Below are 226,721 nucleotides of genomic sequence, written 5' to 3'. Positions count from 1 at the left end.
CGCCAGATCCAGCGCCACGCTCTGGCGGCCCGGCTCCATGCGGACCACCACCGGGCCCGACAGGCTGGCGCTGGTCAGCGAGCCATGCAGCGCCGCCGGGTCCAGCCTGCGCACGTCCAGGTCGAAGCCGCCGCGGCCGCCGCGCAGCGAACCGCTGCCGGCGATCTCGGCCTTGCCCGCCAGCGCCACGCGCAGGTCCGACACCGTCTGCGCGGCCTCGCTCAGCTCGACCCGGGCGCGCACCGAATGCACCGGCAGCCGCTGCCGGTCGAGCGGGCCGGCTTCCAGGTTGCGGATCTCGATCTCGCCGGCGACCGCCAGCGGCGCCGGCACGGGCACCGCGGCCGGCGCGGAGGCGGGCGCCGATGCCGCGGACGGCGCGGAGGCCGCCGGGGGCGCCGCCGCCCCCGCGCCGTCCACCGGCCGCAGCTCGGCATGCACGGTCAGGTTGGCCTGCGGCGCCGACGGGCTGAACAGGCGCGGGTTGATGCGGTCGCCGTCGACCAGCAGGTGCGTGAACGGGACCTTGCCGAACGGCGTCAGGTCCGCGCCGGCACGCAGGTGGATGCGCTCGCCGCTGGCCTGCACCTCGGCGCGCAAGGCGTCGAGATTGCCGTTGGCGGTGGCATTGACAGCGAAAGCCTCGTCCTGCCAGCTGCTTTCCAGCAAGGCTTCGGCGCTGAGCGCGAACGGCGCGGCGGCGCCCAGCTGCGCGTTGGCGGCCAGCTTGCCGTAGGGCGTTTCCAGCTTGTCGATGCTGACGCGGTGGCGCTGGCCGTCGCTGTGCAGCGCGCCGGCCAGGTTGCCGAACACCATCGGCTCGGCCGTGGGCGCCGGGCCCTGCACCAGCGCCAGGCGCTCGAGCGTCAGCGCATCGACATCGATGGCCAGCGGCAATTCGAGCGAAGCGGGTTTGCGCATCGGTTCCGTGCTGGGCTCGGACGGCCCGAGCCGCACTTCGGCCTTGCCAATGCGCAGCCACTGCACATGCAGCCGCCGTGGCTGCCAGTTCAGGTTCCAGCTGCCGTCGACGCGGTCGACCGTGACGCGCGTCTGGCCGCTGGCGAACACCACGTCGCGCAAACGCAGGCCGTGCGCCACGGTGCCGCCTTCGAGCTGGCCGCTGAGCATGCCGGCCGACAGCCGCGTGGCCAGCGTCCACAGGTGGCGCGTGCCGGTTTCGGTGCGCAGCGCCGCCACGCCGGCGGCCGCCAGCACCACCACCAGCAACAGCAGGATGCCGGCCAGCCAGCCCAGCGCGCGCCACAGCCGCCGGCGCTGCCGCGGTGCCGGACCGGCTGGCGGCGGCGCGGCGTCGCCGCCGCCGGGCACGGAAGGCAGGTCGTGCACGTTCATCAGAACGCCACCCCCAGCGAGATATGCGGCCGGAACTGCTGCTCCTGGATGCCATAGCCCACATCCAGCTGCAGCGGGCCCACCGGTGTGCGCCAGCGCACGCCGATGCCCACGCCGTTGTAGATGGTCACGCCACGCAGGTCGTTGGCAGCGGTGCCGGCATCCCAGAACACGGCCACGCCCCAGTCCGGCTTGAACCAGTACTGGTACTCCAGGCTGCCGGTGGCCAGGTACTTGGCCGGCAGCACGCTGGCGCCGCTGGGGGTGCCGATCGACTGGTAGGTGTAGCCGCGGATCGAATCGGTGCCGCCGGCGCGGAAGCGCAGCGTCGCCGGGATCTGGCTGGCGCTGTCGCCAGTGACGTTGGCACCCAGCTCCAGCCGCGCCACCACCAGGTCGCGCTTGCCGACCGGCACGTACTGGCGGATCCGGCCGTACAGCCGCAGGAAGGTGGCGTCGCTGAGCACGGTCTTGGCGGCCACCCCGATCTGGGTGTTGATCACGTTGCCGCGGCGCGGGAACACCGGGTTGTCGACATCGCGCCGGGTCCAGGCGAAGGCCGGCACCAGCGCCTTGCTGATCTGGGCGGCCTGGCCCTCGGGCAGCAGCTTGTCATAGTAGAAGTCGAGCGACGTGGTGACGTCGTACTTCTCGCGCGAGCGCGAGCGCTTCAGGCCCGCCCGCAGGCTGGTGGTATCGGTGTTCTCGAGATCGATGGTGCGCTCGTAGCTGCTGTACACGCTGTTGCGGTAGGCGCCGCGCGACGGCGGCATCGCCGCCTCGGCGAACAGGTAGGAACGCTTCTGTTCGATCCGCGCCTGCGAGTCGAAGGTCCAGGCGCGGTTGAACAGGTTGTAGTAGGAATAGCGCCCTTCCACCTGCGCCCCGGTATCGGTGGTAAAGCCGACGCCGCTGTTGAGCCGGTGCACAGGATATTCGCGCACGCGCACCGACACCGGCGCGGTAACCACCCCGTCCGGCGCCTGCTCGGCATCCGGCGGCGGCTCCAGGTCGACCTGGACGTTGGAGAAATACGGCTGGTTCTGGATCGCGCGCTGCAGCTCCAGCAGCCGCTCGACGCGGTACGGCTCGCCCTCGTTGAGCGGGTTGACGTTGACGATGATCTGTTCCGGGTAGCGGCGCGTGCCGGTGACCTTGAGCGGGCCCAGGCGGTAGGCCGGGCCGCTGACGTAGTGCGCCGCCAGGTCCGCGCGCAGTTCGTCCGGCTCGACCCGCGCCTGCGACGCGGCCAGCCGCGCGCCGTAGTAGGTGTGGCTCTGCAGCGTCACCAGCGCGTCTTCCTTGGCCTTGTCCCAGTCGTCCTGGCGGAACGGCTCGCCCGCGGGCAGGCCCCATTTGGCCTTCATTTCCGCCACCTGCTCGGGCGACTGGATCGCGGCCGGGCCGGTCACCTGCAGGTCGACATTGCGGATCAGCGTGCGCGCGCCGGGGTCGACCATCACATGGACCACGCGCTTGTCGCCCTCGCCCTCGACGCGGGTGGTGGTGGTGGGATCGAAATAGCCTTCGGTGGAGGTGAAGGCCCGCACCTGCTCGCCGACGGTCTCGACCATGTAGTCGAACTGGTCCTGCGACAGATCGGTGCGGTCCTTGTAGCGGGCCAGGTCGAGGTGCTCCTCGAGCATCTCGCGGATCGGCTTGGGCGCCTCGACCTCGACCTTGTAGGCGGCCTGGGCCCCGCCCGCCGCCAGCGCCAGCACCACGCCCAGCGTCCTGAGCGCGCCCATGGCGCGCGCGGCGAGGCGCCTGGCGGCACGGCCAGCCGAGTCAGCGGTGATAGCGGTGTCTTGCGGCATCGCCCCATTGTCCACACATACAAAGTCGGTATTTGACCACACCCGGCCACGCGGCCGGAACTTTCCCATGCGTCGCGGCGCCTTTGCGGTCCCCCGCCTGCGCTCTGGCGTGCATCGCGGGGGGCCGATACTGTAAAATCATGGCCCACTGTACCTATCTGGCGCCCGCACGGGTGCATCCCGGTTGAACATGGCCCTCTACGAATCCGATATCACCCAGTTCCTGAAGCAGCTCAAGCAAGAGCGCCCGACGCTGGAGGCCGAGCAGCGCGACGGCCGCGCCCTGCTGTGGGACAAGGCACCGATCGACCTCGAAGAGCGCGCCCGCGCCCAGGCTTCGCGCGTGGCGCAGAAGCCCTACGTCTACTCGCAGGACAACTGATTCCCGCCGCCCCCGAGCCCGAGCCGACCGCACCATGAGCGCAGGCGACCAGGACAAGCTGCCGCTGCCCGTGGAGCTGCCCGCGGTGGCGCCCGCCGCCGCCGGGCCGGCCGGCCCCGCCGACATGGTCGACGGGATGGCGTTCGCGCGCCTGTACGGCGAGCCGCTGTTCAAGCTGCCGCAGGACCTCTACATCCCGCCGGACGCGCTCGAGATCTTCCTCGAAGCCTTCGAGGGCCCGCTGGATCTGCTGCTGTACCTGATCCGCAAGCAGAACTTCAACGTCCTCGACATCCCGATGTCGCAGGTGACGCGGCAGTACCTGTCGTATATCGAGCAGATCCGCAAGACCAACCTGGAGCTGGCGGCGGAATACCTGCTGATGGCGGCGATGCTGATCGAGATCAAGTCGCGCATGCTGCTGCCGGTCAAGAAGGCCGACAGCGACGAGGAAGCCGAAGACCCGCGCGCCGAGCTGGTGCGCCGCCTGCTGGAGTACGAGCAGATGAAGCTGGCCGCGCAGCGCCTGGATATGGTGCCGCAGCTGGGCCGCGACTTCCTGCGCTCGCAGGTCTATATCGAGCAGAGCCTGGCGCCGCGCTTTCCCGAGGTGGAAACCGTCGACCTGCAGGCGGCCTGGGCCGACGTGCTCAAGCGTGCCAAGCTCAACCAGCACCACAAGATCTCGCGCGAGGAACTGTCGGTGCGCGAGCATATGAGCCAGATCCTGCGCCGGCTGCAGCATGCGCGCTTCATGGAGTTCTCGGAGCTGTTCGAGGACGCGGTGCGCTCCGGCAAGGGCGTGCCGGTGGTGGTGGTGAACTTCATCGCCATGCTCGAGCTGTCGCGCGAATCGCTGGTGGAGATCACCCAGGCCGAGCCGTTCGCGCCAATTTATGTGCGATTGGCGTACAGCCCCAGCTGACCCGTCCGAACCGCCGAGGCCAGCCCCGCCCAGTTGATCTACAATCCGCCGACAGCCGGCCCAGACCGGCACGGCAGGCGCCGCCCGCCGCGGACCGGCGTCCGGGTCACTCTTACACGACCAGCACACCAAGGCAGATGAAAGTCATTTCCTCCATCCAAGAGCTGCGGGACCAGCTGCGCGGCCAGAACCGCGCGGCCTTCGTCCCCACCATGGGCAACCTGCACGAAGGCCACCTGTCGCTGATGCGCCTGGCGCGCCAGCATGGCGACCCGGTGGTGGCATCCATCTTCGTCAACCGCCTGCAGTTCGGCCCGAACGAGGATTTCGACAAATACCCGCGCACGCTGCAGGACGACATCGAAAAACTGCAGAGCGAAGGCGTCTACGTGCTGTTCGCGCCTTCCGAGCGCGACATGTACCCGGTGCCCCAGGAATACCGCGTCGAGCCGCCGCACGACCTGGGCGACATCCTCGAAGGCGAGTTCCGCCCCGGCTTCTTCAAGGGCGTGTGCACCGTGGTGATGAAGCTGTTCTCGTGCGCGCAGCCGCGCGTGGCGGTGTTCGGCAAGAAGGACTACCAGCAGCTGATGATCGTGCGCCAGATGGTGCAGCAGTTCGCGCTGCCGATCGACATCATTCCCGCCGAGACCGTGCGCGCCGAAGACGGCCTGGCGCTGTCGTCGCGCAACCGCTACCTGAGCCCGGACGAGCGCGCCGAGGCGCCGGTGCTGTACCGCACCCTGCACGACGTGCGCGACACCGTGCTGGGTGGCGACCGTGCCTCGGCCGACCTGCTGGCGGTGGAGGCCAGCGCCCGCGCCTCGCTGGAACAGCGTGGCTGGAAGCCGGACTATGTGTCGATCCGCAAGCGCGTCAACCTGCAGGCACCCACGCGCGAGGAATTCCTTGCCGGCGAGCCGCTGGTGATCCTGACCGCGGCCCGGCTGGGCGCGACCCGGCTGATCGACAACCTGGAAATCTGAGCGGCGCGTTCCGCGACCGCCGAAATAACAAGGCAGGCCCGGCGGCCTGCCTTTTTTCATGCCCGGTGCATGCCGGCGCGCTGCGCGCTCTTCACCACATGGCGCTGGTGGCCGCGCCGCCGCTTCCACCAGATCAGCGTGCCGGTCACGGCGAACGCCAGCGGTGCCAGCCCGAACAGCGTGATGAAGATCCGCCCTGGCAGGCCGAAGGCTTCGCCGGTATGCAGCGGGAATTGCCAGTTCAGCAGCGTGTCGCCGGCGGGCGACTGCTGAGGATCGCGCACGCCCAGGGGCGCGCCGGTCCACGCATCGAGCCAAAGCCGCGTGGCGCCGGTGTGCTGGCGCACCTCGCCCGGCTGGCACAGCCGGATCTCGAAGGCATCGCCCGGCTTGCGCGGGAAGCCGATGCGGGTGACCTGCGCCTGCGGGAACTGCGCCTGCGCCGCCGCCATGATCTCGCCCGCTCCCAGCGGCCGCGCCCCGGCCGGCGCCGGTGCCGAGACGTGCTTGGCGGGCGGCGTCACCGTCATCACGCCCGCCACGATCGGCGTCACCCACTTGGGCAGGTTCAGGTACCAGCCGGAAAACGCGATGACGGCGAGCACCGGCGCGGCCAGGATGCCGCCGGCGCGGTGCAGCGAATAGTTGAAGCGCGACCAGGAACCGCCATGCGTGATGCGGAAGGCCTGCACCACCGAGCGCAGCTTCATCTTGGGCCACCACGCCGCCACGCCGACCAGCGTGGTCAGCAACAGCAGCATGCCGGCCACGCCGGTGATGGTCTTGCCGGTATCGCCCGACAGCAGGTAGCGGTGCAGGTGGAACAGCGTGGGCAGCAGCAGCCGGCGCGACAGCCCGGCCTCGCCCCAGACGCGCTCGCCCTTCACCGCCAGCGTGACCGGGTCGACCATCACCTGGCGCGAGCGCCCCGGCACCGCGCCGCCTGGCCCCTTGACCGGATACCAGGCGATAAAGACGCCATCGGCATGGGTCGGCAGCATCAGCAGGTTGGGCTTGCCGTAGGGCGGTGCCGCCAGCCGCTCGGTTACCGCCTGGACCGTGTCCGGGGTCACCGGCGCCGTCATCGGCGCGGAGGCCACCAGCAGGTCGGGATTGAGCCAGGCATCGAGTTCATCGCGCCAGGCGATGGTCATGCCGGTCAGCCCCATCAGGACGAACAGCAGGCCGAGACCGAGGCCGATATAACGATGCAGCTTGACGAGGACGACGCGCAGGCGGCCGGTGACCATGACGGGGTGAAGTACGTTGAGCGGACGCTGCAAGGCGCGGAATATGGCGCCAAAGCCATCTCCGCGCAACGATGCGAATGCGAAGGATTCGCGATTCTAGCAGGGCCGCTGCTTGCCGCCGCGTGGCGCGGTGGACCCCGCCGCAACTTCAGCGCCGCAACGGCGCCAGCAGTGCCGCCAGGTCCAGGTGCGCGGCCATGGTGTCGGCCAGGCGCTCGATCGACGCCTCGCGCAGCGCGTCGAGATCGAGCGCGTGCGCCTGGTCCAGCCCGGCCCAGCGCAGCAGCGCCTGGCAGCCGGCGGGATCGTCGAACAGGCCGTGGACATAGGTGGCCAGCACCTGGCCGTCGGCCGAACGCGCCCCGTCCGGCCGCAGGGTGCCGTCGCCGCGGTCCAGCCACAGCGCCGGCTCCTCCAGGCCCTTGCCGGTGGTAACGCCGAGGTGGATCTCGTAGCCGCGCACCGGTGCGCCGCCGGGATCCGGGGCCAGGCGTCCGTGCACCTGGCGCAACTGCTTGTCGGCGGCCAGCGTGGTTTCGTAATCGAGCCAGCCCAGGCCGGCGCTGCTGCCGGCGGGGCCTTCGCGGCCATCGGGGTCATGCACCTGCCGCCCCAGCATCTGCATGCCCCCGCAGATGCCGATCAGCTTGCCGCCATAGCGCAGGTGCCGCGCCAGCGCCGTGTCCCAGCCGTTGGCGCGCAGGAAGTCGAGATCGCCGCGCACGTTCTTGCTGCCCGGCAGCACTACCAGGTCGGCGTGCGGGATCGGCCGGCCGGGGCCGACAAACTGCAGGTCGACCTGCGGGTGCGCGCGCAGCGCGTCGAAGTCGGTATGGTTGGCGATGCGCGGCAGCACCGGCACGATCACGCGCAGCCGCTGCGCGGCATGGCCGGCCTCGGCCTGCGCGCCGATGATGGCGTCCTCGGCGTCCAGGTGCAGGCCGTGCAGGTACGGCAGCACGCCGAATACCGGCTTGCCGGTGCGCGCCACCAGCCAGTCCAGTCCCGGCTCCAGCAGCCCGATATCACCGCGGAAGCGGTTGATGATGAAGCCGGTCACGCGCGCTCGCTCGCTCTCGGACAGGCAGTCGAGCGTGCCGAGCAGGTGCGCGAACACGCCGCCGCGGTCGATGTCCGCGACCAGCACCACCGGGCAGTCGACCTGCTCGGCAAAGCCCATGTTGGCGATGTCGCGCTCGCGCAGGTTGACTTCGGCCGGGCTGCCGGCGCCCTCGACCAGCACGACCTCATGGGCCTGCGCCAGGCGCGCGTGCGAGGCCAGCACCGCCTGCATCGCCTGCGGCTTGTAGGCGTGGTAGGCGCGCGCGTCCAGCTCCAGCCGCGCGCGGCCGTGGATGATGACCTGGGCGCCGGTGTCGCTGCTGGGCTTGAGCAGCACCGGGTTCATGTCGGTGTGCGGCGCCAGCCGAGCGGCCAGCGCCTGCAGCGCCTGGGCCCGGCCGATCTCGCCGCCGTCGGCGGTGACGGCGCTGTTCAGCGCCATGTTCTGCGGCTTGAACGGCACCACGCGCGTGCCGGCGCGGGCCAGCACCCGGCACAGGCCGGCGACGATGGTGCTCTTGCCGGCATCGGAGGTGGTGCCCTGGACCATCAGGGTGCCGCGCAGGGCACCCGCGGGCCGGAATTGCGGAGAGTCGGGTTGCATCGGCGGATTATCGCACCGCCCTGCACGCGGGCCGTGCCATGCCCGGATGCGGCGGCTACAATACGCGGATGGAAACCCCGGCCATCGCCCCCGCCAACGCGTCCGGCACCGCTCCTGCCGCGCAGCCGCGCGCGGCCGCCAGCGGGACTGGCGGCCGCCAGCTCACCCTGGTGCTGGGCGGCGCACGTTCCGGCAAGAGCCACTTTGCCGAGCAGCTCGCCACCGACCACGCCACCGTCACCGGCGGGCCGGTCACCTACATCGCCACCGCGCACCAGGACCCGGCCCACGCCGACCAGGAGCTTGAGGTCCGCATTGCGCTGCACCGCGCGCGCCGCCCCGCCGACTGGCGCCTGGTCGAAGAGCCGGTGCATTTGGCCGATGCGCTCTATGCCAATGCGCGCCACGACGGCTGCATCCTGGTCGATTGCATGACGCTGTGGATCAACAACCTGCTTTTCCCCAACGGCCGCAGCTATCCCGAGCATGGCGTGATCACGCCGCCGGCGGCATTCACCGAAGAAATCGAGGCGCTGCTCAACGCGCTGCCGACGCTGCCCGGCCACGTGATCCTGGTCTCGAACGAGATCGGCTTCGGCGTGATCCCGATGGGCGCCATCACCCGCTTCTATGTCGATGAACTGGGCCGCCTGAACCAGAAGCTGGCCGCCGCCGCCGACTGCGTACGGCTGCTGGTGGCGGGCATCCCGGTGGCGGTAAAGGGGCCCGATCCCGCATGCTGATGCTGGCCTGGCCGGCATGCGTGGCAGCGGCATGGATCGGGACACTGCTGGACCGCTGGCTCGGCGAGCCGCGCCGCTGGCATCCGCTGGTGGGCTTCGGCCGCATCGCGGCCGCGCTGGAACGCCGCCTCAACCCTCTCTCGCAACCTCGTGCGCCCTGGCGCCAGCGCCTTGCCGGGCTTGCCGGCTGGTGCGTGCTGGTGCTGGTCCCGGCCGCGCTGGCATGGTGGCTGGTGGCCGCGGCGGCCCGCTGGCAGCCGCTCGCCGCGCTGGCACTGCATGCGCTGGCGCTGTACGCGGCGCTGGGCGCGCGCAGCCTGCACCAGCATATCGCCCCGATTGCCGGCGCGCTGGGCGCGGCCGACCTGACCGCCGCGCGCGCGCTGACCGCGCGCATCGTCTCGCGCGACACCGCTGATGCCGACGCCGAGGCGCTGGCCCGCGCCGCGTGCGAATCGGCGCTGGAAAACGGCAACGACGCGGTGTTCGGCGCGCTGTTCTGGTTCCTGGTCGGCGGCGCGCCGGCCGTGATCGTGTTCCGGCTGGCCAATACGCTCGATGCGATGTGGGGCTACCGCACGCCGCGGCTGCTGCATTTCGGCTGGGCCGCGGCGCGCCTCGACGATGCGCTCAACCTGGTGCCGGCACGGCTGACCGCGCTGTCGTATGCGCTGCTCGGCGCCACCGCGCAGGCGTTGCGCTGCTGGCGCACGCAGGCGCCGGCGTGGTCCAGTCCCAATGCCGGCCCGGTAATGGCCGCCGGTGCCGGCGCCGTCGGCGTGCGGCTCGGCGGCCCGGCGCGCTATCACGGTCAAATCGAGCCGCGCCCGCCACTGGGCGCCGGCACCGCGCCGCAGGCGGCGCATGTGATGGCCTGCCTGCGGCTGGTCGAACGCACGCTGTGGTTGTGGCTGGCACTGGCGACAGCCAGCGCGCTCGCCGCCTTGATGGTTTCCGCACCGGCATGAGCACCGCCCAGCCCCCGATCCGCCATGGCGGCGACCTGCTCGCCGCGGTGCGCCGCTACGGCCGCCCGGCCGACGACTGGCTCGACCTGTCCACCGGCATCAACCCCGACGGCTATGCGGTGCCGGCGCTGCCGCCGCAGGTGTGGCAGCGGTTGCCGCAGGACGACGACGGCCTGGCCGAGCTGGCCGCGGCGGCATGCGGCGCGCCCCATGCGCTGCCGGTGGCCGGCTCGCAGGCCGCGATCCGCACGCTGCCGGCGCTGCTGCGCCCGGGACGGGTCGGCATCGCCGCGCTGGGATACAGCGAATACGCGCCGGCGTTCGCCGCAGCCGGGCACACCGTGGTGCTGCTGGACGAAGCCGACTTCAAGCGGCCTGATTTGGCCGATGCGCTCGATCATCTGGTCGTCGTCAACCCCAACAACCCGACCGCGCGCGTGCTGCCCGCCGCCATGCTGCTGCGCTGGCATGCCGCGCTGGCCGCGCGCGGCGGCACGCTGCTGGTCGACGAAGCCTTTATCGATTGCCTGCCCGGCGGTTCCGTCGCCGCGCACAGCGAAAACCCCGGGCTGGTGGTGCTGCGCTCGATCGGCAAGTTCTATGGGCTGGCTGGCATCCGCTGCGGCTTCGTGCTGGCGCAGCCGGCGCTGCTGGACGCGCTGCGCGCGCGCCTGGGCCACTGGACCGTCGCCGGCCCCGCGCGCGAGGTGGCGCGCCGCGCGCTGGCCGACCTGCCGTGGCAGCACGCCACCCGGGCCCGGCTGCAAGCGTGCGGGGCCCGGCTGGCCGCGCTGCTGGACCGCCACGGCCTGAAGCCGGCGATGCACCCGCTGTTCTGCTGGGTGCCGCATCGCGACGCCGCGCGGCTGCACCACGAGCTGGCACAGCACGGCGTCTGGACCCGTTATTTCGATGCCGCCGGCGGCTGCGCGCCGAGCCTGCGCCTTGGCCTGCCGCCGGACCAGCCGCTGGCCTGGCGGCGGCTGGACGCGGCGCTGGCGGCCGCCGCCTGAACTTATGACGCTTGCCATGCCGAACCGCCTCTGCCCTGTCATCGCCGCCGCGCTGCTGCTCGCGGCGCTGCCCGCCACCGCCACAGTCTCCGTCATCGACGACGCCGGCCAGACCGTGACCCTGGCGCAGCCGGCGCGCCGCGTGGTCTCGCTGGCGCCGCACGTCACCGAGATGCTGTTCGCCGCGGGCGCAGGCGACCGCATCGTCGGCACCGTCAACTACAGCGACTACCCGCCACAAGCGCGCGCGATCGCGCGCGTCGGTGACAACAAGGCGCTGGACCTGGAGCGCATTGCCGCGCTCAGGCCCGACCTGATCGTGGTGTGGCGCCACGGCAATGCGCAGAAGCAGGCCGACCGGCTGCGCGCGCTCGGCATCCCGCTGTTCTACAGCGAGCCGCGCCGCCTGGCGGCGATCCCGGACAACATCGAGAAGCTCGGCACGCTGCTCGGCACCGACGCCACCGCGCGGCGCGCCGCCGACGGTTTCCGCCAGCAGGTGGAAACGCTGCGCCAGACCTATGCGGCGCGCCCGCCGGTGACGGTGTTCTACCAGGTCTGGCAGCAGCCGCTGATGACGCTCAACGGCCAGCACCTGGTCAGCGACATGCTGGCGCTGTGCGGCGGCCGCAACCTGTTCGCGGCCGAGGCGCCGCTGGTGCCGACCGTGTCGGTCGAAGCGGTGATCGCGGGCAATCCGGAAGCGATGGTGACGGCGGGCATGGGCGCCACGCGCTCGGACCAGCCGTTGCCGGATTTCGAGATGTGGCGGCGCTGGAAACAGGTCACGGCGGTGGCGCGCAACAACCTGTTCGTGATCGATGGCGACCTGCTCAACCGGGCCGGCCCGCGCGTGGTGCAAGGCGCGGCGCAGCTGTGCAAGGACCTCGACACCGCGCGCGGCCGCCGGCCGGCACGCTGATCAGCCGGCGCGGTTCCACCAGCCCAGCCGCGCCCCGCCCTGAGCCAGCCGGAACCCGCAGCTGGCACCGAAGCCCAGCTCCCAGCTGACCGTGGTCGACAGCGGCACGCCCAGCCAGTGCGCCGCGAGCATGCGCATCGGCCCGGCATGGCCGACCACCCAGAGACATTGCGCGCGCTCCCCGGCCAGTGTCGCGGCCCAGCCGGCGACCCGCGCCATCGCCTGCGCCGGCGCTTCGCCGCCATGCGGCCGCGCGTGCAGCAGATCGGCCGCCCACTGGTCGAGCGCGCCGCGGTCGATCGCATCCCAGGCCACGCCCTCCCAGCTGCCGAAGTCGATTTCTCGCAGGGCAGGTTCGGTGTCGATGGCCGGCACCCCGCCGGGCCATGCCTGGGCCAGCGCCTGCGCCGTGCCCAGCGCGCGCGCCAGCGGGCTGGCCACGATGCGATCCGGAGCCGGCAGGCCGGCAACGATGCGCGCGGCGGGCGGCGTCAGCGGCGCCAGCAGCGGCAGGTCGAGGCAGCCATAGCAGGTGCCTGCCGCCACCTGTGGCCGCGCATGGCGGATCAGGACCACGTCCATGCCGCGGCCACCAGGTAGAGCAGGATTTCGGCGCATTGCTGGGCCATGCCCAGGCAGTCGCCGGTATAGCCGCCGATGCGGCGCACGAAGTAGCGGCCGAGCAGCAGGCGCAGCACCAGCAACGCCGCCACCGCGGCGGCGCCGAACCCTGGCGACACCAGCCACAGCGGCACCAGCCCGCACAGCAGCGCGAACACCAGGCCAGCGCCGGCCAGCTTCTGCGCCACCGGCTTGGCCTTGCCCTCGGCGCGCACGTAGGCCAGCGTGGCGAGATAGCTGACCGCCAGCGCGCGGCTGGCGGCATGCGCGGCGACCAGCACGGCGAGGAGCACCGCGCTGCCGCCGCGCCCGGCGATCGCCACCAGCAGCTGCCACTTCAGCAGCAGCGCCACCACCAGCGCGATCGCGCCGAACGCGCCGATGCGCGAATCGTGCATGATGCGCAGCACGTCGTCGCGCTGCCACGCGCCGCCGAAGGCATCGACGCAATCGGCCAGCCCGTCTTCATGGAAGGCGCCGGTCAGCAGCAGCGTCGCGGCCATGCCCAGCAGCACGGCCACGCCGGGCGGCCACCACAGCGCCGCGCCCCAGGTGGCGAGCGCGCCCGCGCCGCCCACCAGCAGCCCGACCAGCGGGAAGTAGCGTGCGGCGGCATGCAGGTAATGGGGTTCGAAGCCGACCCAGCGCGCCAGCCAGCCCGGCAGCGGCACGCGCGTGAAATAGCCCAGCGCCGTCAGGAAATAGCGCAGTTCGCCGGCCACGCCCGCCGGGGCGCGGGGTCCGGTACCGGGTTCGCGGGCGGGTCCGGGAATGGGCACCGGGTCGGTCGGCACGCTCATGGCGAGGCGGTGCTGACGCCGGCGCCGCTGAAGGTGGCCATCTCGTTCAGGAACGCCGCGGCCGAGGCCAGCAGCGGCCACGCCAGAGCACAGCCGGTGCCTTCGCCCAGGCGCAGGTCCAGCGCCAGCAGCGGCGCGGCGTCGAACTGCGCCAGCAGCGCGCGGTGGCCGCGCTCGTGCGAGCAGTGCGTGAACACGCAGTACGGCAGCACGTTAGGGTCCAGCCGCTGCGCCACCAGCAGCGCGGCCGTGGCGATAAAGCCGTCGACCAGGATCACCATGCGACTGGCCGCGGCAGCCAGGAAGGCGCCGGCCATCATCGCGATCTCGAAACCGCCGAAGGCGGCCAGCACGTCCAGCGGCGCCAGCGCGTCGGCATGCCGCGCCAGCGCGCCGGCCAGCACCGCGCGCTTGCGCGCCAGGCCGGCGTCGTCCAGGCCGGTGCCGCGCCCGATGCAGTCCTCCAGCGGCAGGCCGGTCAGCCGCTGCATCAGGCACGCCGCGGCCGAGGTATTGGCGATGCCCATCTCGCCGAAGCCGATCACGTTGCAGCCCTGCTGCGCATGGCGCAGCACGCGCGCCATGCCGGCGGTCATCGCCGCGGCGGCCTGCGCCGGCGTCATCGCCGGCTCGTCCGCGAAGTTGCGGGTGCCGTCGGCAATGCGGCAATTGACCAGCCCGGGGGCGGCCGGCAGCGGCACGCGCACGCCCGCGTCGACGATCTCCAGCGCAATGCCGTGCTGGCGCGAGAACACGTTGATAGCCGCGCCGCCGGCCAGGAAGTTCTGCACCATCTGCGCCGTGACCTCGGCCGGATAGGCGCTGACACCGGCGTCGGCGACGCCATGGTCGGCGGCGAACACGATTACCGTGGGCCGCCGCAGCACCGGCCGCGCGCTGCCCTGGATCAGGCCCAGCTGCAGGGCCAGCGCTTCGAGCCGGCCGAGCGCGCCGAGCGGCTTGGTCTTGTCGTCGATGGCAGCCTGCAGCACGGGGCGCAGCGCATCGTCGAGCGGAGGGATTTCGGGAAACTGCATGATGCCTGGTTCGGGTACTGAGAAAAAAAGGGCTACATTTCCACGCCGCGCTGGGCCTTGATGCCTTGCTGGAACGCGTGCTTGACCGGGGTCATGTCGGTGACGGTGTCGGCCGCCTCCACCAGCGCCGGCGGCGCGCCGCGGCCGGTGATGACCACATGCTGCATCGGCGGGCGCGCGCGCAGGTCGGCAATGACCTGCTCCACCTCAAGATAGTGCAGCTTGAGCGCGATGTTGAGCTCGTCGAGCAGCACCAGGCCGATGCCGGGGTCGCGCAGCATGGCGCGCGCCACCTCCCACGCGGCCTGCGCCTTGGCCACGTCGCGGGACCGGTCCTGGGTTTCCCAGGTATAGCCCTCGCCCATCACGTGGAAGGCGCATTCGTCGGGAAAGCGGCGCAGGAACATCTCTTCGCCGGTGGGCTGCGCGCCCTTGATGAACTGGACTACGCCGGTGCGCATGCCATGGCCGAGCGCGCGCACCACCATGCCGAAGCCGGAGCTGGACTTGCCCTTGCCGTTGCCGGTGGTGATGACGATCACGCCGCGCTCGTCCTGCGCGGCGGCGATCTTCGCGTCGACGACTTCCTTCTTGCGCACCATGCGCGCCTTGTGGCGGGCATCGCGGTCGGGGTCCTGCGCGGCGGGGTTGTGGTCTTCAGTCATGGTGTGAGTTGGGTAAGGTCGGGCGCGCGCCGTCGGGAATCAGCGCGGTATGCGCGCCGTCGCTGACGCTGACGATGGCGGTGCGCAGCGCGCGCGAGCAGTGTTCGGGGGTCAGGACCTGCGCGGCGGGGCCGTGCAGCGCGGTGCCGTCTTCGGCCATCAGCAGGGCATGGGTGGCGTAGCGCAGCGCCAGCGTTAGGTCGTGCAGGATCGCCACGATGGCATGGCGCCCCGCGCGGGCCAGCGCGGCCAGCTGATCCAGCACCAGGATCTGGTGGCGCAGGTCCAGGTGCGAAACCGGCTCGTCCAGCAACAGCAGCGGCGCCTGCTGCGCCAGCGCCGCGGCCAGCGACACGCGCTGGCGCTCGCCGCCGGACAGCGTCAGCACATCGCGCGCGGCCAGCGCCTCGATATCCATGGCCCGGATCACGTCGTGCACGATGCGGTCGTCGTCGCGACCGGTCCAGCCCCAGCCGGACAGGTGCGGATGGCGGCCCACGCGCACGGCGTCGAGCACCGGCATCGGGAAGGTGTCATGCACGGCTTGCGGCAGGTAGGCGCGCTGGCGCGCCAGCAGCGCAGGCTCGACCAGCGCCGGCGCGGTCCCGTCGATCTCGACGCTGCCGCCGTCGGCGTGGCGCAATCCGGCCAGCACCGTCATCAGCGTGGACTTGCCGGCACCGTTCGGGCCGGCGATGCACCACAGCTCGCCAGGGCCGATGGCCAGGCTCAGCCGGTCCACCAGCACGCGCTGGCTGGTGCGCAGCCGCAGCTCGCGCAGCGTCAGCCGCGGGCAGGCCGCGAGCGGCAGGGACCAGTGCGCGGCGGCGCTCATCGCGGCCTCCGCAACAGCAGGTAGAGGAAGGTCGGCACGCCCAGCAGCCCGGTGATCACTCCCACCGGCAGCTGCGCAGGCGCCACCACGGTGCGCGCGATCAGGTCGGCCGCCATCAGCAGCGCGCCGCCCAACAGCGTCGCGGCCGGCAGCAGCATGCGCTGGTCATTGCCCCACGCGAGCCGCACCAGGTGCGGCACCACCAGCCCGACAAAGCCGATCGAGCCGGCAGTGGTAATGGCAGCGGCAATGCACAGCGATGCCAGCATGAAGGTTGCCAGCCGCACGCGCCCGACGCGCACGCCGAGCGCCTGTGCCACGGTCTCGCCCAGCAGCATCACGTTGAGCGCGCGCGCCATCGGCATGGCCAGCAGCAGCGCCACCACCAGCATGGCCAGCGCGCCGCCGTAGCCGGCGGTGCCGCCCAGGTCGCCGGTGAGCCAGAACAGCATGCCGCGCAGGCGCGACTCCGGCGCGACCGACAGGATCAGCGTAATCACCGCGCCCCAGCCGGCGGCCAGGATCACGCCGGTCAGCAGCAGCCGCGCGCCGGCTTCGCGATGGCCGCCCTGCACCTGCGGATGCAGCAGGTCGCGTCGCGCCAGCGAGGCCACCAGCACCATCGCCAGCAAGGCACCGAGCGCCGCCGCCGCCTGCACGCCCCACCACGGCGCCAGCGCCAGCATCGCCAGCAGCGCGGCGGTGGAAGCGCCGCCCGATACCCCCAGCACATAGGGCTCGGCCAGCGGATTACGCAGCAGCACCTGCATCAGCGCACCGGACAGGGCCAGCAGCCCGCCGCAGGCAAAGGCCGCGGCCGCGCGCGGCAGGCGCAGCTCATGCACGATGGCGCCGGCGGTGCCGGTGTCGGCCCCGCTCAGCGCCCGCCACAGCGCGCCCGCATCGAGCGCTACGCTGCCCAGCGCCAGCGACAAGGCAAACGCCAGCAGCGCCGCGAACGCCAGCACCAGCCAGATCGCCACGGCGCGCCGGAACTCAGACATGGCGCGCCCGCGCGCTCATCGCTGGCGCCAGCCCAGCGTGATGAAGCCGGCGCGCCCCTGCGTGTTGTAGGGGTAGGCGAGCTGGTAGTCCTTGTCGAACAGGTTTTCGACGCGGGCGGCGATGAACCATTGCTTGTCGATGTTGTAGCGGGCGTTGAGGTTGACGATACCGTATCCGCCCAGCCGGCGCGAGCCGGCGTCCATGCGCGACGACGACAGCAGCCATTCGCCGCCGAAGCGCCAGTTGCCGATATCGCGGCCAACGTCCAGCGCGGCATGGCGGCGTGCACGGCGCAGCAGCTGGGTGTTGGTCTGCTCGTCGACCGGGTTCTGGAAGGTCACGCTGGCGCCGAGGTCGGTGCCGTAGATACGGGCGCGCCACGACGCCTCGATGCCCTGCACCTTGGCCTGGTTGACGTTCTGCGCCAGGAACATGCCGTTGGGCTGCAGCGCCGACACGATCAGGTCGCGGTAGCGCGTCTCGAACGCGGTCACGCGCAGCAGGCCGGCGCTGGCGGTGGTGTACTGCACGCCGGCCTCGACCGATTTGGCGCGCTCGGGCTGCAGGTTGGGCTGGCCGAAGTTGGGGTAGTACAGCTCGTTGAAGGTCGGCGCGCGGAAGGCATTGCTGACGCTGGCGATCAGCTTGAACGCGTCAGTCAGGTTGTAGCCGTAGCCGGCGAAGAAGCTGCCCTGGTTGCCGAAGTCGGAATAGTGGTCGTTGCGCGCGTTGAGCTGCAGCTGGTGCTTGCCGAAGCGCCCGTCATAGCCGCCGAACACCGAGAATACATTGCGCGTGGGCGCGCCGTAGGCGCTGGAATCCAGTTCCTGCTGCAGGTAGTCGGTGCCGAACAGCAGCGTGTGGCCGGCGGCCAGCGCGTACTCGTTCTGCCAGTTGAACTGGCGGTTGCGGGTGTTGAAGGTGCCGTTGGGCCTGCCGTTGAGGAAGGTATCGCTGCGGTCCTCGCTCTGTGCCAGCTTGAAATGCGTGGTCCAGTCCGCGCCCAGCTTGCCGTTGGCAAAGGCCGACAGCGTGTACAGCTCGCTGTTGGTGCGGTTCTCGTCGGTGGGGCGGCCGAAGGCGCTGTCGAACGACAGCTTGCTCTTCGAGTAGTAGCCGGTGATGCCCGCGTCCCAGTTGGGCGTGAAGCGGTGCTTCACCTGCCCCGACACGCTCTGGTTCTCGTACGGGTTGTCGTTGGGATTGGCGCGCGGCGCCTGCTTCGTATTGATCGACGAGAAGCCGTCGGTCTTGAACGCCGAGCCGGTCAGGTTGAATGAGGTGTCGCCGACCTGGCCGCCGTAGCCGACCGTGCCCTGGCGCGTATTGTTGCTGCCGTACTCCACCGCCGCGTTGGCCGCCGGCGCCTGGCCCGCGCCGCTCCTGGTGAAGATCTGCACCACGCCGCCGATCGCGTCCGAGCCGTACAGCGCCGAGACGTTGCCGCGCACCACCTCGATGCGGTCGATCTGGTCGGGCAGGATATTGGCCAGCTGCGCGGTGCCGCTGCTGGCCGACGACACCCGCACGCCGTCGATCAGGATCAGGGTCTGGTTGGAGTTGGCGCCGCGCATGAACAGCGAGGTATTGCTGCCCATGCCGCCGTTGGTCGAGAACTCGACGCCGGCCTGGCTGCGCAGCAGCGTGCGCAGGTCCGGCGCCTGCGCATTGGCGATGTCCTGCTGCGTCACCACCGTGGTGTGCGGCAGCGCCTCCGTAATGGCTTGCGCGGTGCGCGTGGACGTGACCACCACCGGCGCGAGCTGCGCGGCACTGCTGTCCGCGGCCTGCGCGGATGCGGTACCGGGAACGAGGGAGAACGAGGCCATGGCCGCCAGGATGGCGGGCACGGACGGACGCACCGCCGGGCTTGCCGGGCGGGTCGACCTGTGAAGCGATGAACGCATGATGCAGGACTGGATAGGAACGGCCAGGCCCGTTCCCCCGCGGGCCATATGGCGATGAGGCGTGCCGCGCACGGGCGGCAGCCCGCGTTCAGGCCGGTATCCGGGCTGGCGACTCGGAACCGGCGCCTTCCCGAACCTGCGGTTCAGTGGCGTGTGGCCGGTCCTGCGGGCATGTGGCCTGTGATCCGATGACGGATCGGGCCTTGCCAGCGATGTGGCTGGCGCATGCGCACCGCGGTCGCTTACCGTTGCGGGGGCAGCACAGGTTGGCCTGTCCGGCGCGCAGCCGGCCCGGCTCCCTGTTTCCCGTTGAACTGCCCCTTCGCCAGGGACGAAAAGGGCGAGCACCTGGAACGTGCGCGAGTCTATGGCGTTTCGCCCTTCGCGTCAACGCGACGCCCCCACTGCGCCCATAGCCCGCCTGGTAGCGTTTTGTCACACTCTCGCGGCGTCTTGGGTGCAGAAGCCTGCAACTTCCATGCGGGCGGCCGGTCACAAACCTTTCCTCCGCATTGTGCATGCCGGCGCATCGGCTAGAATCGCCATACCTGACACTACTCCCATCATGACAGGCCCTATGCTCACCGAACTCGAACAACTGGCCGCCAAGATCGGGCGCGTGCTGCATCATGCGGACACCCTGGCGGCGGAGAACCAGCGGCTGCGCGACGAGATCGCGCGGCTGGAGGGCGAAGCCGCGCAGTTGCGCGGCGAGCGCGAGGCCATGGCCGCCGACCGCGAACTGCTCAATATCAAGATCGAGGAAGCGCAGCTGCGCATCCAGTCCATCCTTGACAAGCTGCCGACCGCCAGCGACACGCGCCAGCTCGACCTGCTCGGCGAAGAGGCCGAGGCGCACAAGGCCCCCGGAGAACACGCATGAGCAACAAGCAAGTCGAAGTCAATATCGCCGGCCAGGCCTACCGCTTTGCCATCGCGCCCGAGAACGAGGCCGCGCTGCTCGAGGCCGTGGCCCTGGTCGACACGCAGATGAACAAGCTGCGCAACGGCAGCGCGGCCAAGGGTGTGGAGCGCGTGGCGGTGATGGCCGCGATCAGCATCGCCTCGGACCTGCTGTCGCTGCAGCGCAAGCAGCAGGCCGAGGGCGCGATCCCGGTCGACGCCATCCGCGCACGCATCCGCGAACTGAACGACCGCGCCGACGAAGCGCTGCGCCAATATGCCCACGTGGGCACCGGTACGCGCGGCTGAGCGGCACGGTGGGATGTGCTGCGGATGCCGCGCTGTCGCGCAAAATGTAACGACACGCGCAAGCGCACTTGGTATGGCCTGCAACGCGGTGTATAGTGTAGCCAGACTGCACGAGGCACCACAGAAGTGCAGCTGACAGGTCAGGTTATCGCGCCTGGCCGCCGTTTTCATCCCATCCTAGTTAGAAACGGCAAACGTCTGACATCCCGCACGTGGAGAGTCAGACGTTTGACAGTTTCCCTGCCTGGTTCGTGAGGGTCATAAACTCCTTGAACCGATATGCATTGCATGGTGCGGGATTATGTCGCGTGGGCGAGCGCGTCGTCGCATTCATAGTCCGGGCCTGGCCTGGACTCCCTGAGTGGATGATGTACCCGAAATGCGACTTCCGCAGCCACTCTGAACCTCACTTGGGTTCAGGATGCCGACCCAGCGGCCGAGGCGGGGACCCCCTAAAAAAGGCGGTGGTTTTCTGAACCATCGCCTTTTTCTTTGCCCTTTTTCTTTGCCTGATGCTTGCCCGTGTCTTTCGGCGCGGGCCTTCCTTTCCTGAGCAGCGCCGTGAGCCCTAACCAGAACCAACGCGCCCGCCAGTACTGGCTGATGAAATCGGAACCCGACGAAGCCAGCATCGACGACCTGGCCCGCCAACGGACGCTGCCGTGGACCGGCGTGCGCAACTACCAGGCGCGCAACTTCATGCGCGACGCCATGCAGATCGGAGACGGCGTGCTGTTCTATCACTCGTCTTGCCCCGAGCCCGGCATCGCCGGCCTTGCCGAAGTCTGCTCCGCGCCCTACCCCGACCCCACGCAGTTCGACCGCAAGAGCCCGTATTTCGACGCTGCCTCCAGGGCCGACGCGCCGCGCTGGCTGCTGGTCGACGTGCGCTTCGAACGCAAGAGCCGCCTGATTTCGCTGGCCGAGCTGCGCGAGCATGAAGCGCTGGCCGACATGGTGGTGCTCCGGCGCGGCAACCGGCTCTCGATCACGCCGGTGACGCCGGCGCAATGGCGCTATATCACCGGCAAGCTGATGGACTGACTGGCCGGGCGCTGCCGCAACGGACCAGGCCTTGCGCAACGAGGCTGACGACAATAACAACGACTTGCTGACACGATGCCGTTCGACAACCTGCCGGTGCTGATCCCCGCCCTGCTCGCACTGGGCGCTTTCACCGGCTTCTGCGCCGGCCTGCTCGGCGTGGGCGGCGGCATGATGATGGTGCCGTTCCTGACGCTGCTGTTCACCAGCCTGGGCTTTGCCGGCGAAGCCATCGTCCATATGGCGATCGCCACCTCGATGGGCACCATCCTGTTCACCTCGCTGTCGTCCGTGCGCGCGCACCACAAGCGCGGCGCGGTGCGCTGGCCGATCGTGCTGGCGCTGGCGCCCGGCATCGTGATCGGCGGCATGGTCGGCGGCGGCAAGGTCTTCGCGGCGCTGAAGACCAGCTGGCTGTCGCTGGCGTTCGCGGGCTTCGTCGGCTTCTCGGCGCTGCAGATGCTGCGCAACCGCCGGCCCAAGCCCGGGCGCCAGCTGCCGGGCTTTGCCGGCATGGCCGGCGCGGGCGGCGTGATCGGCTTCCTGTCGAGCCTGGTGGGCGCGGGCGGCGCCTTTGTCTCGGTGCCGTTCATGACCTGGTGCAATGTGCCGATCCACAACGCGGTGGCGACCTCGGCCGCGCTCGGCTTCCCGATCGCCGCTGCCAGCGTGGCGGGCTATATCTGGAGCGGCTGGCACGCGCCCGGACTGCCGGCGGCCTCGCTCGGCTATCTCTACCTGCCCGCGCTGCTGGTGATCGCCGCGGCCAGCGTGCTGACCGCGCCGCTGGGGGCGCGCACCGCGCACCGCATGGACGTGGGCCAGCTGCGCAAGGTCTTCGCCGTGCTGCTGCTGTGCCTGGCCACGTATATGTTGTGGAAGGCCTGGCAGGCGTTCTGACCGCCCGTGTCACCCGCACGGGGGAAGCGCGATCACCCGCGCGGCGCCATCGCAACAATCGTTTGCAATGTCGCGGAACGATCGCCCCTGCGGCCACGTCTGATACCCATCACGTTTTGATTGGGAGAACCACATGAAACAATGGCTCGCCGCCACCCTGCTCGGCACCACCGCCGTCGTTGCCTCGGCCCACGGCGGTCCCACGGAAACGCCGTCGGGCGTGCTGTCGCTGACCGCGCAGGCCGTCACCGAAGTGCCGACCGATATCGTGCACCTGACGCTGGCCGCGGAGCAGGAAGGCGCGGAACCGGCCGCGATCTCCTCGGGCCTGTCGACACGGACCCAGGCCGTGATTACGCAGGCGCGCCGCGTGCAGGGCGTCAGCGCCGAATCCGGCGGCTTCACCATCCACCCCAGCACCGACCGCAACGGCCGCATCAGCACCTGGCGCGGGCGCTCCGAGGTCATCCTGAAATCGCGCGATTTCGCGGCAGTGTCCAGGCTCGCGGGCGAGCTGGCCAGCCAGATGCAGGTGCAGAACATCGCCTTCTCGCTGTCGCGCGAAGCGCGCGAGGCGGCCGAGGCCAAGCTGGCCGAGCAGGCCATCGCCTCGTTCCGCAACAAGGCGCAGGCCACCACCAGACTGTTCGGCTACAACAGCTACACCATCCGTGAAGTCAGTGTGAACGAGACCGGCATGATGCCGCCGGTGCCGCGCATGTACGGCGCCGCCAAGGCCATGATGGCCGACGCCGCGGTGCCGGTGCCGGTCGAAGGCGGCAAGACCCAGGTAACGGTGTCGGTGAACGGGTCGGTGCAGATGCTGAAGTAAGCTGGCGCATTCGATCGAGCGCTTGTGTGCGCCCCTCTCCCGCAGGCGGGAGAGGGAGCAAACCCGCCGCGGTTACAACCCCGCGGCGTATCGCAATTTTTCTCACAGCCCCGCGAACTGCTCCCGCAGCACGTTCTTCTGCACCTTGCCCATGGTATTGCGCGGCAGCTCGTCCACCACGTGCACGCGCTTGGGCACCTTGAAGTTGGCGATGCGGCCCTTGAGGGTGCCGATCAGCGCGCCTTCGTCGATGTCCGCGCCGGGCTTGCGCACCACCACCGCCACCACCGCCTCGCCGAAATCCGCATGCGGAACGCCGATCACGGCGCTCTCCGCCACGCCCGGCATCTCGTCGATAAAGCTCTCGATTTCCTTGGGGTAGACGTTGTAGCCACCCGAGATGATCAGGTCCTTGCTGCGCCCGACGATGGTCAGGTAGTGGTCTGGCACCGCGCGCTCGCCGGCCTGGCTGACGATGGCGCCGCCGAAGCGGCCGACGTCGCCGGTCTTGAACCAGCCATCGTCGGTGAACTCTTCGCGGGTCTTTTCCGGCATGCGCCAGTAGCCCTTGAACACGTTCGGGCCCCGCACCTCGACGTTGCCGATCTCGCCCGGCGCGCAGGGCTTGCCGTCGCCGTCGACCACGCGCACCGACACGCCCGGCAGCGGCATGCCCACGGTGCCGCCGATACGCTCGCCCAGCGCCGGGTCATACGGGTTGGACACCAGCATCACGGTCTCGCTCATGCCGTAGCGTTCCAGGATGGTATGGCCGGTGCGCTCGCGGAAGGCCTCGAAGGTTTCCAGCAGCAGCGGCGCCGAACCCGACACGAACAGGCGCATGCGGCGGCAGGTGTCGTCGTCGAAGCGCGGCTCCTGCAGCATGCGTACGTAGTAGGTCGGCACGCCCATCATCACGGTGCAGCGCGGCAGGAATTTCAGCACTTGCGCCATGTCCAGCCGGGGTGCCCAGATCATCTTGGCCCCGGCCAGCAGCGCGCCGTGCGAGGCGACGAACAGGCCGTGCACATGGAAGATCGGCAGCATGTGCAGCAGCACGTCGTCGCTGCGCCAGCCCCAGAATTCGTGCAGCGTCTGCGCATTGGAGGCCAGGTTGCGGTGGCTCAGCATCGCGCCCTTGCTGCGCCCGGTGGTGCCGGAGGTATAGAGGATGGCGGCAAGGTCATCGTCGGCGCGCGCCACCGTCTCGAAGGTGTCGGCCTTGCCAGCGGCGCGCGACAGCAGCGAGCCGCTGCGGTCGTCGTCCAGCGTAAACACATGGTTCACGCCGTGGCGGAACGCCACCTTGGAGACCCAGCCGAAGTTCTTGCTGCTGCAGACCACCACCGACGGCTCGGCATTGCCGACGAAGTAGTCGATCTCGGCCTCCTGGTAGGCCGTGTTCAGCGGCAGGTAGACATAGCCGGCGCGCAGCGTGGCGAGGTACAGGAACAGCGCTTCGGGCGACTTTTCCACCTGCACCGCCACGCGCGCGCCTTCGGGCAGGTGCAGCGACGCCAGCAGGTTGGCCAGCTTGGCGGTGGCGCGGTCAAGGTCGTCCCAGCTGTAGTACAGGCCATCGTGGGTCTCGATGCAGCAGGCGCTACGGTCAGCGGGGAAGCGGGATTCGAACAGGGCGAACAGGTTGGCGTTCATGACAAGGAGCGAACCAAAGACTGAGAAAGCGAAGACATCGATGATGGGAAGCAGTGCCGTCGGCGCGCCCTACTCCCCGCGGAACTGTGGTGGCCGGCGCGCCAGGAAGGCGGCCACGCCTTCGGCATGGTCCGCGCCTTCGGCATAGGCGAAATGCGCGTCCAGGTCGGCCGGCGACAGCGGCGCCGGCGATGGCGCCAGCCGGTGGATGGTGGCCTTGTTGATGCGCGCCGCGGCGGGTGCGCCCGCGGCGATGCGGCGCACCGTGGCGTCGACCTCGGCGGCCAGCGCGGCGGGTGCGACCACGCGCGTCAGCAGGCCTTTGTCGCGCGCCTCGGCGGCATCGAAGACACGGCCCTCGAGCAGGATCTCGAGCGTCGCGGCGCGGCCCGCCAGCGCCAGCAGGCCTTGCAGCTCGCCGGGCGCCATCGGGAAGCCCAGCCGGTTGATCGGCACGCCGAAGCGGCTGTCGGACGCGGCGATGCGCAGGTCGCAATGGCAGGCGATTTCCAGCCCGCCACCCACGCATACGCCTTCGATCATCGCCACGGTGGGATGCCTGCATTGCGCTACCGCCGCCAGCGCGGGCGCGATGGTCGCCATGTGGTAGTGGCGCACCGCGGCCTCGTTGCCGCGTTCGGCGGGAAACTCGGCAATGTCGGCGCCGGCGGCAAAGTTGCCGTCGGCGCCGCGCACCACCACGCAGCGCAGCGAGGTATCGGCGGACAGCCGCGCAAAGCCCGCCGCCAGCTCGCGCCACATCTGCGCGGAAATGGCGTTGAGCTTGCCCGCGTGCGCCAGCGTCACGGTGGCGGTGGTGCCCTGCGTGGCAAACCGCACGGTGCCGCTCATGGGCGCGTCTCCCGGCTTCGGATCGGCATGGGCATGGCGTTGCGTCAGTCGATCTTGGCGCCGGACTGCTGCACCACCTGGGCCCAGCGGCGGATCTCGGCGTGCTGGAACTGGCCGAACTGTTCCGGCGTGAACGCCGGCGTTTCCGAGCCGTTGTTCAGCCAGATCTGCTTCAGCTCGGGCGTGTTCAGCGCCTTCTCGGTTTCGGCGTAGAGGCGGTCGACGATGTCCTTGGGCGTGCCCTTGGGCACCCACATCGCGTACCAGGTGGACACGTCATAGTTGGGCACGCCGGCCTCGGCCGCCGTCGGCACATTGGGGAAGGCGGCCGAGCGCTTGTTCGACGCCACCGCCAGCGCCTTGATACGGCCCGCGCGGATATGCTGCGCCGACGAGCCGAGCCCGTCGAACATCAGGTCGACCTGGCCCGCGATCAGGTCGGACAGTGCAGGCCCGGCGCCCTTGTACGGGATATGGGTGATGAAGGTCTTGGTCTGGATCTTGAACAGCTCGCCCGCCAGGTGGTGCGACGAGCCGTTGCCGGCCGAGCCGTAGTTGAGCTTGCCGGGGTTGGCGCGGGCGTAGGCGATCAGCTCCTGCAGCGTGTTGGCCTTGACGCGGTTGGGATTGACCACCACCACCTGCGGCGGCTGCGCGATCACCGTGACCGGAATGAAGTCCTTCTCGATGTCGTAGTCCAGCTTCTTGTAGAACGACGGCGCGATGGCGTGGTGGGCGCCGCCGATAAACACGGTGTAGCCGTCCGGCGCGGCCTTGGACGCCAGGCTGGCACCGACCGTGCCGCCGGCGCCGCCGCGGTTGTCGATCACGAACTGCTTGCCCAGCTGCTTGGACAGCTGCGCGGTCAGCGGGCGCGCGAAGGCGTCGGTGCCGCCGCCGGCGGGGAACGGCACGATCACGGTCACCGGCTTGGACGGCCAGGTGTCGGCGTGAGCTGGGGCGGCGAACATGGCGCCGGCACCGATGCCGGCCACGCCAAGGGCCAGGCCCGCTGCGCGCGCGCAGGCGGCCAGTGTGAACTGACGACGATTCATCTTTGTCTCCTCTCTCTTCTGGAAAGTCAATCTGATCGCCGCGCGCGCCCGCAGGGACGCCGCGCGGCCGGCTTTGCTTCTACGACGGGACTCCCGACAAAACGACGCGGCGCGCCAGGCGCCACGGGTATGAGGGCAAGGGCGATTTCCGTGACCGGACCAGGATCACAGCAGCTTCCCGACGCTGCGGCTGATGCGCGGGTTGCCTGCGCCCAGGCGTGCCAGATTGTCATCCAGCGCCTCAGGCACGTAAAGGTAATTGACCATCATGCCGCAGCTCTGGCTGCGGCCCTTGCGCGACAGGTCGGCGCCCCAGTTGAGCCGCTCCACGCAGGCGCCGTTGCCGAGGTGGAAACGCGCCACCGGGTCGGCCGGCATCGAGTGGTTGCGTTCGCGCACCAGGAAATGCGCGGCCAGGGTCAGCGCGGTGTCGCGCACCACGGCATCGGCGGCATCCGGCGCCAGCGCCTCCAGCCACGCCGCGCCGTCGGCGGGCGCGTTGCCGTGGCGCTCGCTCCAGCGCGCCAGCCGCTTGTCGCCCAGCACGCGGGCCACGGCCTCGCCGTCCTGCTTGCGCAACCAGTCGGCAAACCCGGGAATCGGCGACAGCGTGGCGAACTGCTTCACTTTCGGGAATTCGCGCTGCACTTCCTCGATCACGCGCTTGAGCAGGAAGTTGCCGAAGCTGACGCCGCGCAGCCCCGCCTGCGTATTGCTGATCGAATAGAAGATCGCCCACTTGACACGGCGCAGGTCTTCCAGCGGCGCGGCTTCGTCCAGCAGGGTATGGACGTCGGCGGCCATCTCGGGGGCAAAGGCCACCTCGACGAAGATCAGCGGCTCGCGCGGGATGCGCGGGTGGAAGAAGGCGTAGCAGCGGCGGTCGGAATCGAGCCGGTTGCGCAGGTCGGTCCACGAGGCGATCTCGTGCACGGCCTCGTAGCGGATCAGCTTTTCCAGCAGCGACGCGGGCGAGTCCCAGGTGATCGGCTGCAGCTCGAGCAGGCCGACGTCGAACCAGTTGGAGAACAAGGCCTCGAGGTCGTCGTCGAGCGGGCGCAGCCCGGGCATGCGGCGCTGCCAGCGCAGCATGTCGGCGCGCAGCTGGATCAGGAAGTGCAGGCCGCAGGCGCTGTTGCCGCGCTGGCCATGCAGCGCGGCCAGCCGCTTGAAGAAGCGGATGCGGGCGTTGGACTGCGCCTGGCCCGCGCGCGTGCCCTTGTCGCCATCGGCCGCGACATCTTCGCCGCCACTGCTGGCCACCTCGGCCAGCACCGCCAGCATGCCTCGCCGCGTGGCCTCGCCCGCGGCTTCGTATTCGGCCTGCCAGGCCTGCGCGGCGGCATTGGCGGCGCCGTCGGTCAGGCGCGCATCGAAGCACAGGCGCAGTTGCTCGCGCTGGCGCCGCACCACGCGCGCCGGCAGCGGCGCCTCGCCATCGGCCGGCGGGGCGGCCCTGGTGTCGCCATTGGCCCTGGCGTCGCCCTCGCCCTTGCGTCCCCACCAGCGGCCCAGCCGCGACAGGATGTTGGAGCTCGACGGCTCGCTTTCGCCCAGCGGCGCGCTGATCTTCTGGTCACCCGTATCGAAGGAGTTCATGCGGTACCTGCCTTTGATGCATCGATCTGAACGTGGGGTAAAACGCTGACTGGCGTGGCGGTGTGCGGGAACTAGTCTTCGGCGCCCGCCACGCGCAAGGCCGGCGGGGCGCGCACGGCCTTGACGTCTTGCGCCATCGCGGCGCCGCCGGCATCGAGTACCTGCAGCGCGGCGCGCTGGCGCAGCAAGTGGGTCTTCATCATGGCTTCGGCGCCTTCGGCGTCGCGCGCCTTGAGCGCGGCAAACACGCTCAGGTGCTCGGCGCAGGATTCCTGGATCCGCCCCGGCAGCTTCAGGCTCTTGTGGCGCGACAGCCGCAGCACCTTGCGCAGGTCGCTGATCAGCCCGCTCAGCCAGCGGTTGCCCGCCAGCCGCTGGATCGCTTCATGGATCTGGGCGTTGGTCTCGTAGTAGGCGTCGATATCGCCGGCCTGCGCATAACGCGCCAGGTCGGCGTGCAGGCCGTCGAGGGCATCGAGGTCGGCGCGGGTGGCGTTGCGGGCCGCCTCATAGGCACAGCGCCCTTCCAGCAGCGCCATCAGCGGGAAGATCTCGTCCAGGTCCTGCTCGGACAGTTCATTGACGAAACAGCCGCGGCGCGGCTCCAGCCGCACCAGGCCTTCGGCGGCGAGCACCTTGAGCGCCTCGCGCAGCGGCGTGCGCGAGATGCCGAGCGTTTCGGCCATCGCGCTTTCATCGATCCATGCGCCCGGCACCAGCGTATGCGCGTCGATCATGGCGCGCAGCCGGTCTGCCACTTCCAGGTACAGCGCCTGCTGGACGATGCGCATGCCATCTCCTGTGTCGCACGGGCACCCGATAGCGTGTGCGTCGGATCCCATAATTCATAATTATGGATTAGGGCGCGAACGATACAAGGACTTTCGATGTTGCGCCGCACTGCGCGCGATGAGTAAGCAGGGAATGATGAAACGAGGTGCGGCGGGCGTTCCCTGCCTCCCCGCAAGGAACGCCCGCGCCTGAAAAGAACTACCGATGCTGCTTGTTATCGCAGGCGGCCACGATGGTGTCCGCCGCGTGGGTCCATTGGATTGTGTCGACCCTGGCGCTGGCCCCTGCGCCACCCCTGTTGCAAACGCGCAAAGCGCGTCGATTTTCCCGTGCCCTTTCGTCCGTGCAGCGCGGCTAGCGTAACTCTAGACCCGTAGAGCCGTTTCCCCCCTGGCGCTGCCGTGGCGGCTGTGGCTTGCCGCTCATCTTGTAACAAAAACACTAGCGATTTGCGTGCCAGTCGGGCTAAGCCCTTGATTTTATGGATGGCACCCAAGTGCAATTTGTTACAGGATGAGATCAGTGTAACAGGATGTTTCCAAAGTGTTACGAGGGTTTTCCATGGTGTCGACGTTGCGGCATAAGCCGGCGGCAAGCGCCATTGCAAATTGTGCCGTCGACGTTATTTATCGATGTCAGAATGTGAGGCCGTCGCCGCAATTGCCTTGCCTGGCATCGTTGCGTTTTTGAAACAGGCGCCGGCCGCCGCGGATTTCCCCGCCGGTTTCCTGTATCCATCGCACATCACTCTGGAGGTCACGCCATGCAAGCTGGCAGCAGCGATTTCACCCTGGCCGCCACCCCGGCCGAACCGGCAGCCCCCGCCGGCCCCCGCGCCGCCGCGCTGCGGCCGCTGGGCCTGAGCTTCACCGGGTCGGGCTCGGAATATTTCCGCATCTGGATCGTCAATGCGCTGCTGACCATCGTCACCCTGGGCATCTATTCCGCCTGGGCCAAGGTGCGCACGCTGCAGTACTTCTATCGCAACACGCGGCTGGACGGCGCGAGCTTCGACTACCACGGCAAACCGTCGGCGATCCTGAAAGGCCGGGCCATCGTGTTCGCGCTGGTGTTCGCCTTCCAGTTCGCGTCGACCTTCTCGCCTTTTCTCGCGCTGGCGATGCTGCTGGTGCTGCTGGCGGTATTTCCGTTGCTGCTGGTGCGTTCGCTGCGCTTCCGCATGGCCAACTCCAGCTACCGCGGGCTGCGCTTCGGCTTCACCGGCGGCGATGCCGAGGCCTACCGGGTGTTCGTGCTATGGCCGCTGGCCGCGGTAGCCACGCTGGGCTTGCTGGGGCCGCTGGCGCACCAGCGCTTCAAGCGCTACCAGCACAACCACACCCGCTTCGGCACGGCGCCGTTCGGTTTCCACGCCGGCGCGGGCGATTTCTACCGGGCCTACCTGCGCGCCTTCGGCGTGGTGCTGGCGGGCACGCTGGTGATGGCCGCGGCCGGCTTCCTGGTGGCGCCGGGGATCGGCAATTTCGGCGCGGCGGCGCTGCTTGGCTTCTGCATCGCCGGCTTCTACCTGGGCATGCTGTCGGTCAGCCCCTACCTGATGGCGCGGCTGCAGAACGTGGTGTGGAGCCACACCACGCTGGCACCGCACGCGTTCCGCAGCGAAGTCAGCGCCGCGCGCATGGTCTTTATCTTTGTCACCAACCTGATTGCGATCGCGCTGACGCTCGGCCTGTTCCTGCCGTTCGCGCGCGTGCGCGCCACGCGCTACCGGCTGCAGTGCGTGACCATGCTCGCGGCCGGTCCGCTCGACAGCTTCGTCGCCGGCGAAGCGCAGCAGGTGGGCGCGCTGGGCGACGCGGCGGTAGACTGGTACGACATCGACATCGCGCTCTGACGCGCCATGGTCCCGGTCACCTTCTTCGACGGGCGCTCGTCGCGCGCGCATCCGGCCACGCTGGCCGTGGAGGCGCAGCAGGCCGTGCTGCGCGACGCCGACGGCGCCGAATTGCGGCGCACGCCGCTGTCGCAGCTGCGCGTGTCGGAACGCGTGCGCCGCGCGCCGCGGCTGGTCACCTTCGTCGACGGCGCCTTCTGCGAGGTCTCCGACCATGCCGCCTTCGACCGGCTGCTGGCCGCCACCGGCCACCGCGACGGCCTGGTAGCGCGGGCGCAGAACAGCTGGCGCCTGGCGGGCCTGGCGGTGGCGGCGCTGGTGGCGGTACTGGTGCTGGGCTACTACGTCTTGCTGCCATGGGGGGCGGGCATGATGGCACGCGCGGTGCCGGCCGAACTGGAGGCCCGGCTCGGCCAGCTGACGCTGGAGAGCCTGGACCACGGCATGCTCGGGCCGACGCAGCTGCCGGCCGCCGAGCAGGCGAAGATCCGCGCCGGCTTCGCGGCGCTGCGACGCCCGCGCGATGCCGCGCACGACTACCAGGTCGTATTCCGCCAGGGCGGCGAGATCGGCGCCAATGCGCTGGCCTTGCCGGGCGGCACCATCATCGTCACCGACGAGCTGGTCGGCCTGGCGGGCACCGGCGCCGGCCTGATGGGCGTGCTCGCGCACGAGGCGGGCCACGTGGCGCGCCGCCACGGATTGCAGCAGGTGATCCAGGGCTCGGCACTGGCCGCGTTGTCGGCGTACCTGTTCGGCGATATCTCGTCGGTGCTGGCGGGCGTGCCCGCCGCCATGCTGACGCTGCGCTATTCGCGCGAGCACGAGCGCGAGGCCGACGCCTATGCCATCGACGTCATGCAGCGCAACGGCCTGCCGCCGGCGGCGCTGGCCGACGTGCTGGTCGCGCTGGAGCGGCGCGAAGGCAAGCCCGACGAAGCCCAGGCCGGGCGTGGCGAAGACTTCCTGTCGACGCACCCGCATACGCAGGCGCGCATCGAAGCGCTGCGCCGCGCCGGCCGCTAGCGCCCGCGGGAGGCGGCACTCAGGCCGCCGGCTGCGGCGCGCCGGCGCCGGGCTGGCGGCGGTAGGCCCAGATCACCATGGCGATGCCCGCCAGGATCATCGGCAGACTCAGCCACTGGCCCATCGACAGCTTCAGCGCCAGCAGGCCCAGGAAGTTGTCGGGCTCGCGCGCGAATTCCGCGGCGAAGCGGAACGCGCCGTAGCCGATCAGGAAGACCCCCGACACCGCGCCCATCGGCCGCGGCTTGCGCGCGAACAGCCACAGGATGATGAACAGCGCCACGCCCTCGCCGGCAAACTGGTAGAGCTGCGACGGATGGCGCGGGATGTTGTCGCCGGCCTGCGGGAAGATCATGCCCCACGGCAGGTCGGTGGCACGCCCCCACAGCTCGCCGTTGATGAAGTTGCCGATGCGCCCGGCGGCCAGCCCGCAGGGAATCATCGGCGCGATGAAGTCGGTCACTTCCATCCAGTGGCGCCGGCGCAGCCGGCCGAACAGCCACATCGCCACCACCACCCCAAGGAAGCCGCCGTGGAAAGCCATGCCGCCCTCCCACACCTTGAAGATCTCCATCGGATGCGACAGGTAGTACGACGGCTTGTAGAACAGCACGTAGCCGAGCCGCCCGCCCAGGATCACGCCCAGCACGCCGAAGAACAGCATGTCGTCGAGGTCGCGCGTGGTCCAGCCCCTGGCGGCGACATGCGGCTGGCGGATGCGCAGGCGCCCGAACCACAGGAACATGACGAACCCGGCCAGGTACATCAGCCCGTACCAGCGGATCGCGAGCGGGCCCAGGTGAATGGCAACCGGGTCGAACTGGGGATGAATCAGCATGTTGGCGTGAATGGTGGTTGTGGGGCAGCGGCGGCGCCGGGCCGTGCCGCGCCAGGTATGACGCGCGGGTGCGGCGAAGGTTGCACGGCAATGCCAACACCTGGCCCGCGCACGCATCGTAGCCCGTAATGATGTCACAAATCCCCGCCGCGCCCCGCGACGCGGACCCCCGGGCCGGGGCCCGCCAGTGCCCGAACAATCCATTTGACACGCCAAAACGCACGCGTCATTCTTGCCCCATCACAGCGCCCGCCGCGCGCCGCGCGGCGGCACAGAACAAGGATTCCGGAGACCCACCATGGCATTCAACAAGCGCTCCCGGCACATCACGCAAGGCGTGGCGCGCTCCCCCAACCGCTCGATGTACTATGCGCTCGGCTACCAGAAGGAGGACTTCGACAAGCCGATGGTGGGCATCGCCAACGGCCACTCGACCATCACGCCGTGCAATGCCGGCCTGCAGCGCCTGGCTGACGCGGCCATCGATGCCAGCCGCGCCGCCGGCGCCAACCCGCAGGTGTTCGGCACGCCGACCATCTCCGACGGCATGTCGATGGGCACCGAGGGCATGAAGTACTCGCTGATCTCGCGCGAGGTCATCGCCGACTGCATCGAGACCGCCGCGCAGGGCCAGTGGATGGACGGCGTGGTGGTAATCGGCGGCTGCGACAAGAACATGCCGGGCGGCATGATCGCGCTGGCGCGCACCAACGTGCCGGGCATCTACGTCTACGGCGGCACCATCAAGCCCGGCCACTGGAAGGGCAAGGACCTGACCATCGTGTCGTCGTTCGAGGCGGTCGGCGAGTTCACCGCGGGGCGCATGAGCGAGGAAGACTTCGAAGGCGTGGAGCGGAACGCCTGCCCGTCCACCGGCTCGTGCGGCGGCATGTACACCGCCAACACCATGAGCAGCTCGTTCGAGGCCCTGGGCATGTCGCTGCTGTACTCGTCGACCATGGCCAACCCGGACCAGGAAAAGGTCGACAGTGCAGCCGAATCGGCGCGCGTGCTGGTCGAGGCGGTCAAGCGCGACCTCAAGCCGCGCGACATCATCACGCGCCAGTCGATCGAGAACGCAGTGGCGCTGATCATGGCCACCGGCGGCTCCACCAACGCGGTGCTGCACTACCTGGCGATCGCGCACGCGGCCGAAGTGGAATGGACCATCGACGACTTCGAGCGCATCCGCCGCAAGGTGCCGGTACTCTGTAACCTCAAGCCCTCGGGCCAGTACGTGGCGACCGACCTGCACCGCGCCGGCGGCATCCCGCAGGTGATGAAGATCCTGCTGAAGGCCGGCCTGCTGCACGGCGACTGCATCACCATCACCGGCCGCACCCTGGCCGAGGAACTCGAGCACGTGCCCGACGCCCCGCGCGCCGACCAGGACGTGATCCTGCCGATCGAGCGCGCGCTCTACGCCGAGGGCCACCTGGCCATCCTCAAGGGCAACCTCGCCGAGGAAGGCGCGGTCGCCAAGATCACCGGCCTGAAGAATCCGGTCATCACCGGCCCGGCGCGCGTGTTCGAGGACGAGCAGAGCGCGATGGACGCGATCCTGGCCGACCGCATCAACCCGGGCGACATCCTGGTACTGCGCTACCTGGGTCCCAAGGGCGGCCCCGGCATGCCGGAGATGCTGGCGCCGACCTCGGCCATCATCGGCAAGGGCCTGGGCGAGTCGGTCGGCTTTATCACCGACGGCCGCTTCTCGGGCGGCACCTGGGGCATGGTGGTCGGCCACGTCGCGCCCGAAGCGTATGTCGGCGGCACCATCGCACTGGTGCAGGAGGGGGACTCGATCACTATCGACGCGCACCAATTGCTGCTGCAGCTGAACGTGTCGGAAGAAGAACTGGCCAGGCGCCGCGCCAGCTGGAAGGCACCGGCGCCGCGCTATACGCGCGGGGTACTGGCGAAGTTTGCGCGGCTGGCGTCGACAGCGAGCAAGGGGGCGGTGACGGATTGATTGCGGTTCGGCGGATGGCAAAAAGCCTGCGAGGGATCGCAGGCTTTTTTGTTTGCAGGACGATTGCAGTACCGTCGCCCCTGGCAGGCGCTCCCCTCTCCCGCGAAGTGGGAGAGGGGTGGGGGTGAGAGCCGGAGCCTCGACGAAGTACTGCGCGTCGGTATGCCCGTGCCTGCCCTCACCCCCTGCCCTCTCCCGCAAGCGGGAGAGGGGAGAAAACCTTCAACCCTCGCCCGGCGCCTTCTCCATTTCCTCCAGCGTCGCATCCAGCCACTCGACCAGCCGCGCTTCCAGCGACTGCGTCAGCTCGCTGGCCAGTTGCGCCGTCAACGGCGCCAGCCGCGACTGCAGCGTGGCTTCGGTGTGGGCGGCGACCACCTGCGGCCATTCGGTGCGAAAGCGCATCATCACGCGGCTCAGCAGCTCGGTACGCACCGCGCGCAGGTCGTCGTCGCCGGTGTCGGTGGCGGTGTCCGTCTGCGCGGCGGGCTGGGCCGGCACGATTGCGTCGTCCAGCGCGGCGTCCCCGGTGTCGCCCACCTGCATCACCATGCCGGCATCGTCCATGCCGAAGGTGTCGATCACGCCATCGTCCGCCGCGGCGCCGGCCTGCGCCGGCGCACCGGTGTCGGCATCCGGCAGTTCGACGACCTCGGTCAGCAGCGGGATGCTGTCGTGCGGTTCCGGCCGCGGGATCACCCGCGAGGTGGTGCGTTCGCTCATGCGGCGTCTCCCTTGGGCTGGCCGATGTCGTGGTGCGTCAGCGGATAGCCGCGTTCGCGGTAGAAGCGGTAGCGCTGGCGGCCGGCCTCGCGCGCGGCGTCGCCGGCGCCGACCACCTCGATCAGCCGCTCGAAGCTGGCAAACTGCGCCGGCGCCTGGTCAGCCAGGTTGATCAGCAGCTGGTGGTGCGGCACGCCTTCGGTGGTGGCGGCCAGCAGGATCGGGGTCACGGCCGCGTTGGGGCTTTCCAGCCCGCAATGCGGCAGGAAGTCCAGCGCGGAGAAGGTCCACAGGCGCGCGTCCAGGTCCGCCAGCTGCGCCGGCGCGCCGTGGATCACCACCTTCTGCCCGGCGCCGTAGGCCTTGCGGACCAGCCGGCAGACATAGCCGAGCACGTCCGGCACGTTGCTGTGGAAGTCGATGCGCGTCATGGACGATTGCCGCTCCTGCTCCGTTGCGCCGCGCTCAGGCCGCGCGGTCCATCAGGAACTGCGTCAGCAGCGGCACCGGACGGCCGGTGGCTCCCTTGGCCGCGCCGCTCTTCCAGGCGGTGCCGGCGATGTCCAGGTGGGCCCAGTCGTACTTCTCGGTAAAGCGCGCCAGGAAGCAGGCCGCGGTGACGCTGCCGGCCGGTCGGCCGCCGATATTGGCCATGTCCGCAAAGTTGGACTTGAGCTGGTCCTGGTACTCGTCGTCCAGCGGCATGCGCCAGGCGGTGTCCATGGCGCGGCGGCCAGCCTGCAGCAGCGCGTCGGCAAGCGCGTCGGAGCGCGCGTACAGGCCGCTGTTGACATGGCCCAGCGCGATGATGCACGCGCCGGTCAGGGTGGCGACGTCGATCACCGCGGCCGGCTTGAAGCGCTCGACATAGGTCAGCGCGTCGCAAAGGATCAGGCGGCCCTCGGCGTCGGTGTTGAGGATCTCGATGGTCTGGCCCGACATGCTGGTGACCACGTCGCCCGGCTTGGTGGCGATGCCGCTGGGCATGTTCTCGCAGGTGGGGACCACCGCGACCACATTGAGCTTCAGGCCCATCTCGGCCACGGCCTGGATCGTGCCCAGCACCGAGGCGGCGCCGCACATGTCGTACTTCATCTCGTCCATGCCCTCGCCCGGCTTGAGCGAGATGCCGCCGGTATCGAAGGTGATGCCCTTGCCCACCAGCACCACCGGCGCCTGCTTGGCGCCGGCGCCGTCATAGCGCAGCACGATGAACTGGGGCGGCTCCTCGCTGCCCTTGGTCACGGCCAGGAATGCGCCCATGTTCAGCGCCTCGATCTGCTTGCGCCCGAGGATCTCGGCCTTGAGCTTGTGGCGCTTGGCGATGCTGCGCGCGGTATTGGCCAGGTAGGTCGGGGTGCAGATATTGGATGGCAGGTTGCCGAGGTCGCGCGTCAGCTCCATGCCGTTGGCGATGGCGGTGCCGCGCACCGCGGCCTGGGTCGCGGCGCGGGCGTCGCCGCTGTCGACCGCGATCACGACCTTGCGCAGCGATGACTTGTCATTGCCGTTGGGCTTGCCGCTGGCAGCACTCTGTGCGTTGGCGCGCTTGAGTCCGGGATGGCGCTCGAGCAGGCGGTAGCCGGCTTCGCGCACCAGCGTGATGGTGGTGATCACGGCCCACGACACGTCGCGCTGCTGCGGCGCCTGTTGCGCCAGGCACCACAGGGCCGAGGCGGCACGCGTGGACGACAAGGCACGCACCGCGGTGCGCACCGCATCGGCAAAGGCCTTGTCGGTGAAATCGGGTTCCTTGCCCAGGCCCACCAGCAGCACGCGCGCGGCGCCCACGCCGGCCACTTCGTGCAGCATCAGCTGGGTGCCGCGCTTGCCTTCGAAGTCGCCCTGCTTGACCAGCCGTGCCACCAAGCCCTTGGTGGCCACATCGAGGGCCTTGGCGACGCCGCCGAGGTTCTGGCCTTCGAACAGGCCGACCACCAGGCAGTCGGTCTTGGTCGCCAGGAAACCATTTTGGCCGGCTTTGCTCCAATCCAGGGCTTTTGTGCTAAATTCCATCGCGCTTCCTTCCAGGGGCTCGTTAGACACGAAAGCCTCCATTATCCGCGATTTTTACCCCGCGACCTGCCGCCGCTGATACGCCCCGGTCACGTTGACAGCACGCTGTGCCGTCAGCCAGCTGTTCTGCCAGGCACCTCGCACGGCACATCGCCCGCTCCGGCCGGCAGCCCGGAACCGAACCCGCATGATCCTTCAACAAGCCCTGCGACGCGAGCTTGCCTACACCGCCGGGGCGGTGTTCCTGGTGATGCTGACCTTCATGCTCACCTCGCTCGTGATCCGCATCCTGGGGATGGCCGCCAACGGCAAGGCCAGCCCCAACGACGTGCTGATGCTGATCGGCCTGGCCACCATCGGCTACCTGTCGATCCTGCTGTCGGCGACGCTGTTCATTTCCACCCTGATCGTGCTGACGCGCTGGTACAAGGATTCGGAAATGGTAGTGTGGTTCTCGGCCGGCATCTCGCTGCGCGACCTGATCAAGCCGGTGCTGCAGTTCGCCGCGCCCTTCATCGTGCTGGCGCTGCTGCTGGGCCTGTTCGCGTGGCCGTGGGCCAACCAGCAGAGCGCGCTGTTCCGCGACCGCTTCGAGCAGCGCGGGGTGATGTCGATGATCGCCGCCGGCCGCTTCATCGAGCCGGCCAAGGCCAACTACGTGCTGTTCATCGAGGGCATCGACGCCGACATGAAGCATGCGCGCAATGTCTTCGTCGCCAATGCCGAAGCCGACAAGATCGGCGTGGCGCTGGCGCACCAGGGCAAATTCGAGACCATGCCCAACGGCGACCGCCTGGTGGTGATGGAGAATGGCCGCCGCTATTCCGGCACGCCCGGCCAGATCGACTACCGCATCGTCGAGTTCGAGCGCTACGCGGTCAAGGTGGACAACAAGCCGCCCGAGTCCGAGGCCAAGCTGCCGCCCAAGAGCCGCGACACCATCGAGCTGATCCGCAATCCCACGCGCGAGAACCTGGGCGAACTGATCTGGCGCATCTCGCTGCCGATCCTGGCCTTCAACTTCGTCATGATCGCGATCCCGCTGGCCTATGTGAACCCGCGCCTGGGCCGCTACACGCCGCTGGTGTTCGCCGTGCTGATCTACCTGACCTACAGCAACCTGATCAACCTGTCGCAGTCCTGGGTGCGCAACGGCTCGATCCCGTTCTGGCTGGCCTGGTGGCCGATCCACCTGGCCGTGTTCCTGGGCGCGCTGCTGCTGTTCCGCTACCGCCAGAACCGCAGCCTGGGTGGCTGGCGCGCCGTGTTCGGGCTGCGCAAGCGCGATGCCGTGGCCACCGCCGGAGGCCGGGCATGAGGATCCTGCGCGTCTACGAACGCTATTTCGGCCGGCTGGTCTATGGCGTGTTCGCCTTCATCCTGTTCGCGGTGCTGTCGCTGTTCGTGTTCTTCGACATGCTCAACGAGCTCGAGAACGTCAACGCCCAGTACACCTCGCTGGTCGCGCTGTTCCACGTCCTGCTGCAGGCGCCCACGCGGGTGTACGAGGTGCTGCCGATCGCGGTGCTGATCAGCGCGATCTATGTGTTCTCGCAGCTGGCCAGCCAGTCCGAGTACACCATCTTCCGCGTCGCCGGCCTGAACACGCGCCAGGCGCTGTTCTCGCTGTTCAAGCTGGCGGTGCCGCTGGCGCTCGTGACCTTTCTGTTCGGCGAGTTCATCGGCCCGCGCGCCGAGCAGTATGCGCAGAAGGTCAAGCTGGAGGCGATCGGTGCCACGGTGTCGTCGGGCTTCCGCTCCGGGGTCTGGGTCAAGGACCGTGACAAGGATCCCGCCGGCGAGGGCGAGATCACCCGCTTCGTCAACGTGGCGGGGCTGCGGCCGGACCAGACCATCACCGGCATCACCATGTACGAGTTCGATCCCCAGTACCGGCTGCGCGTGATCCGCGTGGCGCAGGAGGGGCGCTACCAGGGCGGCCAGTCATGGGAGCTGCAGAACGTCAGCGAGACCCGCTTCGTCGAACTCGCGTCGCAGGCCCAGGGCGCGCAGCCCGCCCCCGGCGCGCCGGCGCGCGACGCGCTGGCACCGGACTTCCGCGCCGAGCAGGTCAAGTTCCCGCGCGTGGCCATGCATTCGGAGCTGACCCCGCAGATCCTGTCGGTGCTGCTGGTCACGCCGGAGCGGATGTCGACGCTGGACCTGTTCCGCTATATCCGCCACCTGCGCGACAACAAGCAGGACACCCAGCGCTACGAGATCGCGTTCTGGAAGAAGGTGATCTACCCGCTGACACTGTTCGTGATGGTGGCGCTGGCGCTGCCGTTCGCCTACCTGCACGCACGCGCCGGCGCGGTCGGCGTGAAGGTGTTCGGCGGCATCATGCTGGGGCTGTCGTTCCACCTGTCTAACACGCTGTTCTCGCACGTCGGCCTGCTGCATACCTGGCCGCCGATCATCTCGGCGCTGGTGCCCGGCACGCTTTATCTGATGGTGGCGCTGCTGGCGCTGCGCTGGGTGGACCGGCATTGAGCACCGCCATGGCAGCCCGCGACCGCGCCCTGGTCCTGTTCGCGCACGGCGCGCGCGATGCGCGCTGGCGCGAGCCGTTCGAGCGGCTGCAGCAGAAGCTGGTGGCCACCCTGCCCGGCTGCGCGGTGCGGCTGGCGTTCCTGGAGCTGATGTCGCCGCTGCTGGCGGATGCATTGGCCGAACTGGCCGCGGAAGGCGTGACCGAGGTCACCGTGGTGCCCGTGTTCTTTGGCCAGGGCGGGCATATCCGGCGCGATTTGCCGGCACTGATCGATCAGTGCCGGCAGGCCCATCCCGGCCTGCGCATCCATTGCGCGGCCGCGGTGGGCGAGTCGGATGCGGTGCTGGACGCGATTGCGGCGTATTGCGTGGCGGCGTTGCCTGGGGCTGCTTCCGCGCAGCCCTGAAGCGAAATGAAAAACCCCGTGCCGGTATCCCGGGACGGGGTCAGTAACATCGTTGGTTTGCTCCCCTCTCCCGCCTGCGGGAGCGGGGCCGGGGGTGAGGGCAGGCGCCTGGCAAGCACCATGAGGCCTCGCTTCGTGGAGGCTCCCGCCCTCACCCCCGCCCCTCTCCCATAAATGGGAGAGGGGAGAAAACACTCGCCGTGCTAGCGCGAAGTCCGGAAATCAGGCAGCGCGCGGCGTGCGTACTTCAGTCACGTCCGCATGCTCCCGCGGCGCCTCGGTCGCGCGCGCGGCCAGCGCGGCGCCGATCATCAGCAGGCTGGGCTGCACCGGGTCGATCCATGCGGCCGCTTCCCCGGCCGCCATCTGGCCGAGCGTGAACTCGCGGCTGCGCTGGCGCGGCGTGGTGGCGGCTTCGACCACCCATGCCGGCGTCGACGCGGGCTTGCCGTGCGCGATCAGTTGCGCGGCAATCGACGCGGCCTGGTCGCGGCCCATGTAGTAGACCAGCGTGTCGGCCCTGACCGCGGCTTCGATATCGGGCGAACCCTCGGCGTCCGCGGCCTTGGCCTGCGTCGCAAAGGCCACGCTGCGCGACACGCCGCGCCTGGTCAGCGGCTTGCCGATGGCCGAAGCAGCAGCCAGCGCGGCGGTGATGCCGGGCACCACCTCGTACTCGATGCCGGCCGCTTCCAGCGCCTGCAGTTCCTCGTCGGCGCGGCCGAACAGCATCGGGTCGCCGCCCTTGAGGCGCACCACGCGTTCGTACTTGCCGGCGAGGTCGACGATCTGGCGGTTGATGAACAGCTGCGCGGTCGAGCGCTGGCCGCAGCGCTTGCCGACTTCGACCAGCTGCGCCTGCGCACACCAGGCCAGCATCTCCGGCGCCACCAGCGCATCGTGCAGCACCACCTGGGCTTCGCCCAACAGCCGTGCACCACGCACCGTAATGAGGTCTGCCGCACCGGGGCCCGCCCCGATCAGGTACACCTTGCCGTAAGTCTTCTGTGCCTGCTTGCCCATCTCCAGCCCCTTGTCCGGTCGATCCTGTTCGCTACCGATCAGGAGAACGCACGGATCATGCCCGCGGCCACCGTGTGGTTGGTTGCCTCGTCGATCAGCACGAACGCGCCCGTGGCCGGATTATCGCCGTAGGCATCGCACACGATCGGCTTCTGCAGCGAGATCTGCACCGAACCGATATCGTTCAGGCGGATCTCGTGGCGGCCGGTCTCGTGCGACAGCGTGTGCACGTCCAGCACGCGGTCCACCGCCGACACCCGCGCGAACACGCTCGCCGTGGTGTGCTTGAGCACGTACTTGCGCGACGGGTTCAGCGACTCGTCGTCGAACCAGCACAGGTCGGCCTGCAGCTTCTTGGCCGAAGCCGCGGTCGCGTCGGCGGCAACGAACATGTCACCGCGTGATACATCGACGTCCTCGGCCAGGCGCACGGTGACGGTGTCACCGACGTTGGCCGATGCGGCGGCGCCATTGGGCGTCAGCACTTCGGCGACCACCGCTTCGCGGTTGGCCGGCAGCACGCGCAGCTTCTGGCCGACGCGCACGGTGCCGGCTTCGACGCGGCCGGCATAGCCGCGGAAGTCGTCCGACTGCGAACCGTCCTGGCGGATCACCAGCTGCACCGGGAAGCGCAGCGCGGCGTCGTCCTCGGGCGCGGCTTCTTCCACCGGCAGCTCTTCCAGCAGCGGCAGCAGCGGCTCGCCCTGGTACCACGGCATGGCGTCGCTCTCGTGCACGATGTTGTCGCCGCGCAGCGCGGACACCGGCACGTAGCGCACGTCCTTGAGCCCCAGCTGCTCGGCCAGTTCGGCGTAGGCGGCGCGGATCTCGTTGAAGGTCTGCTCGCTGTAGTCGACCAGGTCCATCTTGTTGACGGCGACGATCACGTGCTGGATTTCCAGCAGTTTCAGGATCGCCGAGTGGCGCTTGGTCTGCGCCAGCAGCTCGGCGCGGCCGTCCGTGACGGTCACGCGGGTGGCATCGACCAGCACGATGGCCGCGTGCGCGGTCGACGCGCCGGTGACCATGTTGCGGGTGTACTGCTCGTGGCCCGGCGTATCCGCGATGATGAACTTGCGGCGCGCGGTCGAGAAGTAGCGGTAGGCCACGTCGATGGTGATGCCCTGCTCGCGCTCGGCTTCGAGGCCGTCGGTCAGCAGCGAGAAGTCGATCTGCTCGCCGGCGGTGCGCTTGTTCTTGGCGTTGGCCAGCGCGGTCAGCTGGTCGGACAGCACCGCCTTGCTGTCGTACAGCAGGCGGCCGATCAGCGTGCTCTTGCCGTCGTCGACCGAGCCCGCGGTGATGAAGCGCAGCAGGCCTTGGTGGGTTGCTTGGTGAGTCATGTCTGGATCCTTTGCTGCGTGCGGCTTAGAAGTAGCCTTCCTTCTTGCGGCGCTCCATCGAGGCTTCGCTGGTCTGGTCGTCCATGCGGGTGGCGCCGCGCTCGGTGATCTCGGTCACCGCGGTCTCGGCGATGATCGCTTCCGGCGAATCGGCAATGCTGGCCACCGGGCAGGTGCAGCTGATGTCGCCCACGGTGCGGAAGCGGACCGACAGTACTTCGCTGACGTCGCCGTCCTGCTTGGGCGTGATCGGCGTGACCGGCACCAGCAGGCCGTTCTTGCGCACCACTTCGCGCTGGTGCGCGTAGTAGATCGGCGGCAGCGCCAGGTTTTCGCGGGCGATGTACTGCCACACGTCCAGCTCGGTCCAGTTCGAGATCGGGAACACGCGCATCTGCTCGCCCTGCGCCATGCGGGCGTTATACAGGCTCCACAGTTCGGGGCGCTGCGCCTTCGGGTCCCACTGGCCGAACTCGTCGCGGAACGAGAAGATGCGCTCCTTGGCGCGGGCCTTCTCTTCGTCGCGGCGGGCGCCGCCCATCAGCGCGTCGAACTTGTGCGCCTCGATGGTTTCCAGCAGCGTCACGGCCTGCGCGGCGTTGCGCGAATCGGTTTCCTTGCGCAGGCGCACGGTGCCGCGCTTGATCGAGTCTTCCACATGACCCACCACCAGGCGCGCGCCCAGTTCGGCCACGCGCTGGTCGCGGAACGTGATGACTTCCGGGTAGTTGTGGCCGGTGTCGATATGCACCAGCGGGAACGGCAGCTCGATCTTGCGCTCGCCCAGGCGGAAGGCCTTCAGCGCCAGGTGCAGCATCACGATCGAGTCCTTGCCGCCGGAGAACAGCAGCGCCGGGTTGCGGCACTCGGCCACCACCTCGCGGATGATGTAGATCGATTCCGCTTCGAGGCGGTCGAGATGGTCGTTCTGTACCTGCAACAGGTGCGCCACGCTGGAGGTGGCTTCTGCGATGTCGTTCATGATGCCCATTTTCTTACGGCCTCAATGCTTGATGTTCTGTTCGTGGAGCCCGCACTCTTTCGAGTCCTTGCTTTTGGCTACAGCCGGGCTACGCCCTTAACTTTGCTTCGCAAAGTTAGCTTCCGCCGAAGCCGGGACGGAACGCAGATTGCCTTCGTGCAATCCGCATTCCTTTGTGTCCCGGCTTTCCCACCACCACCGTCCCGCGCGCACGTCCTCGCCCGCGCGTACCGCACGCGTGCAGGGCTCGCAGCCGATGCTGGGATAGCCCTTGGCGTGCAGGTCGTTGACCGGCACGTCGTGGCGCTTCAGGTAGGCCCACACTTCGGCCTCGCTCCAGTCCGCCAGCGGGTTGAACTTGGGGATGCCGCGGGCTTCGTCCAGTTCCTCGAACGGCAGCTCGGCACGCGTCACGGCCTGCTCGCGGCGCTGGCCGGTCAGCCAGGCATCGGCGTGCGACAGCGCGCGGTTGAGCGGCTCGACCTTGCGGATGCCGCAGCACGACTTGCGCGCGTCGATGCTGTCGTAGAAGCCGTTCAGCCCGTGCTTCTTCAAATAGTTCTCGACCGCCTCGGCATCCGGCGTGAACTGCTCGATGGTGTAGCCGTAGCGCGCCTGCACCTTGTCCAGCACCGCCAGGGTCTCGGCGTGCAGGCGCCCGGTCTGCAGCGTGAACACGCGGATGCCCGCGCGCACCGCCTCGCTGCCGCGCAGGATCGCGTCGGTCAGCACCATGTCCTCGGCCGCCAGGCTCGAGGCAAAGCGCGCGCGGAAATAGCGGCCGGCGATGCCCGCCAGGCGCCCGGCCAGCTCGCGCTCTTTCTGCTCCAGCGCTTCGATGCTGCCGGTGTACTCCGGCGCGACCCACAGCGCGGGCGGCCGCAGCCCCGACACCGCGCCGGCGCCGGCTTCCGCCACCACCGCGATCTCGCTCAGCACGGTGCTCATGCCGCTTCCTTCGGCTGCGCACCGACTTCGGCGCGCGCGCGGCGGAACAGCGGCAGCGGCTCGTCGACCGAAGCCTGGTAGGTCACGGTGAACTCGGTAAAGCCCTTGATGGCGTCGTCGATGTTCTTGTCGGCGCGCACCGCGAAGGCGTCGAAGCCGCAGCGCTTCATGAAGTTGAGCTGGTCGCGCAGCACGTCGCCGATGGCGCGCAGCTGGCCTTCCCACTTGTAGCGGGTACGCAGCAGGTAGGCCGTGGAGAAGCCGCGGCCGTCGCGGAACACCGGGAAGTCCACCGCCACCAGCGACACGCGCTCGAAGTACGCGGCAGCGTCGCCCGGCTCGTCTTCCGGGGCCAGCCACACGCCGGTGCGGGACGCGTCGCGGCCGGCCAGCAGCGCTTCATTGGCCTTCCACACCGACAGCGGGAACAGCACCGCGTCCTGGCCCTGCACGGCAGCGGCGATGCGCTCTTCGGTCAGCGGTTGCTCTTCCGTGGCGCGCAGCACGGTCCAGTTGTCTTCGACGATCACCGGGGTGACGTTGGCACTGCCGGTTGCATCCTGGCGTTGCAGTTGAATGATCTTTGCCATGTTCAGTCTCTCCGGTCCTCAGGCTTCGGCGCGTTCGCGCGGTTGCTTGTCGGCATAGACGCGCTCCTTGAACGGGGCGATGCCGATGCGGGACAGGGTTTCGATAAAGCGCTCGTCTTCGATGCGGTTGGCGACGAAGGTGTCGATGATGCGGCTTACCACGTCGGGCATTTCCTCGGCGCTGAACGACGGGCCGATCACCTTGCCCAGCGCGGTCTGGTTGCCCTGCGCGCCGCCCAGCGTGACCTGGTACCACTCCGAACCGTCCTTGTCGACGCCCAGCACGCCGATATTGCCGACGTGGTGGTGGCCGCAGGCGTTGATGCAGCCCGAGATGTTCAGCGAGATCTCGCCCAGGTCATAGACGTAGTCGAGGTCGTCGAAGCGGTCCTGGATCGCCTGCGCGATCGGGATCGACTTGGCGTTGGCGAGCGAGCAGAAGTCGCCGCCGGGGCAGGCGATGATGTCGGTCAGAAGGCCGATGTTGGGCGTCGCCAGGCCGGCCTTCCGGGCTACTTGCCACAACGCGTACAGGTCCTGCTTCTTCACGTCGGGCAGCACCAGGTTCTGCTCGTGCGCGACGCGCAGCTCGCCGAAGCCGAACTGGTCGGCCAGGTCGGCCACGGTTTCCATCTGCGCGTCGGTGGCGTCCCCCGGCGGCGAGGCCAGGCCCGGCTTGGTCGACAGCGTCACCGCGGCGTAGCCGGGCACCTTGTGGCCGTGCACGCTGCGGCTGACCCAGCGCGCGAAGGCCTTGTCCTCGAGCAGGTGCTTTTCGTACGAGGCATCGGTGTCGGCCAGCTTCTCATACGCGGGCGGCGCGAAGTACTGCGCCACGCGGTCGAATTCGGCCTGCGTCAGCGTGGCCGGACCGTCCTTGCTGTGCTGCCATTCTTCCTCGACTTCCTGGGCGAACTTGTCGGCGCCGATCGCCTTCACCAGGATCTTGATGCGGGCCTTGTACTTGTTGTCGCGGCGGCCATAGCGGTTGTAGACGCGGATCGCCGACTCGATGTAGGTCAGCATGTGCTGCCACGGCAGGTCGTCCTTGATGATCGTGCCCAGGATGGGGGTACGGCCGAGGCCGCCACCGGCCAGGATGCGCAGGCGCGTTTCGCCGTCGGCATTCTTGTAGGCATAGACGCCGATGTCGTGCATCTGCACCACGGCGCGGTCGTCGGCCGACGCCGAGATCGCGATCTTGAACTTGCGCGGCAGGAAGGCGAATTCCGGCTGGAACGTGCTCCACTGGCGCAGCAGCTCGGCCAGCACGCGCGGATCCACCGACTCGTCCGGCGCCACGCCGGCGAAGTGGTCGGTGGTGATGTTGCGCACGCAGTTGCCCGAGGTCTGGATCGCGTGCATCTCGACGCTGGCCAGCTCGGCCAGCACGTCGGGCACGCGCTCCAGCTCCATCCAGTTGTACTGGATGTTCTGGCGGGTCGAAAAGTGGCCGTAGCCGCGGTCGTATTCGCGCGCGATATGGGCCAGCTTGCGCAGCTGCTTCGACGACAGCAGGCCGTACGGGATCGCCACGCGCAGCATGTAGGCGTGGCGCTGCATGTATAGGCCGTTCTGCAGCCGCAGCGGCAGGAATTCTTCCTCGGTCAGCTCGTCCGCCAGGCGGCGGCGCACCTGGTCACGGAACTGGGCGACGCGCTCGGCGACGATGCGCTGGTCATATTGGTCGTACTGATACATGGCGGGGTCCGTTCAGTATTCGTTGAATTCAGGAGACGAGCTTGATCGCGACCAGCGTCAGCGTGGTCGCCAGGGCGGCGCGCACCAGCCGCTCGGGCAGCGCCCGCGACAGTTGCGCGCCCAGCCAGATGCCGGGGATCGAACCCACCAGCAGCGCCAGCAGCAAATTCCAGTCGACCGTGCCGAGCCACACGTGGCCCAGCCCGGCCAGCGCCGTCAGCGGGACGGCGTAGGCAATGTCGGTGCCGGCCACTTCGGCCGGCTTCATGTGGGGATACAGCAGCAGGATCAGCGTGGCGCCGACCGCGCCGGCGCCGATCGACGAGACCGTGACCAGCACGCCGATCACCGCGCCGACGATGACGGTGGCAACCACCTGCCTGCGGCCATGCAGCTGGAAACGCGGGTTGCGTTCCAGCCAGGCCAGCATCTGGCGGCGGAACAGCAGCGACAGCACCGTCAGCAGCACCGACACGCCGATGGTCACGCGGATCGCATGCAGCCACCGGCCGTCGAGTTCGCCGGCGCTCTTCAGCACCAGGATGGCGGCGACCGCCGCCGGCAGGCTGCCGATGCACAGGCGCCGCACCACCTGCCATTGCACGTGGCCGTGGGCGCGATGCGCGATGGTGCCGAAACCCTTGGTGATGGACGCGAAGGCCAGGTCGGTGCCGACCGCGGTGGCGGGCGAGAAGCCGAACAGCAGCGTCAGCAGCGGCGTCATCAGCGAGCCCCCTCCCACGCCGGTCAGTCCGACGAGGACGCCTACGAACAGACCGGAAAAGGTATAGGCCAGGGACATGGGGGACTCGGTGTGGCGTGGCCCGCGGATCTCGCCGTGGAACTGGCCGCGGCGAGAAGGCGCACCGAGGGCAGGCCGTTCATTAACAAAGTTCGAGAATCGTAATAAACTGGCCTCATACCTCAAACTAATAAGAAGTTGTTTGTTTATACGAACGCAGATATATGAACTTGCACCAGTTTCGCTTCGTGCGGGAAGCCGTCCGGCAGAACTACAACCTGACCGAGGCCGCTAAAGCGCTATATACGTCACAACCTGGCGTATCCAAGGCCATCATCGAGCTGGAAGAAGAGCTGGGGGTCGATATCTTCACGCGCCACGGCAAGCGCATCCGCAGCCTGACCGAGCCGGGCCGCCGCATCCTCAGCTCGGTCGAGAAGATCCTGCAGGAGGTGGAAAGCCTGAAGCGGGTCGGCATGGACTATGCGGCACAGGACCAGGGCAACTTCACCATCGCCACCACCCATACCCAGGCGCGCTATGCGCTGCCGCGCGTGATCAGCGAGTTCACCAAGCGCTATCCCAAGGTGCGGCTGTCGATCCAGCAGGGCAACCCGGCCCAGATCGCCGACATGCTGCTGCATGACCAGGCCGACATCGGCATCGCCACCGAAGGCATCTCCAGCGACAAGAACCTGGTGTCGCTGCCGGGCTACCAGTGGACCCATATGGTGATTACGCCGCCCGAGCACCCGCTGCTGGAGAAGAAGCACCTGGCGCTGGAAGACCTGATGGGATACCCGCTGATCACCTACGATGCCAACTTCGCCGGGCGCACCAAGATCGACAAGGCCTTCGCGCTGCGCCACCTGGCGCCGGACATCGTGCTCGAGGCCATCGACGCGGACGTGATCAAGACCTATGTGGAAATCGGGCTGGGCGTGGGCATCGTCGCCGGCGTCGCCTATGATGCCGAGCGCGACCGCAACCTGCGCGGCATTGCCGCCGGGCACCTGTTCGGCAGCAACGTGACCCACCTGGCCGTCAAGCAGGGGGCCTACCTGCGCAGCTTTGTCTACACCTTCATCGAACTGTTCTCGCCGACGCTCAACCGCAAGCTGGTCGAGCAGGCCATGTCCGGCGAACACGAAGCCTACGAACTCTGAGGCGGCACGGCTGCCGCCCTTCTATATAAGAAAACCGAATTGCACGATGCCTGCCCTGCACATCCCACCCTGCCGCCCGGAGGTCCTGTGAGCGACCTGCCCCGCATCCACTGGACCGAAAACGGCGTCGAGCACAGCGCCGCCTGGCGCTCCGAGGCCGGCCTGCCGCCGCCGCGGCGCGTCGTTGTCGCCGACGACACCACCAGCGCCGATACTGCCTACCGCCTGGCCTGCGAAGGCACCGCGCTGCTGTGGCGGGGCGATTTCCAGAACGCGCGCCAGTTGCTGAACGCACTGGCCCGCCGCACCGAGCGCAAGCCCAAAAAGGCCGGCCGCCCCGGCGCCAAGGCCCGCGACAAGGGCCAGGCCGCGTCGCCCACCGAGGCCTTCCACCTGCACCGGCTGGCGCAGTCGCAGCGCGCGCGCACGCTGGGCATGCTGCTGCTGCCGTTCGAGGCCGGCCACCAGATCCCGCTGCGCCGCGCGCCCGATGTGCATGACGCCTGCGAGCAGGTCTACGGCCCGGCCACGGAGCCCTACGTGGCCTCGCTGCGCGAGCTGCTGGGCATGATCGGCGCGTTCGAGTGGCGCAGGAAGGGCGTGGAGATCCCGGCGCTGGCAGACCGCATCCACCCGTGGTACGGCGTGTTCTCGCCGGTGCGCGGCGAGTACGTCGACCTGGTCGCGGCCGAGCCGCTGCCGGCGCAGACGCTGGCCTTCGATATCGGCACCGGCACCGGCGTGCTGGCCGCGGTGCTGGCCCGCCGGGGCGTGCAGCGCGTGGTGGCCACCGACCAGGACCCGCGCGCGCTGGCGTGCGCGCGCGAGAACATCGCCCGGCTCGGCTATGCCGCGCAGGTCGACGTGATCGAGGCCGACCTGTTCCCCGCCGGCCGCGCGCCGCTGGTGGTATGCAACCCGCCGTGGGTGCCGGCGCGGCCCAGCTCGCCGGTCGAGCGCGCCGTCTATGACCCCGACAGCGCCATGCTGCGCGGCTTCCTGCAAGGGCTGGCGGAGCACCTGGAACCCGGTGGCGAGGGCTGGCTTCTGCTGTCCGACCTGGCCGAGCACCTGGGCCTGCGCCAGCGCGAGGAACTGACGGGCTGGATCGAGGCGGCGGGGCTGAAGGTGCTGGGCCGCTCCGACATCCGCCCGCGCCACCCGCGCGCGGCCGACGCGGCCGACCCGCTGCACGCGGCGCGCTCGGCCGAAGTGACCTCGCTCTGGCGCCTGGGCGTGCGCTGATGCCGCCGCGGCGGGGCCACGGTGCCCCGCCGGCCGAGTTCGGCTATCCTTTGCCGTCACATATAAGAACGGAGGAGACCATGCTGAAGCTGCCCCTGCGCCCCCTGCTGCTGGCCGGCGCGCTGTTCGTCGCCGGCGCCGCGCAGGCCGACATCCGCGTCGGCATCGACGTGTCCACCACCGGGCCGGCCGCCTCGATCGGCATCCCATCCAAGAACACCGTGCTGATGTGGCCGCAGACGCTGGGCGGCCAGAAGGCGCACTACATCATCCTGGACGACGGCACCGACCCGGCCGCCGCGGTGCGCAACGTGCGCAAGCTGATCTCCGAGGAAAAGGTCGACGTGATCGTCGGCCCCAACATCACCCCCACCGCCATCGCCGCGCTCGATGCCGTGGCCGAGGGCGAGACCCCGATGGTGGCGCTGGCCGCCTCGGCCGCCATCGTCGAGCCGCAGACCGACGCCAAGCGCCGCTGGGCCTTCAAGATGCCGCAGAACGACTCGCACATGGCCACCGTGCTGACCGAGTACATGAGCAACCACGGCGTGCGGACGGTCGGCTTCATCGGCTTTGCCGATGCCTACGGCGAAAGCTGGTGGCGCGAGTTCTCGAAGCTGGCCGAGCTGCGCAAGATCCGGGTGGTGGCCAGCGAACGCTTCTCGCGCAACGACACCTCCGTCACCGGGCAGGTGCTCAAGCTGATGGCGGCCAACCCGGACGCGATCCTGATCGCCGGCGCCGGCACGCCGTCGGTGCTGCCGCAGAAGACGCTGGGCGAGCGCGGCTACAAAGGCAAGGTCTACCAGACCCACGGCATTGCCACCTGGGACTTCCTGCGCATGGGCGGCAAGGACGTCGAAGGCACGCTGTTCCCGACCGGGCCGGTGGTGGTGGCGCGCCAGCTGCCCGAGAGCCACCCGGTGCGCAAGGTGGCGCTGGACTTCGTCAACCGCTACGAAGCCAGGTACGGCGCCGACAGCGTGACGCAGTTTGCCGGCGATGCCTGGGGCGCGTGGATGCTGCTCGACGACGCCGCCCGCCGCGCGCTCAGGAGCGGCGCCCAGCCCGGCACGCGCGAGTTCCGCGCGGCCATGCGCGACGCGCTGGAAACCACCACCAATCTCACCATCCCCAACGGCGTGATGAACCTGAACCCGAAGGACCACCAGGGCTTCGACCAGCGTTCGCGCGTGATGGGGGTGATCCGCAACGGCAAGTTCGCCTATGCGGGCGACAAGTAGCCCCGCATCAATGCAACAACGCATCACGAAAGGAAGCCTGGCATGAGTACCACTCCCACCCCCGTCACCGTCGCCTTTATCGGCCTGGGCGCCATGGGCTCGCACATGGTGCGCCGCCTGCTGGCCGCCGGCCACACCGTGCGCGCCTTCGTGCGCCGCCCGGAAGCCGCCGAGGCTGCGCGCGCGCTGGGGGCAGCACCGTTCTTCACGCCCGCCGAGGCGGCGCGCGGCGCCAGCGTGGTCTTCACCAACGTGACCTCGTCCGAAGACGTGCGCGAGGTGCTGCTGGGCGCGCAGGGCGTGATCCACGGGGCCGCGCCGGGCACCATCTGCGTCGACCACAGCACCATCTCGCCCATCGTCACGCGCGAGATCGCCGCGGCGCTGGAAGCGCGCGGCATCGAGGCGCTCGACTGTCCGGTGTCGGGCGGCACCATGGGCGCCGAGGCCGGCACGCTGACCATCATGGTCGGCGGCAAGGCCGAGATGCTGGAACGCGTGCGCCCGCTGCTCGAGCGGCTGGGCCAGACCATCACCCATATCGGCGACCATGGCGCCGGCCAGGTGGCCAAGCTGTGCAACCAGATCGCGCAGGTGGTCAATATCGAAGGCATTGCGGAAGCGATGCGCTTTGCCGCCGCGCAGCAGGTCGACACCGGCCGCGTATTCGAAGCCATGGCGAGCGGCATGGCCGGCAGCCGCATGCTCGACCTGATGGGCCCCAAGATGGTGGCGCGCAACTTCGCCGCCGGCATCGAGGCGCGGCTGCACGACAAGGACTTCGGCCTGGCGCGCGATATCGCCGAGGAAATCGGCCTGGCGCTGCCGGCAATGCAGGCCACCTCGGCGCAACTGCGCGCGCTGATGGCCAAGGGCTGGGGCAAGGACGATACCTCGTCGCTGCTGCGCGTGCTGGAGGACTGAGGCCCGGCGCGAGCCGGCGGTCAGCGCTCCAGCAGCCGCAGCACCGCTTGCGTCAGCGCGCCGTCCGCCCTGACCAGGCTGTCCAGCACGTTGAAGTGATGGCAGTCCGGCAGCACCAGGTCGCTCGCCGCCGGATGCGCCACCTTGGCCGGCCACGCCGCGCGGATCAGCGCATGCTGGCGGTGGTATTCGGCCGCCTCCAGCTCACCCACCGCGATCGCCAGCGGTGCATCGTCGGCCGGCGCCATGTACGCGGGCGACAGTCGCGCGACATCGGCCTCGGACAACTTCAGGTCGCACTGCAGGAAGGCCGCGCGCCGCAGCGGCTCCAGGTCGTACAGCCCGCTCACGGAGAGCCCGCCGCGGACCAGTCCTGCAGGCAGGTCGGCACCGACCTGCGGCCAGCGCGCGGCCATCAGCATCGCCACCAGGTGGCCGCCCACCGAATGCCCTGCCACGTACAGCCGCTGCGCGTCATGGCCCAGCCGGTCCGCCTGCCGGTACAGCCAGGCCACGCTGCGCAGCACCTGGTGCACGATGTCCGGCACCGTCGCCGCCGGCACCAGCGTGTAGTTGACCACCGCCACCGACACCCCCAGCGCCGGCAGCGCGCTGGCGACGAAGCTGTGGTCGTGCTTGTCCAGCGCGCGGTAATAGCCGCCGTGCACGAACACCAGCAGCGGCGGCAAGGCGCCGTTGGCGCGCTGCGCGGGAAAGTAGTCCAGGGTCTCGCCTGACGCATGGCGCGCGTCCGCGCCGGCATAGCTCAGGTCCGCAAGGTACTGGCCGCGCGCGCGCACCTGCGCGGACCACTGCGCCCAGCGCGCCAGATGCGCCGGGTTGTCCGGCACATTGGCGCGGTTGTTGTACTCGCGGTCATAGAAGGCGGGGTCCTGCGAAGGCAGGCTGGCAAGGCGCGCAAGCAAGTCTGGGTCGGTCATGGCGGTCGGGGTCGGCGCAATCGGTACGGTTGGCGGGCGCAGGACTGGTCGCCATGCTACCGGATTTGCGTGACCCGGGGCCGGCCCGGCGCCGGTTGTCCGGTGGCGGGATTTCCGGCATAATCCCCGGCTCAGCCCGGCATCGGTTCCGATGCCGTCACACCTGCCCGGGTGGTGAAACAGGTAGACGCAGGGGACTCAAAATCCCCCGCCGGAAGGCGTGTCGGTTCGAGTCCGACCCCGGGCACCATCACAAGAACTTCCGAAAACAAGATCTTCCGAAAATCCGGATAGCCGGAAGATAGCCCATGCCCCGCACCGGGGGATTTTCATCAGGTTGTAGCCAGGTACATTTTCGGTACCGTGACGTGGCGCGAGCCGCACTCTGATGACGACATGAGTATTCCGGGCAAATGGCGCGAGCCCTCGCAAAGCCCGCCAGCGGAATGCGCCATGCTCAGACCTCGATGTCGTCGAGCTTGTGCGCCTCGCCGCGCGTGGCCCCCACCATGACGACCATGCGGTCATCCCGCGTGCCGACAGTGATATAGCGCGGCTTGGGATAGCGTTCCCGAGTGTCTTCGCCATTGAATGAAATGCGTGCCTGCGAAAACCTCGAAGGCGCGCCCAAAATCGAGCCCGCGTTCGCCAGGGGTCTTGTCTCGCTTGGCGGGATCGAATTCGATGATCACCGGATTACTTGTACTTACAAATATAAATGGCCGGCGAGGGTGTTTTGTACGCGCCAACTAAGCCGTGCAACACCAGCCGGGTCGGTCACATCGCTGATACCCGCAATGCCTTCCGGCCGACGTTTCAAGGTATGTCGGACAGCGCCCACTGGTGCCCCGGGGCGTGGCTTCCTATGCTAGGGCATTGCCATCCCATCAACCCCGGAGCGACCATGAGCCGACTGACCCTATCCGCCCTCGCCTGCGCCACCCTGCTGGCGGGCTGTGCCGGCGCCAACATGGAAAGCCTGACCCAGGCCGGCGGCAGCCTGTTCACCGCCGCCACGCTGTCGGACAGCAACGTCAAGACGCTGTCGGACCAGTCCTGCGCCGAGATGGACAAGAAGAACACCATCGCGCCGGCCGGCAGCACCTACGCGCGGCGCCTGGCCACCGTCATGGGCGGCCTCGGCAATACCGGGCTGCCGCTCGATGCCAAGGTCTACATGACCAAGGACATCAATGCCTGGGCCATGGCCAACGGCTGCGTGCGGGTCTACAGCGGGCTGATGGACCTGCTCAGCGACGACGAGGTGCGTGGCGTGGTCGGCCACGAGATCGGCCATGTGGCGCTGGGCCACACCAAGGCGGCAATGCAGGTGGCCTACACCGCGGCCGCGGCGCGCGGCTTGCTGGGGTCGACCGGCATCGCATCGCTCACGGCGCTGTCGTCGTCGCAGATCGGCGCGCTGGCCGAGCAGTTCGTCAACGCGCAGTTCTCGCAGCGCCAGGAAACCGCGGCCGACGACTATTCCTTCGACCTGCTGACGAAGAACGGTGCCAACCGCCAGGCGCTGGCGTCGGCGTTTCGCAAGATGTCGACACTCGACGGCGGGCAATCGAGCATGCTGAGTTCGCACCCGGGTTCGCTCGAGCGCGCCAAGCATATCGAAGCGCGCCTCGCCGGCGCGCGCTGAGCGCGGCGCAATGCGCTGGTGCCCGCCCCTGCCGCCGCACCCGTCCGGGTGAGGCGGGCCCTCCTTCCGGCGGGGATGCGCGCGCATCGCGGCGCCATGCGCCTCCACCGCGCTGCGCAGCCGCGCCCTCCCTGGCGCGCATTGTTGACTGCGCTTAATTCACCGACAAAAGCTTTCACTACGCCCGCCCCGGCGCGGCAGAGATAATTCCTCTCGCTGCCTCGACACGGCCATGCCGTCGCACGTGTTGCCCGCGTGCCGACACCGCAAACGGCCAGCGTCGCCATGATCGCCCCAGCGCCCAGGGCCGGTGCGCCGCATCACGCGGCACCTGCGCGTGCGGCGCTTGCGAGGCCGAACCCCAGCGCCCCCACGCCCGGATGCCACAACTCGCCCAACCTGCCTCACTCGTTCCAGGAGCCTTCGATGGACTGGTTGCATGAGATTTTCCAGAAGTCGCCCGAATCCGCGCTGTTCCTGTCGCTGGCGGTCGGCTACGCGATCGGCAAGATCACGTTCGGGCGGTTCCAGCTGGGCGGCGTGGCCGGCTCGCTGCTCGCCGCGGTGGTGATCAGCCAGTTCGGCGTCGAGATCGACAACGGCGTCAAGGCGGTGATGTTCGCGGTCTTCATCTACGCGGTCGGCTATGAAAGCGGCCCGCAGTTCTTCAACTCGCTGAACCGCAGCTCGCTGCGCGAGATCGCCATGGCGGTGTTCATGGCGGTGTGCGGCCTGGTCACGGTGGTGGTGCTGGCCAAGCTGTTCCATCTCGACAAGGGCCTGGCCGCGGGCCTGGCCGCCGGCGGCATGACGCAGTCGGCCATCATCGGCACCGCGGGCGACGCCATCACCAAGCTGGGCCTGCCGCCCGACCAGGTCAAGACCCTGCAGGCCAACGTCGCGATCGGCTATGCGGTGACCTATGTATTCGGCTCGCTCGGCGCCATCATCGTCTGCGTCAACATCCTGCCGCGTTTCATGAAGGCGGACCTGAAGACGGATGCCAAGAAGGTCGAGGCCAGGCTTAACGGCGGCCTGCCCCAGTACGGTCCGGGCCAGCGCGGCGCGCTGCCGCGGCTGGTCGGCCGCCTGTATCGCGTCAACGATGCTTCCGGACAGACCGTCGCGCAGCTCGAGATGGGCGGCGAGGACCTGGTCACCGTGGAAAAGGTGCAGCGCGCCGGCAAGCAGCTCGACGTCACGCAGGACCTGGTGCTGCAGCACGACGACCTGGTGCTGCTGGTCGGCCGTCGCGATGCCATCGTGCCGGCGGCCGCGCAGATCGGCGAGGAAGTCGCCGATGCCGACGGCATGGGCGCGGTGATGCAGTCGCGCAACGTGGTGTTCACCGCCAAGGGCATGAACAACAAGACCGTGGCGGAGATCGTCGAGATGGTCGGGCGCGACATGCGCCACGGCGTCTATATCGAGCGCATCGAGCGCTATGACCACCCGCTGCCGCTGCTGCCCGAACTGAAGCTGCAGCACGGCGACATCCTCACGCTGTATGGCACCCCGGCCGACACCAAGCGCGCGGCGGGGATGGCCGGCTACGAGCTGGTGCCCAGCGAGAAGACCGACTTCGTCTACTTCGGCGCCGGCGTGCTGGTGGGCCTGCTGATCGGCCTGCTGGTGTGGCGCATCGGCTCGATCCCGCTGACGCTGGGCGCGGGCGGCGGCGCGCTGCTGTCCGGCCTGGTGTTCGGCTGGGCCCGGTCCAAGCACAAGATGTTCGGCGCCATGCCGACCGCCGCGTGCCAGTTGCTGAAGGACTTCGGGCTGGCCGCGTTCGTCGCCATTGTTGGCATCAACTCGGGCTTGCAGGCCGTGTCCACGCTGCGCCAGAGCGGGCTGACCATCTTCATCCTGGGCGCGGTGGTGACGTTGCTGCCACTGTTCCTGACGATGCTGTTCGGCCGCTACGTGCTCAGGTATGACAACGCCGCGCTGCTGGCCGGCGCGCTGTCCGGCTCGCGCAGTGCCAACCCGGCCTTCGGCGGCATCCTCGACAAGGCCGAAAGCCCGGTGCCGACCGTTCCCTTCGCCATCACCTACGCCCTCGCCAACGTGCTGCTGACCCTGCTGGGGCCGCTGGTGGTGGGCCTCGTATAGGCCTTCCCTGCCATTCACGCTGCCCGGGCCGCCATCTGCCATGGCGGCCTGCCAGCCCAACGACAAGCGTCTAAACAGGAGCAAGTCATGAGCAAAGTCGATATCTCCAAGCTGGCCAGCCTGTCCCCGTTCGAGCTGAAGGATGAGCTGATCAAGCTTGCCAGCAGCGACGCAGAACGCCTGATGCTCAATGCTGGCCGCGGCAATCCCAACTTCCTCGCCACCGTGCCGCGCCACGGTTTCTGGCAGCTGGGCCTGTTCGCCATGCGCGAATCGGAGCGTTCGTTCTCTTACATGCCCGAAGGCGTGGGCGGCTTTCCGCGCCGCGATGGCATCGAGGAACGCTTCGACCTGTTCGCGCGCGAATTCGCCGACACCCCGGGCGTGAAGTTCCTGGCCGGCGCGGTGTCGTACGTGCGCGACCAGCTCGGCCTGAACGCCGGCGACTTCCTCTACGAGATGTGCGAGGGCATCCTCGCCTGCAACTATCCGGTGCCGGACCGCATGCTGAAGCTGTCCGAGACCATCGTCGGCCAGTACATCCGCAAGGAGATGATCGGCGCCCATCCGTTCATCGGCGACTTCGACCTGTTCGCGGTCGAGGGCGGCACCGCGGCGATGACGTACCTGTTCAACACCATCCGCGAAAACCACCTGCTCAAGGCCGGCGACACCATCGCGCTCGGCATGCCCATCTTCACGCCGTATATCGAGATCCCCGAGCTCAACGACTACCAGCTGGTAGAGCTGTCGGTCGACGCCGATCCCGAGTCGCGCTGGCAATACTCGAAGAAGGAACTCGACAAGCTGCGCGACCCCAAGGTCAAGGCCTTCTTCCTGGTCAACCCGAGCAACCCGCCGTCGGTGCGCATGAGCGACGAGAGCCTGGAATACCTGGCCTCGATCATCGAAGAGCGCCCCGACCTGATCATCCTGACCGACGACGTCTACGGCACCTTTGCCGACAACTTTGTCTCGCTGTTCGCGATGTGCCCGAAGAACACCATCCTGGTGTATTCGTTCTCCAAGTATTTCGGCGCGACCGGCTGGCGCCTGGGCGTGATCGCCACGCACCGCGACAACATCTTCGACTTGCAGATCGGCAAGCTGCCCGATGCGCAGCGCCAGCAGCTGAACAAGCGCTACAGCTCGATCACGACCGAGCCGGAGAAGCTCAAGTTCATCGACCGCCTGGTCGCCGACAGCCGCACCGTGGCACTGAACCACACGGCCGGCCTGTCGACCCCGCAGCAGGTGCAGATGGTGCTGTTCTCGCTGTTCTCGCTGATGGATACGCCGGACAACTACAAGAACGCGATGAAGCGGCTGATCCGCAGCCGCAAGGCCGCGTTGTACCGCGAGATCGGCATTGCGCCGGAGAGCGACGACCCGAACGCGGTCGACTACTACACGCTGCTCGATATCGAACAGCTCGGCGGCAAGGCGATCGGGCCGGAATTCGTCAAATGGGTGATGGAGGCGGTCGAGCCCAACGAGTTGCTGTTCGAGCTGGCCGACGAGGCCGGCGTGGTGTTGCTGCCGGGGCGCGGCTTCGGCACCCGCCATCCGTCCGGGCGGGTCTCGCTGGCGAACCTGAACGAAGCGGACTACGCCAAGATCGGCCGCTCGATCCGCAAGCTGTTCGAATCCTATGTGGAAAAGTACAACGAGGCCACCGGCGACACGGCCAACAAGCACGTGGTGAAGAAGTAGGCCAGCACCGGCGTGCCCGGGGCCCGGCATCGCGCCGGGCCTCTTTTTTTTCCCGCTGTGTCTCAGCGGGACTCGACGAATTCCAGCACCGTCGCCAGCATGCCGCGCAGCGCCGGCTGCAGCGCCGTGGCCAGCGCCTGGTCGTAGGCGAACGGATACACCTCGCTCATGTAGGCGCACTGCGACAGCTCCAGCTGCACCGCGTGCACGCCCTCGGCCGGCTTGCCGTATTGCCGCGTGATATAGCCACCCTTGAAGCGGCCGTTGAGCACCGCGGTATGGCCCGGTACCGCGCTGGCCTGTTCCAGCAGCTGGCCGGCGAGCGCGGCGTCGCAGCTGTCGCCGTTGGCGGTGCCGAGGTTGAAGTCGGGCAGCTTGCCGTCGAAGAAGCGCGGCAGCAGCGAACGGATCGAATGCGCATCCCATAGCGCGACCGTGCCGTGCTCGGCCTTCAGACGTGCCAGCTCGTCGGCCAGCGCCTGGTGGTACGGGCGCCAGATCGCGTCGCGGCGCGCGGCGATCTCGGCGTCGTCGGGACCGCTGCCATCGGCATAGAGCGGCGTCTTGTCGAAGGTGTCGACCGGGCACAGGCCGGTGGTGTCCTGGCCGGGATACAGGTTGGCGTTGTCGGGCGGGCGGTTCAGGTCGACCACGTAGCGCGAGTGCGTGGCCGCCAGCACCGACGCGCCGAGTTCGCGGGCGAAGTCGTACAGGCGCTCCAGGTGCCAGTCGGTGTCGGGCACGGTGCGGGCCTCGGCGGTCAGGCGCTGCGAGACCGATGCGGGCAGGTGCGTGCCGACATGCGGCATCGATACCAGCAACGGGCGCGTGCCCCGGTGCAGGGTGAAGGCGGGGGTATCGGTGGAAAAGGACATGGTGGTTGCGATGCAGTGGGCGTGCGCCCGGTTTCAGTCGGCCAGCAGGCTGGCGCGCGCCGCGATGAACAGGCGCCCGGCGTCCGCCTGCAGCGGATGCGCGCCATGCTGCACGCGGCTGCGCCCGGCGGTGCGGACTTCCGCTAGTGTCTCATGGCCGTGGCAGGCGAACACGTGCGTGGCCAGTGCCTGCGGCCCGTCGAGTCCCGCCAGGGTCGGATGCGCGCCGTCCAGCACCACGAAGTCGGCCTGCTGGCCCACTGCCAGTCCGGCCACCGCGCGGCCCGATGCCCGTGCGCCGCCGGCCACCGCTTCCAGGTACAGGCGGTCCGCCACCTGCGCGTGGGTGTCGGAGGCGAGCACGTTGCGCCGCTGCAGGCCGAGCCGCTGGCCGTATTCGAACAGCCGCAGCTCCTCCGCCACGCTGACGCTGGCATGGCTGTCCGAGCCGATGCCCCAGGCGCCCTGCTGCGCCAGGTAGGGCGCGGCCTCGAACACGCCGTCGCCCAGGTTGGCCTCGGTGGTCGGGCAGATGCCGGCCACGGCGCCGCTGTGCGCGAGGCGCCGGCGCTCGTCCCAGTCCATATGGGTGGCATGCACCAGGCACCAGCGCGCATCGACGTCGACATGGTCGAACAGCCACGTCACCGGGCGCGTGCCCGACCACGCGATGCAGTCGTCGACCTCCTTCTGCTGCTCGGCGATATGGATATGGACCGGGGCCTGCGCGTCGAGCGCGCGCAGGCCGGCCAGGGCATGCACCAGGCTTGCCTCCGGCACCGCGCGCAGCGAGTGCGGTGCCAGCCCCAGGCGCGCGCCGGACTGCGCGCACGCCGGTTGCAGCCGCTCCAGCAGTCTCAGCATCGCATCGGTGTCATGCAGGAAGCGCCGCTGCCCTTCCAGCGGCGGCTTGCCGCCAAAGCCCGCGCTCTGGTACAGCACCGGCAGCAGCGTCATGCCGATGCCGGTGCGCTGCGCCGCGCGCAGCAGCCGCAGCGACATCTCGGCGGCATCGGCATAGGGCCTGCCGCCTTCGTCGTGATGCACGTAGTGGAACTCGCACACGCTGGTATAGCCGGCGCGCAGCATCTCGATATAGAGCTGCGTGGCGACCGCCTCCAGCGTGTCGGGCGAGAGCCGCTGCGCGAAGCGGTACATCAGCGTGCGCCAGCTCCAGAACGAGTCGGCGCCGGCCGGATCGTCGCCCTGCGGGCGGCTGCGGAATTCCGTCAGGCCGGCGAAGCCGCGCTGGAACGCATGCGAATGCAGGTTGGGCATGCCCGGCAACACCGGGCCCGCCGCCTGCGGCACGCCGGCGGCAGGCGCCGCGCCGGCCTGCACGGCGGTAAAGCGCCCGTGCTCGTCCCAGGCCAGCAGCACGTCGCGGGACCAGCCTTCCGGCAGCAGCGCGAACGGCGCGAACAGTTGCGTGGCGCTCATGCCGTGGCTCCCGCGCCGGCATGGACGCGACCCTGGCGCACCACCGTCGCGACCGGATTGCGGCCGAACCAGTAAGCCAGCTCGGCGGGCGAATCGATGCGCCACAGCGCGAAATCGGCCGCCCGTCCCACTGCCAGCCGCCCATGACGATCGGCGGCGCCGAGCGCGCGCGCCGCGTGCGCGGTCACGCCGGCGAGCGCTTCGGGCACCGTCAGGCGGAACAGCGTGCAGGCCATATTCATCATCAGCAGCAGCGAGGTCACCGGCGAGGTGCCGGGATTGTGGTCGGTCGAGATCGCCATCGGCACGCCGTACTGGCGCAGCAGCGCGATCGGCGGCAGGTTGGTGTCGCGCAGGAAGTAGTAGGCGCCCGGCAGCAGCACCGCGACCGTGCCGGCTTCGGCCATCGCGGCCACGCCGGCTTCGTCGAGATGCTCGAGATGGTCGGCCGAGAGCGCGCGGTGGCGTGCCGCCAGCGCGGCGCCGCCGAGGTTGCTGAGCTGCTCCGCATGCAGCTTGACGCGCAGGCCGTGACGCGCGGCGGCGTCGAACACGCGCTCGGTCTGCGCGATCGAGAAACCGATCGACTCGCAGAAGGCATCGACGGCATCGACCAGGCCCTCGTCGGCCAGCGCCGGCAGCATGGTGTTGCAGACCAGCTCGATATAGTCGTCGGCCCGGCCGGCGTATTCCGGCGGCAGCGCGTGCGCGCCGAGGAAGGTGGTATGGACCGAGACGCCGAAATGCTCGCCCAGCCGGCGCGCCACGCGCAGCTGCTTGCGTTCGGATTCCAGGTTCAGTCCGTAGCCGGACTTGATCTCGATGGCGGTGACGCCCTCGGCCAGCAGCGGCTGCAGGCGCGCCGCGGCCTGTGCGAACAGCGTGTCTTCGTCGGCGCCGCGCGTGGCGCGCACCGTCGACACGATGCCGCCGCCGGCGCGTGCGATCTCCTCATAGCCGGCGCCGGCCAGGCGCATGGCGAACTCGTCGGCGCGCTGGCCGCCGTAGACCAGGTGCGTGTGGCAATCGACCAGCCCCGGCGTGATCCAGGCACCGTTGCCGTCATGGCGCGGCGCGCCGCGCCAGGCCTCGGGCAACTCCGCTGCCGCGCCGAGCCAGGCGATGCGCCCGTGCTCGACCACCAGCGCGGCATCGCGGAGCGCCTGCGCGGGATCGGCGTCGGGCAGCAGGTGGCAGTTGTGCCAGACACCGTCCGCGCTGGATGCGGCGGATACAGAGGTCAGCGTCATTGAGCGGGCTCCATTTCCAGGGTGACGCACAGGCACAGCGCCGCGTCACCGGCGGGTTCAAACGCAAGGGTCGATGCGGAGGCGGCGGCGCCAGCCAGCAGGCCGTCGCCCGCTTGCAGCAGCGTGGTCGCGTCCTTCGCCTGCCAGGCACCGCTGACGGCCAGCAGGCACAGCGTCTGGCTGCCGGTGCTGACCGCAAACCCTGCGCGGAACGCCGCGACCCGCGCACGGCAGTGTCCGCGCCGCGTCATCACGTTGAAATCGCGCGTGGCGCCGTCGAGCAGCGTCGCCTGCAGGCTGGTATCGCCGGAAAACGCGAATGGCTCGCCGACACCGGCCAGGCGATGGCTGAAGCTGCCGTCGTCCGCGCGCAAGGTCACGCCCGCGCCGTCGAGCAGCACGATCTGGCGATCGATGCCCGGGAACGCCGAGAACGGGCCATCGCGTTCGATATCGGCGACGCTCAGGCGCCAGACAAAGTCATCCATGCCCGCACCCGGCGGCCACACGGCGATCTCGCGCGTGTTGCCGCCGCCGTTCTTCCAGCGCGTGGGCGCGATGTCGGCCAGCGCGAAGGATTGAAGCAGCGCCGGGCTCATACGCCCTTCACCATCGGCAGGTCCAGGCCCTTTTCGTGCGCGCAGGCGAGGGCGAGGTCATAGCCCGCATCCGCATGGCGCATCACGCCGGTGGCCGGATCGTTCCACAGCACGCGCTCGATGCGCTTTGCCGCCGCATCGGTGCCATCGCACACGATTACCACGCCGGAATGCTGCGAGAAGCCCATGCCGACGCCGCCGCCATGGTGCAGGCTGACCCAGGTGGCACCGCCGGCGGTGTTCAGCAGCGCGTTCAGCAGCGGCCAGTCGGACACCGCGTCGGAGCCGTCGCGCATGGCTTCGGTCTCGCGGTTGGGCGACGCCACCGAGCCGCAGTCCAGGTGGTCGCGGCCGATCACCACCGGCGCCTTCAGCTCGCCCGACTTCACCATCTCGTTGAAGGCCAGCCCGGCGCGATGGCGCTCGTCCAGCCCCACCCAGCAGATCCGCGCCGGCAGGCCCTGGAAGGCGATGCGGTCGTGCGCCATGTCGAGCCAGCGGTGCAGGGACTTGTCCTCCGGGAACAGCTCCTTCATCTTGGCGTCGGTCTTGTAAATGTCTTCCGGGTCGCCCGACAGCGCGACCCAGCGGAACGGCCCCTTGCCGCGGCAGAACAGCGGACGGATATAGGCCGGCACGAAACCGGGGAAATCGAAGGCGTTCTGCACGCCTTCGTCGAAGGCCACCTGGCGGATGTTGTTGCCGTAGTCGACCGTCGGCACGCCCATCTTCTGGAAGTCGAGCATCGCTTGCACGTGCCTGACGATAGAAGGACGCGCGGCGGCTTCCACCGACTTGGGATCGCGCTGGCGTGCGTCTTCCCACTGCGCGACGGTCCAGCCTTGCGGCAGGTAGCCGTTGACCAGGTCATGCGCCGAGGTCTGGTCGGTGACGATATGCGGGCGCATGCCGCCGTCCTGCGCGCGCCTGGCCAGTTCCGGCACGATGTCGGCGGCGTTGCCGAGCAGGCCGACCGAGATCGCCTCCTTCTTTGCCGTGGCCTCGGCGATCATCGCCAGTGCTTCGTCGAGCGTGGTGGCCTTCTTGTCGAGGTAGCGCGTGCGGATGCGGAAGTCGATGCGCGATTCCTGGCATTCGATCGCCAGCACGCAGGCACCCGCGAGCACGCCCGCCAGCGGCTGCGCGCCGCCCATGCCGCCGAGGCCCGCGGTCAGGATCCATTTGCCAGACAGGTCGCCGCCGTAGTGCTGGCGGCCCGCCTCGACAAAGGTCTCGTACGTGCCCTGCACGATGCCCTGGGTGCCGATGTAGATCCAGGAGCCCGCGGTCATCTGGCCGTACATCATCAGGCCGGCGCGATCGAGTTCATTGAACTTGTCCCAGGTGGCCCAGTGCGGCACCAGGTTGGAGTTGGCGATCAGCACGCGCGGCGCATCGGCGTGGGTGCGGAACACGCCCACCGGCTTGCCCGACTGCACCAGCAGCGACTCGTCTTCACCGAGGCGGCGCAGGCTGTCGAGGATGGCGTCGAAGCATTCCCAGTTGCGCGCGGCCTTGCCGATGCCGCCGTACACCACCAGGTCCTGCGGGCGCTCGGCCACGTCGGGGTCCAGGTTGTTCTGGATCATGCGGTAGGCGGCTTCGATCAGCCAGTTCTTGCAGTGCAGCTGGGTTCCGCGCGGCGCGCGGATCTCGCGCTGGCCGCGTTGCAGGGATTGGGATTCGGGAGCGTTCATGTGTTGTTCTCCTTTTGGGATGGCGCTGGTGTCGCGATTGGTTTCTGGTGCCGCCTGGTACGTTAGCGGGACTGGCTCAACCCGCGTTGGTCGGCAAGATTGCCCGCACCGCAGCTGGCCACCCCGCCCCCGCATCGCCCTGCACCACCCACTGCTTCATCGCTTCGATATCCGGCGCCAGGTAGCGGTCGCCTTCGACAAAATCCACGCGCGCACGGATGCGTGCCAGCTCCTGCTCCACCAGCGGCGACGACTTCAGCGGTCGGTGGAACTCGATGCCCTGCGCCGCGGCCATGGCCTCGATGCCGACCACGACCGCGGTGTTGGCCGCCATGTCGCCCAGCCGGCGCGCGCCGTAGGTGGCCATCGACACATGGTCTTCCTGGTTGGCTGAGGTCGGCAGGCTGTCGACGCTGGACGGATGCGCCAGCGACTTGTTCTCCGAGGCCAGCGCGGCGGCGGTCACCTGTGCAATCATGAAGCCCGAGTTCAGGCCGCCGTCACGCACCAGGAACGGCGGCAGGCCGGACAGGCCGGTATCGAGCAGCAGCGCCAGCCGGCGCTCGGAGATCGCGCCGATTTCGGCGATCGCCAGCGCGATGATGTCGGCGGCGAAGGCCACCGGCTCGGCGTGGAAGTTGCCGCCGGAGACCACGTCGCCCTGCTCGGAGAACACCAGCGGGTTGTCCGACGCGGCATTGGCTTCGATCTGCAGGATGCGCGCGGCATGCTGCAGGTTGTCCAGGCACGCGCCCATCACCTGCGGCTGGCAGCGGATCGAGTACGGGTCCTGCACGCGGCCGCAGGTCTTGTGCGAGTCGACGATCTCGCTGCCCTCCAGCATCGCGCGCACCGCGCCGGCCACGGCAATCTGGCCGGCCTGGCCGCGCGCCGCATGGATGCGGGCATCGAACGGCTTGACCGAGCCCTTGATCGCCTCCAGCGACAGCGCGCCGGCGACCAGGCCCGCGGCAAACGCGTCTTCGGCGGCGAACAGCCCGGCCAGCGCCAGCGCGGTCGACACCTGGGTGCCATTGAGCAGCGCCAGGCCTTCCTTCGGGCCCAGTTCGAAAGCTTGCAGGCCGGCATGGGCCAGGCCTTCGGCGGCCGGCACGCGCTTGCCGTCGACCAGCACCTCGCCCACGCCGATCAGCGTGCACGACATATGCGCGAGCGGCGCCAGGTCGCCCGACGCGCCCACCGAGCCCTTGGCGGGAATGCACGGCGTCACGCCGTGATTGACCAGCGCCAGCAAGGCCTCGATCAGCGCCGGACGCACGCCCGAATGGCCGCGCGCCAGGCTGACCGCCTTGGTCGCCAGGATCAGCCGCACGGTGTCCTCGGCCAGGTCCGGGCCGGTGCCGACGCTGTGCGACAGCACCAGGTTGCGCTGCAGCTGCGCCAGCTTGTCGTTGGGGATGCGCGTTTGCGCCAGCTTGCCGAAACCGGTGTTGATGCCGTAGACCACGGCATCGGCGTCGATGATGTCCTGCACCGTGGCCTGCGCGGCGCGCACGCCGGCCCAGGCGGAATCGGCCATGGCCAGACGCACTTCACCGCGATAGATGCGGCGCAGGTCGGCCAGGGTGACTTGGCCCGGCTGCAGGGTCAGCAGCGGACGGGAGGCTTGGTCATGTGGGCTGGCAGTCATTTGTATGTTCCTGTCTATACAGCTTAGGTAAAAATTTGGAGGCGCAGGCGGATTCTTGTGGAATCAGCCGAAAGCAGGATTGCCGTCGGCGCGGAAGCGGCTGCCGAGGCGATAGCGGTTGCCCGGGTGCAGGCAGCGTACAAAGGTCACCGGCACGCCGTTGGTCCAGGTGCGGCGCGTCAACATCAGGCAGGCCTGCGTGGGCGGCATTTCCAGCTGCGCGGCCTGTTCCGGCGTGGCGGCAATGGCGTCGACCACATGCTCGACCTGGTCGTAGGGCACGTGGCGCAGCAGGTATTCGCCGGGCTGGGTCGCGCTGAAATCCTGGGTGATGAAGTCGGGCGCCACGCGTGGATTGACATAGCGGTCTTCCAGTTGCACCGGCACGCCGTCCTCGCGGTGCACGCAGACGGAATGGAACACCGACTCGCCGGTGCGAAGCTCCAGCGCCGCCGCCACCTCGATCGAGGCCGAGACCCGCTCCACCAGGATCACGTCGCAGGCATAGTCATGCCCGCGCATGCGGATCTCGTCCTGCAGGTTGACCACCGACAGCAGCGTCGACTGCGGCTTGTGCTCGGCGACGAAGGTGCCCACGCCGGCCACGCGCACCACCCGGCCCTGCTCCTGCAGCTCGCGCAGCGCCCGGTTGACGGTCATGCGCGAGACCCCGAAGCGGTTCACCAGTTCCTGTTCCGACGGCACCCGGTCGCCCGGCTGCCACGCGCCGCTCTGGATCTGGCGGGCGATGTACTCCTTCACCTGCTGGTAGAGCGCGGTGGGAGAGGCAGAAGCGGAAGTCGGGGTGCCGGCGGCGTGGTTCATAAGATCTTAATGCTCGGCCGCGGCCATGGCCTCGGCGCGGATTTCCTCGGTCAGCCGCGCCTTGAGCGCGGAGAACTCCGGCGTGGTCTTGATCGTGTAATGGCGCGGGTGCGGAAAATCGACCGCGATCTCGCTCTTGATCCGACCCGGCCTGGCGGAAAACACCGCCACCCGGTTGGCCATGAAGATGGCCTCGTCGATATCGTGGGTCACGAATAATACCGTCTTGCGCGACGCCTCCCAGATGCCCAGCAGCAGCTCCTGCATCAGCACCCGGGTCTGGTTGTCGAGCGCGCCGAACGGTTCGTCGAGCAGCAGGATCTTGGGATCGTTGGCCAGCGCGCGCGCGATCGCGGTGCGCTGCTGCATGCCGCCCGACAGCTGCTTGGGGAAGTGATGCTCGAAGCCGCGCAGCCCCACGCGCTGGATAAAGAAGTCGCTGCGCTCCTTCTGCTCGGCCGCGCTCATGCCGCGCTCGCGCAGGCCGAAGCGCACGTTCTGCTCGATCGTCAGCCACGGGAACAGCGTGTACGACTGGAACACCATGCCGCGGTCCGCGCCGGGCGCGAACACCGGCTGGCCGTCCAGCAGCACGCGCCCGCTGGTCGGGGTATCCAGCCCCGCGACGATGCGCAGCAGCGTGGACTTGCCGCAGCCCGACGGGCCCAGGATGGTGACGAAGTCGTTGTCGCGGACTTCGAAATCGACCGGCTGCAGCGCCAGCGTCTGGCCGCCGCGCGGGTTGGAGAAGGTCCGTGAGACCTGCTGGATGGACAGTGCGCTCATTGGATCGAACTCCACGGGAACAGGCGCTGGTTGGCGCGCTTGAAGACAAGGTCCGAGACCAGGCCGATGCAGCCGATCACGATGATGCCGAAGATGATCTGCCCGGTATTGAGCAGCGCCTGGCTGTCGGTGATCATGTGGCCGATGCCCGACGACGAGCCGATCAGTTCCGCCACGATCACGTAGGTCCAGGCCCAGCCCAGCACCAGCCGCAGGATCTCGGCGATTTCCGGCGCCGCGCCCGGGATCAGCACGCGGCGCACGATGCCGGCGCTGTTGGCGCCCAGCGTGTACGCGGCCTCGACCAGGTCCTTGCGCGCGCCGCCGACCGCCACCGCCACCATCAGCACGATCTGGAAGAACGAGCCGATGAAGATCACCAGCAGCTTCTGGGTCTCGCCGATGCCGGCCCACAGGATCAGCAGCGGGATGAAGGCGGACGCGGGCAGGTAGCGGCAGAACGAGACAAAGGGCTCGAAGAAGGCCTCGGCCGCCTTGTATGCGCCCATGAAGATGCCCAGCGGCACCGCGATCACCGCCGCCAGCACGAAGCCGCCGACCACGCGCCACACGGTCATGCCGATGTCGCCGATGAAGTTGTACTCGGTGAACAGGGTCATGCCCTCCCTGGCCATCGTCATCGGATCGGCCAGGAACGTGCGCGGCACGAAGCCGCCCAGCGTCACCACGGCCCACACGCCGAAGAACAGCACGAAGAAGGACAGGCCCAGCATCCAGCGGGTGTTGGGCGCCACCGGCACCAGCGGTGCCAGCCACGGATGGCGCCGGCGCTGCGGCGCTGCCCCCGCGGGGGCCGCCACGGCGGAGGCCGGGGCGGGTGAACCTATACGGGCTTGCGTCATGACGTCACGCCTCCTGAAAACTGCCGGGTTACTTGAGGAAACGCGCGTCGTACAGCTTGGTCACGTCCGGCACCTGGCGGATCACGCCGATGTCCAGCAGCACCGCGGCGGCTTCCTTGCTGAAGCTGGCGAGCTCGCCCTCGAAGAATTTCTTGTTGGCCTCGCGGTCCTGCCAGCGCAGGTAGGCCGACGACTTGGCGAACTGCTCGCCGGTCTGCTTGACCGCCGCGCCCATGATGTCGTTGGCCTTGGCCGGCTCCTTGCGGATCATCTCGAGCGCCTCGAAATAGCTGTCGACCAGCGCCTGCGCGGCCTTGGGATTGTCCTTGAGCCACTTGGGCGCGCAGCCGAGCGTGTCGGTCACCATCGGATAGTCGAGCGTGGTGGCCAGGATCTTGCCCTTGTCCGGGTTCTGGCGCACCGTCGACAGGTACGGCTCGTATGTCATCGCGCCATCGTTCTGGCCCGCGACGAAGGCCTGCGCCGCCGCCTGCGGCGACAGCGTGGTGGTCTTGACGTCCTTGAGCGACATGCCGTTCTTCTTCAGCATCCAGGCCAGGCCGAAATACGGCGCGGTGCCCGGCGCATCGACGCCGATGGTCTTGCCCTTCAGGTCGGCAAAGCTCTTCACGTCGGCGCGCACGGCCAGGCCGTCGGCGCCGTAGGACTTGTCGAGCTGCACGATCTGGGTGATGGGCACGCCATTGGCATTCCAGGCGACATGGGTTTCCACGGTGGTGGCCGCGCACTGGATCGCGCCGGAGGCCAGCGCCAGGTGGCGGTCCTTCTGCGGGATCATCTTGATCTCGACGTCGACGCCGTTCTTCTTGAAGATGCCTGCCTTGTCGGCCAGCGTCAGCGGCGCGAAGCCGGTCCAGCCGCTCATGCCCAGTGTCACCGGCGTGTTCTGCGCGTGCGCCGCGTTGGCTGCCAGGGCCGCAGCCAGCACCGCCACCTGCCCTGCCACCCTACCGCGAAACCTGCTTGGATTCCTCATCAGTACGCTCCTTTGGTGTGTCCGTCGACGGCAGGCCATGCGTGTGGCCGTGCTCGTTTTCGGGCATTAAACAATGCCTGTATATACAAGTCAACGTAGGGCTTCCACCAAGCAACCAGGCGGATAATCGCCTTAAAAAGCGCATTCCATCGAGGAACCCGCCGTGCGGCGATGCACCGTCCTGAACCCGGCCGCGATTGCGGGCACCAGTCAGGCGCGTGGAAAGTGTTGCTGTATAGACAGGATCGAGACGACGCCGTGGGGGCAGCAATCCCCGTGCCAGCGGCACGAGGACCTGGGGTGGAGGTATCAGGCGCCGAAGAAGTCGGCGACGGTGGGATAGCGCAGCCGCAGGCGCAGTTCGCGCTTGAGCCGCCGGTTGTCGAGCCGGCGCGATTCGCTCATGAAGCTCAGCAGGGTCTTGTCGATCACCTGGAGCGCCTCGCCGCGCGTGATGCGCGGCGGGCGCGGCAGCCCGCGGCGCTCGGCGACGAGGTCGAAGTAATCCGCCATGCGCAGCTCGGTATCGTCGCTGGCGTGGACCACGCGCTGCGGCAGGCCGCGGAACAGAGCCGCCACCATGATGCGGGCGAGGTCGTCGGCATGGATGTGGCTGGTGTAGACGTCGTCCTGCGGCACCAGCGCCGGCGTGCCGCGCCTGAGCCGCGCCAGCGGCAGGCGATCCTCGGCGTAGATGCCGGGGATGCGCACCACGCTGGCGCGCCAGCCCGCGTCGCGGCCAAAGGCGCGCACCGCCTGCTCGGCGGCGACGCGGCGGCGCGCGCGCGCGGTCTGCGGCCGCACCGCATGGAATTCGGCCACGCGCGCGCCCTGGCGGTCACCGTAGACGCCGGTGGTGCTGGCGTAGACAAACGCAGCGCGGGGCCGGGTACGGTCGGGTAGAATGGCGGGCTCGCCGGGCAGCATGCCGGCAGCCGCCCTGGCACGGCGCCCCGCAGTCCGGCGCCATGCAGTCCGGCGCAATGCGGCGAGCAGCGCACGCGTGCGCGGATCGCCTTCGCCCTGCCCGGGCGGCGGCGCCAGGTCCAGCACTCGCGTGGCCAGCCCGCGCAGCCGGGCCAGCGTGGCCGGCCGGTCCAGGTCCGCCACCAGCGGCACCGCGCCGGCGGCACGCAGTTCGGCGCGGCGTGCCGGCTGCGAGGTCACGGCGAAGACACGCATGCGCGACGACAGGATTCGCAGGCAGCGCGTCCCCACATCCCCGCAGCCGACGATCAGCAGGCGCGGGCGGCCCAGCCGGCGCGATGGCGCCGGCAGCCGCGAGGGTTGCGGTGGTTGCGGGACCCGCGCGGGCTGCAGCTTCGACAGAATTTGGCTCATAGACCGATTATGGCTTATCAAGTAACCGTCATGCCCAGCGGCCACAAGTTTGAGGTGGCCGCGGACGAAACCATCCTCGGCGCGGCCCTGCGCCACAGCATCGGGCTGCCGTACGGCTGCAAGAACGGCGCCTGCGGTTCGTGCAAGGGCCGCGTGCTCGAAGGCAGCATCGTACAGGGCGACCATGCCCCGTCGGCGCTGACCGCCCAGGAAAAGACCGAGGGCCGCGCGCTGTTCTGCTGCGCCAATGCCAGCTCGGACATCACCATCGAATGCCGCGAAGTCCACGGCGCCGGCGACATCCCGATCAAGAAGGTGCCGTGCCGCGTCACTTCGCTGGAGCGCCTGGCCGACGACGTGATCGCGATCAAGCTGCAGCTGCCGGCGACCGAGCGCATGCAGTACCTGGCCGGCCAGTACGTCGAATTCCTGCTGCGCGACGGCAAGCGCCGCAGCTATTCGATCGCCACGCCGCCGCACGAGGACGGCCCGATCGAACTGCATATCCGCCATATGCCGGGCGGCGCCTTCACCGACTACGTGTTCGGCGCGAAGGAAGGCCAGCCGGCCATGAAGGAGCGCGACATCCTGCGCTTCGAAGGCCCGCTGGGCAGCTTCTTCCTGCGCGAGGAATCGGAAGCGCCGATCATCCTGCTGGCTTCCGGCACCGGCTTCGCCCCGATCAAGGCCATCGTCGAGCATGCCGCCTACACCGGCATCCGGCGCCCGATGACGCTGTACTGGGGCGGCCGCCGGCCCAAGGACCTGTACATGCACGCGCTGGCCGAGCAGTGGGCGCGCGACCTGCCCAATTTCCAGTACGTGCCGGTGGTCTCCGACGCGCTACCGGAAGACAACTGGCAGGGCCGCACCGGCTTTGTCCACCAGGCCGTGATCGCCGACTTCCCCGACCTGTCGGGCCACGAGGTTTACGCCTGCGGCGCGCCGGTGATGATCAACGCCGCGCGCGGCGACTTCACGCGCCAGTGCAGGATGCACGAAGACGCGTTCTTCGCCGACTCGTTCACCTCCGAGGCCGACCTGCACGCGGCCCCGCCGGCGGCCTGAGCGCCGTCCGCGCGCCGTTCCGCCAGCGCAACAATGCCCGGGCCCGCCAAAATTCGTTTTGACACCCGGGCCCGTGCGCCTTATATTTGCCCGCATGCACACGACCTTCAACCGACGCCGCAGCTTCCGTACGTCGCTCCCCGCTGGGGTGCCGCGCGGCTGACCGTCGACTGCGTCTGTTCATGTCAACGAGCCACGGGCAACCCCCGTGGCTTTTTGTTTTGGTTGCGTCTTGCGCGCCCGTCCGTCCAACGTTACACGCCGACCCCTGGAGTCCGCCATGGCATTTGCTGAGTATCCCGTCCAATCCCTGATGTACATCACCAACCGCCCCGAGCTCGTGTTCACCGAAGGCAAGGGCTCCTGGCTGACGGATCACAACGGCAAGCGCTACCTGGACTTCGTGCAGGGCTGGGCGGTGAACTGCCTGGGCCATTCCAACCAGGGCATGATCGACGCGCTGGTGGCCCAGTCGCACAAGCTGATCAACCCGAGCCCGGCGTTCTACAACGAGCCGATGCTGAAGCTGGCCAAGCAGCTGACCGACCACAGCTGCTTCGACAAGGTCTTCTTCGCCAACAGCGGCGCCGAGGCCAACGAAGGCGCGATCAAGCTGGCGCGCAAATGGGGCCGCAAGCACAAGGACGGCGCCTTCGAGATCATCACCATGGACCACAGCTTCCATGGCCGCACGCTCGCCACCATGAGCGCGTCGGGCAAGGCCGGCTGGGACACCATCTTCGCGCCGCAGGTGCCGGGCTTCCCGCGCGCCGAGCTCAACGACCTGGCCTCGGTCGAGCAGCTGATTACCGACAAGACCGTCGGCATCATGCTCGAGCCGGTACAGGGCGAAGGCGGCGTGATCCCCGCCACGCGCGAGTTCATGCAGGGCCTGCGCGCGCTGGCCGACAAGCACAAGCTGCTGCTGATCGCCGACGAAGTGCAGGCCGGCTGCGGCCGCTGCGGCACGCTGTTCGCCTACGAGCTGGCGGGCGTCGAGCCGGACATCATGACGCTGGGCAAGGGCATCGGCGGCGGCGTGCCGCTGTCGGCGCTGCTGTGCAAGGCCGAGGTCGCCAGCTTCGAGGCCGGCGACCAGGGTGGCACCTATAACGGCAACCCGCTGATGACCGCGGTCGGCAGCGCCGTGATCGAGCAGCTCACCGCGCCCGGCTTCCTTGACGACGTCAAGGCCAAGGGTGAGTACCTGAAGGAGCAGCTGCTGGCGCTGTCGGCCGAATTCGGCCTCGGCGGCGAACGCGGCGAAGGCCTGCTGCGCGCGCTGCTGCTGGGCAAGGACATCGGCCCGCAGCTGGTGGAAGAAGCGCGCGACATGGCGCCGCAAGGCCTGCTGCTGAACGCGCCGCGCGCCAACCTGCTGCGCTTCATGCCGGCGCTGAACGTCACGCGCGAAGAAATCGACCAGATGATCGGCATGCTGCGCACGCTGCTGAAGAAGCTGGCCTGATCCTGCGGGTACCGCAGACAGCAAAAAGCCTCGCATTGCGCGAGGCTTTTTGCTTTGCGGCCGGATCCGGGATCCGCGCCGCAGAGGAGTGAGGGAGAGGGCCAGCGCCGCAGAACCCGCGCGGCAAGGGGAAAGGCCTTGCGCCTGCGAGCGCCCGCCCTCTCCCTCACCCCTCTTGCGGCAGCGGGGTGCCGGAGCCGGAGCGGCGGCGCGCCGCTTACTCGCCCAGGTAGGCGGCCCGCACCTTGGGGTCGTCCAGCATCTGGCTGGCTTCCCCGCTCATGGTGATCAGGCCGGACTCCATCACGTAGCCGCGGTGCGCGGCCTGCAGCGCCAGGCGCGCGTTCTGCTCGACCAGCAGCACGGTCACGCCCTGCGCCGAGATGTCGCGCACGACCTCGAAGATCTTCTCCACCATGATCGGCGACAGGCCCATCGAGGGCTCGTCCAGCAGCAGCACCTTGGGCTGGCTCATCAGCGCGCGCGCCATCGCCAGCATCTGCTGCTCGCCGCCGGACATGGTGCCCGCCAGCTGGTTGGCGCGCTCCTTCAGGCGCGGGAAGATGCCGAACATGCGCTCGACGTCGGCCTTGATGCCGGACTCGTCGTTGCGCGTGTAGGCGCCCATCTGCAGGTTCTCGGTGATGGTCATGCGCGCGAACACGCCGCGGCCTTCCGGCACCATCGCCAGCCCTTGCTTGAGCAGCGCGTAGCTGGGCACGCCCTTGATCGACTTGCCCATGTATTCCACGTCGCCGCCGGCCCAGCCCTGCAGGCCGGTGATGGCCTTCATGGTGGTGGTCTTGCCGGCGCCGTTGGCGCCGATCAGCGTGACCAGCTCGCCGTCGCGGATTTCGAGGTCGATGCCCTTGACGGCCTGGATGCCGCCGTAGGCAACCTTCAGGCCGGAGATCTTCAGTACTGTCTGTTTCATTGCAGGCTGATTCATTACGTCCGCTCCCGCCATCAGTGCGCCGAGGTGCCGAGGTAGGCCTCGATCACCGCGGGGTTGTTCTGCACCTCGTGCGGCAGGCCCTGGGCAATCACCTTGCCGTAGTCCAGCACCGTCAGGCGGTTGCACAGCCCCATCACCAGCTTCACGTCGTGCTCGATCAGCAGGATGGTCTTGCCGTCGTTCTTGATCTTGTCGAGCAGGCCGCGCAGCTCGACCTTCTCGGTCGCGTTCATGCCGGCGGCCGGTTCGTCCAGCGCCAGCAGCTTGGGCTCGGTCGCCAGCGCGCGCGCGATCTCGAGCCGGCGCTGGTGGCCGTACGACAGGTTGCGCGCGGTGAAGTTGGCGTACTTGCCGATGCCGACGTAGTCGAGCAGTTCATGCGCCATGTCTTCGATGCCCTCTTCCTCGCGCCGCACCGACGGCGGGCGGAAGATCGCGCCGAACACGCCGGCCTTGGAGCGCACGTGGCGGCCGACCATCACGTTCTCGAGCGCGGTCATGTCGCCGAACAGGCGGATGTTCTGGAACGTGCGCGCGATGCCGGCCTTGGCCACCTCGTGCACGGCGGTCGGCTGGTAGGGCTGGCCGCCCAGCACGAACTCGCCCGAATCCGGCGTGTAGAGGCCGGTGATCACGTTGAAGAACGTGGTCTTGCCGGCGCCGTTGGGGCCGATCAGCCCATAGATCTCGGCCGGCTTGATCTGCAGGCCGACCTCGGACAGGGCCTGCAGGCCGCCGAAACGCTTGTTGACCCCCTGCACCGACAGGAGGAAATCGTTGTTGCTCATGTCTTCCTCCGGTTTACAGACGGCCGATGTTGCCCGCGCGGCGCACCACCGGGCGGTCTTCCTTGCGCGGCGACGGCCAGATGCCGGCCGGGCGGTACAGCATCACGCCGACCAGCGCCAGGCCGAACAGCAGCTGGCGCAGCACCTCGGCATCGACGATCACGTGGCCGAACACGCCGGTCTGGATCGGCTCGGCGACCACGCGCAGCAGTTCCTGGAAGCCCACCAGCAGCACGCCGCCCAGGATCACGCCCGGGATATGGCCCATGCCGCCCAGCACCACGATCGCCAGCACGTAGATCGATTCCCACAGCGTGAACGATTCCGGCGAGACGAAGCCCTGGAACGCGCCGAACACCGCGCCCGAGGCGCCGCCGAACGACGCGCCCATGGCAAACGCCAGCAGCTTGATGTTGCGGGTGTTGATGCCCATCGCCTTGGCGGCGATCTCGTCTTCGCGGATGGCAACCCAGGCGCGGCCGATGCGCGAGGTCTGCAGGCGCAGGCACACGAACACGATCACGATGACCAGGAACACCAGCAGGTAGTAGTACATGAACACCGGCGAGAACTTGAGCCCGAAGATCTCGTGCGACTTCGAGAAATCGAAGCCGAAGATATGCACGGGGTCGACCGCGGTGATGCCCTTGGGACCGTTGGTGATGTTCACCGGGCGGTCCAGGTTGTTCATGAAGATACGGATGATCTCGCCGAAGCCCAGCGTAACGATGGCCAGGTAGTCGCCGCGCAGCTTGAGTGTCGGCGCGCCCAGCAGCACGCCGAAGGTGGCGGCCACCAGGATCGCCAGCGGCAGCACGAACCACATCGACAGGTGGATGCCGGTCGGGAACAGCTGCTGGATCCACTCGAACTGGTTCGCCAGGTGCGGCGAGCCGAGCAGCGCCATCAGGTAGGCGCCCACCGCGTAGAACGCGATATAGCCCAGGTCGAGCAGGCCGGCAAAGCCCACCACGATGTTCAGGCCCAGCGCCAGCATGATGTACAGCAGCGCAAAGTCCAGCACGCGGACCCAGTAGTTGCCGCCCAGGGTCTGGACGATGAACGGGGCGCACAGCGCGACCACCAGGAAGCCAATTAGTGCGGCCAGGGTCTTGGCCGGCACCTTGGTCGGCGCCGCGACGGCGGCCGTGGATGGAATCGGGGTATTCATGGATTCGCTCTCCTCAGGCGCGATCCGCCACGCGTTCGCCCATGATGCCGGACGGACGGAAGACGAGCACGGTGATCAGTACGATGAAGGCAAAGACGTCCTGGTAGTTCGAGCCGAACACGCCATTGGTCAGGTCGCCGATATAGCCGGCGCCGAGCGCCTCGATCAGGCCCAGCAGCATGCCGCCGACCATGGCGCCCGCGAGGTTGCCGATGCCGCCCAGCACCGCGGCGGTAAACGCCTTCAGGCCGGGAATGAAGCCCATGTAGAAGTGGGCGTTGCCGTAGTTGGTGGCCATCATCACGCCGGCCAGCGCGGCCAGCGTGGCGCCGATCATGAAGGTGGCGGAGATGACGAAATTGGGGTTCACGCCCATCAGGCCGGCCACCTTCTGGTTCTCGGCGGTGGCGCGCATGGCGCGGCCGAGCTTGGTGCGGTTGACCAGGGCCAGCAGGCCGGACATCACCATCACGGCCATGCCGATGATGACCATCTCCTTGCCGGTGATGGTGGCGCCGGTGCCGCCGATGTCGATGGGTTCCGACGGCAGCAGCTGCGGGAAGGTCAGCGGGTTGCGCGACCAGATCAGCATGCCCGCCGTCTGCAGGATGATGGAAACCCCGATCGCGGTGATCAGCGGGGCCAGCCGTGGCGCATTGCGCAAGGGCCGGTAGGCGACCCGCTCGATCGAATAGGACAGGATCGCGCAGACCGGCATGGCGACCAGCGTGGCGATCACCAGCGTCAGCCATTCAGGTAGGCCGGGGGCGAACTTCTGCAATCCGAGGATGGCTGACAGGGCGGTCAGCGCGCCGATCATCAGCACGTCGCCGTGGGCGAAGTTGATGATGCCGAGAATGCCGTAGACCATGGTGTAGCCCAGTGCGATCAGCGCATAAATGCTGCCGAGCACCAGACCGTTCACGATCTGCTGGATAAAGATATCCATGAAAACTCCTGCTTCAGTCCCTGACCTGTCGGCATGGTGTGGATGCCGGGGGGACCGTGGTGTGTAATGGGTAACGTTGCGGTGGTTTGCTTTGCTGGTGAGCGGCCTGCCCTGCTCCATCCATGGTAAGGATGCTTCTACATTAGGCGAGGCTAAAAAGAACGGCACCGCAAAATACTCACGGTGCCGTTCGGATGGGCCGGTAAGCCCAGATTACATCTTCACGACGTCGAGGACGGACTTCTTCTTGTCCTTGTACTCGTACAGCGTGATGGTGCCTTCCTTCATGTCGCCCTTCTCGTCGAAGGCGATGTTGCCGATCACGCCCTTGTAGTTGGTCTTGGGCATTTCGGCGAGGATGGCGGCCGGTTCGGTCGAGTTGGCGCGCTTCATGGCATCGACGACAACCATCACGGCGTCATACGTGAACGGAGCGTAGATCTGCACCGGCGCGTTGAAGCGGGCCTGATAGCGCTTGTCAAAATCCGCGCCCTGCTCCATGCGCGACAGGGCCAGGCCTGCCTCGGAGCAGATGATGTTGGTCACGGCGTCGCCGGCCAGCTCGGCCACCTTGTCGGTACAGACACCGTCGCCGCCGACGATCTTGGCGGGGATGCCCAGCTCACGGGCCTGCTTGGCGAACGGGCCGCCGGTGGCGTCCATGCCGCCGTACATGATCACGTCCGGCTTCTTGCCCTTGATCTTGGTCAGGATGGCCTTGAAGTCGGTGGCCTTGTCGTTGGTGGCTTCACGCGCCACCACGTTCACGCCGGCCGCCTTGGCGGTCTTCTCGAACTCGTCGGCCAGGCCCTTGCCGTAGGCGGTGGCATCGTCGACGATCGCCACGCTCTTGGCATGCAGGGTCTTGGCGGCGTAGTTGGCCAGCGCCGGGCCCTGCTGGGCATCGGTGGCGACCACGCGGTAGGTGGTCTTGAAGCCCTGCTTGGTGTAGTCCGGGTTGGTCGACGACGGCGAGATCTGCACGATGCCGGCATCGCTGTAGATCTTCGACGCCGGGATCGACACGCCCGAGTTCAGGTGGCCGACCACGGCCGCCACCTTGGCGTCGACCAGCTTCTGCGCCACGGCGGTGCCGGTCTTGGGGTCGCCGGCATCGTCTTCGCCGACCAGTTCCAGCTTGACCTTCTTGCCACCGACTTCCAGGCCGGACTTGTTGACTTCTTCCACGGCCAGGCGGGCGCCGTTTTCGTTGTCCTTGCCAAGGTGCGCGATGCCGCCGGTCAGCGGGGCCGCATGGCCGATCTTGACGACGACCTCGCCACCACCGGCCGCAGGCGCTGCGGGAGCCGCGGCTGCCGGCGCCGAAGAGGCCGGCGCCGCCGGCTTTTCTTCCTTCTTGCCGCAAGCTGCGACCAGCGCCACTGCGGCCGCGATCGGCAGAATCTTGGCAAACGTGATTTGCATGAGTGATCTCCTAGGATTCACAAAAACAGGGATTTGCAACGCCTCCCGGACGTTTCCCCTGGACCGCCGTTGTTTAGTTTCAATTTGAAACGCGCGCATTGTATCCCCTTTCTTAGTCGATGCAATACGCGACGCAACATCCTTGACGATTTACCGCGCATTTGAGCTAGGGAATTTCCCCAATGCACAGATTGCGGCAATTCCCGCTCACATGACGCGGCCGCCCCTCTTTCTTACAAGAACCGTGCCTGCGGCGCCCCAGGCGGCAAGGAAGCAGCGCCGGCACCACCTATAATGCATCAATATTAATTAGGCGTTTCATTTAATAAGAGTGGTGCTGCTCTCTAATGTGCAGAATGTAGCGCCGCACCATAATAGGGAAAACCCCAGCTTCGGGGATTACCCTGATTCGCGCCAGGCACGAATGGCGGGCACCCCGGCACCGGCAGCGGGCATTATTCCCGGACCGGGCACAGGCCAGAAACAAAAAAAGGGCGCCGCAATCGCGGCGCCCTTTTATCAGGCCAGGCATTCATGCGGGCATGCCCGCGCCTGCTCAGGCGGCTGCGCTGGCGGGCAGCAGCCCGCGCGGCAGCGGGAACGCCATGTTTTCCTCGATACCTTCGAGCGGACGCACCTGGCGCGCACCGAGTTGGCGCAGGCGCTCGACGATGGACTGGGCCAGCGCCTCGGGCGCCGAGGCCCCGGCGGTCAGGCCGATGCGGCGCTTGCCGGCGACCCACTCGGGCCGCACCTGCTCGGGCGCGTCCACCATATAGGCCGGTACGCCCAGGCGCTCGGCCAGCTCGCGCAGGCGGTTGGAATTGGAACTGTTGGGACTGCCGACCACGATCACCACCTCCACCTGCGGCGCCATGAACTTCACCGCGTCCTGGCGGTTCTGCGTGGCATAGCAGATGTCCTGCTTCTTGGGCTCGCGGATCTCCGGGAAACGCGCCTTGAGCGCGGCCACGATCTCGCGGGTCTCGTCCACCGACAGCGTGGTCTGGGTGACATAGGCCAGCCGCGACGGATCGGCGACCTGCAGCGTCCCGACATCGGCGACCGACTCGACCAGCACCATGCCGCCGTTGGCCTGGCCCATGGTGCCTTCGACCTCGGGATGGCCGCGATGGCCGATCATCACGATCTCGCAGCCCTGCGCGCGCAGCTTGCTGACTTCGACATGCACCTTGGTCACCAGCGGGCAGGTCGCATCGAAGACGTGCAGGCCACGCCGGGCCGCGTCTTCGCGCACTTCGCGCGACACGCCATGGGCGCTGAAGATGACGGTGGCGCCGGCGGGCACCTCGTCGAGCTCGCCCACGAACACCGCGCCCTTGCGGCGCAGGTCGGCCACCACATAGGCGTTGTGGACGATTTCATGGCGGACGTAGATGGGGGCGCCAAAGCGCTCGAGCGCGCGCTCGACGATCTCGATGGCGCGGTCAACGCCGGCGCAGAAGCCGCGCGGCTGGGCCATCAGGATTTCTGCGTGGGGTGCGGGGGTCAGGTCGGGCATGCTGCGGTATCCGGACAGGTTCGGCTTGGCGACGTTCAGAGAATGCCGATCAGCTGCACGTCGAACAGGATGGTCTGCCCAGCCAGCGGATGGTTGAAGTCGAACAACGCGGCGGTTTCGCCGATCTCCTTGAGCACGCCGGCGTACTTGCCGCCGCCGGGCGCATTGAACTCGACCAGGTCACCCGGGCTGTAGTCCTCTTCGAACGAACTGTTCTCGCGCAGCGTGGCCAGCGACACCCACTGCAGCAGTTCGGCGTTGCGCGGGCCGAAGGCCTGCTCCGGCGCCAGGCGATAGGTCATGCGCTCGCCTTCGGGCATGCCCAGCAGCGCCTGCTCGAGCGTCGGCGCGAACTGGCCCTGGCCCAGCAGCAGCGTCGCGGGCTTTTCTTCGAACGTGCTGACGACCTCGGTGCCGTTCTCGAGCGCGATGCTGTAATGCAGGGTCAGGAATGAGTCGGCCTGGACAGTCTTGCGGCCAGCCGTGCCGCCGTCGGCTTCCGACGCGAAAGTTTGCAAATTCATGGGTGATCAACCAGGGTAGGGTAGGAGCAGGCCATCGCTGGCCCACTCCCCCCTAAGAACCGTACGTGCGGGTTTCCCCGCATACGGCTCAAGCCTTCACAAAAATACCATCAGATCGATGGCACCGGCTTTACAACAGAAAGCCCGTGGTTATGCACTTGGACGTGACAGTTCGGATGCAGCAGCACGCGGTTCCTCAGACCATCGGAGCCACCGCGTACGCGGTACTCGATGTGGTGGTCATGCCACCCAGTGTCCTTGGTCATCTTGCACTGACACAGAGCACACAAGCCACGCTGGGACATGTACAGCTTGATCCACTGCTTTCGGTGCGCCATGCTGTCAAGCAGCCGCTCCTGTCGCAATGTTTCACCATACACCTCCTGCGCCGGATCAAAAGGGTTGTAATCCCCTCTGACCTTCTTGTGCCTTTGGATGGGCGTGCTCGCGAGCGAGTACAACTCAACCCATACCTCACTATCGACATCTTTCACTACTGTGGTGCCAAACACCCAGCTGCGCTGACCGACTGAGCCGAAGTACTTCTTCCGCACCCAATCCGCCTTCTTGCCTGGATGTCGCCGCTTGGCCCACCGCCATAGGGCACGAAAAATGTCGTGCCCCAGACGGTTGAAAACCGCCTTCGCCACTACGGCGCGGTGGTACTGCGCCCATCCTCTTAGCATCGGGTTCAGCAGTCGAATCAGCTCTGACTGCTTCACCGTCTTGTTAGCACTGATGACATCCTTCACCTTGCGGTAGAACGTCTGCACGTTCTTCCTGCTCGGCTTGATGAGCAGCGTTCCGGAGTACTTCCGGAAGTTCCACCCCAGAAAGTCAAAGCCGTCGGCTATGTTGACGATCCGCGTTTTCTCCGTTGATAGCGTCAGCCCTCGTACCGCCAGGAACTGCTCCACCCACGGCTTCACCTCGTTTTGTAGGATCTCAGGCGTGGTGCCCGTGATCACGAAGTCGTCCGCATAGCGCACAACATTCACCTTCAGCTTCCGCGTTTTGGCGACTCCCAGTTTCTTCTCGAAGGAAGCAACCAGTTGTCGTTCCAACCCGTTCAACGCCACGTTTGCCAGAGTCGGGGAGATGATTCCTCCCTGCGGTGTTCCGGCTTCGGTCGCCTGAAACTGGCCCTGAAATATCACGCCAGCCTTCAGCCACTTGCGGAGGATGGCTCGGTCCATGGGGACGTTGCGCTCCAGCCAGTCGTGACTGATATGGTCAAAGCAACCTTTGATATCCGCCTCCAGTATCCATTGGGCTGAGTGCCCTCTGGACAGGTTGACGAACAGCTGTGACATGGCATCCGCCGTGGAACGATTGATCCGGAACCCATAAGAATTCGGATCGCTCGTCCCTTCGGACACCGGCTCCAGCGCCAGCAGGTGCAAGGCCTGCATGGCTCGATCCAACATGGTCGGAATGCCTAGTGGGCGCTCCTTCCCGTTGGCCTTAGGAATAAAGACCCGCCGCAATGGCAATGGCCTGTACCCTCGGCGCTTCAACCGTCCGATGGCTTCCCACCGGACTTCAGGCGAGTCCCACAGTTCGCGATCGACGCCTGCCGTTCGCTTACCTTGGTTCTCCGTCACTCGCTTTACCGCCGATGCCTTGGCGGAAAACGAGCGGGTCAGAGACCGTTGCAAGGCTTTCACCCTGCGCCAGTCCCCTTCCTGTGTTGCCTTCGCAATTCGAATCTGCATTGCCCGGACGTTCCGTTCCACTTGGCGCCAATTGATGGCATCCCAGCGTTGCGGTGCGCCGGAGAGCGCAGATTTATCCTCACGGACAAATGCTTCCATGCTGCTCTCCTATCTTGAGGTCTTCCCCCAAAACGCAGAGACAACATGCCCCCTGAGGGGCATATTGCCCCTCAGGGGAAGAAATTTCAGTTTCAAGCGGGTTAGCCAGTCGTCCTGCGACGAAAGACCAGTTGGAAGTCTGCCCGCTTTCGCGTGAGGTGATGTTTCAACCCCTATCCGAATCATTACAACCCGGCGTTCGCTTTCTCCAACCTCCCATACCCGCACAGCCAACAGCGTTCCTTACGGTCCGCCTGCCTGAGCCGCACTGCGCTCGGGCAGCCATACGGGCTTACCACGTTCCCTGCACGCTACAAGACCGGGTTAGGGTCTGCCTCTTCGCCGATGGTCTAGTGACGACGTGCTCCGAATGTCCAGCGGAGCAACCGACCAAATACCGTTTTGGTTAGTGCCTGTCAGCAGCTTTGGCACCGCAATACTCACGACGTTTATCAGCAGTTCACTTCCGTTACCCATACCAGTCAGCCTAGCTCCTCGACCCCATGGCTGCTCGGAGTCTCTACCAGAAGACCTCACGGTCCTCTGGCACCCTTACGGGGGCTACATTGTCAGGAGAGCTTCATACCCCACCGTTACCAGTGACGCATGTCTCCCTAGGCTACTGCTAGTCGCATAGCAGGTTCTCTATCAAAGCACCCTCGCGGACGTGTCTGACCGAACCATAGCGTGCAGAGCTTTCGCTCCGCCTGAACCCTACCTGCCGGTCCGACTGGACCGGAAATGCAAATGCTCCGCCTTGTGGGCAGATGACATTCGCCCACTTGGCGTTTGGTGGCCAACGTGGCCAGTTCAAACTTGATGCCAAACTTCGGCATGTAAAGCCATTGTCCCCTCTTAGAGAGAGGACAACGCCACGCCCGAGGGCGTGGTTCGCGCCTTTGGGCGGGCACTGGCTGGTAAGCCAGTACTGCAAGCAACGCTTCTCAGATAACTCTGAAAAGTGAGCAGGCGCTAGCGGCGTAAGCTATGGTGGGCTTCGTTTCACTAGCATGTGGGAGTACTCTCCCAGGGTCGATGCGTCTAACGCGACGCGGACGGACACGAGTGTGCGTGTCGCACGAACAACCCGTATTGTATTCGACTGGCCCATAGCCCGCCGCCCCGGGGCCGCAGGCCCTGTTCCCGACGCGACTACCCTGGATGCCCATGACCATTGCCAAATGGCCCGCCTGCGAGCGGCCCCGCGAGAAACTGCTGGAAAGCGGCGCTGCCGCCCTGTCTGATGCCGAACTGCTGGCCGTGCTGCTGCGCGTGGGCGCCGCCGGAAAAAGTGCCGTGGACCTGGCACCCGAGCTGTTGCACCGTTTCGGCTCGCTGACCGCGCTGTTCGCCGCCGAAGGCGAAGCGCTGGCCGGCGTGCGCGGCATGGGCGCGGCCAAGTTCGCCCAGCTGCAGGCCATCCCCGAACTGGCGCGGCGCGCGCTGGCCGAATCACTGCGGCTGCCGGCCGGCTTCAATTCGCCGGAATCGGTGCGCAGCTACCTGCGCCTGACCCTGGCCCCGCTGCAGCACGAGGTCTTCATGTGCCTGTTCCTGGATCCCGGCAATCGCATGGTGGCCAGCGAGGAGCTGTTCCGCGGCACGCTGACGCGGACCTCGGTCTATCCGCGCGAGGTGGCGCGCCAGGCGCTGGCGCACAACGCGGCCGGCATCATCGTTGCCCACAACCATCCGCGCGGCACCACCACGCCCAGCGAGAGCGACATCCACCTGACACGCGAACTGGCGCGCACGCTCGACCTGATCGACGTGCGGCTGCTGGACCATTTCATCGTGGCGGGGCATGAAATCCGCTCGCTGGCGGAATCCTGCGAGCGCCTGCCCGGGCTGTGACGCCTACGGCACGACACGAGCGGGGCCGCAACACTGCCTCCGCCGGGCCACAGAAAGCATTGATCCGCTGGGGGAATCCGGTCTATAATGCCCGTTTTGCTGAAGTCTCAACCGCTGCAGTCCGGGCCCGCGCGCCTTTTGTTGATCTGTTGCGAACATTGTCCACGAATAGAAGATTTAGGAGTGCTTCATGGCACGCGTCTGTCAAGTGACCGGGAAAGCGCCGATGGTCGGCAACAACGTTTCCCACGCAAACAACAAGACCAAGCGCCGTTTTCTGCCCAACCTGCAGAATCGTCGTTTCTTCGTTGAATCCGAAAACCGCTGGGTGAGCCTGCGCGTCTCGAACGCCGGCCTGCGCCTGATCGACAAGAAAGGCATCGACTCCGTGCTCGCCGACCTGCGCGCACGCGGCGAAGTCTAATTAGGAGTACATCATGGCAAGCAAGGGCGGCCGCGACAAGATCAAGCTGGAATCGACCGCAGGTACCGGTCACTTCTACACCACCACCAAGAACAAGCGCACCATGCCGGAAAAGATGGAGATCATGAAGTTCGATCCCGTCGCCCGCAAGCACGTCGCTTACAAGGAAACCAAGATCAAGTAATTGATCGGGTATCCCGCCAGAAAGCCCCGCCCTGCCGCGGGGCTTTTTGTTGCCCGTCGATGGCGCATCGGCGCTGCGTACTGATGCACGGGATAGCGCGCCGGGTGTAGACTTTGCCGTTTCCCCCAATCTGCCAAGCGCCCTGGCGGCGCTCTCCTTGCACCATGAATTTCGACGTCGCCATCGTCGGCAGCGGCCTGGCCGGCCTTACGGTCGCATTGCAACTGGCCGACACCCACCGGGTGGCCATCCTCAGCAAGCGCGCCATGACGCAGGGCGCCAGCGACTGGGCGCAGGGCGGCATCGCCGCGGTGCTGGACTCGGGCGACAGCCATGACGAGCACACCCAGGACACGCTCGTCGCCGGTGCCGGGCTGTGCGATGAAGAGGCCACGCGCTTTATCGTCGAGCACGGGCGCGAGGCGATCCAGTGGCTGATCGACCGGGGCGTGCCCTTCACCCGTGACGCGCAGGCCGAGCTGGGTTTCCATCTGACGCGCGAAGGCGGCCATAGCCGCCGGCGCATCATCCACGCCGCCGACGCCACCGGCCACGCCGTGGTCAGCACGCTGCTGCAGCAGGCCACGCAGCACCCGAACATCACCATCCTGGAAGACCACTTCGCGATCGACCTGATCACGTCGCGCAAGATGGGGCTGCCCGGCAACCGCTGCTATGGCCTTTACGTGCTGGACGACCGCACCGGCGCGGTGCACACCATCACCGCCACGCACACCGTGCTGGCGGCCGGCGGTGCGGGCAAGGTCTACCTCTACACCACCAACCCGGATACCGCCACCGGCGACGGCATCGCCATGGCCTGGCGCGCGGGCTGCAGGGTGTCGAACATGGAATTCATCCAGTTCCACCCGACCTGCCTGTACCACCCCTATGCCAAGTCCTTCCTGATCTCCGAAGCGGTGCGCGGCGAAGGCGGCCTGCTCAAGCTGCCGGACGGCACGCGCTTCATGCCCGAACACGATGAACGTGCCGAACTGGCGCCGCGCGACGTGGTGGCACGCGCGATCGACTTCGAAATGAAGAAGCGCGGGCTGGACTGCGTCTATCTCGATATCACGCACCAGCCCGAGGCCTTCCTGAAGGAACACTTCCCGACCATCCATGCGCGCTGCCTGGAACTGGGCATCGATATCACGCGCGAGCCGATTCCGGTGGTGCCGGCCGCGCACTACACCTGCGGCGGCGTGGTGACGGACACCATGGGCCGCACCGATATCGGCGGCCTCTACGCCGTGGGCGAGACCGCCTGCACCGGCCTGCACGGCGCCAACCGGCTGGCCTCGAACTCGCTGCTCGAATGCATGGTGATCGGCCGCGCCGCCGCCGCGGACATCGCCGCGCAGGACAAGGCCGGCGCGCCCAATATCACGCTGCCGGCGTGGGACGAGAGCCGCGTCTCCGATGCCGACGAAGAAGTCGTGGTGTCGCACAACTGGGACGAGCTGCGCCGCATGATGTGGAACTACGTCGGCATCGTGCGCACCAGCAAGCGCCTGGAACGCGCGCAGCACCGCATCGTGCTGCTGCGTGAGGAGATTGCCGAGTATTACGCCAATTTCCGCGTCACTACCGACCTGCTGGAACTGCGCAACCTGGTCGAAGTGGCTTCGCTGATCGTGGACAGCGCCTATTCGCGGCATGAAAGCCGCGGGCTGCATTTCAGCCGGGACTATCCGGATTCGCTGCCTAAGGCGCTGCCTACGGTGATGCAACCGCCTGCCGTGCGCAAGCGCTGAGCGGCGCGCAGCAATAAAAAACGGGGCGAGCCAGATGGCCCCACCCCGTCTTGCCTTCGCGCTGGCAATGCGTCAGCCGATGATACGCAGCGAGTAGTCCGTCGCGCGCACGTCCTTGGTCAACGCGCCCACCGAGATCCGGTCCACGCCGGTCCCGGCGAACGTGCGGATGGTCTCGGCATTGACGCCGCCCGATACCTCGAGCAACGCCCTGCCCTGGTTGATCTTCACCGCGTCCTGCATCATCGGCACGGTGAAGTTATCGATCAGCACCGACTTCGCGCCTGCTGCCAGGGCTTCTTCCAGCTCCGCCAGCGACTCCACCTCGACCTGCACCGAGGCATCGGTATCGAGCGCCAGCGCCGCCTGCAGCGCGGCGGTGATGCTGCCGGCCGCGGCGATATGGTTCTCCTTGATCAGGATGCCGTCGTACAGCGCCAGGCGCTGGTTCTCGCCGCCGCCGATGCGGACCGCGTACTTCTGCGCCAGGCGCAGCCCCGGCAGCGTCTTGCGCGTATCCAGCACGCGCGCGCGGGTGCCGGCGATCAGGTCGGCATAGCGGCGCGTCACGGTGGCCACGCCGGACAGCAGCTGCAGGAAGTTCAGCGACGGACGTTCGGCGGTCAGCAGCGAGCGCGCCGGGCCGGTAATCTCGCACACCACGGAATCCGGCGCCATGCGCGCGCCCTCTTGCTGCAGCCAGCGCACCGCCAGCGCCGGGTCGACCGCACGCATGCACGCGTCGAACCACGGCTGGCCGCACAGCACCGCCGACTCGCGCACGATCACGCGCGCGTGCGCGGCCTTGTCCGCCGGCACCAGCAGGCCGGTGAGGTCGCCGCTGCCGACATCCTCGGCAATGGCGGCCTGCACATTGGCCTGCAGCGCTGCCTGCAGCGCCGGGCCGTAGCTGTCGAAAATCGGATTCACGCTCATGCCGGGCCGATCCCCTGGAACAGCGCCTGTTCCTGCGCCAGGTCGGACGACGGACGTACATTGCGCTTCTGCGCGGCGGCGAAGTCGAGCATGCGGTTGATGCAGGTTACCGCCTTGGCGCCGATGGCCGGATCGACGTGGATCTCGTTGCGGCCGGTCTCGAGCACCTCGGCGAGGTTGGTCAGCGCGTTCATCGCCATCCACGGGCAGTGCGCGCAGCTCTTGCAGGTGGCGCTGTTGCCGGCGGTCGGCGCCTCGATGAAGTGCTTGCCGGGCGCGGCCATGCGCATCTTGTGCAGGATGCCGTTGTCGGTGGCGACGATGAATTCGGTCGCGTCCAGCTTTTGCGCGGCCTCGATCAGCTGCGAGGTGGAGCCGACCACATCGGCCTGCGCCACCACGTTCTCCGGCGATTCCGGGTGCACCAGGATCTTGGCGTTGGGGAATTCGCGGCGCAGCAGGTCCAGCTCGATGCCCTTGAACTCGTCGTGCACCAGGCACGAGCCCTGCCACAGCAGCATGTCGGCGCCGGTCTGCTTCTGGATATAGCTGCCCAGGTGCTTGTCGGGTGCCCAAAGGATCTTCTTGCCCTGCGCGTGCAGGTGCTCGACGATCTTCAGGCCGATGCTCGAAGTCACCATCCAGTCGGCGCGCGCCTTCACCGCGGCGCTGGTGTTGGCGTAGACCACCACGGTGCGATCCGGGTGGGCATCGCAGAAGGCCGCGAACTCGTCGGCCGGGCAACCCAGGTCGAGCGAGCAGGTCGCATCCAGGTCCGGCATCAGCACGGTCTTCTCGGGGCTAAGGATCTTGGCGGTCTCGCCCATGAAGCGCACGCCGGCCACCACCAGTGTCCTGGCTTCGTGGTCGCGGCCGAAGCGGGCCATTTCGAGGGAGTCGGAGACACAGCCGCCGGTCTCCTCGGCGAGGTCCTGCAGGTCGGCGTCGACGTAGTAGTGCGCCACCAGCACCGCATTGCGCTCCTTCAGCAAGCGGCGGATACGCGCCTTCAGCGCTTGCCGCTCATCGGGCGACAGCACCGGCGGCACCTTGGCCCAGGCATGGGCCACACAGCTGGCGCCAGCGGCGTTTTGGGCACCCGCCAGGTTCGGCTTCTCGAACTCGACGGTCTTGATCGATTGTGGGGTCATCTCCGGGTACTCCTCTAGACCTCCGCCAACAGGGTGCGGCCGGCCAGAACATGGGGGAGTTTATCTAAAACAAAAGCCCCGCCATGGGCGGGGCTTTGTCAAACCATACGGCGCGGCCGAATTGTATCAGGCGTAGCGGCGCAGGCGCAGCGAGAAATCGTGCAACGCCTGGATACCACTGGCCTCGGCACGGTGGCACCAGGCCTGCAGCTGCTGCAGCAGCTGCTCGCGCGTCAGGTTGGAACGGCCCCAGATGGCGGCCAGTTCACGGCGCATTTCGACGAAGGTCTGCAGCGCCTTGTTCTTCTCGACGATGCTCGCCAGCTGCTCGCGCTGCTGCGCGGCCAGCTTGGTTTCCTCGCGGTGGAACCACTTGCTGGCGGGCTTGAAGCTGCGGTACTCGGCCACGCCGCCTTCCTTGAGCTTGTCCAGTTCCTGGCGGAACGCGCCCTTGACGGCCTTGGCGTAGCGCGCCATCACGTCATAGCGGTTGGCGATGATGGCTTCCAGCGTGTTGTGGTCGACCGGACGGGCCTCCACCAGGCGCGCCTTGGGCGGGATCTTCTTGACCTTGGCCAGGCCGATCGCCTGCATCGCGCGGATATAGCCCCAGCCCACGTCGAACTCATACCACTTGATCGAGAACTTGGCCGAGGTCGGGTAGGTGTGATGGTTGTTGTGCAGCTCTTCGCCGCCGATGATCAGGCCCCACGGCGACACGTTGGTCGACGCGTCCTCGCAATCGTAGTTGCGATAGCCCCACCAGTGGCCCAGGCCATTGATGATGCCGGCGGCATGGATCGGGATCCACAGCATCTGCACCGCCCACACGGTCATGCCGATCACGCCGAACAGCGCCAGGTCGATGATCAGCATCAGGCCGACGCCCTGCCAGGTGAAGCGCGAGTACAGGTTGCGCTCGATCCAGTCATTGGGGCAGCCATGGCTGAACTTGGCGATGGTTTCCTTGTTCTTGGCCTCGGCGCGATAGAGTTCGGCCCCCTCCAGCAGTACCTTGCGGATGCCGCGCGTCTGCGGGCTGTGCGGGTCGTCTTCGGTTTCGCACTTGGCGTGGTGCTTGCGGTGGATGGCGGTCCACTCGCGCGTGACCATGCCGGTGGTCAGCCACAGCCAGAAGCGGAAGAAGTGTTGCGCGATGGGGTGCAGGTCCAGCGACCGGTGCGCCATGCAGCGGTGCAGGAAAATGGTGACGCCGGCGATCGTGATATGCGTCATCACCAGCGTGTAGATGACGATCTCCCACCAGGTCCAGTTGGCAAGGCCGTTGGCGGCCCAGTCAAGAATAGTGTCGAACAAACTGTTCTCCGTCGGTTAAACAGGGACTTTCCCGTGCAAGCCGGCTGAGCCGGTACACACAACGCGCAGAAAAAATAGCTGCGAATCTATTGATTGCGATAGCTGTCTGGCGCTTGCCACGGGACCCGAAGTCGCTCCGGGCTCCCCCAGGGCAGGCACGCGTGGCGCCCGCCGTGGCTAGCGGCTCATGGATGAGAGCCGGGTACGAGCCGCTGCAATCTGGCGGCTGTCTGATGTGGGAGCGGGATGTCTCAACCCGCGACAACCCGGCATTCTACCGGATCGCCAAGGGCGCAAGCATACGCTATTTCCCGGATTTGGACGGAGAGCAACGCTTTTCGTTCCACGGGTGCCGCATCCGCCGCCCGTGCGGTGCAGCCCGTGGTCCGGGCGCTCAGGAGGCGTTGGCGGCTTCTGGCAACGCATTTGCCTTTGGCCCGACGGGGCCCGCGGGCAGCGTCTCATGCATCACACGCAACTCGCGCTGCGGGTACGGGATGGAAATGCCGTGCTCGCGAAGGGTGCGCCAGATCGCGCGGTTCATCGCCGATTGCACCCCGAGCTTGCCGTTCTGCGGATCGGCCACGAACACCGCGACTTCATATTCGATGCCGCTGTCGGCGAACAGCACCAGGAACGCCGCCGGCTCCGGGTCTGGCAGCACGCGCGGCAGCGTGCGCACGCATTCGGTCAGCAGCGCGATCACGGTCTCGGGATCGGCGCTGTAGTCGGCCTGCACGCGCGTCGCCACGCGCACGTTGGTATTCGAGAACGAATGATTCTGCACCGACTGCGCCACCAGCTGCTCGTTCGGCACCAGCGTCTCGCCGTCGCCGTTGCGCACCACGGTGTAGCGGGTGCGGATCTGCGACACGATGCCGGTGTACTTGTCCACCGTGATCTGGTCGCCAAGCTTGACCGAGCGGTCCAGCAGGATGATGAAGCCCGAGATGTAATTGCTGGCGATCTTTTGCAAGCCCAGGCCCAGGCCCACGCCCAGCGCGCCGCCGAAAACCGACAGCACGGTCAGGTCGATGCCGACCAGCGACAGGCTCAGCAGCAGCGACACCAGCAGCAGCAAGGCCTTGGAGATACGCGTCAGCACCACCTTCAGGTTGCCGTCGAGGTTGGCCGAACGCATCAGCCGCTCTTCCAGCCACGAGCCGAACCACAGCGCCACCAGCACCGTCAGCAGGATCCAGACCACCGCCATCAGGGTCTCGGCCACGCTGATCTTCTGCTTGCCTCCGATGGAGAAACGCACGCTCTCCATCCAGCCCACCACGTCGCCGAGCACGCCCAGCACGTACAGGGCCATGCCGACCCAGACCAGCGTGGTCAGCACCTTCTCCACCAGCAGCAGCATGCCGTGCAGCTGGCCGCTGCCGGACATCACGCGGCGCAGCACATAGAAGGTGAAATTCAGCGCGGTGATGCCGAACAGCGGCACCAGCGCCAGCCGCAGCACGCTGACCGGGATCAGCGGCGCCAGCGCGAAGCGGGCCACCAGCACCAGCGCCCAGCCGGCCAGCGGGAACATGGCGCGCTCGAGGCTGGCGGCGGCGAAGCGCACCGAGAAGCTCGAGGCCTCGTAACGCGCCTCCAGCCGCCGCACCACGAAGCGCGCCAGTGGCCACGCCACCAGCAGGCAGCCGGCCAGCACCAGCAATTGCCAGAAAAAGCCGGGGCCGCCGGCATCGCGGATCAGGTCGTCCAGCATCTTGCCGAACATCGAATGCGAGGCTTTCAGGTCCTTCAGGCCGCCGAGGTCAGACAGGGTTTCACCGTTCATGGTGCAGATTCAGTGAGGGCCGCCCGCGCGGCGCGGGCGGTGCGGCGGGAAACCGCGATCAGCTGGCGCGCTCCAGCACCGCGGCAAAGAAGCCATCGGTCTGGTGCAGGTGGGGGTACAAGGCAAACATGCCATTGTCCGGCAGCCCCGGCACTTCGATTTTCTGGTCGGCCAGCACTTCGGCGGCCGGCACCAGGCGGAAGTTGGGATGCGCGGCGAGGAAATCGCGCACGATCTGCTCGTTCTCGGCTTCCAGCACGCTGCAGGTCGCGTACACCACGCGGCCGCCGCCTTTCACCAGCCGCGCCGCGGAGTCCAGGATCGCAGTCTGCTTGGCGGTCAGTTCCAGCACCGACTCCGGCGACTGCCGCCACTTCAGGTCGGGGTTGCGGCGCAGCGTGCCCAGGCCGCTGCACGGCGCGTCCACCAGCACGCGGTCGGCCTTGCCCGCCAGGCGCTTGATCTTGGCGTCCCGTTCGGAGTCGATCAGCACCGGATGGACATTGGAGAGGCCGCTGCGCGCCAGCCGCGGCTTCAGGTTGGCCAGGCGCTTTTCCGACACGTCGAAGGCGTAGAGCCGGCCGGTCGAGCGCATCGCCGCGCCCAGCGCCAGGGTCTTGCCGCCCGCGCCGGCGCAGAAGTCGACCACCATCTCGCCGCGCCGCGGCGCCACCAGGCTGCACAGCAGCTGGCTGCCCTCGTCCTGCACCTCGACCAGCCCGTTGACGAAGATCGGCAGCTGGTTCAGGGCCGGCTTGCCGGTCATGCGGATGCCGGCCGGCGCCATCGGCGTAGGCTCGGCGCCCAGGCCCGCGGCCTGCAGCTCGGCCAGCGCGGCCTCGCGGCTGGTCTTGCCCAGGTTGACGCGCAGGTCCAGCGGCGCCGGGCGCAGCCAGGCATCGCCCAGCGCCGCGGCAAAGGCCTCGCCGTGCTGGCGCACCAGTTCGTCGTACAGCCACTCGGGCAGGTTGGCGCGCACACGCGGTGCCAGGCTGGAGCGCTCGATGGTGGTCAGGCGGTCCAGCCACGCGGCTTCATCGGGGTAGAGGAACGGCGACAGCGCATCGCGGCCCAGCGTCGCCGCCAGGCCCAGCAGCGCCAGGCGGCGCGAGGCCGCGCCGGTGCCGCTCTCGGCAAACTGGGCAAACTCGACGCGCCGGCGCAGCACCGCGTAGATCGCTTCGGCAATGATGCCGCGCTCGCGGTGGCCGAGCTTGGCGTTTTCGCGGAAGTAATAGCTCACCACCGCATCGGCGGGTCGCGCGAACAGCATGACCTTGCCCAGCAGGCGATCGATATGCTGGATATGGGTGGCATGCAGCCCGCCATGCACACGCGTAGCGGCGCCGTTGGCACCGGCGGCATTGGGCGACCTGCGGATCGGGCTGCTCTTGCCCTTGCTGCGCGCGGGGGCGCGGCCCTCGCCGCGCGGGGAACGGTTTCCTGCCTGGGTACGGCTCATGCCTGGACTCCTGCCGCCGGGGTCGCGGCGGAGATGGCCATCAGCAATTGCGGTTCGGCCGGGTTGATAACGTTGACTACGCCGTTCTGCAGCCGCAGCCGGTCCTCGACGAACCACTGCACCGCGCGCGGATAAATCATGTGCTCGCAGGCGAGCAGGCGCTCGGCCAGGGTCTCGGGCGTATCGGCCGGCAGCACGTCGAGCGCGGCCTGGATCACGATCGGCCCATGGTCCAGCTCCGGGGTCACGAAATGCACGGTGGCGCCATGCAGCTTGACACCGGCATCCAGCGCCTGCTGGTGGGTGTTCAGGCCGGGGAAGCACGGCAGCAGCGACGGATGGATATTCAGCAGCCGGCCCGCGTAGCGATCGACAAAGCCGGGCGTAAGTATACGCATGAAGCCCGCCAGCACCACCAGGTCGGGGGCATGCGCGTCGATGGCCTCGGCCAGGGCCGCGTCGAAGGCGGCGCGGTCGGGGTACTGGCGATGGTCGACCACGCCGGTTTCAATGCCTTGCTGGCGCGCAAACTGCAGGCCCGCGGCGTCCGGCCGGTTCGACAGCACCGCCGCCACGCGGGCGGGCCAGCCGCCGTCCGCGCAGGCACGGACGATGGCTTCCATATTGGAGCCCCGCCCGGAAATCAAGATGACAATTTTTTTCATCGCGCAATTCTACCAAGGCGAGGCGCTAAACTCCGGTAAAGCCAAACCAGTACGTGCTTAATTCACGAGATCCGGACAGGCGCCGGCTTGCTGGCCTGTGGTAGCGAAGCCGTATAACCCGATTGATGGATTGTGACGCTTCGCCCCCTCTGCTAGAGTGGGCCCTACGTCCACGCGCCATTCCTGTGCATGACACAGGTTCTCCGGAAAGGTGACAACAAGGACGAAACGGGATATTTGAACGGGAATTCGCATGTCGAACGCTGCACCGACGTTGTTGGTGGTCGATGATCATCCTATGGCCTTGTCAGGGACCACCGCCTTCCTGGCCGAAGTCATGCCGGATGTGGCAGTCCATGCCGCCGGCAGCGCCCGCGAGGCCCTGGCCAGCCTGCAGCAAGGCTTGCGCCCCGATATCGTGCTGCTCGATATCTGGCTGAACGACGGTACCGGCTTCGATGCCATGCAGACTTTCAAGACCGTCATCCCGGGCGCGCGCTTTATCTTCATGTCGGCCGAAGCCACCCCTGAAATCGTCGGCCGCGCGCGTGCGCTGTCGGCATGCGGCTTCGTCGGCAAGCATCTCGATGCCAATGCCTTCACCGCCGCGGTACGCAAGGTGCTGGCCGGCGATACCGCCTTCCCCACCGACGAAGCGCTCAACGGGCGCGCCCAATCGTTCGGCCCGGCCCACGGCATTCCGGTCACGCCCGCCGAACTGGGCCTGACGCCGCGCCAGGGTTCGGTGCTGGCGCTGGTGCTGGAAGGCCTGCCCAACAAGGTGATCGCGCGGCGGCTGGGGCTGACCGAGAACACCGTCAAGGAACACGTGTCCGCCATCCTGCAGCGTCTGGGCGTGCGCACCCGCATGCAGGTGATGTCGCGCATGGAACGGTTCCGGCTGCGCCAGTAAGGCCCGCCACCGCCCTCCCCGCCCTCCCCGCTCGCCGGGCGCGCCCGCCGCTGCCTCAGGCCGGACGCAGCCAGCGCCGCAGCAGCATCCGCAGCGAGGCCGGATCCACCGGCTTGGGCAGCACGAAATAACCCGCCTCTTCCGCCGCCGCCAGCGCCGCTGACTTGAGGTCGCCGGTCAGCAATGCGCTGCGCGCCTGCGGCTGCGTGTTCTGCCAGCGCTCGAGCAGGTCCAGGCCATTCTCGCTGCCGGGCAGGCGCAGGTCGCAGAAAATGATGTCCGGGCGCAGGCCCTGCGCGAACAGCTTGTCGGCCTCGGCGCCGTGCGCGGCGCAGGCCACGCGGATGCCCCAGGCCTCCATCAGCGCGATCCACGCCTTGCGGATCTGGCTGTCGTCGTCGACCACCAGCACCGTGCCCTGCAGGCGATCGGGCTTGGCCTCCTCGGCCTGCGCCATGGCGCGCATCTCGCGTACGCTGGCCACGGTCTCGGCCGGCACCGGCGCCAGCGCGAACCAGAACACCGAGCCCTTGCCCGGCACCGAGCGCACGCCATAGGTGCCGCGCATCAGCCGCACGCATTCCTTGAAGATCGCCAGCCCCAGCCCCAGGCCCTGCGACGGGTCGCGCTGCGGGTTGTGGACCTGGTAGTACGGCGAGAAGATGTCCGGCAGATGCTCGGGCGTGACGCCGGCGCCGGTGTCCCACACCTCCAGCCGCACGCTCTTGCGGCGCTGGCGCGCGGTCACCAGCACGCCGCCGCGCTGGGTGTAGCGCAGCGCGTTCTGCACCAGGTTGAACAAGGCCCGGCGCAGCAGCACCGGTTCGGCCATCGCGTACAGTTCGTCCGGCACGCGCGGGGTCAGGGTGAGCCCGCTTTCGCGCGCGTCGGCGGCAAACTGGCTCATCACGTCGCGGATCAGCGCGCCCAGCTCGCAGGGTTCCAGCGTCGGCAGGACCTTGCGCCCTTCCAGCTTGGACAGGTCCAGCAGCGAGCGGAACAGCAGGTCGATGGTCTGCGTGCCCGCCGCCACCTGCTCCACCAGCGGATGCAGCGCGCTCGACTGGTTGCGCGCGCGCAGCGCCTCGACCAGCATCACCAGCGCATGCACCGGCTGGCGCAGGTCATGGCTGGCCGCGGCGAGGAAGCGCGACTTCTCTTCGCTGGCATGCAGCGCGCGCTCCTTCTCGTCCTGGAACTGCTTGGCCAGGCGCCGGCTGTCGCCCTCCAGCTGGATCGCGCGCACCAGCGTCACCTGCAGGTTGAAGGCGTGGCGCGACAGCATCAGCGCGTAGATGGCCAGCAGGCCCTGCACATAGACGCCGTGGCCGGGGAAGGCGAATTCCGCCATCAGCAGGTTCGGCACCAGGATCGGCACGCCGGCGTAGACCAGGTTCGACGGCACCGGCGCCTGCGACACCGCGCCGCCGGCAAGCACGCCGAGCGTCAGCAGGTACAGCACGCTGGAGAACACCGGCGAAGCTGTATACAAATGCAGCAGCGCCGAGCTGCCCCAGGTCACGCCGGTCAGGAAAGCGACCGCGCGCATATTGTTCCACCACTTGTGCGTGTGCGCGGAACGGCTCATCAGGGCGTGGTCGCGCTGGTAGCCAATGTAGAACCACAGCCCCCCGGTCGTGAGCAGCAGCATCACCGCGCACCAGCCCAGCAGCGCGGCGGGGCTGACGTCGTTCCAGAAACCGATGGTGGTCAGCGCGGGCAGCAGCACCGAGGCGACGATGGCGGTCGGCGCATTCTTGTGCACGATGGCCATCAGCTTGGCGCGCGTCTCGACATCGAGCTGGGCGCTCGGCTGAGGCAGGCCCGTGGGCAGGAGCCGGGAAAAGAACCGATAGGTCAGCGCTTTCAACTGGGAATCGGGAATGGGGAAGATCGGGCATACCGCGCTGGATGCCCGCAGCGATCCCGTTAATGAGCCAAAGTGGCGCCTATCATGCCGCCTTTTGCGGCATCGCGCCATGGCGGGAGGGCCGGTTGCGGCACAAAAGCCGCAGCGCAGGGACCGGCCGGGGGCGGCGGCAGCGGCAAGCCGACCCATTCGCCTTATAATGCTCGCTTTACCCGAAACGTTTCCCGCCGTCCCCGTGAAAGTCTTCCGCGGCCTGCCCAACGCCGAGAGCCGGGCGCCCTGCGCGCTCACCATCGGCAATTTCGACGGTGTGCATCGCGGCCACCAGTCGCTGCTCGCGCGTGCGCGGGCGGCGGCGGATGCGCGCGGCCTGCCGCTGTGCGTGATGACCTTCGAGCCGCATCCGCGCGAGTTCTTCACGCCGGACAAGGCCCCCACCCGCATCGCGCTGCTGCGCGACAAGCTCGAAAGCCTGCGCCGCAACGGCGTGGACCGCGTGGTGGTGGAACATTTCAACGCCCACTTTGCCGGCCAGTCACCGCAGGAATTCGTCGAGAACGTGCTCTGGCATGGCCTGCATACCCGCTGGCTGCTAGTCGGCGACGATTTCCGCTTCGGCGCCAAACGCGCCGGCGACTTTGCCTACCTGCAGGAGGCCGGGCGCCGCTACGGCTTCGATGTCGAACAGATGGGCTCGGTGTCCGAGGGCGGCATCCGCATCTCCAGCTCGGCGGTGCGCCAGGCGCTGGCCGATGGCGACCTGGAGCACGCACGGCGCCTGCTCGGCCACGGCTACGCCATCAGCGGCCACGTGATCCACGGCCGCAAGCTGGGCCGCGACCTGGGCTTCCCGACGCTGAACCTGCGCATTTCGCACAAGCGGCCCGCGGTCAGCGGCATCTTCGTGGTGCAGGTGCACGGCATTGCCGACCATCCGCTGCCCGGCGTGGCCAGCATCGGCGTGCGCCCCACCATCGAGGACGCCGGCCGGGTGCTGCTGGAAGTCCACCTGTTCGATTTCAATGACAGCCTGTACGGCAAGCTGGTGCGGGTCGAATTCATGAAAAAGCTGCGCGACGAGGCGCGCTTCGACTCCCTGGACGAACTCACCGCCGCGATCGCCAAGGACAGCGCCGATGCGCGCGCCTTTTTCGGCCTGACGGCGCCCGGCGCCGCGGCGGCGGTGGCGGCGGACGGCAGCGGCGGCCGCGATTTCGCCACCTCGGCCACCGACCGAATTAGGTAGCGGCCGGCGCCCCGCATCCCGCTGCGCGGGCCCGGTTCGCACGCCGCCTGCCCCAGCCTTCACGCGCGCCCGCCGGCCCAGCGCCGGCCCCGCGCCAACCGAATTGCCCTGAGAATCGAAATGTCTGACGACAAACGCGCCAAGCCCGAGAAGAACAAGTATCCCGTCAACCTGCTCGACACGCCCTTCCCGATGCGTGGCGACCTGCCCAAGCGCGAGCCGCAATGGGTCAAGCAGTGGCAGGACAAGCAGCTCTACAAGAAGATCCGCGCGGCGCGCAAGGGCGCGAAGAAGTTCGTGCTGCACGACGGCCCCCCCTATGCCAACGGCGATATCCATATCGGCCACGCCGTCAACAAGGTGCTCAAGGACATGATCATCAAGGCGCGCGGCCTGACCGGGCTCGACGCCGTCTACGTGCCGGGCTGGGACTGCCACGGCATGCCGATCGAGATCCAGATCGAGAAGAAGTTCGGCAAGGGCCTGCCGGTGCAGGAAGTCCAGGCCAAGGCGCGCGCCTACGCCACCGAGCAGATCAAGCGGCAGATGGTGGACTTCGAGCGCCTGGGCGTGCTGGGCGACTGGGACCACCCCTACCTGACCATGAACTACAGCAACGAGGCCGACGAACTGCGCGCGCTCGGCAAGATCATGGAAAAGGGCTATGTATTCCGCGGCCTGAAGCCGGTGAACTGGTGCTTTGACTGCGGCTCGGCGCTGGCCGAGGCCGAAGTCGAATACAAGGACAAGGTCGACCTGTCGATCGACGTGGGCTTCCCGTTCGCCGAGACCGACAAGCTGGCGCACGCATTCAAGGTGCCGGTCGAGCAGCTCGACGCCAGGCCGGGCTGGATCGTGATCTGGACCACCACGCCGTGGACCATCCCGAGCAACCAGGCGCTGAACGTGCACCCCGAGGTGGAATACGCGCTGGTCGACACCCCGCGCGGCCACCTGATCCTGGCCACCGAGCGCGTCGAAGAGCAGCTGAAGATCTACGACCTGCAGGGCGAAGTCGTCGCCACCACTACCGGCGCGGCGCTGTCGGAAATCCGCTTCCACCATCCGCTGGCCAGGATGGACGCGGGCTATGACCGGCTCTCGCCGGTCTACCTGGGCGACTACGTCACCACCGACACCGGCTCGGGCATCGTGCACTCGGCGCCGGCCTATGGCGTGGAAGACTTCCAGTCATGCAAAGCGCACGGCATGCCGGATGCGGACATCATCAGCCCGGTGATGGGCAACGGCGTCTACGCCGGCACGCTGCCGCTGTTCGGCGGGCTCTCGATCTGGGACGCCAACCCGAAGATCGTCGAGGCGCTGCAGGAATCGGGCAACCTGTTCAACTCGCACCGGTACACCCACAGCTACATGCACTGCTGGCGCCACAAGACGCCGATCATCTACCGCGCCACCTCGCAGTGGTTCGCGGGCATGGACGTGGACCCGGCCGAGGAAAACGGCAAGCCCGTGCCGACGCTGCGCGAGACCGCGCTGGCGGGCATCGAGGCGACCGAGTTCTATCCGTCGTGGGGCAAGCAGCGCCTGCACAACATGATCGCCCACCGCCCGGACTGGACCCTGTCGCGCCAGCGCCAGTGGGGCGTGCCGATGGCGTTCTTCGTGCACAAGGAAACCGGCGCGCTGCATCCGCGCACGCCCGAACTGCTGGAACAGATCGCCAGGCGCGTCGAGCAGCACGGCATCGAGGCCTGGCAGACGCTGGATCCGGCCGAGCTGCTGGGCGACGAGGCCAGCCAGTATGAAAAGAACCGCGACACGCTCGATGTCTGGTTCGATTCCGGCACCACGCACTGGACCGTGATCCGCGGCTCGCACCGCGACGACCTGTACGATGCGGCCGCCGATGAGGCCGACGGCCGCCTGGCCGACCTGTACCTGGAAGGCTCGGACCAGCACCGCGGCTGGTTCCACTCGTCGCTGCTGACCGCCTCGATGCTGTATGGCAAGCCGCCCTACAAGGCGCTGCTGACGCACGGCTTTACCGTCGACGGCGAAGGCCGCAAGATGTCCAAGTCGATCGGCAATACCGTGTCGCCGCAGGACATTGCGAACAAGATGGGCGCCGAGATCATCCGCCTGTGGGTGGCCTCGACCGATTACTCCGGCGAGCTGTCGATCTCGGACGAGATCCTCAAGCGCGTGGTGGAGGGCTATCGCCGCATCCGCAATACGCTGCGCTTCCTGCTGTCCAACCTGTCCGACTACGACCACGCCAGGCACGCACTGCCGGCGGCAGAGTGGCTGGAGATCGACCGCTACGCCGTGGCGCTGACCGCGCAGCTGCAGAAGGAAGTGCTGTCGCACTACGAGGCCTATGAATTCCACCCGGTGGTGGCCAAGCTGCAGACCTTCTGCTCCGAGGACCTGGGCGGCTTCTACCTCGACGTGCTGAAGGACCGCCTGTACACCACCGCGCCGGACTCGAAGGCGCGCCGCGCCGCGCAGAACGCGCTGTACCACATCACCCAGGCGATGCTGCACTGGATGGCGCCGTTCCTGTCGTTTACCGCCGAGGAAGCGTGGCAGGTGTTCGCCCATGGCACCGCGCACACCGACACCATCTTCACCAGCACCTATTACGCCGTGCCGGAAGTCGACGACGCCGACGACCTGCTGCAGAAATGGCATACGCTGCGCGAGGTGCGCGCCGAGGTCACCCGGCAGCTGGAAGCGGTGCGCGTGGAAGGCGAGATCGGTTCGTCGCTGCAGGCCGAGCTGACCATCCAGGCCGGTGGTCCGGTGCTGGCGGCGCTGCAAAGCCTGGGCGACGACCTGCGCTTCGTGCTGCTGACCTCGTCGGCCAAGGTCGCGCCAGCGCCCGAGGCCGGCGACCTGCTGGTGACGGTGACGCCGTCGGCGCATGCCAAGTGCGAGCGCTGCTGGCACTACCGCGCCGACGTCGGCCACAACCCCGACCACCCCACCCTCTGCGGCCGCTGCGACAGCAACCTGTTCGGCGCCGGCGAACACAGGAGCCATGCCTGATGGCATCGACCACGTCCCGTTCGGCGCGCCCGGCGCGCCGCAACAACAAGGCTGCCGGCAGCACCACCCCGCTGCTGTGGATGGCCTTTGCGCTGCTGGTGGTGCTGCTCGACCAGTTCTTCAAGATCGTGATCGTGCGCAGCTTCAGCTACGGCGAGTCGCGCCCGGTGACCGGCTTCTTCAACCTGGTGCTGGTCTACAACAAGGGCGCGGCGTTCAGCTTCCTGGCTGACGCCGGCGGCTGGCAGCGCTGGTTCTTCACCGGCCTGGGCGTGGTGGTCGGCGCGTTCATCGTCTGGCTGCTGTACCGCCATACCGGCCAGCGGCTGTTCTGCTTCGCGGTGTCGCTGATCCTGGGCGGCGCGGTCGGCAACGTGATCGACCGCGTGGTCTACGGCCACGTGATCGATTTCCTGGACTTCTACATGGGCAGGTATCACTGGCCGGCTTTCAATGTCGCGGACTGTGCCATCACGGTGGGCGCGGTGCTGCTGATCGTCGACGAGCTGCGGCGGGTGCGCAAGCACTGAGCGGCACCGGTACCATTCCTCTTCCCTCCCCAGCCAGGTTCCCACCATGGATTTGCGCGGCAAGCACATCGTTCTCGGCCTGACCGGCGGCATCGCCTGCTACAAGTCGGCCGAACTGGTCCGGCTGCTGACCAAGGCCGGCGCCACCGTGCAGGTGGCCATGACCGAGGCGGCGACGCATTTCATTACGCCGGTGACGATGCAGGCGCTGTCGGGCCGGCCGGTTTTCCTGTCGCAATGGGATGCGCGCATCGACAACAACATGGCGCATATCGACCTCTCGCGCGAGGCCGACGCCATTGTCATCGCCCCTGCGTCCACCGACTTCATGGCGCGGCTGGCCAACGGCCTGTGCGACGACCTGCTGAGCACGCTGTGCATCGCGCGCGACTGCCCGCTGCTGGTGGCGCCGGCGATGAACCGCCAGATGTGGGCCGCCCCCGCCACCCAGCGCAACGCCGCCCAACTTCGCGCCGACGGCGTGGTGATCCTGGGCCCGGGCAGCGGGGACCAGGCCTGCGGCGAAGTCGGCGACGGCCGCATGCTGGAGCCCGAGGAGCTGCTCGACGACATCATCGCCTTCTTCCAGCCCAAGCCGCTGCAAGGCAAGCGCATGCTGATCACCGCGGGCCCAACCTTCGAGGCGATCGATCCGGTGCGCGGCATCACCAACCTGTCGTCAGGCAAGATGGGCTTCTCGATCGCGCGCGCGGCGCGCGAGGCCGGCGCCGAAGTGCTGCTGGTGGCCGGCCCCACCGGCCTGCCCACCCCGCGCGGCGTGATGCGCACCGACGTGCGCAGCGCGCAGCAGATGCATGACGCGGTGATGGCGCAGCTGAGCGGCGTCGATGTCTTTGTCGCGGTGGCCGCGGTGGCGGACTGGCGCCCGGCCGAGGTCGCGCAGCAGAAGCTGAAGAAGGCCAGCGATACCGATACGCCCACGCTGCAGTTCGTGCAGAACCCCGACATCCTGGCCGCGGTAGCGGCCCGCGCCGACGCGCCCTACTGCGTCGGCTTTGCCGCCGAAAGCGAGAACCTGGAGCAGTACGGCGAGCAGAAGCGCCAGCGCAAGGGCGTGCCGCTGCTGGTGGGCAATATCGGCCACCACACCTTCGGCCTCGACGACAACGAGATCGTGCTGTTCGACGCCGCCGGCATGACGCGGCTGCCGCGCGCCGACAAGCTGTCACTGGCACGCCAGCTGGTCGCGGCCATCGGCCAGCGCCTGCCCGGTCGCGCGCGGCCCTGACTTTTGCAACGCATTCCCGAGATTGCTTATGACCCAGCCTCTGAACCCGACCGTCGAAATCAAGGTGCTCGATGCGCGCCTGAACGAATGGGGCCTGCCCGCCTACCAGAGCGAGATGGCCGCCGCCATCGACCTGCACGCCTGTGTCGACGCGCCCGTGGCGATCGCGCCGGGCACGCCCGCGCAGCTGGTGCCGGCCGGCATCGCCGTGCACATGGGCAATCCGTACATGGCCGCGACCATCGTGCCGCGCTCGGGCCTGGGCCACAAGAAGGGGCTGGTGCTGGGCAACTCGATCGGCGTGATCGATGCCGACTACCAGGGCCAGATCATGGTCAGCGTGTGGAACCGCAACGCGCCGGGCACCGAGCCGATCGTGATCCAGCCGGGCGAGCGCATTGCGCAGATGATGTTCGTGCCGGTGCTGCGACCGGTGTTTTCGACGGTCGAGGAATTCAGCGAGGACAGCGAACGCGGTGCGGGCGGCTTTGGCTCGACCGGCGTGCATCACGCCAAGGCTGGCGCCTGACCGGCGGCCGACCCCGGCATGAAGCACTGGCGCCCCGCGGGGCGCCAGTTTGCATTTCAGTCCTGCTGCTCGAACAGCAAGGCCACGCCGCTGGCGGCATCGGCCGGCACCAGGGTTTCGCGCGGGCCCAGGTCGTGGATCGGCACGCCCTGCGCGCGCCAGCCGGCACGGGCTGCCGCAAGGTCGTGGGTACGCAGCCGGATCGCCGCATACCCCGGCCCTTCGCGCCGGATATGCGCGCTGCCGGTGGCTGACGCCAGCGCCTGCGGCGTGCTGAGCACCAGCGCGGCATTGTCGAGCGCCAGGCTGCTGACATGTTCGCTCAGCTGTGTCAGTTCCCCGCCGGTCAGCTCGGCATAGGCGCGCGCGGCGGCATCCACCAGCGCCGGCGCCACCACCAGGAACATGGTCGCGATGCTGTGCGCGCCGTTGGCATGGCGCATCCATTCGGGCCGCCACAGCAGCTCGGGCGTGCGGTGCTCGCAGACGAAATAGCGCGCGCCCGGGGCATCGTCGAGCGCGGTCACGCGAAAGGTGGCCGGATGCTCGCTGCCATCGTCCAGCCGCACCGGACGCGAGAATTCGATCGGTTCCGAGGTATGCCAGCCGTCCGCACGCAGCCGCGCCGCGGTGGCAAAGGCATCGGCGCTCTTGCACGACATCGCCGCACAGCCGCCGCCACGCTGCTGGGCGTCCCAGTAATACTGCCGGCTGGGGCTGGGCGCGGTCACGTGCAGCAGCTCGAGGTAGTCCCGCTGCAACATGATGCAGTGGTTCTGCGAGCCCAGCGTGTGGTAGCCGCGCGGCGTCAGCGTGAAGCCGAGCCGCTGCCAGGCCTGGGCTCCGGCATCGAGGTCGGGGCACACCACCACGGCGTGATCGAACATTGCTGCTTGCGTTGCCATCGGCATCCCCCCGGACGCATGGCGCGCGGCGGCGCCGGACTGGTTCATTCGAACTGGATATTGGCCTTGCGCGCCACCGCCTGCCACTTGTCATGCTCGCGGCGCACCAGCTGGCCCAGCTCGGACGGGCTGCCGCCGACGATTTCGAAGCCTTGCGCGCCCAGCGCCTCGACCACGCGCGGCTGGCGCAGCGATTCGACCAGCGCGCCATGCAGGCGCGTCACCGTCGCCGCCGGCAGGTCGGCCGGACCGAATACACCGATCCACGAATACGCCTCGAAGCCCTTGAGGCCCTGCTCGGCCACCGTCGGCACCTGCGGCAACTGGCGCAGCCGGCTGGTGCCGGTCACGCCCAGTACCTTGATCGTGCGCGCGGCCACGTGCGCCTGCACCGCGGCATAGCTGCTGAAGAAGATGTCGACCTCATTGGACAGCACCGCCTGCACCGCCGGGCCGCCGCCCTTGTAGGGCACGTGCAGCATATGCACGCCGGCCTCGGTCGCCAGCGCCTCGGCCGCGAGCTGGTTCAGGCTGCCGATGCCTGACGACGCATAGCGTACGCCGTCATGCCGGGCCTTGGCCAGCGCCACCAGTTCGCGCACGTTCGACGCCGGCAGCGCCGGGTTGGCGGCGATCACCAGCGGGAAGCGCACCAGCTGAGAGATCGGCGAGAAATCGCGGAAGGTGTCGTAGGGCAGCTGCTTGTAGGCAAACGGGTTGATCGCATGCGTGTCGAACGCCATCAGCAGCGTATTGCCATCGGGACGGGCGCGCGCCACGGTGCTCGACGCGATCAGCCCGCCCGCGCCCGGCTTGTTGTCCACCACCACGGTCTGCCCCAGCGCCGCCTTCAGTCCGGGCTGCAGCTGGCGCGCGACGATGTCGACGCTGCCGCCCGGCGGGAACGGCAGCACCAGTACGATCGGACGGTGGCTGGCGGCGCCATCGGCGGCGGTGGCATGGAACATCGGGCCCGGCAAGGCGCCCAGCGGCAGGATCTTGAGCAGCAGGCGGCGGCGCCGCGTGCGTTCGGCAGAGGACATCGGGGTGTTCGGTTTCGGGGCGCTGGAGGCGTGGGGCGGCAGGGCAAAGGAAACGGGGCGGCCAGTGTGGCCGCCCCGCTATTTTGCCCGATGATCGACCCCGTTGCTGGCAACGCGGCCGAATATCGCTCAGGCTTCTGCGCGCTGTTCCTCGGGTGCCTCGGGCGGTTCGGGCTCGATCTCGGAGAAATCGAGCTTGATCTGGTCCTGCTCGTCCAGATCCACCACCACCTTGCCGCCGGAAACCAGGCGGCCAAACAGCAGCTCGTCGGCCAGCGCCTTGCGGATCATGTCCTGGATCAGTCGTTGCATCGGCCGCGCCCCCATCAGCGGGTCGAAGCCCTTGTGCGCCAGGAACTTGCGCAGCTTCTCGCTGAAGCTGGCTTCCACCTTCTTCTCGTGCAGCTGCTCTTCCAGCTGCATCAGGAACTTGTCGACCACGCGCAGGATGATTTCCTCGTCCAGCGAGCGGAAGCTGATGGTGGCATCCAGCCGGTTGCGGAACTCCGGCGTGAACATGCGCTTGATGTCGGCCATCTCGTCGCCCTGCTCGCGCGAGCTGGTGAAGCCGATGGTGGCGCGGTTCATGGTCTCCGCTCCCGCGTTGGTGGTCATGATGATGATCACGTTGCGGAAGTCGGCGCGCCGGCCGTTGTTGTCGGTCAGCGAACCATGGTCCATCACCTGCAGCAGGATATTGAAGATATCCGGATGCGCTTTCTCGATTTCGTCCAGCAGCAGCACGCAGTGCGGCTTCTTGGTGACGGCCTCGGTCAGCAGCCCGCCCTGGTCGAAGCCGACGTATCCCGGCGGCGCGCCGATCAGGCGGCTCACCGCATGGCGCTCCATGTATTCGGACATGTCGAAGCGCAGCAGCTCGATGCCCATGATGAAGGCCAGCTGCTTGGCGACTTCGGTCTTGCCCACGCCGGTGGGACCCGAGAACAGGAACGAGCCGATCGGCTTGTCGGTCTTGCCCAGGCCCGCGCGCGACATCTTGATCGCCGACGCCAGCGCCTCGATTGCCGGATCCTGGCCGAACACCACCGATTTCAGGTCGCGCTCCAGCGTCTGCAGCTTGCTGCGGTCGTCCTGGTTCACGCTCTGCGGCGGAATGCGCGCGATGCGCGAGACGATGTCCTCGATCTCGCCCTTGCCGATGGTTTTCTTCTGCTTGGACTTGGGCAGGATGCGCTGCGCCGCGCCGGCTTCGTCGATCACGTCGATGGCCTTGTCCGGCAGGTGGCGGTCGGTGATGAAGCGCGCCGACAGCTCGGCTGCGGCAGTCAGCGCCGACGACGCGTACTTGACGCCATGGTGTTCCTCGAAGCGCGACTTCAGCCCGCGCAGGATCTGCACGGTCTGGTCCACCGACGGCTCGACCACGTCGATCTTCTGGAAGCGCCGCGACAGCGCCGCGTCCTTCTCGAAGATGCCGCGGTATTCGGTGAAGGTGGTCGCGCCGATGCACTTGAGCTGGCCCGAGGACAGCGCCGGCTTGAGCAGGTTGCTCGCGTCGAGCGTCCCGCCCGAGGCGGCGCCCGCGCCGATCAGCGTGTGGATCTCGTCGATGAACAGGATCGCGTTGGGGTTGTCCTTGAGCGATTTCAGCACGCCCTTCAGGCGCTGCTCGAAATCGCCGCGGTACTTGGTGCCGGCCAGCAGCGCGCCCATGTCGAGCGAGTAGACGGTGGCCTTTTCCAGGATGTCCGGCACCTCGTTCTTGGTGATGCGCCACGCCAGGCCTTCCGCAATCGCGGTCTTGCCGACGCCGGCCTCGCCCACCAGCAGCGGGTTGTTCTTGCGCCGGCGGCACAGCACCTGGACCACGCGCTCGACCTCGCTCTCGCGGCCGATCAGCGGATCGATCTTGCCCGCCTTGGCCAGCGCGTTCAGGTTCTGGGTGTATTGCTCGAGCGGGCTTTCCTTGCCGTCGCCGCCCTCGCCCTCGCCGGCCGCCTCGCCGTGCTTGGCGGGCTCGGACTGGTCCTTGCGGATGCCGTGGCTGATGAAATTGACCACGTCCAGGCGCGTCACGCCCTGCTGCTGCAGGTAATAGACCGCGTGCGAATCCTTCTCGCCGAAAATCGCGACCAGCACGTTGGCGCCGGTGACTTCCTTCTTGCCGTTGGAAGTCGACTGGACGTGCATGATGGCGCGCTGGATCACGCGCTGGAAACCCAGCGTGGGCTGGGTATCGACCTCGTCGGTACCCGGCACCACCGGCGTGTTGTCCGCGATGAAGTTCTTCAGGCTGGTGCGCAGGTCCTCGATATTGGCCGCGCAGGCGCGCAAGACTTCAGCTGCCGTCGGATTGTCGAGCAATGCCAGCAGCAGGTGCTCCACGGTAATGAACTCGTGGCGTGCCTGCCTGGCTTCGACAAAAGCCATATGCAGGCTCACTTCCAATTCTTGCGCAATCATGCTTCCTCCATCACGCACTGCAGGGGGTGTCCCGCCTGCCGCGCGTGCGTTGACACCAGCTCGACCTTAGTCGCCGCGATATCCCTGGTGTAGATACCACAGACGCCCTTTCCTTCCCGGTGCACGGTCAGCATGATCTGCGTCGCCGTTTCCCGGTCCCTGCTGAAATACTGCTGCAGGATCATCACGACAAACTCCATCGGAGTGTAGTCGTCGTTCAGCAGCACCACCTTGAACATGGCAGGCGGTTTCAGCGCCTGCTCTTTGCGCTCCAGGATGGTGCCCGCTTCGCGTTGTGGGACATTCGCAAGCCGTGTAGCCATGGCTTTATTCTAACCCTTACTCGCAACTCTGCAATTTGGGGAAAAGGCGGTGGATTCAAGAGTCCGGCCACCGGTTTTCCGAGGTCAATGGGAGCGGATGGTTCCGCGGTAGGCCTTGCAAGGCACGTCGCCGCACCGCCCGAAAATCCGGGCCGGCGACCGCCGGTTCATGGCAACGGTAACACCGGGCGCCGTCCTGTTCCTGCCACACCCTCCTGGCAGTGGGGAATCCGCCAGCTTGACAGTCCCCGGCTTTGCCAGAAAAATCGGCCGCACACCCACCGAAGGCCAGCGAGCCAAAGCAACAGCCAAGGCGGGTGATCCGTGAGCAGGGAGGCCCACGGCCCGCGGCGGCGAGTCAGCAATCAGACTGGCCGCCTCGCGATAGCACTCGCCGCGCGTCATCGCCGGCCGCGCCACAGCACGCGGCCAGCCATGGCGCCGCAGTCCGTGCCGTCTGGCTGGCAAGCTTCCCCGCTTGAAAATCTGCTATTTCGTTGGGGGAGTATATGGCAAGCGGTATCGTCAAATGGTTCAATGACGCCAAGGGCTTCGGGTTCATCAAGCCGGACGAGGGCGAAGAAGAACTGTTTGCGCACTTTTCGGCTATCCAGATGGCGGGCTTCAAGACGCTGAAGGAAGGCCAGCGCGTCTCGTTCGAGGTGGTCCAGGGCCCGAAGGGCAAGCAAGCCACCAATATCCAGGACGCCAGCTAAAGCGCGCCGCGACCGCATCCCCGGCCGCAGAGCCACCGGAGCGGTCAACCAGGGTGTGGGGGGCTTCCCCCCGGAACGGGACCGATGCCAGCGCCCCGCTGGCCGCCAGGGGCGGCGCGGCGGGCACCGGCTCGCATCAGCGGCACGCACACCCAATGGAAAGCCCGGCCTGGCGCCGGGCTTTCTGGTTTTCTGGCCGGCCTGCGGCCGTTCATCCGGCCGTCCATCCGGCCAGTTCAGGCCCAGCCGTCGATGTTCAGCCCGCTGGCCTGTTCGGCCTCCTCCCTGGTGACCTTGCGCACAGTCTGGCCGAAGGTCCAGACATGGCCCTCTGCATCGCGGGCGGTGTAGGTGCGGTCGCCATAGAACTCGTCCTGCGGCTCGCGCAGGATCACGGCCCCGGCGGCCCGGGCCCGCTCGCAATGCTGGTCGAGCCCGTCGGGAAGATGCACGTGCACGGTCTGCGTATTCTTGCCGCCGATCGACGCCGGGCTGGCGGTAAAGTCGGCCCACTCGCTGCCCACCATCAGGTAGCTGTCGCCAAAACGCATTTCGGAATGCACCAGCTGCCCTTGCTGGTCGCGGATCACCATGACCCGCTCGAACCCGAACGCCCGCTCCAGCCAGTCCAGCGCCGCCAGCGGATCCTTGTAGAACAGGGCCGCGCCGAAGGCGGTGCGGCGGAAGGGATCGTCCATGCCAGTCTCCCCGGGCCGGATGCCCGTCAGTCCAGAAGTTCTAGCCAACGCCGCGGCGGCGGGCAAGAAAAAAAACCCCGGTACGGGTATCCGGTACCGGGGTTTTTGTCGACAGCTGGCCCGCCGTGGCGGGAGTCTGTGCTTACATATTGTCGATCATCACCTGCCCGAAGCCCGAGCACGACACCTGCGTCGCACCTTCCAGCAAGCGGGCGAAATCGTAGGTGACTTTTTTGGACAGGATCGACTTCTCCATCGACGCGATGATCAGGTCGGCGGCCTCGGTCCAGCCCATGTGGCGCAGCATCATTTCCGCCGACAGGATTTCCGAGCCCGGATTGACGTAATCCTTGCCGGCGTACTTCGGCGCGGTGCCGTGGGTGGCCTCGAACATCGCCACGGAGTCAGACATGTTGGCGCCCGGTGCGATGCCGATGCCGCCCACCTGCGCGGCCAGCGCGTCAGAGATGTAGTCGCCGTTCAGGTTCAGCGTGGCGATCACCGAGTATTCGGCCGGGCGCAGCAGGATCTGCTGCAGGAAGGCGTCGGCAATGGCATCCTTGACCACGATGTCCTTGCCGGTCTTCGGGTTCTTGAACTTGCACCACGGGCCGCCGTCGACCAGCTCGGCGCCGAATTCCTTCTGTGCCAGCTCATAGCCCCAGTCACGGAAGCCACCTTCGGTGAACTTCATGATGTTGCCCTTGTGCACCAGCGTCACCGACGGCTTGTCGTTGTCGATCGCGTACTGGATCGCCTTGCGCACCAGGCGCTCGGTGCCCTCGCGCGACACCGGCTTGACGCCGATGCCCGAGGTGGCCGGGAAGCGGATCTTCTTCACGCCCATCTCGTTTTGCAGGAAGGCGATCAGCTTCTTGGCCTGGTCGCTTTCCGCCGCCCATTCGATGCCGGCGTAAATGTCTTCCGAGTTCTCGCGGAAGATCACCATATCGGTCTTTTCCGGCTCGCGCACCGGCGAGGGCACGCCCTTGAAGTAGCGTACCGGGCGCAGGCAAACATAGAGGTCCAGCTGCTGGCGCAGCGCCACGTTAAGGGAGCGGATGCCACCGCCGACCGGCGTGGTCAGCGGACCCTTGATCGACACCACGTACTCCTTCAGCACGTCCAGGGTTTCATCCGGCAGCCACACGTCGGGGCCGTAGACCTTGGTCGACTTCTCGCCGGCGTAGATCTCCATCCAGGCAATCTTGCGCTGGCCGCCGTAGGCCTTGGCCACGGCCGCGTCGACCACCTTGATCATCACCGGGGTGATATCGAGGCCCGTACCGTCGCCTTCGATATAAGGAATGATCGGGTTGTCCGGGACATTGAGCGAGAAGTCCTGGTTGACCGTGATCTTTTCGCCTGCCGGAACCTTGATGTGTTGGTACATGACGTCTCCAGTTACGGAACGGTTGTGACTGCCGCCGGTTCGTGGCCGGACGGCGAGATTCGGGGAGATGGCGCTGTGCATTGTAGCGGGCCTGGATGCCCCTCCATACTGCCCTGCATCATGCCTGCGCCATGTCTGAGCGGCTTTAGTCTTATATAAGACACAAGACTAATTTTATATTATGCAGCAATTTTTCATCATCCGCCAATCGGGCCGGACCCCGATCCGCGCCGCCGGCGCGCTGCTGCGGCATACTTGCGCCCCATGACCCTGATCGCCCTGAACAAGCCCTTTGGCACCATGAGCCAGTTCTCGGAACACCCGACGCGGCCCACGCTGGCGTCGTGCGTGTCGGTGCCCGGCGTCTATCCGGCCGGGCGGCTCGACGCCGACAGCGAGGGCTTGCTGCTGCTGACTGACGATGGCGCCCTGCAGGCGCGCATCGCGGACCCGCGCCACAAGCTCGAGAAGACCTATCTGGCGCAGGTCGAAGGCATTCCCGACGCGGACGCCCTCGCCCGCCTGCGCGCCGGGGTCGATCTCGGCGATTTCGTGACCCGGCCGGCGACGGTGCATGCGATCGATGCCCCCGACTGGCTGTGGCCGCGCCATCCGCCGGTGCGCTTTCGCGCCGCCATTCCGACGGCCTGGCTGGAGCTGAAGATCCGGGAAGGCAAGAACCGGCAGGTGCGGCGCATGACGGCGGCAGTGGGCTTCCCGACGCTGCGGCTGGTACGGGTGGCAATCGGTGCGCTCGACCTGCGCGCGCTCGGCCTAGCGCCCGGCGAAAGCTGCGAAGTGCCGCTCCCCGGGTCGGGCCTGCCCCTGGCAACGCCTACAGCGCGCGCTGCACCAAAGCCGCGCCTTCATGTCTTTAAGACCAGACAGGCGAACGACGCCAAGCGGCGCTTACGTTACAAAAGCTAACAAATCGACCGTCAACGCTGGCAACAGCGGCCTCGTTCTTGTCGGGGACACGTCCAACCACGCGTCACCACTTTCCCGACTGCTTTTATCCTTCGAGGTAATACGCCATGAAAAAACTGATCGCTGCACTGGTTGTCGGCCTGTTCGCCACCGGCGCCTTCGCCCAGGCCGCTGTGCCTGCCGAGCCGGCTACGCCCGCGGCCGCGGCCACCAAGGAAGCCCCGAAGAAGACCACCAAGAAGAAGGCCACCCACAAGAAGCACAGCAAGAAGAAGGAAACCGCTGCTGCCGCAGCCCCGGCCGCGTAACCACGGCTGGCACCGCTGCCGGGCCGTGCGCCGGCAGCAGAAAGCAAGGCAGGCCGCCACCAGGGCGCGCCTGCCTTTTTGTTTGGTGACGGTTGCACCGCGCGCGGCGTGCCACGCGTGCAACCTGCGTTATGCTTGCGGCTGCCCGACGCCGAGCCTTCCCGGACTGACCATCATGCCCTTGTTGTCGAAGACCCTGACCTCACGCTGCTGCATTCTGCTTGCCGCACTCGCGGCCGGCGTTGCCAACGCCCAAGGCGCGCTGCCGGTGGCGCCGCTGACCGCGGGCATGTATGCGATCCAGGCCGAAGTCGCCGCCACGCCCGCGGCGCGCGAGCAAGGCCTGATGTACCGGAAATCGATGGCGCCGAATTCCGGCATGCTGTTCGTGTTCGAGCAGAAGGCGGGCCACTGCTTCTGGATGCGCAATACCGAACTGCCGCTGTCGATTGCATTCCTGGCCGACGACGGCACCATCGTCAATATCGAAGACATGGCGCCGCGCACCGAAAACAACCATTGCCCGAAGGCGGCCGTCCGCTATGCGCTTGAAATGAACCAGGGGTGGTTCGCGCAGAAGGGCATCAAGGCGGGCGCGAAGATCGGCGGATTGCCGCAGCCGCGCTGAGGGGCGGCTGCGCGCGGCGCCGGCACGAAAGCCGGCGCGGTGCTGCTCAGTCGCGGAAGTTGTTGAAGTCCAGCGGTGCCTCGGACACATCCTTGCGCAGCATGGCGATCACGTTCTGCAGGTCGTCGCGCTTGGTGCCCGACACGCGCACCGTGTCGCCCTGGATGCTGGCCTGCACCTTGATCTTGCTGTCCTTGATCATGCGCACGATCTTCTTGGAAAGGTCGCCGGTCACGCCCTTCTTGATGGTGATCACCTGCTTGACCTTGTCGCCGCTGATCTTCTCGGTCTTGCCGTAATCGAGGAAGCGCACGTCGACATTGCGCTTGGCCATCTTGCTGATCAGCACGTCCTTGACCTGGTCCAGCTTGAAATCGTCGTCGGCAAAGGCGGTCAGTTCGTTTTCCTTATGCTCGACCCGGGCGTCGGAGCCCTTGAAATCGAAGCGCGTCGAGATTTCCTTGTTGGCCTGCTCGACGGCGTTCTTCACCTCGACCATATTCGCTTCGCACACTACGTCAAACGACGGCATTGCATTCTCCTTGTGATCCGTATGCCCGGAAGCCGGCCGTGCACGGCGCCTTCCGTATAATCCAGCCTACCTCGCAGTTCCGGGTCGCGCACACCAGCGGCGGCCGCGTCACCTTTCCCTTGCATGGCAGATTTCCACGAATTCTATCCCCTGCGTCGCCACAATACATTCGGATTCGACGCGCGCGCGCGCTTTGCGGTGCACGTGCGCAGCGAGACCGACCTGATCACGGCCCTGGCCGACCCGCGCGCCGAAGGTTTGCCGCTGGTGGTGCTGGGTGGCGGCAGCAATGTCGTGCTGACCGGCGATCTCGACGCGCTGGTGCTGCTGATGGAAATCCCCGGCTACCAGTTCGAAGCCAACAGCGAAGGCGGCGATGCCTGGCTGGTCACCGTGGGCGCGGGCGAAAACTGGAACGCGCTGGTCAACCGCACCATCGCCGACGGCATGCCGGGGCTGGAAAACCTGGCGCTGATCCCGGGCACCGCCGGTGCGGCCCCGATCCAGAACATCGGCGCCTACGGGGTGGAACTGCGCGAGCGCTTTGCCGGCGTGCGTGCCTATGACCGGCACACCGGCACCTTCGTGTGGCTGGACCTGCAAGCATGCGGGTTCGGCTACCGCGACAGCCTGTTCAAGCGTGCCGGCGCCGGGCGCTACATCATTACCGCGGTCACGCTGCGCCTGCCGAAGGGATGGCAGCCGGTGCTGTCGTACGGCGAACTGGCACGTCAACTGGACGGCCAGGCCGCGCCGGACGCGGCCGCCATCCGCGACGCCGTGGTCGCGATCCGCTCGCGCAAGCTGCCCGACCCCGCGCAGCTGGGCAATGCCGGCAGCTTTTTCAAGAATCCGCTGGTCAGCGCGGCGCAGCGCGACGCCTTGCTGCAGGCGCATCCGGATTTGGTCAGCTATGCGCAGCCGGATGGCACGTACAAGCTGGCCGCCGGCTGGCTGATCGACCGCTGCGGCTTCAAGGGCCTGAGCGACGGCCCGGTGGGCGTCTATGGCAAGCAGGCCCTGGTGCTGGTGCACCACGGCGGCGGCACCGGCGCGATGCTGCTGGCGCTGGCCAACCGCATCGCCGATACCGTGCAGGCCCGCTACGGCGTGCGCATCGAGCCGGAACCGGTGGTGCTGTAAAGCCGGCGGGCCAGCCGCGCTGGCCCGCCGCGGCTGTCACGCGAAGTGGCAGACGTAGTCCAGCGTCTCCTGCACCTCGATGTCGAAGCTGCTGTTGCCCGGCACGCTGAACTGCTGGCCGGCGCCGTAGGTCTGCCAGTCTTCCGCACCGGCCAGGCGCACGCGGCAGCTGCCAGCGTTGATTTCCATGATTTCGGGCGCGCCGGTGCTGAAGGTCAGCGAGGCCGGGAAAATCACGCCCAGCGTCTTGCGGCTGCCGTCCGGGAACAGCACGGTGTGGCTCACGCACTTGCCGTCGAAATACAGGTTGGCTTTCTTGACGACCGATACGTTGTCGAACTGGCTCACTTCCATCTCCTTGGGTGTCTTGCGAAAGACGTAAAAAGAGGGGCCGCAACGGCCCCTCTCCTGTTCACCCCGGGCGCGCTCAGTAGCGGCCGCAGAGCAGGTACTCCATCAGCGCCTTCTGCACGTGCAGGCGGTTTTCCGCCTCGTCCCAGACCACGCTCTTGGGGCCGTCGATCACGGCGGCCTCGACTTCCTCGCCCCGGTGCGCCGGCAGGCAATGCATGAAGAGCGCGTCGGGCTGGGCGCGGTCCATCATCGCGGTGGTGACCATCCAGTCCTTGAAGGCGCGCTTGCGGGCATCGTTCTCGGCCTCGAAGCCCATGCTGGTCCACACGTCGGTGGTGACCAGGCTGGCGCCCTGGCAGGCCGCGAGCGGGTCGTCGAAGACCTTGACCAGGCCCGAGGCGGACGCCGGCACCATGGCCGGGTCCAGCTGGTAGCCCGGCGGTGCCGAGAAGTGAAAGGTGAAACCGAGGCGCTCGGCGGCCTGGATCCAGGTGTACGCCATGTTGTTGGCATCGCCGATCCACGCCACCGTCTTGCCGCGGATGCTGCCGCGCTGCTCGATATAGGTGAAGACGTCGGCCAGCACCTGGCACGGGTGGTATTCGTTGGTCAGGCCATTGATCACCGGCACGCGCGAATGCGCGGCGAAGCGGTCGATGATGTCCTGGCCGAAGGTGCGGATCATGATGATGTCGACCATGCGCGAAATCACCTGCGCCGCATCCTCGATCGGCTCGCCGCGGCCCAGCTGCGAGTCGCGCGTGTTCAGGAACACCGCGTGGCCGCCGAGCTGGTGGATGCCGGCTTCGAACGACAGGCGCGTACGCGTGGAATTCTTTTCGAAGATCATGGCCAGCGTGCGGTCGTGCAGCGGGTGCCAGGTCTCGTAGTTCTTGAACTTGGCCTTCAGGATCCGCGCGCGGTCCAGCAGGTACTCGTACTCGTCGGGAGTGAAGTCGCTGAACTGGAGGTAATGCTTGATCGGGGTTGAGCTCATAAAACAAAGAAGGCGGCTCGGTGGGGACGCGCCGCCATGAACTGTTCTTGCAAACTGTTCAGGATCGAAGCGCGTCGCGGAGCCGCCTTTCGCGTCGCATACGCAATTTAACTGCAAGGATCATAAGGGATTATTTCTGCTTTGGCGAGCCCGGATCGACCCGGCCGCAACCTGCCGCACGGTTGCGCTGACAGCTTCCTGACAGGATTTCGCCCTTATGCGCAACTCTTATATAAGATATAATACTGGCTGATTCACGCGGGGCCCGGCATACCGATGCCAGTGCCCGCCGCCGGCATCAAAAGTGCCCCTGCAGGACACCGACGCCCCGCCTTCCGGCTGGAACCAGCGCGAACCAATCGCGTCCCGGCCGCGTCAAACGGGCGCCCCCGTCCAGCGGGCTTACCGTCGAGTCATCCGCCTCACCCGCAGTGTCCAGCCTCATGAACCCCAACGTTCGCGAATACTTTATCCAAGGCATTACCAAGGAAGGCAAGACCTTCCGCCCGAGCGACTGGGCTGAACGACTGTGCGGCGTGATGGCGCAGTTCCGCCCCGAAGGCGACAGCGGCGACCCGCGCCTGACCTACTCGCCTTACGTGCGGCCGATCTTTGCCGGCAACGTCAAATGCGTGGTGGTGGATGTGCGCCTGCGCGATATCGAGCCCAAGGCGCTGGACTTCGTGCTGAACTTCGCCCGCGACAACAACCTGCAGCTGGTGGAAGCCTGCTCGCTCGAATAAGCGCGGCGGCGCGGCACCGGAAAGCAAAAAAGCTCGTCGGATGACGAGCTTTTTTTATTGCTGGCGGCATGCCCGGGGGCACCCGCCTCTGCTGGGCCGCCTTGGCGGCCCGGGCAGCTATCAGGCAGCCATGGCCTTGATGGCGGCCGACAGGCGCGACTTGTGACGTGCAGCCTTGTTCTTGTGCACGATCTTCTTGTCGGCGATGCTGTCGATCACGGCTTGCGAGTTCTTGAAGATCTCGGCGGCAGCGGCCTTGTCGCCAGCGTCGATGGCCTTGCGGACGGCCTTGACGGCGGTGCGCAGACGCGAACGCAGGCTGGAGTTGTGAGCGTTCTGGGCAACGGCCTGGCGGGCGCGCTTGCGGGCTTGTGCGGAATTTGCCATGTAAAAAATATCCTGAATTCAGATGCGTGCCGCGGGGGACACAACAATTAAGTCATATCGAGCGACCCGGGATGCACTGACACACGAATCCGGAACGCAACTGTCCTTGTGAATCGGCAATTATACACAGATGCCGGCGCACGTGACAAGACCGCCGGGACTTTGCAGGCGCAGGGTCGGCGCCGGGCGCGATCCGTATAATAAGCGCCACATTGTGCCGGGCCACGTGGCGCGCCGGCAACTTTACTGCCTGGATCGCGTCTCAACCAGCTCGCGGTGCCGACGGCACCGGCCCACCGTTCCCCACCTGTCCGCATCTTGAACCTGCTCAAAGCGCTCGCCACCATCAGCAGCCTGACGATGCTCTCGCGCATCACCGGCCTGGTGCGCGAGATCCTGATCGCCCGCGCCTTCGGCGCGTCGGACATGACCGACGCGTTCAACGTGGCCTTCCGCATTCCCAACCTGCTGCGCCGCATCTTCGGCGAAGGCGCGTTCTCGCAGGCCTTCGTGCCGATCCTGGGCGAATACCACACCAAGCGCGGCGATGCCCCGACCAAGGCCCTGGTCGACGCCGTCGCCACCGTGATGACCTGGGTGCTGATGGCCGTGTCGCTGCTGGGCGTGATCGGCGCGCCGCTGGTGATGACGGTGGTCGCCACGGGTTTCCGCGGCCAGGCCGATACCTATACCGCGGCCGTGTTCATGACGCGGGTGATGTTCCCGTATATCGGGCTGATTTCGCTGGTGGCGCTGGCGTCGGGCATCCTCAATACCTGGCGCAAGTTCGCGGTGCCGGCCTTTACGCCGGTGCTGCTCAACCTGTGCCTGATCGTGGCGGCGCTGTTCGTCGGCCCGCACATGGAGCAGCCGATCTACGCGCAGGCATGGGGCGTGCTCATCGGCGGCGTGCTGCAGCTGGCGATCCAGGTACCGGCGCTGCGGCGCCTGGGCGTGATGCCGCGCATCCGCTTCAACCTGCGCGCGGCGTGGTCGGACCCGGGCGTGCGCCGCATCCTGCGCCAGATGGGGCCGGCGCTGCTGGCGGTGTCGGTGGCGCAGGTCAGCCAGATCATCAATACCAATATTGCTTCACGGCTGGCAGCCGGCAGCGTCTCGTACCTGACTTATGCCGACCGGCTGATGGAGTTCCCGACCGCGCTGCTGGGCGTGGCACTGGGGACCATCCTGTTGCCCAGCCTGTCCAGGGCCAACGCCTCGGGCGACCATGCCGAGTATTCGAGCCTGCTCGACTGGGGTCTGCGGCTGACCTTCCTGCTGGCCGTGCCATGCGCGGTCGGGCTGTTCGTGTTCGGCGCGCCGCTGACCGCGGTGCTGTTCAACTACGGCAAGTTCGACGCCCATGCGGTCGAGATGACGCGCCAGGCGCTGGTCTCGTACGGCGTGGGCCTGATGGGTCTGATTTCGATCAAGATCCTCGCGCCGGGCTTCTATGCGCGCCAGGATATCCGCACGCCGGTCAAGATCGCGCTGCTGGTGCTGGTGATCACGCAGGCCTGCAACGTGGCGTTCGTGCCCTGGATCGGCCATGCCGGGCTGGCGCTGTCGATCAGCGCCGGCGCCACGCTCAACGCGCTGCTGCTGTTCTTCGGCCTGCGCCGGCGCGGCCTGTACCGCCCCGCGCCGGGCTGGTGGCTGTTCCTGGCGCAGCTGAGCGCTTCGGTACTGCTGCTGTCGGGCATGCTGCTCTGGTTCGCGCGCAACTTCGACTGGATCGGCCTGGGCGCGACGCCGCTGCTGCGCATCGCGCTGCTGGCTTCGTGCCTGGTACTTGCAGCGGTGGTCTACTTCGGTACACTGTGGCTCATGGGACTGCGCTACTCTGCCTTCAGGCGCCGGGCCGGCTGATGGGTCAGCGGCAACTGCCATTGCCGGCTGAGCGCCTGGCATTGGTGACCCACGCTGCGCGCGGTGCCGGCGGCTGCACCGGGAAACCGACATGACATCCACCAAAGTCCTGGATTATTTCGCCAGCCTCGTGGCCGACGAAAACGGCATCCCGCTGACCGAAACCGCACTGTCCATCGCGCAGGACGCCTATCCCGACCTGGACCTGCAGGGCGAGCTGGCGGCGCTGGACGTGCTGGCGCTGCGGCTGAAGCGGCGGATTGCCGAAGGCACCCCCGCGATCCAGCGGCTGCGCCTGCTGAACCATTTCTTCTATCGCGATCTGGGCTTCGGCGCCAACGCGAACGACTACTACGATCCCGACAATTCCTACCTGAACGTGGTGCTGCGCCAGCGCCGCGGCATCCCGATCTCGCTCGCGGTGCTGCATATGGAGCTGGGCCAGCAGATCGGCCTGCCGCTCAAGGGCGTGTCGTTCCCCAACCATTTCCTGCTGCGCATGACGATCCCGGCCGGCGAGGTGATACTGGACCCGCTCACCGGCGAAACCCTGTCGAAGGAACAGCTGCAGGAAATGCTGGACCCGTACCTGGAGCGCGAAGGCATCAGTGACGCCAGCCAGGTGCCGCTGGGCCTGTTCCTGCGCGCGGCCAGCCACCGCGAGATCATCGCGCGCATGCTGCGCAACCTGAAGGCGATCTATCTGCAGGAATCGCGCTGGCAGCGGCTGCTGGCGGTGCAGAACCGGCTGGTGATCCTGCTGCCGGGTTCGATCGAGGAAGTGCGCGACCGAGGCCTGGCCTATGCCAACCTGGAGTGCTTCCGCCCCGCGCTGGCCGATCTGGAAGCCTATGTCCGGGCCCGCCCCGACGCCGCCGATATCGGCCAGATCCGCGAGCGCATGCCCGCGCTGCGGATGATGAGCCGCAGCCTCAGCTGAGGCGGCTTAACTTAGTTGAGGCAACTCGGCTGACGCGGCTCAGCGCTCGACGCGCGTGGGCCGGCGGCGGTTGCCGCGCACCAGCTTCCACAGGCCGCCCAGCACCAGCGGCACCACCGCCGCGCCGATGCCGGCCAGCACGATCAGGTTCAGGTACTGGCGGATGAACGGCAGGTTGCCGAAGAAGTAGCCGGCAAAGACCAGGCCGACCACCCATGCCACGGCGCCGATCACGTTGAACATCTGGAAGCGCGCGAAGGTCATCTGCGACACCCCCGCCACGAACGGCGCGAAGGTGCGCACGATCGGCACGAAGCGCGCCATCACCAGGGTCTTGCCGCCGTGCCGCTCATAGAAGTCATGGGTCCGGCGCAAGGCATCCTGGTCCAGGAAGCGCCACTGGTGGTCGAACACCTTGGGCCCGATCCAGTTGCCCACCATGTAGTTGACGGTATTGCCCGAAATCGCCGCCACCAGCAGCAGGCCGATCAGCACCCATTCGTTCATGGCGCCGGTGGCGCAGAAGGCGCCGGCGATAAACAGCAGCGAGTCGCCCGGCAGGAACGGCAGCACCACCAGCCCGGTCTCGGCAAAAACGATCAGGAACAGGATGGCATAGACCCAGTGGCCGTACTGGTCGATGACCGTGCCGAGGTATTTGTCGACATGCACCAGCATGTCGATGAGCTGCAAAGCGAGATCCAAGTCGTTCCCCGTGTGGTGGTTTGACGGTTTATTTCCCTGCGGCGCCGATCTCAGATCCACGCCGCCATGGCCTGAATCATACAAGAGCGGCTGCGCCTTTCCCCCACCTCGGCAACCCGTCTGCGTGGGGGAACGTCCACGTATAATCGCCGGATGCCAGCCTCCCCTTCCAGCACTGCCTTGCGCACCACCCAGCAGCCGCGCCCGATCCGGCCGCTGCCGGACCAGCTCATCAGCCAGATCGCCGCCGGCGAAGTGGTCGAACGGCCGGCGTCCGTGGTCAAGGAACTGCTGGAAAACGCGCTCGATGCCGGCGCCACGCAGCTCGGCATCCGGCTGGAGGAAGGCGGCGTGCGGCGCATCGTCATCACCGACAACGGCTGCGGCATTCCCGCCGCCGAACTGCCGGTGGCGCTGATGCGGCACGCCACCAGCAAGATCGCCTCGCTCGACGAACTCGAATCGGTGCTGACGCTCGGCTTCCGCGGCGAGGCGCTGGCCTCGATCGCGTCGGTGTCGCAGATGTCGCTGACCAGCCGCACCGCGGCCGATGCCCACGCCACCCAGGTCAGCGCCGATTCCGGTGCGCTCCAGCCCGCGTCCGGCGGCGTCGGCACCACGGTCGACGTGCAGCATCTCTACTTCAACACGCCGGCGCGCAGAAAGTTCCTCAAGACCGAACAAACCGAGCTGGGCCACTGCCTGGAGATGGTCCGGCGCGTGGCGCTGGCACGGCCGGACGTGACCATCTCGGTCCACCACAACGGCAAGCCGCTGGAGCACTGGAATGCCGGCGACGTCGCCACGCGCACGGCGCAGGTGCTGGGCAGCGACTTCGCCCGCGCCCGGCTGGCGCTGGACGAGCACGCCGACGCCCTGAGCCTGTACGGCTTTGCCGGACTGCCGACCGCCTCGCGCGGGCGGCCGGACCAGCAGTACTTCTTTGTCAATGGCCGCTTCGTGCGCGACAAGCTGCTCAACCATGCGGTGCGCAGCGCCTACCAGGACGTGCTGCACGGCGACCGCTTCCCGTCGTACGTGCTGTGCCTGGACCTGCCGCCGGAGATGGTCGACGTCAACGTGCACCCGTCCAAGATCGAAGTGCGCTTCCGCGAATCGCGTGCCGTGCACCAGTTTGTCTACCATGCGGTGCAGCGCTGCCTGGCACGCCAGGCCGGCGCCAACGGCGACAGCCTGCATACCGATGCCGACGGCGAGATCACGCTGGCGCCGGGCGCCGCGACGCCGGCGGCCGCGGCGCTGCCTGGCGCCGGTGGCCCGGGCCAGTGGATCAACTATTCCGCGGCGCGCCAGACCGAGCTGGGCATCGCCCAGCCGCGCCAGGCCTACCTCGGCATGGTGCGCGAGGCGACCGCGCCGGCGGCACGCCCCTACGGCGCGCCCGCAACGCCCTCCGGCGGCTGGGCCGGCGCTTCGGCGCAACCGCCGGCATGGCTGGCCGACGTCCAGGCCGCGCGCGCCGGCGATGCGCCCGGCCTGCTGGACCGGCTGCCGCAGGCGCCGGCGTCCGACGCGACCGGCGCCGCCGACGAACACCCGCTCGGCTATGCCATCGCCCAGCTGCACGGCATCTACGTGCTGGCGCAGAACGCGCGCGGGCTGGTACTGGTCGACATGCACGCGGCGCACGAGCGCATCCTCTACGAGCAGATCAAGGCCGCACTGGACGCACGCGAGCTGGCGGTGCAGCCGCTGCTGATCCCGGTCACGCTGACCGCCAGCCCGGTCGAGATCGGCGTGGCCGAAGAACACCAGGAGACGCTGACGCTGCTGGGCTTCGATATCGCCCCGGTGTCGCCCACCACGCTGGCGGTGCGCGCGGTGCCCGCGCTGCTGCAGCAGGCCGATGCCGAGGCGCTGGCGCGCGACGTGCTGCGCGACCTGCACGCCTACGGCGGCTCGCGCGTGCTGGCCGAGCGCCGCAACGAACTGCTCGCCACGCTGGCCTGCCACAGCGCGGTGCGCGCCAACCGCAAGCTCACGGTCGAGGAAATGAACGCGCTGCTGCGCCAGATGGAGCAGACCGAGCGCGCCGACCAGTGCAACCACGGCCGGCCCACCTGGGTGCAGCTGACCGTGACCGAGCTCGACCGGCTGTTCCTGCGCGGGCAATAAGCGCGCTCGCATCTTCGATCCAAGGCTTTCGATGTCCGTCGTACCCCACGATTCCGCCTCGCACCCGCCCGTGGTCTGCCTGCTCGGCCCCACTGCGTCCGGCAAGACCGCCGCCGCGCTGGCGCTGGCGGCCGACGCCCCGGTGGAGATCATCAGCCTGGACTCGGCGCTGGTGTACCGCGAAATGGATATCGGCACCGCCAAGCCCACCCGCGACGAACTGGCCGTGGCGCCCCACCACCTGATCGACATCATCGACCCGGCCGACAGCTACTCGGCCGCGCAGTTTGTCGCCGATGCCGAGCGGCTGATCGCGCAGATCCGCGCGCGTGGCCATGTGCCGCTGATCGTCGGCGGCACCATGCTGTATTACAAGGCGCTGACGCAGGGACTCAACGACCTGCCGCAGGCCGACGCCGCGCTGCGCGCCGAGCTCGACCAGCTCGCCGCCGAGCGCGGCTGGCCGGCGCTGCATGCGATGCTGGCCGAGGTCGACCCGGTCACCGCGGCGCGGCTCGCACCCAATGACGCGCAACGCATCCAGCGCGCGCTGGAGATTTACCGGCTGTCCGGCCAGCCGATGTCGGCGCTGCTGGCGCGCCAGGCCGAGGGCCGCACCTTTGCCGGCGCGGCCGACCAGCGCTACCGCGTGATCGCGCTCGAGCCATCGGACCGGCTGGCGTTGCATGCCCGCATCGCCCAACGCTATGACGCCATGCTGGCGCACGGCTTTATCGAAGAGGTCGAGCGGCTGCGCGCGCGCGGCGACCTGCATCCGGGACTGCCATCGATCCGCTGCGTCGGTTACCGGCAGGTGTGGGAATACCTGGATGGCGAGGCCGACTTTGCCACCATGCGCGAGCGCGGCATCGCCGCCACGCGCCAGCTGTGCAAGCGCCAGCTGACCTGGCTGCGCAGCACGCCCGAGCGGCTGGTGGTCGATTGCCTGGCGCCCGATTATGTCGGCCACGTGCGCAGGCTGGCGGACTTCGGACACTGATCCTGCGGCATTGCCGGCTGGCATGGCGAGTGACGGACAGGCGATAATTGCCGGTCCCTGACCTCGCAAGGCCGACCCGCATGTCCAAGCCCACCTTCACGCTGCGTCCCGCCACCGCCGCCGACAGCGAAACCCTGTTCAACCTGATCCTGGCGCTGGCCGAATACGAAAAGCTGACGCACCTGGTCGAAGCCACGCCGCGGAAGATCGAGGCGGCGCTGTTCGGCGCCACGCCGCATGCCGAGGCCGTGCTGGTGGAAGTCGACACCGATGTCGACGGCAATGCAGGCCGAAAGGCGGTCGGCTTTGCCCTCTTCTTCCACAACTTCTCGACCTTCCTGGCCAAGCCGGGCCTCTACCTGGAAGACCTTTACGTCGATCCAGCCTGGCGCGGGCACGGCCTGGGCAAGGCCCTGCTCAAGCACCTGGCCGCGCTCGCGGTCGAGCGCGGCTGCGGCCGCTTCGAATGGTCGGTGCTGGACTGGAACCAGGCGTCGATCGACTTCTACCGGGCCATGGGCGCAGACGTGCTGCCCGACTGGCGCATCTGCCGCGTGACCGGCGCCGCACTGGACCAGCTCGGCGCTGAATAAGACGGCAACCGGCCCACCTTCGGTGTTATACACTTGATGCCGAACCGCCATACAATGGCAGCACCAACTGTCTTTTTTCGGACCGCGCCAACCGCCATGCCACGCACCAAAGCCGAACCGACCGCCAGGCCCGCCGACGGACTCCCCGAGACCGACGCGGACGGCGCGCGCGGCGCGTCGGTCGAGGAAATCGCCGACCGCATCCTGACCGCGATCTGGGAGCACCGCCTGCCGCCGGGCACCAAGCTGGTCGAGGAAAAGCTGGGCGGCGTGTTCGGCGTCAGCCGCACCAAGGTGCGGCTGGCCTTCGCCAAGCTGGCGCACGAGGGCGTGCTGACCGTGCATCCCAACCGGGGCACCTTCGTCTCCAGCCCGAGCGTGGCCGAAGCGCGCCAGGTGCTGCATTCCCGCCACCTGCTGGAGCCCGCGCTGGTGCGGGACCTGGCCGGCGCGATCAGCGCCGGGGGCGTGCGCGCGCTGCGCGAAACCACGCGCCAGGAAGCCCAGGCGCGCGACAGCAACGACCGCCGCGCCATCATCCGGCTGTCGGGCGAGTTCCACTGCAGGCTCGCGGAAATGACGGGCAACCAGTACCTGGGCAAGTACATGCGCGAGCTGTGCTCGCTGACCTGCCTGATCATCGCGCTGTATGACGCGCCCGGCGTGCCGTCGTGCCCGCATCACGAGCACGACGATATCGTCGATGCGCTCGAAGCCGGCGACGGCGAACGCGCCGCGCGGCTGATGGCCGAGCACCTCGGCCACGTCGAAAGCACGCTGCGGCTGGAGCTGCCGGCCGAGGGAAAGGTCGACCTGGAAGCGGTGTTCGCCGCGGTCTGAGCCGCGGCGTCACCGTAAAAGCAAGCCGCGGTGCGGCTTAGCGGTGCTCGATGCGCGCCGCCAGCGCGGCGCTCAAACCCAGCGTGGGCTTGGCATCCGGGCGGCGGAACGTACCCGCGGTAGCCTTGCGCGGCTGCAGCGCGACCAGCGCCTCGGCCTGCTTGACGGCGGCGGCCATCTGGTCGACCACCGGCACCGGAATGCGGTCGCGCACGCGCGCGGCCAGGCCGGCCAGCGGCGCGCCGGCCAGGATCACCACATCGGCCTCGTCCTCCACCACCGCGCGGTTGGCCAGTTCCACCAGCACGGCTTCCTTCTCTTCCTGCACGTCCGAGACCGAGGCAAAGCTGCCGTCGAGCATGCGGATGCCGGCCAGCCGGCCGCGCAGGCCATGCATGTCGACGCACTCCTCGTACCACGGGCCGAGCGCGCGGGCAAAGGTGACGATGGCAAAGCGCCGACCCAGCATGCACGCCGACAGCATCGCCGCCTCGGCCATGCCCACCACGGGCAGGTCGAACAGCTCGCGTGCCCCCATCAGGCCGGGATCGCCGAAGGCGGCGATGACCGCCGCGTCGAACTGGTTGTGATGCTCGGCCAGCATTTCCAGCGCGATGGCGCCGCCGATCTGCGCCTCGGCGCGGGTGGCGATATACGGCACGCCACGGCTTGCGGTCAGCGGCACCAGCTCGGTGCCGGGCGCGGCGGCTTCGGTAGCCGCGGCCATCAGGCGCGCGGTGATGCCTTCGCTGGTGTTGGGATTCAGAACAAGGATTCGCATGTCAGGGGATCAGGCAGGGTTGACTAAGGACGCCAGCACGCTTTCGGCCAGCTTCGCAGCGGCCAGCACGCTGCGGTCGGCACCGCGCGGGCCGGCGATCTGCAGGCCCACCGGCAGGCCGTCGCGGCCGCTGCCGCAAGGCACCGAGATCGCCGGCGCCAGCGCATGGTTGAAGAAGGGGGTGAACACGGCATGGGCGCGCGGCTCGACCGCGACGCCGCCGATGCGCTCCGGCCCGAGGCGATCGTTGCGCCAGGCCACGCACGGCGTGGTCGGGCACAGCAGCAGGTCATAACGGGTAAAGAAGCCGGCCACGGCCAGCGCGATCTGGCGGCTGGCCTCGCGCGCGCGCGCGACCTCGGCGCCGGTCCACGCCAGGCCGCGCTCGATCTGGCGCGCGACGTCGGCATCGAACAGCTCCGGGTCGCGACGCCAGGCGTCGCCATAGAGGTTGGCCAGGCCGACATGCTGCAGCGGCATCAGCGCGGCCTCGTCGGCGCCTTGCGGCCACGCCGGGTCGGCGCGCTCGATGCTCAGCCCCGCGGCCTGCAAGCGCGCCACGGCCTGCTCGAAGGCCTGGGCGACATCGTCGTCGACCGGCGTGTCCAGCCCCAGGCGCGGGCTGACCGCGATCTTCAGCGTATGCAGCGGCCGCGCCGCGGCCAGCGCAAAGCCCAGCGTGTCGGGGTCGCGCGGATCGGCGCCGGCCAGCGCCTCGAACATCAGCTCGGCATCGGCGACGGTGCGCGTGATCGGCGCAATCACCTGAATGCCGTTGAAGGCATGGGCGAAGCCGACCGAGTCGGGGATCGCGCCGTAGGAGGGCTTGAAGCCGACCACGCCGGCATGCGCGGGCGGGCGCCGGCTGGAGCCGCCGCCATCGGTGCCCAGCGCCAGCGGCGCCATGCCGGCCGCCACCGCCACCGCGCAGCCGCCCGACGAGCCGCCCGCGGTCAGCGTGGCATCGCGCGGATGGCGCGTCAGGCCATAGACCTTGTTGGTGGTCAGCCCCTTGCAGGCGAACTCCGAGGTGTTGCCCATGCCGAGCACGATCGCGCCGGCGCGGCGCAGCCGTTCGACCGCGATCGCGTCGGCGGGTGCGATGAAGTCGCGGTACAGCTGCGAGCCCTGCGTCACGCGCCGGCCCTGGCTCCAGATCACGTCCTTGACGATCACCGGCACCCCTGCCAGCAACGGGCGCTCGCCCTGCGCCAGGCGCGCGCGCAACTGCGCCAGGTCGGCATCGACCAGTTCCTGGCGTTGTTCGAAGACAGCGTTGAGCTGGTCGTTGCGCGCCGCGATGCGGGCCTGGAAGGCCGCCGCCACCTCGGCGGGATCGAGGCGCCCGGCGGCGACGCGGGCCGCGATGGTGGCGGCGTCCAGGCGGTTGGTCAGTTCCATGTCTACAGTGTCGGTCAAACTATTGGTCGTGCAAGGCGGCGCTCACAGGCTGCCGCCCGATGTGCGGTAGCGCGGCCGCGCCATTTCCGGCAGGCCGCATGGCAGGAACTCGCCGTGGCCGGCCTCGGCCATGACCTCGCCCTCGTGCGCCACCACTTTGCCGCGCACCAGCGTGGTCACCGGCCAGCCGGTCACGCGCAGGCCCTCGTAGGGGGTGTAGTCGACGGCATGGTGCAATTCGGTATTGCGGATCGTCACTTCGCGCTGCGGATCCCAGATCGCCAGGTCGGCATCGGCGCCGATGGCGATGGTGCCCTTGCGCGGATGCAGGCCGTAGAGCTTGGCCGGGTTGGTCGAGGTCAGCGCGACGAACTGGTTGACCGAGATGCGGCCGCCCACCACGCCTGCCGAGAACAGCAGCGGCAGCCGCGTCTCCAGTCCGGGGATGCCGTTGGGGATGTACTGGAACGGGACTTCCTGGCCGCCGGGCTTCTTGCCCTGCGCGTCTTCGTAGCGGAACGGTGCATGGTCGGACGAGAAGATGGTGAAGAGGCCGTCGGCCAGGCCGTCCCAGATCACCTGCTGGTTGCTGCGGTCGCGCGGCGGCGGGCTGCACACGCACTTGGCGCCGTGGTAGCCGGGCTGGTCGAGGTCTTCGGCGGTCAGGAACAGGTACTGCGGGCAGGTCTCGGCGAAGATCTTCATGCCGCGGTTGCGCGCCCAGCGGATCTGCTCGACCGCCTCCTTGCCCGAGACATGGACGATCAGGATCGGCACGTCGACCAACTCGGAGAAGGTGATGGCGCGGTGCGTGGCCTCGCGCTCGATCGCCATCGGCCGCGCCAGCGCATGGAACTTCGGCGCGGTATTGCCGGCCGCCTCGAGCTTGTCGGTCAGCCAGGCGATGCAGTCCGAGTTCTCGGCATGCACCATCACCAGCGCGCCTTCCTGGCGCGCCACCGACAGCACCTCGAGGATCTCGCGGTCGTTCAGCTTGAGGTCGTCGTAGGTCATGTAGATCTTGAACGACGAATAGCCTTCACGGATCAGGCCCGGCAACTCGTCGTTCAGCACGGCCCCGGTCGGGTCGGCCACGATCAGGTGGAAGGCGTAGTCGACCACCGACTTGCCGCCGGCGCGGCGATGGTAGTCGGCCACCGCGGCGCGCAGCGAATGGCCTTTCTCCTGCGCCGCGAACGGGATCACGGTGGTGGTGCCGCCGCACGCCGCCGAGACCGAGCCGGTACGGAAGTCGTCGGCCATGCACAAGCCGTCCGGCATCGGCTGGTCCAGGTGGCAGTGCGCATCGACACCGCCCGGCAGCACCAGCTTGCCACTGGCGTCGATGACCTGGGCGGCCTCGCCCAGGTCATGGCCCAGCTGCACGATGCGGCCGCCGGCGATGCCGATATCGCATTGCATGGTGTCGCTGGCGGTCACCACGGTGCCGTTGCGGATGATGAGGTCGAACTGTTTCACGGTACGGTTTTGTTGTGAGGACAAGGAGAGAGGCCGCGCTTCAGCGGTCGGCGTCGGACAGGTGCATGCGCGCGGTTTCACGCGCCGCGAACGCCGCCACCGCGATCAGCGCGCACACCGCCGCCAGGTAGAGCGCCACCGGCATGGTGTTGCCGAAGCGGTCGAGCAGGCCCACGGCAATCAGCGGGGCGAGCGCGCCGCCGAACACGCCGGCAAACTGGAAGCCCAGCGAGGCGCCGGTTACGCGCACCCGGGTGGCAAACAGCTCGGGCAGGAACGACGCCAGCGGCGAGAACATGAACGACACCAGCACCATGCCGACGAACGAGGCCAGCATGATCAGCGCCGGGCTGCCGGTCTTGACCAGGGCGAAGAACACGAACGCCCACACCGCGCCGCCGATGCCGCCGATCATCAGCACCGGGCGGCGGCCGATGCGGTCCGCCAGCAGGCCGGCGATCGGGATGAACAGGATCTGCGCCACCGCGCCCAGCAGCACGGCATTGAGCGCAATGCTCTTGGGCAGGCCCAGCTTGGTCGGCACGAAATACAGCAGGAACAGCGTGAACACGTAGAAGGCGATGTCGCCGCCCAGCCGTGCGCCGAACGCGATCAGCAGCTGCTTCTTGTAGTGGCGCAGCACTTCCATGATGGGGGCGCGCGCTTCGGCATGCGACTCCTCCAGCTTCTCGAACATGCCGGATTCGCGCACGTTGGAACGGATATACAGCCCGACCCCGACCAGCAGCGCCGACAGCAGGAACGGCACGCGCCAGCCCCAGCTGAGGAAGGCTTCTTCCGATACCTGCCAGGTCACCAGCGCAAAGATGCCGTTGGCCAGCAGCAGCCCGATCGGCGCGGCCAGCTGCACCAGGCTGCCGAGGATGCCGCGCCGTTTCCCTTCGGGATCGAGCTCGTTGACCATGATTGCCGCCCCGCCCCACTCGCCGCCCAGCGCCAGGCCCTGCACCACGCGCAGCAGCACCAGCAGCAGCGGCGCCAGCGCGCCGGCCGCGGCATAGGTCGGCAACAGGCCGATGCCAAAGGTGGCCAGGCCCATCATCAGCAGCGTGATGATCAGGATCGACTTGCGGCCCATCTTGTCGCCGAAGTGGCCGAAGATCGCCGCCCCCAGCGGCCGCGCCACGAACGCCACGCCGTAGCTGGCAAAGGACAGCAGCGTCGCGGTCAGCGGATCGCTCTGCGGGAAGAACAGCTTGGGGAAGACCAGCGCGGCGGCCGATCCGTAGATGAAATGGTCGTAGAACTCGAGCGTGGTGCCGGCCAGGCTGGCCCCGGCAACGCGCGCGACGGATTGCTTCTGGGCCGACGCGCCGCTCTTGCCGGCTGTGTCGAGGCTGACTGCTTGCATGGTGGTCCTCCAATGGTCCTGGCCTGTCCGGTACGCCCCGTTCGATGGCTGCGTGCCGGCTTGTCTCCGACGAGGCATGCATGTGCCTCGCCTTTGCTCAGTACATTAGGCCATAAACCGCCATACAATCAAGTGAAATATTGTTTGTCAGAAGTGGTGCATATGCATGCTGGATTTTGGTGCAATGCACGCATGCGGCACGGTCCGCAAAATGGCTGGCTTCGCTGCCGCCCCCTCGGGTTAACACCTAGCCACCGGCGCAAGGACGAAAAAAAACGGCGCATGCCCGAAGGCATGCGCCGTTTTCCATTGGTGCCGAGCTGGCGTCAGATCACGATGGTCTGGGCCTCGCCCTCGGCCCGCGCGCGGATCTCACCGATCTGCCACACGGCTTCGCCGGCGGCCTGCAGGTGGCGGATGGCGCGTTCGGCGTCTTCCTTGGCAACGATCACGACCATGCCGATGCCGCAGTTGAAGACACGGTGCATTTCGTCGTCGGCCACGCGGCCCTGCGCCTGCAGCCACTGGAACAGCGGCGGCAGCGTCCAGGCGTCGCGATGCAGCACCGCGGTGACATCCTGCGCCAGCACGCGCGGCACGTTCTCGGTCAGGCCGCCGCCGGTGATGTGGGCCATGCCCTTGACCGGCAGGGTCTCGATCAGCGACAGCAGCGGCTTCACGTAGATCCGCGTCGGCGCCATGATCGCATCCTGCAGGCGCTGGCCGTGGAAGTCGGCGTTCAGGTCCGGCTTGGCCACCTCGATGATCTTGCGCACCAGCGAGTAGCCGTTGGAATGCGCGCCCGACGAAGCCAGGCCCAGCACCACGTCGCCCGCGGCGATGGTGCTGCCATCGATGATCTTCTTCTTCTCGACCGCGCCGACGGCAAAGCCGGCCAGGTCGTATTCGCCGTCCGGGTACATGCTCGGCATTTCGGCGGTTTCGCCGCCGATCAGCGCGCAGCCGGCCAGCTCGCAGCCGCGGGCAATGCCCTGGATCACGGTCGCGGCGGTGTCGACGTCGAGCTTGCCGCAGGCGAAGTAGTCGAGGAAGAACAGCGGCTCGGCGCCCTGCACCAGGATGTCGTTGACGCTCATGGCGACCAGGTCCTGGCCGACGGTGTCATGGCGGTTCAGCTGGAACGCCAGCTTGAGCTTGGTGCCGACGCCATCGGTGCCCGACACCAGCACCGGCTCCTGGAATTTCTTCGACAGCTCGAACAGCGCACCGAACCCGCCGATGCCCGCCATCACGCCCTCGCGCATGGTGCGCTTGGCAAACGGCTTGATGCGGTCGACCAGCGCGTCGCCGGCATCGATGTCAACACCGGCGTCGCGGTAGGAAAGGCCTGCCTGGCCGGCGGTCGGGGATGCGCTCATGGGAACCTGCTTGTCCTGGAGGAAATAAAGTGAGGAATTCGGCCCTCGGGCCACCGTCGCTTCCGTCGCATGGCATCGGAAGGCGGGCGCGAGTCCAGTAGAATCGCAATTTTAACGGATAGAGGCCCCCCGCTCCAGTTTCCGGCGAGACCGCGCCGCAAACCGCGCTGCCGCCCACCTGCAACCCTTGATGAATGCCCCGCTGTTGAACCAAGAGGCCAAGCGCATCCTGCTGTGGATCGTCCTGGCCGTGGCGCTGTTCGCCGCCGTCATCGCGCTGGCGCCGGTGCTGACTCCGTTCCTGTTCGCATTCATCTTCGCCTATATCCTGAACCCCGGCGTCGACTGGCTGCAGCGCCGCCGCGTGCCGCGGGCGATCGGCGTGACGCTGATGATCCTGCTGCTGACGGTGGTCTGCGTGATGCTGGTGCTGCTGCTGATCGCGGTGCTCCAGCGCGAGATCCCGCAGGTGCGCGAGCAATTGCCAATCCTGCTGAAGAAGCTCAATTCGGTGGTGTCGCCGCGGCTGGCCGAGTTCGGCGTGCGCGTGCGCTTCGACTTTCCCGGCCTGCGCAACATGATGTCGGACCGCTTCGCCGCCAGCCCGGAAGACCTGCTGGTGGTGCTGCTGAACTACGTCAAGATGTCGGGTTCGGCGCTGATCACGGTGGCGGGCATCGTCTTCATCGTGCCCATCGTCATGTTCTACCTGATGATGGACTGGCACATGGTGATGCGCCGCATCGAGGGCGTGGTGCCGCGCCGCTGGGTGCCCAAGGTGCGCGAACTGACCAACGAAACCGACGCGCTGCTGTCGCAATACCTGCGCGGCCAGATCCTGGTGATGGTGATCCTGGCGGCGATCTACTCGATCGGGCTGACCATTGCCGGCTTCGATATCGGCGTGCCGGTCGGGGTCTTCACCGGGCTGGCGGTGTTTATCCCGTATATTGGCTTCGGCGTCGGCCTGGTGATGGCGATCCTGGCCGCGCTGCTGCAGTTCGGCAACTGGTACGGCCTGGCCGCGGTGGCGGTGGTCTACGGCTTCGGCCAGTTCATCGAGAGCTTCTACCTGACCCCAAGGCTGGTGGGCGAGCGCATCGGCCTGCACCCGCTGGTGGTGATCTTCGCGCTGCTCGCCTTCGGCCAGCTGTTCGGCTTCTTCGGCGTGCTGCTGGCGCTGCCGACCTGCGCCGTGCTGCTGGTGGGGGCGCGCCAGCTGCGGCGGGTTTACCTGGCCAGCGATCTCTATCGAAAATAACGGCTGCTGCCCTGTCCGCTACCCGCTGTCCGCTATCCGCTCCACGAATCTAGCCGAAGTTAGCCATACGTCATGTCCCCGCGTCCCAAGCAACTGTCGCTCGAGCTGGGCAGCCCGCCGCCTTCGACCTTCGAGAATTTCGTGGTGGCGTCCAACCGCGAGGCGGTGCAGCGGCTGCGCGAGCTGTCGCCGGCGCTGGCGCAGGAGCATGCCAGCGACCGCCTGATCTACCTGTGGGGCGAGGTCGGCTGCGGCCGCACCCATCTGCTGCATGCGGTGTGCGAGGCCGGGCCGCAACACGGCATCCGCTGCCGCTACCTGAGCCCGCACCACCCGCTCTCCGATTTCCTGTTCGACCCCTGGTGCCAGCTTTACACCGTCGACGACGTCGAGCTGCTCGACGAAGCGCGCCAGATCGCGGTGTTCTCGCTCTACAACGAGGTGCGCGCGCACGGGCGCACCGCGCTGGTGGTGGCGGGCGGCCTGGCGCCGCGCGCGATGCCGGTTCGCGAAGACCTGCGCACCCGGCTGGGCTGGGGCCTGGTGTACCAGGTCGCGCCCTTGTCCGACGACGACAAGAAGGCTGCCGTGCTTCATGCCGCACGCGAGCGCGGGCTGCAGCTGTCACCCGAGATCACGCACTGGCTGGTGACGCGGCATTACCGCGACATGCCCAGCCTGATGGCGCTGCTGGACGCGCTCGACACCTATTCGCTCGAGCGCAAGCGGCCGGTCACGCTGCCGCTGCTGCGCGAGATGTTCGCCGAATTCCGGGATTAGGCGACCGCCCCGGCCCCGCACGCTCCCTCCCCCCATCCTGCCTTCAGGTAAAATCGCCGCCCATGAATCTGGCACTCTTTGACCTCGACCACACCCTGATCCCGACCGACAGCGACCATGAATGGGGCCGCTTCCTGGTCCGCCTGGGCGTCGTCGACGAGGTAATCTACCGGCAGAAGAACGACGAGTTCTACGGCCACTACAAGGCCGGCACGCTCGATATCCAGGCCTTCCTGCGCTTTGCGCTGGCGCCGCTGGCGGCCAACCCGCGCGACCGGCTCGATGCCATGCGGGTGCGCTTCATGCACGAGGTGATCGACCCGGTGATCACGCCGCAGGCGCGCGCGCTGGTCTACAAGCACCTCGAAGCCGGCGACCTGTGCGCCGTGGTCACCGCCACCAACAGCTTCGTCACCGCGCCGATCGCCGCGGCCTTCGGCATCAAGCACCTGATCGCGACCGAGCCGGCCACCGTCGACGGCAAGCCCGAGAGCCAGTTCACCGGCGAGGTCGAGGGCGTGCCCAGCTTCCGCGAAGGCAAGATCACCCGCGTCGAGGCCTGGCTCAAGGCCCAGGGCGCGGGCTGGGACAACTTCGAGACCACCACCTTCTACAGCGACTCGGCCAACGACCTGCCCCTGCTGGAAAAGGTCTCCGAGCCGATCGCCACCAACCCGGACGATCGCCTGCGCCACCACGCCGCCGCGGCCGGCTGGCGCATCATGGATCTGTTCTGACGTGATCAAGAAGCTCATTACCCGGCTGCTGGGCAAACCCGGCCCCAAGCAGCGCCGCACCGGCCGCGCCCATACGCCGCGCATCGTCAACGTCGACGAGCACCAGATCGACCCCACGCTGCTGTCACGCAATGCCGTCAAGGTCACCTCGACGCTGCAGCAGGCCGGCTACCAGGCCTATATCGTCGGCGGCGCGGTGCGCGACCTGCTGCTCGGCATCAAGCCCAAGGACTTCGACGTCGCCACCAATGCCACGCCCGAGCAGGTGCAGTCGCTGTTCCGCCGCTCGCGCATCATCGGCCGGCGCTTCCAGATCGTGCACGTGACCTTCTACGGCGGGCGCGAGCAGGAAATCATCGAGGTCTCGACCTTCCGCGCGCTGGTCGACGCCATCGCCAGCGAGACCCTGCCCGAAGGCCGGCGCCTGAAGCGCGCCGAGCTCGACAGCAAGACCCATGCGATCGACGCCTCGGGCCGGGTGCTGCGCGACAACGTGTGGGGCTCGCAGGCCGAAGACGCGGAACGCCGCGACTTCACCATCAACGCGATGTACTACGACCCCGCCGCGCAGACCGTGCATGACTACCATCACGGCATGGAAGACATCCGCGCGCGCCTGCTGCGCATGATCGGCGACCCGGCCACGCGCTATCGCGAAGACCCGGTGCGGATGCTGCGCGTGGTGCGCTTCGCAGCCAAGACCGGCTTCGACATCGACGAGGCCACGCGCCTGCCGATCGCCGGCCTGGCCGAGCTGATCCACAACGTGCCGAGCGCGCGCCTGTTCGACGAGATGCTCAAGCTGCTGATGTCCGGCCACGCCTGGGCCTCGCTCCAGGAGCTGCGCAAGGCGGGCCTGCACAAGGGCCTGCTGCCGCTGCTGGACGTGGCGCTGGAGCAGCCCATGGGCCAGCGCTTCGTGCAGCTGGCGCTGGACAACACCGACCGCCGCGTACAGGCCGGCAAGCCGGTGTCGCCGGGCTTCCTGTTCGCCGCGCTGCTGTGGCACCACGTGCTGCAGCGCTGGAACAAGCTGCGCGACGAGGGCGAGCACGCCATCGCCGCGCTCAACGCGGCCATGGACACGGTGCTGGAAAAGCAGACCGGCCAGCTCGCGATCCAGCGCCGCTTCGTCACCGACATGCGCGATATCTGGGGCATGCAGCCGCGCTTCGAGAAGCGCGTGGGCCGCATGCCGTTCCGCCTGCTGGAGTCGCCGCGCTTTCGCGCCGGCTACGATTTCCTGGTGCTGCGCTGCCAGTCCGGCGAGCTGCCGGAAGAGCTGGCCGGCTGGTGGAACGATTTCCAGAACGCCGAGCCGCATGAGCGCGAAGACCTGATCGACGCCGTGCGCAGCGCGCGCGGCCAGGGTGGCGGCCAGGGCGGGGCCCAGGGCGCGGAAGGCGAAGGCCCGGCGCGCAAGAAGCGCCGCCGGCGCGGTCCGCGGAAATCGGATAAAGTTTCTTCCCGGAGCGACTCGGACGCGGGCGAGGCAGCACATGCCGGCCCCGGCCAGCCGGAGGAAACGTAAATGACTCTCGCCTTCATCGGCATCGGCGCAAATCTTGGCGATGCGCGCCAGGCCATCAAGGACGCCATCGTGTGCCTGGCCCAGCAGGTCGGCATCACGGTGCTGGCGCGTTCCTCGCTCTATCGCACCGCGCCGGTCGATGCCGGCGGCGACGACTACTACAACGCGGTGGTCAAGGTGCAGACTTCGTTCACGGCGTCGCAGCTGCTGCGCATCTGCCACCACATCGAAGACCAGTTCGGCCGCGAGCGCCCGTTCCGCAACGCGCCGCGCACGCTCGACCTGGACCTGCTGCTGTTCGGCGACGAACAGCACGACCACGAGCACCTGACCGTGCCGCACCCGCGCCTGACCGAGCGCGCCTTCACGCTGGTGCCGCTCTTGGAGCTGGACGCCGCGCTGGCGATCCCGGGGCGCGGCCGCGCCGCCGACTACCTGCCCGGCGTGGGCGCGCAGCGCATCGAGAAGGTCTCCACCTGCAAGTGCCTGCGCATGCAGGCCGCCGCCGGCGAGACTGGCAATGGCGGCACGCCCGGCTGATCCCGCCCGGCAGCGCCCGCGGCGCTGCCATCCCCCTCACTGACGCCCGGAGCGCCATGCTCGATCACCTGCGCCGCATTGTCGTCGAAGGCCCCGTCGGATCGGGCAAGACCTCGCTGGCGCAGCGCCTGGCGCGCACGCTGCAGGCGCAGGAGCTGCCCGACCACGCCCGCCGCAGCCCGTTCCTCGAGCCGTTCTACCGCGACCCCGCGCGCCACGCGCTGGCGCTGCAGCTGTGGTGCCTGACCCAGCGCGCGGTGCAGCTGCAGCAGTGGCAGGCCGGCGTTGCCTCGGGCCAGCGCATGGTCAGCAACTTCCTGATCGCCAGGGATCGCCTGCATGCCGCGCTGACCCTGTCCGCGGACGAACTGGCGCTGTACGACGCCATCGCCGCGCGGCTGGCGCTGCCGCCGCAGCGCGCCGACCTGGTGATCGTGCTGCAGGCGACACCATCGCTCTTGCGCGAGCGCATCGTGCGCCGCGGCGAGCCGGGCGAGGCCGGCATCGACGAACACTACCTGCAGCGCCTGGCCGGCGCCTATGGCGAACTGTTCCACCGCTACGACGACGCCCCGGTGCTGGTGGTCGACACCGCCCACTTCAATCCGGTGGACAATGACGACGATTTCCGTACACTACTGTCGCGCATCGAAAACATGCGCGGCCGCAAGGCCTTTCTCAATCTCGCCGCGCCCTGACAGGCCCGCTCGCCTGCCAGACACAACACAATAACGACGGCTGTCGTTGCCGTGCGGGCAGCCCTCCCGGCACCGGCAAGGCCGTCCTACACGGGCACTGCCATGAGCTACCTCCTCGATCCCTCCCGCAAGACCATCACCATTCCCAAACTGCAGGCGATGCGTGACGCCGGCGAGAAAATCGCCATGCTGACCGCGTACGACTCCAGCTTCGCCGCGCTGCTCGACTACTGCGGCGTCGAGATGATCCTGGTGGGCGACTCGCTGGGCAATGTGATGCAGGGCCAGCAGACCACGCTGCCGGTCACGCTGGAACAGATGGCCTACCACACCGAATGCGCCGCGCGCGGCAACCAGACCGCGCTGCTGCTGACCGACCTGCCGTTTGGCACCTATCCGACCCCGGAAGCCGCGTTTGCCAGCGCCGTCACGCTGATGAAGGCGGGCGCGCAGATGGTCAAGCTCGAAGGCGGCGACTGGCTGGCGCCGATCGTCAAGTTCCTGGTCGAGCGCAGCATCCCGGTGTGCGCGCATATCGGCCTGACGCCGCAGTCGGTGCACGCGCTGGGCGGCTTCAGGGTGCAGGGCAAGACCGATGCGGGCGCGGCCCAGCTCAGGCGCGACGCGCTGGCGCTGCAGGCCGCCGGCGCCCAGGTGGTGCTGATGGAGGCGGTGCCGGCGGCGCTGGCCGGCGAGATCACGCAATCGCTGGCGGTGCCCACCATCGGCATCGGCGCCGGCGCCGACTGCACGGGCCAGGTGCTGGTTCTGCAGGACATGCTCAATATCTACCCCGGCCGCAAGGCCAAGTTCGTGCGCAACTTCATGGACGGCCAGCCCTCGATCGAGGCCGCGGTGCGCGCCTACGTGGCGGCCGTCAAGGACGGCAGCTTCCCCGCCGCCGAGCACACCTTCTCCGCCTGACGCGGTGGAGATCGGCAGCGCCACCGCCGAAGCCTTCCGCCTGCTGGCCAGCGGCGACGCCGGCCTGTGGTTCATCGTCTGGACCTCGCTGGTGGTGGCGGTGCTGGGGCTGGCGATCGCCACCGTGCCGGCCATCGCCGCGGCCTGGCTGATCGCCACGCGGCAGTTCCCGGGCCGGCGCGCGCTGGTGGTGGTGGCGCAGGCTTTCCTGTCGTTCCCGACCGTGCTGGTCGGGCTGATCCTCTACCTGCTGCTGACGCGCCAGGGTCCGCTGGGCAGCCTGCACCTGCTGTTTACCCCGGCCGGCATGGTGCTGGGACAGGCGGTGATCGGCTTCCCGGTGGTGCTGGCGTTTGCGCTGTCGACGCTGCAGGGTGCCGACGTGCGCCTGCGCGAAACCGCCTGGGTGCTGGGCGCCGGCCGCTGGCGCACCTTCGTCACGGTGCTGCGCGAACTGCGCTTCGGGCTGATGGCGGCGGTGGTCGCCGGCTTTGGACGGGTCATTGCCGAAGTGGGCTCGGCGCTGATGATCGGCGGCAATATCGAAGGCTCGACCCGCACCATCACCACGGCGATCGCGCTGGAAACCAGCAAGGGCGAATTCGCGCAGGGCATTGCGCTGGGCCTGGTGCTGGTGGCGCTGGCGCTGCTGGTCAATATCGGCATGGCCTGGCTGCAGGGGGCCGGAGGCTTTCGCCGATGACACCGACCGTTGCCGCCGACCACGGCCCGCTGCTGATCGTGCGCGGGCTGGCGCGCAGCATCGGCCTGCGCAAGCTGTTTGCCATCGACACGCTGGTGATCCCGCGCGCCACCGCGATCGTCATGACCGGCATGAACGGCGCCGGCAAGACCACGCTGCTGCGCATGCTGGCCGGGCTGGAGCCCGCGCCCGGCGCGGTCGCGCACTGGACCGATGCGCACGGCCACGCCCACAGCGCGGCGCTGACGCCGTTGCCGCCGGCGCTGCGCCGGCGCATTGCCTACCTGCACCAGCATCCCTACCTGTTCCGCACGTCGGTGCGCGAGAACATCGCCTACGGCCTGCGCGCGCGCGGCCTGCCGCGCCATCAGATCGACCTTCGCGTGGGCGAGGCGCTGGGCTGGGCCGGGGTCTCGCACCTGCAGGACACCGCGCCCGAATACCTGTCCGGCGGCGAGATCCAGCGCGTCGCGCTGGCGCGCGCCAAGGTGCTCGAGCCGGAGTTGCTGCTGCTCGACGAACCCACCTCCAGCCTCGACGGCCATGCGCGCGAGCAGGTGATCGCGCTGGTCGGCGACCTCGCCGCCGAAGGCCGCACCGTGGTGATGATCTGCCACGACCGCGAGCTGATCAACCTGCCGGGCGTGGTGCGCTGGAAACTGGGCGACGGCGTGCTCGACACCCACCACCCGTAGCCAACGCGCTAGGCCGCCAACTTCGCCGGCATCACACCGCGCAAGGCGTTGACCAGCACGATGGCCTCGGCGCGCGCCAGCATCGCGCGTGTGACCACGGCTTCTTCGACCGGCTCGCCCGGCGCGCCCAGCGCCGCGCCGCCCGTCTCCAGCACCACCGCCCGCATCACGCCCGGCAGGATGTCGGCCGACAGCGGCGGCGTCAGCCAGCGGCCATCGACGCGCACGAACACCGAGCTGCGCCCGCCCTCGAGCAGTTCGCCGCGCGTGTTGAAGAACAGCCGGTCGAAGCCGCCGGCACGCTCGGCGGCCTGCCAGCCGGCATCGAAGGCCGCGCGCGCACTGGTCTTGTGGCGGCGCAGCGGGTCGGCAAGTGGCAGCGGGTCCGGGGCGAGGTCGACACCGACCGGCCCCGCCGGCAACGGCGCCAGCGCGCCGCTGGCAAACGCCAGCGTGCCGGACTTGTCCACGCTCAGGCGCAGGCGCCAGCTGCCGGCGCCCAGTTGTACCGCCTGCGCGGCCACCGCGTCGCGCGCGGCGTCGGCGTCGAAGGCGAAGCCGAATGCCCGCGCCGACGCCCCGATGCGCGCGAGGTGCCGTGCCAGGTGCGGGCACGCGCCGTCTTGCACGCGGACGGTCTCGAACAGTGTGAAGCCGGGATCGTGCCGGGTCAGGAAGCGCGCCTTCCAGCCGCATTCGGCGAATTCCTCCGCGGCCACGCTGTCATGGACGATGCCGCCGCCCACGCCCATCTCGCCGGCGCGCAGTGCGCTCGCCGCGGGCGGCGCGAGCACCAGCGTGCGGATCGCCACCGACAGCGCGAACGGTCCGGCCATGGCCGCGCCGGAAGGCGCCTCGATCCAGCCGATCGCGCCGGTGTAGAGCCCGCGCGGCGCGCGCTCGAGCTCGGTGATGATCTGCATGGTGCGGCGCTTGGGCGCGCCGGTAATCGAGCCGCACGGGAACAGCGCCGCCATCAGCGCGCCGAAGCCGGCGCCGGGCCGCGCCGTCGCCGTCACGGTCGAGGTCATCTGCAGCACCGCGCCGAACGGGTGCACCGCGAAACGCTCCGGCACCGCCACGCTGCCCGGCTGCGCGATGCGGCCCAGGTCGTTGCGCAGCAGGTCGACGATCATCACGTTTTCGGCCCGGTTCTTGGCGTCGGCGGCCAGCGCGGCGGCGGCCTGCGCATCGCGCGCGGCATCGCCGGCGCGCGGTGCGGTGCCCTTCATCGGCCGCGTCAGCAGATGGCCCTGGCCGTCGTGGCGCACGAACAGCTCGGGCGACAGCGACAGCACCATGGCGTCGTCCGGCAGCCGCGCCAGCACGCCATAAGGCACCGGCTGCGCGGCCCGCAGCGCCGCGTACAGCGCCACCGGATCGCCGAAGGCATTGCAGCGCAGGCGCTGGGTGTAGTTGACCTGGTAGGTGTCGCCCGCTTCGATCCATTGGTGGATGCGCGCGATGGCGTCGCCGAAGGCAGCGCGCGAGGTATCGGAAGCGATATCCATCAGGCCCGCAGGCCGTGGCTGCGCATGGGCTTGCAGCCACGCCGCCACCGCCTCGGCATCGAGCCGTTGCAGCGCGCGGAACCACAGCACGCGCAGCGCGCCGTCGTGGAACGGCATGGCGTTGCCGGTATGCACCGGCGCATCGACCAGCGCACCACCGAATTCGTAGGGCGCGAACAGGGTGGCGTGCCAGCCCTGGCGCCAGCCTTCGGCCAGCATGGCGTCGAGCCGGGCGATGTCGCTGCCGGAGGGCAGCAGATCTGCGTGGACGAAGCCGGTGTAGAGCCGGGATGCGGGTTGCCCGGCGGTTGCGGTGGCGTCGTCGAGCAGGACGAAGGCGTCATCGCCGCCCGCTTGCGTGCTTCCCTCTCCCGCTTGCGGGAGAGGGGCTGGGGGAAAGGGGGGGCGCTGGGTGCTTGCTACCACGGGAAATCGTCAGGAAAAACAGGATTGCCGGCGTACCGGCAGGGCGCAGGCATGCATTATCGCGCGGCGCAAGGATGGTGGCGATGGATACGCCGGCCCTCTCCCCCGGCCCCTCTCCCGCAGGCGGGAGAGGCGAGCAAACCCGTGGTGCGCCGGCGTCATGCGCCAAAAACAAAACCGGCCACGCTTGCACGTGGCCGGTTCCATTCCGCCAAGCCGGATCAGCTGAAGAAGCTCTTCACCTTGTCCAGCCAGGAGGTTTCCTGCGGGCTGTGGCGCGAGCCGCCCTCGTGCACCGAGCGGTCGAACTGGCGCAGCATTTCCTTCTGCGCCTCGGTCAGCTTGACCGGCGTCTCCACGTTCACATGCACGTAGAGGTCGCCCGGGTAGCCCGAGCGCACGCCCTTGATACCCTTGCCGCGCAGCCGGAAGGTCTTGCCGGACTGGGTGGCCTCGGGCACCGGGAAGGTGGCCTTGCCGCTCAGCGTCGGCACTTCCAGGTCGCCGCCCAGCGCCGCGGTGGCGAACGAGATCGGCATCTGGCAGTGCAGGTCGTCGCCGTCGCGCTCGAACACCGCGTGCGGCTTGATGTGGACTTCCACATACAGGTCGCCCGGGGGGCCGCCGTTGATGCCCGGCTCGCCGTTGCCGGACGATCGGATCCGCATGCCTTCGTCGATGCCGGCCGGGATCTTCACTTCCAGCGTCTTCTGCGACTTCAGCTTGCCCTGGCCGTGGCACTTGGTGCAGGGCTTGGGGATGAACTTGCCGCTGCCGTGGCACTTCGGGCAGGTCTGCTGCATGGTGAAGAAGCCCTGCGACACGCGCACCTGGCCGGCGCCGTGGCAGGTCGGGCAGGTTTCCACGCTCGAGCCGGGCTCGGCGCCGTTGCCGTGGCAGTGGTCGCAGTCGTCCCAGTGCGGCACGCGGATCTGTGCCTCGTGGCCGTGCGCGGCCTGCTCCAGCGAGATCTCCATGCTGTAGCGCAGGTCGGCGCCGCGGTAGGCCTGCGGGCCGCCGCCGCCACGGCGACCGCCGCCCTGGCCGAAGATGTCGCCGAAGATATCGCCGAAGGCCTCGGCGAAGCCGCCGTAGCCCTGCGCGCCGCCGAAACCGCCCGCCATGTTCGGGTCCACGCCGGCATGGCCGTACTGGTCATACGCGGCCTTCTTCTCCGGGTCGGAAAGCATCTCGTAGGCCTCCTTGGCCTCCTTGAATTTTTCCTCGGATTCCTTGCTGTCCGGATTGCGGTCCGGGTGGTATTTCATCGCGAGCTTGCGATAAGCCTTCTTGACTTCGTCTTCGCTCGCGTTCTTGCCTACCCCGAGCACTTCGTAATAGTCACGTTTTGCCATGGTGGCTCATTACCTCATTGGCCGGCGGGTGCAAGCGGCACGGGCCGGCGAATAGCAAAAAAGCCGAGCGCGGCATCCGACGGCGGTTTCCCGCAGGTCTGATGGCCGTCGCCCGGCGTCGGGACGGGTGCGGCGCCGGCCAGTGCCTGCACCGCCGCCCGCGTATCCCGATTACTTCTTGTCGTTGACTTCCTTGAATTCGGCGTCCACAACGTTGTCGTCCTGCGGTTGGGCCTGCTGCTGGCCGCCGGCAGCACCCGCGGCACCGGCCGCGGCGCCTTCGCCGGCCTTGGCCTGCATGTCGGCGTAGACCTTCTCGCCCAGCTTCTGGCTGACTTCGGACAGCGCGTTGACCTTGGCGTCGATCTCGGTCTTGTCGCCGCCGCGTGCGGCGTCTTCCAGTGCCTTGATCGCGGCTTCGATCTTTTCCTTCTCGCCCGCGTCGAGCTTGTCGCCGTACTCGGTCAGCGCCTTCTTGGTCGAGTGGATCAGCGCGTCGGCCTGGTTGCGGGCATCAGCCAGCTCGCGGGCCTTCTTGTCTTCCTCGGCGTTGGCCTCGGCGTCCTTGACCATGCGCTGGATCTCGTCTTCCGACAGGCCCGAGTTGGCCTTGATGGTGATCCGGTTTTCCTTGCCGCTGGCCTTGTCCTTGGCGCCCACGTGCAGGATGCCGTTGGCGTCGATGTCGAACGAGACCTCGATCTGCGGCGTGCCGCGCGGTGCCGGCGGAATGCCCTCGAGGTTGAACTCGCCCAGCAGCTTGTTGCCGGTGGCCATCTCGCGCTCGCCCTGGTACACCTTGATGGTCACGGCCGGCTGGTTGTCGTCGGCGGTCGAGAACACCTGCGCATGCTTGGTCGGGATGGTGGTGTTCTTGGTGATCATCTTGGTCATCACGCCGCCCAGGGTCTCGATACCCAGCGACAGCGGCGTCACGTCCAGCAGCAGCACGTCCTTGCGGTCGCCCGACAGCACCGAGCCCTGGATCGCGGCACCGACGGCCACGGCTTCGTCCGGGTTCACGTCCTTGCGCGCTTCCTTGCCGAAGAACTCCTTGACCTGCTCCTGCACCTTGGGCATCCGGGTCATGCCGCCGACCAGGATCACGTCGTCGATGTCGCTGACCTTGACGCCCGCATCCTTGATCGCGGTGCGGCACGGCTCGATGGTGCGGGTGATCAGCTCCTCGACCAGCGATTCCAGCTTGGCGCGGGTCATCTTCAGGTTCAGGTGCTTCGGACCCGAGGCATCGGCCGTGATGTACGGCAGGTTGATCTCGGTCTGCTGCGAGCTCGACAGCTCGATCTTGGCCTTTTCGGCGGCTTCCTTCAGGCGCTGCAGCGCGAGCACGTCCTTGGACAGGTCGACGCCCTGGTCCTTCTTGAACTCGGCGATGATGTAGTCGATGATGCGCTGGTCGAAGTCTTCGCCGCCCAGGAAGGTGTCGCCGTTGGTCGACAGCACTTCGAACTGCTTCTCGCCGTCCACGTCCGCGATCTCGATGATCGAGATGTCGAAGGTGCCGCCGCCGAGGTCATACACGGCGATCTTGCGGTCGCCCTTCTCGTTCTTGTCCAGGCCGAAAGCCAGCGCGGCCGCGGTCGGCTCGTTGATGATGCGCTTGACGTCCAGGCCGGCGATGCGGCCGGCGTCCTTGGTCGCCTGGCGCTGCGAGTCGTTGAAGTAGGCCGGCACGGTGATCACGGCTTCGGTCACCGGCTCGCCGAGGTAGTCCTCGGCGGTCTTCTTCATCTTGCGCAGCACTTCGGCCGAGACCTGCGGCGGCGCCAGCTTCTGGTCGCGCACCGACACCCAGGCGTCGCCGTTGTCGGCCTTGACGATGGCGTACGGCATCAGGCCGATGTCCTTCTGGACTTCCTTCTCTTCGAACTTGCGGCCGATCAGGCGCTTGACCGCGTACAGCGTGTTACGCGGGTTGGTCACGGCCTGGCGCTTGGCGGGCGCGCCGACCAGGATCTCGCCGTCTTCCATGTAGGCGATGATCGACGGGGTGGTGCGGGCCCCCTCGGAATTCTCGATGACCTTGGGCGAGTTGCCTTCCAGGATCGCGACGCAGCTGTTGGTGGTACCGAGGTCGATACCGATGATCTTACCCATTATTCTCTCCTCTTGAGCCAGCGCTATCCGCGCCGCTGCAATTCAACCTGAGGCCGAAATGTGGCCGCCCGGGGGCTTTTCAAGGGCAGAACCGGCAAATCCGAGTAATTTTCTCGGTTTCTGCCCTCATTCAACGGCAGCCGCTGCCGCGGCTTGAGCCCGCGGCGCCGACAGGCCGCGTTATGTGGCCCCTGGATTACTTCTCGGCAGCGTCACGATCGCGCTGCCACAGCACGTCCGAGCCGCCGCCGACCCGGTTCAGCACCCGCGCCAGCACGAACATCAGGTCCGAGAGCCGGTTCAGGTACTGGCGCGGCGCCTCGTTCAGCGCCTCGGCCGCGCCCAGCGCCACCAGCGCGCGCTCCGCGCGCCGGCACACGGTGCGGCACACATGGGCCTGCGCCGCGGCGCGGCTGCCGCCGGGCAGGATGAACTCGGCCAGGCGCGGCAGGTTGGCGTTGTAGTCGGCCAGCCAGGTGTCGAGCCGGGCCACCTGCGCGGGCTTCAGCAGCGTGTAGCCCGGGATGGACAGCTCGCCGCCCAGGTCGAACAGGTCATGCTGGATATGCAGCAGCGCGGCGCGCACGTCGGCGGGCAGCGCTTCGGTCAGCAGCACGCCGACGTGGCAGTTCAGTTCATCGACGTCGCCGATGGCGGCGATGCGCAGGCTGTCCTTGCCGGTGCGGCTGCCGTCGCCCAGGCCGGTGGTGCCGGCGTCGCCGGTGCGGGTGGCGATCTTCGACAGGCGGTTGCCCATGCCGGTCTCCTTGTCAGCGGTTTGTCATTGGGAAATGGCGCATTATCGCGCCGGAGCCGGTGACTTCGCCATGCGCGCCGCAACCGCCGCAGCCGCCATCGACCCGCATGCCCATTGCGCTTGTGCGGCTATCGGCCGCGCGCTCGCCGCGGGAAGGTGTACCAGCCGCCGCGCGGCGTAGAATGCAGTTATTCATCCATTCGATAACCGGGTCGCGCCCCAGCCTGCCGCCGGCACCCTCGGCGGCCTCGCAGTCCATGAGGCCGCACCGACCCGCCGGAGACCCCGCATGAACCACCCCACGCCGTCCGCCTCCCTCGCCCGCCGTCCGCTGCCGCCCGCCATGGCGGACGCCCTCGCGGCGCGCTTCGGCGAGCGCTTCACCACTTCCGCCGGCGTGCGCGAGCACCACGGCCGCGACGAGTCGCCGTTCCCGCCGGCGCTGCCGGATGCGGTGGTGTTTGCCCACAGCACCGAGGAAGTGGCCGAGGTGGCGCGCCTGTGCAACCAGCATGGCGTGCCGCTGATTGCGTATGGCGCGGGCTCGTCGCTGGAAGGCCACCTGCTGGCGGTAGCCGGCGGCATCAGCCTGGACCTGTCGCAGATGAACCGGGTGCTGGCGGTACAGCCCGAGGACCTGACCGTGACGGTGCAGCCCGGCGTCACGCGCAAGCAACTGAACCAGGAGATCAAGGACACCGGCCTGTTCTTCCCGATCGACCCGGGCGCCGACGCGTCGCTGGGCGGCATGTGCGCCACGCGCGCGTCGGGGACCAACGCGGTGCGCTACGGCACCATGCGCGAGAACGTGCTGGCGCTGACGGTGGTGACCGCCGACGGCCGCGTGATCCGCACCGGCACGCAGGCGCGCAAGTCGTCGGCGGGCTATGACCTGACCCGGCTCTTCATCGGCAGCGAAGGTACGCTCGGCCTCATCACAGAGGTCACGGTGCGGCTGTACCCGCAGCCCGAGGCGATCTCCGCCGCGGTATGCGCCTTCCCCAGCATGGGCAGCGCGGTGCAGGCGGTGATCCAGACCATCCAGCTGGGCGTGCCGGTGGCGCGCGTGGAATTCGTCGATGCGCTGGCGATCCGCGCCATCAACCGCCACGACAACCTGACGCTGCCCGAGACCCCGCACCTGTTCTTCGAGTTCCACGGCACCGAGGCCGGCGTGCGCGAGCAGGCCGAGACCGTGCAGCAGATCACCGCCGAATGCGGCGGCCAGGGCTTCGAGTGGGCCACGCGCCCGGAAGACCGCAGCCGGCTGTGGAATGCGCGCCATACCGCGTACTTTGCGATGCTGCAGCTCAAGCCGGGCTGCAAGTCGGTCACCACCGACGTGTGCGTGCCGATCTCGCGCCTGGCCGACTGCGTCACCGAGACCGAGAAGGACCTGAACGCCTCGGCGCTGCCTTGCCCCATCGTCGGCCACGTCGGCGACGGCAACTTCCACGTGGCGATCCTGGTCGACCCCGACAAGCCCGAGGAAATGGCCGAGGCCGAGGCCATCAACCAGCGCATCGTCGAGCGCGCGCTGGCGATGGGCGGCACCTGCACCGGCGAGCACGGCGTGGGCCTGCACAAGCAGCGCTTCCTGGTGGCTGAGCACGGCGAGGACGCGCTCGACCTGATGCGCGCGATCAAGGATGCGCTCGACCCCAACCACATCCTCAACCCCGGCAAGATCTTCAGCGCCGCGCGCGCCGGCGCGCAGTAAGGCGCCCGACCCGCACACGCACGGATGGCCTCCATGTTCAACCGCGTGCCGCCACTGCACCTGCTGATCGCCTTCGAGGCGGCGGCGCGCCTGGGCAGCTTTGCGCGCGCGGCCGAGGAGCTGTCGGTGACGCCCAGCGCGGTCTCGCACCGCATCAAGAACCTCGAGGAGCTGTGGGGCGAAGACCTGTTCGTGCGCGCCAATGCCGCGCTGCGGCTGACCGCCGCCGGCACGCGCTACCTGCGCAACGTGCAGGACGCGCTCAAGTCGCTCAACGAGCTGGCCCGGCCCGAGTACAACAAGATGCGCACGCGGCTGCGCGTGGCGATCCCGCCCACCTTCGGACGCCAGCACCTGGTGCCGCGGCTGCCGGAGTTCGGCGCGCTCTATCCGCATATCGACCTCGAGCTGCACCTGGCGATCCCGTTCCTCGACGTCAAGGCCGAGGACACCGATGTCGAGATCCGCTACGGCACCGGCCGCTACCCCGACCTGAAGACCACAAAACTGCTGGTGGAGCCGGTGTTCCCGGCGTGCGGGCGCGAGTACTACGAGCGCGTCAACGGCCGCGCCATCACCCGGCCCGAGCACCTGCACGGGCTGGTGCTGCTGCGCAGCCCGCTGGAGCCGTGGAAGCCGTGGTTCGAGACCGCCGGGCTGGACTGGCCCGAGCCCCAGACCGGCCCGCAGTTCAACGACATTGGCCTGATGCTTGAGGCGATCGCCTCGAACCAGGGCGTGGCGCTGGTGCGCCAGCGCATGGCGCGGCACTGGCTGTCGCTGGGCCAGATGGTGCGGCTGCTCGATGTGGAATCGGTATCGCCGCACGGCTACTACATCGTCGAGCGTGAGCAGGCGCCGCTCAAGCCCGAGGCGCGCTATTTCGTCGACTGGCTGCTGAGCCTGGACTGGTAGGAGACTGCGGCCGATGGAAATCCGCCTGCTGACCCCCGACGATGCCGCAGCCTTCCACGCGCTGCGCCTGCAGGGACTCGCCGAAGCTCCGGAGGCCTTCGCCGCCAGCCTCGAAGAAGAACAGGACCTGGCGCCGGAGGCGGTGGCGCAACGCCTTGCGCCGAGCGCGGACAAGGCCATCTTCGGCGCCTTCGAGGCCGGCCCCGGCGGCATCGCGCTGGCCGGCATGGTGGGGGTGATGCGCGAGCCGCGGCGCAAGCACTGGCACAAGGCCTCGATCTTCGGCATGTATGTGGCGCCGGACTGGCGCGCGCGCAAGCTCGGCCGGGCGCTGATGCTGCGCGCGCTGCAGCAGGCCGCCGCCATGCCGGGGGTGCGCCAGGTCACGTTGTGCGTCAATGCCGGCAGCGCGGGCGCGGTGCGCTTGTACGAATCGCTCGGCTTCGAGCGCTTCGGGCTGGAGCCCGATGCGTTGTACGTCGCGCCGCACTTCCACGACAAGCTCGACATGGTGCTGCGGCTGCCGGCCGCCCCGGCGCAGCCGGACCTCTGACACGCAGCGCGGCCGGATCTCTGGACCCTGCCCCGCCTTACCGCTGGCCGGCCGCCGGTGCTACGCTGAAACCGGCGCCCGTGCCCGCCCGGCATGATGAGCATTTTTGATCGGCCCGGCATGCCGAATTCACGTCCGCCGTGGTGCCCGCGCCAGGTGGCCTGCGCTATAGTCAGCCGTCCCCCCGCGGCCGGCACTGCACCGCCGCGGCCGGCAGGCCGGCAAGCGAATGCCACAGGCCGCCGTCCAGGAGGACCCCACAGGAGTCGCTCATGAATGCCCCGCACGAAGCCCAAACCCTCGCCGCCGCCGGCGATGCCCCGGCCCAGGCCACGGCCGACGGCCGCCGCGACGCACTGCTGGCCGGCCTGGCGCAGATCCTGCCCGACGCCGCGGTGCTGTGGAAGCCGGAAGACACCGTGCCCTATGAGTGCGACGGCCTGGCTGCATACCGCCAGGTGCCGATGGCGGTGGCGCTGCCCGACACCGAGGAGCAGGTCTGCGCCATCTTGCGGCTGTGCCACCAGCTGGGCGTGCCGGTGGTGCCGCGCGGCGCCGGCACCAGCCTGTCTGGCGGCGCCATGCCGATCGCCGAGGGCCTGGTGCTGTCGCTGGCGAAGTTCAAGCGCATCCTGTCGGTCGATCCGTATGCGCGCACCGCGGTGGTCCAGCCGGGCGTGCGCAACCTGGCGATCTCGGACGCCGCCGCGCCGCACAACCTGTACTACGCGCCCGACCCGTCGTCGCAGATCGCCTGCACCATCGGCGGCAATGTCAGCGAGAACTCGGGCGGCGTGCACTGCCTGAAGTACGGCCTGACCGTGCACAACGTGCTGCGCGTGCGCGCGGTGACGATGTCGGGCGAGGTGGTGGTGTTCGGCTCCGAGGCGCCCGATGCGCCCGGGCTGGACCTGCTGGCCGTGCTGATCGGCTCCGAGGGCATGCTGGCGGTGGTCACCGAGGTCACCGTGCGCCTGATCCCCAAGCCGCAGCTGGCGCAGGTGATCATGGCTTGCTTCGACGATGTCGAGAAAGGCGGCAACGCGGTCGCCGACGTGATCGCCGCGGGCATCATCCCGGCCGGGCTGGAGATGATGGACAAGCCCGCCACCGCCGCGGTCGAGCAATTCGTGCATGCGGGCTATGACCTCGATGCCGCCGCGATCCTGCTGTGCGAGTCCGACGGCACGCCCGAGGAAGTCGCCGAGGAGATCGAGCGCATGAGCGCGGTGCTGACCGCATCCGGCTGCACCCGCATCGTGGTCTCGCAGAACGAGGCCGAGCGGCTGCGCTTCTGGAGCGGCCGCAAGAACGCCTTCCCCGCGGCAGGGCGGATCTCGCCGGACTATTACTGCATGGACGGCACCATCCCGCGCAAGCACATTGGCACGCTGCTCAAGCGCATCGAGGCCATGGAAGCGAAGTATGGCCTGCGCTGCATCAACGTGTTCCATGCCGGCGACGGCAACATGCACCCGCTGGTGCTGTTCGACGGCGGCGACCAGGACGAATGGCACCGCGCCGAGCTGTTCGGCGCCGACATCCTTGAAACCTGCGTCGAGCTGGGCGGCACCGTCACCGGCGAGCACGGCGTCGGCGTGGAAAAGCTCAACTCCATGTGCGTGCAGTTTTCGACCGCGGAGCGCGACGCCTTCTTCGGCGTCAAGGCCGCCTTCGACCCGGCGCGGCTGCTCAACCCCGACAAGGCCATCCCGACGCTGGCGCGCTGTGCCGAATACGGCAAGATGCACGTGAAGAAGGGCCTGCTGCCGCATCCCGAGTTGCCGCGCTTCTGAGCCCAGCCATGCGAGACGATCCCCGCCGGCGCCAGCACCAGGAAGCCGTGGTGCGCCAGCGCCTGGGCCAGCCCGAGGCCGGCTGGCGCCAGCGCTGGTACACCATCATCTTCGAGGCCGATACCCGCGCAGGCCGCCTGTTCGATATCGCGCTGCTGATCGTCATCGTCACCAGCGTGATGATCGTGATGCTCGACAGCCTGCCGGCGCTGAGCCCGCGCCTGGGCCGTGCCTTCACGGCACTGGAATGGATGTTCACGCTGCTGTTCACGGCCGAGTACGCCATGCGCCTGCTGGTGGTGCGGCGGCCATGGCGTTATGCGCTGAGCTTCTACGGCATCATCGATTTCATCTCGATCATGCCGACCTGGCTGGCGTTCTTCGTGCCCGAACTGCATTTCCTGATCGACGTGCGCCTGCTGCGGCTGCTGCGCGTGTTCCGGATCCTGAAGCTGACCGTGTACTTCGAGGAAGCCGAGATCCTGTACCGCGCGCTGGTCAACAGCCGGCGCAAGATCTTCGTGTTCCTGGCCGCGGTGTTCATCATCACCGTGATCCTCGGCACCGTGATGTACGTGGTCGAGGGCCCGGAGCACGGCTTCCACAGCATCCCGGTCAGCATGTACTGGGCCGTGGTGACGCTGACCACCACCGGCTTCGGCGACATGGTGCCGAAGACGCCGCTGGGGCAGTTCATCACCTCGCTGACGATCCTGCTGGGCTACGGCATCATCGCCTTTCCCACCGGCATCGTCGGCGCCGAGCTGGCCGCCAGCATCATGAAGCGGCCGCTGACCACGCGCACCTGCACCCATTGCCTGGCCGAGGGGCACGAGCCCGACGCGCAGTATTGCAAGCACTGCGGCAGCCCGCTGCCGGGTTATCAGAACGACCGGCCTGAAGTCCCGGGCGGCCGCGACGGCTCGACCTGACCCCGGGCCTTGCCACAACCCTCCCCATCTCGCACGACTATGCAAGCCACCCTCGACGCCTTCCGCGACGCCGTCAGGCAAGCCACCGAGACCCGCACCGCGCTGCGGCTGCGCGGCGGCGGCAGCAAGGACTTCTACGGCCAGCCGCCGCAAGGCCAGCTGCTGGACACGCGCGCCCACACCGGCATCGTCGACTACGATCCGGCCGAACTGGTGATCACCGCGCGCTGCGGCACGCCGCTGGCCGAGATTGAAGCCGTGCTGGCGGAAAAGCGCCAGATCCTGGCATTCGAGCCGCCCCACTTCGCGCTGCCGGGCCAGGCCAGCGTGGCGACGCTGGGGGGTGCCGTCGCCGCCGGGTTGTCGGGCCCGCGCCGGCAGTCGGTGGGCGCGCTGCGCGACTTCGTGCTGGGCGCCCAACTGATGGACGGCCGCGGCGAGGTCATGGACTTCGGCGGCCAGGTGATGAAGAACGTGGCTGGCTACGACGTGTCGAGGCTGCTGGCGGGCTCGCTCGGCACGCTCGGGCTGATCCTGCAGGTCTCGCTCAAGGTGCTGCCGGCGCCGTTCGACGAGGCCACGCTGCGCTTCGAGATGGCGCAGGCCGAAGCCATCCGCCAGCTGAACCAGTGGGGCGGGCAGCCGCTGCCGCTGGCGTCTTCGGTGTGGCAGGCGGGCGTGCTGCACGTGCGCCTGTCCGGCGCCAGCGCCGCGGTGCGTGCAGCCTGCGCTCGGCTCGGCGGCGAGCGCCTGGACCCGGCACCCGCCGCCGCGCTGTGGCAAGCGCTGCGCGAGCAGACCCACCCGTTCTTCGCCCCGGCGCACGCCGGCCGCGCGCTGTGGCGGCTGGCGGTGCCCCCCGTGGCCGCCCCGCTGGCGCTGCCGGGCGAGCAGCTGGTCGAATGGGGCGGCGGCCAGCGCTGGTGGCTGCCCGAGGAGGGCTCGGCCAAGGCCGACGCCGAAAGCGTGCGCGCGGTGGCGCAGGCCGCCGGCGGCCATGCCACGCTGTTTCGCCACGGCGACAAGTCGATGGGCGTGTTCACGCCGCTGGCGTCGCCGCTGGCCGCGATCCATCGCCGCCTGAAGGAGACCTTCGACCCCGCCGGCATCTTCAATCCGCAGCGCATGTACCCCGGGCTCTGAGCCCGCGGGACCTGACATCCAGGCACTACTTCCCCATATCATGCAAACGACCCTGGCCGATTTTCTCCGCGACACGCCCGAAGGCGAGGAAGCCAAATCCATCGTCGGCAAGTGCGTGCATTGCGGCTTCTGCACCGCCACCTGCCCCACCTACCAGCTGCTCGGCGATGAACTGGACGGGCCGCGCGGGCGCATCTACCTGATGAAGCAGGTGCTCGAAGGTCATGCCATCACCGAAAGCACGCGCCTGCACCTGGACCGCTGCCTGACCTGCCGCAACTGCGAATCGACCTGCCCGTCGGGCGTGCGCTACGGCCGCCTGGTCGACATCGGCCGCCAGCTGGTCGACGACAGGCTCGAGGCCGAAGGCGTGCGGCGCCCCGCCAGCCAGCGCATCGCGCGCTGGGTGCTGCGCGAGGGGCTGACGCGGCCGGCGCTGTTCGGCACGGCGCTGCGCCTGGGCCAGATGGTGCGCCCGCTGCTGCCGGGCACGCTGCGCGCCAAGGTGCCGCCGCTGTCGGCCAGCGCCGCGCCCGGCGCGTGGCCGCGCAACACGCATGCGCGCAGGATGCTGTTGCTCGACGGTTGCGTGCAGCCGGCCATGTCGCCCAACATCAATGCCGCCACCGCGCGCGTGTTCGACCGTGTCGGCGTACAACTGGTGGTGGCGCGCGAAGCCGGCTGCTGCGGCGCGATCCGCTTCCACACCGGCGACCACGATGGCGGCCTCGACAATATGCGCCGCAATATCGACGCCTGGTGGCCGCATGTCGAAGCCGGCGCCGAAGCCATCGTGATGACCGCATCGGGCTGCGGCGCGATGGTCAAGGACTACGGCCACCTGCTGCGCAACGATCCCGCCTATGCCGAGCGCGCGCACCGCATCTCGGCGCTGACGCGCGACCTGTCCGAGATCCTGCCGGACTTTGCCGACGACCTGCATGCCGCCGCCGGCGCGGTGCCGCGCGACGGTCGGCGCGTGGCCTACCACCCGCCGTGCACGCTGCAGCACGGCCAGCAGATCCGCGGCAAGGTCGAAGCGCTCTTGACCGGCCTCGGCGTGGAAGTCAAACTCTGCGCTGACAGCCACCTGTGCTGCGGCTCGGCGGGCACTTACTCGGTGCTGCAGCCTGAACTGTCCCGGCGCCTGCGCGACGACAAGCTCGCCAAGCTGCAGGCGACGCAGCCCGAAGCCATCGTCTCGGCCAATATCGGCTGCATCTCGCACCTGCAGGGCGGCACCGATACGCCGGTCATGCACTGGATCGAACTGGTCGATCGCATGCTGGGATAAGCGCGCCCCTGCCGGAGCAAGGCCCCGTGGTTGTCTCCCCTCTCCCGCTTGCGGGAGAGGGGCGAAAATGCACAACCAAGACGCCCCATGCTCCAGACCTTTGCCATCCTGTTGGTGTTCCAGTCCGTCGGCGAGGTGATCAGCTACGCGCTGACCCTGCCCGTGCCCGGCCCCGTGCTCGGCATGATCCTGCTGTTCGGCTGGCTCGTCTTCGACGACCGGCTGCTGCCCGTGATCCAGGGCACCACCACCGAGCTGCTCAAGCACCTGTCGCTGCTGTTCGTGCCCGCCGGTGTCGGCATCATGGTCCACGCCAACCGCATCGAGGGCGAATGGATGCCGATCCTGGTCGCGCTGGTGGTGTCCACGTGGCTGGCCATTGCCACCGCCGCCGTGGTCACGCGCATGCTGATGCGCAGGCGTTCCGGCACCCCCGACGCGCCGCCCGCCGACGCCAAGGGGGAACGGGCATGATGACGCCGCGCCTGAACGAGATCTGGGTCTACCTGGCTGCCAGCCCGCTGGTGGGGCTGACCGCGACGCTGCTGGCCTATGTGTTCGCCTTCCGCATCTACGAGAAATCGCGCTTCTCGCCGCTGGCCAATCCCGTGATGATCGCGGTGGCGCTGCTGGTCACGGTGCTGACCGTCACCGGCACGCCCTACAAGACCTACTTCGACGGCGCCCAGTTCGTGCACTTCCTGCTGGGACCGGCGACGGTGGCGCTGGCGGTGCCGCTGTACCTGCAGCTGCCCAAGCTGCGCACCCATGTGTTCCCGCTGCTGGCGGGACTGGTGGCCGGCTCGGTGGTGGCGGTGGTGGCGGCGGTGGGCATCGCCTGGCTGCTCGGCGCCTCGCCCGAAACGGTGCGCTCGCTCGCGCCCAAGTCGGTGACGATCCCGATCGCCATGGGCGTGGCCGAGAAGATCGGCGGGCTGCCGTCGCTGACCGCGGTGCTGGTGATGGGCACCGGCATCATCGGCGCGGTCAGCGCGACCATGCTGCTGAACCTGCTGCGTATCCGCGACTACAGCGTGCGCGGCTTTGCCACCGGCGTGGCGGCGCACGGCATCGGCACCGCGCGCGCGTTCCAGGTCAACCAGGAGGCCGGCGCCTTTGCCGCGCTCGGCATGGGCCTGAACGGCGTGCTGACCGCGATCCTGGTGCCGGTGCTGGCGGCGTGGATGCCGCATTGAGGTCTCGCCCTGACGTCGCGCCCCGACATCCCGCCCTGACATCCTCCTGACAGCACGCTGTCAGCAGCCCCCGCGCATGATGCGAGCTCTTCACTCCCTTACTTATGGAACCCAGGAGCCCATCATGAGCCAACGTCTGATCAACTGGCTGGAAATCCCCGTCGTCGACATGCCCCGCGCCATCGGCTTCTACGAGCAGGTCTTCGATATCCGGCTGCGCCGCGAAACCATGAGCCAGGTCGACATGGCGGTGTTCCCGCACCCCGATCCCGGCGGCGCGCTGGTCGCCGGCGAGGGCTACCGGCCCAGCAACTACTACGGCACGGTGCCGTACCTGCACGCGCCGGAACTCGACGCGCTGCTGGAACGCGTCGCGCGTGCCGGCGGCAAGACCGTGTTCGGGCCGCTGCGCCTGCCGGGCGAGATCGGCCGCATCGCGCATATCACCGACAGCGAGGGCAACCGCATCGGCCTGCATGAACCGGTGGCCGGGTGAGCGCCATGGATCACGCTGACCGATGAGCCGCCGCGCCGACCGCCTGTTCCAGATCGTGCAGGTGCTGCGCGGTCGCCGCCTGACCACGGCGGCGCTGCTGGCGCAGCGGCTCGGGGTCTCGGAACGCACCGTCTACCGTGATATCCAGGCGCTGTCGCTGTCGGGCGTGCCGGTCGAGGGCGAGGCCGGCATCGGCTACCGGCTGCGCGCCGACTTCGACGTCCCGCCGCTGATGTTCACCGCCATGGAAGTGGAGGCGCTGGTCGCCGGCCTGCGGCTGCTGAAGGCCTGGGGTGGCGGCGCGCTCGCCGCCGCGGCCGAACCGGCGCTGGAGAAGCTGATGGCCGCGCTGCCGCCGCCGCGCCGGCTGGCGGCGCAGCAGAGCCGCGTGTTCGCGCCGGAGTACGTCAACCAGGCGCATGTGCGCGAGGCCTTCGACGTGGTGCACGGCGCGCTGGGCGCGCACAAGCTGCTGCAGCTGGACTACTGCGACGTGCAGCAGCGCATCACCGAACGCGTGGTGATGCCGCTGGGGCTGTTCTTCTGGGGTAATGCCTGGCTGCTGGCAACGTGGTGCACCACGCGCGAGGACTACCGCAGCTTCCGGCTCGACCGCTGCCGCGCCATCCGCATGCTCGACGACCAGTTCCACGAGACCCCGGACCGCTCGCTCAACGGTTTTCTGCGCGCGGTGCGCGCCGGCGGCAGCTGAGGCTCAGGCGGCGGGGTCGGACAGCAGCCGCTCGATATCGGCGCGCAGCTCTTCCGGCTTGGTGGTCGGCGCATAGCGCTTGAACACGGTACCGTCGCGGCGCAGCAGGAATTTGGTGAAATTCCACTTGATGCCCTGGGTACCGAGCACGCCACGCTTTTCGGTGGTCAGCCACCGGTACAGCGAATGGGCGTTGGGGCCGTTGACGTCGATCTTGGCGAACATCGGGAAGCGCACCGCGAAACGCGTCTCGCAGAACTGGCCGATCTGCTGCGCATCGCCCGGCTCCTGCTTGCCGAACTGGTTGCACGGAAAGCCCAGCACCTCGAGGCCGCGCCCATGGTATTCGTCATAGAGCTTCTGCAGGCCCTCGTACTGCGGGGTGAAACCGCATTCGCTGGCGGTATTGACCACCAGCATCACCTTGCCCTGGAACTGCGACAGCGGCACCGGCTGGCCGGCGAGCGAGCTGGCTTCGAACTGGTAGACATTGCTCATGGCAAACTCCTGTAGATAGCCAAGCATACCGCCACGCGCAGCAATGCGCAGCCCTCAGATGACGTTGAGATGCTCGGTGCCGGCACCCAGGTCCGAGTCCCTGGCGTGGGTGCTGTGCAGCTTGATCATCAGGCGCAGGTCGTTGAGCGAGTCGGCGTTGCGCAGTGCGTCCTCGTAGGTGATCTTGCCCTGCTCGTACAGGTCGAACAGCGCCTGGTCGAACGAGATCATGCCCTGCTCGCGCGACTTCTTGATGACTTCCTTGAGCTCGTGGATCTCGCCCTTGAAGATCAGGTCGGCCACCAGCGGCGTACCGATCATGATCTCCACCGCCGGCACCCGGCCCTTGCGGCCCGCGCGCGGCAGCAGGCGCTGCGAGATCATCGCCTTCAGGTTCAGCGACAGGTCGATCAGCAGCTGCTGGCGCTTTTCCTCGGGGAAGAAGTTGACCACGCGGTCGATCGCCTGGTTGGCGTTGTTGGCGTGCAGCGTGGCCAGGCACAGGTGGCCGGTCTCGGCGTACTGCATCGCGTACTCCATGGTCTCGCGGTCGCGGATCTCGCCGATCAGGATCACGTCGGGGGCCTGGCGCAGCGTGTTCTTCAGCGCCACGTGCCAGGACTCGGTATCGATGCCGACCTCGCGCTGCGTGACGATGCAGTTCTGGTGCGCATGCACGTACTCGATCGGATCCTCGATGGTGATGATGTGGCCGTAGGAGTGCGCGTTGCGGTGGTCCAGCATCGCCGCCAGCGTGGTCGACTTGCCCGAGCCGGTGGCGCCGGTGACGATCACCAGGCCGCGCTTGGCCATCACCACGTCATGCAGCGTCTGCGGCAGGTCCAGGTCGGCCACCGACGGGATGCGCGTATTGATGGTGCGCACCACCATGCCGGCCTTGCCCTGCTGGATAAACGCCGAGACGCGGAAGCGCCCGGCCTTGGGCGCGCTGATCGCGAAGTTGCATTCGCGGCTGGTGTCGAAATCCTGCACCTGGCGCTCGTTCATCACCGAGCGCACCAACCCCAGTGCCTGGGTCGGGTTCAGCGGCTGCTGCGACACCGGCGTGATCTTGCCGTCGACCTTGATCGCCGGCGGGAAGTCGGCGGTGATGAACAGGTCCGAGCCGCGGTTGCTGACCATCAGCTCGAGCAGGTCGTTGATGTACTTGGCGGCGGATTCGCGGTCGAGCATGGCGGTGTCCTGCTGGAGGAAGCGCGAAGGCGGGCCTCAGCCCATGAACGCGTCCGGGTTCTTGGCAATCGCGCGCGCATCGTTGTAGCTGATGACGCTGCGCTTGATCAGGTCCGACAGGCACTGGTCCAGCGTCTGCATGCCCAGCCCGCTGCTGGTCTGCATCATCGAATACATCTGCGCGATCTTGTTTTCGCGGATCAGGTGGCGGATCGCGGGCGTGGCGATCATGATCTCGTGCGCAGCGGTGCGGCCGTTGCCGTCGCGGGTCTTCAGCAGCGTTTGCGAGATCACCGCCTCCAGCGATTCCGACAGCATGGTGCGCACCATGTCCTTCTCCTCGGGCGGGAACACGTCGACCACGCGGTCGATGGTCTTGGCCGCCGAGCTGGTGTGCAGCGTGCCGAAGACCAGGTGGCCGGTCTCGGCCGCGGTCAGCGCCAGGCGGATGGTCTCCAGGTCGCGCAGTTCGCCCACCAGGATCACGTCGGGGTCTTCGCGCAGCGCCGAGCGCAGCGCGTTGGCAAACGAATGCGTATGCGGCCCCAGCTCGCGCTGGTTGATCAGGCTCTTCTTGGAGCTGTGCACGAATTCGATCGGGTCCTCCACCGTGAGGATGTGGCCCATGTCGTTTTCATTGCGATGGTCGACCATCGCCGCCAGCGTGGTCGACTTGCCCGAGCCGGTCGGGCCCGTCACCAGCACCAGCCCGCGCGGCTTCATGCACAGGTCGGCAAACACCGCCGGTGCGCGCAGCTCTTCCAGCGTCAGCACCTTGGACGGAATGGTACGGAACACCGCGGCGGCGCCGCGCTGGGTGTTATAGGCATTGACGCGGAAGCGCGATAGGCCGGCGATCTCGAACGAGAAATCGATTTCGAGGCGTTCCTCGTAGGCCTTGCGCTGGGTGTCGCTCATGATGTCGTACACCATGGCGTGGACATCCTTGTGCGTCATCGAGGCGACGTTGATGCGGCGCATGTCGCCGTGGATCCGCAACATGGGGGGCATGTCCGCGGACAGATGAAGATCGGACGCCTTGTTCTTGACGGCGAAAGCCAATAGCTGCGCGATGTCCATCTATAATGACCCCACCCTGATTTGTTATCGGTACTTGACGTACCTTTTATATATGTTCGCCGGATTATGTCTGTGATTGCCGCCAACTTGCAAGCCGTACGCCAGGGCATTGCGGCGGCAGCACAACAGGCCGGCAGGCAACCCGCGGACGTCGCCCTGCTGGCCGTTTCCAAGACCGTTTCCCCCGACCGCATAAGGGCCGCATACGCCGCCGGACAGCGCGAATTCGGCGAGAACTACGTCCAGGAAGGTATCGACAAGATCGCCGCGCTGGCCGACCTGCGCGGCCACCTGCAATGGCATTTCATCGGCCCGCTGCAAAGCAACAAGACGCGCCCGGTGGCGGAACATTTCGACTGGGTGCACTCCATCGAGCGGCTCAGGATCGCCGAGCGGCTGTCGGCCCAGCGTCCTGCCGGCATGGCGCCGTTGCAGGTCTGCATCCAGGTCAATATCAGCGGCGAAGCCAGCAAGAGCGGCGTCGCCCCGGCCGAGGTGCCCGCGCTGGCGCATGCGGTCGCGGCCTTGCCCAACCTGCGGCTGCGCGGGTTGATGGCAATCCCCGAACCCGCGTACGACCCCGCCGCGCAACGGCGCCCGTTCGCCGCCATGCGCGCCATGCTGCAGGCGCTGCGCGCCGACGGCTTGCAGCTCGACACGCTGTCGATGGGCATGTCGGGCGACATGGAGGCCGCCATCGCCGAGGGCGCCACCCTGGTGCGGATCGGCACCGCCATCTTCGGCGCGCGCGGCTGACGTCCGCGCCCCGACCGGAATCTTTCAGACCCCAGAGACCTTCATGCTCGACACCCTCACCTTCGGCTTTCTTGGCGGCGGCAACATGGCTTCCGCACTGATCGGCGGCCTGATCGCGCGCGGCGTGCCCGCCGGCGCGATCCGCGTGGTCGACCCGTTCCCGGAAGCGCAGCAGCGCCTGGCGCGCGACCTCGGCGTGCATGCGGCCGGAGCGCCGGACGCGGCCTTCGGCGCCAGCGATGTGCTGGTGCTGGCGGTCAAGCCGCAGCAGTTCCGCGACGCCGCGGCGCAGCTGCTGCCGCACCTGCCGGCCGATGGCCCGGGCAACCTGGTGATCAGCGTGGCCGCCGGCATCCGGCTGCAGGACATGCAGCGCTGGCTCGGCGGGCGCAACCGCGTGGTGCGCGCGATGCCGAATACGCCGGCGCTGTCGGGCATGGGCATGACGGGGCTGGCCGCACCCGCCGGACTGTCGGCCGGGGACCGCGCCATCGCCAGCGCGGTGGCCGAGGCCGTCGGCAAGTGCGTGTGGGTCGATGGCGATGACCAGATCGACGCCGTCACCGCGATTTCCGGCAGCGGTCCGGCCTATGTGTTCTATTTCATCGAGGCCATGCAGCGCGCCGCCACCGAACTGGGACTGAGCGCCGAACAGGGACGCGAGCTCGCGGTGGAAACCTTCCGCGGCGCGGCCACGCTGGCGGGGCAATCGCCCGAGCCGGTGGCAACGCTGCGCGAGCGCGTGACCTCGAAGGGGGGCACCACCTATGCCGCGCTGACCGCGATGGAGGCCTCCGGCATCGCCGATGCCTTCGTGCAGGCGATGCACGCGGCCGCGGCGCGCGGCAAGGAGATGGGGGCGGAGTTCGGGAAGGATTGAAGCGCGGCAAGACCCGGTTGCCCTGAACCGGCTGCCGCCCGTCGCGAAAGCTCCCTCTCCCGCGCAGTGGGAGAGGGGTGGGTGAGGGCCGGAGTCTCAACGAAGTCTGGCCGTCGGTATGCCAGCGCCAGCCCTCACCCCCTGCCCCACTCCCGCAATCGGGAGAGGGGCGCAAACCGGCACGGATCCATCACCGCACCGCATACGCCAGCGCCGTCCCCGCAAACATGCAAGCCCCCAGCCAGTTGTTGTGCCGGAACGCCGCGAAGCACCGCATCCGGTCGCGCTCGCGGATCAGCGTGTAGTGGTAGCCGGCACAGCCGACCGCGGCAACCAGCCCCACCCAGTACGGCCAGCCCAGGCCGCGCAGCACGCCCGCCCACGCCATCAGCGCAAAGAACGCGGCATAGCACAGCATGATCGCCGCCACATCGAAGCGCCCGAAAGTGATGGCCGAAGTCTTCATGCCGATCAGCAGGTCGTCGTCGCGATCGACCATGGCATAGGCGGTGTCATATGCCACCGCCCAGAACACATTGGCGAGCAGCATCAGCCATGCCACCGGCGGCACCTGGTCCTGGATCGCGGCGAAGGCCATCGGGATGCCGAAGCCGAACGCGATTCCCAGGTAGGCCTGCGGAATCGCAAAGAAGCGCTTGAAGAATGGGTACGTGCCCGCCACCACCGCCGCCACCACCGCCAGCCATTTGGTCAGCGCATTCAGCGGCAGCACCAGCATGAACGCCACCAGCGCCAGCACGGCGGCCACCGCCAGCGCTTCCCACGCGGCAATCTTGCCGGCGGTCAGCGGCCGTTCCCGGGTGCGCTTGACGTGCTTGTCGAAGTCGCGGTCGGCCCAGTCGTTGATGGCGCAGCCGGCCGAGCGCATCAGGAAGGTGCCGGCGACGAAGATCCAGAACAGGCCCCAGCGCGGCGGCCCGTCCGCCGCCATCCACATGGCCCACAGCGTCGGCCACAGCAGCAGCAGCGTGCCGATGGGCTTGTCGATGCGCACCAGGCGCGCGTAGAGGGCAAGGCGTTCAAGCATGGGGGTCGGGGGCAACGGCGAGAGGGTCTGCACGGCGTGGATCCGGGGCGGGCGATTCAATGAAAACGCGCCGCAGCCCGGACGGCTGCGACGCGCAGTGCCGGCCGCCGCGGGCGCGGCAGCCAGGAGGGCGGGCCGGCCTCAGGCCAGCATCGAGCGCAGCATCCACGCGGTCTTTTCATGCGTCTGCATGCGCTGGGTCAGCAGGTCGGCCGAGGGCTCGTCGCCGGCGGCATCGATCACCGGGAAGATCGAGCGCGCGGTGCGCACCACGGCTTCCTGGCCTTCGACCAGCTTGCGGATCATTTCGGTGGCCTCGGGCACGCCCTCTTCCTCGGCGATCGACGACAGGCGCGCGTATTCCTTGTAGGTGCCCGGGGCCGGGTAGCCCAGCGCGCGGATACGCTCGGCGATCGAGTCCACGGCCAGCGCCAGCTCGTTGTACTGGGTCTCGAACATCAGATGCAGCGTATTGAACATCGGACCCGTCACGTTCCAGTGGAAGTTGTGGGTCTTCAGGTAGAGGGTGTACGTGTCCGCCAGCAGCTTGGACAGCCCTTCCGCGATCTTCTTGCGGTCCTTGTCGGAAATACCGATATTCACGCTCATCTCGTTCTTCTTTGCCATGGTAGATACGCTCCGTTCTGGTATAGCCACGAGGCGCGCCGCCGGGCTTGCCGAATCGTGGCGATTCGGGGGGCCGGGCGGCGCGGTACCCCGCATTATTGCACCGGGCAACGGTCCCGGCCAAACCCCGCGCCGGGGGGCCGTTGCCGGGCGGGCGCTTATTGCAGGTTGAGCGCCCGCTTCACGCCCTCGCCGTAGGCCGGGTCGGCCTTGCTGAAGTGTTCCAGCTGCACGCGCACGATGGCCTCCGGCACACCCTGCATCGCCGCCGCGATATTGGCGAACAGGCGCTGGCGCTGGCCTTCGTCGAACAGGCGGAACAGCGCGCCGGGCTGGCTGTAGTAGTCGGTGTCGACCCGGTGGTCCCAGCGGTCGGCGGCGCCGTCGAGCGCCAGCGGCGGCTCGATGGCGCGCTCGCTGGCGGCGTAGGCGCTTTCGCGGTTGGGCTCGTAATTGAGCTTGCCGCCCTGGTTGCCGTCCACGCGCATCGCGCCGTCACGGTGGAAGCTGTTGTGGAACGGGCATTTCGGCGCATTGACCGGGATCTGGGCGTGGTTGATGCCCAGGCGGTAGCGCTGCGTGTCGCCATACGAGAACAGCCGCCCCTGCAGCATCTTGTCGGGCGAGAAGCCGATGCCGGGCACGATGTTGGCCGGGTTCATCGCGACCTGCTCGACCTCGGCAAAATAGTTGTCCGGGTTGCGGTTGAGCTCGACCACGCCCACGTCGATCAGCGGGTAATCCTTGTGCGGCCAGACCTTGGTCAGGTCGAACGGGTTGATGTGGTATTTGGCCGCCTCCACCTCCGGCATGATCTGCACGCGCAGGTTCCAGCGCGGGAAGTTGCCGCGCTCGATATTGTCGAACAGGTCGCGCTGGGCGCTCTCGCGGTCGTTGGCCACCACTTTGGCCGCTTCCTCGTTGGTCCAGTTCTCGACGCCCTGCTGCGACTTGAAGTGGAACTTGACGTAGAAGCGCTCGTTACTGGCGTTGATGAACGAGTACGTGTGCGAGCCGAAGCCATGCATCTGCCGGTAGTTCTGCGGCAGGCCGCGGTCGCTCATCAGGATGGTGACCTGGTGCAGCGATTCCGGATGGCGCGACCAGAAGTCCCACACCGCGATCGGGTCGCGCAGGTTGGTGCGCGGGTTGCGCTTCTGCGTGTGGATGAAGTCGGGGAACTTGAGCGGGTCGCGCACGAAGAACACCGGCGTGTTGTTGCCGACCAGGTCCCAATTGCCTTCGTCGGTATAGAACTTGATCGAGAAGCCGCGCACGTCGCGCTCGGCGTCGGCCGCGCCGCGCTCGCCGGCGACGGTGGAGAAGCGGATGAACAGCGGCGTTTCCTTGCCCACCTCCGCAAACACCGAAGCCTTGGTGTACCGGGTGATGTCATGGGTGATGCGCAGCGTGCCGTAGGCGCCGGAGCCCTTGGCATGGACGCGGCGCTCGGGAATGACTTCACGGTCGAAGTGGGCCAGCTTTTCGAGGAACCAGACGTCCTGCAGCAGCATGGGGCCGCGCGGACCGGCGGTCTGCGAGTTCTGGTTATCGGCCACCGGTGCGCCGGCGGCAGTGGTGAGAGTGTCCTTCTTGCTCATCTTTTCCTCTTTGTGGGTGGGCTGAAAGGGAATGCCGCCTCAGTGCGCGGCGGCATAGCAGGCAAGGCAATCGAGCAGGCAGCGCCCCATGCGGAGGGAAAAACGGGGCTGGGTCGGTATGGTTTTCAGTGACTGGGCGCTGGTGCTCATCATCGGTTCCTGTCTTGCGTCGGCGCCCGCTGCATCGACAAGAGCCAGTCTACAAATTATCTATCAGGTTGAGAATTTAATTATTTATACCTATGTATTAGGTCGAATCTATTTAGGGTTAGTGAAACTTGTGCCAGCGGCCGGTGCCCGCCCAAACCAGCTCCGGGAAATGACCGGTCTGGAAACCCACAAATGACAACGGCCGCAGCGGAATCTCCGCTGCGGCCGTTGCATGGACGGCTATTCGACGCGACGCTCAGGCGGCTTCGGCCAGTTCCTTGGCGTCGAGCTTGCGCACGCCGGGCAGGTCGCACGCGGCCACGGCGTTGGCCAGTGCCTCCATCGCCGGCAGCCGGGTGAAGCTCTTGCGCCAGGCCAGCACCACGCGCCGGTCGGGCACCGGGTCGGCAAACGGCACATACGACAGCATGTCGCCCTTGGCCTTCAGGTCGGGCACCGAGGTGCGCGGCAGCACGGTGATGCCGACGCCGCTGGCCACCATATGGCGGATGGTCTCGAGCGACGAGCCCTCGAAGGTCTTCTGGATGCCGTCGGCCGCCTGCGAAAAGCGCGACAGCTCGGGGCACACGCCCAGTACGTGGTCGCGGAAGCAGTGGCCGCTGCCCAGCAGCAGCATGGTCTGCTGCTTCAGTTCCTCGGGATCGACCGCTTGCACCTGCGCCAGCTGGTGGCCACGCGGCACCGCCACGACAAAGGGCTCGTCATAGAGCGGGCGCACCGTCAGGCCGGAATCTGGGAACGGCTCGGCCATCACCGCGCAGTCGATCTCGCCCTGCTTGAGCAGCTCGATCAGCTTGTGGGTGTAGTTCTCCTGCAGCATCAGCGGCATCTGCGGCACGGTGTCGATCATCTGCTTGACCAGCGACGGCAGCAGGTACGGCCCGATGGTGTAGATCACGCCCACGCGCAGCGGCCCCGCCAGCGGGTCCTTGCCCTGCTTGGCGATCTCGCGGATCGCCATGGTCTGCTCCAGCACACGCTGGGCCTGCGCCACGATCTGCTCGCCGACCGATGTCACCGACACCTCGGAGGTGCCGCGCTCGAAGATCTGCACGTTGAGTTCGTCTTCCAGCTTCTTGATGGCGACTGACAGCGTCGGCTGCGACACGAAGCAGGCTTCGGCGGCCCGGCCGAAATGGCGCTCGCGCGCCACGGCGACGATGTACTTGAGTTCGGTGAGCGTCATGACTTATCAAATCCGGGTAGGCGATAGATTTTACCTTCGATTGTCGGATCTGTCAGAGTGCCCACTTCACGCGAGCCGGTATGCGCCGGCTCCGGCACAAAGCCCGCCAGCAAGACTTCGATCAGGCCTTCAGGTAGTGCTCGCGTCCACCCAGCCAGCGCGACAGGTGCGCTTCGACCGCTTCCGGATAGTGCGCCAGCATCAGCTCGGCCGCTGCCTGGGCGTACTCCACCAGCCAGGCATCGGTCTGCAGGTCGGCAAAGCGCAACATCGCCTCGCCGGACTGGCGCGCGCCGAGGAATTCGCCCGGGCCGCGGATTTCCAGGTCGCGCCGCGCGATCTCGAAGCCGTCGGTGGTCTCGCGCATGGTCGCCAGGCGCTCGCGCGCGGTGGGCGACAGCGGCGCCTGGTACATCAGCAGGCAGACCGATTCGGCGCTGCCGCGCCCGACCCGGCCGCGCAGCTGGTGCAGCTGCGCCAGGCCAAAGCGCTCGGCATGCTCGATCACCATCAGCGAGGCATTGGGCACGTCCACCCCCACCTCGATCACGGTGGTGGCCACCAGCACCTGCAGCCGGTTGGCGCTGAAGTCATCCATCACCGCGGCCTTCTCCGCCGGCGGCAGGCGCCCGTGCACCAGGCCCACGCGCAGGTCGGGCAGCGCCGCCACCAGGGTCTCGTAGGTCTCGACCGCGGTCTGCAGCTGCAGCGCCTCGCTTTCCTCGATCAGCGGGCACACCCAGTAGACCTGGCGGCCCTCGGCGGCGGCATGGTGGATGCGCCCGATCACCTCGTCGCGGCGCTCGTCGTTGACCAGGCGCGTGACGATGGGCGTGCGCCCCGGCGGCAGTTCATCGATCACCGAGACGTCGAGGTCGGCGTAGTACGTCATGGCCAGCGTGCGCGGGATCGGCGTGGCCGACATCATCAGCTGGTGCGGCACGGTTTCGGCCGCGCTGATGGCAGCCGGCGCCTCGGCCGCGCCGGCCTTGCCCCGCAGCGCCAGCCGCTGGGCCACGCCGAAGCGGTGCTGCTCGTCGACCACCGACAGCCCCAGCCTGGCAAAACGCACGGTGTCCTGGATCAGCGCATGGGTGCCGATCACCAGCTGGGCCTCGCCCGATTCCACGCGCGCCACCGCCGCGCGCTTGTCGCGCGCCTTCTGGCTGCCGGCCAGCCACACCACGGGCACGCCCAGCGGCTCCAGCCAAGCCGACAGCTTGCGGAAATGCTGCTCGGCCAGGATCTCGGTCGGCGCCATCAGCGCCGCCTGGAAACCGGCATCGATGGCCTGGCAAGCCGCCAGCGCGGCGACGATGGTCTTGCCGCTGCCGACGTCGCCCTGCAGCAGCCGGTGCATCGGGTGCGGCAGGGTCATGTCGGCGGCGATTTCGCCGACCACGCGCTGCTGCGCGCCGGTCAGCCGGAACGGCAAGGCCGCCAGGAAACGCGTGAGCAGCCCGCCCTCGCGGCGCGGCATGGTCGGCGCGGTCTTGTCGCGGCGCGCCGCGTGCGCGCGCCGCAGCGAGATCTGCTGCGCCAGCAGCTCGTCGAACTTGACGCGCTGCCAGGCCGGGTGCGAGCGGTCGGCCAGCGCGGCCTCGCTTTCCTGCGGCGGCGGCGCGTGCAGCAGCCGCAGGCAGTCGGCCAGCGGACGCAGCTGCAGGCGCGCCAGCGGGCCCTTCAGCACCGGTTGGGGCAGCGTCTCGGGCAAGGGCGTGCGCGCCAGCGCGCCGCCGATCGCCTTGCGCAAATAGGCCTGCGGGATGCCGGCGGTGGACGGGTACACCGGCGTCAGGCGGTCGGGCAGCGCCTCGCCCGCCAGCACCGGGCGCACCGTCGGATGGACCATCTCGGCACCGAAAAAGCCGCCGCGCACCTCGCCGCGCACGCGCAGGCGCACGCCTTCGGCCATCTGCCTGGTCTGGCTGCCGTAGAAGTTCAGGAAGCGCAGGGTCAGCTCGCCGCTGTCGTCGGCAAGCTTCACCACCAGCTGGCGGCGCGGCCGGAACGTGACTTCGTTGGAAATGACCTCGCCTTCCACCTGCGCCGGCAGCCCCAGCCCGGCACGGTGGATGGCCTCGGCGATCGGCACCACCGTGGTCTCGTCCTCGTAGCGCATCGGCAGGTGCAGCACCAGGTCGACCGGGCGGCGCAAGCCCAGCTTGGCCAGGCGGGCGGCAGCGGTGGATGCGCCAGAGCCGGCGGCCTTGCCCTTGGCCGCACCGGCCTTGCCGCGCGCGGGCGCCGCCGTGTCGCTGGCGTCGTTGGCGTCGGCAGGGTCCTGGATCGGTTCGGCGGCGGTTCCGGGCATCGGCGAATAAGTTGGCAGCAGTCGCTGCGGGCTTCTGGACTGGCTGGCGCGGCGCCGGCGAATGGCGGGTATCACGCCCGGCGCGGCGGCAAGCGCGCCCGTGGCCTTACAATATCGGATTCGCCGATTGTACCCATGCCGGCTGCCAACCCGGGCAGCGCAGTGATGCGCCATGCTCCACCGCCCGCAGACCGCGCAGCCCGCCCTTCCCACGATGTTGACGCTTTCCGATTTCGACTTTCCGCTGCCGCCCGAACTGATCGCCCAGAGCGCGCTGCCCGACCGCAGCGCCAGCCGACTGCTGGTGGTGGAGCGGCTCGCCCCCGGCGACACCGCCAACGCGGTGCGCATGGTCGACCGCGCCTTCAGCGACATCGTCGATTACCTGGGTCCGGACGACCTGCTGGTGTTCAACGACACCCGCGTGATCAAGGCCCGCTTCTTCGGCCACAAGCCCAGCGGCGGCAAGGTCGAGGTGCTGGTGGAGCGGGTGCTCGACACCCATACCGTGCTGGCCCAGGTGCGTGCCTCCAAGACGCCGGCCGAAGGCAGCGCCCTGCACCTGGCCGACGGCGCCTTCGCCGTGATCGTGGGCCCGCGCGTGGACCAGTTCTTCACGCTGCGCTTCCCCGAGGCCGCGCTGGACCTGATCGAGCGCTACGGCCGCCTGCCGCTGCCGCCTTATATCACGCACGACCCCGACGCCTACGACGAGACCCGCTACCAGACCGTCTACGCGCGCAGCCCCGGCGCGGTCGCCGCGCCCACCGCCGGGCTGCATTTCGATGACGCGCTGTTCGCCCGGCTCGATGCCGCCGGCGTGCGCCGCGCCTTCCTGACGCTGCACGTGGGCGCCGGCACCTTCCAGCCGGTGCGCACCGAGAACCTTGCCGAGCACAAGATGCATTCCGAGTGGTACGCGATTTCCGAGGACCTGGCGCAGGCGGTGCGCGACACGCGCGCGCGCGGCGGCCGCGTGATCGCGGTCGGCACCACCTCGCTGCGCGCGCTGGAATCGGCCGCGCAGCCGGACGGCACGCTCGCCGCCGGCAGCGGCGACACCGACATCTTCATCACGCCCGGCTACCGCTTCCGCCTGGTCGACGCGCTCATCACCAACTTCCACCTGCCCAAGTCGACGCTGCTGATGCTGGTGTCGGCGCTGGCCGGGGTGCAAGCCATCCGCGCCGCGTACCGCCATGCGGTCGAGCAGCGCTACCGTTTCTTCAGCTACGGAGACGCCATGCTGCTGACCCGGCAGCCGGACGCCGCCGCCGCGGCCTGATCTCAGACTATTCGACATGCTCAACTTCGAACTCATCACCACCGACGGCAACGCCCGCCGCGGCCGCGTCACGCTGAACCACGGCGTGGTCGAGACGCCGATCTTCATGCCGGTGGGCACCTATGGCTCGGTCAAGGCGATGTCGCCGCTGGAACTGAACGAGATCGGCGCGCAGATCATCCTGGGCAACACCTTCCACCTGTGGCTGCGCCCGGGGCTGGACGTGGTCAATGCCCATGACGGCCTGCACCGCTTTATCGGCTGGGACAAGCCGATCCTGACCGACTCCGGCGGCTTCCAGGTGTTTTCGCTGGGCGATCTGCGCAAGATCACCGAGGATGGCGTCACCTTTGCCTCGCCGGTCAACGGCGACAAGCTCTTCCTGTCGCCCGAGATCTCGATGCAGATCCAGCGCACGCTGAATTCCGACATCGTCATGCAGTTCGACGAATGCACCCCGTACGAGATCGACGGCCGCCCCGCCACGCACGATGAGGCGGCCAAGTCGATGCGCATGAGCCTGCGCTGGGCCAGGCGCTCGCGCGATGAATTCGAGCGGCTGGCCAACCCGAACGCGCTGTTCGGCATCGTCCAGGGCGGCATGTACGAGGACCTGCGCGACGAGTCGCTGGCGGGGCTGTCCGAGCTGGACTTCCACGGCTTCGCCATCGGCGGGCTATCGGTGGGCGAGCCCAAGGAAGACATGATGCGCGTGCTGGAACACGTGGCGCCGCGCCTGCCGGCCAACAAGCCGCACTACCTGATGGGCGTGGGCACGCCCGAGGACCTGGTCGCCGGCGTCGCCGCCGGGGTCGACATGTTCGACTGCGTGATGCCGACCCGCAACGCGCGCAACGGCTGGCTCTTCACCCGCTACGGTGACGTCAAGATCAAGAACGCCGCGCACCGCAACGACCCGCGCCCGCTCGACGAGAGCTGCGCCTGCTACACCTGCCGCAATTTCTCGCGCGCCTACCTGCACCACCTGCACCGCGTCGGCGAGATCCTGGGCGCGCGCCTGAACACCATCCACAACCTGCACTACTACCTGCAGCTGATGCGCGAGGTGCGCGAGGCGATCGAGCAGCACCGCTTTGCCGGCTTCCGCCGCCAGTTCGCCGCCGACCGCGCCCGCGGCACGCAGTGACAAGCCGGCGGCGCGAACTTTCCCGCCGCCCGCGGTCGAATAGCCGGTCGAGGCGCGGCAGCCACCGCGCAAGTTGTCCCCAACGCACCCGAACAAACCCGTATTCCGCCCTAGAATGCCAAGGGCGGGCCAGGTGCGAATGGTAGAATGTTCGATTAATTGACTGACTTTTGTGACGGAGAATCAACGTGCTGATTTCTAACGCATTTGCCCAGACCGCCGGTGCCGGCGGCGCGGCTGGCGGCCTGATGAGCTTCCTGCCCATCATCCTGATGTTTGGTGTGCTGTGGTTCATCATGATCCGCCCGCAGATGAAGCGCCAGAAGGAAGCCAAGGCAATGCTCGAAGCGCTGGCCAAGAACGACGAAGTCGTTACCGCCGGCGGCATCCTGGGCCGCGTGACCAAGGTCACCGACCAGTACGTCAGCCTGGAAGTCGCCGAAGGCACCGAGATCACGGTGCAGAAGAATGCCGTGACCACGGTGCTGCCCAAGGGCTCGCTGAAGGCGCTCTGATCCCCGGATCGCGCGCGCGACTCCCGCCTTTGTCTTTTCCGGCATGCCCGTTCGCGCATGCCCCGGCAGCCGCCTGATCCAGCCCGACGAAGCCCCCGCGGCTTCGCTCCGCGGCTGCCAGGCGGCTGTTTGCCAAACCGGTTCGGCGCCGCCGACGTGGCGCGCCTCGCCTGCGCCGGCCCCGCCAACCGCTGAATGACTGGCCCGAGATGAATCGTTATCCGCTTTGGAAATACCTCGTGATCCTGGTGGCCCTGGCCATCGGCATCATCTACACCTTGCCGAACTTCTTCGGCGAGGCGCCTGCCGTGCAGGTGTCCTCGGGCAAGGCCACGGTCAAGGTCGACCTGTCGATGCAGAAGCAGGTCGAAGAGATCCTGGCGCAGAACCAGCTGCAGCCAGACGGCGTCTTCTTCGATATTTCCGGCCAGTCGGGCTCGGTCAAGGCGCGCTTCCGCACCACTGACGAGCAGCTCAAGGCCAAGGACGTGCTGTCGCGCACGCTGAACCCGGACGCGTCCGATCCCGCCTACGTGGTCGCGCTCAACCTGCTTTCGGGCTCGCCGCGCTGGCTGACTTCGCTGCACGCGCTGCCGATGTACCTGGGCCTGGACCTGCGCGGCGGCGTGCACTTCCTGCTGCAGGTCGACATGAAGGGCGCGGTCGACAAGAAGCTCGACAGCCTGGCCGGCGACGCGCGCACGCTGCTGCGCGACAAGAACATCCGCCACGGCGGCATCGACCGCGACGGCGAGCGCCTGACGGTGCGCTTCAACAACGCCGACGACGCCGGCCGCGCGCGCGCGCTGCTGACCGACAACGTGCGCGAAGTGGCCTTCGCCATGGACGGCAACAACATCGTCGGCACCTTCACCGAGGCCGCCCGCCGCGCCGTGCAGGACGCCGCGGTCAAGCAGAACATCACCACCCTGCACAACCGCGTCAACGAGCTCGGCGTGGCCGAGCCGGTGATCCAGCAGCAAGGCGCCGACCGCATCGTGGTGCAGCTGCCGGGCGTGCAGGACACCGCCAAGGCCAAGGACATCATCGGCCGCACCGCCACGCTGGAAGCGCGCCTGGTCGACAACGACGCGCCGCGCAGCCCGCGCCCGGGCGACCCGATCCCGTTTGGCAGCGAACTGTTCACGCAGGGCAACGGCGCCCCGGTGGTGCTGAAGAAGCAGGTCATCTTCACCGGCGACCGCATCGAAAGCGCCTCGGCCGGCTTCGACCAGAACCAGCAGCCTTCGGTCAACATCAAGCTCGACGCACAGGGCGGCCGCGTGCTGCGCGATGTCTCGCGCGAGAACCTGAAGAAGCCGATGGCGATCGTGCTGTTCGAGAAGGGCAAGGGCGAAGTGCTGACGGTGGCGACGATCCAGTCCGAACTGGGCTCGAGCTTCCAGATCACCGGCTCCTACTCCACCGAAGCCGCCAACGACCTGGCCCTGCTGCTGCGCGCCGGCTCGCTGGCCGCGCCGATGGAGATCATCGAAGAGCGCACCATCGGCCCGTCGCTGGGTGCGGAGAACATCGAGAAGGGCTTCGATTCGGTTGCCTATGGCTTTGCCGCCATCGGCGTGTTCATGATCCTGTATTACATGCTGTTCGGCGTGTTCTCGGTGATCGCGCTGGGCGTGAACCTGCTGCTGCTGATCGCGGTGCTGTCGATGCTGCAGGCCACGCTGACGCTGCCTGGCATCGCCGCCATCGCGCTGGTGCTGGGCATGGCCATCGACGCCAACGTGCTGATCAACGAGCGCATCCGCGAGGAACTGCGCGCCGGCGCGTCGCCGCAGGTGGCGATCGCGGTCGGTTTCGACCGCGCCTGGGCCACCATCCTGGACTCCAACGTGACCACGCTGATCGCCGGCCTGGCGCTGCTGGCGTTCGGTTCGGGCCCGGTGCGCGGCTTTGCCGTGGTGCACTGCCTGGGCATCCTGACCTCGATGTTCTCGGCGGTGTTCTTCAACCGCGGCCTGGTCAATCTCTGGTACGGCCGCAAGAAGAAGCTGCAGAGCGTGGCCATCGGCCAGATCTGGAAGCCGGGCAATACCACCGACACGCCGGTCGCCAAGTAAGCGGCCCGCGGCACAACACGTAGTACAGAACAGGATTCAACATGGAATTCTTCCGCATCCGGCGCGACATTCCGTTCATGAAGCACGCGTTGATCTTCAACGTGATCTCCTTCCTGACGTTTGCCGCGGCCGTGTTCTTCCTCTGGCAAAAGGGCCTGCACCTGTCGATCGAATTCACCGGCGGCACGGTGATGGAGGTCAGCTACCAGCAGGCGGCCGACCTGGAAAAGATCCGCGGCCAGGTGGGCAAGCTCGGCTACACCGACGTGCAGGTGCAGAATTTCGGCACCTCGCGCGACGTGATGATCCGCCTGCCGCTGCAAAAGGGCCCGGACGGCAAGCCCGCGACCTCGGCCCAGCAGAGCGAGCAGGTGATGGGCGCGCTCACCGCGGCCTCGCCTGACGTCAAGCTGCAGCGCGTCGAGTTCGTCGGCCCGCAGGTGGGCAAGGAGCTCGCCACCGACGGCCTGCTGGCGCTGCTGTGCGTGGTGGCGGGCATCGTGATCTACCTGTCGTTCCGCTTCGAGTGGAAGTTCGCGGTGGCGGGCATCATCGCCAACCTGCACGACATCGTCATCATCCTGGGCTTCTTCGCCTTCTTCCAGTGGGAATTCTCGCTGTCGGTGCTGGCGGCGATCCTGGCGGTGCTGGGCTACTCGGTGAACGAGTCGGTGGTGATCTTCGACCGGATCCGCGAAGCCTTCCGCAAGTACCGCAAGATGACCACCCACGAGGTCATCGACCATGCCATCACCAGCACCATGTCGCGGACCATCATCACCCACGGCTCGACCGAAATGATGGTGCTGTCGATGTTCTTCTTCGGCGGCCCGACGCTGCACTACTTCGCGCTGGCGCTGACGGTGGGCATCCTGTTCGGCATCTACTCGTCGGTGTTCGTCGCCGCGGCGCTGGCGATGTGGCTCGGCGTGAAGCGCGAGGACCTGGTCAAGGGCGAGAAGAAGGGCGAGTCGACCGACCGCAACGACCCCAACTACGGCGCGCAGGCCTGAGGCCGGCCCTGCCGCAAAACAGAACGGCGCCCCGCGGGGCGCCGTTTTTCATGGCCGGCCCGAAGGCCGGCAACAGCCGCGGCCGCCAGACTCAGGCCGGCATCGAGAAGCGCTCGATCCATGCCGCCAGCCGGTCGGAGGCGAAGCTGTCGCTGCGCGGGGCAGCGCGGCAGACAATGGTGTCGCCGTCGCGCACGAACTTCAGCGCGCCGCCGGCCTCTTCGAGCCACAGCAGGCTGGCCAGCCAGGCCGCATGCTGCGCCGACACCGCCGTGCCCACGGGCTGGGCCAGGAACTCGGCCAGCGCGGCCGGCTGGGTCCAGACCACCGTATCGCCGTCGCGGCGCACCACCTCGCTGCCGAGCGCGTCGGCGATCACGGCGGCGGCATCGGCAGCGCCCTTGCCCGCATTGGCGCTGCGCAGCCCGGCCAGGCATGTGCCCACTGCATGGCCAAAGCTGCCGCTGCGCTCGGCTTCGGCGCGAACCAGGTCGGCGTAGTCCATGCGCTGCCAGTCCGGATCGGCGTTGCGGGCCCCCGCCAGGTCGACCGCCGCCAGGTAAGTCTCCACCGGCTGGAAATGGCCCGGACCAATCAGGCTTGCGCACAGCGCGTGCAGCATGCCGATGCGGGTAGCCACGGTCTGGGTCTGCAGCACCGCCAGCTTCTCGCGCACCAGCTGGTCACGCTCCTTGCGCAGGCCGGACATTTCCAGCGCCTGCTTGAGCTCCATGCGCAGCGCGGTGATATCCCACGGCTTCTTGATATAGCGATGGATCTGCCCCTGGTTCACCGCCTCGACGGTCTGGTCGAGTTCCGAGTACGCGGTGGTCAGGATGCGCACGATGTGCGGGTAGCGCTCGCGCGCATAGCGCAGCAGTTCGTTGCCGTACTCGCCCGGCATGCGCTGGTCCGAGACCAGCACGGCCAGGCTGTCGGCGTGAGCGTCCAGCAGCGTCTTGCCCTCCTCCACCGAGCCGCCAGTCACCACCGGCGCCAGCGCGCCGATGGCCCGCTGGAAATATTTGACGGCGGTCGCCTCGTCATCGACGAACAGAATCGCCGGGGGTGGTGCCTGGGTGGCAATCGGTTCGCTCATCGGTCACTCCTAATCATTCGATTCCTGAAATTTGGAAAGTCCAGCGTCACTGTGGTCCCGGCACCGGGAGCGGAGGCGATCCGGATGCCGCCGCCGAAGGACTGCATGACGCGGTTGCAGAAAATCATGCCGAGGCCACTGCCGCCAGCGCTGGCGTGGGTAGTGACCGGATCGACCAGCAGCCGCCCCATCACCTCTGGCGGGATGCCGGGGCCGTTGTCGCAGATGCGGATTTCCTGGTTGGGCTGGGTTGTCACCACGAAGCGCAGCGAGGGCCGGTCCACGCCCGCGAGCGCGCGCAGCGCGTTGCTCATCACCGACGACAGTACCAGCGCGACGCAGTTGGGCAGCGTCTGCACCGGGAAGTCGCCCTGCATGTCGACGTCGACCCACTGGCGCTGCCCGCCTGCGAACGGATAGGTATCCAGCAGCCCCGCCACCAGCGCGCCCGCGCTGACCTCGGTGCCGGCGTCGGCCGCCGGCGCCTTGCTGGCGGCGCTGTTGCGCACCGACTCGAGGAACGACGACAGCACCGCCAGGCAATACTGGGCGTTGTCGTACATGGCGCCCGCGGCCTGCCCGATTTCTCCTTGCCGCTGCTCGCTGTACTCGGCCTGGACGCGGCTTTCGATGCCCCGCGCGAAGTTGGCAATGGCGGCCAGCGGCGTGTTCAGTTCATGCGCCAGGAAGGCCAGGGTTTCATCGATCGCCATCAGGCGATGCTGGCGCAACGCGCGCTCCAGGTGGCGCTCGCCGGCAAGGTGCAGCACCTTGCGCACGTCGCCGACACTCAGGGGCTTTTCGAGGATGCGGAAGACTTCGCCGCTGTTGACGGTTTGCAACAGCATGTCCTTGTCGGCGTAGGCCGTCACCAGGATGCGCACGATCTGCGGATAGGCCTGGGCGACTTCGCGCAGCAGATCGCCGCCATCGCGGCCTGGCATGCGGAAATCAGTGACCAGGATCGTGATCCGCCCGCCCTCGGCGCGCAGCGTCGCCATCGCCTCGTCGGCGCCGGCGGCAAGCAGGACCTCATACTCGCTGCCGACCGCGCGCGCAAAGTACTTGCGCGCCATGTCTTCGTCGTCGACATAGAGGACGACATTGGGCCGGGCTTGCTGGAGTTCGCTCATGCGACTTACTCCGCGCGAGGCAGGTCGAAGCTGAACGCAGCCCACTGGCCGAGCTCGCTTTCGGCAAACAGCTGGCCTCCGTGGCGCTCGATCACGGCATAGCTGATCGACAGCCCCAGGCCCAGGCCCTGCCCGACTTCACGGGTGGTGAAGAACGGCTCGAACACCCGCGCCAGATGCTCCGGCGCGATGCCGGGCCCGTTGTCGCGCACGGTCACGTGCAATCGGCCTTCGGCCCAGTGCACGGTGGTATGGATCGCGGGCTCGGTCGTGCCGGCCTTGCGCATGGCCAGCGCCGCGTTCGAAAACAGGTTGATCAGCACGCCGATGATGGCGGCCTCGTCGCCCAGCACCAGCGTATCCGCAGGCAACTCGCGCGTGACCTTGACGCCGCGCAGCTCATGCGCGGTCAGGCGGATCGAGGAATCCAGCGCCTTTTCGAACATGAACGGCGTGCCTTCCACCTCAGCGCCCGGCTTGCGGTAGGCGAAGGTCTTCAGGTCCGAGACGATATGCTGGATGCGCTGCATCCCCTGTTTCGCATCTACCAGGCATTCGGTCAGCGACTCGCTTTCCTTGGCCTGGGGTTCTTCCATCGCGACCTCGATCGCCATCAGGCAGAAGTTCACCGGATTGTTGACCTCATGCAACAGACCCGCGGCCAACGTACCGATCGCCGCCATTTTTTCCTGCTGCAGCATCTGGCCCTTGATGTCGACCAGCTTGCGATTGATGACCTCGAGTTCGGCGTTCTTCTCGGCCACCTCCGCCTTCAGGCGGAACAGCATAAAGCGCGCGCGCTCGTTGAAATAGGTGTAGACGGCGCTGGCAGCGGCGGCAAACAACAGGAACAGCGAATTGACGATAAAGGTGCCGAACGGTTCGATGCCGCCGGGGTGGAACAGGCAGGCGAGCACATACAGCAGGTAGGAAAGCACGCCGAACACCAGGTTCTGCCACAGCCCGAACGGCAGCGCGATGCCGGATGCGAAGATGGCCAGGTTCAGCCCGACGTAGTACGGCGAATGCACCCCTTCGGTCTGCGAGATCATCCAGGCGATCATGATCTGCGGCAACAGCAGCCAGGTCAGCGTCAGCCAGGGCGCGAAGCGGCGGCCGGCGGCGCTGTACAGCACCACCACGACCCCGGCGATCAGCATCGACACCACCACGCGTGCGACCGCAAAGGGAAACTGCTGCTGCGGATACTGTCCGTAGTCGAGCCCGACGCCGAGCAGGACCAGCACGATCGCGGTATAGGCGCCGCCGCGGCTGAAGGCCAGGCGGAAGTCGACCAGTTCGGACTGGTAGCCGGCGTAGAGTTGGTTGGTGCTCATGGCGTGACCCGCGAGGACAGCCTCAGTCAATGGTGGCTTCGGCGAATACGTTGACCCCGGTGCTGTCGACGTAGACGCGGTGCGAATGCGAGTGTTCGGGCAGCAGTTGCGCCATGCCCGCATCGTCGCGATAGATCAGGTACCACTCGAGCAGGTGCTCCATGCCGAATTTCTCCGGATTGTCGGCATGGACGTTGGTCACCAGGATCTGGCCGCCGGGGCGCGAGCGCGAGGCGAAGTACGACAGCAGCCGCGCGCAGACCTTGTCCGAGAGGTAGTCGAACAGGCCGGCGCAATAGACCGCGTCGAACTCGCGCGCGGCGGCATCGTCCGGCGAGATGCGCCGCTTGAGCAGCTCGTGCACCGACTGGTGCACCATCTCGACGGCGAACTTGTTGCCGGCGCTGCTGGCCGAGCGCTCGATCGACTTGTGCGTGTATTCCAGCGTCTCTTCGCTGAAATCGACCAACTGGAACGACAGCAGCTCGGGGTTCGGGTATTCGCGCACGAAGCGCTGGATTTCGAAGGCCGGGCCGCAACCCACGTTGAGCACGCGGAACGGCCGCCCGGCGGCGCGCGCGCGCTCGGCCTGGCGCTTGAGGAAATCGATCAGCAGGTCGATGCGGTTGCGGTGCGCGGTGGCCACCGCCGCCTTCAGGAAGGCGGTATTGACGATCTGGAAATAGGTGGTCGGCCCTTGCTGGGGATCGCCCAGGATCTGGTTCACCATTTCGTAGTCGCCGGCATAGCCGAGCGGCTTGGTGAAAGTGCGGTAGACGAACGGCGCGCGCAGCAGCAACGGGTGCAGCGCCGACTGCGCGTAGGTGCGGTGCACCGGGGCGACTTCGGCATCCACGCGCTGGGCCTCGCCCTCGAGCCAGTCCAGGTAGGTCTTGGTCTTGGCCATGATCGGCGTCGCCAGCTCGTAGAAGACGTCCTGGCGCAGCTTGCCTTCGGTCTTGGGCAGCGACTCGGTCAGGTCGACCTGTTCGACCCAGCGCGACACTTCGGAGAGGAAGGCGCGCATCTCGTTGACCACGATCTGGTAGTCGCGCCGGATGTTGAAGCGCGTGTCCCAATCCTGCACGAACAGCTCGGCTTCGCGCGCGACCGACTTGGGCTCGTTGTTGAGATCGGACAGCTCGCGCCACTCGTCGATCAGCGTCAGCGACACCACCGCGGTCAGGCCGGTATTCACCAGGCTCATCACCACGGCCTTGCCGAGATAGGCATTCTTGGCGCCCATGCGGACGCTGAGCTCGCTCAGCACCTCGCTGACCTGCACGATCGAATACGGGTTGTAGATTTCCATCACCAGAGATTTCCTCTGGAGATTGATGATGGTGCCCCGCACCTGCTCGCCCTGCGAGTTGCGGAAACTAACTACCGGATCGATTTGCGTTTTGGAGTACACGGTATAGCGCCAGGGAAAACCGGGAAACGCTGCGGGCCATACAGCCAGGGCAGAACGGCCGGGTACAGCATGAGGGCGAGGGGGTCGCGGGAATGGCTACCGGTATCGGGACATGCAGCGAATGCTCATAGTGATGCGCTCTGGCCAGTTGCGGGCATGGCTGCCCCCCGCCGTGGCAGGAGTCGCAATACCCCGGATCATGGTGGATTGCCGCGGGCCATTGTACTGTGCCCGTCGCAACTCGCACAACAAAGTGCCGTGGCGGCCCCCCGGGATGGTGCAATACAACAAAAAAAGGCCGGCATGGGCCGGCCTTGACATCGGTTTGCCCGCCGCAGCGGGCCGCGCAATCAGTCTGCGCGCACGCCTTCCACCTGGATGGCGAGCTTGACCTCGGGCTTGAAGCCCATCTTGACGCCATAGTCCAGGCCGAAATCGGCCCGGTTGAACTGGCCGACGGCATCGGCGCCGCAGGCTTCGCGCTTGAGCATCGGGTGCTGGATGCACTTGAAGTCGCGGATTTCGAGCTTGACCGGCTTGGACACGCCGCGCAGCGTCAGCACGCCGTCGACCTCGGTCGGCACGTCGCCCTTGAACTTGGAGAACTTGCCCTTGTAGGTGGCCTCGGGGAAGGCTTCGACATCGAACATGTCCGGGCCCTTGGCGTGCTGGTTCAGCTTGGCGTTGCCGAAATCGATCGAAGCCGGGTCGATCTTGACCTCGACCGAGCCCGCCTTGGCGGCCCGGTCCAGCGTTACCACGCCGCTGGACTTGTCGAACTTGCCGCGCCAGGTCGACAGGCCGCCCAGGTGGTCGGCCTCGAAGCTGGGATAGGTATGGGTCGGATCGAGGTTGTACGTCACGGTGTTGGCCGAAGCCACGCCGAAGGCGGCGGTTGCGGAAACGGCCGCGACGGCGGCAACGAGGGAACGCAGTTTCATAGTGTCTCCCGACAAATCAGGGTTGGGATGGAGCGGTTCAGGTAAGTCCTGGGTACGTCAGCGGAATGCCGGCCTTACTTCTTTGCCAGCACGATACGGAATTTGATCTGGACGTCGTCGGCGACCACGGAGGTGTCCTTCCATTCGCCGTCGCCGATATTGAAGGCGGTGCGCTTGATCGGCAGCGCGCCTTCGAATACCTGCGCGCCGCCCTCCTGGCGGTAGGTGGCGGGCACCACCACGTCCACGGTCTTGCCCTTGATGGTCAGCTTGCCGGCCACGTCGTACTTGCCCGGCGTGCCGTTCTTGATGCTGGTCGACTGGAATACCGCCTTGGGGTATCTGGCGGCGTCGAACCAGTCCTTGCCCTTCACTTCCTTGGTGGTCTCGGCGTCGCCGATCTCGAAGCTGGCCACGTCGATCTCGATCTTGGCCGTCGACGTCGCCAGCTTGGCGGGGTCGAAGCTGACGTTGGCGTCGAACTTCTTGAACTTGCCCTCCATCGGCACGCCGATCTGGCGCGCCACCGCGGTGACCGAGCTCTTGGCGGCGTCGACCTGGGCCCAGGCCAGGTTGGCGGCGATGCCGGTGGCGGCCAGCACGGCGGCCAGCGTGGCGCGGAGAGTGGCCGAGCCGCGGCGGGAATTGGGTTTCATCTGGGAAAACTCCTGTCAGGGACGGCGCAGCGGCGCCGCGGTACGAAAAAGATTGGCGCGCCAGGCTCAGCGCAGGAACGGCAGCATCCGGCCGAGCGTGCCGTCACGGTCGACAAACTGGTGTTTCAGCGCCGCCGCCGCATGGACAACGACCACCGCGGCCATCAGGTAGTTCAGCCAGATATGGGTGAACTTCAGCACGTCCTTCAGCGCATCGCTTTTCTCGATCAGCGCCGGCATCTTCCACAGGCCCAGGTAGACCACCGGAACGCCCGCGGCCGAGCTGTACAGGTAGCCGCTGATCGGCACGACCAGGATCAGCAGGTAAAGCAGGTGATGGGCCCCCGCCGCCGCCCTGGCCTGCCACGCCGGGGTGCCGGGCGCGACCGGCGGCGCGGCGTGGGTGGCGCGCCACAGCACGCGCAGCACGGCGATGGCGAAGATCGTCACGCCCAGCCACTTGTGCCAGGAGTACAACTTGAGCTTGGTCGGCGTCAGCCCCGGAATGCCGGTCATGTACAGACCCAGCCCGAACGCGGCGAATATGGCCAGCGCCACCAGCCAGTGCAGGGCGATCGCGGTGGCACCGTAGCCGGCGGGGGCAGTGGCGGTAGAACGCATCGGATTCCTCTCGCCCGCGGCGCGGGCGTTTCACAATTTTGGGGAAGGCAACGGCCGGATCCACCCGCCCGTGCGCTGACGATTCTCGCATTATTGCGGCGGGATGTGCGCCGGTGCAGGACAGTCCTTCATTAAGTTATTCAAATGCTTTGAAGCGAGATTCCGGCAGGCGTCACAAGCGCACGCCACAACCCGGGGAGCCTGCCGGAAAAAGCAAAAAAGCCATCCCGCGGGATGGCTTTCCGTTTCCGCCGCCGGCCGGCGGCGGAAAAAAGTGGCGTCAGATGCGCTCGGCGAGTGTCACCGCCTTGCCGATATAGCTGGCGGGCGTCATTTCCAGCAGCAGCTTCTTGGCGTCGTCGGGGATCGCCAGGCCGTTGATGAAGGTTTGCAGCGCTTCGCGCGAGATGCCCTTGCCGCGGGTCAGTTCCTTGAGCTGCTCGTACGGGTTGGGCACGCCGAAACGGCGCATCACGGTCTGCACCGGCTCGGCCAGCACTTCCCAGCAGTTGTCGAGGTCTTCGTCGAGACGCTCCGGGTTGGTCTCGAGCTTGCCCAGGCCGCGCAGGCAGGCCTCGTAGGCCAGCAGGCTGTAGCCGAAGGCCACGCCGATATTGCGCAGCACGGTCGAGTCGGTCAGGTCGCGCTGCCAGCGCGACACCGGCAGCTTCTCGGAGAGGTGGCGCAGCACCGCGTTGGCCAGGCCCAGGTTGCCCTCGGAGTTCTCGAAATCGATCGGGTTGACCTTGTGCGGCATGGTCGACGAGCCGATTTCGCCGGCCTTGGTCTTCTGCTTGAAGTAGCCCAGCGAGATATAGCCCCAGACGTCGCGGTTCAGGTCGAGCAGGATGGTGTTGGCGCGGGCGATCGCGTCGAACAGCTCGGCCATGTAGTCGTGCGGCTCGATCTGGATGGTGTACGGGTTGAAGGTCAGGCCCAGGCGGGTTTCGATGACCTGCTTCGAGAACGCTTCCCAGTCGAAGGTGGGGTAGGCCGACAGGTGGGCGTTGTAGTTGCCCACGGCGCCGTTCATCTTGCCCAGCAGCTCGACCTGCTCGATGCGCTGGATCGCGCGCGCCAGGCGCGCGGCCACATTGGCCATTTCCTTGCCGAGCGTGGTCGGGCTGGCCGGCTGGCCGTGGGTGCGCGACAGCATCGGCTGGGCGGCATTGAGCCTGGCCAGCTCGACCAGGCGTGCGTGCACGCGCTTCAGCGCCGGCACCACCACGCCCTCGCGCGCGCCCTTGAGCATCATGCCGTGCGAGGTGTTGTTGATGTCTTCCGAAGTGCAGGCAAAGTGGATGAACTCGCTGGCGGCTTCCAGTTCGGCGTTGCCCTTGACCTGTTCCTTGAGCCAGTACTCGACCGCCTTCACGTCATGGTTGGTGACCGCCTCGATTTCCTTGATGCGGGCGGCGTCGGCCTCGCTGAACTTGTCGACCAGCGCCAGCAGCGCGGCCTCGGACGCGGCCGAGAACTTCGGCATGTCGGGCAGGCCGGCCTGCGCCAGCGCGATCAGCCAGTGCACCTCGACCTTGACGCGGTTGCGCATGAAGGCCGCCTCGGACAGCCATTCGCGCAGCGCATCGGCCTTGGCGGCGTAACGGCCATCGATCGGGGACAGGGCGGTGAGCGGCGAAAGCGAGGAGGAGGTCATGCTGGAAACCGGGAAAGGGAGGAATAGAAGAAGGCGAACAAGGGGCGCCGCGGGGGCTGGCGCCGGCAGCGCTGGCGGGCACGGACAGGGCGGAGCGCCCGCCACGCCGCATCGGCCGGCGGCCGGCGCTGCGCAACGCGCGATTTTACCACCCCTGCCCCAGATCCGGGCGGCGGCAAAGCGCGGCCGCGGGGCATCGGTGCGCAAACCCGCATTCGCCATGCGCCGCGGGTATACTCGCGCACGCCGTTCCAGTAGCCTGTTATGAAGTGCATCGGGCAAGCCATCGCTGCCTCCCCGCCGCCACTGCCGCCGAGCGACGATGCACTTCATAACAAGCTCAAGGGGAGAACATGAAGCTGTATGCATCCCGGACCAGTCCGTACGCGCGCAAGGTGCGCGTGGTGATGGCGGAGAAGAAGATCGAGTGCCAGCTGATCGAAGAGGACGTCTGGTCGCCTGAAACCCGGATCGGCCAGTACAACCCGCTGGGCAAGGTGCCGTGCCTGGTGATGGAAGACGGCGGCGCGATCTTCGATTCGCGCGTGATCGTCGAGTATGTCGACACGCTCACGCCGGTCAGCCGGCTGATCCCGCAGGGCGGGCGCGAGCGCCTGGAAGTGCGTTGCTGGGAAGCGCTGGCCGACGGCCTGCTCGACGCCGCGCTGCTGGTGCGCCTGGAGGCCACCCAGCGCGAGCCGCACGAGCGCAGCGAGCGCTGGGTGCAGCGCCAGCGCGGCAAGATCGACGCGGCACTGGTGGCCATGGCGCACGGCCTGGCCGACCGTCCCTTCTGCACCGGCATCCACTACTCGCTGGCCGACGTGGCGGTGGGCTGCGCGCTGTCCTACCTGGACTTCCGCTTCCCGGACATTGCCTGGCGCGAACGCCATCCGAACCTGGCGGCGCTGGAAGACAAGCTGTCGAAGCGGCAGTCGTTCATCGATACCGAGCCGCCGCGCGGCTGATGGTGTACTCCCACTCCCGCTTGCGGGAGAGGGCAGGGGTGAGGGCCGGGTGAATCCACGCAGTGATGTATGTCGGTATGCCAGCGCCTGCCCTCACCCCCTGCCCCTCTCCCGCACGCGGGAGAGGGGAGCAAACCGCGGGTGTTTTGCTGATAGCGGCTACTGGATGATCCCGCCGCCCAGGCAGACATCCCCGTCATACAGCACCGCCGACTGCCCGGGCGTGACCGCCCATTGCGGCTCGGCAAACGACAGCGTCAGCGCCTGCGCGTCGACCGCCTGCACCGTGCAGGCGGCATCGCTCTGGCGATAGCGGGTCTTGGCCGCCATCGCCGCGCCCGCGGCGGGCGGCGCGCCAGCCACCCAGGACAGGTCCGACGCGGTCAGCACCGGTGTCAGCAGCCACGGATGGTCGTGGCCCTGCACCACGTAAAGCGTATTGTTGGCCATGTCCTTGCGCGCGACGTACCAGGCGTCGCCGTTGCCGTCGCGGCTACCACCCAGGCCGATGCCCTTGCGCTGGCCCAGCGTGTAGAACGCCAGGCCGATATGCTCGCCGACCACCTTGCCCTCGGGCGTCTTCATCGGCCCCGGTCTGGTCGGCAGGTAGCGGTTCAGGAAATCGCGGAACGGACGCTCGCCGATAAAGCAGATCCCGGTCGAATCCTTCTTCTTCGCGTTGGGCAGGCCGATCTCGGCGGCGATCTCGCGCACGCGCGTTTTCGGGATCTCGCCCAGCGGGAACAGCGTGCGCGACAACTGCGCCTGGTTCAGGCGGTGCAGGAAGTAGCTCTGGTCCTTGGTATGGTCCAGCGCCTTGAGCAGCTCGAAGCGGCCGGCAGCGTTCTGGCGCACGCGCGCATAGTGGCCGGTGGCGATGGTTTCCGCCCCCAGCGACATGGCATGGTCCAGGAACGCCTTGAACTTGATCTCGGCATTGCACAGCACATCCGGGTTGGGTGTGCGGCCGGCCGAGTATTCGCGCAGGAAGTCGGCGAAGACGCGGTCCTTGTATTCGGCGGCGAAGTTGACCGCCTCGACGTCGACGCCGATCAGGTCGGCCACCGAGACCACGTCGAGCCAGTCCTGGCGCGTGGAGCAGTATTCGCTGTCGTCATCGTCTTCCCAGTTCTTCATGAACAGGCCGATGACCTCGTAGCCCTGCTGCTTGAGCAGCCACGCCGTGACCGACGAATCGACCCCGCCCGACATCCCCACCACGACACGCTTTGCGGCACCGCTCACGGCTGCGTCCCCGCTTGCAGCACCGACGGGTGCGTGTACAGCGCATCGAGCGCAAAGCGCTTGCCGGCCAGGTAGTCGTCGACGCACGCCATCACCAGCGGCGAACGATGCCGCTCCGGGCACGCGCGCAGTTCGTCGGCGCCCATCCAGACGGTGCGCACGATGCCGGTGTCGAGCTGGCGGCCGGCGTCGAGCGAGCCGAGGTCGCCGGTAAAGGCAAAGCGCACGTAGGTCACGTCGCCGCCGGTGCGCGACGACAGCGAGCGCCCCATGTAGCAGCCCAGCAGCGCGCGCGGCTCGAAGGTGTGCGCGGTTTCTTCCAGGGTTTCGCGGATCACGGCGCGGATCAGGCTCTCGCCCGGATCCAGGTGCCCGGCGGGCTGGTTCAGGCGCAGCCCGTCGGCGGTTTCTTCTTCCACCAGCAGGAACCGGCCGCCGCGTTCGATCACGGCGGCAACGGTCACGCTGGCATTCCAGTCACTTGACATGATGCTCAATTTTTAGGCAATCCCGCATTCTACCGGTTGCGGGACCATCTTGCAGCGCGGCGGGGGTGCCGGCGCGCCGCTCCCGGGCGGGCAAAAGCCGACCGGCCGGTCACCATTGCCAGTCAGATTCCTGTAAGCTGCGGAAAAATTGTGCGCTGCGGCTTAACCCGATCCGGCGGCGCGCACGGGCCAGACGTCGGTCCGCCAACCAGACAAGACGCCAGCTAAAGGAGAAATTGACGATGTACATCGGCATCCCGCAGGAGACGCGGGCCGGCGAGACTCGCGTCGCCGCCACCCCGGAGACCGTCAAGAAATACGTCGCCCAGGGCCACAAGGTGGTGGTGCAGGCCGGTGCCGGCCTGAACGCCAGCCAGCCCGACAGCGCGTATGAGGCGGTCGGCGCCACCATCGGCAGCGCCGCCGACGCGCTCGGCGCGCAACTGGTGCTGAAGGTGCGCGCGCCCGATGCCGCCGAGCTGGCGCAGATGAAGCCCGGCGCGGTGCTGGTGGGCATGCTCAACCCCTTCGATGCCGAGAACAACGCGCGCATGTCGGCCGCCAACATCACCGCCTTCGCGCTCGAAGCCGCGCCGCGCACCACGCGCGCGCAGAGCATGGACGTGCTGTCGTCGCAGGCCAATATCGCCGGCTACAAGGCCGTGCTGGTGGCCGCGCACCACTACCAGCGCTTCATGCCGATGCTGATGACCGCCGCCGGCACCGTCAAGGCCGCGCGCGTGCTGATCCTGGGCGCCGGCGTGGCCGGCCTGCAGGCCATCGCCACCGCCAAGCGCCTGGGCGCGGTGATCGAAGCCTCGGACGTGCGCCCCGCGGTCAAGGAGCAGATCGAATCGCTCGGCGCCAAGTTCCTCGACGTGCCGTTCCTGACCGACGAAGAGCGCGAGATCGCGCAGGGCGTGGGCGGCTACGCGCGCCCGATGCCGCCGGACTGGATGAAGCGCCAGGCCGAGCTGGTGCACCAGCGCGCGCTCCAGGCCGACATCGTCATCACCACCGCGCTGATCCCCGGGCGCAAGGCACCGGTGCTGCTGCAGGAAGCCACCGTGGCGCAGATGAAGCCCGGCTCGGTGGTGGTCGACCTGGCCGCCGCGCAGGGCGGCAACTGCCCGCTGACGGTGGCCGACCAGGTGGTCAACCACAACGGCGTGATCCTGATCGGGCATACCAACCTCGCCAGCATGGTCGCGGCCGACGCCTCGGCGCTCTACGCCCGCAACGTGCTGGACTTCCTCAAGCTGGTCGTCGACAAGGACGGCCAGTTCACGCTCAACCTCGAAGACGACATCGTCGCCGCCTGTCTGATGTGCAGGGACGGCCAGGTCGTGCGCGAGGCGGCGTAACTCCAACGGGCGCAGCGCGCCCACTGCTTTCGCTTCAGATATAAGGACGTATCACCCATGCAACGCATCATGCTCCGCGCCAAGCTCCACCGCGTCACCGTGACGCAGGCGGACCTCAATTACGAGGGTTCGTGCGGCATCGACCAGGACCTGCTGGACGCTGCCGACATGAAGGAGTTCGAGAAGATCGAGCTGTACAACGTCAACAACGGCGAGCGCTTCTCCACCTACATCATCAAGGGCGAGCGCGGCAGCGGCGAGATCTCGCTGAACGGCGCCGCCGCGCGCCGCGCGCACCTGGGCGACCAGCTGATCATCTGCACCTACGCGCCGATGACGGACGAGGAGATCGCCACCTACAAGCCCAAGATCATCCTGGTGAACGAGAAGAACGCGATCAAGGAAATCAAGAAGGTCTGAATCTCAACCCCCGAGGGGTTGCTCGCCCTCTCCCGCAAGCGGGAGAGGGAGTACGCCACCGGCCACTCGAGAGCCAATGGCCACTGGCGTGCGCACCGTCATACTGCATAGAACAATCACAGCAACACGCAGCATCCCGGTTTCAAAAGCAACGGAGGAGAAGTCGATGGAGATGGTGAACCACACGGTGATCAACTTGATCATCTTCGTGCTGGCGATCTACGTGGGTTACCACGTGGTCTGGACGGTCACGCCGGCCCTGCATACGCCCCTGATGGCGGTAACCAACGCGATCTCGGCCATCATCATCGTCGGCGCCATGCTCGCCGCGGGCCTGACCGAAGGCGGNGTCGGGCGCGTGATGGGCACGCTGGCGGTGGCACTGGCCGCGGTCAANGTGTTCGGCGGCTTNCTGGTGACCCAGCGCATGCTGGAGATGTTCAAGAAGAANGAACCGAAGGCCAAGGCGCCCGAGGGCAAGCCGGCACTGGCCAAGGAGGGCGCGTGATGGCGGGCCTTGTCAGCATGAACCTCGTCACCCTGCTCTACCTGGTGGCCTCGGTCTGCTTNATCCAGGCGCTCAAGGGGCTGTCGCACCCGGCCTCGGCGCGCAAGGGCAATGCCTTCGGCATGATCGGCATGGCCATCGCGGTGGTCACCACGCTGGTGCTGATCATCAAGCTGAAGAATGAATTCCTCGCCGCGGGCACGGCCCAGTCGTCGGTGGGCACCGGCCTGGCGCTGATCTTCGCCGCGCTGGTGGTCGGCGGCGGCATCGGCGCCTACGTCGCGCGCAAGGTGCAGATGACCAAGATGCCGGAACTGGTCGCGGCGATGCACTCGCTGATCGGTCTGGCCGCGGTGTTCATCGCGGTGGCGGCGGTGGCCGAGCCGGCGGCGTTCGGCATCAGCCCGGCCGGCTCGCACCTGATCCCGCTGGGCAACCGCATCGAGCTCTTTATCGGCTGCTTTGTCGGCGCGATCACGTTCTCGGGCTCGGTGATCGCCTTCGGCAAGCTGGCCGGGCGCTACAAGTTCCGCCTGTTCCAGGGCGCGCCGGTGGTGTTCGCGGGCCAGCACATGCTGAACCTGGCGCTGGCGGTGGCCATGGTCGGCTTCGGCATCGCCTTCTTCATGACGCAGGAATGGCTGCCGTTCCTGGTGATGCTGGCGATCGCCTTCGTGCTGGGCGTGCTGATCATCATCCCGATCGGCGGCGCCGACATGCCGGTGGTGGTGTCGATGCTGAACTCGTACTCGGGCTGGGCNGCGGCCGGCATCGGCTTCTCGCTGAACAACCCGATGCTGATCATCGCGGGCTCGCTGGTTGGTTCCTGCGGTGCCATCCTCTCGTACATCATGTGCAAGGCGATGAACCGCTCGTTCTTCAACGTGATCCTGGGCGGCTTCGGCGGCGATGCCGGCGCCGGCGCGGCCGCCGGCGCGCAGGCGCAGCGCAACGTCAAGTCGGGNTCGGCNGANGACGCCGCNTTCCTGATGGGCAANGCNGANACNGTNATCATNGTGCCNGGCTACGGCCTGGCGGTNGCGCGCGCCCANCANGCGCTNAAGGAGCTGACCGANNNNCTNNCNGANAAGGGCGTNACCGTNAANTANGCGATCCACCCGGTGGCGGGCCGCATGCCNGGCCACATGAACGTGCTGCTGGCCGAGGCCGAGGTGCCGTACGACCAGGTCTTCGAGATGGAAGACATCAACAGCGAGTTCGGCCAGGCCGACGTGGTGCTGGTGCTGGGCGCCAACGACGTGGTCAACCCGGCGGCCAAGACCGATCCCAAGTCGCCGATCGCGGGCATGCCGATCCTGGAGGCGTACAAGGCCAAGACCATCATCGTCAACAAGCGCTCGATGGCCGCCGGCTACGCCGGCCTGGACAACGAATTGTTCTACATGGACAAGACCATGATGGTGTTCGGCGACGCCAAGAAGGTGGTAGAGGACATGCTCAAGGCCGCCTGAGCCGCGGCATTCGCAGCAATACAGAGAGGAGACAAGCAATGAACCAGCAAGGACGCGAGCTCGGCCTGTTTGCCGATCTGGACGGCAAGGTAGCGCTGGTAACCGGGGCCTTTGGCGGCCTGGGCCTGCACTTTGCGCAGACGCTGGCGCGCGCGGGCTGCAAGGTGGCACTGGCGGGCCGGCGCGTGGCCGAAGGCGAGGCCGTGCTGGCCGACCTGTGCAGGCAGGGCGGGCAAGGCTGCGTGGTGGCGCTCGACGTCAGGGATCCGGCATCAGTCGGTGCCGCGTTCGAGGCGGCGCACCAGCAGCTCGGACCGGTCCAGGTAGTCGTCAACAGCGCCGGCATCGCCACCACCGGGCCGGCCATGGAGGTAGAGGAGGGCGCCTGGCAAAGCGTGATCGACACCAACCTGAACGGCGCCTGGCGCGTGGCGCAGTGCGCGGCGCGGATGATGCGCGCAGCCGGCGGCGGCAGCATTGTCAATATCGCGTCGATCCTCGGCCTGCGCGTGGCGCAGCAGGTGCCCGCATACACCGCCGCGAAGGCAGGCCTGATCCACCTGACGCGCTCGCTGGCGCTGGAATGGGCGCGTCACGGCATCCGCGTCAACGCGCTGGCGCCGGGCTACTTCGAGACCGACATCAACCGCGGCTTCTTCGAGAGCGACAGCGGCCGGGCCATGATCGCGCGCATTCCGCAGCGCCGGCTCGGCCAGCCCGGCCAGCTCGATGGCGCGCTGCTGTTGCTGGCCTCGGATGCGTCCGAGTACATGACAGGTACGGTCCTGCCGGTTGACGGCGGCCACTCCATCAACTCGCTCTGAGACAAAGGCCCATGTTCACTCCCTGTCCCACCGAACGCAGCCGCGCCATCGCGGATCGCGTCGAGTCCTTTGTGCGCAAGATCGTCGCGCCCTACGAGCGCGACCCCCGTTACGGTGCGCATGGCCCGTCGGCGGACCTGGTCGACGAACTGCGCGCCAAGGCGCGCGAGGCGGGCGTCATGACGCCGCACATCCTCAATGACGGCAGCCACCTGACGCAGCTGGAGACCGCAGCCGTGCTCAAACGCTCCGGGCTGTCGCCGCTGGGTCCTGTGGCCGTCAATACCATGGCCCCCGACGAGGGCAATATGTTCCTGCTCGGCAAAGTCGCCACCCCGGAACAGAGGCGGCGCTTCCTCGACCAGCTTGTCAGTGGCGCAGCCCGCTCCGCCTTCTTCATGACCGAGCCTGCCGAAGATGGCGGCGCCGGCTCGGATCCGTCAATGCTGCAGACCACCGCGGTGAAGCGGGGCGACGAGTGGGTCATCAACGGGCGCAAGATGTTCATCACTGGCGCGGAAGGTGCTTCGGTCGGCATTGTGATGGCGCGCACAAGCGAGGACGGCAAGGTGCAATCCACCATGTTCCTGGTAGACCTGCCCGATCCCGCCATTCGGATCGAGCGTGTGCTGGACACCATCGACAACTCGATGCCCGGCGGGCACGCCCTGATCGTCATCGACAACCTGCGGGTGCCGGCCAGCCAGGTGCTTGGCGAGATCAACGAAGGCTTCCGCTATGCCCAGGTCAGGTTGTCTCCGGCCCGCCTTTCGCATTGTATGCGCTGGCACGGCTGCGCCACGCGTGCGCATGAGATCGCCGTGGCTTACGCGACCACGCGCAAGGCGTTTGGCAAGCTGCTGATCGACCATGAAGGCGTAGGATTCATGCTGGCCGAGAACCTGATCGACCTGCAGCAGGCGGCATTGATGATCGACTGGTGCGCCGGCGTGCTCGATGGCGGTGCACTGGGGACCAACGAGAGCTCGATGACCAAGGTGGCGGTGTCCGAGGCGGTGTTCCGCGTGGCCGACCGTTGCGTGCAGATCATGGGCGGCTCGGGGGTGTCGCGCGATTCCATCGTCGAGCAGGTGTTCCGTGAAGTCCGCGCCTTCCGCATCTACGACGGTCCCACCGAGGTACACAAATGGTCGCTGGCAAAGATGATCAAGCGCAAGACCCTGAGCGGGGAGGCGAGCCATGGCTAGCGCGCAAGAGTTCGCCGGCACAGGGCCGGTGCGCGACCAACATCGCTTCGACCAGGCTGCGCTGGAGCGCTGGATGGCGCGCAACGTGGCGGGATACGCCGGACCGCTGACGATCGACCAGTTCAAGGGCGGGCAGTCCAATCCTACCTATCGCCTGCGTACGCCCGGGCGCAGCTATGTGCTGCGACGCAAGCCACCCGGCGAGCTGATCAAAGGCGCCCACGCCGTGGAACGCGAGGCAAGGGTGATGGCAGCGCTGGGCCAGGCGGGCTTTCCGGTACCCCGGATCCACGGGCTCTGCACCGACGACGCGGTGATCGGCAGCTGGTTCTTCGTCATGGATCTCGTCGAGGGCCGGATCTTCTGGGATGCCGGTTTTTCCGATGTGGCGGCGGGCGAGCGCGCGGCCTACATGGACGCCATGAACGCCACGCTGGCCAGCCTCCACACCATCGATCCGGCGGCCATCGGCCTGGGCGACTACGGCAAGGCTGGCGGCTACGTCGCCCGTCAGGTCGCGCGCTGGTCGGACCAGTACCGCAGCGACGAGCTGGCCGGCCGGCATCCTGCGATGGACCAGCTGGTCGACTGGTTGCCCCGCCATCTGCCCGCCGCCGATGAGGTTGCCATCACCCACGGCGATTTCCGCGCCGACAACCTGATCTTCCACCTCACCGAGCCGCGGGTGTTGGCGGTGCTGGACTGGGAACTGTCGACACTGGGCGATCCGCTTGCCGACTTTGCCTATCACGCCATGATGTTCCGCATGCCGCCCGATATCCTGGGCGGCATCGCGGGGCGGGACCTGGCGGCGGCGGGATTGCCCGACGAGGCTGCCTATGTCGAAGCCTACTGCCGCCGTACCGGGCGCCCGGGCATTGGCAATCTGGATTTCTACATCGCTTTTAACATGTTCCGCTTTGCCGCGATTCTCCATGGCATCAAGGGCCGCGTTGCACGCGGTACGGCGTCCAGCGCCGACGCGCGTGCCATGGGCGAGCGATTCGCTCGGGTGGCTGATCTCGCCTGGACACAGGCGCAGCGCCTTATGGCTTGAGCAGGCGGCATGAGGGCAGATGGTGGCTGCCGAACGAATCGGCCTAACACAGGAGAAAATCAACTGTTCCCAGCGCCTGCTGGCAGCCACCTCCGAAATCCCTTTTATTTAACATAACACTTATTATGCGCAAATGCCGTGTAGCGGCTAAGTTGTAATGTCCGGTTCTGGCTAAGTTCAAATGTCCGAGTTTGGCTGGCGTAAGCTTGNCGGCTTCCAGCGCGCGGGAGCCCGTCATGCCAGCAGGAGCCATTACCATGACGATGCGGCAGATCGACCGGCTCAAGGTCGTTCAAGCGCTGGCAGACGGCCATCTCAAGACCGGGATTGCCGCATCCAGGCTGGGACTAACGCCCCGACAGACCCTGCGCCTGCTGCGGCGCTACCAGCAACACGGCGCCGCCGGCCTACTGAATCGCCGCCAGGGTCAGCCAGCCAACAACCGGACACCACCAGGCCTTGCAGCGCGGGTGCTCGGGCTGATCCGCGACAACTATGCCGACTTCGGCCCGACGCTGGCCGCCGAGAATCTGCGCGAGCGGCATGGCATCGATCTGGCCAAGGAGACGGTGCGCCGGCTCATGATCGACGCCGGCTTCTGGGTGCCGCGTAAGCAGCGTCCGCCCAAGGTGCACCAGCCGAGGAACCGCCGCGCCTGCCTGGGCGAGCTGGTGCAGATCGACGGCAGCGACCACGCCTGGCTCGAGGACCGAGCGCCGGCGTGCACGTTGCTGCTTTATGTCGATGACGCGACCGGGCGCCTGATGCAGCTGCTGTTCGTGCCAACCGAGTCGACGCCGGCGTATTTCACCGCCACGCGCGCCTATGTCGAGCGCCATGGCAAGCCGATGGCGTTCTACAGCGACAAGGCCGGCATCTTCCGCGTCAACGCCAGGGACAGCGCCGAAGGCCGCGGCTACACCCAGTTCGGGCGCGCGCTGTTCGAGCTCAATATCGACATCCTGTGCGCCAATTCGAGCCCGGCCAAGGGCCGCATCGAGCGGATGAACGGCACGTTGCAGGACCGGCTGGTCAAGGAGCTGCGGCTGCGCGGGATCAACAGCCTGGCCGCCGCCAACGCGTTTGCCCCGCATTTCATCGCCGACTACAACGCGCGCTTTGCCAAGGTGCCGCGCAACAACTACAACGCCCATCGGCCGCTGCGACCGGATGAGAACCTGGATCTGATCTTCGCGTGGCGTAAGCCACGCTGCGTGTCCAAGAGCCTGACGATCCAGTACGACAAGATGCTCTACCTGCTGGCGGACACGCCGGAGCACCGCAAGCTGGCCGGTCGCTACATCGATGTCTATCACTACCCGGATGGCAGGATCGAGCCGCGGGCGAATGGCGCCGCCCTGCCCTACACCACCTATGACCGGCTGTCGGAAGTGGACCAGGGCGCGATATCGTGGACAACAAGCGCCTGAGGCATGTGCTGCAGTTGGCGCAATACGTGCAGGAGAAGCGCGACAACACGCGTTCGCTCTCTGTGCCTGGCACGGAGCGAGCTCCGCGCAAGCGTGGACGGCCGCCCCGCAAGAAGTCGCAGCGGTCGCTGGGCCAGAACGATATGGGTTTCAGCGGCGCACCCATTGCGGCGGGTTTTGACTCGACAACGACCTTTTGGAAACTGCGCCGCCTTCGCCAGCTGATTCGCATGGGACACCATCTAACCCCTTCACGCAACGCTGCCCATCCCGTACGGGGCGTACACACCTTCAGGCCGCCTTCCGCCGCTTTGATTTGCCTCAAGTAGGGACGGAGGAGCTTTCGTAAGCTTGAATCGTTGTAACAGGAGGCCGGGATGACAATTGTCGTGCTACCGAGCGATGGCTCGTCATACAGTATTACCGCGGCCAGAAGACTGACCTCCCCCAGTCTCTTCGAGACCCCGCTGGAAGTTCACCTAGTGCACGTGTTTCCCGAAATTTGCGGCAGGCCCCAGGCATATTTTTCGAAGATTCAAATCGATCAGTGGGCAAACGAGGCAGCCGAAGACGCCTTTCACGCCATTCGCCCGCTGCTGAAGGCAGCACATTGTGCCGTGACAGAACACCCGTGCGTTGGTGAGCCGGCGCCTCAAATCATCGACGTGGTCGAAGCGTGCCGAGCCGATGTCATCGTCATGGGGACGCACGGACGGGGCGCTTTCCTGGCCGCGGTCCTTGGTTCGGTGGCAGCGCGCGTATTGGCCTCCTCCCCCGTTCCAGTCTTGCTGGTTACCAAACACCATGGCCATGACTGAAGTGCGGCCACTGTGTCATTTGCGCTATTTCTTCCGCTGACAGGGTTTCCCGAAGTCCCAATCCCTGCGTTGACAGCACGCGTGTCGGACCTGACCAGCACGCTGCAGATGGTATCCTGCGCTGACCGCTACCGTCCCCCGCGGGCCCCACGACAAGCCTGGAAAAGGCGCCGTGTCACAAGAAGTGGCTTCCAGCCGAAGTCCGCGATTCCCTAGAGCACGCTACCAGCCAATCCGGTACCGGTGCTCAACATTATGGACATGAGCCCGGATCCGGCTAGTTTCACGGCGCGCCAACGCCTTGGCCTTGCTTCTGACCTATATGCGCTCCCGCGACGGGCCTTGATGCGCATCAGCATTAACAACGGATATCGAAAGTCCAGGCTGACCCGGCTTTCTCGGCTCGGACGGCCCGACGCCGGGTGAACGGCCCTTGTCAGGTTCCGCTGACAATGCTGTGCGCACGACGGACAAGCGCCGTTGCGACGCGCGTACGAAGTGCATGGCTGCAAGCCGACACGTTTTTCGGAACCGGCTGATTTCGGCATCTCCGGCCGAAAACGATACTGCAGGCACAGACGGGCGCAACCAGGGCACAAGGGGAAAAGCGATGAGCGACGAACACCACATCGGACACGCACAGCGCCTTCCCGAAGCAGCTGCGGACATTCCTCTTGGCGCGCATCTGAAGACAGACCGCCTGGGTTATGTGCATCATGGCATCTATGTCGGCAACGGCGAGGTTGTGCACTATGTCGGGTTCAAAGGTTTCCTGCGCCGCGGCCCGGTCGAGACAATCACCCTCGCCGGTTTTGCCGGCGGGTTAGGCTTTCGCGTCGAGCCGGCCACACAAGCAAGGTATGTCGGCGCAGAGATCGTACGGCGCGCAACGGCGCGACTTGGAGAGGATGACTACCGGCTGCTCACCAACAACTGCGAGCACTTCTGCATCTGGTGTCTGTCTGGAGAGAGCCGCAGCGAACAAGTGGAGGCACTGCTGCACCACCCGTGGCGCGCACTGCTGGCGATCGTTGGTGTAATCTGTAGCGCGACGCGCATCGTGGGACAGGATCTCGCCGACGTGACGGCATAAATTGCCGCGGCGGGAATCGGGCTCCGGGACCATGTTTGCGGCGCCGCGCTTGCGGAACCAGCTCACGATAACGCAAGGGAACAGACGGCAAGGACATGAAACGTCTATGGGGTGACGCGGACTTGATGGCCGCCTTGCAGCAACCCGACGCCTATCCTCACCCCGCGCCGGCCGTGCAGGTCGTGGAGACGCATATCTCCCGTGTCTTCCTTGCCGGGGATTTTGCGTACAAGGTGCGCAAGGCGGTGCGTTTCGACTTTGTCGACTTCTCCACCGCGCGGGCACGCCATGACGACTGTACGACTGAACTTCGCCTGAACCGCCGGTTCGCACCGGCCCTGTATCTCGATGTGGTACCGATTGTGCCAGGCCCTACGCCCGGCTCGGTCCGCATTGGCGGCAGCGGCATACCGATAGAGCATGCGGTTCGTATGCGGCGCTTTGATCAGGATGACCTGCTCAGCGCAAGAGTCGCCGCGAACCGACTGGAGGCGTGCCACATCGATGGGCTGGCACGCAGCATGGCTGCCTTTCACCAGGCGCAGCCCCCTGCCGCCCCGTCCGGTAACCTTGGTACGCCAGCACGCATCGTCGCGACGCTTGCAGAGTGCCTACGCGCCATCGAGCGGCTGGAACCCGCCAGCCATTTGGCCAGCCGCGTGGCCCGGCGCGCGCTCAGCGAGGCTACCCGGCTGACGAGTGCATTCCGGGCACGGTTGCGCAACGGCCATGTGCGGGAGTGCCATGGGGACCTGCACCTGGGCAATATCGTGCTGCTGAACGGCGTGCCGACGCCATTCGACTGCCTGGAGTTCGACGCCGCCTTGCGCTGGACCGACACCATCAGCGACCTGGCCTTCCCCGTCATGGACCTGCTGCATCATGGACAGGCAGCGCTGGCATACAGGCTGCTTAACGGCTACCTGGAGCAATCCGGGGACTACGGCGCGCTGACCGTTTTACCGTTTTATCTCGCCATGCGGTCCCTGGTGCGCGCGCGCGTGCTGCTGGAGCGTGCCAGCCAGAAGCACGCCGAGGGCTTATATGTTTCGTCGGATCAGGCCGAGGCGCGCCGGCTGCTGGCGTTGGCATGGGCGTGCCTGAGACACCGTTGCGGGCCGATGGTGCTGATGTATGGCCTGTCCGGCAGCGGGAAATCTACGATTGCCGCACAGTTGAGCGAGGCCGGATCGATGATCCGTGTGCGCTCCGATGCGCTGCGCAAGCGTCTGCACCGCGGCGTGATGCCCTGTGGTGGCTGGTATACCGTTGACGAAACGGCGCGGGCCTACCGACGCCTGCTCGCCGTGTGCCGGCTCGGATGCCGCGCCGGGTTCCCTATGATTGCCGACGCGACTTTCCTGGTCCGCGCCGTGCGTGAACGCTTCGCTGTCCTGGCGCGCCGCCTTTGCGTGCCGTTCGCCATCGTCGAGTGCGAAGCGAGTCCAGAGACATTGCGCGCCCGCATCGCTGCTCGCGTCAGTGCTGGCGGAGACCTCTCGGATGCCGACGAGAAAGTGCTGGCGTGGCAAATGCTTGTCCAGGAGCGGCTGACTGAGGCTGAGCGCGCCTTTGTTGCTTCGCCGGACAGCTTTATCAAGCCCGCACGCGGCAACGTCGGGCGCCCCAGATCGCCGAGGACACCAAGCCACGCTCCATGGAATCTGTTTGACGGAGCGCAACCATGACCGGCTACCAGGACTTCGTGGGCATAGCGCCCGTGGACCTGGTCTACGTCGCCAACCATGGCCGGATGCAAGACGTTCCGCCAGGCTTGCGTGAGACCTTTGCTGCCGCCGCCGGTGCCATGGTCCAGAACGCCTATCTTTACTGCGCCTCGGCCGGGTTGGGCGCGGTGGTGCGCGGCTGGCTTAACCGACGCCAGCTGGCCGAGCATATGTCGCTGAACGAAGACGAGGTGCCAATCCTGTGTCAGACCATCGGGAAGCCGGCTTGTGGTGGCAGCGCGCCGGTCTAGGCATCTTGGCCGGGCCGTCTGCCAGAGACGTCGCCTTCATCATGAACCACGGCAGTCGGTCTCAACAATCCAAGCATGATGCTGCTCATGCCTGCGCCGGCAGGCGGTACAGCGCTTCGCGATCGGATATCCCGGCGACGTATGGCCAGCGGATGCGTTCATTTCCACCCAGCGCCGGATATCACCTCGAGGCGCTTCTCGCGCTCTCGGCCCAAGCGGAGATCCCCAGACTTACGGGCAGGACTCCAGCGCCGGCACTCGTGTTGCTGGAACGTGAGGTCCTGAGCGGCGGGGTCGCGGTGGAAATCAAGGACTTAGTTCAGTGCCTCCGTTTCGCGGATGCCAGGCCTGGTCAGCCGTGCCGGCGCGCCTGGTTGTCCCCAATGAAGCCTGATCGCACCCCTGCGCGCTTCCTATTGCTCCTCCGGCTCCGATGTTTTGGAACAGCCGCGAATCTTTTTGCGGTGCGCGCCAACACGCCCACGGCGGCCGGATTATCTGCGCGGACATGGCGTGGCGCAGAGCAGCCAGTCGTCCTCTAGCGTGTTGACCGGCAGCCGGAAGGTCAACTCGAGCGGCTCGCGCGCGACGACGACGTCGCGCATCTGGTCGCGCCCCTGGTAACCGACCGCGAGCCGATAGGTGCCCGGTTTGAGCCGCATGTAGAAGAGCGGGCCGCTGGCCGTCATATGGAGCATGGGGCGGCCTTCCTGACTGGCCACGACCACCGTGGCGCCGCCCAGCGGCTTGCCGCGCCTGGCATCCACCATCGTGAGCCGTACATTGAAACGCGCAGCGATGGCAAGCATGCTTTGCATGTCCGCCTCGTCACCCCCACCCGACACGTATGCTACGCCATGCTGCTCCATGACCTGCACGCCAGCGTCAGTGGGCGTGGTACGCGTAGCGCAACCGGCCATCGCAATCGCCATCGCCATCGCTAGCGATGACAGCCCAAGTCCAAGGTTTCCTGAGACCTGCATTTTTGTCACCCCCCAAGGACTATTGCGATATCCAAGCGCTGGAAAGACAAGCGGTCACCGCGGATCGCCACCCTCCCGCCGCCGAACGAGCAGCACGGGGCGCACGGTCTTGCTGGCCACGTGCTCCGAGACGGACACCAGCACCATGCGTTGCACGCCGCGACGGCCGTGTGCGCCCATGACGATCAGGTCCGCGCTCCAATGGTCCGCTTCCGCGATGATGGCCTCGCTTATCTTCGCGGGGCTACCGGCCGTCTCAACCAACCTGCTGCTCCAGCGCACGCCGGCGGCACTCAGGCGCCCGCCGGCATGAGCCAGCACCTGTTTGCCATAAGCAATCATGTCGGCCAGCTGCCAGGGCCGGTCAGCCATACTGACCTCGAATAACAGGTCACTGTCATCAACGATGAACATGGCGCAGACTTCGGCGTGGGTCGCCCGCGCCATGGACACCACATGCTCCAAGGCCTTCAATGGGACATCTCCGGGACGACAGGACTCTCGATTCCCCTAGCAGGTGACAAGATCCGTATGTCCGAAGCCCTTGGAGTAGTCGAGCACGGAAATGACCATCGGGGTCACCCTGAATATTCGGACGTCCTCCACGGTTGGCATCGGCACCGGCAAGGCAATCTGCTCGGGATACTTCAATGGGAACATCCGGAGGATTCTCTCTGCTACCGCCGCATCGACCACCCGTTGCGCGTGCGCCGCCATGGAGAGGCCGGTAATCGCCATGAGATCTGGCGTATCGTGATCAATTGTCAGCGAGACACGGTCATCCAAGGCCAGATTGGCCGCCTTCTGGCTGCTTGGACCACAGAGAAAGTAGAGCGTGAGACCCTCATTCACATAGCCCACAGTGGTTGCCTGAGGCCAGCCATCCGGCCTCAGGGTGGCAATCGTCATGATCCTGTGCTGGTTCAACAAGGTCAGGATCTTCTGTCTGATCTCTTCGCCCATATTTGGTCACCATGGTTTCACTAGTACAAGTGGTCCTAACGGGTCGGCATGGCTGCCGATCGTGGCTTATGTTCCTTTCCAAGGTAAGGCTTGACAGGGCAGGCAGGTTGATGCGCGTCAACGAAGACCTAAGTGACCAAGGGCGGCCGCTTGCCCTTCCCCCTGATGTGTATCAACCGGTCTACCCTCCGCATGCCTAAGCGGGAAGCAATGTCTTTGCTCCACATATGGGCTCACTTCATCGCGGCCCGCTAGCGCTGAAAAAAGAGGCATTGCCATGTATCAGATCATCCTCGTTGCCATCGATGGCAGCGACTGCGCGGATCGCGCACTTGGCGAGGCCATCTCCTGAGAATCGGTCAGCCGGCCGCTCGGCCCGTCTACTTGCGACCCGTATATGGAAGACGCCAGTCAAGGTAGCCGGGACACGTTTACCGATGGAGCCCGCGCCGGCACCCGCGATACTTATACCGACGCGGCGCGGTCGAAGTCACGTGATTGGCCTCCGCTCCCGACGGCACAGACGGGGGAGCGGAGCCCAAGCCGGGGCTCGCCCAACGCCCCCTGACCTAGAAGACGCTAAAGTGCCCCATGGCAAGGTCCATAAGCATGGTGGGCAGGCTTGCCAATTGCTGGCTAACGAGCTCGTGTATTGCTCGCTCCTGGCTCGGCGAAAGTCCACCCTCGGCTACCACGCTGATGGCTACCAACTGGGGCTGGTCAATTGGACGGCCGATCCCGGAAAGCAGGCGCACGACGGCTTCGTCGACCCCTGCCACGTCTGCAACGATACGGCGCGCCAGCTGGCTAGCGAGCACGTTATAGACCTTGCCGACATGCGCTGCGGGATTTTTGCCAGCGGCAGCCTCTAGTGACATCGGCCGGTATGGTGTTATCAACCCGTTGACGCGATTGCCGCGTCCCACCTCCCCGTCATCGCCATGTTCGGCGCTCAGTCCGGTGACGGTCAGGTGGATCTGGCTTTCCTCGCTGGCCTCAGGATCGTCCAAAGTATTGATGTCAACCTCGCATTCCGGCGTGATACGTTCGGCGAGGTAGTTGGCAACCTGCCGCTTTAATGAGAAGTACTCATCTACGCCCACCACATGACGGTCGATAAACGCCAGTGCGATCGTCATGCGACGGTGCGCCTCAAGCCTGCTGCCCATGACCTTGAAATCAAATCCTGCCGACGGGAATGCGTCATGAAATTGGCTTCCCCGTAGTAGGGAGGAAGCAGAAAGGACCACTGACTCCAATTCCGAGAACGGCGCATAGCCGACGCCGAAAGACGTGTCGTTCGATAACGGCAAGCGCTGCTTGCCTATGACACGGCGTAGGGCAGGCGCCGATGGACGGAGTATCGGCTCTACATGGATTAGCCCGGCGTCTGCGCCGATGCATGTATTCAGATATTGGTGAATCGCCTCTGCGACGATAGGCTCAGTCTTGGCTGACGGAAGTTCAGTAACCGGGCCCGAGACAATGAGACGTACCGGTTGCAAGCATCTGCCGCCGCCAAATCGTGGCGCGCTGATGCCGCCGACGAGCAATGCCTTGTCAAGATTGAAATGCTGAACGACACCGTAGGCTTCGAGGTATGCACGGCAGAGCGCCAGGGCAGCGGCTTCCACGGCACCGTCACAAATGCTGTCCGGGTGCCCGATGCCCTTGTGTTCACACATCTCGGTCGGCTCGGCCAAGAAGGAAGGCATGGCCCTGATGGACAGCGCAACCTCTTCCTTGCACAGCATCGTTCACCCCTCCTGGCTCCGCCTGGAAAGAATTGTAGGACGCAGTTCGTTCCGAGAACTTGGGGTAGCCGTCAAGACTGTCAGGCATGACACATGCGGAGCCACCCGGATCGTCGGGGAATTCGCATCGTGAGGCTGCCCTGACAAGCCTGCCATGGCTACCTACGCAAGCCATGGGCAACGCCTACAAAGCGCGCGTCGCAGCGCTGACATGACAATCAGCGTGTCCTGACGGCGGTACCCGCCCTCCCCTTCGATACTAGATCCTTGCACAACTGCCGGAAACGGCAGGAAGTCGAGCAGCCACTCGGCATGGCATTCTCGTATGTTCCGCATGACCGGACACACGCGTTTGCGCTGTCTCATTCCGCTGCCATCCCGCCCATAAAGGCTTGATGGAAATCAAGGAGCAGATCGGCTGATCGCCAAGAATGAAAATGCAGTGCTTCGCTGCAGATCCTCCTGATCGCCCCAAGGAGCGGATGGCATGCCGACCAGTCCCACCGTCGTTACCAACCCGCCGGCAGTTCCAACGGCGGCCCCGAGCCCAGCCGTCTCCCCGCCGCTCGTGCGTGATCCGGTCTGCGGCATGGAGTTTTCCCCAAGGGAAGCCGCCGCCAGCGCGGAGGTCGACCAGACGCGATATTGGTTCTGCACGTCGCACTGCGAGCAGGCATTCCTTGCGAACCCGGCGAAGTATACTTCTCGCCCCTTTGACAAAAGTCGTTCCACTGGGCCCTCTGGCATGGTGAGCCCAGCGGGCGCATCCCCTGGCCCTGCGGCGGCCCCCGCGCTGGCGGGCCGCTCCGCCAGGGAACTCGCCAAGGACCCCATTTGCGGAATGATGGTGGACAAGGCTACGGCCCTGTCCGCCGAGCGTGGCAACCGCAAGTACTACTTCTGCAGCGAGAGCTGCCTTCGGACCTTCGAGTCGCCAGAGCGCGAGTTGAAAGCCATGAAGACGCGCGTCACCATTGCGCTCACGGGCGTGCTCGCGCTGGCGGTGCTGCGGGCCGGCGCCTTCCTGGCACTGGCAGCCGGCGCGACGCTCGTGACCTGGGCCCCCATTCCCGCGTTGCCCTGGTTCACATGGGGGATGTGGCTATTTCTTCTCGTCACGCCCGTCCAGTTCATTGGTGGCTGGAGCTTCTACAAGGGCGCGTGGAACGCCATCCGGACGCGCAATATCAATATGGACTTCCTCATTGCGCTGGGGACGTCCGTCGCCTACTTCTACAGCGTCGTCGTGCTGTTCTTTCCATCCTGGTTGCCCGTCAGGGTCGAAGAGAGAGACGTCTACTTTGAGGTGTCTGCAGTAATTATCGCCTTCGTACTGCTTGGAAAGTACATGGAGGAAATCATCAAGAAAAAGTCCTCCGCCGCTGTCCGACGCCTGCTCGACCTGCGCCCTCCCGTCGCGCACGTGATTCGCGACGGGACCGAGATGGAAATCCCCGCTGAGAGCGTCATGGTTGGCGAAGCGGTCGTTGTACGGCCTGGTGAGAAGATCCCTACCGATGGCAAGGTTACCGATGGCCAATCCAGCGTCGACGAATCGATGCTGACCGGGGAGTCGATGCCGGTGGAAAAGAAGCCCGGGTCCGCTGTGATTGGCGGCACGCTCAACCGCAGTGGCGCTTTCACCTTTCAGGCCACAAAGATCGGCGCCGATACTGCGCTGGCGCAGATTATCAGGATGGTCGAGGACGCCCAGGCCAGCACCGCGCAGATTCAGAGGCTGGCGGACCAGGTTACGGGCTACTTCGTCCCTGCGGTAGTTTCGGTTGCGATCCTGGCATTAGTGGGCTGGACAGTCGCTGGCCATTTTCCGCAGGGACTGCTCGCATTCGTGGCCGTCCTGATTATCTCCTGCCCGTGCGCGCTGGGCGTCGCCACGCCCGCAGCGCTGATGGTCGGCGTCGGCAAGGGCGCGGACAATGGCATCCTGATACGCGGCGGTGAAGTGCTGGAGCGAGCCGAGAAGCTCACCGCAGTTGTCTTTGACAAGACCGGGACTATCACGCGAGGTCAGCCGACCTTGACCGATGTGATGCCCTGTTCCGGACGAGCGGAATCCGACTTGCTAACGCTTGCTGCCGCCGTGGAAGCCGGATCCGAGCATCCGTTGGGCGAAGCGATCGTGCGTGCCGCACGCGATCGTGCACTGACCATTCCCAAAGCCGCCAGCATCAGCGCATTGTCAGGCATGGGGATTCAGGGTGTCGTCGAAGGTGAGCAGGTCTGGCTGGGCAACCGGCGGTTGTTTGCCCGCCAGGGCATCCCGACCGATTCGGCGGAAACCCTGCTCGCCAAGCTCGAAGCCGATGGCAAGACGGCCATGCTGGTCGGCTCTGGCACGCAACTGCTGGGCGTAGTCGCTGTGGCTGACACAGTGAAACCCGAGGCGAGCGACGCCGTCTCCGCTTTGAAGGCACGCGCCATCAAGGTCGTGCTACTGAGCGGCGACAACCGCCGCACCGCCGAGGCAATCGCCAGGCAGGTTGGCATTGCGCATGTCATTGCCGAGGTGATGCCGGAAGATAAGGTGGAGACCATTCATGCATTGCAGAAGCATGGCGAGGTCGTCGCCATGGTGGGAGACGGCGTCAATGACGCGCCGGCGCTTGCCGCGGCGGACATCGGCATCGCCATCGGCTCAGGCTCGGATGTCGCGAAGGAGACTGGAAGCATCATTCTGATTCGTGATGACGTACGTGACGTGGTTGCCGCCATTGAGCTGTCTCGCGCGACGATGCGCAAAATCAAGCAGAACCTCTTCTGGGCGTTCATCTACAACACCATCGGCATCCCCGTCGCGGCATTTGGGCTTCTCAACCCGATCTTTGCAGCAGCCGCCATGGCACTGTCCTCATTAAGTGTGGTAGCCAACTCCGCATTGCTAAAGCGTGTAAGACTTGGCTCAAAGATTCCCAGCCTGGAGACGAGATGAAACACGCGGCGGCCTGGATATGCGCTGCCCTTGCGACACTACTCGCGGCAGCTGTCGTCTATTTGTTTGGAACAACGCCGCTCACTCTGTTGATCGGCCTGCTTCTGCTGTCATGTCCGATCGCTGTGGTGTGGATCGGTCTTAGCCTTTCGAGACAGTGCGAGCGCGATATACGAAACGCAGTCGAGCATGAACTCGAAGAAAAACGTCGGACAGAGGGCTTTTAAACCTGTTATCACGGAATCTCCCTTGGCTCCCGTCCTGCAGACGCCTGGGAAAACTTGTACGAACGCATCCGCTGTTTCACTGTTGTCATCGGCCCGCGGACCCCGAAACCCGACGCAATCAACTTCCCGCACCGACTCACGCAGCTGCAGTGCCACCTCCGCAAGAATCCCCCTTGTTGACGAGCTCCTCCGCGACACGAAGATGCAGCGCGCGCGGTTCCATCGGAGTCGCGCTTGGTCAGGTTTCGCTGCAATGCAATGGCGCTCATCTGCATGGTTTCCGCGGCATCGCTTGCCACCATTTGCACGCCCTGGAAAAATCGCTTCGCTCGTCAGACGACGAGTTTCATCATGGCGCGCTCGGCGCTGCCAGAGGCTGCCGCGCGTGTACGACCGGGAAGTAATTCCGGATCGCGTAGTGCCGGGTCGAGCGGTTGTCCCAGGAGGCCATGGTTTTGGGACGCCAGCGCAGTCGCATCGGGTACTCGTGATGGCCGGCCGTTGTCCGCGCTGGATGGGCAGCCGGCTTTACCCCGCCGCGCTACAGCCGTGCAGGTCGCCCCACCGATGCGCAGCGACGCGCCGGACGCAATGTGCCGGGCCAGCGTAGCCTTGACAGCGTCGCCATCCAGGACATCTGTGCCGCCGCCGGCGTCACTACTGGGACGTACGGACGCCGCGAATTCGATGACGAACTGGGCGGGCATTCTGCGCCTACCTGCGCGCCTGAGTCCGTCTCGCGGATGGCAGTGATCGAAGGCCTATCCTCATTTTCCGAGTCGGTTGCGCAGCCAGGCGAAGAAGACTCCGGCAGCGAAAAACCAGACCGCGAATACGATGGCCGGATACACGACATCCCACCAGGATAACGCCCGCCTCGTCTGGATCCGGCTGAAATCGAGCCCGTGAAACAGCGCATTCATGAAACCCATGAACGTCTCCGGGACTGAGATCCAGACCAGGGTACACAACAGATAGAACAACACCACCGTGACGGAAAGTACGATGCCGGTTTTGACGGGGTTTATGGCTGCCTCCTTCGTTGCGCCGCTTCAGCGAGGCCTGGCGCGGAACATCGTGCTGATTCGGATCCGTGGTAGGAACCCGGGCGTCCGCCTGCGGTACGCTTCATATTGCTGGCCGAACGCCTCCAGCACTTCCCGTTCCTCCGCCCTGGCGAGGCGAACGTACATCCAGGTGAGGACCGGGAACATCAGCAAGGTAAGAATCGTCGGCCATTGCAGAAGGAAGCCGGCCATGACGAGGATGAACGCAACATACTGTGGGTGCCGGATGTGGGCGTAAAGACCCGTCGTCGCCAGACGCCCTTCCTGCTGCGCCTTGTATAGAGCGCGCCAGGCGGAAGACAACATCAGGAAACCGCCGAAGATAAGGACATTGCTGGCGATATGGAACGGCCCCAGGTGCGGATTGCCTTGCCAGCCGAACAGCATCTCGGGCAGATGACCCGCGTCGTGCGACAGGAAATCGATGCCAGGGAATCTGGCCGAAAGCCACGGCAGCATGAGGTAGATCGTCAAGGGAATCCCGTACATCTCGGTGAAGAGGGCAACAATGAACGCCGAGAACGCGCCAAAGGAGCGCCAGTCACGAGATGTCTTTGGCTTGGCAAAACTGAAGGCGAAGACGATGAATACCGCAGAATTGATGATCACCAGCGACCACAGCCCATAGCCGTATTGCGCTTGCTCAGTCATCGCCGCCCTCCAACGATGTCTCTTTGCCTTCCTGCGCGCGCTTCTCTGCGCGGTGATGACCATGCCCGTGCCCATGGTGCATGAACAGATGCATCAACGGGCAGGCTGCCAGGAGCAGGTAAGGCAGCGCCTGGATGACATGGGCCCGGTGCTCTGTCCAGAGAAAGTAGCCGATGACAAGCAGAAAACCAACGGTCACCAGCCTTGATCTCGATAGCCGCCGCTTCATTGCTTGAACGCGCTCATCATTGCTCGTCGCTGCCAGCTTGTCCGACATAAAAACCTCCTCGCATACCACGGCGCAGGCAAAGCCTCGCTTTCCTCTTCAGTATCGGCGCGGAAAGGCACTCGCCCTTGCGGTCCATCAAGGAAATCAAACGCCGGCGGACGTAGCCCACCACAAGAGCCCTGGAAACCTCCTGGGCGGCCGTTGGCAGTGCCTTGTCCGGCGTCGACAAGCTGGACCCACGGGCATCTCGCCGCATCATCCACGTCGTCACCTCCGGCACCCTTGTTGATCCCAATCAATTCGGTGACGTGCGTACCGCATACCTTGAACCGGGAAGGCCATTTCTTTTTTATAGGAGGTTCCCCATGTTCACCATCCATCGGCTCTCCGGCGTTCTCGCCCTGGTCACCCTGATAAGCTGGGCACCCCCATCCTTGCCGGCTTCGCCGGCCGCGAGCGCGGAGCACGAGCAGCACCATCCGAAAAAGCCATCCGCCAAGTCTGTGGGCGCGGCGCCCGGAGTTGCCGGCAATGCCGCGCTGGATGCCCAGGTCGCTCACCTGCGAGCGATCCGGGAGCGGCTGTCTCGCGCCAGTACGCCCGAAGAGCGCCAGGCCCTGCTGGCGGAGCGCCATCAGGTCATGCAGAACGCCATGTCGATCATGCACAAGGACATGATGGCAATGGGAGGTCCCGGCGGCATGTCGGCGCGCAATGGCACCGCCGGGAAAGGCACCGCATCCGCCCAGATGCCGATGTGCGGCGATATGGCGGGTAGTCACATGGCCCTCATGCAGGAAATGATGCAGGCGATGTCGAGTGAATCCGGGATGGGTTCGGGGATGGGTTCGGGGATGGGGATGGGGATGGGGATGGGTGGAGACGGAATGAAGGCGCCGGGGAACATGATGCGCAACCAGCCGGCGGACGCACAGCGATAGTTTCCGGGCCGGCAGTGCCTCCGGGGCGCTGCCATTGGCCTGCCTGCTTGCACCGCAGCACGGATTCGCCACCCATTCAGTGTCCGCGCCGGCATGCGTTGGCAAGGGCGCGCACCTTCTCCGTACGGTCCCGGCATGCCTGGTGCCGTTCGCCAGCCGGGCCTGGCGACTGCCCGTCGCATCTCGCCCGCGTTCGTGCTGAGCTAACCCCACAGGGACCAGCGCCCTGCACAACGGCGTGCCGCCCATTTCCGGGAATTATCTGGACCATGCATGGTGGGTTTCGCGACTTCGACCCCGGCTTGCTGCCGGTTGCGGCCAGTACGCTGACGGCTGGCTTGCTGCTGTTCGGCTTCGGCCAGACGCTGGTTGCCCGGCTGACCTTGGCATCCGGTGCGGTGGTCGTCGCCGCTGCGCTGACCATTGCCATCGTTCAGGCGCTGCGCCGCAAGCAGGCAGGCGTCGATGTGCTGGCGTTGCTCGCGATCGGACTGGCACTCGGGCTCGGCGAGTTCCTCGCCGCCGCCGTCCTGGCCCTGATGATCGAAAGCGGCAAGGCTATTGAGAACTATGCGCAGGCGCGTTCGCAGCGTGAGATGTCGGCGCTGCTCAGCCGCGCCCCCGAGTCGGCCAACCGCTTCGACGGCGGCGAATGGCATACGGTCGGCCTCGATACGATTCATCCCGGCGATCGCCTGCTGGTCCGGCATGGCGAGGTCGTGCCCGTCGACGGGGCGCTGCTTGGCGCGGCCACGGTGGACGAATCGGCACTGACGGGCGAGTCGGTGCCGCGCCAGCGCTCCACGGGAGAGACCGTACGCAGCAGCGTCCTGAATGCCGGCGCTCCGTTCGAGATGGTCGCCGCGGCCACCGCGGCGGACAGTACCTTCGCCGGTGTCGCGAGGCTGGTGTGTTCCGCCCGCGCGGAACGCCCGCCGTCCGCGCGGCTGGCCGACCGCTACGCCCTCTGGCTTGTTCCCGCCACGCTCATTGTTGCCGGGGGGGCCTGGCTTGTCAGCGGTGATCTCTCCCGGGCGCTGGCGGTGCTGGTCGTCGCCAGCCCTTGCCCGCTGATTCTCGCCGTACCGGTAGCGATCATATCCGGCGTGTCGCGCTGCGCCGGACACGGGGTGCTGGTCAAGGGCGGCGGTGCGCTGGAAACGCTGTCCCAGGCCAACATCCTCTTCTTCGACAAGACCGGGACGCTGACCAGCGGCAAGGCCCGCCTGGCCGCCATCGAAAGCGTGCCTGCCTGGCCCGCACCCGAAGCGCTGCGTCTCGCCGCGTCGCTGGCGCAGGCATCCTCGCATGTCGCCGCCGAGGCCATCACCATCGCGGCACGCGAGCAGGGCCTGTCGCTGGACCTGCCGTATGGCGTCGCCGAAACCGCCGGCGCCAGTGTCTGCGGTCGAGTCGGCAGCCATCTGGTGGCGGTGGGATCGCCGGCCTTCGCAGCCGGCGGCGACGCCGGCCCGAGCTGGTGCCAGGACATCCTGAAGCGGGCTGCCCGCGAGGGCGCCTCGGTCTCTCTGGTCGCGGTGGATGGCGTGGTGGTCGGCGCGTTGCAATTCGCGGACCAGATTCGCCTGGACACCCCACGCGCCTTGCGCCTGCTACGCAATGCGGGGATACGGCGGCTCGCCATGCTGACCGGCGACCGGCCCGACGTCGCCGAAACCGTTGGCGCCATGCTCGGCGTCACCGAGGTGCACGCGGACCTTACCCCCGGGCAAAAGCTACTTGAAATTCAGTCGGCGCGCCACGATGGCATCGTGTTGATGGTCGGCGACGGTGTCAATGATGCGCCCGCGCTGGCTGCCGCCGACGTCGGCGTGGCGATGGGCGCGCGCGGTGCCGCGGCCTCTGCGGAGGCCGCCGACGTGGTGCTGCTCGTGGACCGGCTCGACCGGCTGGTGGACGCGATTCGCATTGCACGCCGGTCGCGCCGGCTGGCCGCGCAGAGTGCCATGACCGGAATGGGCCTGTCCTTTGTCGCGATGGCAGCCGCGGCATTCGGATACCTTCCACCACTGGCGGGCGCGGCGCTGCAGGAAGCGATCGACGTACTGGTCATCGCCAATGCCTTGCGTGCCCTGCGCGCGGATCCGGCGGCATCCGTCGAACGCCTGTCTCCTGCCGCCGCGGACCGGCTGAACCGCGAGCACGCTGCGCTGGCGCCGCTGATGGCGCAGATCCGCAGCCTCGCGGAAAGGGTGCCGGCGTTGTCAGGACAGGCTGCCGCCTCCGAACTTCGCCAGTTGTGTGCGGCGCTCACCGGAACGCTCTTGCCTCACGAACGGCTCGACGATGCGCAACTCTACCCCCACCTGGCGCGCCTGGTCGGGGGCGATGATCCACTGGCGGCGATGAGCGCGATGCACCGCGAGATCTTTCGCGTCATCCGGCAGCTACAGCATATGGCCGACGCCTCCGTGCCCGACGCGCCGGAGCCTGGCCGCACCCAGGAGCTTCAGCGGCTGCTCTACGGGCTCGACGCCGTCCTGAGGCTGCACTGTGCCCAGGAGGACGAACTCTTCCATGCGTTGCGCGAAGACGCGCCAGCCCGCTGATGCGCGGCGCCACGTCTGCTTACCCCGCGGGCCCCGCCTCCATATCTTCTCTTTTTGCCTGGGGAATCCTGATTGCCACACAGAAGCCTTGTCCTGGCGCGCTGTCGATGTCTACCGTTCCTCCCAGCAAACGCGCGCGCTCGCGGATGCCAAGCAGTCCGAGCGATTTCCGTGGCTCATCGTCCTCGACGACCTTGTCCCAACCGACGCCATTGTCCTGGACCTGCAACTCCAGCCGCCCCTGGTCATGTGCAACGCGGATACGGACTTCCGTCGCGTTGGCATGCCGTACAACATTGCTTAACGCTTCCTGAACGATACGGAACATGGCAATGGCCACTTGTTCGGGCACCTCGATATCTGTCCCATCGACAACCACCGAGAGCCCATAGCGCTTGGCGCAGTCACCGGCAAGCCATTCGATGGCCGGCAGCATCCCCAGCTCATCGAGCAAGGCCGGCCGCAGGTCGCTGGCGATGCGCCGCACCGAGGCCACGGTTTCGTCGATCACAATGTTCATCGCCGCAACGCCCGCCAGCAGGGATTGCATGCTCTTGCCTTCCTTCAGGTCGGCGCCGAGCATGGCGAGATCCATTTTCATGGCACTCAAACGCTGGCCGAGGTCGTCGTGCAGTTCGCGGGCAATGCGGCGCTTCTCCTCCTCACGGGTGGAGAGGATGCTATCCGACAAGTGTTGCAGCGCCTCGCGCGAACGCCGCATGGCGTCCTCCGCCCGTACGCGGTCGGTGATATCGCGCAGCATCACGGTGTACAGTCGGGTGCCTTGATCGGCGATTTGCGAGATGGAGGCCTCGATCGGAAACTCGGTGCCGTCACGGCGCAACGCGTACAGCGCGCGCTGGCGCCCCATGGCGCGGTCCGACACGCCGGTCACGCCAAAGCGGCGCACGTGCGCTTCGTGGGCCTGCCGGAAGCGTTCAGGAATGAAGTCGGCAAGCGGGCGGCCAATCGCCTCGGCGGCAGGCCACGCGAACAGTGTCTCGGCCATGGGATTGAACAGGACGACCCGCTGATCGCTGTCGACTGTGATGATCGCCTCCATCGACGACCGGATGATGCCCGCCAGCCGCGCTTCGCTGTCTTTCACGCGTTGCAGGCTCGTACGAAGCGCCTCGTCAGCCCGCGCACGTTCGGTGATGTCCCGCAGCATGACGGTGAACAATCTTGTCCCGCCCTCAACCGTCTGGGAAATGGACGCTTCAATCGGGAACTCGCTGCCGTCGCGCCTCAGGGCGAAAAGCGCGCGTTGGCGACCCATCTGTCGCTCCGAGACACCAGTAATAGCAAACCGGCGCACATGCTCTTCGTGGGCGGCGCGAAAACGTTCGGGGATGAAATCGCCAAGGGGGCGGCCTATAGCCAGTTCGGCCGGCCAGGCGAACAGTGCTTCCGCCATGGGGTTGAACAGCACAACGCGTTGCTCGCTGTCCACGGTGATGATCGCCTCCACTGACGAGCGAATGATCGCCGACATGCGCGCTTCATTTTTTTCCAGGCTTGCGCTCTTCTGGGACGACCGATGCCTCACCCTACGCCTGCGGACCAGAAACAGTCCGACCATCAGCCCGATTCCAGCCCCAAGCCAGACAGCAAGCAGCGATGAAACCTCCCAGTAACGCAGCAGCGCTTCGTGCACCAGATATGCCAGTGCCATGAATGCCGCGACTGTGCCCATGCCGATCGTGAAATCGATGGCACGAGGATGTAGTCTGTCAAATGGCTGGAACTTGCCCTGGGGGGAAGGTTGGCCGGTCATACGGGCAACTTCAGGCTGTCGCGTGCGTGTGGCAGGATTCTGAACAGCAATATAGCTCGGGGTGTTCTCAGCGCAACCAAAATGTGTGGGCGAGCCGATACTCTGCCGCCTCAAAGGAAAGCCGGCTCTGAATGGCGCTTATCTTGTGCGCCCATGCTTTTGCGAGTTCGACTGATCAATTGGCAAAATGTGCCTCTAGCGCCATGCCATTTCACTTGGTCGGCTCACCTGGCCGGCGACGAGGCGCTGTTCGACGCGCTATGCGAAGCGGTGACGCGTGCTGCCGCCTACCACATGATGCGCGGGTTCGCTGCGGCAGAACAGCCAGTTCTCCGTTGGCACCTCCGCCGGCATGCGGAACGTCATATCCAGCGGCTGTCCGTCCACGACGATATCCGTCAACTGCAGCCAATCCTGATAGCCAATGGCAAGCCGGTAATCCCCCGCCGGGAGCTGAAGATAGAACATCGGCCCCGCTTCCGTGACATGCAAGGTCGCCCCCCCGCTCTTGCCGGCCAGGAAGACGGCGGTTCCCGGGAGCGGCTCGCCGCGTACCGCGTCCACGATCGTCAGCCGGACATTGAACCGGTCGGCGATGGCCAGCATCGCTTTGGTATCGGCCTCATCGTTTCCCCCGGATGCGTACATGACCCCATTCGGCACCATGGCGGCGTTGCCAACGCCCCCGGGATCGTAGTGAATTGCGCACCCGGTGAGCGCCGAGGCCCATAGCGGCATCATCGCGGCCAGCAGCCATCCAATGCGCAGCATGGCCTGGGCCGCGCTGGACCACCCGCTTACCCATGACGGCAGCGACGCCAAGGCGGCTTGGATGAAGCTGGCAACCAGGTCACGGCTGTCCGCGACGACGCACGCATAGGCTTCCGCTTGCGTGCCCCGCGCCCGCGCAAGGGCTTTCCCGGGCGCCGACGCGGCGCAATGGCTGCCATCGGTGGCAGGAAGAATGGGGCGGCACATTGGTGTTTCCGGCGTTTCGGTTTCCTCGTACAAACAAGGTAGGTGACAGAGCGCTGATGGCGTTGATTCGCGTCAAGGCTGAGCGACGATCCCCGCTGCGTGCTGCACCGGTTTCAGGACTTTGCGCCGGCGTTTTGCCATACCGCGGCCCTCTTGATACAGCGCAATCCGCATCCGGGTGCAGCGTCTAGATTGACCCATACCGGTGCCAGGGCCATCGACCATCTGGCTGAGCACATGACGTTGCAGCGCGCAGGTACGGCGTTCCAACCACAGAACCACCGCTGGAGGATCTGCGACATGATCAAGAATCTCGGCAGTGCGGAGCAGATCCGCGACGAAATCCTGCGGCGCGTGCACGAGTGCGCCGACCTTGGCGACGCCTTCCGCGACTGCAGCATCCCGTTGCCGCGCCGTGTCGACACGGCAGCCAACGGTGGCTGCAACTGGACCATCGATGGCTTTCCTGCCGTACCGGCGGCTTGCCTGACCACCGTGCGCGCCGTCACCGCCGAAATGATGCGCGAGTACGATCTACGCTAGCCGTAAGGGCGCCCTGCCCGCTTTGCGGCTTGCCGCGATGGAGCCCCTCGTGGACGTCGCCGGCAAACTGGACTGCGGGCGCGTCACGCGAAACCACTACGAATAGAGGTCAAGCATGAGCAACGAAAAGTGCGAGAGCAGGCCACTGGACCCGGGTCGCGTCAATTTGATAGATCCGCTGGAGGTGCAGTACTGGTGCCGGGAGCTGCATTGCAGCGAACTGGAGCTGGAGATGGCGGTCAGCGCAGCCGGGGATCATATTGCCGCCGTGCGGGAGACCCTGGAGGCAGGTCGGCCTTTCTGACCGTTTTCAGGCGCGGCGATGCGCGGCGGCCAAGTGCGGCTTCACCCAGCCTGCCCATCGCCCGATAGCGCTGCGTCACTAACATGCATCGCTAATGCTTGGATCGGCGCCTGTTCAGTGCGACATGAACACCGGTACTGTCATCGACTGGAGTAGTGTCCGGGTGACGCCGCCCAGCGCCAGTTCCCGGATTCGACTATGGCCGTAGGCCCCCATGACGATCAAGTCTGCATTCCGGTCTGCCGCATGCGACAGGAGCAGTTGCCCGATATCCTCGCCAGCGTCGACCGGAAAGCTCTGCAGTTGCGCCGTCACCCCATGACGCGCCAGCCATTCCACCGCATATTGCGGTGGCGACAACCATGGATATGTCAGCGCGCTTGACGGCGTCCATGACACCACGCTGACCGTCTCCGCACGCCTGAGAAGCGGCAGAGCGTCGTCGATGGCGCGGGCAGACTCGCGGCTCCCGTTCCAGGCCACCAGGATCGTCTTTCCAATACCGGGAAACCATCCCGCGTACGGTACGACCAGTACAGGTCGCCCACATTCCAGAACAATGGATTCGACGAAGGCCGGCTCCTTGTACGCGTCTTCGTCAGCCGGTTCATGCTGTCCGAGCACGACCAGGTCTGCCAGGCGAGCCTCTGCCTGGATCGTGGCAGCGGTCGCCCAGTCCGGGGCCAGCCATTGCGTCGTAACGGCCGTCCCATCGGTGGCATCCCTCAGCGCACTCCGCGCCCGTTCGCCGACCTGGTACTGCCATTCGTTATAGGAAGCGAGATAGCGGTCGCCGTCGACCAGATAGCGCATGCCGGCGGGATCGGGCTTGCCGACGGCGAGCAAGCCCACCAGCGTCGACTGGAATTGCACTGCAAGTTGCGTGGCAAGGTGCAGTCGCTGGTACACGCGCCGGCTGGCGTCCAGGTGAACCAGGATCGTGGCGTAGTCCATCAGCTGTCTCCATCAAGCAAGCCCTGTCGTACGGCCGGCGCCGGTCCTTCAACGGCAGGTAACGGGCAGACCTCTTCCAATGCCAGGGCTATGATTGCCTCGTAGGGGCCCGCAGTCACGATCGGGTGGCATGCCCCTGATCCTTCCGGAGGCCGGGTATGACCGAAGCACAATGTTCGTACAAGGGATTTCAGATCGTTCTATGCGTGCCGGACACCGTCGTGCCCGGCACGCCGTGCGGTCGGGTAGAACTCAAAGCGCCGGACGGTACTCTCGGCATACGCTTTACGCCGGACTGGCCCGACCCTCCCGCCAGCCTGAAACAGGCCGAAGAATGGCTCTTTGCCTATGCGGCAGGCATCGTAGATTGCGAGCTGGCCGGAGGCTTCGGCATCGACCTGCACCACGATTAGCCATGCGCCACCGAAGGACAGCGGGTATGCCGCAGCCGGGACAACTGGCACGTGCGCCGCGGCGCGCGGTCTCGGCTGCCGCCAGAAATCCGGCACTGAAGTGCAGGCGCTGCAAAGCGCCGCCAATGCGGCCACGGCAAGCGTGCGCCATACCTGGCGGCCTGACGGACCAGGGCACCGGGGCTGGGACGCCATGGCAACGGCCCCCATCACACCGCAAAGCGGAAATGCCCGCTGTGCAGCACGATATGCTTCGCGCCCGTCATCTCGAACAAGGATCCAGCCACTTGTTCGATGTCCTGGCGGTGGCGCTGGAATGCGGGAACCAGGTCTTCGCTGCGGTAGGAGCGCGCGCCAAAATGCTCTTCGAGCGCCTCCGCAGTGATTTCATAGACCGCCGGTACCCCGTCCACCTTCACGGGGCACTGCAAGCTTGGCCCCGTCGGGCAATATTCCGGTACATCGCAGATGAAGTCGATCTTGGACATAGCTGACTGGCGTGATGCCCCTCCAGAATCGCAATGGCTTAAGCTGGTTGGGCCCGCACCAGCAATACCGGCGCGAGCGCCTCGGCGAGGACCCCGCGCGCAACGCTGCCCATGACCAGACGCCGGACGCCCTGGCGACCATGCGTGCCCATGACAATCAGGTCCGCGCCCCAGGCGTTGGCTTCTGTCGCGATGGTCATGGCGATATCCTCCTGTACCATCGGCTTGCCGAGCAACCGGGTGGCATGGCGAACATGGCCCGCGGCCAGCCGGCCCCGTGCGGCGGCAAGCACGCTCTCCCCGGCGGTGGTGAGATCCTCCACCAACCTCACCGGATCCAGGCCTGTCACGTCCATGAATGGGCTGCGATCATCGACGACGTAGACTACCTCCACTTCCGCCTCGCAGGCTTGTGCAATCACCATCGCCTGATCCAGCGCCAGTTCCGATGCGGCGCCGCCGTCCATGGCAACAAGGATGCGGTGATACATGGCTGGGGCTCCGGGGAAGTCTAGGTATTGATTTCAGCGTAGGACAGCGCACCGCCGCGCTATTGACGCGTGTCAAGGCCGTTGCGGCTTCCACTGGGAAGTCCCGATGGACTCATGATGATCGGATCCGCCGCAGGCAGTGCTTGGCAGGCGTGGGCTGATATCGCCGGCGTAGCCGGCGACCTCCTTTCTGCCCGGCCTGCTTGCATTTTTCACCTGGACCAGAGGAGCGGGACTAGCGCGCGTCCAGCGCGTCAAGGTTCAGCAGCTCGAGCGACTTGCCTTGCACGGCCAGCAAGCCCTCGTGCTGGAATTTGGACAAGGTCCGGCTCACCGTTTCGAGCGTCACGCCAAGGTAGCTGCCGATGTCCTCGCGAGTCATGCGCAGGACGAAAGATGTGGCCGAGTAGCCGCGGGCGCGATGGCGCGCGGAAATGCCAAGCAAAAAGCTGGCGACACGCTGCTCGGCCGACATGTTGCCCAGCAGCATCATCTGGTTTGCCTCGCGGACAATCTCGGCGCTGAGCATGCGGTGGAACTGCCGCTGCAACGGCTTGATCTCGCGGCAGAGCGCCTCGAGCAGATGGTAGGGCAGTACGCAAACCACGCTGTCCTCCAGGGCAATGGCGTCGCAAGCGTGCGTCTCATCGCAAATGCCGTCCATGCCGATGGCGTCACCGGCCATGAAAAAGCCCGAGATATGCTCCTTGCCGCGCTCCGGCGTCACAACGGTCTTGAAGGAGCCGGCCCGCACGGCGTAGAGACTGCGGAACGGATCGCCGGCGCGGAACAGCCGTTCGTTGTGCCTGACCGTCCGCCACCCCTGCATGGCACGATCGAGCCGCTCCACGTCATCGGCTTCCAGGCTTGCAGCCATGCAGATGTGCCGCATCATGCAACTGGCGCAGCGCGCTCCGGCGCCTGCCGCGGCAGGCCGTGACGCCGGCACGGGCGGGCGGGGCTCGCACGAGGCAAAGGTATCGGCCGCGTCGGTAAGCACTTCGGCCTTGCTGAGCATCTCATACATGGTTGTCTCCGGCCTGTGGCCATCCTGTTCCGACCCGCTGTTACCCGCCTGTCGGAGGTCTGCATCTACCTGTGCCAAGTTCTTTTGACCGTAAGTATGGGTGGACGCCCTTCCCCTTCCTAGAAGGCTCCGCTGAGTTGTTCGTCAGTATTGCGGACCGTCCTGTCAGGTTTCCCTGACACAGGGCTGACCAGGACCTCCGGCGCCTCGGCAGGCGGGATGCCCGACATCCGGCTTTGCGGGGGAGCGCGAACGTAATCTTCTATCGGCTTGATGCAAGACAAGTCGAAATGCCCGGCGCTTGCCAGAGTGAAAGAGACCCGGCTCGCACTGATGCCGCATTTCCGGAGACTACGATGAGCAATATCCGACGCTATGACCCGTTCTCGATCGAACCGCTTGGCGACATGCTGCAGGGCATGTTCCGCAACCTGAGGCTGGGCGCGGAAGCCGACCTGCCCTTCAAGGTTGACGTGACGGAATCCGACGCCAGCTATGCCATCACCGCGGACTTGCCGGGCGTGAAGAAGGAAGATATCAACGTCAGCGTGGATCGCGGCACGGTCATGATTACCGCCAAGCTGGAAAAGGCGTCCGAGGTCAAGGAAGGCGATCGCGTGATTCGTCAGGAGCGTTATAGCGGCGCGATGCAGCGGGCCTTCACCCTGGACGGCAACATCGACACAGACAATATCGATGCCAGCTTCCAGGACGGCGTGCTGCGGGTCGTGCTACCCAAAAAGGAAGCGTCGCCGCAGCAGCGCGTGACCATCCGCTGAAGCGGCGCGGACAAGGAGAATGTCATGCGGGATCAGGATATCTGCTCGGCCAAGGCCGTTCACGTACCGCTGTCTTGCACGCTGCAGGAAGCGGCGGTGCAGATGCGGGACCGCCATGTCGGCGCGCTGATCGTCACGGAAAATTCCCCCCATGGCACGCGCGCGGTCGGCATGGTTACCGACCGGGACATGGTTACCGGTGCCGCGGCCAGCGGCTCCGACCCCTGCCACACCGAGGTCATCGACGTGATGACGCGCGGTCTCGTCGCCATCTCGCAGGACGCCGCGGTAACCGACGCGATCCAGGCATCTCGGCAGTGATTGACCAACTCGAAACCAGGCCATGACTCGCCTCTGCCTCTTATGAGGGAGACGCGCCGAGTGGCGCAAAGCGATGAAGGGAACAGGCGATATGCAAGGCGATATCCAACTCAAGCAGCGTGTCATGGAAGCGCTGACCTGGGATCCGGCCGTCGAGGCCGCCGAGGTCGGCGTCCAGGTCCGCGACGGCGTGGTCACGCTGACCGGCCACCTCGGCAGCCATGCGGCCAAGTATGCGGCAGAGGAAGCGGTCCGGAGCGTTGCAGGTGTGAAGGCGATCGCGGTAGAGATGGATGTGCGCCTGCCCGGCGAATGCCGGCGCACGGACGCCGACATTGCGCGCGCGGCCAGCAACATCCTGGCGTGGACGTCGATGGTGCCGGGTGATCGCATCCATGTCATGGTCGAGGATGGGTCGGTCACCCTGACCGGCACGGTTGACTGGAACTACCAGCGCATGGCGGCCCAACGCGCGGTGGCGGGGCTCTGCGGCGTGGTCGGCGTGACGAACGCGATCGTGGTCCAGCCATCGGTCCAGCCCCAGGACGTCAAGGACCGCATCCAGCGGGCGATCGAGCGGCAGGCTACGGACGACGCGGCGCACGTCACCGTCGAGGTCAAGGACGGCGTGGTCCGGCTGCGCGGCAGCCTGCGCACCTGGGCCGAACGCGAGGCGGCGCTGGAGGCAGCGTGGGCCGGGCCGGGCATGATCGCCGTGGAAAACGACATCCGGGTCAACTTGTAAGCACACGACCGCGCCATGGGACGGCAGCCGCCGCGCGGGTACCCGCGACGGACTTCTACCAGACCCGACCCGCGTTCACTGGCAGACTACCCGTCATGACAATCCGCAATCTCGATGCGCTGTTTCGCCCAAGATCGGTGGCTTTGGTGGGGGCGACAAGGCGGCCGCTCAGCGTCGGCGCCACGGTGCTGGACAACCTGATGGCGGGTGGCTTCACCGGCCCGGTGTATCTGGTCAACCCCAAGTACGCGACGCTCGCCGGCGTGCCCTGCTATCCGTCGATCGGGGCGCTGCCCGCGCCGCCCGACCTCGCCATCCTCTGTACGCCCGCGGCCACCATCCCAGGTCTTGTCGCCGCCCTCGGTGCGATCGGCACACGCGCGGCGATTGTGCTCAGCGCGGGCTTCGAGGGGCCGGCGGACAGTGCCGCCGGCGCCATGCGCCAGGCCGTTCTGGATGCAGCACGGCCCTACCTGCTCAGGGTCCTGGGACCGAACTGCCTGGGCCTGATCGCTCCGGGCGTACGCCTCAATGCGAGCTTCGCGCCAGGTGCGGCCATCGCAGGCACCCTGGCATTCGCTACCCAGTCCGGCGCGCTGGCCACGGCGGTGCTTGACTGGGCGAAATCGCGGCAGATCGGCTTCTCACACTTCATCTCGCTGGGCGACAGCGCCGATGTGGATGTGGCCGATGTACTCGACTACCTGGCCCGCGACAGCGCCACCCGCGCCATCCTGCTCTATATCGAGGCGGTCCGGAACGGCGCCAGGTTCATGTCGGCGGCACGCGCGGCGGCGCGCAGCAAGCCTGTACTGATTATCAAGGCCGGGCGTAGCGCGCAGGCGGCACGCGCCGCCGCTTCCCATACGGGCGCGCTTGCCGGTACGGACGGCGTCTACGACGCAGCGATCCGGCGAGCCGGCATGTTGCGGATCGATACCACCGAGGCGCTGTTCGACGCGGTCGAGATGCTGGCCCGGCTGCAGGGTGTGCGCGGGGCCAGGCTGGCTATCCTGACCAACGGTGGCGGCGCCGGCGTGATGGCCATCGACGCCCTCGCGGACGGCGGCGGCACGCTGGCCAGCCTCTTTGACCAGACGCTCGCAAGGCTCGACGAGGTGCTTCCCGCGACGTGGCCACGCGCGAACCCCATCGACATCATCGGCGACGCCCCGGTCCGGCGCTACCAGGAAGCGCACGCCATTCTTTGCGATGCCCCCGAGGTCGACGCCGTGCTGATGATCCATGCCCCCACTGCGATCGTGCCGGCGGCGGAAATCGCTGCCGCGCTGGTCAGCGCGCAGTCAGGGCGAAAGCCCCTGATGACGGCGTGGCTCGGCGGTGAGACGGTGCAGCAGGCGCGCCAGCTGTGCCAGCGTGCCGGCCTGCCGACCTTCGAGACGCCGGAACAAGCCGTGCGCGCCTTCCTGCAGGCATGCGAGTACTACGCAAACCAGCAACTGCTGATGCGCACGCCACCCGCCGACGACACCTCGAGGCCGGCCGACAAGGTCTTGGCGCGCGGGATAGTCGCCGCTGCCCTGAGCGGTGGCAGAAAGATGCTGATGGAACCAGAGGCGAAGGCAGTACTGGCTGCCTACGGCATCCCGGTGGTGCCGACCGAGACCGCACACAGTGTCGACGACGCCGTCCACAAGGCCGCTGGCCTTGGCTATCCGGTTGCACTAAAGATCCTTTCCCCCGATATCACCCACAAATCGACCGCTGGCGGCGTAGCGCTGGGACTGGCCGACGCCGCCGGAGTGCGCAGCGCGGGCCATGACATGCTGGCACGAATCCGCCAGGATCTTCCGGAGGCAAGGCTGGATGGATTCACCATCCAGCCGATGGTCAGCCACAGCGACAGCTTCGAGCTGATCGCCGGGGTCGCGACAGACCGCGTGTTCGGACCGGTCCTGCTGTTCGGGCACGGCGGCGTCGACACCGAGCATATCCGCGACACGGCCGTTGCGCTGCCGCCGCTCGATGCGCTGCTCGCGCGGGACCTGATATCGCGCACCCGCGTCGGCCGCTTGCTGCAAGGCTGGAGGGGGCATCCGGGCATTGACCGGGAGCAGCTGCTCGACGTCCTGGTGCAGTTGTCGCGCATGGTTTGCGACATCCCGGAGATCGTCGAACTCGATGTCAATCCCCTGCTTGCGAGCCCCCATGGCGTCATCGCGCTCGACGCGCGCATCGCCGTGGCAGTCCCGTCCGGAGCGGAGCCGCGACTGTCGATCCAGCCCTATCCGGAGGCGCTGGAGGAGCGCATCACCTGCAATGGGCGCAGCTACGTCATACGGCCGGTGCGGCCAAGCGACGAAGCGTCATACCAGGCGTATTTCCGTCAGCTCACGGCGGAAGATGTGCACGCACGCTATTACTGCGCGTTCCGCGAACCCGACCACGACCAACTCGCCCGGCTAACGCAAATCGACTATGCGCGCGAGATGGTCTTCATCGTCACCTCCACCGATCCGTCGGGACAGGGCGCCATGCTGGGCGAGGTGCGTGCCGTTGCCGATCCGGACAACGCCCAGGCCGAGTTCGGCATTGCCGTGCGCTCGGATTGCCACGGACAGGGCTTGGGCAAGTTGTTGCTCGACAAGATGGTGCGCTACGCGCGCTCAAGAGGCACCGGCGCGCTGGTGGGCTCCACCTTGCGGCACAACGCTGCCATGCTGGCACTGGCACGTCGATGCGGATTTACCGTCAAGGCCGTCCTCGGCGAAGATTGCGTCAGCCTGCATCTTGCGCTCGTTTGAACGGACGCCCGCGGGTCGGTGCGCAAGCGCGTCCTTTCGAACGCCGGGCACCCCGGATTCCATTCCGGTCCTGATGGACCGACGCTTGCCGCTCCCCGCGCTCGCTAGCGTTCCAGCCGCTTCCCGGCCGCCGTACCGGTCCTTCCGGGTTCGCATCGCAGGGGTGGCGCTGAACCGGTGTCGCCAGGCATCGGGGTCGCGGCGCGCCGCTTGCGCTCGAGCCACTTGTCCAGCTCCATCGCCACCAGAAGTGTCGAGGCAAGGCCCAGCAGCCCAAGCCAGGCCACGCCGGTAACGGGGGCGATGCGCAGCGTGTCGCTCAGTCCAGGCAGGTACATGGCGCCGACATGCACGCCCAGCGCCACCATCACGCTCGTGACCAGCAGCGGGTTGGCGAAGAATCCCAGCCGGAACACCGAGCGATGCTCGGACCGGCTGTTCGCGGTCTGCACGTTTTCCGCCAGCACGAAGAAGAGCAGCAGCAGGTTGCGCGCAGCATCCACCGGATAGCCCGCCTGGAGCCACGCATAGAAGGCGAGAAAGCCCCCGAGGCCCATGAAGAGCATGGCATAGCAGACGCGGCGGATCATTACGCGGTCAAAAATGGGTTCGTCGGGCTTGCGCGGGGGGGAGGACAGCTCGTTGCCCTCCGCACGCTCGGCGGCCAGCGCAACGTCTTGGATGCCATTGGTGATAACGTTGAGCCAGAGCAACTGAGCAGGCAGCAGCGGCATGGGCAGGCCCAGCGGTATCGCAAGCAAGAACAGGACGACCTCCGCCGCGCCGGTTGACACCAGCATGTACACCACCTTGCGAATGTTCGCGTAAGCCACCCGTCCTTCGTGAATGCCGGCGACGATGGAGGCGAAGTTGTCGTCGGTGATGACGATGTCGGCGCTTTCCTTGGCCACCTCCGTGCCCTTCCTGCCCATGGCGACGCCAACATGGGCATGCTTGAGGGCCGGAGCATCATTGATGCCGTCCCCGGTGACCGCAACGAAATGCCCGGATCTCGCCAGCGACAGAATGATGGCGAGTTTCTGGTCGGGAGTGACACGGGCGTAGATCCTTCCGTGGCGGGTCAACGCATCCAGCCGCTCCGGGCTGCCTTGCGGCCCCGATGCGCCGGCCTGCCTGATTTGATCGCCGGTCAGCACCTGGTCCGGCGCGAAGCGCATGCCTGCCTGCGCGCCGATCGCCGCCGCGGTTACCGGATCATCGCCCGTCACCATGGCCACGTCGATGCCCGCGAGATAGCACTTCCGGATGGCATCGGGCACCTCTGGCCGGACCGGATCCTTCATGCCTGCCAGGCCGAGGAAAGTCAGCTTGACGAGATGGCGGTGTCCATAGGACGCGTCCGGTTCCGCATCGATCATTCCTTCGGCAAAGGCCAGCACGCGCAGTCCCTGCGCCGCCATCGTCCTGGCCTGCTGCAGCAGCGGCTCCCGCCGCATCGGACCCGGCTCACCCTGTGCGTTAACCTGGTCGCACATGCCGATCAGGGTTTCCGGTGCGCCCTTGACGAACACACGCACGCCGGCTTCGTGCTCATGGAACGACGCGGCGTACCTGAGGTCTGGCTCGTAGGGAACCCGGCCGATCAAGGGGAAGCGCTGGCGCAACTCGTCGGCCACGGCGCCCCCCTTGTACGCCGCCGCCAGCAGCGCCACGTCGACGCTGTCGCCCGATCCCGCCCAGCGGTCTCCGTCCCGGATCAATTTCGCCTCATTCGGCAACGCCGCGGCTCTCAGCAAGGCCGCCACGCGCGGGTTCGACGCTTCGGCCGTTTCGCCGTCGACACGAATCGCGCACTTGTCCAGGTCGTGCCCCACGTCACAGGACAGGACCATGCCATCCGGCAGCCGGATCTCTGTGACGACCAGTTCGTTCATCGTCAGCGTGCCGGTCTTGTCGGTCGCAATCATGGTGCACGAACCGAGCGACTCGACTGCCGGCATCTTGCGCACGATCACGCCGGCCCGGGCCATGCGCCGCATCCCGATGGCCAGTGCCACCGAAATGGCGACAGGCAGCCCTTCGGGAATGGCACTGACCGCCAGCCCGACCGACATCATGAACAGTTCACGCCAGGCCATGTCGCGCCACCAGCCAATAAGCGCCAACAGCGCGACGGCGACGCCCACCGCCAGGCCGATCAGCCGCGAGAAGAGCTCCAGGCGGACGACGAGCGGCGGCTTCAGGACAGTCCTTCGCGCCAGTTCGCTGGCGATTCTTCCCATTTGCGTAGCCGCGCCGGTTGCCTCCACGATCCCGCGGCCGCGGCCACGCATCACTACGGTCCCGGCAAAGGCCAGGCATGGCGATTCGTCTGCCGCGCCGCTTGGCGGGCCGCCTGTCGCGCGTGACGGGCAAGCCTTGCGCACCGGCAGCGATTCCCCCGTCAGCAGCGATTCGTCGCATTGCAGGTCGATGGCTTCGATCAGCACCAGATCCGCCGGGACGCGGCCACCCGCCTCCAGCAGGACCAGATCGCCGGGCACCAGTTCGCCCGCGTCGATCTGCCGCTGCTCGCCATCGCGGATCACCGTCGCGACAGGCTGCTCCAAGTTACGCAGTGCGGTGGCGGCCTTGTCGGCCGTATGTTCCTGCACGGTGCCAATGATGCCGTTGAGCAGCAGGACGGCACCAATGAATGTGGCGTCCTGGATGTCCCCCATCACCACGGATATCACCGTGGCGACGAGCAGGATATAGATCAGCGGACTGCGGAACTGATGCAGGAATACCGCTGCGATCGGCCGCGATCGGGATTGCGGCAATGCATTCGGCCCGAGCGCGGCTAACCTTGCAAACGCTTGCGCCGCGGTCAGGCCCTCGGTCTGGTGTTCCGGCCCGTTCAGGCCGGGGTTACCGTGCCCGGCGCAGTTCGTGTGACGACCTGCCAACGGCGTTTCGTCCTGGTGCATGGCCATCGGTGTCATTGGTTCGCCGCGGCCGCCCGGTCGCGGCTGTGCCGGCCAATGAAGCGTAGGCCATGGTACCTGGTAACGGTTGACTTTCGTCAATGCTGCGAACGTTCGAGGCGTGCATCGCAAGGTGCCCTGGCCACATCCGGCCCGGTCAAAGCGAGGCTGTCAGGAAATCCTGACAGCCCCTTCTGCGCCCCTGACTCAAGCTTCAGTCGCCACCTATTTCGCACGGACCGGATAGCGTCGACACTAGTCACATGCCCGATGCCAATCTCCCCCACTTCCCAACGCTGTATCTCGTCGAGCCGTCGGGTTCGCTGCGGTCGCGGCAACTGAGCATGCTGGCGCGCATTTCCGGCATCCGCGTGATCGCAGCCGGCGCCAGTGCCAGCGGCGAACTGGCCAGCCTTACCCACTATCGGCCCGACATCGTGGTGATCGGATTGCGCAGCGCCAGCGCGCGGGCGCTGCACGACATCCGGACGATCCGCTCGGCCCTGCCGCACTGCCTCCTGGTGGTCGTGGTCGATCCGCTGGCGCAACCGCTTCGGCACGCCTGCCTGAAGGCGGGTGGCGACTATTGCTTCGACCGCACCCTGGAGCTGGAAGCCCTGCGCGCCACCCTGGACAAGCTGGCGGCCAGCGCATGCCGTTGATGCTGCGTGGTCCTGGCGGATCCCGGAGATCCTACAGGTCAGCGTCTTCGTCGAACAAGCGGTTGCGCATCGCATAGCGCAATAGCATGGCCTCGTTCGACGCCTGCATCTTTTCCATCAGACGCATCTTGTAGGTACTGACCGTCTTTGCGCTGACACACAAGGCGGCAGCGATGGCCGTGATGGGCTCTCCCATCACCAGGCGGCGGTACACTTCGAGTTCCCGGTCCGACAGCCGAAGGTGCGGCAGGTCGTCGGTCTGGTCCTTGATGCCACTGGCCAGCTTGGCAGCCATGCCCTGGCTGACGTAAGTGCCGCCGCGCGCGACCTGTTCGATCGCCGATACCAGTTCGGTCGCCGCACTCTCCTTGGTCAGGTAACCGGCCGCGCCCGCCTGGAAGGCGCGCACAATGTACTGCTCTTCGGCATGCATGGTAAGCACCAGGATGCGCAATGCCGGCGCTTCGGCACGCAGCAGCCTGATGAGCTCCAGGCCGCTCCGACCCGGCATGGAAAGATCCAGCAACAGTACTTGCGGGCTGCAGTCCCTCACCATCTTCGGCACCTGGGAGCCGTCGGCGGCTTCGCCGACCACCTGGAACACCCCAGCCCGTTCCAGGATATGCCGCAATCCGTCGCGCACCACGGCATGGTCGTCCGCAATCATCACGCGTGTCATGCCTTGCCTCCCACGTCGCCAGGCCAGCGCACAGCCGGGCGGAAGCCCGCCAGACCGCCTGAGCAGTCAAAGCGCTCGCGCTCCCGCATTGATGGGGATTCCAGCGGCGCGAGCCATTTGACTATAGGTTTTGTGCCGGCGAGGCAAAAGCCCCGAGATAATAGTGCCTTTTTCGCCGCATCTTGAGATGCTTCGGTCCGGCGTTCGTTGGACAAGGGCGGGTTGGACCATGGCCCGCCGGCATCGGCTCACCACAACAGCCAGAGTCCCACGCCCAGCAGGAGCGCATGCGCGCCTAGCGCGATGTATAGCGGTTCGCTCGAGGGCGTCGCTATGTCCTGTAAAGTCTCGCTGATATAGCGCGTGAGCATGGCGCGCAGCGCGGGGTCCTTCACCGCGCCTTTGTTGCCCGCTGCCGGTTCGCGCGGCGCTGCGCGGCACGATTGCAAATCGGCGAGCATCCCGCTGATTGGCAGGCGGTCCAGCACGAAGGCGACCGCCGAGCGCACCGCCCGGCCTTCGCCCAATACCGGCGCTAGTTGCTTGCTCAAGGCGTCGACCGACAGCCAGTCGGCCGTGCGCTGCAGCGTCCCGTGCGTGTGTGGCATGGCTTCGATGCGGTCCGCGAATGCAGAGGCCAGGCGCTGCGCCAGGGCGTCGCCGTGCGCCTCCACAAGGTGTTGCATGGCGCGTGCGCGCCCGTGTGCCACGCCCAGCATCGTGTAGACGCCGACGAACAACAGCAGCAGGATGGCCACCCACCACGGCGCAGACGTGGCCAGCGCGAAGATGGCGCCCGCGCCCCCGGAATCCGCCGCCGTGTTGCCCGGCCCCAGCAACTGGCTCAAGTAGAAGAAAAATACGCCGCCGCCCAGCACCATGCCGAGCAGGCCGCCGTTGATGACCGAACGGGCAAAAATCAGGTTCAACGAGGAATTCCGGGGAAGGCAGCCTTGATCTTCAGGAAGAAGTATTCCTCGTCACGGTAGCCATAGGCTCGGCGCTTGATGACTTTGATGGTGTTGTTGATGCCCTCAACGACGCTGGTATTCAGCGGATGGCGGCATCGGGCAAGGATGCCGTGCCAATACGCTTTCAGGCGCTGGGCGAACAGTTCGAGGGCAGGTATTCGGCTCTGCCTTGCTTGTTCGCACCAATGCTCCCACGCCTTTTGCGCCCATCCCGGGCGGCGATAGAACCACAGGC

207 protein-coding genes, 1 tRNA gene, 1 other RNA gene, 2 pseudogenes and 1 riboswitch (1 of these 212 running past the window's edge) are annotated in these 226,721 nt (G+C 67.3%); of the genes and pseudogenes, 102 read left to right on the top strand and 109 right to left on the bottom strand.

The annotated features are described in order from the left end of the window. Positions 1–1,356 carry the start of a translocation/assembly module TamB domain-containing protein gene (locus A3AG_RS0125175; RefSeq protein ID WP_018008061.1) on the bottom strand. Its footprint begins 2,772 nt before the window's first position, so only the first 1,356 of its 4,128 coding nucleotides appear in the window; the start codon lies at positions 1,354–1,356; the stop codon falls past the left edge of the window. Beyond that, positions 1,356–3,173, bottom strand: coding sequence for an autotransporter assembly complex protein TamA (locus A3AG_RS0125170; RefSeq protein ID WP_026164457.1), 1,818 nt, complete (start codon positions 3,171–3,173; stop codon positions 1,356–1,358). The genes A3AG_RS0125175 and A3AG_RS0125170 overlap by 1 nt, the downstream gene beginning before the upstream one ends. A 190-nt stretch (positions 3,174–3,363) precedes the next feature. On the opposite strand from A3AG_RS0125170, the gene A3AG_RS0125165 reads away from it, so the two are divergent. From A3AG_RS0125165 to panC, 3 genes are all read left to right on the top strand, one after another. Next, positions 3,364–3,555: a DUF3460 family protein gene (locus A3AG_RS0125165; RefSeq protein WP_018008060.1), complete on the top strand. Its 192-nt coding sequence runs from the start codon at positions 3,364–3,366 to the stop codon at positions 3,553–3,555. 34 nt (positions 3,556–3,589) lie between these two features. Beyond that, on the top strand, positions 3,590–4,480 hold the full coding sequence (locus tag A3AG_RS0125160; RefSeq protein WP_018008059.1) for a segregation and condensation protein A: 891 nt from the start codon (positions 3,590–3,592) through the stop codon (positions 4,478–4,480). Between the two features lie 137 nt (positions 4,481–4,617). Further along, a complete protein-coding gene (gene panC, locus A3AG_RS0125155) occupies positions 4,618–5,466 on the top strand; it encodes a pantoate--beta-alanine ligase (RefSeq protein ID WP_018008058.1) in 849 nt (282 codons plus the stop codon). Positions 5,467–5,522: 56 nt separating this feature from the next. On the opposite strand, the gene A3AG_RS0125150 is transcribed toward panC, so the two are convergent. Together A3AG_RS0125150 and A3AG_RS0125145 are read right to left on the bottom strand one after the other, a co-directional pair. Continuing rightward, positions 5,523–6,716: a PepSY-associated TM helix domain-containing protein gene (locus A3AG_RS0125150; protein ID WP_018008057.1), complete on the bottom strand. Its 1,194-nt coding sequence runs from the start codon at positions 6,714–6,716 to the stop codon at positions 5,523–5,525. 148 nt (positions 6,717–6,864) lie between these two features. Continuing rightward, positions 6,865–8,382 (bottom strand): cobyric acid synthase, encoded by a 1,518-nt coding sequence (locus tag A3AG_RS0125145; protein ID WP_018008056.1) that lies wholly within the window; start codon positions 8,380–8,382, stop codon positions 6,865–6,867. Between the two features lie 38 nt (positions 8,383–8,420). On the opposite strand from A3AG_RS0125145, the gene cobU reads away from it, so the two are divergent. From cobU to A3AG_RS0125125, 4 genes are read left to right on the top strand one after another with little or no spacing between them, the layout of a single operon-like run. Beyond that, on the top strand, positions 8,421–9,125 hold the full coding sequence (cobU, locus tag A3AG_RS0125140; protein WP_018008055.1) for a bifunctional adenosylcobinamide kinase/adenosylcobinamide-phosphate guanylyltransferase: 705 nt from the start codon (positions 8,421–8,423) through the stop codon (positions 9,123–9,125). After that, positions 9,119–10,093: a CobD/CbiB family cobalamin biosynthesis protein gene (locus tag A3AG_RS0125135; protein ID WP_018008054.1), complete on the top strand. Its 975-nt coding sequence runs from the start codon at positions 9,119–9,121 to the stop codon at positions 10,091–10,093. Before cobU ends, A3AG_RS0125135 begins: the two co-directional genes overlap by 7 nt. Continuing rightward, positions 10,090–11,106, top strand: coding sequence for a threonine-phosphate decarboxylase CobD (cobD, locus tag A3AG_RS0125130; protein WP_018008053.1), 1,017 nt, complete (start codon positions 10,090–10,092; stop codon positions 11,104–11,106). The genes A3AG_RS0125135 and cobD overlap by 4 nt, the downstream gene beginning before the upstream one ends. Before the next feature lie 16 nt (positions 11,107–11,122). Beyond that, positions 11,123–12,028 carry a cobalamin-binding protein gene (locus A3AG_RS0125125; RefSeq protein ID WP_026164456.1) on the top strand — a complete coding sequence of 302 codons (906 nt, stop codon included), beginning with the start codon at positions 11,123–11,125 and terminating at the stop codon, positions 12,026–12,028. On the opposite strand, the gene A3AG_RS0125120 is transcribed toward A3AG_RS0125125, so the two are convergent. Genes A3AG_RS0125120 through A3AG_RS0125090 form a run of 7 tightly spaced genes read right to left on the bottom strand, consistent with a single transcriptional unit; the run spans position 12,029 to position 18,898 of the window. Next, on the bottom strand, positions 12,029–12,610 hold the full coding sequence (locus A3AG_RS0125120; RefSeq protein ID WP_018008051.1) for a histidine phosphatase family protein: 582 nt from the start codon (positions 12,608–12,610) through the stop codon (positions 12,029–12,031). Continuing rightward, positions 12,595–13,449, bottom strand: a complete 855-nt coding sequence (locus A3AG_RS0125115; RefSeq protein ID WP_018008050.1) for an adenosylcobinamide-GDP ribazoletransferase — start codon at positions 13,447–13,449, stop codon at positions 12,595–12,597. The genes A3AG_RS0125120 and A3AG_RS0125115 overlap by 16 nt, the downstream gene beginning before the upstream one ends. Further along, on the bottom strand, positions 13,446–14,486 hold the full coding sequence (cobT, locus tag A3AG_RS0125110; RefSeq protein ID WP_018008049.1) for a nicotinate-nucleotide--dimethylbenzimidazole phosphoribosyltransferase: 1,041 nt from the start codon (positions 14,484–14,486) through the stop codon (positions 13,446–13,448). Before cobT ends, A3AG_RS0125115 begins: the two co-directional genes overlap by 4 nt. Before the next feature lie 32 nt (positions 14,487–14,518). Further along, complete coding sequence (gene cobO, locus A3AG_RS0125105; RefSeq protein ID WP_018008048.1) at positions 14,519–15,151, bottom strand: cob(I)yrinic acid a,c-diamide adenosyltransferase; 633 nt, start codon at positions 15,149–15,151, stop codon at positions 14,519–14,521. Then, complete coding sequence (locus tag A3AG_RS0125100; protein WP_018008047.1) at positions 15,144–15,986, bottom strand: ABC transporter ATP-binding protein; 843 nt, start codon at positions 15,984–15,986, stop codon at positions 15,144–15,146. Before A3AG_RS0125100 ends, cobO begins: the two co-directional genes overlap by 8 nt. Further along, on the bottom strand, positions 15,983–16,990 hold the full coding sequence (locus A3AG_RS0125095) for a FecCD family ABC transporter permease (RefSeq protein ID WP_018008046.1): 1,008 nt from the start codon (positions 16,988–16,990) through the stop codon (positions 15,983–15,985). Before A3AG_RS0125095 ends, A3AG_RS0125100 begins: the two co-directional genes overlap by 4 nt. 15 nt (positions 16,991–17,005) lie before the next feature. Continuing rightward, positions 17,006–18,898, bottom strand: a complete 1,893-nt coding sequence (locus A3AG_RS0125090; RefSeq protein ID WP_018008045.1) for a TonB-dependent receptor domain-containing protein — start codon at positions 18,896–18,898, stop codon at positions 17,006–17,008. 74 nt (positions 18,899–18,972) lie between these two features. After that, positions 18,973–19,265: riboswitch (cobalamin riboswitch) on the bottom strand. A gap of 210 nt (positions 19,266–19,475) precedes the next feature. Here A3AG_RS0125090 and A3AG_RS0125085 point away from each other — a divergent pair. The 6 genes from A3AG_RS0125085 to A3AG_RS0125065 all read left to right on the top strand — a co-directional run bounded on the left by A3AG_RS0125085 (position 19,476) and on the right by A3AG_RS0125065 (position 22,886). Continuing rightward, positions 19,476–19,781, top strand: a complete 306-nt coding sequence (locus tag A3AG_RS0125085; protein WP_018008044.1) for an MreC domain-containing protein — start codon at positions 19,476–19,478, stop codon at positions 19,779–19,781. Beyond that, a complete protein-coding gene (locus A3AG_RS0125080) occupies positions 19,778–20,110 on the top strand; it encodes a cell division protein ZapA (RefSeq protein WP_018008043.1) in 333 nt (110 codons plus the stop codon). The genes A3AG_RS0125085 and A3AG_RS0125080 overlap by 4 nt, the downstream gene beginning before the upstream one ends. 234 nt (positions 20,111–20,344) lie before the next feature. Continuing rightward, positions 20,345–20,562: non-coding RNA, 6S RNA (ssrS, locus tag A3AG_RS33620), on the top strand. Positions 20,563–20,671: 109 nt separating this feature from the next. Beyond that, positions 20,672–21,154, top strand: coding sequence for an EVE domain-containing protein (locus A3AG_RS0125075; protein WP_018008042.1), 483 nt, complete (start codon positions 20,672–20,674; stop codon positions 21,152–21,154). 75 nt (positions 21,155–21,229) lie between these two features. Next, complete coding sequence (locus tag A3AG_RS0125070; RefSeq protein WP_018008041.1) at positions 21,230–22,054, top strand: sulfite exporter TauE/SafE family protein; 825 nt, start codon at positions 21,230–21,232, stop codon at positions 22,052–22,054. A gap of 133 nt (positions 22,055–22,187) precedes the next feature. Next, on the top strand, positions 22,188–22,886 hold the full coding sequence (locus A3AG_RS0125065; RefSeq protein ID WP_018008040.1) for an SIMPL domain-containing protein: 699 nt from the start codon (positions 22,188–22,190) through the stop codon (positions 22,884–22,886). Positions 22,887–22,988: 102 nt separating this feature from the next. On the opposite strand, the gene A3AG_RS0125060 is transcribed toward A3AG_RS0125065, so the two are convergent. From A3AG_RS0125060 to A3AG_RS0125040, 5 genes are all read right to left on the bottom strand, one after another. Continuing rightward, positions 22,989–24,542 (bottom strand): malonate--CoA ligase, encoded by a 1,554-nt coding sequence (locus A3AG_RS0125060; RefSeq protein WP_018008039.1) that lies wholly within the window; start codon positions 24,540–24,542, stop codon positions 22,989–22,991. A 69-nt stretch (positions 24,543–24,611) separates the two neighbouring features. Continuing rightward, positions 24,612–25,394: an enoyl-CoA hydratase/isomerase family protein gene (locus A3AG_RS0125055; protein WP_018008038.1), complete on the bottom strand. Its 783-nt coding sequence runs from the start codon at positions 25,392–25,394 to the stop codon at positions 24,612–24,614. Positions 25,395–25,438: 44 nt separating this feature from the next. Then, on the bottom strand, positions 25,439–26,449 hold the full coding sequence (locus A3AG_RS0125050) for a Bug family tripartite tricarboxylate transporter substrate binding protein (RefSeq protein ID WP_018008037.1): 1,011 nt from the start codon (positions 26,447–26,449) through the stop codon (positions 25,439–25,441). A gap of 165 nt (positions 26,450–26,614) precedes the next feature. After that, a complete protein-coding gene (locus A3AG_RS0125045; protein ID WP_018008036.1) occupies positions 26,615–28,048 on the bottom strand; it encodes a malonyl-CoA decarboxylase domain-containing protein in 1,434 nt (477 codons plus the stop codon). Between the two features lie 71 nt (positions 28,049–28,119). Next, positions 28,120–28,839 carry a GntR family transcriptional regulator gene (locus tag A3AG_RS0125040; RefSeq protein WP_018008035.1) on the bottom strand — a complete coding sequence of 240 codons (720 nt, stop codon included), beginning with the start codon at positions 28,837–28,839 and terminating at the stop codon, positions 28,120–28,122. A 764-nt stretch (positions 28,840–29,603) separates the two neighbouring features. Here A3AG_RS0125040 and A3AG_RS0125035 point away from each other — a divergent pair. Next, a complete protein-coding gene (locus A3AG_RS0125035; protein ID WP_018008034.1) occupies positions 29,604–30,695 on the top strand; it encodes a YjgN family protein in 1,092 nt (363 codons plus the stop codon). A gap of 6 nt (positions 30,696–30,701) precedes the next feature. Next, complete coding sequence (locus A3AG_RS0125030) at positions 30,702–31,721, top strand: M48 family metallopeptidase (protein WP_018008033.1); 1,020 nt, start codon at positions 30,702–30,704, stop codon at positions 31,719–31,721. A 19-nt stretch (positions 31,722–31,740) separates the two neighbouring features. On the opposite strand, the gene lgt is transcribed toward A3AG_RS0125030, so the two are convergent. Further along, entirely contained in the window at positions 31,741–32,559 is an 819-nt protein-coding gene (lgt, locus tag A3AG_RS0125025) for a prolipoprotein diacylglyceryl transferase (RefSeq protein WP_018008032.1), read from the bottom strand. Positions 32,560–32,857: 298 nt separating this feature from the next. On the opposite strand from lgt, the gene ilvD reads away from it, so the two are divergent. Beyond that, positions 32,858–34,531 (top strand): dihydroxy-acid dehydratase, encoded by a 1,674-nt coding sequence (gene ilvD / locus A3AG_RS0125020; protein ID WP_018008031.1) that lies wholly within the window; start codon positions 32,858–32,860, stop codon positions 34,529–34,531. Between the two features lie 222 nt (positions 34,532–34,753). On the opposite strand, the gene A3AG_RS0125015 is transcribed toward ilvD, so the two are convergent. From A3AG_RS0125015 to A3AG_RS0125005, 3 genes are read right to left on the bottom strand one after another with little or no spacing between them, the layout of a single operon-like run. Next, the gene (locus A3AG_RS0125015; RefSeq protein WP_018008030.1) at positions 34,754–35,254 is read right to left on the bottom strand and encodes a DUF2486 family protein; all 501 of its coding nucleotides are present in this window, start codon (positions 35,252–35,254) and stop codon (positions 34,754–34,756) included. Then, positions 35,251–35,685 carry a DNA polymerase III subunit chi gene (locus A3AG_RS0125010; protein WP_010814936.1) on the bottom strand — a complete coding sequence of 145 codons (435 nt, stop codon included), beginning with the start codon at positions 35,683–35,685 and terminating at the stop codon, positions 35,251–35,253. Before A3AG_RS0125010 ends, A3AG_RS0125015 begins: the two co-directional genes overlap by 4 nt. Before the next feature lie 34 nt (positions 35,686–35,719). Beyond that, positions 35,720–37,270: a leucyl aminopeptidase gene (locus A3AG_RS0125005; RefSeq protein WP_018008029.1), complete on the bottom strand. Its 1,551-nt coding sequence runs from the start codon at positions 37,268–37,270 to the stop codon at positions 35,720–35,722. Between the two features lie 187 nt (positions 37,271–37,457). Here A3AG_RS0125005 and lptF point away from each other — a divergent pair, with 187 nt between their 5' ends. From lptF to A3AG_RS0124990, 3 genes are read left to right on the top strand one after another with little or no spacing between them, the layout of a single operon-like run. Continuing rightward, positions 37,458–38,588: an LPS export ABC transporter permease LptF gene (gene lptF / locus A3AG_RS0125000; protein ID WP_018008028.1), complete on the top strand. Its 1,131-nt coding sequence runs from the start codon at positions 37,458–37,460 to the stop codon at positions 38,586–38,588. Continuing rightward, on the top strand, positions 38,585–39,763 hold the full coding sequence (lptG, locus tag A3AG_RS0124995) for an LPS export ABC transporter permease LptG (protein WP_018008027.1): 1,179 nt from the start codon (positions 38,585–38,587) through the stop codon (positions 39,761–39,763). The genes lptF and lptG overlap by 4 nt, the downstream gene beginning before the upstream one ends. An 8-nt stretch (positions 39,764–39,771) precedes the next feature. Beyond that, on the top strand, positions 39,772–40,170 hold the full coding sequence (locus tag A3AG_RS0124990) for a sirohydrochlorin chelatase (protein WP_018008026.1): 399 nt from the start codon (positions 39,772–39,774) through the stop codon (positions 40,168–40,170). A gap of 222 nt (positions 40,171–40,392) precedes the next feature. Here the strand turns inward: A3AG_RS0124990 and cobA are convergent, their stop codons facing one another. From cobA to A3AG_RS0124955, 7 genes are all read right to left on the bottom strand, one after another. After that, entirely contained in the window at positions 40,393–41,193 is an 801-nt protein-coding gene (gene cobA / locus A3AG_RS0124985) for a uroporphyrinogen-III C-methyltransferase (RefSeq protein ID WP_018008025.1), read from the bottom strand. 38 nt (positions 41,194–41,231) lie between these two features. Next, a complete protein-coding gene (locus A3AG_RS0124980) occupies positions 41,232–42,536 on the bottom strand; it encodes a sulfate adenylyltransferase subunit 1 (protein ID WP_018008024.1) in 1,305 nt (434 codons plus the stop codon). 25 nt (positions 42,537–42,561) lie between these two features. Next, positions 42,562–43,527, bottom strand: coding sequence for a sulfate adenylyltransferase subunit CysD (cysD, locus tag A3AG_RS0124975; protein WP_018008023.1), 966 nt, complete (start codon positions 43,525–43,527; stop codon positions 42,562–42,564). A gap of 87 nt (positions 43,528–43,614) precedes the next feature. Then, complete coding sequence (locus tag A3AG_RS31985; protein WP_018008022.1) at positions 43,615–44,466, bottom strand: phosphoadenylyl-sulfate reductase; 852 nt, start codon at positions 44,464–44,466, stop codon at positions 43,615–43,617. Further along, the gene (locus A3AG_RS0124965; RefSeq protein WP_018008021.1) at positions 44,463–45,056 is read right to left on the bottom strand and encodes a DUF934 domain-containing protein; all 594 of its coding nucleotides are present in this window, start codon (positions 45,054–45,056) and stop codon (positions 44,463–44,465) included. Before A3AG_RS0124965 ends, A3AG_RS31985 begins: the two co-directional genes overlap by 4 nt. Before the next feature lie 18 nt (positions 45,057–45,074). Next, positions 45,075–46,757, bottom strand: coding sequence for a nitrite/sulfite reductase (locus tag A3AG_RS0124960; protein ID WP_018008020.1), 1,683 nt, complete (start codon positions 46,755–46,757; stop codon positions 45,075–45,077). Between the two features lie 28 nt (positions 46,758–46,785). Further along, positions 46,786–47,559 carry a sulfite exporter TauE/SafE family protein gene (locus A3AG_RS0124955; protein ID WP_018008019.1) on the bottom strand — a complete coding sequence of 258 codons (774 nt, stop codon included), beginning with the start codon at positions 47,557–47,559 and terminating at the stop codon, positions 46,786–46,788. 164 nt (positions 47,560–47,723) lie between these two features. Between A3AG_RS0124955 and A3AG_RS0124950 the strand changes: the two genes are divergently transcribed. From A3AG_RS0124950 to A3AG_RS0124935, 4 genes are all read left to right on the top strand, one after another. Next, positions 47,724–48,665, top strand: a complete 942-nt coding sequence (locus A3AG_RS0124950; RefSeq protein ID WP_018008018.1) for a CysB family HTH-type transcriptional regulator — start codon at positions 47,724–47,726, stop codon at positions 48,663–48,665. An 87-nt stretch (positions 48,666–48,752) separates the two neighbouring features. Beyond that, entirely contained in the window at positions 48,753–49,910 is a 1,158-nt protein-coding gene (locus A3AG_RS0124945) for a methyltransferase (RefSeq protein WP_018008017.1), read from the top strand. Positions 49,911–49,990: 80 nt separating this feature from the next. Continuing rightward, entirely contained in the window at positions 49,991–51,154 is a 1,164-nt protein-coding gene (locus A3AG_RS0124940; RefSeq protein ID WP_018008016.1) for an ABC transporter substrate-binding protein, read from the top strand. 42 nt (positions 51,155–51,196) lie between these two features. Next, positions 51,197–52,078 carry an NAD(P)-dependent oxidoreductase gene (locus A3AG_RS0124935; protein ID WP_018008015.1) on the top strand — a complete coding sequence of 294 codons (882 nt, stop codon included), beginning with the start codon at positions 51,197–51,199 and terminating at the stop codon, positions 52,076–52,078. Positions 52,079–52,098: 20 nt separating this feature from the next. Here A3AG_RS0124935 and A3AG_RS0124930 read toward each other — a convergent pair whose 3' ends face one another. Further along, positions 52,099–53,019 (bottom strand): alpha/beta hydrolase, encoded by a 921-nt coding sequence (locus A3AG_RS0124930; protein WP_018008014.1) that lies wholly within the window; start codon positions 53,017–53,019, stop codon positions 52,099–52,101. Positions 53,020–53,184: 165 nt separating this feature from the next. On the opposite strand from A3AG_RS0124930, the gene A3AG_RS0124925 reads away from it, so the two are divergent. From A3AG_RS0124925 to A3AG_RS0124905, 4 genes are all read left to right on the top strand, one after another. Next, positions 53,185–53,269, top strand: a tRNA-Leu gene (locus tag A3AG_RS0124925). A 654-nt stretch (positions 53,270–53,923) separates the two neighbouring features. Further along, positions 53,924–54,667 (top strand): metalloprotease LoiP, encoded by a 744-nt coding sequence (gene loiP, locus A3AG_RS0124915; protein ID WP_018008013.1) that lies wholly within the window; start codon positions 53,924–53,926, stop codon positions 54,665–54,667. 426 nt (positions 54,668–55,093) lie between these two features. Then, positions 55,094–56,779 (top strand): aspartate-alanine antiporter, encoded by a 1,686-nt coding sequence (gene aspT / locus A3AG_RS0124910; RefSeq protein WP_018008012.1) that lies wholly within the window; start codon positions 55,094–55,096, stop codon positions 56,777–56,779. An 87-nt stretch (positions 56,780–56,866) separates the two neighbouring features. After that, complete coding sequence (locus A3AG_RS0124905) at positions 56,867–58,492, top strand: bifunctional aspartate transaminase/aspartate 4-decarboxylase (protein WP_018008011.1); 1,626 nt, start codon at positions 56,867–56,869, stop codon at positions 58,490–58,492. Between the two features lie 62 nt (positions 58,493–58,554). On the opposite strand, the gene hutG is transcribed toward A3AG_RS0124905, so the two are convergent. The 11 genes from hutG to A3AG_RS0124850 form a co-directional block, all read right to left on the bottom strand. Beyond that, entirely contained in the window at positions 58,555–59,367 is an 813-nt protein-coding gene (gene hutG, locus A3AG_RS0124900) for an N-formylglutamate deformylase (RefSeq protein ID WP_018008010.1), read from the bottom strand. Positions 59,368–59,400: 33 nt separating this feature from the next. Beyond that, a complete protein-coding gene (locus A3AG_RS0124895) occupies positions 59,401–60,807 on the bottom strand; it encodes a formimidoylglutamate deiminase (RefSeq protein WP_018008009.1) in 1,407 nt (468 codons plus the stop codon). After that, positions 60,804–62,057: an imidazolonepropionase gene (gene hutI, locus A3AG_RS0124890; protein ID WP_018008008.1), complete on the bottom strand. Its 1,254-nt coding sequence runs from the start codon at positions 62,055–62,057 to the stop codon at positions 60,804–60,806. The genes A3AG_RS0124895 and hutI overlap by 4 nt, the downstream gene beginning before the upstream one ends. Then, a complete protein-coding gene (locus A3AG_RS0124885) occupies positions 62,054–62,656 on the bottom strand; it encodes a HutD/Ves family protein (RefSeq protein WP_018008007.1) in 603 nt (200 codons plus the stop codon). Before A3AG_RS0124885 ends, hutI begins: the two co-directional genes overlap by 4 nt. Further along, positions 62,653–64,353 (bottom strand): urocanate hydratase, encoded by a 1,701-nt coding sequence (gene hutU, locus A3AG_RS0124880; RefSeq protein ID WP_018008006.1) that lies wholly within the window; start codon positions 64,351–64,353, stop codon positions 62,653–62,655. Before hutU ends, A3AG_RS0124885 begins: the two co-directional genes overlap by 4 nt. A 76-nt stretch (positions 64,354–64,429) precedes the next feature. Further along, complete coding sequence (hutH, locus tag A3AG_RS0124875; protein WP_018008005.1) at positions 64,430–66,004, bottom strand: histidine ammonia-lyase; 1,575 nt, start codon at positions 66,002–66,004, stop codon at positions 64,430–64,432. Positions 66,005–66,067: 63 nt separating this feature from the next. Continuing rightward, positions 66,068–66,829, bottom strand: coding sequence for a histidine utilization repressor (gene hutC, locus A3AG_RS0124870; RefSeq protein WP_018008004.1), 762 nt, complete (start codon positions 66,827–66,829; stop codon positions 66,068–66,070). Between the two features lie 6 nt (positions 66,830–66,835). Beyond that, positions 66,836–67,615 (bottom strand): ABC transporter ATP-binding protein, encoded by a 780-nt coding sequence (locus A3AG_RS0124865; RefSeq protein ID WP_012353726.1) that lies wholly within the window; start codon positions 67,613–67,615, stop codon positions 66,836–66,838. Continuing rightward, complete coding sequence (locus A3AG_RS0124860; protein WP_018008003.1) at positions 67,612–68,478, bottom strand: ABC transporter permease; 867 nt, start codon at positions 68,476–68,478, stop codon at positions 67,612–67,614. The genes A3AG_RS0124865 and A3AG_RS0124860 overlap by 4 nt, the downstream gene beginning before the upstream one ends. Positions 68,479–68,506: 28 nt before the next feature. Beyond that, positions 68,507–69,475, bottom strand: coding sequence for an ABC transporter substrate-binding protein (locus A3AG_RS0124855; RefSeq protein ID WP_018008002.1), 969 nt, complete (start codon positions 69,473–69,475; stop codon positions 68,507–68,509). A gap of 309 nt (positions 69,476–69,784) precedes the next feature. Next, positions 69,785–70,816 carry an NAD-dependent epimerase/dehydratase family protein gene (locus A3AG_RS0124850; RefSeq protein ID WP_018008001.1) on the bottom strand — a complete coding sequence of 344 codons (1,032 nt, stop codon included), beginning with the start codon at positions 70,814–70,816 and terminating at the stop codon, positions 69,785–69,787. A 9-nt stretch (positions 70,817–70,825) separates the two neighbouring features. Here A3AG_RS0124850 and A3AG_RS0124845 point away from each other — a divergent pair, with 9 nt between their 5' ends. Beyond that, a complete protein-coding gene (locus A3AG_RS0124845) occupies positions 70,826–71,884 on the top strand; it encodes a CDP-6-deoxy-delta-3,4-glucoseen reductase (protein ID WP_026164454.1) in 1,059 nt (352 codons plus the stop codon). Positions 71,885–72,164: 280 nt separating this feature from the next. Then, on the top strand, positions 72,165–73,352 hold the full coding sequence (locus tag A3AG_RS0124840) for an acetylornithine transaminase (protein WP_018007999.1): 1,188 nt from the start codon (positions 72,165–72,167) through the stop codon (positions 73,350–73,352). A gap of 217 nt (positions 73,353–73,569) precedes the next feature. Here A3AG_RS0124840 and A3AG_RS0124835 read toward each other — a convergent pair whose 3' ends face one another. The 8 genes from A3AG_RS0124835 to ltrA form a co-directional block, all read right to left on the bottom strand. Then, positions 73,570–74,286 carry an ABC transporter ATP-binding protein gene (locus A3AG_RS0124835; protein ID WP_018007998.1) on the bottom strand — a complete coding sequence of 239 codons (717 nt, stop codon included), beginning with the start codon at positions 74,284–74,286 and terminating at the stop codon, positions 73,570–73,572. A gap of 32 nt (positions 74,287–74,318) precedes the next feature. Then, positions 74,319–75,095: an ABC transporter ATP-binding protein gene (locus A3AG_RS0124830; protein WP_018007997.1), complete on the bottom strand. Its 777-nt coding sequence runs from the start codon at positions 75,093–75,095 to the stop codon at positions 74,319–74,321. A 13-nt stretch (positions 75,096–75,108) separates the two neighbouring features. Further along, a complete protein-coding gene (locus tag A3AG_RS0124825; RefSeq protein ID WP_018007996.1) occupies positions 75,109–76,266 on the bottom strand; it encodes an ABC transporter permease subunit in 1,158 nt (385 codons plus the stop codon). 13 nt (positions 76,267–76,279) lie between these two features. Next, positions 76,280–77,215, bottom strand: coding sequence for a branched-chain amino acid ABC transporter permease (locus A3AG_RS0124820; protein WP_018007995.1), 936 nt, complete (start codon positions 77,213–77,215; stop codon positions 76,280–76,282). Between the two features lie 213 nt (positions 77,216–77,428). Beyond that, positions 77,429–78,640 carry a branched-chain amino acid ABC transporter substrate-binding protein gene (locus tag A3AG_RS0124815; protein WP_018007994.1) on the bottom strand — a complete coding sequence of 404 codons (1,212 nt, stop codon included), beginning with the start codon at positions 78,638–78,640 and terminating at the stop codon, positions 77,429–77,431. A gap of 556 nt (positions 78,641–79,196) precedes the next feature. Continuing rightward, positions 79,197–80,162, bottom strand: a complete 966-nt coding sequence (gene ispH, locus A3AG_RS0124810; RefSeq protein WP_018007993.1) for a 4-hydroxy-3-methylbut-2-enyl diphosphate reductase — start codon at positions 80,160–80,162, stop codon at positions 79,197–79,199. 35 nt (positions 80,163–80,197) lie between these two features. Further along, positions 80,198–80,686: an FKBP-type peptidyl-prolyl cis-trans isomerase gene (locus tag A3AG_RS0124805; protein ID WP_012353738.1), complete on the bottom strand. Its 489-nt coding sequence runs from the start codon at positions 80,684–80,686 to the stop codon at positions 80,198–80,200. A gap of 110 nt (positions 80,687–80,796) precedes the next feature. Beyond that, positions 80,797–82,500 (bottom strand): group II intron reverse transcriptase/maturase, encoded by a 1,704-nt coding sequence (gene ltrA / locus A3AG_RS0124800; protein ID WP_026164453.1) that lies wholly within the window; start codon positions 82,498–82,500, stop codon positions 80,797–80,799. 1,167 nt (positions 82,501–83,667) lie between these two features. Between ltrA and radC the strand changes: the two genes are divergently transcribed. From radC to nadB, 4 genes are all read left to right on the top strand, one after another. Beyond that, positions 83,668–84,354: a RadC family protein gene (gene radC / locus A3AG_RS0124795; protein WP_018007991.1), complete on the top strand. Its 687-nt coding sequence runs from the start codon at positions 83,668–83,670 to the stop codon at positions 84,352–84,354. A 190-nt stretch (positions 84,355–84,544) separates the two neighbouring features. Further along, the gene (gene rpmB / locus A3AG_RS0124790; RefSeq protein WP_006575661.1) at positions 84,545–84,778 is read left to right on the top strand and encodes a 50S ribosomal protein L28; all 234 of its coding nucleotides are present in this window, start codon (positions 84,545–84,547) and stop codon (positions 84,776–84,778) included. Positions 84,779–84,791: 13 nt separating this feature from the next. Beyond that, positions 84,792–84,962: a 50S ribosomal protein L33 gene (rpmG, locus tag A3AG_RS0124785; RefSeq protein ID WP_010814980.1), complete on the top strand. Its 171-nt coding sequence runs from the start codon at positions 84,792–84,794 to the stop codon at positions 84,960–84,962. 164 nt (positions 84,963–85,126) lie between these two features. Then, positions 85,127–86,719 carry an L-aspartate oxidase gene (gene nadB / locus A3AG_RS0124780; protein WP_018007990.1) on the top strand — a complete coding sequence of 531 codons (1,593 nt, stop codon included), beginning with the start codon at positions 85,127–85,129 and terminating at the stop codon, positions 86,717–86,719. 72 nt (positions 86,720–86,791) lie between these two features. On the opposite strand, the gene nadC is transcribed toward nadB, so the two are convergent. The 6 genes from nadC to purN form a co-directional block, all read right to left on the bottom strand. After that, positions 86,792–87,655: a carboxylating nicotinate-nucleotide diphosphorylase gene (gene nadC / locus A3AG_RS0124775; RefSeq protein WP_018007989.1), complete on the bottom strand. Its 864-nt coding sequence runs from the start codon at positions 87,653–87,655 to the stop codon at positions 86,792–86,794. Next, positions 87,652–88,806, bottom strand: coding sequence for a quinolinate synthase NadA (gene nadA / locus A3AG_RS0124770; RefSeq protein ID WP_018007988.1), 1,155 nt, complete (start codon positions 88,804–88,806; stop codon positions 87,652–87,654). The genes nadC and nadA overlap by 4 nt, the downstream gene beginning before the upstream one ends. A gap of 126 nt (positions 88,807–88,932) precedes the next feature. Next, positions 88,933–90,123 (bottom strand): DesA family fatty acid desaturase, encoded by a 1,191-nt coding sequence (locus tag A3AG_RS0124765; RefSeq protein WP_018007987.1) that lies wholly within the window; start codon positions 90,121–90,123, stop codon positions 88,933–88,935. Positions 90,124–90,517: 394 nt separating this feature from the next. Further along, complete coding sequence (locus A3AG_RS0124760; RefSeq protein ID WP_018007986.1) at positions 90,518–91,915, bottom strand: mechanosensitive ion channel family protein; 1,398 nt, start codon at positions 91,913–91,915, stop codon at positions 90,518–90,520. Between the two features lie 58 nt (positions 91,916–91,973). Beyond that, complete coding sequence (locus A3AG_RS0124755) at positions 91,974–93,377, bottom strand: RsmB/NOP family class I SAM-dependent RNA methyltransferase (protein WP_018007985.1); 1,404 nt, start codon at positions 93,375–93,377, stop codon at positions 91,974–91,976. Further along, positions 93,374–94,042, bottom strand: coding sequence for a phosphoribosylglycinamide formyltransferase (purN, locus tag A3AG_RS0124750; protein WP_018007984.1), 669 nt, complete (start codon positions 94,040–94,042; stop codon positions 93,374–93,376). Before purN ends, A3AG_RS0124755 begins: the two co-directional genes overlap by 4 nt. Positions 94,043–94,295: 253 nt before the next feature. Between purN and A3AG_RS0124745 the strand changes: the two genes are divergently transcribed. Next, the gene (locus A3AG_RS0124745) at positions 94,296–94,955 is read left to right on the top strand and encodes a response regulator (RefSeq protein WP_012353747.1); all 660 of its coding nucleotides are present in this window, start codon (positions 94,296–94,298) and stop codon (positions 94,953–94,955) included. Positions 94,956–95,010: 55 nt separating this feature from the next. On the opposite strand, the gene A3AG_RS0124740 is transcribed toward A3AG_RS0124745, so the two are convergent. Next, a complete protein-coding gene (locus A3AG_RS0124740) occupies positions 95,011–96,816 on the bottom strand; it encodes a hybrid sensor histidine kinase/response regulator (protein WP_420840091.1) in 1,806 nt (601 codons plus the stop codon). A 244-nt stretch (positions 96,817–97,060) separates the two neighbouring features. Here A3AG_RS0124740 and A3AG_RS0124735 point away from each other — a divergent pair, with 244 nt between their 5' ends. The 5 genes from A3AG_RS0124735 (at position 97,061) to dut (ending at position 103,391) form a co-directional block, all read left to right on the top strand. Further along, positions 97,061–98,071 carry a bifunctional riboflavin kinase/FAD synthetase gene (locus A3AG_RS0124735; protein WP_026164452.1) on the top strand — a complete coding sequence of 337 codons (1,011 nt, stop codon included), beginning with the start codon at positions 97,061–97,063 and terminating at the stop codon, positions 98,069–98,071. A gap of 120 nt (positions 98,072–98,191) precedes the next feature. Further along, complete coding sequence (ileS, locus tag A3AG_RS0124730; protein WP_018007982.1) at positions 98,192–101,083, top strand: isoleucine--tRNA ligase; 2,892 nt, start codon at positions 98,192–98,194, stop codon at positions 101,081–101,083. Beyond that, entirely contained in the window at positions 101,083–101,613 is a 531-nt protein-coding gene (gene lspA / locus A3AG_RS0124725) for a signal peptidase II (protein ID WP_018007981.1), read from the top strand. Before ileS ends, lspA begins: the two co-directional genes overlap by 1 nt. Before the next feature lie 46 nt (positions 101,614–101,659). After that, a complete protein-coding gene (gene coaBC / locus A3AG_RS0124720) occupies positions 101,660–102,862 on the top strand; it encodes a bifunctional phosphopantothenoylcysteine decarboxylase/phosphopantothenate--cysteine ligase CoaBC (protein WP_018007980.1) in 1,203 nt (400 codons plus the stop codon). A 28-nt stretch (positions 102,863–102,890) separates the two neighbouring features. Continuing rightward, positions 102,891–103,391, top strand: coding sequence for a dUTP diphosphatase (dut, locus tag A3AG_RS0124715; protein ID WP_018007979.1), 501 nt, complete (start codon positions 102,891–102,893; stop codon positions 103,389–103,391). A gap of 56 nt (positions 103,392–103,447) precedes the next feature. Here the strand turns inward: dut and A3AG_RS0124710 are convergent, their stop codons facing one another. From A3AG_RS0124710 to clpS, 4 genes are all read right to left on the bottom strand, one after another. Further along, positions 103,448–104,296 (bottom strand): VOC family protein, encoded by an 849-nt coding sequence (locus tag A3AG_RS0124710; protein ID WP_026164451.1) that lies wholly within the window; start codon positions 104,294–104,296, stop codon positions 103,448–103,450. Positions 104,297–104,340: 44 nt separating this feature from the next. After that, positions 104,341–105,339, bottom strand: coding sequence for a tripartite tricarboxylate transporter substrate binding protein (locus A3AG_RS0124705; protein ID WP_018007977.1), 999 nt, complete (start codon positions 105,337–105,339; stop codon positions 104,341–104,343). A gap of 129 nt (positions 105,340–105,468) precedes the next feature. Then, on the bottom strand, positions 105,469–107,763 hold the full coding sequence (gene clpA, locus A3AG_RS0124700; RefSeq protein WP_018007976.1) for an ATP-dependent Clp protease ATP-binding subunit ClpA: 2,295 nt from the start codon (positions 107,761–107,763) through the stop codon (positions 105,469–105,471). Beyond that, positions 107,760–108,086, bottom strand: coding sequence for an ATP-dependent Clp protease adapter ClpS (gene clpS / locus A3AG_RS0124695; protein ID WP_010814998.1), 327 nt, complete (start codon positions 108,084–108,086; stop codon positions 107,760–107,762). The genes clpA and clpS overlap by 4 nt, the downstream gene beginning before the upstream one ends. A 509-nt stretch (positions 108,087–108,595) precedes the next feature. Here clpS and A3AG_RS0124690 point away from each other — a divergent pair. Then, positions 108,596–108,802, top strand: coding sequence for a cold-shock protein (locus A3AG_RS0124690; RefSeq protein WP_012353757.1), 207 nt, complete (start codon positions 108,596–108,598; stop codon positions 108,800–108,802). 236 nt (positions 108,803–109,038) lie between these two features. On the opposite strand, the gene A3AG_RS0124685 is transcribed toward A3AG_RS0124690, so the two are convergent. Together A3AG_RS0124685 and icd are read right to left on the bottom strand one after the other, a co-directional pair. Then, positions 109,039–109,500: a VOC family protein gene (locus A3AG_RS0124685; protein WP_018007975.1), complete on the bottom strand. Its 462-nt coding sequence runs from the start codon at positions 109,498–109,500 to the stop codon at positions 109,039–109,041. Positions 109,501–109,642: 142 nt separating this feature from the next. Continuing rightward, a complete protein-coding gene (gene icd / locus A3AG_RS0124680; RefSeq protein WP_018007974.1) occupies positions 109,643–110,893 on the bottom strand; it encodes an NADP-dependent isocitrate dehydrogenase in 1,251 nt (416 codons plus the stop codon). Between the two features lie 264 nt (positions 110,894–111,157). On the opposite strand from icd, the gene A3AG_RS0124675 reads away from it, so the two are divergent. The 3 genes from A3AG_RS0124675 to A3AG_RS0124665 all read left to right on the top strand — a co-directional run bounded on the left by A3AG_RS0124675 (position 111,158) and on the right by A3AG_RS0124665 (position 112,756). Beyond that, positions 111,158–111,820, top strand: a complete 663-nt coding sequence (locus A3AG_RS0124675; RefSeq protein WP_018007973.1) for a pseudouridine synthase — start codon at positions 111,158–111,160, stop codon at positions 111,818–111,820. 107 nt (positions 111,821–111,927) lie between these two features. After that, complete coding sequence (locus A3AG_RS0124670) at positions 111,928–112,128, top strand: hypothetical protein (RefSeq protein ID WP_018007972.1); 201 nt, start codon at positions 111,928–111,930, stop codon at positions 112,126–112,128. A gap of 175 nt (positions 112,129–112,303) precedes the next feature. Then, positions 112,304–112,756: a DUF192 domain-containing protein gene (locus tag A3AG_RS0124665; RefSeq protein ID WP_018007971.1), complete on the top strand. Its 453-nt coding sequence runs from the start codon at positions 112,304–112,306 to the stop codon at positions 112,754–112,756. Positions 112,757–112,802: 46 nt separating this feature from the next. On the opposite strand, the gene A3AG_RS0124660 is transcribed toward A3AG_RS0124665, so the two are convergent. Beyond that, positions 112,803–113,288, bottom strand: coding sequence for a YajQ family cyclic di-GMP-binding protein (locus A3AG_RS0124660; RefSeq protein ID WP_012353763.1), 486 nt, complete (start codon positions 113,286–113,288; stop codon positions 112,803–112,805). A gap of 123 nt (positions 113,289–113,411) precedes the next feature. On the opposite strand from A3AG_RS0124660, the gene murB reads away from it, so the two are divergent. Next, positions 113,412–114,431 carry a UDP-N-acetylmuramate dehydrogenase gene (murB, locus tag A3AG_RS0124655; protein WP_018007970.1) on the top strand — a complete coding sequence of 340 codons (1,020 nt, stop codon included), beginning with the start codon at positions 113,412–113,414 and terminating at the stop codon, positions 114,429–114,431. Positions 114,432–114,467: 36 nt separating this feature from the next. On the opposite strand, the gene ppnP is transcribed toward murB, so the two are convergent. Continuing rightward, entirely contained in the window at positions 114,468–114,779 is a 312-nt protein-coding gene (gene ppnP, locus A3AG_RS0124650; protein WP_026164450.1) for a pyrimidine/purine nucleoside phosphorylase, read from the bottom strand. A 79-nt stretch (positions 114,780–114,858) separates the two neighbouring features. Beyond that, positions 114,859–115,782, bottom strand: a complete 924-nt coding sequence (gene argF / locus A3AG_RS0124645; protein WP_018007968.1) for an ornithine carbamoyltransferase — start codon at positions 115,780–115,782, stop codon at positions 114,859–114,861. A 443-nt stretch (positions 115,783–116,225) separates the two neighbouring features. On the opposite strand from argF, the gene A3AG_RS0124640 reads away from it, so the two are divergent. After that, on the top strand, positions 116,226–116,525 hold the full coding sequence (locus A3AG_RS0124640) for a DUF3579 domain-containing protein (protein WP_012353767.1): 300 nt from the start codon (positions 116,226–116,228) through the stop codon (positions 116,523–116,525). 120 nt (positions 116,526–116,645) lie between these two features. Here A3AG_RS0124640 and rpsT read toward each other — a convergent pair whose 3' ends face one another. Further along, entirely contained in the window at positions 116,646–116,912 is a 267-nt protein-coding gene (gene rpsT / locus A3AG_RS0124635) for a 30S ribosomal protein S20 (protein WP_006579059.1), read from the bottom strand. Positions 116,913–117,230: 318 nt separating this feature from the next. Between rpsT and murJ the strand changes: the two genes are divergently transcribed. Both murJ and A3AG_RS0124625 read left to right on the top strand, forming a co-directional pair. Next, complete coding sequence (gene murJ, locus A3AG_RS0124630) at positions 117,231–118,781, top strand: murein biosynthesis integral membrane protein MurJ (RefSeq protein WP_026164449.1); 1,551 nt, start codon at positions 117,231–117,233, stop codon at positions 118,779–118,781. 91 nt (positions 118,782–118,872) lie between these two features. Further along, the gene (locus A3AG_RS0124625) at positions 118,873–119,721 is read left to right on the top strand and encodes a SirB1 family protein (protein WP_018007967.1); all 849 of its coding nucleotides are present in this window, start codon (positions 118,873–118,875) and stop codon (positions 119,719–119,721) included. 39 nt (positions 119,722–119,760) lie between these two features. On the opposite strand, the gene A3AG_RS0124620 is transcribed toward A3AG_RS0124625, so the two are convergent. Then, a complete protein-coding gene (locus A3AG_RS0124620) occupies positions 119,761–120,414 on the bottom strand; it encodes a VTT domain-containing protein (RefSeq protein ID WP_018007966.1) in 654 nt (217 codons plus the stop codon). Positions 120,415–120,579: 165 nt separating this feature from the next. Here A3AG_RS0124620 and mutL point away from each other — a divergent pair, with 165 nt between their 5' ends. The 4 genes from mutL to A3AG_RS0124600 all read left to right on the top strand — a co-directional run bounded on the left by mutL (position 120,580) and on the right by A3AG_RS0124600 (position 124,995). After that, a complete protein-coding gene (mutL, locus tag A3AG_RS0124615; RefSeq protein WP_018007965.1) occupies positions 120,580–122,562 on the top strand; it encodes a DNA mismatch repair endonuclease MutL in 1,983 nt (660 codons plus the stop codon). A gap of 31 nt (positions 122,563–122,593) precedes the next feature. Further along, a complete protein-coding gene (gene miaA / locus A3AG_RS0124610; RefSeq protein ID WP_018007964.1) occupies positions 122,594–123,562 on the top strand; it encodes a tRNA (adenosine(37)-N6)-dimethylallyltransferase MiaA in 969 nt (322 codons plus the stop codon). An 80-nt stretch (positions 123,563–123,642) separates the two neighbouring features. Then, positions 123,643–124,155, top strand: a complete 513-nt coding sequence (locus A3AG_RS0124605; protein WP_018007963.1) for a GNAT family N-acetyltransferase — start codon at positions 123,643–123,645, stop codon at positions 124,153–124,155. A gap of 96 nt (positions 124,156–124,251) precedes the next feature. Next, a complete protein-coding gene (locus A3AG_RS0124600; protein ID WP_018007962.1) occupies positions 124,252–124,995 on the top strand; it encodes a GntR family transcriptional regulator in 744 nt (247 codons plus the stop codon). Positions 124,996–125,032: 37 nt separating this feature from the next. Here A3AG_RS0124600 and A3AG_RS0124595 read toward each other — a convergent pair whose 3' ends face one another. From A3AG_RS0124595 to purM, 5 genes are all read right to left on the bottom strand, one after another. Continuing rightward, the gene (locus A3AG_RS0124595) at positions 125,033–125,776 is read right to left on the bottom strand and encodes an aspartate/glutamate racemase family protein (protein ID WP_018007961.1); all 744 of its coding nucleotides are present in this window, start codon (positions 125,774–125,776) and stop codon (positions 125,033–125,035) included. 9 nt (positions 125,777–125,785) lie between these two features. Continuing rightward, positions 125,786–127,177, bottom strand: coding sequence for an amidase (locus A3AG_RS0124590; RefSeq protein ID WP_018007960.1), 1,392 nt, complete (start codon positions 127,175–127,177; stop codon positions 125,786–125,788). 42 nt (positions 127,178–127,219) lie between these two features. Next, on the bottom strand, positions 127,220–128,656 hold the full coding sequence (gene hydA / locus A3AG_RS0124585) for a dihydropyrimidinase (protein ID WP_018007959.1): 1,437 nt from the start codon (positions 128,654–128,656) through the stop codon (positions 127,220–127,222). Between the two features lie 40 nt (positions 128,657–128,696). After that, the gene (locus A3AG_RS0124580) at positions 128,697–130,028 is read right to left on the bottom strand and encodes an MFS transporter (protein WP_018007958.1); all 1,332 of its coding nucleotides are present in this window, start codon (positions 130,026–130,028) and stop codon (positions 128,697–128,699) included. A 326-nt stretch (positions 130,029–130,354) separates the two neighbouring features. Continuing rightward, positions 130,355–131,407, bottom strand: a complete 1,053-nt coding sequence (gene purM / locus A3AG_RS0124575; RefSeq protein ID WP_018007957.1) for a phosphoribosylformylglycinamidine cyclo-ligase — start codon at positions 131,405–131,407, stop codon at positions 130,355–130,357. A 190-nt stretch (positions 131,408–131,597) separates the two neighbouring features. Between purM and A3AG_RS0124570 the strand changes: the two genes are divergently transcribed. From A3AG_RS0124570 to A3AG_RS0124530, 9 genes are all read left to right on the top strand, one after another. Next, positions 131,598–132,668 carry an AI-2E family transporter gene (locus A3AG_RS0124570; RefSeq protein ID WP_026164448.1) on the top strand — a complete coding sequence of 357 codons (1,071 nt, stop codon included), beginning with the start codon at positions 131,598–131,600 and terminating at the stop codon, positions 132,666–132,668. A gap of 72 nt (positions 132,669–132,740) precedes the next feature. Continuing rightward, positions 132,741–133,448 (top strand): DnaA regulatory inactivator Hda, encoded by a 708-nt coding sequence (hda, locus tag A3AG_RS0124565; RefSeq protein ID WP_018007956.1) that lies wholly within the window; start codon positions 132,741–132,743, stop codon positions 133,446–133,448. Positions 133,449–133,510: 62 nt separating this feature from the next. Then, entirely contained in the window at positions 133,511–134,185 is a 675-nt protein-coding gene (locus A3AG_RS0124560; RefSeq protein WP_018007955.1) for a histidinol-phosphatase, read from the top strand. Position 134,186: 1 nt separating this feature from the next. After that, on the top strand, positions 134,187–135,716 hold the full coding sequence (pcnB, locus tag A3AG_RS0124555) for a polynucleotide adenylyltransferase PcnB (protein WP_018007954.1): 1,530 nt from the start codon (positions 134,187–134,189) through the stop codon (positions 135,714–135,716). Beyond that, positions 135,717–136,256 (top strand): 2-amino-4-hydroxy-6-hydroxymethyldihydropteridine diphosphokinase, encoded by a 540-nt coding sequence (gene folK, locus A3AG_RS0124550; RefSeq protein ID WP_018007953.1) that lies wholly within the window; start codon positions 135,717–135,719, stop codon positions 136,254–136,256. Between the two features lie 56 nt (positions 136,257–136,312). Then, positions 136,313–136,954 (top strand): deoxynucleoside kinase, encoded by a 642-nt coding sequence (locus A3AG_RS0124545; RefSeq protein WP_018007952.1) that lies wholly within the window; start codon positions 136,313–136,315, stop codon positions 136,952–136,954. A gap of 102 nt (positions 136,955–137,056) precedes the next feature. Further along, complete coding sequence (panB, locus tag A3AG_RS0124540) at positions 137,057–137,878, top strand: 3-methyl-2-oxobutanoate hydroxymethyltransferase (protein ID WP_026164447.1); 822 nt, start codon at positions 137,057–137,059, stop codon at positions 137,876–137,878. 4 nt (positions 137,879–137,882) lie between these two features. Beyond that, on the top strand, positions 137,883–138,581 hold the full coding sequence (locus A3AG_RS0124535; protein ID WP_018007950.1) for an ABC transporter permease: 699 nt from the start codon (positions 137,883–137,885) through the stop codon (positions 138,579–138,581). Further along, complete coding sequence (locus tag A3AG_RS0124530) at positions 138,578–139,276, top strand: ATP-binding cassette domain-containing protein (protein ID WP_018007949.1); 699 nt, start codon at positions 138,578–138,580, stop codon at positions 139,274–139,276. Before A3AG_RS0124535 ends, A3AG_RS0124530 begins: the two co-directional genes overlap by 4 nt. Positions 139,277–139,284: 8 nt before the next feature. On the opposite strand, the gene pabB is transcribed toward A3AG_RS0124530, so the two are convergent. The 4 genes from pabB to A3AG_RS0124510 form a co-directional block, all read right to left on the bottom strand. Further along, positions 139,285–141,213: an aminodeoxychorismate synthase component I gene (pabB, locus tag A3AG_RS0124525; RefSeq protein WP_018007948.1), complete on the bottom strand. Its 1,929-nt coding sequence runs from the start codon at positions 141,211–141,213 to the stop codon at positions 139,285–139,287. Positions 141,214–141,434: 221 nt separating this feature from the next. Continuing rightward, on the bottom strand, positions 141,435–142,568 hold the full coding sequence (dnaJ, locus tag A3AG_RS0124520) for a molecular chaperone DnaJ (protein ID WP_018007947.1): 1,134 nt from the start codon (positions 142,566–142,568) through the stop codon (positions 141,435–141,437). A 171-nt stretch (positions 142,569–142,739) separates the two neighbouring features. Beyond that, on the bottom strand, positions 142,740–144,686 hold the full coding sequence (gene dnaK, locus A3AG_RS0124515; RefSeq protein ID WP_018007946.1) for a molecular chaperone DnaK: 1,947 nt from the start codon (positions 144,684–144,686) through the stop codon (positions 142,740–142,742). Positions 144,687–144,882: 196 nt separating this feature from the next. Further along, positions 144,883–145,443, bottom strand: a complete 561-nt coding sequence (locus A3AG_RS0124510; protein ID WP_018007945.1) for a cob(I)yrinic acid a,c-diamide adenosyltransferase — start codon at positions 145,441–145,443, stop codon at positions 144,883–144,885. A gap of 289 nt (positions 145,444–145,732) precedes the next feature. Here A3AG_RS0124510 and A3AG_RS0124505 point away from each other — a divergent pair, with 289 nt between their 5' ends. The 11 genes from A3AG_RS0124505 (at position 145,733) to A3AG_RS0124455 (ending at position 156,200) form a co-directional block, all read left to right on the top strand. Continuing rightward, positions 145,733–147,163, top strand: a complete 1,431-nt coding sequence (locus tag A3AG_RS0124505; RefSeq protein WP_018007944.1) for an FAD-binding oxidoreductase — start codon at positions 145,733–145,735, stop codon at positions 147,161–147,163. A 24-nt stretch (positions 147,164–147,187) separates the two neighbouring features. Further along, positions 147,188–148,078 (top strand): LysR substrate-binding domain-containing protein, encoded by an 891-nt coding sequence (locus A3AG_RS0124500; RefSeq protein WP_018007943.1) that lies wholly within the window; start codon positions 147,188–147,190, stop codon positions 148,076–148,078. A 13-nt stretch (positions 148,079–148,091) separates the two neighbouring features. After that, the gene (locus A3AG_RS0124495; protein WP_018007942.1) at positions 148,092–148,631 is read left to right on the top strand and encodes a GNAT family N-acetyltransferase; all 540 of its coding nucleotides are present in this window, start codon (positions 148,092–148,094) and stop codon (positions 148,629–148,631) included. A gap of 272 nt (positions 148,632–148,903) precedes the next feature. Next, a complete protein-coding gene (locus A3AG_RS0124490; RefSeq protein ID WP_018007941.1) occupies positions 148,904–150,427 on the top strand; it encodes an FAD-linked oxidase C-terminal domain-containing protein in 1,524 nt (507 codons plus the stop codon). A gap of 8 nt (positions 150,428–150,435) precedes the next feature. Further along, positions 150,436–151,359, top strand: a complete 924-nt coding sequence (locus A3AG_RS0124485; protein WP_018007940.1) for an ion transporter — start codon at positions 150,436–150,438, stop codon at positions 151,357–151,359. A 39-nt stretch (positions 151,360–151,398) separates the two neighbouring features. Further along, entirely contained in the window at positions 151,399–152,502 is a 1,104-nt protein-coding gene (glcE, locus tag A3AG_RS0124480; RefSeq protein ID WP_018007939.1) for a glycolate oxidase subunit GlcE, read from the top strand. A 40-nt stretch (positions 152,503–152,542) separates the two neighbouring features. Further along, a complete protein-coding gene (gene glcF, locus A3AG_RS0124475) occupies positions 152,543–153,796 on the top strand; it encodes a glycolate oxidase subunit GlcF (protein ID WP_018007938.1) in 1,254 nt (417 codons plus the stop codon). 87 nt (positions 153,797–153,883) lie between these two features. Then, the gene (locus A3AG_RS0124470; protein ID WP_018007937.1) at positions 153,884–154,270 is read left to right on the top strand and encodes a CidA/LrgA family protein; all 387 of its coding nucleotides are present in this window, start codon (positions 153,884–153,886) and stop codon (positions 154,268–154,270) included. Next, positions 154,267–154,992 carry an LrgB family protein gene (locus A3AG_RS0124465; RefSeq protein ID WP_018007936.1) on the top strand — a complete coding sequence of 242 codons (726 nt, stop codon included), beginning with the start codon at positions 154,267–154,269 and terminating at the stop codon, positions 154,990–154,992. The genes A3AG_RS0124470 and A3AG_RS0124465 overlap by 4 nt, the downstream gene beginning before the upstream one ends. Before the next feature lie 124 nt (positions 154,993–155,116). After that, positions 155,117–155,488, top strand: coding sequence for a VOC family protein (locus tag A3AG_RS0124460; protein ID WP_181955792.1), 372 nt, complete (start codon positions 155,117–155,119; stop codon positions 155,486–155,488). 22 nt (positions 155,489–155,510) lie between these two features. Further along, positions 155,511–156,200, top strand: a complete 690-nt coding sequence (locus A3AG_RS0124455; protein ID WP_018007934.1) for a helix-turn-helix transcriptional regulator — start codon at positions 155,511–155,513, stop codon at positions 156,198–156,200. A 3-nt stretch (positions 156,201–156,203) separates the two neighbouring features. On the opposite strand, the gene A3AG_RS0124450 is transcribed toward A3AG_RS0124455, so the two are convergent. Genes A3AG_RS0124450 through A3AG_RS0124440 form a run of 3 tightly spaced genes read right to left on the bottom strand, consistent with a single transcriptional unit; the run spans position 156,204 to position 158,972 of the window. Then, positions 156,204–156,698 (bottom strand): glutathione peroxidase, encoded by a 495-nt coding sequence (locus A3AG_RS0124450; protein ID WP_026164446.1) that lies wholly within the window; start codon positions 156,696–156,698, stop codon positions 156,204–156,206. Between the two features lie 54 nt (positions 156,699–156,752). Next, complete coding sequence (locus A3AG_RS0124445; RefSeq protein WP_018007932.1) at positions 156,753–157,892, bottom strand: PilT/PilU family type 4a pilus ATPase; 1,140 nt, start codon at positions 157,890–157,892, stop codon at positions 156,753–156,755. A gap of 36 nt (positions 157,893–157,928) precedes the next feature. Beyond that, entirely contained in the window at positions 157,929–158,972 is a 1,044-nt protein-coding gene (locus A3AG_RS0124440; protein ID WP_018007931.1) for a type IV pilus twitching motility protein PilT, read from the bottom strand. Positions 158,973–159,038: 66 nt separating this feature from the next. On the opposite strand from A3AG_RS0124440, the gene A3AG_RS0124435 reads away from it, so the two are divergent. Further along, positions 159,039–159,728: a YggS family pyridoxal phosphate-dependent enzyme gene (locus A3AG_RS0124435; protein WP_026164445.1), complete on the top strand. Its 690-nt coding sequence runs from the start codon at positions 159,039–159,041 to the stop codon at positions 159,726–159,728. 43 nt (positions 159,729–159,771) lie between these two features. Further along, positions 159,772–160,608: a pyrroline-5-carboxylate reductase gene (gene proC, locus A3AG_RS0124430; RefSeq protein ID WP_018007930.1), complete on the top strand. Its 837-nt coding sequence runs from the start codon at positions 159,772–159,774 to the stop codon at positions 160,606–160,608. A gap of 190 nt (positions 160,609–160,798) precedes the next feature. Here the strand turns inward: proC and ubiA are convergent, their stop codons facing one another. The 5 genes from ubiA to recG form a co-directional block, all read right to left on the bottom strand. Beyond that, positions 160,799–161,656 carry a 4-hydroxybenzoate octaprenyltransferase gene (ubiA, locus tag A3AG_RS0124425; RefSeq protein ID WP_026164444.1) on the bottom strand — a complete coding sequence of 286 codons (858 nt, stop codon included), beginning with the start codon at positions 161,654–161,656 and terminating at the stop codon, positions 160,799–160,801. A gap of 141 nt (positions 161,657–161,797) precedes the next feature. Next, positions 161,798–162,283, bottom strand: a complete 486-nt coding sequence (locus A3AG_RS0124420; RefSeq protein WP_012353810.1) for a Dps family protein — start codon at positions 162,281–162,283, stop codon at positions 161,798–161,800. A gap of 158 nt (positions 162,284–162,441) precedes the next feature. Further along, positions 162,442–163,884 (bottom strand): catalase, encoded by a 1,443-nt coding sequence (locus A3AG_RS0124415; RefSeq protein WP_018007927.1) that lies wholly within the window; start codon positions 163,882–163,884, stop codon positions 162,442–162,444. Between the two features lie 406 nt (positions 163,885–164,290). Beyond that, a complete protein-coding gene (locus A3AG_RS0124410; RefSeq protein ID WP_018007926.1) occupies positions 164,291–165,241 on the bottom strand; it encodes a LysR substrate-binding domain-containing protein in 951 nt (316 codons plus the stop codon). Positions 165,242–165,362: 121 nt separating this feature from the next. Continuing rightward, positions 165,363–167,555 (bottom strand): ATP-dependent DNA helicase RecG, encoded by a 2,193-nt coding sequence (gene recG / locus A3AG_RS0124405; protein WP_018007925.1) that lies wholly within the window; start codon positions 167,553–167,555, stop codon positions 165,363–165,365. A 214-nt stretch (positions 167,556–167,769) separates the two neighbouring features. Between recG and queA the strand changes: the two genes are divergently transcribed. From queA to secF, 5 genes are all read left to right on the top strand, one after another. Then, positions 167,770–168,840, top strand: coding sequence for a tRNA preQ1(34) S-adenosylmethionine ribosyltransferase-isomerase QueA (gene queA / locus A3AG_RS0124400; protein WP_026164443.1), 1,071 nt, complete (start codon positions 167,770–167,772; stop codon positions 168,838–168,840). A 16-nt stretch (positions 168,841–168,856) separates the two neighbouring features. After that, complete coding sequence (gene tgt, locus A3AG_RS0124395) at positions 168,857–169,987, top strand: tRNA guanosine(34) transglycosylase Tgt (protein WP_018007923.1); 1,131 nt, start codon at positions 168,857–168,859, stop codon at positions 169,985–169,987. A 188-nt stretch (positions 169,988–170,175) separates the two neighbouring features. Then, the gene (gene yajC, locus A3AG_RS0124390; RefSeq protein WP_018007922.1) at positions 170,176–170,502 is read left to right on the top strand and encodes a preprotein translocase subunit YajC; all 327 of its coding nucleotides are present in this window, start codon (positions 170,176–170,178) and stop codon (positions 170,500–170,502) included. A gap of 209 nt (positions 170,503–170,711) precedes the next feature. Next, positions 170,712–172,583, top strand: a complete 1,872-nt coding sequence (secD, locus tag A3AG_RS0124385) for a protein translocase subunit SecD (protein ID WP_018007921.1) — start codon at positions 170,712–170,714, stop codon at positions 172,581–172,583. 41 nt (positions 172,584–172,624) lie between these two features. Beyond that, on the top strand, positions 172,625–173,596 hold the full coding sequence (secF, locus tag A3AG_RS0124380; protein WP_018007920.1) for a protein translocase subunit SecF: 972 nt from the start codon (positions 172,625–172,627) through the stop codon (positions 173,594–173,596). Positions 173,597–173,687: 91 nt separating this feature from the next. Here secF and A3AG_RS0124375 read toward each other — a convergent pair whose 3' ends face one another. The 8 genes from A3AG_RS0124375 to purB all read right to left on the bottom strand — a co-directional run bounded on the left by A3AG_RS0124375 (position 173,688) and on the right by purB (position 182,454). Next, the gene (locus A3AG_RS0124375; RefSeq protein ID WP_018007919.1) at positions 173,688–174,695 is read right to left on the bottom strand and encodes a response regulator; all 1,008 of its coding nucleotides are present in this window, start codon (positions 174,693–174,695) and stop codon (positions 173,688–173,690) included. Next, positions 174,692–175,828 carry a hybrid sensor histidine kinase/response regulator gene (locus A3AG_RS0124370; RefSeq protein ID WP_018007918.1) on the bottom strand — a complete coding sequence of 379 codons (1,137 nt, stop codon included), beginning with the start codon at positions 175,826–175,828 and terminating at the stop codon, positions 174,692–174,694. Before A3AG_RS0124370 ends, A3AG_RS0124375 begins: the two co-directional genes overlap by 4 nt. A 5-nt stretch (positions 175,829–175,833) precedes the next feature. Further along, on the bottom strand, positions 175,834–177,165 hold the full coding sequence (locus A3AG_RS0124365) for a sensor histidine kinase (protein ID WP_018007917.1): 1,332 nt from the start codon (positions 177,163–177,165) through the stop codon (positions 175,834–175,836). Positions 177,166–177,187: 22 nt separating this feature from the next. Further along, on the bottom strand, positions 177,188–178,579 hold the full coding sequence (locus tag A3AG_RS0124360; protein WP_018007916.1) for a class I SAM-dependent methyltransferase: 1,392 nt from the start codon (positions 178,577–178,579) through the stop codon (positions 177,188–177,190). Positions 178,580–178,929: 350 nt separating this feature from the next. After that, on the bottom strand, positions 178,930–179,520 hold the full coding sequence (locus A3AG_RS0124355) for a YceI family protein (protein ID WP_012353824.1): 591 nt from the start codon (positions 179,518–179,520) through the stop codon (positions 178,930–178,932). A 74-nt stretch (positions 179,521–179,594) separates the two neighbouring features. After that, on the bottom strand, positions 179,595–180,176 hold the full coding sequence (locus tag A3AG_RS0124350; protein WP_018007915.1) for a YceI family protein: 582 nt from the start codon (positions 180,174–180,176) through the stop codon (positions 179,595–179,597). A 66-nt stretch (positions 180,177–180,242) separates the two neighbouring features. Next, positions 180,243–180,797, bottom strand: coding sequence for a cytochrome b (locus A3AG_RS0124345; protein WP_018007914.1), 555 nt, complete (start codon positions 180,795–180,797; stop codon positions 180,243–180,245). A 280-nt stretch (positions 180,798–181,077) separates the two neighbouring features. After that, a complete protein-coding gene (gene purB / locus A3AG_RS0124340) occupies positions 181,078–182,454 on the bottom strand; it encodes an adenylosuccinate lyase (protein WP_018007913.1) in 1,377 nt (458 codons plus the stop codon). Between the two features lie 353 nt (positions 182,455–182,807). On the opposite strand from purB, the gene A3AG_RS0124335 reads away from it, so the two are divergent. Further along, positions 182,808–183,422 carry a glutathione S-transferase N-terminal domain-containing protein gene (locus tag A3AG_RS0124335; RefSeq protein ID WP_018007912.1) on the top strand — a complete coding sequence of 205 codons (615 nt, stop codon included), beginning with the start codon at positions 182,808–182,810 and terminating at the stop codon, positions 183,420–183,422. A gap of 159 nt (positions 183,423–183,581) precedes the next feature. On the opposite strand, the gene mnmA is transcribed toward A3AG_RS0124335, so the two are convergent. Both mnmA and A3AG_RS0124325 read right to left on the bottom strand, forming a co-directional pair. Beyond that, positions 183,582–184,667: a tRNA 2-thiouridine(34) synthase MnmA gene (gene mnmA / locus A3AG_RS0124330; RefSeq protein ID WP_018007911.1), complete on the bottom strand. Its 1,086-nt coding sequence runs from the start codon at positions 184,665–184,667 to the stop codon at positions 183,582–183,584. Further along, positions 184,664–185,155, bottom strand: coding sequence for an NUDIX hydrolase (locus A3AG_RS0124325; RefSeq protein ID WP_018007910.1), 492 nt, complete (start codon positions 185,153–185,155; stop codon positions 184,664–184,666). Before A3AG_RS0124325 ends, mnmA begins: the two co-directional genes overlap by 4 nt. Before the next feature lie 242 nt (positions 185,156–185,397). Here A3AG_RS0124325 and A3AG_RS0124320 point away from each other — a divergent pair, with 242 nt between their 5' ends. The 12 genes and pseudogenes from A3AG_RS0124320 to A3AG_RS31965 all read left to right on the top strand — a co-directional run. Then, entirely contained in the window at positions 185,398–186,519 is a 1,122-nt protein-coding gene (locus tag A3AG_RS0124320) for a Re/Si-specific NAD(P)(+) transhydrogenase subunit alpha (RefSeq protein WP_018007909.1), read from the top strand. A gap of 57 nt (positions 186,520–186,576) precedes the next feature. After that, complete coding sequence (panD, locus tag A3AG_RS0124315) at positions 186,577–186,939, top strand: aspartate 1-decarboxylase (protein ID WP_018007908.1); 363 nt, start codon at positions 186,577–186,579, stop codon at positions 186,937–186,939. 166 nt (positions 186,940–187,105) lie between these two features. After that, positions 187,106–187,447: an NAD(P) transhydrogenase subunit alpha part 2 gene (locus A3AG_RS0124310; RefSeq protein WP_018003925.1), complete on the top strand. Its 342-nt coding sequence runs from the start codon at positions 187,106–187,108 to the stop codon at positions 187,445–187,447. Beyond that, complete coding sequence (locus A3AG_RS0124305) at positions 187,447–188,919, top strand: NAD(P)(+) transhydrogenase (Re/Si-specific) subunit beta (RefSeq protein WP_018007907.1); 1,473 nt, start codon at positions 187,447–187,449, stop codon at positions 188,917–188,919. Before A3AG_RS0124310 ends, A3AG_RS0124305 begins: the two co-directional genes overlap by 1 nt. 38 nt (positions 188,920–188,957) lie before the next feature. After that, positions 188,958–189,743 carry an SDR family NAD(P)-dependent oxidoreductase gene (locus A3AG_RS0124300; RefSeq protein ID WP_018007379.1) on the top strand — a complete coding sequence of 262 codons (786 nt, stop codon included), beginning with the start codon at positions 188,958–188,960 and terminating at the stop codon, positions 189,741–189,743. 11 nt (positions 189,744–189,754) lie between these two features. Continuing rightward, positions 189,755–190,951 (top strand): acyl-CoA dehydrogenase family protein, encoded by a 1,197-nt coding sequence (locus A3AG_RS0124295; RefSeq protein ID WP_018007380.1) that lies wholly within the window; start codon positions 189,755–189,757, stop codon positions 190,949–190,951. Further along, a complete protein-coding gene (locus A3AG_RS0124290) occupies positions 190,944–192,008 on the top strand; it encodes a phosphotransferase (RefSeq protein WP_018007381.1) in 1,065 nt (354 codons plus the stop codon). The genes A3AG_RS0124295 and A3AG_RS0124290 overlap by 8 nt, the downstream gene beginning before the upstream one ends. Positions 192,009–192,265: 257 nt before the next feature. Continuing rightward, positions 192,266–193,767 (top strand): annotated as a pseudogene (locus tag A3AG_RS31975) (ISNCY family transposase). 48 nt (positions 193,768–193,815) lie between these two features. Further along, entirely contained in the window at positions 193,816–194,256 is a 441-nt protein-coding gene (locus A3AG_RS0124280; protein ID WP_018007906.1) for a universal stress protein, read from the top strand. Positions 194,257–194,866: 610 nt separating this feature from the next. Further along, positions 194,867–195,349: a lecithin retinol acyltransferase family protein gene (locus A3AG_RS0124275; protein ID WP_018007905.1), complete on the top strand. Its 483-nt coding sequence runs from the start codon at positions 194,867–194,869 to the stop codon at positions 195,347–195,349. Positions 195,350–195,444: 95 nt separating this feature from the next. Continuing rightward, on the top strand, positions 195,445–197,037 hold the full coding sequence (locus tag A3AG_RS31970) for a bifunctional aminoglycoside phosphotransferase/ATP-binding protein (RefSeq protein ID WP_018007904.1): 1,593 nt from the start codon (positions 195,445–195,447) through the stop codon (positions 197,035–197,037). Then, positions 197,034–197,327: pseudogene (locus A3AG_RS31965) on the top strand (nitroreductase family protein); the annotation flags it as partial. The gene A3AG_RS31970 and the pseudogene A3AG_RS31965, both read left to right, overlap by 4 nt. A gap of 494 nt (positions 197,328–197,821) precedes the next feature. Here the strand turns inward: A3AG_RS31965 and A3AG_RS0124260 are convergent. The 4 genes from A3AG_RS0124260 to A3AG_RS0124245 all read right to left on the bottom strand — a co-directional run bounded on the left by A3AG_RS0124260 (position 197,822) and on the right by A3AG_RS0124245 (position 201,027). Next, entirely contained in the window at positions 197,822–198,145 is a 324-nt protein-coding gene (locus tag A3AG_RS0124260) for a carboxypeptidase-like regulatory domain-containing protein (RefSeq protein ID WP_240619958.1), read from the bottom strand. Positions 198,146–198,364: 219 nt separating this feature from the next. Continuing rightward, complete coding sequence (locus A3AG_RS31960; RefSeq protein ID WP_018007901.1) at positions 198,365–198,784, bottom strand: universal stress protein; 420 nt, start codon at positions 198,782–198,784, stop codon at positions 198,365–198,367. Positions 198,785–198,820: 36 nt separating this feature from the next. Further along, a complete protein-coding gene (locus A3AG_RS0124250) occupies positions 198,821–199,273 on the bottom strand; it encodes a pyridoxamine 5'-phosphate oxidase family protein (RefSeq protein ID WP_018007900.1) in 453 nt (150 codons plus the stop codon). A 569-nt stretch (positions 199,274–199,842) separates the two neighbouring features. Continuing rightward, positions 199,843–201,027: a methionine adenosyltransferase gene (locus A3AG_RS0124245; RefSeq protein ID WP_018007899.1), complete on the bottom strand. Its 1,185-nt coding sequence runs from the start codon at positions 201,025–201,027 to the stop codon at positions 199,843–199,845. Between the two features lie 589 nt (positions 201,028–201,616). Between A3AG_RS0124245 and A3AG_RS0124240 the strand changes: the two genes are divergently transcribed. Further along, complete coding sequence (locus A3AG_RS0124240; protein WP_240619968.1) at positions 201,617–203,977, top strand: heavy metal translocating P-type ATPase; 2,361 nt, start codon at positions 201,617–201,619, stop codon at positions 203,975–203,977. A 994-nt stretch (positions 203,978–204,971) separates the two neighbouring features. Here the strand turns inward: A3AG_RS0124240 and A3AG_RS0124235 are convergent. From A3AG_RS0124235 to A3AG_RS0124225, 3 genes are read right to left on the bottom strand one after another with little or no spacing between them, the layout of a single operon-like run. Beyond that, positions 204,972–205,232: a DUF5676 family membrane protein gene (locus tag A3AG_RS0124235; protein WP_026164441.1), complete on the bottom strand. Its 261-nt coding sequence runs from the start codon at positions 205,230–205,232 to the stop codon at positions 204,972–204,974. Between the two features lie 24 nt (positions 205,233–205,256). After that, entirely contained in the window at positions 205,257–205,922 is a 666-nt protein-coding gene (locus tag A3AG_RS0124230; RefSeq protein ID WP_018007896.1) for a methyltransferase family protein, read from the bottom strand. Continuing rightward, the gene (locus tag A3AG_RS0124225) at positions 205,915–206,151 is read right to left on the bottom strand and encodes a DUF2933 domain-containing protein (RefSeq protein ID WP_240619967.1); all 237 of its coding nucleotides are present in this window, start codon (positions 206,149–206,151) and stop codon (positions 205,915–205,917) included. Before A3AG_RS0124225 ends, A3AG_RS0124230 begins: the two co-directional genes overlap by 8 nt. A 365-nt stretch (positions 206,152–206,516) precedes the next feature. Between A3AG_RS0124225 and A3AG_RS34090 the strand changes: the two genes are divergently transcribed. Beyond that, the gene (locus A3AG_RS34090; protein WP_018007894.1) at positions 206,517–207,092 is read left to right on the top strand and encodes a hypothetical protein; all 576 of its coding nucleotides are present in this window, start codon (positions 206,517–206,519) and stop codon (positions 207,090–207,092) included. Between the two features lie 269 nt (positions 207,093–207,361). Further along, a complete protein-coding gene (locus A3AG_RS0124215; RefSeq protein WP_018007893.1) occupies positions 207,362–209,662 on the top strand; it encodes a heavy metal translocating P-type ATPase in 2,301 nt (766 codons plus the stop codon). 19 nt (positions 209,663–209,681) lie between these two features. Here A3AG_RS0124215 and A3AG_RS31955 read toward each other — a convergent pair whose 3' ends face one another. Further along, positions 209,682–211,439 carry a PAS domain-containing sensor histidine kinase gene (locus tag A3AG_RS31955; RefSeq protein WP_018007892.1) on the bottom strand — a complete coding sequence of 586 codons (1,758 nt, stop codon included), beginning with the start codon at positions 211,437–211,439 and terminating at the stop codon, positions 209,682–209,684. 258 nt (positions 211,440–211,697) lie between these two features. Continuing rightward, a complete protein-coding gene (locus tag A3AG_RS31950) occupies positions 211,698–212,417 on the bottom strand; it encodes a peptidase associated/transthyretin-like domain-containing protein (RefSeq protein WP_018007891.1) in 720 nt (239 codons plus the stop codon). Between the two features lie 300 nt (positions 212,418–212,717). On the opposite strand from A3AG_RS31950, the gene A3AG_RS0124200 reads away from it, so the two are divergent. Both A3AG_RS0124200 and A3AG_RS0124195 read left to right on the top strand, forming a co-directional pair. Further along, positions 212,718–212,960 carry a hypothetical protein gene (locus A3AG_RS0124200; RefSeq protein WP_018007890.1) on the top strand — a complete coding sequence of 81 codons (243 nt, stop codon included), beginning with the start codon at positions 212,718–212,720 and terminating at the stop codon, positions 212,958–212,960. Positions 212,961–213,075: 115 nt separating this feature from the next. Further along, positions 213,076–213,264 carry a DUF3606 domain-containing protein gene (locus tag A3AG_RS0124195; RefSeq protein ID WP_018007889.1) on the top strand — a complete coding sequence of 63 codons (189 nt, stop codon included), beginning with the start codon at positions 213,076–213,078 and terminating at the stop codon, positions 213,262–213,264. A 114-nt stretch (positions 213,265–213,378) separates the two neighbouring features. Here the strand turns inward: A3AG_RS0124195 and A3AG_RS0124190 are convergent, their stop codons facing one another. Next, positions 213,379–214,218, bottom strand: coding sequence for a universal stress protein (locus tag A3AG_RS0124190; protein ID WP_018007888.1), 840 nt, complete (start codon positions 214,216–214,218; stop codon positions 213,379–213,381). Between the two features lie 158 nt (positions 214,219–214,376). Here A3AG_RS0124190 and A3AG_RS0124185 point away from each other — a divergent pair, with 158 nt between their 5' ends. Continuing rightward, complete coding sequence (locus A3AG_RS0124185; RefSeq protein ID WP_018007887.1) at positions 214,377–214,631, top strand: hypothetical protein; 255 nt, start codon at positions 214,377–214,379, stop codon at positions 214,629–214,631. Positions 214,632–214,840: 209 nt separating this feature from the next. Here the strand turns inward: A3AG_RS0124185 and A3AG_RS0124180 are convergent, their stop codons facing one another. The 3 genes from A3AG_RS0124180 to A3AG_RS0124170 all read right to left on the bottom strand — a co-directional run bounded on the left by A3AG_RS0124180 (position 214,841) and on the right by A3AG_RS0124170 (position 216,637). Next, on the bottom strand, positions 214,841–215,119 hold the full coding sequence (locus A3AG_RS0124180) for a DUF1488 family protein (protein WP_018007886.1): 279 nt from the start codon (positions 215,117–215,119) through the stop codon (positions 214,841–214,843). Positions 215,120–215,157: 38 nt separating this feature from the next. Next, complete coding sequence (locus A3AG_RS0124175; protein ID WP_018007885.1) at positions 215,158–215,610, bottom strand: universal stress protein; 453 nt, start codon at positions 215,608–215,610, stop codon at positions 215,158–215,160. 235 nt (positions 215,611–215,845) lie between these two features. Then, positions 215,846–216,637 (bottom strand): helix-turn-helix domain-containing protein, encoded by a 792-nt coding sequence (locus tag A3AG_RS0124170; RefSeq protein ID WP_018007884.1) that lies wholly within the window; start codon positions 216,635–216,637, stop codon positions 215,846–215,848. 356 nt (positions 216,638–216,993) lie between these two features. On the opposite strand from A3AG_RS0124170, the gene A3AG_RS0124165 reads away from it, so the two are divergent. The 4 genes from A3AG_RS0124165 to A3AG_RS0124150 all read left to right on the top strand — a co-directional run bounded on the left by A3AG_RS0124165 (position 216,994) and on the right by A3AG_RS0124150 (position 221,247). Further along, entirely contained in the window at positions 216,994–217,416 is a 423-nt protein-coding gene (locus tag A3AG_RS0124165; protein ID WP_018007883.1) for an Hsp20/alpha crystallin family protein, read from the top strand. A gap of 24 nt (positions 217,417–217,440) precedes the next feature. Continuing rightward, a complete protein-coding gene (locus A3AG_RS31945) occupies positions 217,441–217,737 on the top strand; it encodes a CBS domain-containing protein (RefSeq protein WP_018007882.1) in 297 nt (98 codons plus the stop codon). A gap of 73 nt (positions 217,738–217,810) precedes the next feature. Beyond that, positions 217,811–218,482: a BON domain-containing protein gene (locus A3AG_RS0124155; protein ID WP_338084748.1), complete on the top strand. Its 672-nt coding sequence runs from the start codon at positions 217,811–217,813 to the stop codon at positions 218,480–218,482. A 95-nt stretch (positions 218,483–218,577) separates the two neighbouring features. Next, on the top strand, positions 218,578–221,247 hold the full coding sequence (locus A3AG_RS0124150; RefSeq protein WP_035849572.1) for a bifunctional acetate--CoA ligase family protein/GNAT family N-acetyltransferase: 2,670 nt from the start codon (positions 218,578–218,580) through the stop codon (positions 221,245–221,247). A gap of 104 nt (positions 221,248–221,351) precedes the next feature. On the opposite strand, the gene A3AG_RS31940 is transcribed toward A3AG_RS0124150, so the two are convergent. Continuing rightward, on the bottom strand, positions 221,352–224,192 hold the full coding sequence (locus A3AG_RS31940) for a cation-translocating P-type ATPase (protein WP_240619955.1): 2,841 nt from the start codon (positions 224,190–224,192) through the stop codon (positions 221,352–221,354). A gap of 245 nt (positions 224,193–224,437) precedes the next feature. On the opposite strand from A3AG_RS31940, the gene A3AG_RS0124140 reads away from it, so the two are divergent. Continuing rightward, positions 224,438–224,836 (top strand): response regulator, encoded by a 399-nt coding sequence (locus A3AG_RS0124140; RefSeq protein ID WP_026164440.1) that lies wholly within the window; start codon positions 224,438–224,440, stop codon positions 224,834–224,836. A gap of 31 nt (positions 224,837–224,867) precedes the next feature. On the opposite strand, the gene A3AG_RS0124135 is transcribed toward A3AG_RS0124140, so the two are convergent. From A3AG_RS0124135 to A3AG_RS31935, 3 genes are all read right to left on the bottom strand, one after another. Then, entirely contained in the window at positions 224,868–225,515 is a 648-nt protein-coding gene (locus A3AG_RS0124135; protein ID WP_018007877.1) for a response regulator, read from the bottom strand. A 248-nt stretch (positions 225,516–225,763) separates the two neighbouring features. Then, complete coding sequence (locus A3AG_RS0124130; RefSeq protein ID WP_018007876.1) at positions 225,764–226,444, bottom strand: hypothetical protein; 681 nt, start codon at positions 226,442–226,444, stop codon at positions 225,764–225,766. Then, positions 226,441–226,721: ISL3 family transposase (locus A3AG_RS31935; RefSeq protein ID WP_018007875.1), on the bottom strand; the 281-nt coding region annotated here is incomplete at its 5' end. The genes A3AG_RS31935 and A3AG_RS0124130, both read right to left, overlap by 4 nt.

Source organism: Cupriavidus neocaledonicus (assembly GCF_000372525.1).
GTDB classification, from domain to species: Bacteria; Pseudomonadota; Gammaproteobacteria; order Burkholderiales; family Burkholderiaceae; genus Cupriavidus; species Cupriavidus neocaledonicus.
This window is presented reverse-complemented; position numbering and strand designations above follow the sequence as displayed.

Excerpts from the sequence above, each read along its gene's own strand:
- A3AG_RS0125170 (WP_026164457.1), bottom strand. The coding sequence starts at position 3,173 with ATGCCGCAAGACACCGCTATCACCGCTGACTCGGCTGGCCGTGCCGCC.
- A3AG_RS0125165 (WP_018008060.1), top strand. The coding sequence starts at position 3,364 with ATGGCCCTCTACGAATCCGATATCACCCAGTTCCTGAAGCAGCTCAAG.
- A3AG_RS0125160 (WP_018008059.1), top strand. The coding sequence starts at position 3,590 with ATGAGCGCAGGCGACCAGGACAAGCTGCCGCTGCCCGTGGAGCTGCCC.
- panC (WP_018008058.1), top strand. The coding sequence starts at position 4,618 with ATGAAAGTCATTTCCTCCATCCAAGAGCTGCGGGACCAGCTGCGCGGC.
- A3AG_RS0125150 (WP_018008057.1), bottom strand. The coding sequence starts at position 6,716 with ATGGTCACCGGCCGCCTGCGCGTCGTCCTCGTCAAGCTGCATCGTTAT.
- A3AG_RS0125145 (WP_018008056.1), bottom strand. The coding sequence starts at position 8,382 with ATGCAACCCGACTCTCCGCAATTCCGGCCCGCGGGTGCCCTGCGCGGC.
- cobU (WP_018008055.1), top strand. The coding sequence starts at position 8,421 with ATGCCCGGATGCGGCGGCTACAATACGCGGATGGAAACCCCGGCCATC.
- A3AG_RS0125135 (WP_018008054.1), top strand. The coding sequence starts at position 9,119 with ATGCTGATGCTGGCCTGGCCGGCATGCGTGGCAGCGGCATGGATCGGG.
- cobD (WP_018008053.1), top strand. The coding sequence starts at position 10,090 with ATGAGCACCGCCCAGCCCCCGATCCGCCATGGCGGCGACCTGCTCGCC.
- A3AG_RS0125125 (WP_026164456.1), top strand. The coding sequence starts at position 11,123 with ATGCCGAACCGCCTCTGCCCTGTCATCGCCGCCGCGCTGCTGCTCGCG.
- A3AG_RS0125120 (WP_018008051.1), bottom strand. The coding sequence starts at position 12,610 with ATGGACGTGGTCCTGATCCGCCATGCGCGGCCACAGGTGGCGGCAGGC.
- A3AG_RS0125115 (WP_018008050.1), bottom strand. The coding sequence starts at position 13,449 with ATGAGCGTGCCGACCGACCCGGTGCCCATTCCCGGACCCGCCCGCGAA.
- cobT (WP_018008049.1), bottom strand. The coding sequence starts at position 14,486 with ATGCAGTTTCCCGAAATCCCTCCGCTCGACGATGCGCTGCGCCCCGTG.
- cobO (WP_018008048.1), bottom strand. The coding sequence starts at position 15,151 with ATGACTGAAGACCACAACCCCGCCGCGCAGGACCCCGACCGCGATGCC.
- A3AG_RS0125100 (WP_018008047.1), bottom strand. The coding sequence starts at position 15,986 with ATGAGCGCCGCCGCGCACTGGTCCCTGCCGCTCGCGGCCTGCCCGCGG.
- A3AG_RS0125095 (WP_018008046.1), bottom strand. The coding sequence starts at position 16,990 with ATGTCTGAGTTCCGGCGCGCCGTGGCGATCTGGCTGGTGCTGGCGTTC.
- A3AG_RS0125090 (WP_018008045.1), bottom strand. The coding sequence starts at position 18,898 with ATGCGTTCATCGCTTCACAGGTCGACCCGCCCGGCAAGCCCGGCGGTG.
- A3AG_RS0125085 (WP_018008044.1), top strand. The coding sequence starts at position 19,476 with ATGCTCACCGAACTCGAACAACTGGCCGCCAAGATCGGGCGCGTGCTG.
- A3AG_RS0125080 (WP_018008043.1), top strand. The coding sequence starts at position 19,778 with ATGAGCAACAAGCAAGTCGAAGTCAATATCGCCGGCCAGGCCTACCGC.
- A3AG_RS0125070 (WP_018008041.1), top strand. The coding sequence starts at position 21,230 with ATGCCGTTCGACAACCTGCCGGTGCTGATCCCCGCCCTGCTCGCACTG.
- A3AG_RS0125065 (WP_018008040.1), top strand. The coding sequence starts at position 22,188 with ATGAAACAATGGCTCGCCGCCACCCTGCTCGGCACCACCGCCGTCGTT.
- A3AG_RS0125060 (WP_018008039.1), bottom strand. The coding sequence starts at position 24,542 with ATGAACGCCAACCTGTTCGCCCTGTTCGAATCCCGCTTCCCCGCTGAC.
- A3AG_RS0125055 (WP_018008038.1), bottom strand. The coding sequence starts at position 25,394 with ATGAGCGGCACCGTGCGGTTTGCCACGCAGGGCACCACCGCCACCGTG.
- A3AG_RS0125050 (WP_018008037.1), bottom strand. The coding sequence starts at position 26,449 with ATGAATCGTCGTCAGTTCACACTGGCCGCCTGCGCGCGCGCAGCGGGC.
- A3AG_RS0125045 (WP_018008036.1), bottom strand. The coding sequence starts at position 28,048 with ATGAACTCCTTCGATACGGGTGACCAGAAGATCAGCGCGCCGCTGGGC.
- A3AG_RS0125040 (WP_018008035.1), bottom strand. The coding sequence starts at position 28,839 with ATGCGCATCGTCCAGCAGGCGCTGTACCTGGAAGTGGCAGACCGGCTG.
- A3AG_RS0125035 (WP_018008034.1), top strand. The coding sequence starts at position 29,604 with ATGCAAGCTGGCAGCAGCGATTTCACCCTGGCCGCCACCCCGGCCGAA.
- A3AG_RS0125030 (WP_018008033.1), top strand. The coding sequence starts at position 30,702 with ATGGTCCCGGTCACCTTCTTCGACGGGCGCTCGTCGCGCGCGCATCCG.
- lgt (WP_018008032.1), bottom strand. The coding sequence starts at position 32,559 with ATGCTGATTCATCCCCAGTTCGACCCGGTTGCCATTCACCTGGGCCCG.
- ilvD (WP_018008031.1), top strand. The coding sequence starts at position 32,858 with ATGGCATTCAACAAGCGCTCCCGGCACATCACGCAAGGCGTGGCGCGC.
- A3AG_RS0125015 (WP_018008030.1), bottom strand. The coding sequence starts at position 35,254 with ATGAGCGAACGCACCACCTCGCGGGTGATCCCGCGGCCGGAACCGCAC.
- A3AG_RS0125010 (WP_010814936.1), bottom strand. The coding sequence starts at position 35,685 with ATGACGCGCATCGACTTCCACAGCAACGTGCCGGACGTGCTCGGCTAT.
- A3AG_RS0125005 (WP_018008029.1), bottom strand. The coding sequence starts at position 37,270 with ATGGAATTTAGCACAAAAGCCCTGGATTGGAGCAAAGCCGGCCAAAAT.
- lptF (WP_018008028.1), top strand. The coding sequence starts at position 37,458 with ATGATCCTTCAACAAGCCCTGCGACGCGAGCTTGCCTACACCGCCGGG.
- lptG (WP_018008027.1), top strand. The coding sequence starts at position 38,585 with ATGAGGATCCTGCGCGTCTACGAACGCTATTTCGGCCGGCTGGTCTAT.
- A3AG_RS0124990 (WP_018008026.1), top strand. The coding sequence starts at position 39,772 with ATGGCAGCCCGCGACCGCGCCCTGGTCCTGTTCGCGCACGGCGCGCGC.
- cobA (WP_018008025.1), bottom strand. The coding sequence starts at position 41,193 with ATGGGCAAGCAGGCACAGAAGACTTACGGCAAGGTGTACCTGATCGGG.
- A3AG_RS0124980 (WP_018008024.1), bottom strand. The coding sequence starts at position 42,536 with ATGACTCACCAAGCAACCCACCAAGGCCTGCTGCGCTTCATCACCGCG.
- cysD (WP_018008023.1), bottom strand. The coding sequence starts at position 43,527 with ATGGGCATCATGAACGACATCGCAGAAGCCACCTCCAGCGTGGCGCAC.
- A3AG_RS31985 (WP_018008022.1), bottom strand. The coding sequence starts at position 44,466 with ATGAGCACCGTGCTGAGCGAGATCGCGGTGGTGGCGGAAGCCGGCGCC.
- A3AG_RS0124965 (WP_018008021.1), bottom strand. The coding sequence starts at position 45,056 with ATGGCAAAGATCATTCAACTGCAACGCCAGGATGCAACCGGCAGTGCC.
- A3AG_RS0124960 (WP_018008020.1), bottom strand. The coding sequence starts at position 46,757 with ATGTATCAGTACGACCAATATGACCAGCGCATCGTCGCCGAGCGCGTC.
- A3AG_RS0124955 (WP_018008019.1), bottom strand. The coding sequence starts at position 47,559 with ATGTCCCTGGCCTATACCTTTTCCGGTCTGTTCGTAGGCGTCCTCGTC.
- A3AG_RS0124950 (WP_018008018.1), top strand. The coding sequence starts at position 47,724 with ATGAACTTGCACCAGTTTCGCTTCGTGCGGGAAGCCGTCCGGCAGAAC.
- A3AG_RS0124940 (WP_018008016.1), top strand. The coding sequence starts at position 49,991 with ATGCTGAAGCTGCCCCTGCGCCCCCTGCTGCTGGCCGGCGCGCTGTTC.
- A3AG_RS0124935 (WP_018008015.1), top strand. The coding sequence starts at position 51,197 with ATGAGTACCACTCCCACCCCCGTCACCGTCGCCTTTATCGGCCTGGGC.
- A3AG_RS0124930 (WP_018008014.1), bottom strand. The coding sequence starts at position 53,019 with ATGACCGACCCAGACTTGCTTGCGCGCCTTGCCAGCCTGCCTTCGCAG.
- loiP (WP_018008013.1), top strand. The coding sequence starts at position 53,924 with ATGAGCCGACTGACCCTATCCGCCCTCGCCTGCGCCACCCTGCTGGCG.
- aspT (WP_018008012.1), top strand. The coding sequence starts at position 55,094 with ATGGACTGGTTGCATGAGATTTTCCAGAAGTCGCCCGAATCCGCGCTG.
- A3AG_RS0124905 (WP_018008011.1), top strand. The coding sequence starts at position 56,867 with ATGAGCAAAGTCGATATCTCCAAGCTGGCCAGCCTGTCCCCGTTCGAG.
- hutG (WP_018008010.1), bottom strand. The coding sequence starts at position 59,367 with ATGTCCTTTTCCACCGATACCCCCGCCTTCACCCTGCACCGGGGCACG.
- A3AG_RS0124895 (WP_018008009.1), bottom strand. The coding sequence starts at position 60,807 with ATGAGCGCCACGCAACTGTTCGCGCCGTTCGCGCTGCTGCCGGAAGGC.
- hutI (WP_018008008.1), bottom strand. The coding sequence starts at position 62,057 with ATGACGCTGACCTCTGTATCCGCCGCATCCAGCGCGGACGGTGTCTGG.
- A3AG_RS0124885 (WP_018008007.1), bottom strand. The coding sequence starts at position 62,656 with ATGAGCCCGGCGCTGCTTCAATCCTTCGCGCTGGCCGACATCGCGCCC.
- hutU (WP_018008006.1), bottom strand. The coding sequence starts at position 64,353 with ATGAACGCTCCCGAATCCCAATCCCTGCAACGCGGCCAGCGCGAGATC.
- hutH (WP_018008005.1), bottom strand. The coding sequence starts at position 66,004 with ATGACTGCCAGCCCACATGACCAAGCCTCCCGTCCGCTGCTGACCCTG.
- hutC (WP_018008004.1), bottom strand. The coding sequence starts at position 66,829 with ATGAACCACGCCGCCGGCACCCCGACTTCCGCTTCTGCCTCTCCCACC.
- A3AG_RS0124865 (WP_012353726.1), bottom strand. The coding sequence starts at position 67,615 with ATGAGCGCACTGTCCATCCAGCAGGTCTCACGGACCTTCTCCAACCCG.
- A3AG_RS0124860 (WP_018008003.1), bottom strand. The coding sequence starts at position 68,478 with ATGACGCAAGCCCGTATAGGTTCACCCGCCCCGGCCTCCGCCGTGGCG.
- A3AG_RS0124855 (WP_018008002.1), bottom strand. The coding sequence starts at position 69,475 with ATGAGGAATCCAAGCAGGTTTCGCGGTAGGGTGGCAGGGCAGGTGGCG.
- A3AG_RS0124850 (WP_018008001.1), bottom strand. The coding sequence starts at position 70,816 with ATGAGCCAAATTCTGTCGAAGCTGCAGCCCGCGCGGGTCCCGCAACCA.
- A3AG_RS0124845 (WP_026164454.1), top strand. The coding sequence starts at position 70,826 with ATGGCTTATCAAGTAACCGTCATGCCCAGCGGCCACAAGTTTGAGGTG.
- A3AG_RS0124840 (WP_018007999.1), top strand. The coding sequence starts at position 72,165 with ATGGCATTTGCTGAGTATCCCGTCCAATCCCTGATGTACATCACCAAC.
- A3AG_RS0124835 (WP_018007998.1), bottom strand. The coding sequence starts at position 74,286 with ATGAAACAGACAGTACTGAAGATCTCCGGCCTGAAGGTTGCCTACGGC.
- A3AG_RS0124830 (WP_018007997.1), bottom strand. The coding sequence starts at position 75,095 with ATGAGCAACAACGATTTCCTCCTGTCGGTGCAGGGGGTCAACAAGCGT.
- A3AG_RS0124825 (WP_018007996.1), bottom strand. The coding sequence starts at position 76,266 with ATGAATACCCCGATTCCATCCACGGCCGCCGTCGCGGCGCCGACCAAG.
- A3AG_RS0124820 (WP_018007995.1), bottom strand. The coding sequence starts at position 77,215 with ATGGATATCTTTATCCAGCAGATCGTGAACGGTCTGGTGCTCGGCAGC.
- A3AG_RS0124815 (WP_018007994.1), bottom strand. The coding sequence starts at position 78,640 with ATGCAAATCACGTTTGCCAAGATTCTGCCGATCGCGGCCGCAGTGGCG.
- ispH (WP_018007993.1), bottom strand. The coding sequence starts at position 80,162 with ATGCCCGACCTGACCCCCGCACCCCACGCAGAAATCCTGATGGCCCAG.
- A3AG_RS0124805 (WP_012353738.1), bottom strand. The coding sequence starts at position 80,686 with ATGAATTTGCAAACTTTCGCGTCGGAAGCCGACGGCGGCACGGCTGGC.
- ltrA (WP_026164453.1), bottom strand. The coding sequence starts at position 82,500 with ATGGAAGCATTTGTCCGTGAGGATAAATCTGCGCTCTCCGGCGCACCG.
- radC (WP_018007991.1), top strand. The coding sequence starts at position 83,668 with ATGACCATTGCCAAATGGCCCGCCTGCGAGCGGCCCCGCGAGAAACTG.
- rpmB (WP_006575661.1), top strand. The coding sequence starts at position 84,545 with ATGGCACGCGTCTGTCAAGTGACCGGGAAAGCGCCGATGGTCGGCAAC.
- rpmG (WP_010814980.1), top strand. The coding sequence starts at position 84,792 with ATGGCAAGCAAGGGCGGCCGCGACAAGATCAAGCTGGAATCGACCGCA.
- nadB (WP_018007990.1), top strand. The coding sequence starts at position 85,127 with ATGAATTTCGACGTCGCCATCGTCGGCAGCGGCCTGGCCGGCCTTACG.
- nadC (WP_018007989.1), bottom strand. The coding sequence starts at position 87,655 with ATGAGCGTGAATCCGATTTTCGACAGCTACGGCCCGGCGCTGCAGGCA.
- nadA (WP_018007988.1), bottom strand. The coding sequence starts at position 88,806 with ATGACCCCACAATCGATCAAGACCGTCGAGTTCGAGAAGCCGAACCTG.
- A3AG_RS0124760 (WP_018007986.1), bottom strand. The coding sequence starts at position 91,915 with ATGAACGGTGAAACCCTGTCTGACCTCGGCGGCCTGAAGGACCTGAAA.
- A3AG_RS0124755 (WP_018007985.1), bottom strand. The coding sequence starts at position 93,377 with ATGAGCCGTACCCAGGCAGGAAACCGTTCCCCGCGCGGCGAGGGCCGC.
- purN (WP_018007984.1), bottom strand. The coding sequence starts at position 94,042 with ATGAAAAAAATTGTCATCTTGATTTCCGGGCGGGGCTCCAATATGGAA.
- A3AG_RS0124745 (WP_012353747.1), top strand. The coding sequence starts at position 94,296 with ATGTCGAACGCTGCACCGACGTTGTTGGTGGTCGATGATCATCCTATG.
- ileS (WP_018007982.1), top strand. The coding sequence starts at position 98,192 with ATGTCTGACGACAAACGCGCCAAGCCCGAGAAGAACAAGTATCCCGTC.
- lspA (WP_018007981.1), top strand. The coding sequence starts at position 101,083 with ATGGCATCGACCACGTCCCGTTCGGCGCGCCCGGCGCGCCGCAACAAC.
- coaBC (WP_018007980.1), top strand. The coding sequence starts at position 101,660 with ATGGATTTGCGCGGCAAGCACATCGTTCTCGGCCTGACCGGCGGCATC.
- dut (WP_018007979.1), top strand. The coding sequence starts at position 102,891 with ATGACCCAGCCTCTGAACCCGACCGTCGAAATCAAGGTGCTCGATGCG.
- A3AG_RS0124710 (WP_026164451.1), bottom strand. The coding sequence starts at position 104,296 with ATGGCAACGCAAGCAGCAATGTTCGATCACGCCGTGGTGGTGTGCCCC.
- A3AG_RS0124705 (WP_018007977.1), bottom strand. The coding sequence starts at position 105,339 with ATGTCCTCTGCCGAACGCACGCGGCGCCGCCGCCTGCTGCTCAAGATC.
- clpA (WP_018007976.1), bottom strand. The coding sequence starts at position 107,763 with ATGATTGCGCAAGAATTGGAAGTGAGCCTGCATATGGCTTTTGTCGAA.
- clpS (WP_010814998.1), bottom strand. The coding sequence starts at position 108,086 with ATGGCTACACGGCTTGCGAATGTCCCACAACGCGAAGCGGGCACCATC.
- A3AG_RS0124690 (WP_012353757.1), top strand. The coding sequence starts at position 108,596 with ATGGCAAGCGGTATCGTCAAATGGTTCAATGACGCCAAGGGCTTCGGG.
- A3AG_RS0124685 (WP_018007975.1), bottom strand. The coding sequence starts at position 109,500 with ATGGACGATCCCTTCCGCCGCACCGCCTTCGGCGCGGCCCTGTTCTAC.
- icd (WP_018007974.1), bottom strand. The coding sequence starts at position 110,893 with ATGTACCAACACATCAAGGTTCCGGCAGGCGAAAAGATCACGGTCAAC.
- A3AG_RS0124675 (WP_018007973.1), top strand. The coding sequence starts at position 111,158 with ATGACCCTGATCGCCCTGAACAAGCCCTTTGGCACCATGAGCCAGTTC.
- A3AG_RS0124670 (WP_018007972.1), top strand. The coding sequence starts at position 111,928 with ATGAAAAAACTGATCGCTGCACTGGTTGTCGGCCTGTTCGCCACCGGC.
- A3AG_RS0124665 (WP_018007971.1), top strand. The coding sequence starts at position 112,304 with ATGCCCTTGTTGTCGAAGACCCTGACCTCACGCTGCTGCATTCTGCTT.
- A3AG_RS0124660 (WP_012353763.1), bottom strand. The coding sequence starts at position 113,288 with ATGCCGTCGTTTGACGTAGTGTGCGAAGCGAATATGGTCGAGGTGAAG.
- murB (WP_018007970.1), top strand. The coding sequence starts at position 113,412 with ATGGCAGATTTCCACGAATTCTATCCCCTGCGTCGCCACAATACATTC.
- argF (WP_018007968.1), bottom strand. The coding sequence starts at position 115,782 with ATGAGCTCAACCCCGATCAAGCATTACCTCCAGTTCAGCGACTTCACT.
- A3AG_RS0124640 (WP_012353767.1), top strand. The coding sequence starts at position 116,226 with ATGAACCCCAACGTTCGCGAATACTTTATCCAAGGCATTACCAAGGAA.
- rpsT (WP_006579059.1), bottom strand. The coding sequence starts at position 116,912 with ATGGCAAATTCCGCACAAGCCCGCAAGCGCGCCCGCCAGGCCGTTGCC.
- A3AG_RS0124625 (WP_018007967.1), top strand. The coding sequence starts at position 118,873 with ATGACATCCACCAAAGTCCTGGATTATTTCGCCAGCCTCGTGGCCGAC.
- mutL (WP_018007965.1), top strand. The coding sequence starts at position 120,580 with ATGCCAGCCTCCCCTTCCAGCACTGCCTTGCGCACCACCCAGCAGCCG.
- miaA (WP_018007964.1), top strand. The coding sequence starts at position 122,594 with ATGTCCGTCGTACCCCACGATTCCGCCTCGCACCCGCCCGTGGTCTGC.
- A3AG_RS0124605 (WP_018007963.1), top strand. The coding sequence starts at position 123,643 with ATGTCCAAGCCCACCTTCACGCTGCGTCCCGCCACCGCCGCCGACAGC.
- A3AG_RS0124600 (WP_018007962.1), top strand. The coding sequence starts at position 124,252 with ATGCCACGCACCAAAGCCGAACCGACCGCCAGGCCCGCCGACGGACTC.
- A3AG_RS0124595 (WP_018007961.1), bottom strand. The coding sequence starts at position 125,776 with ATGCGAATCCTTGTTCTGAATCCCAACACCAGCGAAGGCATCACCGCG.
- A3AG_RS0124590 (WP_018007960.1), bottom strand. The coding sequence starts at position 127,177 with ATGGAACTGACCAACCGCCTGGACGCCGCCACCATCGCGGCCCGCGTC.
- A3AG_RS0124580 (WP_018007958.1), bottom strand. The coding sequence starts at position 130,028 with ATGCAAGCAGTCAGCCTCGACACAGCCGGCAAGAGCGGCGCGTCGGCC.
- purM (WP_018007957.1), bottom strand. The coding sequence starts at position 131,407 with ATGAGCGCATCCCCGACCGCCGGCCAGGCAGGCCTTTCCTACCGCGAC.
- A3AG_RS0124570 (WP_026164448.1), top strand. The coding sequence starts at position 131,598 with ATGAATGCCCCGCTGTTGAACCAAGAGGCCAAGCGCATCCTGCTGTGG.
- hda (WP_018007956.1), top strand. The coding sequence starts at position 132,741 with ATGTCCCCGCGTCCCAAGCAACTGTCGCTCGAGCTGGGCAGCCCGCCG.
- A3AG_RS0124560 (WP_018007955.1), top strand. The coding sequence starts at position 133,511 with ATGAATCTGGCACTCTTTGACCTCGACCACACCCTGATCCCGACCGAC.
- folK (WP_018007953.1), top strand. The coding sequence starts at position 135,717 with ATGACTCTCGCCTTCATCGGCATCGGCGCAAATCTTGGCGATGCGCGC.
- A3AG_RS0124545 (WP_018007952.1), top strand. The coding sequence starts at position 136,313 with ATGCTCGATCACCTGCGCCGCATTGTCGTCGAAGGCCCCGTCGGATCG.
- panB (WP_026164447.1), top strand. The coding sequence starts at position 137,057 with ATGAGCTACCTCCTCGATCCCTCCCGCAAGACCATCACCATTCCCAAA.
- A3AG_RS0124530 (WP_018007949.1), top strand. The coding sequence starts at position 138,578 with ATGACACCGACCGTTGCCGCCGACCACGGCCCGCTGCTGATCGTGCGC.
- dnaJ (WP_018007947.1), bottom strand. The coding sequence starts at position 142,568 with ATGGCAAAACGTGACTATTACGAAGTGCTCGGGGTAGGCAAGAACGCG.
- dnaK (WP_018007946.1), bottom strand. The coding sequence starts at position 144,686 with ATGGGTAAGATCATCGGTATCGACCTCGGTACCACCAACAGCTGCGTC.
- A3AG_RS0124510 (WP_018007945.1), bottom strand. The coding sequence starts at position 145,443 with ATGGGCAACCGCCTGTCGAAGATCGCCACCCGCACCGGCGACGCCGGC.
- A3AG_RS0124505 (WP_018007944.1), top strand. The coding sequence starts at position 145,733 with ATGAACCACCCCACGCCGTCCGCCTCCCTCGCCCGCCGTCCGCTGCCG.
- A3AG_RS0124500 (WP_018007943.1), top strand. The coding sequence starts at position 147,188 with ATGGCCTCCATGTTCAACCGCGTGCCGCCACTGCACCTGCTGATCGCC.
- A3AG_RS0124495 (WP_018007942.1), top strand. The coding sequence starts at position 148,092 with ATGGAAATCCGCCTGCTGACCCCCGACGATGCCGCAGCCTTCCACGCG.
- A3AG_RS0124490 (WP_018007941.1), top strand. The coding sequence starts at position 148,904 with ATGAATGCCCCGCACGAAGCCCAAACCCTCGCCGCCGCCGGCGATGCC.
- A3AG_RS0124485 (WP_018007940.1), top strand. The coding sequence starts at position 150,436 with ATGCGAGACGATCCCCGCCGGCGCCAGCACCAGGAAGCCGTGGTGCGC.
- glcE (WP_018007939.1), top strand. The coding sequence starts at position 151,399 with ATGCAAGCCACCCTCGACGCCTTCCGCGACGCCGTCAGGCAAGCCACC.
- glcF (WP_018007938.1), top strand. The coding sequence starts at position 152,543 with ATGCAAACGACCCTGGCCGATTTTCTCCGCGACACGCCCGAAGGCGAG.
- A3AG_RS0124470 (WP_018007937.1), top strand. The coding sequence starts at position 153,884 with ATGCTCCAGACCTTTGCCATCCTGTTGGTGTTCCAGTCCGTCGGCGAG.
- A3AG_RS0124465 (WP_018007936.1), top strand. The coding sequence starts at position 154,267 with ATGATGACGCCGCGCCTGAACGAGATCTGGGTCTACCTGGCTGCCAGC.
- A3AG_RS0124460 (WP_181955792.1), top strand. The coding sequence starts at position 155,117 with ATGAGCCAACGTCTGATCAACTGGCTGGAAATCCCCGTCGTCGACATG.
- A3AG_RS0124455 (WP_018007934.1), top strand. The coding sequence starts at position 155,511 with ATGAGCCGCCGCGCCGACCGCCTGTTCCAGATCGTGCAGGTGCTGCGC.
- A3AG_RS0124450 (WP_026164446.1), bottom strand. The coding sequence starts at position 156,698 with ATGAGCAATGTCTACCAGTTCGAAGCCAGCTCGCTCGCCGGCCAGCCG.
- A3AG_RS0124445 (WP_018007932.1), bottom strand. The coding sequence starts at position 157,892 with ATGCTCGACCGCGAATCCGCCGCCAAGTACATCAACGACCTGCTCGAG.
- A3AG_RS0124440 (WP_018007931.1), bottom strand. The coding sequence starts at position 158,972 with ATGGACATCGCGCAGCTATTGGCTTTCGCCGTCAAGAACAAGGCGTCC.
- A3AG_RS0124435 (WP_026164445.1), top strand. The coding sequence starts at position 159,039 with ATGTCTGTGATTGCCGCCAACTTGCAAGCCGTACGCCAGGGCATTGCG.
- proC (WP_018007930.1), top strand. The coding sequence starts at position 159,772 with ATGCTCGACACCCTCACCTTCGGCTTTCTTGGCGGCGGCAACATGGCT.
- ubiA (WP_026164444.1), bottom strand. The coding sequence starts at position 161,656 with ATGCTTGAACGCCTTGCCCTCTACGCGCGCCTGGTGCGCATCGACAAG.
- A3AG_RS0124420 (WP_012353810.1), bottom strand. The coding sequence starts at position 162,283 with ATGGCAAAGAAGAACGAGATGAGCGTGAATATCGGTATTTCCGACAAG.
- A3AG_RS0124415 (WP_018007927.1), bottom strand. The coding sequence starts at position 163,884 with ATGAGCAAGAAGGACACTCTCACCACTGCCGCCGGCGCACCGGTGGCC.
- A3AG_RS0124410 (WP_018007926.1), bottom strand. The coding sequence starts at position 165,241 with ATGACGCTCACCGAACTCAAGTACATCGTCGCCGTGGCGCGCGAGCGC.
- recG (WP_018007925.1), bottom strand. The coding sequence starts at position 167,555 with ATGCCCGGAACCGCCGCCGAACCGATCCAGGACCCTGCCGACGCCAAC.
- queA (WP_026164443.1), top strand. The coding sequence starts at position 167,770 with ATGTTGACGCTTTCCGATTTCGACTTTCCGCTGCCGCCCGAACTGATC.
- tgt (WP_018007923.1), top strand. The coding sequence starts at position 168,857 with ATGCTCAACTTCGAACTCATCACCACCGACGGCAACGCCCGCCGCGGC.
- secD (WP_018007921.1), top strand. The coding sequence starts at position 170,712 with ATGAATCGTTATCCGCTTTGGAAATACCTCGTGATCCTGGTGGCCCTG.
- secF (WP_018007920.1), top strand. The coding sequence starts at position 172,625 with ATGGAATTCTTCCGCATCCGGCGCGACATTCCGTTCATGAAGCACGCG.
- A3AG_RS0124375 (WP_018007919.1), bottom strand. The coding sequence starts at position 174,695 with ATGAGCGAACCGATTGCCACCCAGGCACCACCCCCGGCGATTCTGTTC.
- A3AG_RS0124370 (WP_018007918.1), bottom strand. The coding sequence starts at position 175,828 with ATGAGCGAACTCCAGCAAGCCCGGCCCAATGTCGTCCTCTATGTCGAC.
- A3AG_RS0124365 (WP_018007917.1), bottom strand. The coding sequence starts at position 177,165 with ATGAGCACCAACCAACTCTACGCCGGCTACCAGTCCGAACTGGTCGAC.
- A3AG_RS0124355 (WP_012353824.1), bottom strand. The coding sequence starts at position 179,520 with ATGAAACTGCGTTCCCTCGTTGCCGCCGTCGCGGCCGTTTCCGCAACC.
- A3AG_RS0124350 (WP_018007915.1), bottom strand. The coding sequence starts at position 180,176 with ATGAAACCCAATTCCCGCCGCGGCTCGGCCACTCTCCGCGCCACGCTG.
- A3AG_RS0124345 (WP_018007914.1), bottom strand. The coding sequence starts at position 180,797 with ATGCGTTCTACCGCCACTGCCCCCGCCGGCTACGGTGCCACCGCGATC.
- purB (WP_018007913.1), bottom strand. The coding sequence starts at position 182,454 with ATGACCTCCTCCTCGCTTTCGCCGCTCACCGCCCTGTCCCCGATCGAT.
- A3AG_RS0124335 (WP_018007912.1), top strand. The coding sequence starts at position 182,808 with ATGAAGCTGTATGCATCCCGGACCAGTCCGTACGCGCGCAAGGTGCGC.
- A3AG_RS0124325 (WP_018007910.1), bottom strand. The coding sequence starts at position 185,155 with ATGTCAAGTGACTGGAATGCCAGCGTGACCGTTGCCGCCGTGATCGAA.
- A3AG_RS0124320 (WP_018007909.1), top strand. The coding sequence starts at position 185,398 with ATGTACATCGGCATCCCGCAGGAGACGCGGGCCGGCGAGACTCGCGTC.
- panD (WP_018007908.1), top strand. The coding sequence starts at position 186,577 with ATGCAACGCATCATGCTCCGCGCCAAGCTCCACCGCGTCACCGTGACG.
- A3AG_RS0124300 (WP_018007379.1), top strand. The coding sequence starts at position 188,958 with ATGAACCAGCAAGGACGCGAGCTCGGCCTGTTTGCCGATCTGGACGGC.
- A3AG_RS0124295 (WP_018007380.1), top strand. The coding sequence starts at position 189,755 with ATGTTCACTCCCTGTCCCACCGAACGCAGCCGCGCCATCGCGGATCGC.
- A3AG_RS0124290 (WP_018007381.1), top strand. The coding sequence starts at position 190,944 with ATGGCTAGCGCGCAAGAGTTCGCCGGCACAGGGCCGGTGCGCGACCAA.
- A3AG_RS0124280 (WP_018007906.1), top strand. The coding sequence starts at position 193,816 with ATGACAATTGTCGTGCTACCGAGCGATGGCTCGTCATACAGTATTACC.
- A3AG_RS0124275 (WP_018007905.1), top strand. The coding sequence starts at position 194,867 with ATGAGCGACGAACACCACATCGGACACGCACAGCGCCTTCCCGAAGCA.
- A3AG_RS31970 (WP_018007904.1), top strand. The coding sequence starts at position 195,445 with ATGAAACGTCTATGGGGTGACGCGGACTTGATGGCCGCCTTGCAGCAA.
- A3AG_RS0124260 (WP_240619958.1), bottom strand. The coding sequence starts at position 198,145 with ATGCAAAGCATGCTTGCCATCGCTGCGCGTTTCAATGTACGGCTCACG.
- A3AG_RS0124250 (WP_018007900.1), bottom strand. The coding sequence starts at position 199,273 with ATGGGCGAAGAGATCAGACAGAAGATCCTGACCTTGTTGAACCAGCAC.
- A3AG_RS0124245 (WP_018007899.1), bottom strand. The coding sequence starts at position 201,027 with ATGCTGTGCAAGGAAGAGGTTGCGCTGTCCATCAGGGCCATGCCTTCC.
- A3AG_RS0124240 (WP_240619968.1), top strand. The coding sequence starts at position 201,617 with ATGGAGTTTTCCCCAAGGGAAGCCGCCGCCAGCGCGGAGGTCGACCAG.
- A3AG_RS0124230 (WP_018007896.1), bottom strand. The coding sequence starts at position 205,922 with ATGACTGAGCAAGCGCAATACGGCTATGGGCTGTGGTCGCTGGTGATC.
- A3AG_RS0124225 (WP_240619967.1), bottom strand. The coding sequence starts at position 206,151 with ATGAAGCGGCGGCTATCGAGATCAAGGCTGGTGACCGTTGGTTTTCTG.
- A3AG_RS34090 (WP_018007894.1), top strand. The coding sequence starts at position 206,517 with ATGTTCACCATCCATCGGCTCTCCGGCGTTCTCGCCCTGGTCACCCTG.
- A3AG_RS0124215 (WP_018007893.1), top strand. The coding sequence starts at position 207,362 with ATGCATGGTGGGTTTCGCGACTTCGACCCCGGCTTGCTGCCGGTTGCG.
- A3AG_RS31955 (WP_018007892.1), bottom strand. The coding sequence starts at position 211,439 with ATGACCGGCCAACCTTCCCCCCAGGGCAAGTTCCAGCCATTTGACAGA.
- A3AG_RS31950 (WP_018007891.1), bottom strand. The coding sequence starts at position 212,417 with ATGTGCCGCCCCATTCTTCCTGCCACCGATGGCAGCCATTGCGCCGCG.
- A3AG_RS0124200 (WP_018007890.1), top strand. The coding sequence starts at position 212,718 with ATGATCAAGAATCTCGGCAGTGCGGAGCAGATCCGCGACGAAATCCTG.
- A3AG_RS0124195 (WP_018007889.1), top strand. The coding sequence starts at position 213,076 with ATGAGCAACGAAAAGTGCGAGAGCAGGCCACTGGACCCGGGTCGCGTC.
- A3AG_RS0124190 (WP_018007888.1), bottom strand. The coding sequence starts at position 214,218 with ATGGACTACGCCACGATCCTGGTTCACCTGGACGCCAGCCGGCGCGTG.
- A3AG_RS0124185 (WP_018007887.1), top strand. The coding sequence starts at position 214,377 with ATGACCGAAGCACAATGTTCGTACAAGGGATTTCAGATCGTTCTATGC.
- A3AG_RS0124180 (WP_018007886.1), bottom strand. The coding sequence starts at position 215,119 with ATGTCCAAGATCGACTTCATCTGCGATGTACCGGAATATTGCCCGACG.
- A3AG_RS0124175 (WP_018007885.1), bottom strand. The coding sequence starts at position 215,610 with ATGTATCACCGCATCCTTGTTGCCATGGACGGCGGCGCCGCATCGGAA.
- A3AG_RS0124170 (WP_018007884.1), bottom strand. The coding sequence starts at position 216,637 with ATGTATGAGATGCTCAGCAAGGCCGAAGTGCTTACCGACGCGGCCGAT.
- A3AG_RS0124165 (WP_018007883.1), top strand. The coding sequence starts at position 216,994 with ATGAGCAATATCCGACGCTATGACCCGTTCTCGATCGAACCGCTTGGC.
- A3AG_RS31945 (WP_018007882.1), top strand. The coding sequence starts at position 217,441 with ATGCGGGATCAGGATATCTGCTCGGCCAAGGCCGTTCACGTACCGCTG.
- A3AG_RS0124155 (WP_338084748.1), top strand. The coding sequence starts at position 217,811 with ATGAAGGGAACAGGCGATATGCAAGGCGATATCCAACTCAAGCAGCGT.
- A3AG_RS0124150 (WP_035849572.1), top strand. The coding sequence starts at position 218,578 with ATGACAATCCGCAATCTCGATGCGCTGTTTCGCCCAAGATCGGTGGCT.
- A3AG_RS31940 (WP_240619955.1), bottom strand. The coding sequence starts at position 224,192 with ATGACACCGATGGCCATGCACCAGGACGAAACGCCGTTGGCAGGTCGT.
- A3AG_RS0124140 (WP_026164440.1), top strand. The coding sequence starts at position 224,438 with ATGCCCGATGCCAATCTCCCCCACTTCCCAACGCTGTATCTCGTCGAG.
- A3AG_RS0124135 (WP_018007877.1), bottom strand. The coding sequence starts at position 225,515 with ATGACACGCGTGATGATTGCGGACGACCATGCCGTGGTGCGCGACGGA.